General features: G+C 57.2%; 229 protein-coding genes, 1 tRNA gene and 7 pseudogenes. 125 read left to right on the top strand and 112 right to left on the bottom strand.

Annotated features, from left to right (window positions below; translation table 11 throughout):
• Positions 1-187: 187 nt before the first annotated feature.
• Positions 188-577, bottom strand: coding sequence for a RidA family protein (locus JK232_RS11460; RefSeq protein WP_072929471.1), 390 nt, complete (start codon positions 575-577; stop codon positions 188-190).
• A 140-nt stretch (positions 578-717) separates the two neighbouring features.
• Between JK232_RS11460 and JK232_RS11455 the strand changes: the two genes are divergently transcribed.
• On the top strand, positions 718-1320 hold the full coding sequence (locus tag JK232_RS11455) for a TetR/AcrR family transcriptional regulator (protein WP_072929469.1): 603 nt from the start codon (positions 718-720) through the stop codon (positions 1318-1320).
• Between the two features lie 104 nt (positions 1321-1424).
• Here JK232_RS11455 and JK232_RS11450 read toward each other — a convergent pair whose 3' ends face one another.
• Positions 1425-1949 carry a 5' nucleotidase, NT5C type gene (locus JK232_RS11450; protein ID WP_072929467.1) on the bottom strand — a complete coding sequence of 175 codons (525 nt, stop codon included), beginning with the start codon at positions 1947-1949 and terminating at the stop codon, positions 1425-1427.
• Between the two features lie 81 nt (positions 1950-2030).
• Complete coding sequence (locus JK232_RS11445; RefSeq protein WP_212589212.1) at positions 2031-2357, bottom strand: winged helix-turn-helix transcriptional regulator; 327 nt, start codon at positions 2355-2357, stop codon at positions 2031-2033.
• A 93-nt stretch (positions 2358-2450) separates the two neighbouring features.
• On the opposite strand from JK232_RS11445, the gene JK232_RS11440 reads away from it, so the two are divergent.
• From JK232_RS11440 to JK232_RS11420, 5 genes are all read left to right on the top strand, one after another.
• A complete protein-coding gene (locus JK232_RS11440; protein ID WP_072929463.1) occupies positions 2451-3200 on the top strand; it encodes an SDR family NAD(P)-dependent oxidoreductase in 750 nt (249 codons plus the stop codon).
• A 218-nt stretch (positions 3201-3418) separates the two neighbouring features.
• Positions 3419-3694, top strand: a complete 276-nt coding sequence (locus tag JK232_RS11435; RefSeq protein ID WP_246538482.1) for a levan regulatory domain protein — start codon at positions 3419-3421, stop codon at positions 3692-3694.
• Positions 3695-3708: 14 nt separating this feature from the next.
• Positions 3709-3942: a DinI-like family protein gene (locus tag JK232_RS11430; protein ID WP_101854575.1), complete on the top strand. Its 234-nt coding sequence runs from the start codon at positions 3709-3711 to the stop codon at positions 3940-3942.
• 350 nt (positions 3943-4292) lie between these two features.
• Positions 4293-5537 carry an AAA family ATPase gene (locus JK232_RS11425; RefSeq protein ID WP_101854573.1) on the top strand — a complete coding sequence of 415 codons (1245 nt, stop codon included), beginning with the start codon at positions 4293-4295 and terminating at the stop codon, positions 5535-5537.
• A complete protein-coding gene (locus tag JK232_RS11420; RefSeq protein ID WP_101854572.1) occupies positions 5537-6619 on the top strand; it encodes an SIR2 family protein in 1083 nt (360 codons plus the stop codon). Before JK232_RS11425 ends, JK232_RS11420 begins: the two co-directional genes overlap by 1 nt.
• 28 nt (positions 6620-6647) lie before the next feature.
• Here JK232_RS11420 and JK232_RS11415 read toward each other — a convergent pair.
• A pseudogene (locus tag JK232_RS11415) lies at positions 6648-7624 on the bottom strand (phage portal protein).
• A 54-nt stretch (positions 7625-7678) separates the two neighbouring features.
• A pseudogene (locus JK232_RS11410) lies at positions 7679-8242 on the bottom strand (phage terminase large subunit family protein); the annotation flags it as partial.
• 38 nt (positions 8243-8280) lie between these two features.
• Here JK232_RS11410 and JK232_RS11405 point away from each other — a divergent pair.
• Together JK232_RS11405 and JK232_RS11400 are read left to right on the top strand one after the other, a co-directional pair.
• Positions 8281-8706 (top strand): phage tail protein, encoded by a 426-nt coding sequence (locus JK232_RS11405; protein WP_101854571.1) that lies wholly within the window; start codon positions 8281-8283, stop codon positions 8704-8706.
• Positions 8706-9155, top strand: a complete 450-nt coding sequence (locus JK232_RS11400) for a phage virion morphogenesis protein (protein ID WP_101854570.1) — start codon at positions 8706-8708, stop codon at positions 9153-9155. Before JK232_RS11405 ends, JK232_RS11400 begins: the two co-directional genes overlap by 1 nt.
• Here the strand turns inward: JK232_RS11400 and JK232_RS11395 are convergent.
• Positions 9152-10036 carry an FRG domain-containing protein gene (locus JK232_RS11395; RefSeq protein WP_101854569.1) on the bottom strand — a complete coding sequence of 295 codons (885 nt, stop codon included), beginning with the start codon at positions 10034-10036 and terminating at the stop codon, positions 9152-9154. The genes JK232_RS11400 and JK232_RS11395 overlap by 4 nt on opposite strands.
• Before the next feature lie 94 nt (positions 10037-10130).
• Between JK232_RS11395 and JK232_RS11390 the strand changes: the two genes are divergently transcribed.
• The 4 genes and pseudogenes from JK232_RS11390 to JK232_RS11375 form a co-directional block, all read left to right on the top strand.
• The gene (locus JK232_RS11390; protein WP_212589211.1) at positions 10131-10709 is read left to right on the top strand and encodes a phage baseplate assembly protein V; all 579 of its coding nucleotides are present in this window, start codon (positions 10131-10133) and stop codon (positions 10707-10709) included.
• On the top strand, positions 10709-11065 hold the full coding sequence (locus JK232_RS11385; RefSeq protein ID WP_212589210.1) for a GPW/gp25 family protein: 357 nt from the start codon (positions 10709-10711) through the stop codon (positions 11063-11065). The genes JK232_RS11390 and JK232_RS11385 overlap by 1 nt, the downstream gene beginning before the upstream one ends.
• Entirely contained in the window at positions 11052-11960 is a 909-nt protein-coding gene (locus tag JK232_RS11380; protein ID WP_212589209.1) for a baseplate assembly protein, read from the top strand. Before JK232_RS11385 ends, JK232_RS11380 begins: the two co-directional genes overlap by 14 nt.
• Positions 11953-12164 (top strand): annotated as a pseudogene (locus tag JK232_RS11375) (phage tail protein I); the annotation flags it as partial. The gene JK232_RS11380 and the pseudogene JK232_RS11375, both read left to right, overlap by 8 nt.
• A 351-nt stretch (positions 12165-12515) precedes the next feature.
• Here JK232_RS11375 and JK232_RS11370 read toward each other — a convergent pair.
• A complete protein-coding gene (locus JK232_RS11370) occupies positions 12516-13436 on the bottom strand; it encodes a nuclear transport factor 2 family protein (RefSeq protein ID WP_212589208.1) in 921 nt (306 codons plus the stop codon).
• Between the two features lie 696 nt (positions 13437-14132).
• The gene (locus JK232_RS11365) at positions 14133-14606 is read right to left on the bottom strand and encodes a hypothetical protein (RefSeq protein ID WP_101828118.1); all 474 of its coding nucleotides are present in this window, start codon (positions 14604-14606) and stop codon (positions 14133-14135) included.
• 619 nt (positions 14607-15225) lie between these two features.
• Between JK232_RS11365 and JK232_RS11360 the strand changes: the two genes are divergently transcribed.
• The 3 genes from JK232_RS11360 to JK232_RS11350 all read left to right on the top strand — a co-directional run bounded on the left by JK232_RS11360 (position 15226) and on the right by JK232_RS11350 (position 17232).
• Complete coding sequence (locus JK232_RS11360) at positions 15226-16044, top strand: AraC family transcriptional regulator (RefSeq protein WP_212589207.1); 819 nt, start codon at positions 15226-15228, stop codon at positions 16042-16044.
• Between the two features lie 75 nt (positions 16045-16119).
• Complete coding sequence (locus JK232_RS11355; protein ID WP_212589206.1) at positions 16120-16482, top strand: cupin domain-containing protein; 363 nt, start codon at positions 16120-16122, stop codon at positions 16480-16482.
• Between the two features lie 147 nt (positions 16483-16629).
• On the top strand, positions 16630-17232 hold the full coding sequence (locus tag JK232_RS11350; protein ID WP_212589205.1) for a site-specific integrase: 603 nt from the start codon (positions 16630-16632) through the stop codon (positions 17230-17232).
• An 88-nt stretch (positions 17233-17320) separates the two neighbouring features.
• Here JK232_RS11350 and JK232_RS11345 read toward each other — a convergent pair whose 3' ends face one another.
• On the bottom strand, positions 17321-17950 hold the full coding sequence (locus JK232_RS11345; RefSeq protein WP_101858149.1) for a LysE family translocator: 630 nt from the start codon (positions 17948-17950) through the stop codon (positions 17321-17323).
• Positions 17951-18416: 466 nt separating this feature from the next.
• Between JK232_RS11345 and leuA the strand changes: the two genes are divergently transcribed.
• The gene (gene leuA / locus JK232_RS11340; protein ID WP_212589204.1) at positions 18417-20087 is read left to right on the top strand and encodes a 2-isopropylmalate synthase; all 1671 of its coding nucleotides are present in this window, start codon (positions 18417-18419) and stop codon (positions 20085-20087) included.
• On the opposite strand, the pseudogene JK232_RS11335 reads toward leuA, so the two are convergent.
• Together JK232_RS11335 and JK232_RS11330 are read right to left on the bottom strand one after the other, a co-directional pair.
• A pseudogene (locus JK232_RS11335) lies at positions 20077-20837 on the bottom strand (AraC family transcriptional regulator). The gene leuA and the pseudogene JK232_RS11335 sit on opposite strands and share 11 nt — an antisense overlap.
• Positions 20838-21099: 262 nt before the next feature.
• Entirely contained in the window at positions 21100-21984 is an 885-nt protein-coding gene (locus tag JK232_RS11330) for an alpha/beta fold hydrolase (RefSeq protein ID WP_072929431.1), read from the bottom strand.
• A gap of 237 nt (positions 21985-22221) precedes the next feature.
• Here JK232_RS11330 and JK232_RS11325 point away from each other — a divergent pair, with 237 nt between their 5' ends.
• Entirely contained in the window at positions 22222-22980 is a 759-nt protein-coding gene (locus tag JK232_RS11325) for a carbon-nitrogen hydrolase family protein (protein ID WP_101854561.1), read from the top strand.
• A 169-nt stretch (positions 22981-23149) separates the two neighbouring features.
• Here the strand turns inward: JK232_RS11325 and JK232_RS11320 are convergent, their stop codons facing one another.
• The 3 genes from JK232_RS11320 to JK232_RS11310 all read right to left on the bottom strand — a co-directional run bounded on the left by JK232_RS11320 (position 23150) and on the right by JK232_RS11310 (position 25566).
• Positions 23150-23464, bottom strand: coding sequence for an ArsR/SmtB family transcription factor (locus JK232_RS11320; RefSeq protein ID WP_072929427.1), 315 nt, complete (start codon positions 23462-23464; stop codon positions 23150-23152).
• 14 nt (positions 23465-23478) lie between these two features.
• A complete protein-coding gene (locus JK232_RS11315) occupies positions 23479-24597 on the bottom strand; it encodes an alkene reductase (RefSeq protein ID WP_072929425.1) in 1119 nt (372 codons plus the stop codon).
• A gap of 132 nt (positions 24598-24729) precedes the next feature.
• The gene (locus tag JK232_RS11310; protein ID WP_212589203.1) at positions 24730-25566 is read right to left on the bottom strand and encodes an MBL fold metallo-hydrolase; all 837 of its coding nucleotides are present in this window, start codon (positions 25564-25566) and stop codon (positions 24730-24732) included.
• A 156-nt stretch (positions 25567-25722) separates the two neighbouring features.
• Here JK232_RS11310 and JK232_RS11305 point away from each other — a divergent pair, with 156 nt between their 5' ends.
• On the top strand, positions 25723-26613 hold the full coding sequence (locus JK232_RS11305; RefSeq protein ID WP_072929421.1) for a LysR substrate-binding domain-containing protein: 891 nt from the start codon (positions 25723-25725) through the stop codon (positions 26611-26613).
• A gap of 258 nt (positions 26614-26871) precedes the next feature.
• Positions 26872-27354 carry a glutathione peroxidase gene (locus JK232_RS11300; protein WP_101834737.1) on the top strand — a complete coding sequence of 161 codons (483 nt, stop codon included), beginning with the start codon at positions 26872-26874 and terminating at the stop codon, positions 27352-27354.
• 271 nt (positions 27355-27625) lie between these two features.
• On the opposite strand, the gene JK232_RS11295 is transcribed toward JK232_RS11300, so the two are convergent.
• The 3 genes from JK232_RS11295 to JK232_RS11285 all read right to left on the bottom strand — a co-directional run bounded on the left by JK232_RS11295 (position 27626) and on the right by JK232_RS11285 (position 30320).
• Complete coding sequence (locus JK232_RS11295; RefSeq protein ID WP_212589202.1) at positions 27626-28195, bottom strand: DUF4142 domain-containing protein; 570 nt, start codon at positions 28193-28195, stop codon at positions 27626-27628.
• Positions 28196-28457: 262 nt separating this feature from the next.
• Positions 28458-29360, bottom strand: coding sequence for a GNAT family N-acetyltransferase (locus tag JK232_RS11290; RefSeq protein ID WP_101828125.1), 903 nt, complete (start codon positions 29358-29360; stop codon positions 28458-28460).
• Positions 29361-29489: 129 nt separating this feature from the next.
• The gene (locus JK232_RS11285; protein WP_212589201.1) at positions 29490-30320 is read right to left on the bottom strand and encodes an SDR family oxidoreductase; all 831 of its coding nucleotides are present in this window, start codon (positions 30318-30320) and stop codon (positions 29490-29492) included.
• A gap of 100 nt (positions 30321-30420) precedes the next feature.
• Between JK232_RS11285 and JK232_RS11280 the strand changes: the two genes are divergently transcribed.
• The gene (locus tag JK232_RS11280) at positions 30421-31323 is read left to right on the top strand and encodes a LysR family transcriptional regulator (protein ID WP_101854557.1); all 903 of its coding nucleotides are present in this window, start codon (positions 30421-30423) and stop codon (positions 31321-31323) included.
• Positions 31324-31417: 94 nt separating this feature from the next.
• On the opposite strand, the gene JK232_RS11275 is transcribed toward JK232_RS11280, so the two are convergent.
• The 3 genes from JK232_RS11275 to JK232_RS11265 all read right to left on the bottom strand — a co-directional run bounded on the left by JK232_RS11275 (position 31418) and on the right by JK232_RS11265 (position 33925).
• Positions 31418-32314 carry a dihydrodipicolinate synthase family protein gene (locus JK232_RS11275; protein ID WP_072929412.1) on the bottom strand — a complete coding sequence of 299 codons (897 nt, stop codon included), beginning with the start codon at positions 32312-32314 and terminating at the stop codon, positions 31418-31420.
• Between the two features lie 57 nt (positions 32315-32371).
• Entirely contained in the window at positions 32372-33241 is an 870-nt protein-coding gene (gene rluF, locus JK232_RS11270) for a 23S rRNA pseudouridine(2604) synthase RluF (RefSeq protein ID WP_072929410.1), read from the bottom strand.
• 108 nt (positions 33242-33349) lie between these two features.
• Complete coding sequence (locus JK232_RS11265; protein WP_212589200.1) at positions 33350-33925, bottom strand: CGNR zinc finger domain-containing protein; 576 nt, start codon at positions 33923-33925, stop codon at positions 33350-33352.
• Positions 33926-34100: 175 nt separating this feature from the next.
• Here JK232_RS11265 and JK232_RS11260 point away from each other — a divergent pair, with 175 nt between their 5' ends.
• The gene (locus JK232_RS11260; RefSeq protein WP_212589199.1) at positions 34101-34988 is read left to right on the top strand and encodes an alpha/beta fold hydrolase; all 888 of its coding nucleotides are present in this window, start codon (positions 34101-34103) and stop codon (positions 34986-34988) included.
• A 102-nt stretch (positions 34989-35090) separates the two neighbouring features.
• Complete coding sequence (locus JK232_RS11255; RefSeq protein ID WP_241506106.1) at positions 35091-36083, top strand: aldo/keto reductase; 993 nt, start codon at positions 35091-35093, stop codon at positions 36081-36083.
• Between the two features lie 79 nt (positions 36084-36162).
• On the opposite strand, the gene JK232_RS11250 is transcribed toward JK232_RS11255, so the two are convergent.
• Both JK232_RS11250 and JK232_RS11245 read right to left on the bottom strand, forming a co-directional pair.
• Complete coding sequence (locus JK232_RS11250) at positions 36163-37488, bottom strand: MFS transporter (protein WP_212589198.1); 1326 nt, start codon at positions 37486-37488, stop codon at positions 36163-36165.
• Between the two features lie 360 nt (positions 37489-37848).
• On the bottom strand, positions 37849-38736 hold the full coding sequence (locus tag JK232_RS11245) for a LysR family transcriptional regulator (protein ID WP_101828131.1): 888 nt from the start codon (positions 38734-38736) through the stop codon (positions 37849-37851).
• Between the two features lie 106 nt (positions 38737-38842).
• Here JK232_RS11245 and JK232_RS11240 point away from each other — a divergent pair, with 106 nt between their 5' ends.
• Positions 38843-39712 (top strand): SDR family oxidoreductase, encoded by an 870-nt coding sequence (locus JK232_RS11240; protein WP_101828132.1) that lies wholly within the window; start codon positions 38843-38845, stop codon positions 39710-39712.
• Between the two features lie 101 nt (positions 39713-39813).
• Here the strand turns inward: JK232_RS11240 and JK232_RS11235 are convergent, their stop codons facing one another.
• Positions 39814-40233, bottom strand: coding sequence for a MarR family winged helix-turn-helix transcriptional regulator (locus tag JK232_RS11235; protein ID WP_101828133.1), 420 nt, complete (start codon positions 40231-40233; stop codon positions 39814-39816).
• 246 nt (positions 40234-40479) lie between these two features.
• Between JK232_RS11235 and JK232_RS11230 the strand changes: the two genes are divergently transcribed.
• Both JK232_RS11230 and JK232_RS11225 read left to right on the top strand, forming a co-directional pair.
• Complete coding sequence (locus JK232_RS11230; RefSeq protein WP_101828134.1) at positions 40480-41907, top strand: non-oxidative hydroxyarylic acid decarboxylases subunit C; 1428 nt, start codon at positions 40480-40482, stop codon at positions 41905-41907.
• Positions 41908-41917: 10 nt separating this feature from the next.
• Positions 41918-42151: a non-oxidative hydroxyarylic acid decarboxylases subunit D gene (locus tag JK232_RS11225; protein WP_072929392.1), complete on the top strand. Its 234-nt coding sequence runs from the start codon at positions 41918-41920 to the stop codon at positions 42149-42151.
• Between the two features lie 36 nt (positions 42152-42187).
• Here the strand turns inward: JK232_RS11225 and JK232_RS11220 are convergent, their stop codons facing one another.
• Both JK232_RS11220 and JK232_RS11215 read right to left on the bottom strand, forming a co-directional pair.
• The gene (locus tag JK232_RS11220) at positions 42188-43135 is read right to left on the bottom strand and encodes an alpha/beta fold hydrolase (protein ID WP_212589197.1); all 948 of its coding nucleotides are present in this window, start codon (positions 43133-43135) and stop codon (positions 42188-42190) included.
• A 51-nt stretch (positions 43136-43186) separates the two neighbouring features.
• A complete protein-coding gene (locus JK232_RS11215) occupies positions 43187-43795 on the bottom strand; it encodes a TetR/AcrR family transcriptional regulator (RefSeq protein WP_079205256.1) in 609 nt (202 codons plus the stop codon).
• 266 nt (positions 43796-44061) lie between these two features.
• Between JK232_RS11215 and JK232_RS11210 the strand changes: the two genes are divergently transcribed.
• A complete protein-coding gene (locus tag JK232_RS11210) occupies positions 44062-44700 on the top strand; it encodes a LysE family translocator (protein WP_072929386.1) in 639 nt (212 codons plus the stop codon).
• Here the strand turns inward: JK232_RS11210 and JK232_RS11205 are convergent.
• From JK232_RS11205 to JK232_RS11195, 3 genes are all read right to left on the bottom strand, one after another.
• Positions 44693-45484, bottom strand: coding sequence for a helix-turn-helix transcriptional regulator (locus JK232_RS11205; protein WP_101828136.1), 792 nt, complete (start codon positions 45482-45484; stop codon positions 44693-44695). The genes JK232_RS11210 and JK232_RS11205 overlap by 8 nt on opposite strands.
• Positions 45485-45619: 135 nt before the next feature.
• On the bottom strand, positions 45620-46096 hold the full coding sequence (locus JK232_RS11200; RefSeq protein WP_072929381.1) for a GNAT family N-acetyltransferase: 477 nt from the start codon (positions 46094-46096) through the stop codon (positions 45620-45622).
• A gap of 226 nt (positions 46097-46322) precedes the next feature.
• Complete coding sequence (locus tag JK232_RS11195; RefSeq protein ID WP_212589196.1) at positions 46323-47054, bottom strand: SDR family NAD(P)-dependent oxidoreductase; 732 nt, start codon at positions 47052-47054, stop codon at positions 46323-46325.
• 99 nt (positions 47055-47153) lie between these two features.
• Here JK232_RS11195 and JK232_RS11190 point away from each other — a divergent pair, with 99 nt between their 5' ends.
• Positions 47154-47534: a winged helix-turn-helix transcriptional regulator gene (locus JK232_RS11190; protein WP_101834720.1), complete on the top strand. Its 381-nt coding sequence runs from the start codon at positions 47154-47156 to the stop codon at positions 47532-47534.
• A 60-nt stretch (positions 47535-47594) separates the two neighbouring features.
• Here the strand turns inward: JK232_RS11190 and JK232_RS11185 are convergent, their stop codons facing one another.
• Positions 47595-48473, bottom strand: a complete 879-nt coding sequence (locus JK232_RS11185; RefSeq protein WP_101828139.1) for a LysR family transcriptional regulator — start codon at positions 48471-48473, stop codon at positions 47595-47597.
• Positions 48474-48709: 236 nt separating this feature from the next.
• Between JK232_RS11185 and JK232_RS11180 the strand changes: the two genes are divergently transcribed.
• From JK232_RS11180 to JK232_RS11125, 12 genes are all read left to right on the top strand, one after another.
• The gene (locus tag JK232_RS11180; protein WP_101854551.1) at positions 48710-49933 is read left to right on the top strand and encodes a sedoheptulose 7-phosphate cyclase; all 1224 of its coding nucleotides are present in this window, start codon (positions 48710-48712) and stop codon (positions 49931-49933) included.
• The gene (locus tag JK232_RS11175) at positions 49930-50952 is read left to right on the top strand and encodes an ROK family protein (protein WP_072929374.1); all 1023 of its coding nucleotides are present in this window, start codon (positions 49930-49932) and stop codon (positions 50950-50952) included. The genes JK232_RS11180 and JK232_RS11175 overlap by 4 nt, the downstream gene beginning before the upstream one ends.
• Positions 50949-52082 (top strand): alcohol dehydrogenase catalytic domain-containing protein, encoded by a 1134-nt coding sequence (locus tag JK232_RS11170; protein WP_072929371.1) that lies wholly within the window; start codon positions 50949-50951, stop codon positions 52080-52082. The genes JK232_RS11175 and JK232_RS11170 overlap by 4 nt, the downstream gene beginning before the upstream one ends.
• A gap of 6 nt (positions 52083-52088) precedes the next feature.
• Positions 52089-52832 carry an SDR family NAD(P)-dependent oxidoreductase gene (locus tag JK232_RS11165; RefSeq protein ID WP_079205252.1) on the top strand — a complete coding sequence of 248 codons (744 nt, stop codon included), beginning with the start codon at positions 52089-52091 and terminating at the stop codon, positions 52830-52832.
• Positions 52829-53674, top strand: a complete 846-nt coding sequence (locus JK232_RS11160; protein WP_072929369.1) for a sugar phosphate isomerase/epimerase family protein — start codon at positions 52829-52831, stop codon at positions 53672-53674. Before JK232_RS11165 ends, JK232_RS11160 begins: the two co-directional genes overlap by 4 nt.
• An 80-nt stretch (positions 53675-53754) precedes the next feature.
• Positions 53755-54933, top strand: coding sequence for an MFS transporter (locus JK232_RS11155; RefSeq protein ID WP_072929367.1), 1179 nt, complete (start codon positions 53755-53757; stop codon positions 54931-54933).
• A gap of 101 nt (positions 54934-55034) precedes the next feature.
• Positions 55035-56102 (top strand): MDR/zinc-dependent alcohol dehydrogenase-like family protein, encoded by a 1068-nt coding sequence (locus JK232_RS11150; RefSeq protein ID WP_072929365.1) that lies wholly within the window; start codon positions 55035-55037, stop codon positions 56100-56102.
• 425 nt (positions 56103-56527) lie between these two features.
• The gene (locus tag JK232_RS11145) at positions 56528-58078 is read left to right on the top strand and encodes a sensor domain-containing diguanylate cyclase (protein WP_338086310.1); all 1551 of its coding nucleotides are present in this window, start codon (positions 56528-56530) and stop codon (positions 58076-58078) included.
• Positions 58079-58208: 130 nt separating this feature from the next.
• Entirely contained in the window at positions 58209-58502 is a 294-nt protein-coding gene (locus JK232_RS11140) for a type II toxin-antitoxin system prevent-host-death family antitoxin (RefSeq protein WP_212589195.1), read from the top strand.
• A gap of 79 nt (positions 58503-58581) precedes the next feature.
• Positions 58582-58743 (top strand): hypothetical protein, encoded by a 162-nt coding sequence (locus JK232_RS11135; RefSeq protein ID WP_212589194.1) that lies wholly within the window; start codon positions 58582-58584, stop codon positions 58741-58743.
• Positions 58744-59164: 421 nt separating this feature from the next.
• Complete coding sequence (locus tag JK232_RS11130; protein WP_212589193.1) at positions 59165-60472, top strand: glycoside hydrolase family 172 protein; 1308 nt, start codon at positions 59165-59167, stop codon at positions 60470-60472.
• Positions 60473-60537: 65 nt separating this feature from the next.
• Positions 60538-61902, top strand: coding sequence for an MFS transporter (locus JK232_RS11125; protein WP_072929356.1), 1365 nt, complete (start codon positions 60538-60540; stop codon positions 61900-61902).
• An 11-nt stretch (positions 61903-61913) separates the two neighbouring features.
• Here the strand turns inward: JK232_RS11125 and JK232_RS11120 are convergent, their stop codons facing one another.
• Positions 61914-62906, bottom strand: a complete 993-nt coding sequence (locus tag JK232_RS11120; RefSeq protein ID WP_212589192.1) for a LacI family DNA-binding transcriptional regulator — start codon at positions 62904-62906, stop codon at positions 61914-61916.
• Between the two features lie 131 nt (positions 62907-63037).
• Positions 63038-64618 (bottom strand): FGGY-family carbohydrate kinase, encoded by a 1581-nt coding sequence (locus JK232_RS11115; protein WP_212589191.1) that lies wholly within the window; start codon positions 64616-64618, stop codon positions 63038-63040.
• 273 nt (positions 64619-64891) lie between these two features.
• Here JK232_RS11115 and JK232_RS11110 point away from each other — a divergent pair, with 273 nt between their 5' ends.
• The 3 genes from JK232_RS11110 (at position 64892) to JK232_RS11100 (ending at position 67934) form a co-directional block, all read left to right on the top strand.
• Positions 64892-66670: an L-fucose isomerase gene (locus JK232_RS11110; protein ID WP_212589190.1), complete on the top strand. Its 1779-nt coding sequence runs from the start codon at positions 64892-64894 to the stop codon at positions 66668-66670.
• A 140-nt stretch (positions 66671-66810) separates the two neighbouring features.
• Positions 66811-67251, top strand: a complete 441-nt coding sequence (locus JK232_RS11105) for a hypothetical protein (protein WP_212589189.1) — start codon at positions 66811-66813, stop codon at positions 67249-67251.
• A 2-nt stretch (positions 67252-67253) separates the two neighbouring features.
• Positions 67254-67934, top strand: a complete 681-nt coding sequence (locus tag JK232_RS11100) for a hypothetical protein (RefSeq protein ID WP_101828145.1) — start codon at positions 67254-67256, stop codon at positions 67932-67934.
• A 102-nt stretch (positions 67935-68036) separates the two neighbouring features.
• Here JK232_RS11100 and JK232_RS11095 read toward each other — a convergent pair whose 3' ends face one another.
• Both JK232_RS11095 and JK232_RS11090 read right to left on the bottom strand, forming a co-directional pair.
• On the bottom strand, positions 68037-68516 hold the full coding sequence (locus JK232_RS11095; protein WP_212589188.1) for an Hcp family type VI secretion system effector: 480 nt from the start codon (positions 68514-68516) through the stop codon (positions 68037-68039).
• 202 nt (positions 68517-68718) lie between these two features.
• Positions 68719-69432: a hypothetical protein gene (locus JK232_RS11090; protein ID WP_212589187.1), complete on the bottom strand. Its 714-nt coding sequence runs from the start codon at positions 69430-69432 to the stop codon at positions 68719-68721.
• Positions 69433-69674: 242 nt separating this feature from the next.
• On the opposite strand from JK232_RS11090, the gene JK232_RS11085 reads away from it, so the two are divergent.
• A complete protein-coding gene (locus JK232_RS11085) occupies positions 69675-70478 on the top strand; it encodes an SDR family NAD(P)-dependent oxidoreductase (protein WP_101828149.1) in 804 nt (267 codons plus the stop codon).
• A 65-nt stretch (positions 70479-70543) separates the two neighbouring features.
• Here the strand turns inward: JK232_RS11085 and glgX are convergent, their stop codons facing one another.
• Complete coding sequence (gene glgX / locus JK232_RS11080; protein ID WP_072929336.1) at positions 70544-72616, bottom strand: glycogen debranching protein GlgX; 2073 nt, start codon at positions 72614-72616, stop codon at positions 70544-70546.
• A gap of 344 nt (positions 72617-72960) precedes the next feature.
• On the opposite strand from glgX, the gene JK232_RS11075 reads away from it, so the two are divergent.
• The gene (locus JK232_RS11075; protein WP_246538477.1) at positions 72961-74847 is read left to right on the top strand and encodes a glycoside hydrolase family 15 protein; all 1887 of its coding nucleotides are present in this window, start codon (positions 72961-72963) and stop codon (positions 74845-74847) included.
• Positions 74848-74905: 58 nt separating this feature from the next.
• Here the strand turns inward: JK232_RS11075 and JK232_RS11070 are convergent, their stop codons facing one another.
• Entirely contained in the window at positions 74906-75658 is a 753-nt protein-coding gene (locus tag JK232_RS11070; RefSeq protein ID WP_241521458.1) for an AraC family transcriptional regulator, read from the bottom strand.
• 1025 nt (positions 75659-76683) lie between these two features.
• Here JK232_RS11070 and JK232_RS11065 point away from each other — a divergent pair.
• The 4 genes from JK232_RS11065 to JK232_RS11050 all read left to right on the top strand — a co-directional run bounded on the left by JK232_RS11065 (position 76684) and on the right by JK232_RS11050 (position 80665).
• Complete coding sequence (locus JK232_RS11065; protein WP_212589186.1) at positions 76684-78111, top strand: sugar porter family MFS transporter; 1428 nt, start codon at positions 76684-76686, stop codon at positions 78109-78111.
• 24 nt (positions 78112-78135) lie between these two features.
• Positions 78136-79161, top strand: coding sequence for a Gfo/Idh/MocA family protein (locus tag JK232_RS11060; protein ID WP_072929329.1), 1026 nt, complete (start codon positions 78136-78138; stop codon positions 79159-79161).
• A gap of 74 nt (positions 79162-79235) precedes the next feature.
• Complete coding sequence (locus JK232_RS11055) at positions 79236-79664, top strand: PTS mannitol transporter subunit IIA (protein ID WP_212589185.1); 429 nt, start codon at positions 79236-79238, stop codon at positions 79662-79664.
• Positions 79665-79723: 59 nt separating this feature from the next.
• Complete coding sequence (locus JK232_RS11050) at positions 79724-80665, top strand: sugar phosphate isomerase/epimerase family protein (protein ID WP_101834690.1); 942 nt, start codon at positions 79724-79726, stop codon at positions 80663-80665.
• A gap of 92 nt (positions 80666-80757) precedes the next feature.
• Here the strand turns inward: JK232_RS11050 and JK232_RS11045 are convergent, their stop codons facing one another.
• Entirely contained in the window at positions 80758-81186 is a 429-nt protein-coding gene (locus tag JK232_RS11045; protein WP_101828153.1) for a GNAT family N-acetyltransferase, read from the bottom strand.
• A gap of 121 nt (positions 81187-81307) precedes the next feature.
• Entirely contained in the window at positions 81308-81460 is a 153-nt protein-coding gene (locus JK232_RS11040) for a hypothetical protein (RefSeq protein ID WP_165698465.1), read from the bottom strand.
• 473 nt (positions 81461-81933) lie between these two features.
• Here JK232_RS11040 and JK232_RS11035 point away from each other — a divergent pair, with 473 nt between their 5' ends.
• Entirely contained in the window at positions 81934-82179 is a 246-nt protein-coding gene (locus JK232_RS11035) for a hypothetical protein (RefSeq protein ID WP_212589184.1), read from the top strand.
• A gap of 76 nt (positions 82180-82255) precedes the next feature.
• Here JK232_RS11035 and JK232_RS11030 read toward each other — a convergent pair whose 3' ends face one another.
• The 4 genes from JK232_RS11030 to JK232_RS11015 form a co-directional block, all read right to left on the bottom strand.
• Positions 82256-83425 (bottom strand): dihydrodipicolinate synthase family protein, encoded by a 1170-nt coding sequence (locus tag JK232_RS11030; protein ID WP_212589183.1) that lies wholly within the window; start codon positions 83423-83425, stop codon positions 82256-82258.
• Between the two features lie 25 nt (positions 83426-83450).
• On the bottom strand, positions 83451-84689 hold the full coding sequence (locus JK232_RS11025; RefSeq protein WP_101828155.1) for an MFS transporter: 1239 nt from the start codon (positions 84687-84689) through the stop codon (positions 83451-83453).
• 68 nt (positions 84690-84757) lie between these two features.
• On the bottom strand, positions 84758-85591 hold the full coding sequence (locus tag JK232_RS11020; RefSeq protein ID WP_101854543.1) for a sugar phosphate isomerase/epimerase family protein: 834 nt from the start codon (positions 85589-85591) through the stop codon (positions 84758-84760).
• A gap of 10 nt (positions 85592-85601) precedes the next feature.
• The gene (locus JK232_RS11015; protein ID WP_101858157.1) at positions 85602-86753 is read right to left on the bottom strand and encodes a Gfo/Idh/MocA family protein; all 1152 of its coding nucleotides are present in this window, start codon (positions 86751-86753) and stop codon (positions 85602-85604) included.
• 270 nt (positions 86754-87023) lie between these two features.
• Here JK232_RS11015 and JK232_RS11010 point away from each other — a divergent pair, with 270 nt between their 5' ends.
• Positions 87024-87659 (top strand): TetR/AcrR family transcriptional regulator, encoded by a 636-nt coding sequence (locus JK232_RS11010; RefSeq protein WP_212589182.1) that lies wholly within the window; start codon positions 87024-87026, stop codon positions 87657-87659.
• A 22-nt stretch (positions 87660-87681) separates the two neighbouring features.
• Positions 87682-88617, top strand: a complete 936-nt coding sequence (locus JK232_RS11005; RefSeq protein ID WP_101834683.1) for a LysR family transcriptional regulator — start codon at positions 87682-87684, stop codon at positions 88615-88617.
• An 88-nt stretch (positions 88618-88705) separates the two neighbouring features.
• Here JK232_RS11005 and JK232_RS11000 read toward each other — a convergent pair whose 3' ends face one another.
• Positions 88706-89032 carry a helix-turn-helix domain-containing protein gene (locus JK232_RS11000; protein WP_072929307.1) on the bottom strand — a complete coding sequence of 109 codons (327 nt, stop codon included), beginning with the start codon at positions 89030-89032 and terminating at the stop codon, positions 88706-88708.
• Positions 89007-89414, bottom strand: coding sequence for a type II toxin-antitoxin system RelE/ParE family toxin (locus tag JK232_RS10995; RefSeq protein WP_072929304.1), 408 nt, complete (start codon positions 89412-89414; stop codon positions 89007-89009). The genes JK232_RS11000 and JK232_RS10995 overlap by 26 nt, the downstream gene beginning before the upstream one ends.
• Before the next feature lie 303 nt (positions 89415-89717).
• On the opposite strand from JK232_RS10995, the gene JK232_RS10990 reads away from it, so the two are divergent.
• Positions 89718-90464, top strand: a complete 747-nt coding sequence (locus tag JK232_RS10990; RefSeq protein ID WP_101828159.1) for a glucose 1-dehydrogenase — start codon at positions 89718-89720, stop codon at positions 90462-90464.
• 32 nt (positions 90465-90496) lie between these two features.
• On the opposite strand, the gene JK232_RS10985 is transcribed toward JK232_RS10990, so the two are convergent.
• Positions 90497-91381 (bottom strand): LysR family transcriptional regulator, encoded by an 885-nt coding sequence (locus JK232_RS10985; RefSeq protein ID WP_212589181.1) that lies wholly within the window; start codon positions 91379-91381, stop codon positions 90497-90499.
• A gap of 111 nt (positions 91382-91492) precedes the next feature.
• Here JK232_RS10985 and JK232_RS10980 point away from each other — a divergent pair, with 111 nt between their 5' ends.
• The 4 genes from JK232_RS10980 to JK232_RS10965 all read left to right on the top strand — a co-directional run bounded on the left by JK232_RS10980 (position 91493) and on the right by JK232_RS10965 (position 96707).
• The gene (locus tag JK232_RS10980) at positions 91493-92998 is read left to right on the top strand and encodes an MFS transporter (RefSeq protein ID WP_212589180.1); all 1506 of its coding nucleotides are present in this window, start codon (positions 91493-91495) and stop codon (positions 92996-92998) included.
• 263 nt (positions 92999-93261) lie between these two features.
• Positions 93262-94413, top strand: coding sequence for a porin (locus tag JK232_RS10975; RefSeq protein ID WP_072929296.1), 1152 nt, complete (start codon positions 93262-93264; stop codon positions 94411-94413).
• A 171-nt stretch (positions 94414-94584) separates the two neighbouring features.
• A complete protein-coding gene (locus JK232_RS10970; protein ID WP_212589179.1) occupies positions 94585-96129 on the top strand; it encodes a methyl-accepting chemotaxis protein in 1545 nt (514 codons plus the stop codon).
• A gap of 164 nt (positions 96130-96293) precedes the next feature.
• Complete coding sequence (locus JK232_RS10965; RefSeq protein ID WP_101828161.1) at positions 96294-96707, top strand: YybH family protein; 414 nt, start codon at positions 96294-96296, stop codon at positions 96705-96707.
• Here JK232_RS10965 and JK232_RS10960 read toward each other — a convergent pair.
• Positions 96702-97124, bottom strand: coding sequence for a GNAT family N-acetyltransferase (locus tag JK232_RS10960; protein ID WP_101854539.1), 423 nt, complete (start codon positions 97122-97124; stop codon positions 96702-96704). The two genes, JK232_RS10965 and JK232_RS10960, sit on opposite strands and share 6 nt — an antisense overlap.
• A 169-nt stretch (positions 97125-97293) precedes the next feature.
• Between JK232_RS10960 and JK232_RS10955 the strand changes: the two genes are divergently transcribed.
• Positions 97294-98022: a 2-phosphosulfolactate phosphatase gene (locus tag JK232_RS10955; RefSeq protein WP_212589178.1), complete on the top strand. Its 729-nt coding sequence runs from the start codon at positions 97294-97296 to the stop codon at positions 98020-98022.
• A gap of 33 nt (positions 98023-98055) precedes the next feature.
• On the opposite strand, the gene JK232_RS10950 is transcribed toward JK232_RS10955, so the two are convergent.
• Both JK232_RS10950 and JK232_RS10945 read right to left on the bottom strand, forming a co-directional pair.
• Positions 98056-98856: a glucose 1-dehydrogenase gene (locus JK232_RS10950; protein ID WP_072929286.1), complete on the bottom strand. Its 801-nt coding sequence runs from the start codon at positions 98854-98856 to the stop codon at positions 98056-98058.
• A gap of 254 nt (positions 98857-99110) precedes the next feature.
• Positions 99111-99878 carry an SDR family NAD(P)-dependent oxidoreductase gene (locus JK232_RS10945; RefSeq protein ID WP_212589177.1) on the bottom strand — a complete coding sequence of 256 codons (768 nt, stop codon included), beginning with the start codon at positions 99876-99878 and terminating at the stop codon, positions 99111-99113.
• Positions 99879-100035: 157 nt separating this feature from the next.
• Here JK232_RS10945 and JK232_RS10940 point away from each other — a divergent pair, with 157 nt between their 5' ends.
• Together JK232_RS10940 and sugE are read left to right on the top strand one after the other, a co-directional pair.
• The gene (locus JK232_RS10940; RefSeq protein WP_212589176.1) at positions 100036-100938 is read left to right on the top strand and encodes an AraC family transcriptional regulator; all 903 of its coding nucleotides are present in this window, start codon (positions 100036-100038) and stop codon (positions 100936-100938) included.
• Positions 100939-101037: 99 nt separating this feature from the next.
• On the top strand, positions 101038-101352 hold the full coding sequence (sugE, locus tag JK232_RS10935) for a quaternary ammonium compound efflux SMR transporter SugE (RefSeq protein WP_072929280.1): 315 nt from the start codon (positions 101038-101040) through the stop codon (positions 101350-101352).
• Here sugE and JK232_RS10930 read toward each other — a convergent pair.
• Complete coding sequence (locus tag JK232_RS10930; protein ID WP_101828165.1) at positions 101349-101951, bottom strand: helix-turn-helix domain-containing protein; 603 nt, start codon at positions 101949-101951, stop codon at positions 101349-101351. The genes sugE and JK232_RS10930 overlap by 4 nt on opposite strands.
• A 43-nt stretch (positions 101952-101994) precedes the next feature.
• On the opposite strand from JK232_RS10930, the gene JK232_RS10925 reads away from it, so the two are divergent.
• A complete protein-coding gene (locus JK232_RS10925; protein ID WP_072929276.1) occupies positions 101995-102702 on the top strand; it encodes a B3/B4 domain-containing protein in 708 nt (235 codons plus the stop codon).
• A 152-nt stretch (positions 102703-102854) separates the two neighbouring features.
• Positions 102855-103160, top strand: coding sequence for a putative quinol monooxygenase (locus JK232_RS10920; RefSeq protein WP_072929274.1), 306 nt, complete (start codon positions 102855-102857; stop codon positions 103158-103160).
• A gap of 62 nt (positions 103161-103222) precedes the next feature.
• On the opposite strand, the gene JK232_RS10915 is transcribed toward JK232_RS10920, so the two are convergent.
• The gene (locus JK232_RS10915; RefSeq protein ID WP_101828167.1) at positions 103223-103522 is read right to left on the bottom strand and encodes a hypothetical protein; all 300 of its coding nucleotides are present in this window, start codon (positions 103520-103522) and stop codon (positions 103223-103225) included.
• Between the two features lie 327 nt (positions 103523-103849).
• On the opposite strand from JK232_RS10915, the pseudogene JK232_RS10910 reads away from it, so the two are divergent.
• Both JK232_RS10910 and JK232_RS10905 read left to right on the top strand, forming a co-directional pair.
• Positions 103850-103975: pseudogene (locus JK232_RS10910) on the top strand (flavodoxin); the annotation flags it as partial.
• 22 nt (positions 103976-103997) lie between these two features.
• On the top strand, positions 103998-105062 hold the full coding sequence (locus tag JK232_RS10905; RefSeq protein WP_212589175.1) for an alpha/beta hydrolase: 1065 nt from the start codon (positions 103998-104000) through the stop codon (positions 105060-105062).
• 212 nt (positions 105063-105274) lie between these two features.
• On the opposite strand, the gene JK232_RS10900 is transcribed toward JK232_RS10905, so the two are convergent.
• The 4 genes from JK232_RS10900 to JK232_RS10885 form a co-directional block, all read right to left on the bottom strand.
• Positions 105275-106741 carry a glycoside hydrolase family 1 protein gene (locus tag JK232_RS10900; protein ID WP_212589174.1) on the bottom strand — a complete coding sequence of 489 codons (1467 nt, stop codon included), beginning with the start codon at positions 106739-106741 and terminating at the stop codon, positions 105275-105277.
• 219 nt (positions 106742-106960) lie between these two features.
• Complete coding sequence (locus tag JK232_RS10895) at positions 106961-107608, bottom strand: TetR/AcrR family transcriptional regulator (RefSeq protein WP_101854535.1); 648 nt, start codon at positions 107606-107608, stop codon at positions 106961-106963.
• Between the two features lie 48 nt (positions 107609-107656).
• Positions 107657-109642, bottom strand: a complete 1986-nt coding sequence (locus tag JK232_RS10890) for a CocE/NonD family hydrolase (RefSeq protein WP_212589173.1) — start codon at positions 109640-109642, stop codon at positions 107657-107659.
• A 133-nt stretch (positions 109643-109775) separates the two neighbouring features.
• The gene (locus tag JK232_RS10885) at positions 109776-110783 is read right to left on the bottom strand and encodes a zinc-dependent alcohol dehydrogenase family protein (RefSeq protein WP_101854590.1); all 1008 of its coding nucleotides are present in this window, start codon (positions 110781-110783) and stop codon (positions 109776-109778) included.
• Between the two features lie 79 nt (positions 110784-110862).
• Here JK232_RS10885 and JK232_RS10880 point away from each other — a divergent pair, with 79 nt between their 5' ends.
• Positions 110863-111243 (top strand): winged helix-turn-helix transcriptional regulator, encoded by a 381-nt coding sequence (locus JK232_RS10880; protein WP_101854534.1) that lies wholly within the window; start codon positions 110863-110865, stop codon positions 111241-111243.
• 14 nt (positions 111244-111257) lie between these two features.
• On the opposite strand, the gene JK232_RS10875 is transcribed toward JK232_RS10880, so the two are convergent.
• Positions 111258-112406: an MFS transporter gene (locus JK232_RS10875; protein ID WP_101854533.1), complete on the bottom strand. Its 1149-nt coding sequence runs from the start codon at positions 112404-112406 to the stop codon at positions 111258-111260.
• A gap of 117 nt (positions 112407-112523) precedes the next feature.
• Here JK232_RS10875 and JK232_RS10870 point away from each other — a divergent pair, with 117 nt between their 5' ends.
• Positions 112524-113273: an IclR family transcriptional regulator gene (locus JK232_RS10870; RefSeq protein WP_101854532.1), complete on the top strand. Its 750-nt coding sequence runs from the start codon at positions 112524-112526 to the stop codon at positions 113271-113273.
• A gap of 89 nt (positions 113274-113362) precedes the next feature.
• Here JK232_RS10870 and JK232_RS10865 read toward each other — a convergent pair whose 3' ends face one another.
• The 3 genes from JK232_RS10865 to JK232_RS10855 all read right to left on the bottom strand — a co-directional run bounded on the left by JK232_RS10865 (position 113363) and on the right by JK232_RS10855 (position 115411).
• The gene (locus JK232_RS10865) at positions 113363-113656 is read right to left on the bottom strand and encodes a DUF1330 domain-containing protein (protein WP_072929266.1); all 294 of its coding nucleotides are present in this window, start codon (positions 113654-113656) and stop codon (positions 113363-113365) included.
• 75 nt (positions 113657-113731) lie between these two features.
• Complete coding sequence (locus JK232_RS10860) at positions 113732-114802, bottom strand: aldo/keto reductase (protein WP_101828170.1); 1071 nt, start codon at positions 114800-114802, stop codon at positions 113732-113734.
• Positions 114803-114829: 27 nt separating this feature from the next.
• Positions 114830-115411: a flavodoxin family protein gene (locus JK232_RS10855; protein ID WP_101854531.1), complete on the bottom strand. Its 582-nt coding sequence runs from the start codon at positions 115409-115411 to the stop codon at positions 114830-114832.
• 116 nt (positions 115412-115527) lie between these two features.
• Between JK232_RS10855 and JK232_RS10850 the strand changes: the two genes are divergently transcribed.
• Positions 115528-116433 carry a LysR family transcriptional regulator gene (locus JK232_RS10850; protein WP_101854530.1) on the top strand — a complete coding sequence of 302 codons (906 nt, stop codon included), beginning with the start codon at positions 115528-115530 and terminating at the stop codon, positions 116431-116433.
• A gap of 242 nt (positions 116434-116675) precedes the next feature.
• Here JK232_RS10850 and JK232_RS10845 read toward each other — a convergent pair whose 3' ends face one another.
• Together JK232_RS10845 and JK232_RS10840 are read right to left on the bottom strand one after the other, a co-directional pair.
• Positions 116676-117668 (bottom strand): zinc-dependent alcohol dehydrogenase family protein, encoded by a 993-nt coding sequence (locus JK232_RS10845; RefSeq protein ID WP_101829446.1) that lies wholly within the window; start codon positions 117666-117668, stop codon positions 116676-116678.
• 149 nt (positions 117669-117817) lie between these two features.
• Positions 117818-118708, bottom strand: coding sequence for a LysR family transcriptional regulator (locus tag JK232_RS10840; RefSeq protein WP_101829447.1), 891 nt, complete (start codon positions 118706-118708; stop codon positions 117818-117820).
• Positions 118709-119194: 486 nt separating this feature from the next.
• On the opposite strand from JK232_RS10840, the gene JK232_RS10835 reads away from it, so the two are divergent.
• The 6 genes and pseudogenes from JK232_RS10835 (at position 119195) to JK232_RS10810 (ending at position 125820) form a co-directional block, all read left to right on the top strand.
• Positions 119195-119605, top strand: a complete 411-nt coding sequence (locus tag JK232_RS10835) for an ASCH domain-containing protein (RefSeq protein ID WP_072929258.1) — start codon at positions 119195-119197, stop codon at positions 119603-119605.
• A gap of 668 nt (positions 119606-120273) precedes the next feature.
• A pseudogene (locus JK232_RS10830) lies at positions 120274-120978 on the top strand (IS6 family transposase).
• Between the two features lie 265 nt (positions 120979-121243).
• Positions 121244-122725, top strand: coding sequence for a GIY-YIG nuclease family protein (locus JK232_RS10825; protein WP_212589172.1), 1482 nt, complete (start codon positions 121244-121246; stop codon positions 122723-122725).
• Between the two features lies 1 nt (position 122726).
• Positions 122727-123584: a hypothetical protein gene (locus JK232_RS10820; RefSeq protein WP_212589171.1), complete on the top strand. Its 858-nt coding sequence runs from the start codon at positions 122727-122729 to the stop codon at positions 123582-123584.
• A 357-nt stretch (positions 123585-123941) separates the two neighbouring features.
• Positions 123942-124793, top strand: a complete 852-nt coding sequence (locus JK232_RS10815) for an aldo/keto reductase (RefSeq protein ID WP_212589170.1) — start codon at positions 123942-123944, stop codon at positions 124791-124793.
• 37 nt (positions 124794-124830) lie between these two features.
• Positions 124831-125820: an aldo/keto reductase gene (locus tag JK232_RS10810; RefSeq protein ID WP_212589169.1), complete on the top strand. Its 990-nt coding sequence runs from the start codon at positions 124831-124833 to the stop codon at positions 125818-125820.
• Between the two features lie 204 nt (positions 125821-126024).
• Here JK232_RS10810 and JK232_RS10805 read toward each other — a convergent pair whose 3' ends face one another.
• The 9 genes from JK232_RS10805 to JK232_RS10765 form a co-directional block, all read right to left on the bottom strand.
• The gene (locus tag JK232_RS10805; protein WP_212589168.1) at positions 126025-126588 is read right to left on the bottom strand and encodes an LOG family protein; all 564 of its coding nucleotides are present in this window, start codon (positions 126586-126588) and stop codon (positions 126025-126027) included.
• A gap of 376 nt (positions 126589-126964) precedes the next feature.
• Positions 126965-127393 (bottom strand): ParB N-terminal domain-containing protein, encoded by a 429-nt coding sequence (locus tag JK232_RS10800; RefSeq protein ID WP_072929251.1) that lies wholly within the window; start codon positions 127391-127393, stop codon positions 126965-126967.
• A gap of 4 nt (positions 127394-127397) precedes the next feature.
• Positions 127398-128048: an orotate phosphoribosyltransferase gene (gene pyrE, locus JK232_RS10795; protein WP_101829166.1), complete on the bottom strand. Its 651-nt coding sequence runs from the start codon at positions 128046-128048 to the stop codon at positions 127398-127400.
• Positions 128029-129084 carry a quinone-dependent dihydroorotate dehydrogenase gene (locus JK232_RS10790; RefSeq protein WP_212589167.1) on the bottom strand — a complete coding sequence of 352 codons (1056 nt, stop codon included), beginning with the start codon at positions 129082-129084 and terminating at the stop codon, positions 128029-128031. Before JK232_RS10790 ends, pyrE begins: the two co-directional genes overlap by 20 nt.
• A complete protein-coding gene (locus JK232_RS10785) occupies positions 129081-129350 on the bottom strand; it encodes a hypothetical protein (RefSeq protein ID WP_212589166.1) in 270 nt (89 codons plus the stop codon). The genes JK232_RS10790 and JK232_RS10785 overlap by 4 nt, the downstream gene beginning before the upstream one ends.
• Positions 129351-129772: 422 nt before the next feature.
• Entirely contained in the window at positions 129773-130666 is an 894-nt protein-coding gene (locus tag JK232_RS10780) for a LysR family transcriptional regulator (RefSeq protein WP_101855142.1), read from the bottom strand.
• Positions 130667-130865: 199 nt separating this feature from the next.
• Complete coding sequence (treY, locus tag JK232_RS10775; RefSeq protein ID WP_101858383.1) at positions 130866-133403, bottom strand: malto-oligosyltrehalose synthase; 2538 nt, start codon at positions 133401-133403, stop codon at positions 130866-130868.
• Entirely contained in the window at positions 133400-135187 is a 1788-nt protein-coding gene (gene treZ, locus JK232_RS10770) for a malto-oligosyltrehalose trehalohydrolase (RefSeq protein ID WP_212589165.1), read from the bottom strand. Before treZ ends, treY begins: the two co-directional genes overlap by 4 nt.
• A gap of 266 nt (positions 135188-135453) precedes the next feature.
• A complete protein-coding gene (locus JK232_RS10765; RefSeq protein ID WP_072929239.1) occupies positions 135454-135696 on the bottom strand; it encodes a hypothetical protein in 243 nt (80 codons plus the stop codon).
• Positions 135697-136183: 487 nt separating this feature from the next.
• Between JK232_RS10765 and JK232_RS10760 the strand changes: the two genes are divergently transcribed.
• Positions 136184-136786, top strand: a complete 603-nt coding sequence (locus tag JK232_RS10760; protein ID WP_212589164.1) for an RES family NAD+ phosphorylase — start codon at positions 136184-136186, stop codon at positions 136784-136786.
• A gap of 30 nt (positions 136787-136816) precedes the next feature.
• Here the strand turns inward: JK232_RS10760 and JK232_RS10755 are convergent, their stop codons facing one another.
• Positions 136817-137431 (bottom strand): MerR family transcriptional regulator, encoded by a 615-nt coding sequence (locus JK232_RS10755; RefSeq protein ID WP_101829180.1) that lies wholly within the window; start codon positions 137429-137431, stop codon positions 136817-136819.
• A gap of 263 nt (positions 137432-137694) precedes the next feature.
• Between JK232_RS10755 and JK232_RS10750 the strand changes: the two genes are divergently transcribed.
• On the top strand, positions 137695-138786 hold the full coding sequence (locus tag JK232_RS10750) for a tyrosine-type recombinase/integrase (RefSeq protein WP_072929235.1): 1092 nt from the start codon (positions 137695-137697) through the stop codon (positions 138784-138786).
• 44 nt (positions 138787-138830) lie between these two features.
• Here JK232_RS10750 and JK232_RS10745 read toward each other — a convergent pair whose 3' ends face one another.
• Complete coding sequence (locus JK232_RS10745; protein ID WP_072929624.1) at positions 138831-139319, bottom strand: hypothetical protein; 489 nt, start codon at positions 139317-139319, stop codon at positions 138831-138833.
• Between the two features lie 245 nt (positions 139320-139564).
• Here JK232_RS10745 and JK232_RS10740 point away from each other — a divergent pair, with 245 nt between their 5' ends.
• Together JK232_RS10740 and JK232_RS10735 are read left to right on the top strand one after the other, a co-directional pair.
• On the top strand, positions 139565-140344 hold the full coding sequence (locus JK232_RS10740; protein ID WP_072929233.1) for a DUF3750 domain-containing protein: 780 nt from the start codon (positions 139565-139567) through the stop codon (positions 140342-140344).
• Positions 140345-140424: 80 nt separating this feature from the next.
• A complete protein-coding gene (locus JK232_RS10735; RefSeq protein WP_072929232.1) occupies positions 140425-141393 on the top strand; it encodes an apurinic/apyrimidinic endonuclease family protein in 969 nt (322 codons plus the stop codon).
• A gap of 44 nt (positions 141394-141437) precedes the next feature.
• Here JK232_RS10735 and JK232_RS10730 read toward each other — a convergent pair whose 3' ends face one another.
• Together JK232_RS10730 and JK232_RS10725 are read right to left on the bottom strand one after the other, a co-directional pair.
• Complete coding sequence (locus JK232_RS10730) at positions 141438-142646, bottom strand: aldose 1-epimerase family protein (RefSeq protein WP_212589163.1); 1209 nt, start codon at positions 142644-142646, stop codon at positions 141438-141440.
• Positions 142647-142961: 315 nt separating this feature from the next.
• Entirely contained in the window at positions 142962-143327 is a 366-nt protein-coding gene (locus JK232_RS10725; RefSeq protein WP_212589162.1) for a VOC family protein, read from the bottom strand.
• 71 nt (positions 143328-143398) lie between these two features.
• Between JK232_RS10725 and JK232_RS10720 the strand changes: the two genes are divergently transcribed.
• Complete coding sequence (locus JK232_RS10720; protein WP_212589233.1) at positions 143399-144091, top strand: helix-turn-helix transcriptional regulator; 693 nt, start codon at positions 143399-143401, stop codon at positions 144089-144091.
• Between the two features lie 44 nt (positions 144092-144135).
• Here JK232_RS10720 and JK232_RS10715 read toward each other — a convergent pair whose 3' ends face one another.
• Positions 144136-145233, bottom strand: coding sequence for an oxidoreductase (locus JK232_RS10715; RefSeq protein ID WP_212589161.1), 1098 nt, complete (start codon positions 145231-145233; stop codon positions 144136-144138).
• A gap of 145 nt (positions 145234-145378) precedes the next feature.
• Here JK232_RS10715 and JK232_RS10710 point away from each other — a divergent pair, with 145 nt between their 5' ends.
• From JK232_RS10710 to JK232_RS10700, 3 genes are all read left to right on the top strand, one after another.
• Entirely contained in the window at positions 145379-146266 is an 888-nt protein-coding gene (locus JK232_RS10710; protein WP_072929225.1) for a LysR family transcriptional regulator, read from the top strand.
• An 89-nt stretch (positions 146267-146355) separates the two neighbouring features.
• Positions 146356-147540: an MFS transporter AraJ gene (araJ, locus tag JK232_RS10705; protein ID WP_101855135.1), complete on the top strand. Its 1185-nt coding sequence runs from the start codon at positions 146356-146358 to the stop codon at positions 147538-147540.
• Positions 147541-147599: 59 nt separating this feature from the next.
• Positions 147600-148700, top strand: a complete 1101-nt coding sequence (locus tag JK232_RS10700) for an NADH:flavin oxidoreductase/NADH oxidase (protein WP_072929221.1) — start codon at positions 147600-147602, stop codon at positions 148698-148700.
• Positions 148701-148753: 53 nt separating this feature from the next.
• Here the strand turns inward: JK232_RS10700 and JK232_RS10695 are convergent, their stop codons facing one another.
• The 7 genes from JK232_RS10695 to JK232_RS10665 all read right to left on the bottom strand — a co-directional run bounded on the left by JK232_RS10695 (position 148754) and on the right by JK232_RS10665 (position 156357).
• Complete coding sequence (locus tag JK232_RS10695; RefSeq protein ID WP_212589160.1) at positions 148754-149680, bottom strand: nickel/cobalt transporter; 927 nt, start codon at positions 149678-149680, stop codon at positions 148754-148756.
• On the bottom strand, positions 149680-151374 hold the full coding sequence (locus JK232_RS10690) for an ABC transporter permease subunit (protein WP_212589232.1): 1695 nt from the start codon (positions 151372-151374) through the stop codon (positions 149680-149682). Before JK232_RS10690 ends, JK232_RS10695 begins: the two co-directional genes overlap by 1 nt.
• Positions 151375-151473: 99 nt before the next feature.
• Entirely contained in the window at positions 151474-152931 is a 1458-nt protein-coding gene (locus JK232_RS10685; RefSeq protein WP_212589231.1) for an ABC transporter substrate-binding protein, read from the bottom strand.
• 68 nt (positions 152932-152999) lie between these two features.
• The gene (locus JK232_RS10680) at positions 153000-153776 is read right to left on the bottom strand and encodes an ABC transporter ATP-binding protein (RefSeq protein WP_212589159.1); all 777 of its coding nucleotides are present in this window, start codon (positions 153774-153776) and stop codon (positions 153000-153002) included.
• Positions 153773-154591, bottom strand: a complete 819-nt coding sequence (locus JK232_RS10675) for an ATP-binding cassette domain-containing protein (RefSeq protein ID WP_212589158.1) — start codon at positions 154589-154591, stop codon at positions 153773-153775. Before JK232_RS10675 ends, JK232_RS10680 begins: the two co-directional genes overlap by 4 nt.
• Positions 154592-154729: 138 nt before the next feature.
• Entirely contained in the window at positions 154730-155740 is a 1011-nt protein-coding gene (locus JK232_RS10670) for a nickel/cobalt transporter (protein ID WP_212589157.1), read from the bottom strand.
• Entirely contained in the window at positions 155731-156357 is a 627-nt protein-coding gene (locus JK232_RS10665) for a DUF1007 family protein (RefSeq protein ID WP_212589156.1), read from the bottom strand. Before JK232_RS10665 ends, JK232_RS10670 begins: the two co-directional genes overlap by 10 nt.
• Before the next feature lie 183 nt (positions 156358-156540).
• Between JK232_RS10665 and JK232_RS10660 the strand changes: the two genes are divergently transcribed.
• The 6 genes from JK232_RS10660 (at position 156541) to JK232_RS10635 (ending at position 160270) form a co-directional block, all read left to right on the top strand.
• Complete coding sequence (locus JK232_RS10660; protein WP_212589155.1) at positions 156541-157038, top strand: hypothetical protein; 498 nt, start codon at positions 156541-156543, stop codon at positions 157036-157038.
• A 3-nt stretch (positions 157039-157041) separates the two neighbouring features.
• Positions 157042-158730 carry an S-type pyocin domain-containing protein gene (locus JK232_RS10655; RefSeq protein ID WP_212589154.1) on the top strand — a complete coding sequence of 563 codons (1689 nt, stop codon included), beginning with the start codon at positions 157042-157044 and terminating at the stop codon, positions 158728-158730.
• Positions 158727-159194: a DUF6392 family protein gene (locus JK232_RS10650; RefSeq protein WP_212589153.1), complete on the top strand. Its 468-nt coding sequence runs from the start codon at positions 158727-158729 to the stop codon at positions 159192-159194. The genes JK232_RS10655 and JK232_RS10650 overlap by 4 nt, the downstream gene beginning before the upstream one ends.
• Before the next feature lie 130 nt (positions 159195-159324).
• On the top strand, positions 159325-159492 hold the full coding sequence (locus JK232_RS10645; protein ID WP_246538494.1) for a colicin E3/pyocin S6 family cytotoxin: 168 nt from the start codon (positions 159325-159327) through the stop codon (positions 159490-159492).
• Positions 159492-159743: a DUF7683 domain-containing protein gene (locus JK232_RS10640; protein WP_101835996.1), complete on the top strand. Its 252-nt coding sequence runs from the start codon at positions 159492-159494 to the stop codon at positions 159741-159743. The genes JK232_RS10645 and JK232_RS10640 overlap by 1 nt, the downstream gene beginning before the upstream one ends.
• 59 nt (positions 159744-159802) lie before the next feature.
• Complete coding sequence (locus JK232_RS10635) at positions 159803-160270, top strand: DUF6392 family protein (protein WP_212589152.1); 468 nt, start codon at positions 159803-159805, stop codon at positions 160268-160270.
• 59 nt (positions 160271-160329) lie between these two features.
• On the opposite strand, the gene JK232_RS10630 is transcribed toward JK232_RS10635, so the two are convergent.
• Both JK232_RS10630 and JK232_RS10625 read right to left on the bottom strand, forming a co-directional pair.
• A complete protein-coding gene (locus JK232_RS10630) occupies positions 160330-161205 on the bottom strand; it encodes a glyoxalase (RefSeq protein ID WP_101855183.1) in 876 nt (291 codons plus the stop codon).
• A gap of 100 nt (positions 161206-161305) precedes the next feature.
• The gene (locus tag JK232_RS10625) at positions 161306-162127 is read right to left on the bottom strand and encodes an alpha/beta fold hydrolase (protein ID WP_212589151.1); all 822 of its coding nucleotides are present in this window, start codon (positions 162125-162127) and stop codon (positions 161306-161308) included.
• 328 nt (positions 162128-162455) lie between these two features.
• Here JK232_RS10625 and JK232_RS10620 point away from each other — a divergent pair, with 328 nt between their 5' ends.
• From JK232_RS10620 to JK232_RS10600, 5 genes are read left to right on the top strand one after another with little or no spacing between them, the layout of a single operon-like run.
• Positions 162456-163142: a hydrolase gene (locus JK232_RS10620; protein WP_072929205.1), complete on the top strand. Its 687-nt coding sequence runs from the start codon at positions 162456-162458 to the stop codon at positions 163140-163142.
• Between the two features lie 57 nt (positions 163143-163199).
• Positions 163200-163466 (top strand): DUF1427 family protein, encoded by a 267-nt coding sequence (locus JK232_RS10615; protein ID WP_212589150.1) that lies wholly within the window; start codon positions 163200-163202, stop codon positions 163464-163466.
• A complete protein-coding gene (locus tag JK232_RS10610; protein WP_212589149.1) occupies positions 163466-163738 on the top strand; it encodes a DUF1427 family protein in 273 nt (90 codons plus the stop codon). The genes JK232_RS10615 and JK232_RS10610 overlap by 1 nt, the downstream gene beginning before the upstream one ends.
• An 11-nt stretch (positions 163739-163749) precedes the next feature.
• Positions 163750-164127, top strand: a complete 378-nt coding sequence (locus JK232_RS10605) for a response regulator transcription factor (protein WP_212589148.1) — start codon at positions 163750-163752, stop codon at positions 164125-164127.
• Between the two features lie 60 nt (positions 164128-164187).
• The gene (locus JK232_RS10600; protein WP_212589147.1) at positions 164188-169764 is read left to right on the top strand and encodes a trifunctional serine/threonine-protein kinase/ATP-binding protein/sensor histidine kinase; all 5577 of its coding nucleotides are present in this window, start codon (positions 164188-164190) and stop codon (positions 169762-169764) included.
• Positions 169765-169919: 155 nt separating this feature from the next.
• On the opposite strand, the gene JK232_RS10595 is transcribed toward JK232_RS10600, so the two are convergent.
• The 4 genes from JK232_RS10595 to JK232_RS10580 form a co-directional block, all read right to left on the bottom strand.
• The gene (locus JK232_RS10595) at positions 169920-170336 is read right to left on the bottom strand and encodes a hypothetical protein (RefSeq protein WP_079205245.1); all 417 of its coding nucleotides are present in this window, start codon (positions 170334-170336) and stop codon (positions 169920-169922) included.
• 23 nt (positions 170337-170359) lie between these two features.
• Entirely contained in the window at positions 170360-170980 is a 621-nt protein-coding gene (locus JK232_RS10590; RefSeq protein WP_101858422.1) for a response regulator transcription factor, read from the bottom strand.
• Between the two features lie 254 nt (positions 170981-171234).
• Positions 171235-172215, bottom strand: coding sequence for a VOC family protein (locus tag JK232_RS10585; RefSeq protein WP_072929195.1), 981 nt, complete (start codon positions 172213-172215; stop codon positions 171235-171237).
• A 171-nt stretch (positions 172216-172386) separates the two neighbouring features.
• A complete protein-coding gene (locus JK232_RS10580; RefSeq protein WP_101829409.1) occupies positions 172387-173277 on the bottom strand; it encodes a LysR family transcriptional regulator in 891 nt (296 codons plus the stop codon).
• 122 nt (positions 173278-173399) lie between these two features.
• Between JK232_RS10580 and JK232_RS10575 the strand changes: the two genes are divergently transcribed.
• Positions 173400-174119, top strand: a complete 720-nt coding sequence (locus JK232_RS10575) for a pirin family protein (protein ID WP_072929193.1) — start codon at positions 173400-173402, stop codon at positions 174117-174119.
• A gap of 58 nt (positions 174120-174177) precedes the next feature.
• Here JK232_RS10575 and JK232_RS10570 read toward each other — a convergent pair whose 3' ends face one another.
• Positions 174178-175098: a LysR substrate-binding domain-containing protein gene (locus tag JK232_RS10570; protein WP_101829407.1), complete on the bottom strand. Its 921-nt coding sequence runs from the start codon at positions 175096-175098 to the stop codon at positions 174178-174180.
• Positions 175099-175374: 276 nt separating this feature from the next.
• On the opposite strand from JK232_RS10570, the gene JK232_RS10565 reads away from it, so the two are divergent.
• The 10 genes and pseudogenes from JK232_RS10565 to JK232_RS10520 all read left to right on the top strand — a co-directional run bounded on the left by JK232_RS10565 (position 175375) and on the right by JK232_RS10520 (position 183608).
• Positions 175375-176724, top strand: coding sequence for an MFS transporter (locus tag JK232_RS10565; RefSeq protein ID WP_101855186.1), 1350 nt, complete (start codon positions 175375-175377; stop codon positions 176722-176724).
• Positions 176725-176770: 46 nt separating this feature from the next.
• Positions 176771-177520, top strand: coding sequence for an SDR family NAD(P)-dependent oxidoreductase (locus tag JK232_RS10560; RefSeq protein ID WP_072929187.1), 750 nt, complete (start codon positions 176771-176773; stop codon positions 177518-177520).
• A 13-nt stretch (positions 177521-177533) separates the two neighbouring features.
• Complete coding sequence (locus tag JK232_RS10555) at positions 177534-178403, top strand: transketolase (protein WP_072929185.1); 870 nt, start codon at positions 177534-177536, stop codon at positions 178401-178403.
• Positions 178400-179401: a transketolase family protein gene (locus JK232_RS10550; RefSeq protein WP_072929183.1), complete on the top strand. Its 1002-nt coding sequence runs from the start codon at positions 178400-178402 to the stop codon at positions 179399-179401. The genes JK232_RS10555 and JK232_RS10550 overlap by 4 nt, the downstream gene beginning before the upstream one ends.
• Before the next feature lie 139 nt (positions 179402-179540).
• Positions 179541-179807, top strand: a pseudogene (locus JK232_RS10545) (type II toxin-antitoxin system RelE/ParE family toxin); the annotation flags it as partial.
• A complete protein-coding gene (locus JK232_RS10540) occupies positions 179807-180109 on the top strand; it encodes a HigA family addiction module antitoxin (protein ID WP_212589146.1) in 303 nt (100 codons plus the stop codon). The pseudogene JK232_RS10545 and the gene JK232_RS10540, both read left to right, overlap by 1 nt.
• Positions 180110-180310: 201 nt before the next feature.
• On the top strand, positions 180311-180541 hold the full coding sequence (locus JK232_RS10535) for an AbrB/MazE/SpoVT family DNA-binding domain-containing protein (protein ID WP_212589145.1): 231 nt from the start codon (positions 180311-180313) through the stop codon (positions 180539-180541).
• A gap of 159 nt (positions 180542-180700) precedes the next feature.
• Positions 180701-182089 (top strand): aldehyde dehydrogenase family protein, encoded by a 1389-nt coding sequence (locus JK232_RS10530; RefSeq protein WP_212589144.1) that lies wholly within the window; start codon positions 180701-180703, stop codon positions 182087-182089.
• A 133-nt stretch (positions 182090-182222) separates the two neighbouring features.
• Positions 182223-182450, top strand: coding sequence for a tautomerase family protein (locus JK232_RS10525; RefSeq protein ID WP_072929177.1), 228 nt, complete (start codon positions 182223-182225; stop codon positions 182448-182450).
• 111 nt (positions 182451-182561) lie between these two features.
• The gene (locus JK232_RS10520) at positions 182562-183608 is read left to right on the top strand and encodes an NAD(P)-dependent alcohol dehydrogenase (protein ID WP_072929174.1); all 1047 of its coding nucleotides are present in this window, start codon (positions 182562-182564) and stop codon (positions 183606-183608) included.
• A 75-nt stretch (positions 183609-183683) separates the two neighbouring features.
• Here the strand turns inward: JK232_RS10520 and JK232_RS10515 are convergent, their stop codons facing one another.
• From JK232_RS10515 to JK232_RS10505, 3 genes are read right to left on the bottom strand one after another with little or no spacing between them, the layout of a single operon-like run.
• A complete protein-coding gene (locus tag JK232_RS10515; protein ID WP_146000858.1) occupies positions 183684-183998 on the bottom strand; it encodes a hypothetical protein in 315 nt (104 codons plus the stop codon).
• 25 nt (positions 183999-184023) lie between these two features.
• Positions 184024-184161, bottom strand: a complete 138-nt coding sequence (locus tag JK232_RS10510) for a hypothetical protein (RefSeq protein WP_165698508.1) — start codon at positions 184159-184161, stop codon at positions 184024-184026.
• Positions 184162-184178: 17 nt separating this feature from the next.
• A complete protein-coding gene (locus JK232_RS10505) occupies positions 184179-184787 on the bottom strand; it encodes a hypothetical protein (RefSeq protein ID WP_212589143.1) in 609 nt (202 codons plus the stop codon).
• Positions 184788-185032: 245 nt separating this feature from the next.
• Here JK232_RS10505 and JK232_RS10500 point away from each other — a divergent pair, with 245 nt between their 5' ends.
• Complete coding sequence (locus tag JK232_RS10500) at positions 185033-185359, top strand: hypothetical protein (protein ID WP_072929603.1); 327 nt, start codon at positions 185033-185035, stop codon at positions 185357-185359.
• A gap of 14 nt (positions 185360-185373) precedes the next feature.
• On the opposite strand, the gene JK232_RS10495 is transcribed toward JK232_RS10500, so the two are convergent.
• A complete protein-coding gene (locus JK232_RS10495) occupies positions 185374-186144 on the bottom strand; it encodes a GntR family transcriptional regulator (RefSeq protein ID WP_072929168.1) in 771 nt (256 codons plus the stop codon).
• 221 nt (positions 186145-186365) lie between these two features.
• On the opposite strand from JK232_RS10495, the gene JK232_RS10490 reads away from it, so the two are divergent.
• Both JK232_RS10490 and JK232_RS10485 read left to right on the top strand, forming a co-directional pair.
• Complete coding sequence (locus JK232_RS10490; protein ID WP_101858031.1) at positions 186366-187994, top strand: alpha-glucoside-specific PTS transporter subunit IIBC; 1629 nt, start codon at positions 186366-186368, stop codon at positions 187992-187994.
• The gene (locus tag JK232_RS10485; protein WP_101855192.1) at positions 187991-189313 is read left to right on the top strand and encodes a 6-phospho-alpha-glucosidase; all 1323 of its coding nucleotides are present in this window, start codon (positions 187991-187993) and stop codon (positions 189311-189313) included. Before JK232_RS10490 ends, JK232_RS10485 begins: the two co-directional genes overlap by 4 nt.
• 64 nt (positions 189314-189377) lie before the next feature.
• Here the strand turns inward: JK232_RS10485 and tehB are convergent, their stop codons facing one another.
• The 3 genes from tehB to norV are packed head-to-tail and all read right to left on the bottom strand — an operon-like array spanning position 189378 to position 192889.
• Positions 189378-190280, bottom strand: a complete 903-nt coding sequence (gene tehB / locus JK232_RS10480) for an SAM-dependent methyltransferase TehB (RefSeq protein ID WP_072929163.1) — start codon at positions 190278-190280, stop codon at positions 189378-189380.
• The gene (gene norW, locus JK232_RS10475) at positions 190268-191425 is read right to left on the bottom strand and encodes an NADH:flavorubredoxin reductase NorW (protein ID WP_212589142.1); all 1158 of its coding nucleotides are present in this window, start codon (positions 191423-191425) and stop codon (positions 190268-190270) included. The genes tehB and norW overlap by 13 nt, the downstream gene beginning before the upstream one ends.
• A 3-nt stretch (positions 191426-191428) precedes the next feature.
• Complete coding sequence (norV, locus tag JK232_RS10470; protein WP_212589141.1) at positions 191429-192889, bottom strand: anaerobic nitric oxide reductase flavorubredoxin; 1461 nt, start codon at positions 192887-192889, stop codon at positions 191429-191431.
• 154 nt (positions 192890-193043) lie between these two features.
• Between norV and norR the strand changes: the two genes are divergently transcribed.
• Positions 193044-194561: a nitric oxide reductase transcriptional regulator NorR gene (gene norR, locus JK232_RS10465; RefSeq protein ID WP_072929599.1), complete on the top strand. Its 1518-nt coding sequence runs from the start codon at positions 193044-193046 to the stop codon at positions 194559-194561.
• 61 nt (positions 194562-194622) lie between these two features.
• Here the strand turns inward: norR and JK232_RS10460 are convergent, their stop codons facing one another.
• The 7 genes from JK232_RS10460 to JK232_RS10430 all read right to left on the bottom strand — a co-directional run bounded on the left by JK232_RS10460 (position 194623) and on the right by JK232_RS10430 (position 199468).
• Positions 194623-194922 (bottom strand): helix-turn-helix domain-containing protein, encoded by a 300-nt coding sequence (locus JK232_RS10460; RefSeq protein ID WP_072929157.1) that lies wholly within the window; start codon positions 194920-194922, stop codon positions 194623-194625.
• Positions 194919-195311 (bottom strand): type II toxin-antitoxin system RelE/ParE family toxin, encoded by a 393-nt coding sequence (locus tag JK232_RS10455; RefSeq protein ID WP_072929155.1) that lies wholly within the window; start codon positions 195309-195311, stop codon positions 194919-194921. Before JK232_RS10455 ends, JK232_RS10460 begins: the two co-directional genes overlap by 4 nt.
• A gap of 340 nt (positions 195312-195651) precedes the next feature.
• Positions 195652-195731, bottom strand: a tRNA-OTHER gene (locus tag JK232_RS10450).
• Positions 195732-195857: 126 nt separating this feature from the next.
• The gene (gene cspE, locus JK232_RS10445; RefSeq protein ID WP_072929152.1) at positions 195858-196070 is read right to left on the bottom strand and encodes a transcription antiterminator/RNA stability regulator CspE; all 213 of its coding nucleotides are present in this window, start codon (positions 196068-196070) and stop codon (positions 195858-195860) included.
• 452 nt (positions 196071-196522) lie between these two features.
• The gene (lysM, locus tag JK232_RS10440; protein ID WP_072929150.1) at positions 196523-196963 is read right to left on the bottom strand and encodes a peptidoglycan-binding protein LysM; all 441 of its coding nucleotides are present in this window, start codon (positions 196961-196963) and stop codon (positions 196523-196525) included.
• A gap of 115 nt (positions 196964-197078) precedes the next feature.
• Entirely contained in the window at positions 197079-198395 is a 1317-nt protein-coding gene (locus JK232_RS10435) for a CitMHS family transporter (RefSeq protein ID WP_072929148.1), read from the bottom strand.
• Between the two features lie 320 nt (positions 198396-198715).
• Positions 198716-199468, bottom strand: a complete 753-nt coding sequence (locus JK232_RS10430; protein ID WP_212589140.1) for an SDR family NAD(P)-dependent oxidoreductase — start codon at positions 199466-199468, stop codon at positions 198716-198718.
• A 116-nt stretch (positions 199469-199584) separates the two neighbouring features.
• On the opposite strand from JK232_RS10430, the gene JK232_RS10425 reads away from it, so the two are divergent.
• The 3 genes from JK232_RS10425 to JK232_RS10415 all read left to right on the top strand — a co-directional run bounded on the left by JK232_RS10425 (position 199585) and on the right by JK232_RS10415 (position 201678).
• Complete coding sequence (locus JK232_RS10425; RefSeq protein WP_175578978.1) at positions 199585-200496, top strand: LysR substrate-binding domain-containing protein; 912 nt, start codon at positions 199585-199587, stop codon at positions 200494-200496.
• 92 nt (positions 200497-200588) lie between these two features.
• Entirely contained in the window at positions 200589-201293 is a 705-nt protein-coding gene (locus JK232_RS10420) for a DJ-1/PfpI family protein (protein WP_212589139.1), read from the top strand.
• Between the two features lies 1 nt (position 201294).
• Complete coding sequence (locus JK232_RS10415; RefSeq protein WP_212589138.1) at positions 201295-201678, top strand: VOC family protein; 384 nt, start codon at positions 201295-201297, stop codon at positions 201676-201678.
• 5 nt (positions 201679-201683) lie between these two features.
• Here JK232_RS10415 and JK232_RS10410 read toward each other — a convergent pair whose 3' ends face one another.
• The 3 genes from JK232_RS10410 to JK232_RS10400 all read right to left on the bottom strand — a co-directional run bounded on the left by JK232_RS10410 (position 201684) and on the right by JK232_RS10400 (position 203658).
• A complete protein-coding gene (locus tag JK232_RS10410; protein ID WP_101836035.1) occupies positions 201684-201977 on the bottom strand; it encodes an AzlD family protein in 294 nt (97 codons plus the stop codon).
• Positions 201974-202705, bottom strand: coding sequence for an AzlC family ABC transporter permease (locus JK232_RS10405; RefSeq protein ID WP_101829131.1), 732 nt, complete (start codon positions 202703-202705; stop codon positions 201974-201976). The genes JK232_RS10410 and JK232_RS10405 overlap by 4 nt, the downstream gene beginning before the upstream one ends.
• A 212-nt stretch (positions 202706-202917) precedes the next feature.
• Positions 202918-203658 carry an NADPH-dependent oxidoreductase gene (locus tag JK232_RS10400; RefSeq protein ID WP_072929133.1) on the bottom strand — a complete coding sequence of 247 codons (741 nt, stop codon included), beginning with the start codon at positions 203656-203658 and terminating at the stop codon, positions 202918-202920.
• A 205-nt stretch (positions 203659-203863) separates the two neighbouring features.
• On the opposite strand from JK232_RS10400, the gene pdxR reads away from it, so the two are divergent.
• Positions 203864-205348: a MocR-like pyridoxine biosynthesis transcription factor PdxR gene (pdxR, locus tag JK232_RS10395; RefSeq protein ID WP_212589137.1), complete on the top strand. Its 1485-nt coding sequence runs from the start codon at positions 203864-203866 to the stop codon at positions 205346-205348.
• Here the strand turns inward: pdxR and JK232_RS10390 are convergent.
• Positions 205340-206215, bottom strand: a complete 876-nt coding sequence (locus tag JK232_RS10390) for a DMT family transporter (RefSeq protein ID WP_212589136.1) — start codon at positions 206213-206215, stop codon at positions 205340-205342. The two genes, pdxR and JK232_RS10390, sit on opposite strands and share 9 nt — an antisense overlap.
• A 179-nt stretch (positions 206216-206394) precedes the next feature.
• Here JK232_RS10390 and JK232_RS10385 point away from each other — a divergent pair, with 179 nt between their 5' ends.
• On the top strand, positions 206395-206922 hold the full coding sequence (locus JK232_RS10385) for a GNAT family N-acetyltransferase (protein WP_212589135.1): 528 nt from the start codon (positions 206395-206397) through the stop codon (positions 206920-206922).
• A gap of 113 nt (positions 206923-207035) precedes the next feature.
• Here the strand turns inward: JK232_RS10385 and JK232_RS10380 are convergent, their stop codons facing one another.
• The 4 genes from JK232_RS10380 to JK232_RS10365 all read right to left on the bottom strand — a co-directional run bounded on the left by JK232_RS10380 (position 207036) and on the right by JK232_RS10365 (position 208722).
• Complete coding sequence (locus JK232_RS10380; RefSeq protein WP_072929592.1) at positions 207036-207248, bottom strand: hypothetical protein; 213 nt, start codon at positions 207246-207248, stop codon at positions 207036-207038.
• Positions 207245-207538 (bottom strand): hypothetical protein, encoded by a 294-nt coding sequence (locus JK232_RS10375; protein WP_072929590.1) that lies wholly within the window; start codon positions 207536-207538, stop codon positions 207245-207247. Before JK232_RS10375 ends, JK232_RS10380 begins: the two co-directional genes overlap by 4 nt.
• A 217-nt stretch (positions 207539-207755) precedes the next feature.
• Positions 207756-208040, bottom strand: coding sequence for a DUF1330 domain-containing protein (locus JK232_RS10370; protein WP_212589134.1), 285 nt, complete (start codon positions 208038-208040; stop codon positions 207756-207758).
• 4 nt (positions 208041-208044) lie between these two features.
• Positions 208045-208722 (bottom strand): GntR family transcriptional regulator, encoded by a 678-nt coding sequence (locus JK232_RS10365; protein WP_212589133.1) that lies wholly within the window; start codon positions 208720-208722, stop codon positions 208045-208047.
• Between the two features lie 550 nt (positions 208723-209272).
• Here JK232_RS10365 and JK232_RS10360 point away from each other — a divergent pair.
• The 9 genes from JK232_RS10360 (at position 209273) to fos (ending at position 220000) form a co-directional block, all read left to right on the top strand.
• Complete coding sequence (locus JK232_RS10360; RefSeq protein ID WP_101829126.1) at positions 209273-209875, top strand: amino acid synthesis family protein; 603 nt, start codon at positions 209273-209275, stop codon at positions 209873-209875.
• Entirely contained in the window at positions 209847-210692 is an 846-nt protein-coding gene (locus JK232_RS10355) for an alpha/beta fold hydrolase (protein WP_101855198.1), read from the top strand. The genes JK232_RS10360 and JK232_RS10355 overlap by 29 nt, the downstream gene beginning before the upstream one ends.
• Positions 210679-211608: a flavin reductase gene (locus tag JK232_RS10350; RefSeq protein WP_101829124.1), complete on the top strand. Its 930-nt coding sequence runs from the start codon at positions 210679-210681 to the stop codon at positions 211606-211608. The genes JK232_RS10355 and JK232_RS10350 overlap by 14 nt, the downstream gene beginning before the upstream one ends.
• A 19-nt stretch (positions 211609-211627) precedes the next feature.
• Entirely contained in the window at positions 211628-212665 is a 1038-nt protein-coding gene (locus JK232_RS10345) for an LLM class flavin-dependent oxidoreductase (RefSeq protein ID WP_072929661.1), read from the top strand.
• A gap of 9 nt (positions 212666-212674) precedes the next feature.
• Complete coding sequence (locus JK232_RS10340; RefSeq protein WP_212589132.1) at positions 212675-214141, top strand: aldehyde dehydrogenase; 1467 nt, start codon at positions 212675-212677, stop codon at positions 214139-214141.
• A gap of 193 nt (positions 214142-214334) precedes the next feature.
• A complete protein-coding gene (locus JK232_RS10335; RefSeq protein WP_072929565.1) occupies positions 214335-215732 on the top strand; it encodes a purine-cytosine permease family protein in 1398 nt (465 codons plus the stop codon).
• Between the two features lie 214 nt (positions 215733-215946).
• A complete protein-coding gene (locus JK232_RS10330; protein ID WP_394853988.1) occupies positions 215947-217869 on the top strand; it encodes a methyl-accepting chemotaxis protein in 1923 nt (640 codons plus the stop codon).
• 224 nt (positions 217870-218093) lie between these two features.
• On the top strand, positions 218094-219593 hold the full coding sequence (locus tag JK232_RS10325; RefSeq protein WP_241522430.1) for a GGDEF domain-containing protein: 1500 nt from the start codon (positions 218094-218096) through the stop codon (positions 219591-219593).
• Positions 219578-220000: a fosfomycin resistance glutathione transferase gene (fos, locus tag JK232_RS10320; RefSeq protein ID WP_101829120.1), complete on the top strand. Its 423-nt coding sequence runs from the start codon at positions 219578-219580 to the stop codon at positions 219998-220000. Before JK232_RS10325 ends, fos begins: the two co-directional genes overlap by 16 nt.
• A gap of 56 nt (positions 220001-220056) precedes the next feature.
• Here the strand turns inward: fos and JK232_RS10315 are convergent, their stop codons facing one another.
• Together JK232_RS10315 and JK232_RS10310 are read right to left on the bottom strand one after the other, a co-directional pair.
• On the bottom strand, positions 220057-220428 hold the full coding sequence (locus tag JK232_RS10315; protein WP_101836044.1) for an NUDIX hydrolase: 372 nt from the start codon (positions 220426-220428) through the stop codon (positions 220057-220059).
• 9 nt (positions 220429-220437) lie between these two features.
• Positions 220438-221022, bottom strand: a complete 585-nt coding sequence (locus JK232_RS10310) for an NUDIX hydrolase (RefSeq protein WP_101829140.1) — start codon at positions 221020-221022, stop codon at positions 220438-220440.
• Positions 221023-221105: 83 nt separating this feature from the next.
• Here JK232_RS10310 and JK232_RS10305 point away from each other — a divergent pair, with 83 nt between their 5' ends.
• The 3 genes from JK232_RS10305 (at position 221106) to JK232_RS10295 (ending at position 223313) form a co-directional block, all read left to right on the top strand.
• A complete protein-coding gene (locus tag JK232_RS10305) occupies positions 221106-221864 on the top strand; it encodes a DeoR/GlpR family DNA-binding transcription regulator (RefSeq protein WP_072929549.1) in 759 nt (252 codons plus the stop codon).
• A 112-nt stretch (positions 221865-221976) separates the two neighbouring features.
• Positions 221977-222378, top strand: a complete 402-nt coding sequence (locus tag JK232_RS10300; protein WP_072929547.1) for a (R)-mandelonitrile lyase — start codon at positions 221977-221979, stop codon at positions 222376-222378.
• Between the two features lie 41 nt (positions 222379-222419).
• Positions 222420-223313: a LysR family transcriptional regulator gene (locus JK232_RS10295; RefSeq protein ID WP_101829118.1), complete on the top strand. Its 894-nt coding sequence runs from the start codon at positions 222420-222422 to the stop codon at positions 223311-223313.
• 54 nt (positions 223314-223367) lie between these two features.
• On the opposite strand, the gene JK232_RS10290 is transcribed toward JK232_RS10295, so the two are convergent.
• Positions 223368-223853 (bottom strand): (R)-mandelonitrile lyase, encoded by a 486-nt coding sequence (locus JK232_RS10290; RefSeq protein WP_101858415.1) that lies wholly within the window; start codon positions 223851-223853, stop codon positions 223368-223370.
• A 304-nt stretch (positions 223854-224157) separates the two neighbouring features.
• Between JK232_RS10290 and JK232_RS10285 the strand changes: the two genes are divergently transcribed.
• On the top strand, positions 224158-225351 hold the full coding sequence (locus tag JK232_RS10285) for an MFS transporter (RefSeq protein ID WP_212589131.1): 1194 nt from the start codon (positions 224158-224160) through the stop codon (positions 225349-225351).
• Between the two features lie 355 nt (positions 225352-225706).
• On the top strand, positions 225707-226227 hold a 521-nt coding region (gene vgrG, locus JK232_RS10280; protein WP_212589130.1), incomplete at its 3' end, for a type VI secretion system tip protein VgrG.

The raw sequence follows: 226227 nt of genomic DNA, 5'->3' as shown, positions 1-226227 counted from the left end.
AGCGAGGCAGGTAAGGGCGGTGGCCTGTGCCTTACTGCCTGTTATCTCAAGGGGGAAAAGGTTTTTTGCGGAGGTGGTATGCGAACGGCCGGGTTGTGCCGGGCGCGGATGTTGCTGACCTGGCTGCACATAAACATACAGATATCGGTTCTCCTGATATCTGTATGCGATGTTTTTATTCATAATGTTAAGGGATCCGGGCGATGACCTTTATCTCAAAATCAAAGCCCGCCAGCCAGTTAACACCCACGGCTGTCCAGTTCGGATACGGCGGCGTGGGGAAAACGGTTTGTTTCACCTGCATAACGGTGGGGAATTGATTCTCCGGATCGGTATGAAAGGTTGTCACATCGATAAGATCGTCAAACGTACACCCTGCAGCGGCAAGCGTGGCCTTGAGATTATCAAAGGCACGCTCTACCTGCGTTGCAAAGACGGGCTCAGGTGTACCGTCCTCCCGGCTACCCACCTGTCCGGAAACAAACAGTAAATCGCCAGAGCGGATCGCGGCAGAATAACCATGCTTCTCATAGAGAGCATGGCGATTTGCAGGGAAAACGGGTTGCGGCTGGTTCATAACGTCTCCTTTTTGCGGTTGTGCGACAGCGGATGCGCGGCATAAACAAATGAATTAATATACGCGGCGTATGTAAACTTAATCACACATACGCGGCGTATGTCAAACTACTTACGCTGCGTCTGCTGCAAGGAGACCGCATGGCTGCCAAACGCCGCGCCGAAACGATGGAAGAAACCCGCACCAAGTTGATTGCGGCCGCACGAAAAGCCTTTGCCGAAAAAGGGTTTGCAGCCGCATCAATGGATGATTTGACCGCCAGTGTCGGGCTGACCCGTGGGGCTCTGTACCATAATTTTGGGGATAAAAAAGGGTTGCTTGCTGCGGTGGTTACGCAGATAGACTCTGAAATGGCGCAAAGCGCTAAACGTGCAGCGGCACATTCCGGTGATGACCAGCAAAAGCTGCTGGCTGAAGGGATAGCCTATATCAAGATGGCCCTGGATGAAGAAGTCCGGCGCATCGTGCTGCTTGATGGCCCGGCTTTTCTGGGGGATCCGACAAAATGGCCGAGCCAGAATAACTGCCTCGACGCCACTCGCGAAAGCATTTCAGATCTGATTGAACGCGGCTTAATCAAACCGGTAGATGTTGATGCCACCGCCTGGCTGTTAAATGGTGCTGCACTGAATGCCGCTCAGTGGGTGGCCGCCAGCGCAGATCCGCAGCAGGCATTACCTAAAGCGATTCAGGTTTTTACCCTGTTGGTGAATGGCCTGCTGGAGGGTGCCACACGGCCATAACGTCCCATGCGCACCCTGAATGGTCGTTAATAAGCATACCGAGGGTTGATGAAATTAAGCCTGACATGTCATGGGCTTACGTGTCATTGGCCCTGTTTCTCCCGTTATGAGCAAAACAGATGCTCAACCTCCAGCCAGCTGCCTACCCGCCGAAAACCGCTGACCTGCCGGTTATGAGGGGCAGAAAATAAGATCCCTTCCCCTCTGAAATGCTCAAAATGGCGCGCATTATCATCAATCAGATAATCTGCGTTCAGGATGCTTTTATTACCACAGAAGACGATATTCATCGGGCTGATAAAGGAGAAATGTTTGGCCAGCCACTGGAATTTGGCATTAAACGACAGCGGAAATTCCATCGCCGCCGTAGTGATAAACACCTCATAGGTTTCGGTCAGTTTTTTGATGACCTCCTGGCTGTGCGGTATGACATCCAGATCGGCAAAAAAGCCCGCTTCGCCGATCATCTCTTCAACCTGCTCTCTGAGTTCCGGATGGAGTTGCTGGATGGTTAACCCCTCCAGGTCAGCCAGGCTGATTTGCAGAGCAAACCGGCTATTAAAGCTCGGGATTATCTTGCTGTTAAAGTCAGCAATCACCTCATCCATATCAATCGCAATTCTCTTCATTGGATATCCTCTGTTTTCAGACCCGCAACGAGAAAAATAGGGTGGCAGACATCACGCATTGGATGCTTATCAGGCATTCCTTTACTGCTGTTCTCCCGCCTGGACGCGGGAGCGGTTAGCGTTTCCCCATTCGCAAAGAGGTTGTAACGCCTGCGCCAGTGTACGTCCAAACTCAGTAATGCTGTATTCAACCCTGGGCGGCACCTCCTGGAAATCGTGTCTTATCAGAATGCCATCTTCAGTGAGCGCTTTAAGTTGCTGAATTAACACTTTTTCACTGATGCCTGCCGTCAGGCGCTTGAGTTCGCCAAAGCGGCGCGGACTAAACTGTAAATGGAACAACAGCAGAGGTTTCCATTTCCCGCCAATATAATGCAACGCCACATCAAGGCCGCAGATCGGCTCCATAACTTTTCCTTCATACTTACCTTTTGGTAGGTACTATTATATATGAAAGTATAGCGTTACTCTCTTCTTCTACTTCGCAACCGGGATAAAAACATGGGCAAGCTGGAAGGAAAAGTCGTGGTCATCACTGGCGCTAACAGCGGTATTGGACTGGCATCGGCAAAGCGTTTTGCCGCGGAGGGCGCGCAACTCTTTATGACGGGGCGCCGTGCAGGCGAACTTGAAAAAGCGGTTTTTGAAGTAGGTCATAATGCGGTCGGGATACCCAGTGATATCTCGAAAATGCAGGATGTGGAGGCGTTGTTTCAGGAAGTCCAGCGGCAGGCCGGGCATATTGACGTACTCTTCGCCAACGCCGGCGGCGGAGAGTTCGCCCCTTTGGCAGATATTACCGAAGCGCATTACTACCGAATCTTTGACACTAATGTTAAAGGCACGCTTTTTACCGTACAGAAAGCGCTGCCTCTACTGAAAGAGGGGGCTTCTGTCATACTGACCGGTTCCACCAGCGCCACGACCGGTGTGCCGGCATTTAGCGTCTACAGCGCCAGCAAAGCTGCCGTGCGTAATTTTGCCCGGGCGTGGATCCTGGAACTGGCGCCGAGAAAGATTCGGGTCAATATCCTGGTGCCGGGCGCAACCTCAACACCGGGCTGGCATGGCCTTTCGCCTGACGAGACATTAAACAGTGAAATGATCCGCGCGGTTGAATCCACAACGCCTCTGGGCCGGCTGGCTGAACCCGCGGAGGTGGCTGCCGCGGCACTGTTCCTGGCATCGGATGACAGCAGTTTCGTTAATGGAAGCGAAGTGTTTGTTGACGGCGGCTCAGCGCAAATCTAGGAGTTCTGTCAATAACTGTACGGGGCCACAGCGCCGACGGTTAGAGCTGGAGCTTAAAGCCAGGGGGTTTAACGGGATGGCGAAGAGATGGTCGTGCTGTGGCGAGGCAGTTGCCTTAATGCCGGTGCAAATATGCGTCTGTTTTATGAAAACTGCAGGTTGCAGGAGAAAAAAATGAACGCCTGAGTAAGCCAGGTCTGCCAGCATCTTAATTTTTTATGATGCTGATTATTAAATTTTGGTTCACAGTTCGTGATCCTTGTTATACTGTTAATATATACAGTGGATTGATTGTAGGGGGGAAAGTGCAAGATTTACTTATTGAATCTGTTCAATTGCAACGTATTGATTTGGTTGCCCGGCTTGTTGCTAAAGCTGAATGTGATAGGGAAGATAAAGAGTTAGCTGTGGCATGGATTGCAGAACTGACTACGCGGCTTATTGAAAGGCTGGATGAATACGATCGGTCTGCAGAACGCAGCCAGCACGCCTGACAGGGAGAGAACAAATGCGCGTAGATATCTTAATCGACAAGCAACAAAAGATAAGCCCGGCGACGCTTGAGGCATTACAAGCGGAGATGCATAAAAATTTGGGCCCCCACTATCCGGCAATGGCCGTCCGCATTCGTAAAGGCAGTTCAAATGGCGTTGAGCTAAGCGGCATCCGCCAGGACGAAGACAAAAAGAACGTCATGAACATCCTGCAAGCCGTCTGGGAAGATGATAGCTGGCTGCATTGAGTGGCGCCGCCGGTTTCAAACTCGCTGCAGATGGTGCTTTCACTACCTGAACGCGACAGTGCATGACTATGCTGCATGAAATCGCATGATCCGAAAAGGATCGCAAACGTCGAGGTCCGCCAGGAATGGCGGGCTTTTTCGTATCTCATGCAGGCGCATGAAAACCACTATATAAAGCGGGCAGGCGTGGCGGGGCTACGAGCGCGCGATAGCCTTACGTCCAGAAAATCATCTCGACAAGGCTGTACCACAAGGTTGTAACACATTACCACATTGAAAAAAGCTAACGTGTAGTTTAGAGTACTCAAGAAGGCATTTTTGCTTTTTTATCACAAAAATAAGGGTTACAGATGCTTGTTGCGTTTACATTAGAAAATTATAAAAGCTTTAGAGAGCAACAAACTCTTAGCTTCGTCTCTTCGTCAGGCGATGAACTTTTAGACCATACAATCTTACTCAAGAACGGTTTACGTATAAATCGATTTGCAGCTCTCATCGGTGGTAACGGCTCGGGCAAAACACAACTGATCACTGCACTTAACGATTTCGCCAGAGCCATCCATAATGATAATTTACATGAATTACATATGCCTTTTTTATTCAGCAAAGAATGTCGCTCTAAAGCTACATCTTATGAAGTTATCATTCTTGATGAAGATAAGGAAATTTTTTTCAGATACGGCGTGTCGGTATTTGCTGGTAATATAGAAAATGAATATTTATACTCGCGGCCTGTAAAAAAAGGTGCAAGGGAATCTTGTGTATTTACTAGAGATTCAAATGGTTTAATCTTCAAAAAAAACGAATATAAAAAACATGAAGCACTTATTAAGCCAATACTAAAAAGTAGCGGGGCTGTAATTACGTTTGCAAAGTCATTGGAGATTTATGAACTCAATGACACTCGCTATTGGGCTATTCAGCAATTGCCATATAGCCCTGAATCATTTTTAGATGACGGATTGGAGTTTTTTGAAGAAAGACTTGAAGCCGACCTGCCAAGGGATGAAAAAGGTAGAAGGATTATTGATAAAAGAGTTAAAGCACTTGTCAGTATGTATGGGAATTTTATAACAAAGTCTCCATTGCACATTGATGGAGTAGATTTCATTCCTATAGGGCCTGAAAAAAAATACCATTTTGTCTATAAAATAAAAAACATCGACGGTGGTTTTACATCTATAGGACCAAACGAAAGGCATCAATTCTTTTCACAAGGCACTATCAACATATTAACATTCCTCGCTGCAATGGTTTGGGCTTCAGATGGAGGGTTTACTTTATATGTGGATGAAGTAGACGCATCTATTCATCACTCTTTAGCAACCACTTTAATAAGTGATATATTAAAATATTATAGTACACGTGACGATATGCAATTTGTTTTATCGACTCATAATATCCCTCTCCTTGATGAGTGTTTCAGAAGAGATGAACTTAATATTATTATTAAAGATGACACTAAGTCCTCTAAGATAATCAATGCTTCAAACTTTTCAATAAGGAAGGATGCAAAAGTATCTGCTAAATATTTCAGGGGTGAATTTGGGGCCCTGCCTTCTTTCTTGGGTTTTTCTGATGGTGAGAAAGCATAATGATTGAGGATTTTGATTACGACGGTGTTAGTCAAAAAAAGAATGTATTATCGATTGACTCTTATGATGAGTTGAAGCTTAAATTTCAAGGAAAAAGAGTTTGCTTGTTTTTAGGGGCAGGTTTTTCAAAGGCCTGGGATGATTCTTATCCTTTAAGTGATGATGTTTTTTCTATTTCAGAAAAAGAGTCTGTGGAGCAAATAAAAAAATACGGCTTTTTTTCTTTGTTCGAGGCATTAAATCTTAAATGGGCTGATGAAAATGCAACCTTAAAAGAAAAAGCAAGTGTATTTAAAAATTTTAAATATAATATTGACATATATAAACGCTATCCAAGTCTTCTGCCGTCTCATTTAGACAGGCAGACGATGGATCTTTTTGAAAAGCAAGTGAAACTTTACATAAAAAATAAATTCTCTAAGCTTGTTGCTCCGTCCGAATTTAAGCTTGTTACTAAAGGTGGGTTGAAAAAGGAAAAAGCAAGTATTGTAAATTTTTTCAAAGGCCTTAAGTTAAGCTCTAGCGTTGATGTTGTTACAACTAATTATGATATTGTGATTGATAAAGTTCTTAAAAGAGCTATGCCAGAAAAAACCATTCTAAGAGGATTTCCAGTTCATTTGAATCAAGAGTTGCAATGCCCTAAGCGTGGGGGGGTTGGGTTATATAAACTGAATGGTGGGTTTGAGGTGGTTTCTGATGGCGAAAGTTTTAAAATAGATTACGATTCCCTTTCTGACTCTAAAATTTCACCAAATATTATTCTTCCGTCTAACGATCAAGATTATAGTGATAAATACTTTAAAAATGCTTTTATAAAGTCATCAGGGCAGCTAAGGAATGCAGATGTATTAATATTTGTTGGGTATTCATTTCCTGAAGAGGATTATGTTATTCAGTTTTTATTAAAAACATTTCTAGATGTCGATAGCTTGGACAAAGAAACTGTTATTGTTAGTCGTAGCGAAAAAAGTGCGGTTGAATGTCATGAGCGCGCGTGCAAAATTTTCTCTGAGTTGAACGATAAGTCAGGTTTATATTACTTTAAAGGGTCTTTTTTGGATTTATGCTCAGGGGCGTAATAAAGAGGGCCATTGGCCCTTCTTATTGTCATAATTCATAATCTTTAAATGAAATAATCTCGTCCCCAATAAATGTATTTAACTCCCTGATTCTATTCTGTAACGGTATTAATTCTTTTTTAAAAAAACTCTATTTGCTTTTTCAATATCACCGAACCCGCCCGTGTTGTTGGGGATGATGCCCATCATCTGCGGCGGCACGCGGTGCGCGGCCATCATGTCATCACGGCTCACGTTTTTGATGTTCATAAACTCATCCTTTGCGGCCACCTCTGACAGTGGGATGATCTGAATGCCGTCCTTCTTCCCGTTCGGCGAGTACATGAACAGGTTGCGGAAATTGCCTGGGCCCTTCGCGCTTTTCATCGCGCTGCGGATATTGTTCACGTCTTCCTGGCTCTGTGCCGCGTCGGTCATATACATGATGAAACCGGCGTGACTGCCATTGATGTAATACTTGCGGCGGAACAGGGTAGCCGACTCATTCAGCAGCATGGACGGGATAACGGAAAGATACTCCGGCAGGCCGTAAACCTCCTGATTTAAATCCGGCTCCATCAGGTGAAAGATGCTGTCTTTCGTAAATTCATACGGCTGCGGCGTCAGGCCGTACTGCACAAACCAGTAGGTGTCTAAATCCGTCCCGTGCCGTGTGTACTATGCCAGCGCAGGCTCAAGTGACAGCACGCCGCCCAATCGGTTGGTGCGCTTCTCCAGATAGGCGTTACCAAAGACCAGATAATCCTGCACGAAACGGCTGAAAGCCTGTTGGCTCAAAAGCGGGTGCGGGATAAACGTGCTGGTCAGAATGTTGCGTTTTACGTTGATGGGGAAGCTGTGATGCACGGCGGCGAGGAACGTACGCGCCAGCCCGTCAAAACTTACCGGCGGTTCATACCAGCGATCCATGATGACGCATTCCACATAGTCCAGCAGTTCACGGCGGTCCAGCACCGGGATCGGGTCACCAAAGCTAAACGCCTCCGCCGCCGCGCCGCTGGTCATCTGTTCTGGCTGCTGCACGGGCTGCGTGCGCGTGCGGTTCCTGCGTTTGCTCATTTAAAAAATCTCCATAATGTTACCGGTATGTGCTGCTTCGCCCTGTAACGGTTCGTTTGAAAGGGCGTGCATGGTTGCCCAGGCTAAATCCGCGTGGCTGGCTTCATAGGTCGGGCGGTTGCCGCTGGCCGTGGTGGCACGGCGGATTGCCATAAATGACTGCGCGATGTCACGATGTGAGGCATCAAATTCAAGGCGGCGGTGGCTGATGATGTCGTAGGCTTTCAGGACCAGGGCGTTTTTAACGTTTGGGTTATAAACAAACTCCTTCACCTGCGGGAAAAAGGCTTTTACGTTTTCATAAACGCCGTGGCCGACGCCGGTTGAGTCGATGCCGATATAGGTCACGTTGTACTGCTGCGTAAGTTTGCGGATGGGTTCGGCCTGTTCGCGGAAGTCCATCCCGCGCCACTGGTGGCGCTCCAGTATGCGGAATTTACCGCCTGGTGCGGCAGGCGGCGCAATCACCACGCACCCGGCACTGTCCCCGTTCTGCGTGCCCTTTGTCGGGTCATACCCGATCCAAACCTCTTTCCAGCCGAACGAACGCAGCGCCAGCGCCGACAAAGTGGACACCATTGTGAACTGCCAGGAACAAGACGATGAACAAGCCGCACTCCTTACGAAAAGCCCTGAGTAAAGCCGTGGCCTATGTCCGGGATAACCCTGATCGTCTGCACCTGTTCGTAGACAACGGTTCACTGGTTGCCACCTCTGCCGCGTCGATCTCATGGGAATACTGCTACACCTTGAACGTGGTGGTGACGGACTTTACCGGCGATCAGAACCTGCTGATGGCCCCGGTGCTCTACTGGTTGCGGGACAATCAGCCGGACCTGTTACAGAACCCTGGCGAACGGGAGGGGCTGTTTACGTTTGAGGTGGACATTCTCGGTAACGGAGCCTGTGATCTGAGCCTGAACCTGAAACTGACGGAGCGCGTGCTGGCCCGTGAAGTGAACGGCGAAATGCAGATTGAAGCAGTGGCGGAGCCGGAGCCGCCGGATGAATTCTGGACGGGCCGCTGATGAGCGAACTGCAAGAGGTTGATGCCTGGCTGGCGGCACTGCTGGCAAATCTGGAACCGGCAGCACGCACGAAGATGCTGCGCGAAGTGGCACGGGATTTGCGCCGCATCCAGCAAAAAAACATTACTGCACAGCGCAGCCCGGACGGCACCGCGTGGGAGCCGCGCCGGATGACGGCCCGCACAAAACAGGGCCGCATCAGGCGTAAGATGTTCACGAAGCTGAAAACCGCGAAATATCTTAAAGCGCAGGCAAACGCAAATCAGGCCGAAATTGCGTTTGCCGGGCGGGCGCAGCGCATCGCCCGCGTGCATCATTATGGCCTGCGTGACCGGGTAAGCCGGGGCGGCAAAGAAGTGAAGTATGCAGCACGCCCCCTGCTGGGTGTAAATGGCGAGGTAGAAACTACGGTGCAGGAGGCTTTGCTGCGCTGGCTGAGTAAGGATTAAATTTTTTCGATTATACGTTCTGCTTTATCGTAATTGATTTCATCTTGCACTGCTTTACCGGCACCATCTGCTGATGGGTAAATATCAGCAGCGCTAAAGCCAGCTTTTTTAAGTAAGCCAAATGCTTTAAATGCTTCGGCAATAGGTAATGTGTACTTAAAAAATATCGGATTGGGTAAGTCAGTTGATAAATATTCCAGGCTAACCATTGTCGTTTTTTCTCCTCTTTTCCCATTGTGAGGATGAACAGTAAAAAGACCATATTGCGCAGCAAGATGCGGGCTAATTGAACCTGCTGAAGTGTGGATTTTTATTTGTCGATGAAGCCCTAGGCATTCTTTATTTAAAGCCCATATAGCTAGCTTGCTATTTGTTTGCCAATTTTTATGATTAGCTAGACAAGAACTTACTGCGAAATATAAAGCCGTATATGCTAGCCGAGTCCAATCTAGCAGTCTTGTGGGTACTCCGTGATGTTGAGCCATAGCCATCAGGTCTAATATTTCCGGATTAGGCCATAATGAAGGATCCTTAATCCATTTACTTTGATTGTTTAAATCCAGGTGTTCGTTACGAAAAGATTGGCTATCTCCGGGGATTCTTATTCCTATTCGGTCGCAATGCTCAACAAAGGAATTTAGAGTTAAGATTTCATTTGCGACTATCTCATGTGATTGAGGCTCATTGCCACGATTGAATTTAGCAGGTGGCTCTCTTAATATAGAGGGTATTAAATCCCAATCTGCGTCTGCTTGCCCCCTGTAAACAATCTTATCTGGATAGTGAGGGTCAATCTTCTGAGTGGGTGAAAGTGCATCCCATAGTTTATTTGCATCATCAAACTCGCGTAATTCATATGTAGGGTATTTCCGGGTTTCCATTGCATTGCCTCCACACCATAAAAAAACATTTGTACCAAATACCACACAAATAATCACGATCCCTTTTGCTTTTATCTAATGGCAGTCTTAAAGCATGAACACACAACTTACCGAAATTATGCGCCTTATCACCAACCTGATCCGCACCGGCACAGTCTCGGAAGTGGACCCGGTGAACTGGCTATGCCGGGTGAAAACAGGCGAACTGGAAACCAACTGGATTAACTGGCTTACCATGCGCGCCGGTAACACCCGCACGTGGTGGAAACCAACCGTCGGGGAACAGGTGTTGCTGCTGAGCCTGGGCGGCAATCTTGAAACCGCCTTTGCGTTGCCCGCCATATATTCCGATGCCTTCCCGCCGCCCGATTTTTCAGAAGATGGCAGCACTACCGTGTTCAAAGACGGCGGCTGGTTTCAATACGAACCTGAAACCGGGCAACTGCTGATTAAGAACATCAAAAGCGTGCGCATCGAAGCGGCGGACGGCATTCAGTTATTAACCAGCCAGTTCGGCATCAATGCTGACCAGACCCGTATCAACGGGGATTCCGTGATTAACGGCAGTGTCACGCAGGGCGGCGGCGCGATGAGTTCAAACGGCATCGTGGTAGATGCGCACGTACACGACAAGGTGAAATCCGGCAGCGATATGTCAGGAGGGCCGCAGTAATGAAATATCAGGGGATGAACCAGCAGACCGGAAAGTCGCTCACGGATACGGACCATATCCGCCAGTCCGTGCGTGACATTCTGGTGACGCCGCAAGGCAGCCGCATAGCTCGGCGTGATTACGGCTCGCTGATTTTCAAGCTAATGGACCAGCCACAGAGCGCCGCAACACGCTTGCAGGTTATGGCGGCAACCTATTCGGCGCTGAGTCGCTGGGAACCGCGTATTACCCTGGACACCATCAATATAAGCAGTGCCTTTGATGGCTCAATGGTTGTGGAATTAACTGGGCAGCGCAGCGACGGCGCGCCCCTCTCACTGTCAGTTTCAACGGGGGTGAACAGTGGCAGTCATTGACCTTTCACAGCTGCCCGCGCCGCAGGTAGTTGAGGCACCGGATTTTGAAACACTGCTGACGACGCGCAAGGAATCGTTTATTGCGCTCTATCCGGCGGACGAACAGGACGCTGTGCGCCGCACGCTGGCGCTGGAATCAGAACCCATAGTGAAGCAGCTGCAGGAAAGCACCTACCGGGAAATTCTGTTGCGCCAGCGCATCAACGAGGCGGCGCAGGCCGTCATGGTGGCCTATGCGCTCGGCAGCGATCTGGATCAGCTGGCAGCAAACTATAACGTGTCGCGCCTGGTCACGACGCCTGCCGACCCGGACGCCGTGCCGCCGGTTGAGGCTGTCATGGAATCAGACGATGCGCTGCGCCTGCGTGTGTTTGATGACTTTGAGGGGCTGAGCGTGGCCGGGCCGAGGGCCGCTTATGAGTTTCACGCCAAAAGCGCGGATGGGCGGGTGTCGGACGTGTCGGCAACCAGCCCGGCCCCGGCGGAAGTCCTGATCACTGTATTGAGCCGCGAAGGTAACGGGCTGGCCGATGCTGACCTGCTTAGTGCAGTGAACGATGCCCTGAATGATGAAAGCGTGCGCCCGCTGGCCGACCGGGTGACAGTGCAGGCGGCTGAGATTATCCCTTACGCCATTGACGCCACGTTGTATCTGTACCCCGGACCAGAGGCGGAGCCGATCCTGGCCGCGTCAAAAGCCAAATTGCAGACCTATATCGCCAATCAGTCAAGGCTGGGGCGTGACATCCGGCAACCCGCCATTTATGCCGCCTTGCATGTTGAAGGGGTGCAGCGCGTTGAGCTGGCATCACCGGCTAAAGACGTCGTGCTGGATAAAACGCAGGCCGCATGGTGCCGGGGCTGGACGGTGAAAAATGGGGGCACGGATGACTAACAGCCTGTTACCGCCCGGCTCATCGGTGTTTGAGCGCCGACGTGCAGCGGGATTTCCGGGCTGGATGTGCCGCTGCGTGATTTATGGGATCCGGCAACCTGTCCCGCCTCATTCCTGCCTGACCTTGCCTGGTCGTTTTCAGTAGACCGCTGGGACGAAAGCTGGGCGGAAAGCGTAAAGCGGCAGGTGGTGCAGGATGCGTTTTAAAAACCTGCTGCCATTTTGCTGCCAATAGAATGCGCTGCCAATAAAAAAGCCACCGTGCAAGGTGGATTAATTATCTAATTATAAAGATAAAATTTGGCTTCCCTGTTGAGTTTGAACCAACGACCAAGCGATTACCTGCACTCCCTCGGCTTTTCAGAGGCCCGGTTTCGCCGGGCTTCTGTCTCTGAAGAAGAGCCGGCCCTCTCTGATAACCCGCTTCTGACACCGCTTCCTGGCGCAATGTCCGCTCCCTGCTCAACGCGGACAGGGCCACGCGCCCGGCAGCTTGGTGCCGGAAGCGGACGTGGTTGAATTCACTGTCCGGATACGGGCCTCAAGACATTAATATTATCCGTTCACCTCAGTGGTTCTGACGTTCTTCTCACCCCAGTAGGCTTTTGTCTCCACAATCTCTCCCGCCTCATTGAATTTCATTACGTCGATAACGTCGATAATGACGTTTTTCCCTCCCAGTTCTGTATGAATGGAGAACGCCATCGCAGCAGATTTCCCCTGCGTTGCCCGTACAGGTGCATTGAGCTCTACCCTGGAAGCCATCCCGTTTTTTACAAAAGACGCCAGGTTTTCTAACCCTGTAATCGGTGCTGTGCCTACCGGATCCTCACCACTGAAATCCTGCGCAAACAAACCCAGAAAGGCATCGACATCTTTATTATTGATATGATCGAGATAGGAATGCAGCACACCCCGCATATGAGCTTCCGTAGGTGGTCGTAATATATTGACATCAGGCATATATTTCGGAAGAAACGTCTCTTTTTCACCTTTAATAATTTGTATGTCATCCACACCCCAGTGAGCGTTTAGCGCCACAATTTTACCGTCCGCATTAAAGCGCATTACGTCTACCACCTGGATAAGCACTTCGTGGTCGCCAAAATCCATGTTAATTGTGAAAGCCATGGCCGCTGACCCACCGGGAGATGTGCGAATCGGAGCAGATAATTCCGCTTTTCGCATTGCAGACAGCCCCTCCCTGACAAAGGTTTCAATATGACGTTTCCCGGAGACAGGATTTGCGCCCACCGGATCAATAATCACTGCGTCTTCCGCGTACATATCCAGGATTTTCTGAGGGTTCTTCTGGTTTAAGGCGTCAATATATTGAGTCAGAACCTCATGCATATAGGCTTCAGTTGGAGAACAGGGGACCGACTCGCCTTTCATATATGCCTGAAGCACAACCTGCAAATCGGGTTGTGAATGCCCGCTATCTTTATTCATCACGCTATCCTCGCTAATTTTCATAGGGCCACCTTCCCGCTTTCGGTAGAACATGTCGGCACCATCAGCAATGAAAGATCACTATGTGGCCTCGTACTGTGCCACTGTCTCCCCAATACCGTTTATATCGTCATTACGGTCAGTTGCTCACATTATGCACGTTTAACATGCCCCACCTATTTACCGGCGGTAGCCGTAAATGAGCCGTTTCAGAATATACATTTATCAAAAACAGGAATAAATCGGCAAAAATAAGAAGATACTTCCCATATTTGGAAGGTTAAAGGGGGGTTAAGCGCTGCCAGGCTGAAGCGGAAATGTCCGCTCCTCGCTCATAACGACCATAGGTTTATGCGGCGGTCTGTTTTGTGTCAGAAGCGGACGTTGGCTGAATTGAAAAAAATCGTGATGTGTTTTCATTAACGCAGATCGCCAAGGCCTTGGGTGCATCGGTGGCCGCAGAGGCGATGGACGCAGTGCAAACGATCGGTGCGGATGCCGTCCTTGGCTATAAGCAGCCGGTTCCAAAGACGCTGGACAGGCAGTACGCACGGCAGCCTGACAGTCGCGGATTGCGGCAGGCTCGTTAAGTCGGGCGGCGTCATTCTCGACATCACCCGTCGCCATCAACGCTGTTCCGCATATCCTTTCCCCCGGCCGAAAATTTGTGATGGCAAAGCAGCACATCGCGACGTTACATCCCTTGAAGACTGCGTGCGTTTAAATACGATGTGGGCGCGTGGCGAAGAAGACCACCGCGGCGCCGAGAGCAACGATGAGCGTATCTTCAATCAGGCCGCTCTTGGTCTGCCCCATCGCTGCCATGGCCTTTTTGCGTGCCGCAAGCGTTGCATAGGCAAGTGGCACAGCGGCAGAGACAGCGATCGCTGCCCCGGTTTTTTCTTCTCCGCGGGGTGCCAATGCGGCGCCCGCAATCCCTGCACTGGCCACGCGTGCTGACAAGCCCAAAAACACGGTGCGGTCCGGCGCTGACTTCATCTTGTCGCCAAAGAGTTCACCTACGCCCATCGCTAACGCGCCGTATTTGAATAGCGGACGGTCCAGCAGCAGGAGACTGCCTGAGGTGTCGCGCCCGGCAGCGCGTGCTGTAGCCAGGGCCGCCATCGGCGTCATGGAACGGCAGCTGGCGACAAAGCCAATCAGGGCGGAATAAACAAAATCGGTTATTTTCATTAGTTATCTCCCGGATAAACAGAGGTTTTTCCTTTTAGCGCTGAGTCGCATCCTGCAATGCCACAAGGATTTTTGCAGCCGGTGCGCGCCAGGCCATTCACTGTGCGTGGCCTCGTCGGCAAATGACTATTGCAATAGTCAGTATAGATGAACGGTTTGAGACGGCTAAAATGCCGGAAGTGGGAGGCGGAGGAACGCGGAGCGCACGTCATTGCCGGGCCAAACCTCAGTGATAATCATCTGGCCGTCAGGACGAGCGGCTACGGGCTTACTCCCTTCATCGGCATGACTGTTCACCAGGAAGAGCTGATGCCGGACGGCCGCCTCCCGCTCAAAGCTGCCGGAGGTCTTCAATGGGCTTCAGAGTGCCAGATGCGGTCATTTTGGCATTCGTCAGGCTGCTCTGTGCCAAAAGCGGACATATGTGCAGGGGTTACGCGTTTTTATTACCTATAGTCCCGGATTGAACAGGGTTACTGGCAGTTTTTGATGCGTTTTTGATGCATCTGGCAGAACGAACCTGAATGTGAGACCAACGCGCTTTCATCAACTTCTTTCAAAATAGAACCCGATAAGGTTATGGTAGAAATTCTCCTTTAACTGGAAGCAGGTGTCGCGCATGTCAGCTCCACAATCGAATAAAGACTGGGTCAGAGTTGCACACACGCCGGGAAAAATTGAACGCCTGGAGGCTTACTTCAGTGGATATGGTTATGAACCTCATCGGCATGATACTTATGCGATCGGCAGGACACTGTCAGGTGTGCAAAGCTTTCGTTACCGAGACAGTAAACAACACAGTTTACCAGGCGGGACAATAGTCCTGCATCCGGATGAAATTCATGATGGTGAGGCAGGAACGACAGAAGGATTTCAGTACCGGATGCTGTATATCGAGCCGGCGTTAATTCAGAAAATTTTGGGCGGAAAACCATTACCATTTATTCCAGGTGGATTATCAGCAGATCCCCGGCTTTTTGCCGCTACCGGACCGCTGTTAAAAGCATCAGAAGATTCTATTGATGTCCTTGAAGAGGAGGATGCACTTTATGATCTTGCCCAGACTTTGGCCGTCGTAGGAGGGCAACGCTTTCGTCGCTGCCTTGTGGATTATCAGTCTGCAGAGCGCGCGCGCGAATATATACAATCTGAATTCAGCCAAAACATTACGCTGGAAACCTTATCTATCGTCTGTGGTAAAGATCGCTGGAGCCTGAGCCGGGATTTTCGGACACTTTTCGGCACGAGTCCTTATCGCTATGTAACAATGCGCCGTCTTGCATACTGCAGACATCTTATTCAGATAGGTCTGTCACTTGCTGAATCTGCTTTAGAGGCAGGGTTCTCAGATCAAAGCCATATGACACGGCAGTTTATAAAAGCATACGGTATTTCTCCGGGCCGTTGGCAAACCTTCATTCACCCCCATTGTGCCTGAGTTGCACGATCGTTCAAGACCGTCACAGCCACTTTATTTATCCTCGACGTTTCTTAAACATTAAGGAATGTCATCATGTATTTACCGGTAAATCTGGAACAAAAATTCTCTCTTTTCGACACCCACTGGCAGCCAAAAGTCATTGCGCAGATGAACGATTACCAGTTCAAAATCGTGAAAATAGCGGGCGACTTCATCTGGCACTCACATCCTGAAACCGACGAGGCCTTTATAGTAGTGGAGGGCGTATTGCGTATCGATTTTCGCGACGGCCACGTCCTCGTTAATCCGGGAGAAATCTACGTTGTACCAAAAGGTGTAGAACATAAAACGTCAGCCCAAACGACGGTAAAAATGATGATGATAGAACCCTGTGGTGTGCTGAATACCGGACATGAGGGTGGGGAACGCACCGCTGAAAGCGATGTCTGGATCTAGCTGAGTTGTATCAGACAGCCCGGCTGGCTGGTCTGTCTGATATATCATAACTATTTAATAACCTCAGGCTCAATTCGAGCCTGAACGTCCGCTTCTCGCTCATATGGGACATCCATAATCACATCTCCTGCCTAATGGAGATTGAACATGACAATATCCCCCTGGAACAAAAGCCGTATCATTGGCCAGAAGCGACCTCTTCAGATATCTCATATCTGGGGAATTCGCATCCGACTCGAGCTGGAAGGAAAAGTACGCGACCTGGCTCTGTTTAACCTTGCTCTGGACAGTAAACTTCGGGACTGTGATCTGGTGAAGCTGAAGGTTTCTGATGTAGCCTACGGACATTCTGTTTCGGGCAGAGCGACAGTACTGCAGCAAAAAACGGGGAGTCCTGTTCAGTTTGAACTGACTAAAGGAACCAGAGAGGCAGTAGCTGCATGGATTAGAATGGCTCATCTGCGCAGTGGCGACTATCTTTTCCAGTCCCGCGTCGGCTCTGCACGCCACATCTCAACCAGGCAATATAACCGTATTTTTCATGGTTGGATTGAGAAGTTAGGTCTCGACGATTCGCTTTACAGTACGCATTCTATGCGCAGAACTAAACCATATCTGATCTACAAAAAAACGAAAAACCTCCGGGTGATCCAGCTACTGTTGGGTCATAAAAAACTTGAAAGCACAGTTCGTTACCTTGGCATTGAAGTCGATGATGCCTTGGAGATATCTGAGTCGATTGAAGTCTAAATCGCGAGGGCTGCTGTTGCAGCCCTATGCCAGAAGCGGACACAACTAAAACAGATGTAGTATGAATAAGGATTAAGGCGCTATATCTTCAGCTACGGCTAAATATCAGCTTTAGCCCTGCAATAGCGAAGCAGGAGGCTAATAACGCATCAAGCCCGCGACGAATACGACGATAAAATGCGCTCATTAATGGAGTCGAGAACAGCAGCGCATAGCCGCAGAATACTGCCACACAAATAGTCGCACAGCCGAAAACTATCTCAGGTAAAGCAGAGGCTGCCGCGCCCGGTTTAAGTGCTACGGACATGATCGCCACCCAGGTGAGGATCGCTTTAGGATTGCCGACGTGCATCAGGATGCCCTGCTGGAAAAGTTTGCCATATGCGACGCTTTTGTCCTGTGATTTACACACGCTGGCGTCAGAGCGGGAAAGCGCAGATTTACCCGCTTTACATGCCAGCCATAACAGATACAACCCACCTCCAATTTTTAACACGATCAGCAATTGAGCAAAAGTTGCAAGAACGGTTAACACGCCGCAGGCCGCCAGAAGCGCCCACATCATCGAACCGCCGATGACACCACCTGCCAGAGCCAAAGCTGCACCGCGGCCCTTATTCATGGCCGTACCCATAATAGCCATATTACTTGGCCCTGGGCTGGCTGTTGCGACAAAGTAAGTGGTGTAAATAAGAATTAGTTCATGCGAAAGCGCCATGCTTACCTCTATGTTGGGATTGTCCTTTGTTTCAGTTATATCGAATCGAGTAAAAATTCACTATGCATTCTTGCTTATTCTGACAATGAGCATGTTATCGAAATGTCCGCTTTTCTCTCATAGCTGCTCTTGAAACCTGCTCACTGGCAGCTCTGTGCCAAGAGCGGCCTTCAGCATTCCGCTTAACAGGGTAACGAAGTAAAAATCCCATTACGCAGAACGGCTTTGTTGCCTGACAGAACTCAGTAAATAATGCTGGAGATAGTAAGTGATATTTCAATCAGCTGTCAGCCTGAGAAGCATTACAGCAAAATAAAGGCATGAATGATTTTTATCCTGTTCATATGTCCGCTAAAAATCCCTACTTCGCAGTTGTCATTTTTGAATAAGCAGTTGTCATCTTCTGATGAGTTTTGGGGCCGATTTAGCACGACACTGGGGCATCTTTGTTAAAGAGGAACCCGGTATGTTGAAAAATCCTTCACTCAAGTATAAAGCGCATCCTCCTGTCAGTCTTACTGACAGGCAATGGCCGGATAACACGTTGACCCATCCACCGCGCTGGCTTTCTACGGATTTACGCGATGGTAATCAGTCGCTTGCTGAGCCCATGGACAACGCCCGGAAATTGAAATTTTGGGATCTTCTAATAGCTTGTGGTTTCCGTGAAATCGAGGTCGCGTTTCCCTCTGCTTCACAAACGGATTTTGATTTTGTGCGGACGCTCATTGAAGGTAAACGCATTCCAAAAAATGTGAACATTCAGGTTTTAACTCAGGCAAGAGAGGATTTGATTAGGCGGACATTTGTATCATTGCAGGGAGTTCATCAGGCGACAGTTCATTTATATAATGCGACGGCGCCACTTTTCAGGGAAATCGTCTTTCGTCAGACACGTGATGAAATTGTTCAGCTTGCCATCGACGCGACCAGGCAAATCCGTCGATTATGCGATGAGACGCCGGAAACCGATTGGACATTTCAGTATTCTCCTGAAACGTTCTGCTTTACTGAGCCTGATTTTGCCCTTCAGATTTGTGAGGCCGTGGCAGAGGCCTGGGAGCCGGATACGTCTCGTCCCATGATTATCAACCTTCCTGCAACGGTTGAGGTCAGCATGCCTAATATTTACGCCGATCAGATAGAATATTTTTGCCGCCATTTTTCGCGCCGCCAGCAGGTTTGTATAAGCGTTCATCCACACAACGATCGTGGAACAGGAATTGCCTGTGCTGAGCTTGCACTACTGGCTGGCGCTGATCGCGTTGAAGGCTGCCTGTTTGGAAACGGAGAGCGTACTGGCAATGCTGATTTAGTGACGCTGGCGCTGAATCTTTATACGCAGGGCATCTCACCCGGTCTCGACTTCAGTCAGATGAAAAAGGTGGTTGAAGTGGTGGAGGAATGCAATCAGCTGCCTGTTGCGCCGCGTCATCCCTACGCCGGCGAACTGGTTTTTACTGCTTTTTCCGGCTCCCATCAGGACGCAATCAAGAAAGGATTTGCTGCACGGCTGGGCACATCAGATTCTTTCTGGAAAATCCCCTATCTGCCGCTCGATCCGGCAGATATCGGTTGCAGCTATGAAGCGGTTATCCGTGTGAACAGCCAGTCAGGTAAAAGCGGTGCGGCCTGGCTACTCGAGCAAAATCATAACCTTATCCTGCCACGCCCGCTTCAGCAGGCATTCAGCCTTCGTGTGCAAAAAGAGGCGGAACGTGGTGAGAAAGAATTGTCACAGATGGCTGTCTGGAACCTGTTTCGTCAGGCGTATGGCATTGTTGACGCACCACCAATTCGTTTAAAAGAGTATGTCTGCAACAATCAGCCTGACCAGCGTACAGTGCTTTCTGCTGAGCTCATATGCCATGGTAAAAAGCTGAGCCTGACGGGAGAGGGAAATGGTTTCCTTTCAGCGGCTCTTACAGCCCTTTGCCGGGAGGTAAAAACAGAGCTTGAAATAGTGAGTTATCAGGAGCATGCACTTGGTAAACGCAGCGACAGTCGCTCCGTCGCTTATGTGTGCTGCCAGGACCGCACGGGGAGGTGCGCATGGGGAGTCAGTATTGACAGTGACATTACCCGTGCCTCTCTGCAGGCTATGCTAAACGCTGCAGCGGATTTCGTCACTTGCTGAAGTAATCACTGGGCGTCATTCCCATTACCCGCCGGAACATAACGCTGAACGCGCCGGGGCTGGCATAACCTGAATCCAGAGCCACCCGCGTTATTTGCTCGCCCTGCGCCAGGCGCGTCAGGGCGTGCAGAAGACGTGCTCGCCGAACCCACTCGCTGAACTGCATGCCAGTTTGCTGGTAAAAATGGCGGTTGAGCGTACGCCCGCTGGCGTTGATTTTTACGGCCGCCTGCTCAATTGACCAAGTCTCATGCGGTGCATCGCGAACGGCTTGGCATAGCCGTTTCAGTCGCTCTGAGACCGGCTCTGGCAGGTGAAACGGAAGCGTGTCCATAACGCGAACTTCATCAAGCATCAGTTCGTAAACACGTTCAGCCCGGCTTCCGGGCGTGTAGTCTTCAGGAAGCGTCAGCGCGCAGATAATCAGCTCCCGTAACAGGTCACTCACGCCAACAACCTGACAGATGACGGGCAGATCAGCCCGAGCCAGCGGCTCTACAAAAACACCCTCGCCTTGACATCCCCTGTGATATGAAGAGCATGTGGGATATTTGCCGGTATCCATACTCCGCGTGAAGGAGGGACTATCCACAATCCGAGCCGGGTCTCAACGCGAATAACACCACTCAGCGTATGAATAAGCTGAGCACAGTTGTGCGTATGCCAGTCTTCATAATCGCCGTGCCTGTAGTCATGTGCATATGGAATAACTGACCGGCCTGAAAAATCAAAGTCGCTTTGTCTAGTCACTTAATAGATATCGCTCATTCTCTCATAAAGAGTCATTCTGACTCTCTTTCGACGCACAGCCTTTCATCGCCGCTTTCAGGCATCCTGTATTGAATGGCTTGCGATGTACCAGGCACATACCGCCTACCCGCTCACGACACTAACATTATTTGGACGCCGGACCCCTGCCTTATGATCGCCATTGTCCGCTGTTCGCTCACAGCGGACATTTTGGCATTCGTCAGGCTGCTCTGTGCCAAAAACGGACATTGCCGTTTCACTATCAGTATATATCTGTGCGCTGCTGGCAGCATGGCAACAGAAAACGCTGTAATTCAGCCGTGACTTCTTTTGGATTTTCCTCGGCCATATGGTGACCGCTGGCTATCGCCTTGCCCCGGACATCACGTGCCCAGGTTTTCCAGATACCTAATACATCGCCATATATATCTTCCAGATCATCATATTTTGACCATAAACAAAGCGTTGGGCACATAATCAGGTTTCCTTTCTGACGATCCTGAAGCTCATGTTCTTTATCAATGCTAAGACCGGCACGATAGTCCTCGAGCATCCCATGGACAGTTTCCGGATCATGAATAGCTTTTCTGAACTCAAGGTACTCTTCATTTCCCATTGTTTCAGGCTGCCCGCCATACCATTTGTCAGGATCAGCGAGTATTGCCCGCTCCGGTTTTTCTGGCTGAGCAAAGAAGAACCAGTGATACCACTGCCGGGCAAACTTCTCATTACACCGGTTGAGGGCTTCAAGTATTGGAATGCAATCAAGTACGGCAAGCCGTGTGATTCGCTCTGGATAGTCAAGAGCGGCTCTGTAAGCTGTGTAACTTCCTCTGTCATGCCCAACAAGCGCAAATTGCTCAAAACCAAGCTGACTCATCAACTCAATACAATCTTTTGCTTTAGCTCTTTTAGAAGAACCCGCATGATCACGCTGATCAGCCGGCTTTGACGATTGGCCGAACCCCCGCAAATCAGGGCATACGACGGTAAATGATTTGGCTAGCTCGGGAGCCACTTTTGACCAGGTTACATGGGTACGGGGGTGTCCATGCAATAACAGAACAGGTGGCCCATTCCCCCCATAGCGCACATTGAGCTCTGCTTCTGAAAGGCTGACCCGTGTATGTGTAAATCCTTCAAACATATGCTGCCTCCCACGCCACTAGTGTGGGGATAATTATAGGCTGCTGTGTAGTTGGGCACGTTGCTACATAAGGGGTTGGGCAGAATTCACCTTTCATTCGGCCTGCCTGTTGGTCCGCTCTGTGCCGGAAGTGGGTGTTCGGATAAGCTCGTTATCGATACAACTGTTAAAAATGATGACGCATAGTGTTTATTTTTATAGGGTAACGGAGGATTCTAAAACCGGCGAGGAGTGGGCATGGAAGGTATTCAGAGAAGATTACGCATCGCAGCAGGACAGTTTGCGCCGGTGCGCGGCGGTATCGATGAGAATATGCATTATCACGACATGCTGATTAAGTCCGCAGCATCCGCAGGCGTTAACCTGATCATCTTCCCTGAACTCTCTCTGACAGGTTATGAACCTGACATGGCTGAAGAGCTGGCTCTGGCTGATGAAGCCTGTCTTAGCCCACTTCAGGTATTGTCTGACAGATACGATATGACGATTATCGCAGGTGCACCGCTGCGTGTTAAAGAGGGAAAACCGGCCATTGGTGCCTGTGTGATTTCTTCCGGGCGGCCTGTTTTCTATTACCGAAAAATGCATCTTCACCCTGGGGAGTCCGACTATTTTTCAGTGGGTCATACGGAGTGCATTTTTAAGGAACAGGCATTTAATGTAGGCGTAGCGATATGCGCAGATGCAGGACAACCGGTGCATGCAGAACGCACGGTACAGCAGGGTGCTGACGTGTATCTGAACTCCGTGTTGAGCGCCGGTGGGTATGACAAAGATGCCGGGCAGCTTCAACATTACGCCAGACTTTACGCAATGCCCACGCTGATGGCCAATTACTGTGGCCCGTCAGGTGGCTGGAAACCGGCAGGTAAAAGCGCCGCGTGGGATGCCAGGGGTGAACTTATCGCGCAGGCTCCGGAGGATGGTGCTGCCCTGGTTATCATGAACATTCAGGGCGGAGAGTGTTCGGGCGACGTCATCCGTCTCAATACATAAAAGTAAGCCAGGGAAGTCCACTGTGCCTTTTAGCATTCACTTAAGAAGTGAAAAGAGACATGTCCGCTTTTCGCTCAACGCGGACGTTTATTTTCAGCGCGCACGAGTGATACGCACAAGAACGTCCTGCCAGTGGGCGGGTGGCTTACAGGGTGGCTATAAAACAGGATCACAATTCCTGCAGAGACTGGAGGATCGTCTCGTTCATTTCGCGCACGGCCTGGTCGCGCCGGCGATAGTAGGTCCATTTGCCTACTTTGCTGGCTTCAAGCAGCCCGGCATCATGCAGCGCTTTGAGACACAGCGAGGTGGCGGGCTGTGACAGCCCCGCCTTGTCCTGGATAAGACTGGCACACACACCGTACTGTTCGAAAGGGTAGAGCTGAGAATAGCCAGCAAAAGCTTCATCAGGGGCTCTAAGCCATTTCAGCACCGCAACCCGCGTAGGGTTGGACAGTAATTTAATGGCGTTTTCTGGTGACATGCCATCTCCAGGTGTCAGGAAGAGTAAAAAGGATAATCAGTATAACCTTTTCGGGTCCCGCCATACAGCGAGGCTGTCTCTACTTTATTCAGCGGGTAGCCCGCGTTAAAACGCGCAGGTAAATCCGGATTAGCGATAAACGTGCGCCCAAAGCCGAACAGATCTCCCCAGCCCTTTTCCAGCATACGTTCGGCTTTTTCCAGGGTATAGCGGCCAGAATACATAATCGGTGAACGGAAGGTTTCCCGAAGCGCAATACGAAAACTCTCCGGCATATCCGGGCTATTATCCCAGTCAGCTTCGGCGATTGACAGATAACCCACGCCGAGTTCGTTCAGGAGCTGCGCTGCACGGATGTAGGTGGCATGCGGATCGCTCTCAACCAGCCCCAGATAGACGCGCTCTTCATCCGTACTCGAAAACAGGGGAGCAAAGCGCACACCGACGCGGTGACTCCCGAATACGGCGCTGACTGCCTCAGTCACTTCACGCAGGAAGCGCAGGCGGTTATCAAGTGAGCCGCCATATTCATCGCTACGGAAGTTAGTGTGTTCAGAGATAAACTGATTGATCAGATAACCGTTGGCTGAATGAAGCTCAACACCGTCAAAGCCCGCTTTTTTTGCGTTCTCCGCAGCGGTACGGTACATCACCACAATCTCTTTCACTTCCGCCGTTGTCAGTTCGCGCGGCGTGCTGGGTGCAGTCAGGATGCCGGCACCGGGCCCGGTTTCAATAAATACCCTGACACCGGTAGCGGTAACCGGGGAGGGTGCCACGGGGGATTGCTTTTCCGGCTGAAGTTCGGTGTGGGAAACCCGGCCGACGTGCCAGAGCTGACAGAAAATGGTGCCGCCCTCTTCATGAACCGCATCGGTGACTTTTTTCCACCCTGCGATTTGCGCTTCGCTGTGTATACCGGGCGTCCAGGCATATCCCTGGCCGCGGGGTTCAATCTGCGTGCCTTCGGTGATCATAAAGCCGGCGCTGGCGCGCTGGCGGTAATAATCCACCATCATTTCCCCAGGGATGTTGCCGGGCTGCTCACTGCGGCAACGGGTCAGCGGCGGCAGGGCAATACGGTTACGCAGCGGGTAACCACCCAACTGCAGGGGAGCAAAAAGCGACGACATAAGTAAAATCCTTCGATAAATAAGAGGGGGCATTATATTTAAAGATTTAAATATGTAAATGTTTAGTTTGTGCTGTTTTCCACGCAGCCCCGGCGTGTGTGCTTCCCCCTCGCCGCCATCCGCTGGTCAGCCTTATGGATAAACCACCCTGTAACCGTTCTCAGCCCTGAGAAGGCGGGCAAACCCGGCATGATTAAGATGCATTCCCGCAATAAGCAGTTTTTCCCTGACAGCCTGTTCAAGGAATTTTTGCCGTGTTTCTCTGGCCTGAACGAGATCCACATCAAATGCAATGCCCACAGACGGGCAGGCTGACTGGACATGGGGAAAATGAACGAGATCGCCCCATATCATCAGGCTCTGGTCACCTGAATCAATGCGGAAGCCCATATGCCCAGGCGTATGGCCCGGCAGCCATACAGGGCGAATCCCCGGCGTTATCTCTCTCTCACCAGCCAAACGTATCTTTCCGGCATAGGCGTTTAAGACCTTACGCGCCAGAATGAAATTACGTTTGCCGCGCTCGTTGGCGCTTTGCTGTTTTTCATCATCCAGCCAGTGTTCAACTTCAAGCGGATGAAGATAAAGCTCAGCCTTTTTATAGACAGGCCCTCCGCGTTCATCCAGCAAGCCGCCAATATGATCGGGATGGCCGTGCGTCAATAATATTGTGTCAATCTCATCAGGGTGGATGCCAAGCATCTCTTGTTTTTCCCGGAGTTGCCCGCCTACGTGGTTATGCCCACCTGCGCCGGCATCTATCAGGATAGTGCGTCCACACCCACGGATGAGGTAACAGTTGATATGGATGTGTCCATAATTCGCTATCCCGGCGCTGCGCTGGAGACTTTCAGCTTCAGCGACCTGAATGCCTGACAGTAAATCCAGGGTTGCTTCCATTGTGCCATCGCTCAGCGCGATGACCTCATAACTGCCGACCTGACAGGACGGAAAAAGAGCTGATTGCATACATACCCTTAAAGAGTGAAAACGAGCGATAACGTGGAGGATGACTTTTCATCATGCTAAACAAGGTATTCCTCTGTTAAAATCGATATTATTTCACTGCTTAGTGATATTTTGTCACTGAGAATAAGGCCTGCACAGGCATTCAAGGCTGCTATCATGCCCATGAAAATCCCCAGTAGCCGCGCTCTGCTTGTCTTTGAGGCCGCAGCAAAGCACGGTAATTTCGCCCGCGCTGCGCAGGAATTGTCACTGACTGAGGGAGCAGTCAGCCGGCAGATAGCACGCCTTGAAACCATGCTGAATTGCAGGCTGTTTGATCGTACCGGCAGTCGCGTTAAGCTCAATCCGATTGGCGCCCGCTACGCACAACAGATACGCGAAACGCTTGAACGGCTCGAAAGGGATACCCAATCCATCATGGGTATGCCGGAAGGCAGTACCAATCTGGATATCGCCGCACTGCCGACGTTTTCATGCCGCTGGCTGATCCCCCGCCTGCCCGGCTTTTACCTTCAGCACCCTGATATCACAGTGAACATTGCCGCCAGAACCGATCCTTTTATTCTTGCCGGCAGTGGCTTTGACGCAGTGGTGCATTTTGATCATCCTGCATGGGCAGGCATGCATATGCAGTTTCTTTTCCAGGAAACGCTATTGCCCATCTGTCATCCAGCACTGGTTGAGAACAAAACAGATAACGCGGAATTAAATGCGCTTCCAAGGATCCACCGTCGCCAGAATCCGCAGGCATGGCAACACTATGCGCAGGAAACCGGGATCGTGCTTGATAAGCCGGCGCAGGGCATTCGCTATGATCTCCATGAAATGTCGATTGCCGCTGCGCTGTCAGGGCAAGGCGTCGCAATGGTGCCGCGCATGTATGTAGAAAGGGAATTAAATAACGGTGAGCTTGTTGCACCCTGGCCTGAAGCCACATCATTAAGCAAAAGGTTTTTTTTAATTAAACCGGCCGAAACAAGCATTAATAACGCGGCGCTGCACGCCTTTGAGCGCTGGCTATTGGCAGAGATTAAGCAAGAAACATAACCTCGCCGGTACTGATAAACGCTACCCCCGGCTCCATGTGCAGCCGTAACACCTCTTCCAGGCCACCCGCCACCCGAAGAGGGGGGCGTTAAGGCCCATCAATGCCCGCTTGCCGCTCAAAGCGGACATGGCACCCGCCCCAGGCGGTTCTGTGCCGGAGTGGGCATCGATCATAGAAAATGTGCCATTCTGAGCGCCCGGCACGTATCCTGCCTGACATAATGACCCTGCGATGTGCGTACTTCTGAGGATGCCGACATGACCGCTTTTCATCAACTGACAGCCACCAGCCTGCGTGGCCAGCTCATCCCAATGGCCGACTACGCCGGCAAGCTGGTTATCGTGGTGAATACCGCCAGCCATTGTGGATTCACGCCACAATACGCAGGCCTTGAATCGCTCTACCAGAAATACGCTGAAAAGGGGCTGGTGGTGCTTGGTTTTCCCTGCAACCAGTTCGGTAAGCAGGAACCCGGCGGTGCTGATGACATCGCGCAGACCTGCCACATCAACTACGGTGTGAGCTTCCCGATGTTCGGGAAAGTGGAGGTTAACGGCAGCTCAACGCACCCGGTGTTTCGTTACCTGAAAGCCGAGTTGCCCGGCGTACTGGGCAGGCGGATCACCTGGAACTTTACCAAGTTTCTGATCGGACGGGACGGTAAACCACTCAGGCGTTTTGCCCCGATCACCACCCCGGAGAAAATGGAAGCCGCCATCCTTACGGCACTTCAACGCTAAGCGTTTCCCGGCACTGTTTGCGCCATGCAGCCTGCCGAACGGCGGCTCAGCGTGAATGCCGGGTCAACATGTTGAATGAGTGTCAGCTTGCGACTGCACATGGGCGAACATCGGGCGGCACTTTGGCATGAAGGGCCGTACCCGTACGTCAACCCTGACAACAATGACACTCCTGTCATGACATTCTGCAACACGTCGAACAAAGGGCGGTCCCTGCCACAGGACCGTCAGCCCCCGGATAACCTGTTCACTGGCTTGCCGGCATAGCGGGTTACATCGACATCTGCTGGGCGGATTTCAGGTGCTGTTCAACCACCGGCGTATGCGCCTCGGCCAGGGCTTTCACATCCGGGTCCGTGATGTTTTTGGCGTCACTCTGTAGTTTCGACAGCACCATCTCGTGGTCTTTAGTGCCGGCGTTTTCCATGTACATCTTGTCAAATGCGCTGCCGCTTTGCGCTTCCAGCTTGGTGGCCATGGCTTTGTGCTCGGCGTCCGGCTCAGTCGGCAGTGCGATGCCTTTTTGCTGGGCGACCGTCTGTACTTTGGTCAAGGCATTGCCGTGGTCTTCAATCATCTTCTGGGCGAATGCTTTAACGTCACTGCTCTGGGCTTTACTCAGCGCGATCTTGGCGGCGGCGATTTCGTTAATATTGGCCTGTGCCATGTCCTTCACCGCTTTTTCATCTCCGGCGCTGAGTTTGGCACCCGATGCGGCCTGGCCTGCGGCACTGGTCTGCGCGGCGCTTGCCGGCGCCTGGGCTTGCACTGCGGCAGTGCTGAACATTGCGGCGACTGCCGATGCGACGAGCAGCCCTTTCAAGGTTTGGCTCTTTTGCATGTTGTTCTCCTGATGGTCATGGGGAGGGTAGGGGTCAGGTCATTAACCGTGCGCAACCTTGCAGGCAAATGACAACGGCACTATTCAGTATAGATGAACAATCCGGGGCGGCAGGAATGGCGGCAGCGGGAGGCTGAAGCTGACGTGATAGATGCCCTGAACGCTGAGAATGACAAAAAAAGGCCTGAGCAAACCCAGATCAGAACAGCGCGTTTTTACCGGCGGGGGCGTCATTCAACATGACGTTATCGGTAAGAGGGTTTCACGGCCGAGGTAATGCCCCTTTTTGGGCTTTTTCAAAGCCCTGTTTGTTTATCCTCATTGGCGTCACCGGCATACCATAAAAATCAAACGCCTCTCCGGTAATGTCCCCGCCAAGCTGGGTAATAATCCTGACCGTTGTATCCCGGGCTTCGATGATTATCTCGTTATTGTGCTGGAAGCATTCTTTTAACGAGGTGAGGGCTAACCGTTTGCCTATCCCCATGCCTCTGTATTCCGGCTCAACGGCAAAACGCCCCCAGTGGCACTGATCATTTTCCTGCCAGCAGGCTACGGCGCCCAGCAGATATTCTCCCGAACGCGCTACCCACCATTTGCCTGCGTATTCTTCAGGGATGCTGATGAGATGGTCAGGAATTTTCTGTTCATCAAAAAAGGTTTCACGTAAAAGACGGTCAACCTCTGAACGTTGGTTTTCCCGCAAACGCTCAATCAGGATCCTCTCCGGATTACGCGCACAGTTGCGGCGGAATGCCCCTTTACGGAACGTGCTTAAGCCTTTAACAAGGGCTTCTGCTTCATTATTTTCCATGTGCACATTGATAAAGCTCAGGTCTTTATCGGCTATGCTATTGGCTTTTGATAATGTTGCCTGGCCTGCCGTTGTGATTCGGAAGTGTTTAACCCGTTTGTCTTTTGATATAAAAAGCGACTCAACATAATCCTTCTCTATCAAAGCCGTTAACATCCGGCTTAGCGAGGCTTTATCGATAGTTAACTGAATTTGAAGCTCATTGAATGACGTTATTCCGTTTTTGAACAAATAGGTGAGAAGATGAGCCTGCGTCAATGACAGTCCCGTCCCAAAACAGTTTTTATCAAGTAACCCCAGCTCTCTGACGAGATAGCGTAATTCAGCCCGGATGTCATGAATATAAGACATAAATTCCCTTATTGTTGATACTATCAATTTTTTATTTAACATGGGGTCGCAATGTTGTCAATAATATTGGTTGATAGTATCAACAAAGTTGAATAACGGGTCTCCTGTGGCGGTGAAGCCTGTCTCTGCCTACATCTTTTGGCGATCTGCGCCGTAGGCCACGGCTTTCAGTGCGTGCAGCGCGTCCAGGCGCATCTGCAATGCCGCGTCAATATTGTCATAGGCGGTGCTGCCGAGCGGCAGGCGTAACGGGGGGCCGGCAGCATCAGCCGCGGTGATTATCGCCGTAACGCATTTTTGCGCATCCCCCTTAATCGCAAACTCACCGCTCATCAGCACTGCCCGCAGTTTTCCTGCTGCCGTCTCATGGTACACGGGTAAGGCATCAGCGATATCCAGCCCCGCACCAAACTGCGTCGCCGTCGGCCCCGGCTCTACCAGCAAGAAGTCGATGCCGAACGCCGCCACTTCCTGCCGCACCGCTTCGACAAAACCTTCTATGCCCCATTTAGTGGCGTGATACACACTGAAACCGGGGTAAGCGATCTGGCCCCCTTCCGAGGAAACCTGCACGATACGGCCGCCGCCCTGTTGCCGCATAAACGGAATCACTGCGCGAATCAGCTGGATTGAGCCGGTGAGATTGGTCGCGATCTGCCGTTCAATCTGCCTGTCGTCCAGTTCTTCCGCTGCGCCAAACAGCCCATAAGCCGCGTTGCTCACCACCACATCAATGCGCCCCGCCTGAGCAAATGCCGCTTCAACGAGGGGCCTGATGGTGGCCGTCTTGCTGATATCAAGCACCACCACCTGCAAATTATCACCGTATTGCACGCGCATATCCTCTAATGCCGCTTCACGCCGGACACTTGCCACGACCCGATCGCCACGGGCCAGCAGGTTTTCACACATCAGGCGGCCCAGTCCGCTGGATGCGCCGGTAATCAGCCAGGTTTTCATGATTTTCATCTCCGTTTAGTGAACTGACGTTCAGCTTAAAACAAATGATTGATGGCATAATCTCCCCAAACCGGCATGAGATGGTGTGAAATATTCAACAATGAAACGCCCTTCCTGGAACGAATTACTGGCAGTAAAAACAGTGGCCGACCAGCGCAGTTTTCGCCGCGCTGCCGATGTGCTCGGGCTGAAACGTTCAACGCTCAGCCATACGATCAAAGGGCTGGAGACGGCGCTTGGCGTGCGGCTTTTCCACCGGACAACCCGAAGCGTGGCATTGACCGAAACCGGCGAAATGCTGATTGAACGCCTGGCACCGCTGCTCACCCAGATGGATGAGCTGCTGAACGACGTGACCGCCAGCGACCATCAGCCCTATGGGACACTGCGCATCAGCGCCAGTGATGCCGCGATCAGCCTGCTGCTGGAAGCCATATTGCCGGCATTCATCCAGAAATATCCGGGGATTGAAATGGATGTCGTCGCGCAAGGCCAGTTGGTGGATATTGTGGAGCAGGGGTTTGATGCAGGCATACGGCTGTTTGAAGATGTGCCTAAAGATATGGTGGCCGTTTCCCTGAGCGGGCCGTTGCGCTTTGTTACGGTGGCCTCGCCTGATTACCTGGCCTCGCGGCCTGAAATTCAGCATCCACAGGATGTCATGCAGCACACCTGCTTACGGCAGCGCCTGCCGGGCGGGAAACGTTACCATTGGGAATACCAGCAGGATGAGCAACAGTTTGCCCTGGATGTTCCGGGCAGCCTGACCCTTAACAGCAGCGCGTTAATGGTTGAGGCGGCTGTTGCCGGGATGGGCCTGGCCTATGTGCCGGAGCGCTATGCCCGGCCGTGGCTGTCAACCCAACAACTGGTAACGTTGTTAGACGACTGGACGATAGCGTCACAAGGTATGGCGCTCTACTTCCCGCAGAATCGTCATATGCCCGTCGCGTTACGGCTGTTTATTGATACGGTAAACGCGACCCTGCGCCCCCGCCATTGAGTTACCGGCCCTGGTCATAAAATCACACGGGTGAAAAGGGATACCAGGCCCTGACAGGGGGCCGCTTTGTGCCGGAAGCGGACAGCAGGGCGGGCTAACGCAACCCAAGTGCCTCAATCACCGCGGCGATCTCCGTGCAATCCTGGGCAGAGAGCGGCTTCAGCGGGCGCGGTAAGCAGGTGGGGCTAACCAGCCCCAGCACCCCTGCCGCTGCGGCCATTACGCGGAGGCTGCCGCCGTGGCGGCGGAACAGCGCCCACAGCGGTGCCAGGCGCTCAGTGAGGGCAGTAACCTGGGCCTTGTCACCACGGGCAGCGGCGTCGGTGATGGCTTTTGCCGTCTGGGGGAACAGCCCGCCACACACCGAGTACCAGACCTCGCAGCCCGCGTTCAGCCCCAGGCCCGCAAAGGCATCCCCGCTGATCCCGAGGGTCACCGTGGCCGGGATCTTTTCGCGCAGTTGCTGTACGCGGGCGTTGGCCGCGGCCGCTTCCGCAGGCACGCCGGGGATCTTGATGGAGCCAATCCGCGGCAGTGCGGCGATGCGGCCGTGCAGCTCATCAGAGAAGGTGAAATGGGTGGTGCCGGGGTTGTCATAAACGCAGACCGGCACGGAAACATGGCGCGATACGGTGTCAAACAGCCCGTAAACCTCCTCCTCCGTCAGCGTCTGATAAGACATCGCCGGCAACAGCAGGCCATCCGCCCCGGCGTGCTGGGCATCATCCGCCAGATCCAACACCTGGCGGGTGCTGACCGCCCCGATAGAGACCATCATCGGGATCGTCCCAGCCTGCGCTTTCGCCAGCGCCGCTACCCGTTTGCGCTGTTCACGGGTCAGGTAGGCGTAGCTCCCGGTTGAGCCGAGCACGCCCAGTGAATCCACCCCCGCGCTGACCAGGCGTTCCAGAAGGCGCTGGAACCCGGCATCGTCGATGTCGCCGTCCGGTGTGAACGGCGTCAGGGGGAAGGCACTTAATCCGTTGAACATGGCAAACTCCTTCTTTTTTCGGGTGCTTTTTTCGTGCGATGGAAAAGCGGGCGCGGGTCAGCGCCCTTTTTTCTTGCGGCCGGGCTGGGTAAAGCGCTTGCGCCCGGCCGGTGCGCCGCCGGATTTGTCCGCGCTTTTCGGCGCGCTGCCGGCGGGCTTTTTCACCTGCGGTTTGGCCTGCGCTTTTTTCGCCGGTTTATCTTCGGAGGTGGAGTTTTCAAGCAATTTGAAAAGGTCGATCAGCTCATCGTCGGTCAGGTCACGCCATTCGCCCTGCGGCAGCCCTTTCAGGCTGATGTTCATGATGCGCGTACGTTCCAGCTTGGTGACTTCATAGCCAAAGTGCTGGCACATACGGCGGATCTGGCGGTTAAGCCCCTGCACCAGCGTGATGCGGAACACAAACGGTGCCTCTTTTTTCACTTTGCACTTTTTGGTGACCGTGCCGAGCATCGGCACCCCGGCGCCCATCCCGCGGATAAACTCGTCGGTGACCGGCTTATTTACCGTGACCACATACTCTTTTTCGTGATCGTTACCGGCTCGCAGGATTTTATTGACCAGGTCGCCGTGGTTGGTCAGCAGGATCAGCCCTTGTGAGTCTTTATCCAGCCGCCCGATAGGGAACACGCGTTTGCTGTGGTTCACAAAATCAACAATGTTGTCCTGCTCACCCTCTTCGGTGGTGCTGACGATCCCTACCGGTTTATTCAGCGCGATCAACACCAGATCTTCTTCATTGCGCGCTTCAATCAGCCGGCCGTTCACTTTCACCACATCCCCGGCCGAGACCTGATCGCCAATCGTTGCGCGTTTGCCGTTAATAAAAACCAGCCCTTGTTCAATGTAACGGTCGGCTTCGCGACGGGAGCAGATACCGCTCTCGCTGATGTATTTGTTAAGACGGGTGGTTGAATGGCTCAGCATGGTTCCTCCAAAAAAAACGGACTATACCCTACGCCCGGCAGGTTGCGAAGCCTGGCCGCGGGAAATCCGCGCAGGCGGCTGAAGCGCATACAGGCCGCGGCCGTCCGGCTATTTTTGCTGCTGCCGGAAGCGGGCCACTTTGGCGCGGTTGCCGCACAACGCCATGCTGCACCAGCGGCGGCGGTGCGCTTTGGTTTTATCGTAAAACCACAGCGTGCATTCCGGATGCTCGCACTCCCGCACCCGCGCAAAATCCCCTTCTGCCAGCAAAGAGGCCGCCCGTTCCGCCACCGGCCCCAGCAGCGCGGCCGGTGTCTGTTCCGGATAGACGCGCGTGATGTGCAGCGCGCCGTCTTCCCCGGTGATTAACTGGTTGCAGCCCCCGGCCGCCGCCAGCGCGCGGTTCAGCGGCGTGACGTCCGGCGTGCGGCCGGCTTTTTTCTGCGCCACCAGCACCCGGAGGGTGTCACGCAACTGCCGTGCCTGATGCAGCAGCCCGCCGGGGGCACCTGCCGCCGCGTGGCCTGCTGCCAGCCCGGCCTGCACCAGCCAGCGAAGGACATCCTCATCGGATTGCCAGGCGTCATGGGGTTCTCCCCCGGCTTGCGCCACGCTGTTGATGAAATCAAGCGCCGGGTGGTCGGCCAGAAAAAGCGGGCCGGTGGGGGTGGAGTGAAGAGACATCAGATTCCTCAGGCAGTGTTAACGTCATCTGACTGTAACCGATAAACAGCAGGATGAACAGTTACGCTCGGCAAGTTGTAACCATTACAAATAACATTGACAGGTTACAAGATCCCGCCATACTGAAAATGTAACCTGTAAAACGCATTTTAACCGTTACAACCCGGAGCCACTTATGACCATGTCCCCTGATTTCCCTGTGCGTTACCTGTTTGCTGAGGCCGATGGCGTGCGGGTGTTTTACCGCGAAGCCGGTGACCCGGCTAACCCCACGCTGTTGCTGCTGCACGGCTACCCCAGTTCCTCGCACCAGTTCCGGCAATTGATCCCGCTGCTGGCAGACCGTTTCCATCTGGTTGCCCCCGATCTGCCCGGCTTCGGTTTTACCGACGTCCCGGCCGCACGCCATTATCATTACCGGTTCGACACCCTGGCACAGACGCTCACGGCGTTTGTGGATGTGCTGGGGCTGACGCGCTATGCGCTGTACGTGTTTGATTACGGTGCGCCGGTGGGGTTGCGGCTGGCGCTGAACTACCCGGAGCGGGTGAGCGGGCTTATCTCGCAGAACGTCAACGCCTACCTGGAAGGGCTGGGTGAGGCGTGGGCGCCGGTGCGCGCCTACTGGGACGATCCTTCGGCGGAAAACCGGCAAACGGTCAGCGACGCGATGCTGACCCTGGAAAGCACGACATGGCAGTACCTGCATGGCGTGAAAGACCCCGCCAGTGTGGCCCCGGAGGGGTATTACCTGGATACGCTGCTGATGGAACGCCCCGGCAACAAAGAGATTCAGCTGGATCTGTGCCTGGATTACGCCAACAACCTGACGCGCTACCCCGACTTCCAGGCGTTTTTCCGCCAGGCCCAACTGCCTACGCTGGTCATCTGGGGCGAGCACGATCCGTTCTTTATCCCGCCGGGCGCGCACGCCTATCAACGGGACAACCCCAATGCGGTGGTGGAACTGCTGGACACCGGCCACTTTGCGCTGGAAACCCATGTGTATCATATCGCTGCCCGCATCCGGGACGTGATCGGCAGCGCGATCACAAACTCGTGAACAGGAATCCACAATACGCCGTAATCCGCTATGGTGTGTGAGGGGCAAAAAAACACGCCGCCTCACACCGGGCCGGGTTGCGGCCATTATTGGGGAGAATGAGTGTTGAAACAGAGAACCTTCGGCAAAACCGCACGCAGTGTGTCGGAAGTCGGCTTTGGGGCCTGGGCAATAGGCGGCACCTGGGGCGACGTCTCCCATGAGGATGCCAAACAGGCGCTGAATGCCGCGCTGGATGCCGGGATCACCTTTATCGATACCGCGGATGTCTACGGCGATGGCCGCTCAGAGAAGATCATCGCGGAAGTGCTGCGGGAGCGGGGAGGGGCGGCACCGTTTATCGCCACCAAACTCGGGCGGCGGCTCGACCCGCATGTGGCCGCAGGCTACAACAACGCACAGCGCCTCAACGAGTTTGTGGATCGCTCACGTGAAAACCTGGGTATCGAGACGCTGGATCTGGTGCAACTCCACTGCCCGCCGACAGAGGTCTACTACCAGCCGGAGGTGTTCGGCATCATGGATGAGATGGTCGCCGCCGGGAAAATCCGCGCTTATGGCGTCTCGGTGGAGAAAATAGAGGAGGGGCTGAAGGCGATTGAGTTCCCGAACGTCTCTTCGGTACAGATTATTTATAACCTGTTCCGCCAGCGCCCGGCGGAGTTGTTCTTCCGCGAGGCACAGCGGCGCAACGTCGCCATCATTGCACGGGTGCCGCTGGCTTCCGGCCTGCTGACCGGCAAAATGCGCGCTGACACCGCCTTCGCTGCGGATGACCACCGCGCCTTTAACCGCAACGGCGACGCTTTCGATAAAGGCGAAACCTTCTCCGGCGTGCCGTTTGAGGTGGCGCTGGAGGCGGTGGAGGCTGTCCGCCGCTATGTGCCGGGTGACGCCACAATGGCGGAATTTGCCCTGCGCTGGATCCTGATGGAGCAGGCGGTGACGGTGGTGATCCCCGGCGCGAAAAACGCCCAACAGGCCGGGACCAATGCCCGCGCCAGTGCACTCCCGGCGCTGGATGACGCGACCATGGCGGCCCTGCGCGAAATCTACCAGACGCAAATCGCCCCCTGGGTGCATCAGCGCTGGTAAGCCGCGCCGCTGTCACACGGCGGGCGCACTCCCGGTATGTCCGGGGCGCGCCCGCGTTATGCCTTTCAGGGGCCGGCGATCAGCCCCGGCGTTTCACGTCCTGAACCTGCACGGCGGGGCGGTGTTTTACCCGGCTTGCGCAGGCTATCGCCAGGAGGGAAATCGCCACTGTGGCAAGCAGATACCACGCCACCGGTGCCCAGTCCCCGTCATATTTTGCCAGCAGCCCGGTCGCGATAAGGGGCGCGGTGCCGCCTGCCAGCGCCGCACCCAACTGGTAACCGAGCGTAATGCCGGTATAGCGGACATTGGCACTGAAGATTTCAGAGCAGAGCGTACCGAGCACCGCCGTCACCGGCGCCCAGAGAATGCCGAAGGCAATCACCGTCGCCAGGACGATCCCCCAGGTGGTGCCGGTGTCGAGCAGCATAAACCAGGGCACGATAAACAGGCCGAGCACAAACACACTGACCGCATACATCCGCCGGCGGCCCACTTTATCGGACAGCAGCCCCATCAGCGGGATCATGAACGTCGCCACCAGCGCCCCCAGGGTGACCGCCTCCAGCGCCTGCGATTTTTGGTAGGTGAGGGTGGTGGTGGCATAACTCACGACAAAGGTTGAGAAAATATAGAATGGCGCGGTTTCCACCACTTTCAGCCCGGCGGCAATCAGCACTTCACGCCAGTGGTGTTTGAAGGTATCGCGCAGGGGCGCTTTGGCGACGTGGCCCGACTGTTTGATTTTCTTAAAGTCCGGGGTTTCATCAATCCCTTTACGGATCCACAGCCCCAGCAGAACCAGCACGGCACTCAACAGGAAAGGAATGCGCCAGCCCCAGGAGAGGAACGCCTCTTCGCTGAACAGGGTCATCAGCGAGACGATGAAGGTGGCCATCAGCATCCCGATGGTCACGCCCGCCTGCGGGATGCTGCCGAAAAAGCCTTTGCGCTTCTCAGGTGCATACTCATAGGCCAGCAACAGCGCGCCGCCCCATTCACCGCCGATACCGATCCCCTGGATTATCCGCATCAGGATCAGCAGGGCGGGCGCCCACATGCCGATCATCTCATAAGTGGGCAACAACCCGATCATCACGGTGGCACCGCCCATCAATGACAGCGTCAGCACCAGCGTTTTCTTACGGCCAATCCGGTCGCCGATATGGGCAAAGATCACCCCGCCGATAGGGCGGATAAAGAACGTCAGGGAGAAGGAGAGATAGGAGAGGATAAGCCCGAGAACCGGGTCGACCATCGGGAAGAAAATCTTGTTAAACACCAGCGCTGCGGCGGTGCCGTACAGGAAATAATCGAACCATTCGATCGAGCTGCCCGTCAGGCTGGCAATTAATACTTTCTTATTTTTTCGTAGAACCGCCGTGCTGCTTTCTTGGTGTGTCATGACCTTTTCCCCGCCGCAATGATAAGTGAGCAGGTGTCACCCGGCATGTTTCAGGTGCAACCTGTAAGATAAAAAAAGGTTGTTAATTTGTGAAGCAACTTAGGGGGTCTGGTTATTTTTGACAAGCCGACGCGGCCGCAAACTGGTCAGATCACGCTTAAATTACCAGCAACTTTTGCTTTGGAAGGGGGGTTATACGGAGAAAGATTTTGTATACCGCTTTACCGGCAGAATAATATGCAGGTGCAACCGCATGATTTTTGGATGTTTCTGGTTATTTCAAATTAATGACAAAAAGGATGCCGCCGGCCACACTCTTCGTGGAGGGCAGCGGGGCAGGGCGGAAGGCCGGTAAACGCGTCATTCAATGAACCGGGCAAGCTCTTCAGAGGTGCCGTTGGGGAAACTTTTTTTCAGGTAGGCAAGGAAAGCTGACACCCGCGCACTCAATAACCGGCGTGAAGGGTAGAGTATCCAGAGCGCTGCTGCCGGCCCCGCGATGTCACCCCATTTCACCAGCCGCCCGGATGCCAGGTCGTTAAACACCAGAGACAGCGGCAGGCAGGCAACGCCCGCATTCAGCCTGACGGCATCGCGCACCATGATCATCGATGAAAGCGACAGCACCGGCGTCACGGCCAGGGGGGTTGGCCCCTGCGGCGTGATGATCTCCCAGTGGGATGGCGGCCCGACCGGCCCGCGGATCACCACCGGCACAGGCTCCCCCTCCGCAGGCCGCGCCTGCCTGGGGCCGGCCACCACCACCTGCCGGTCATGCAGGAAAGTCCGGCCGATCAGGGTGGCATCCTCTTTGGGGTTGACCCGGATCACCAGGTCGTACCCCTCTTCGATCATATCGATTTCACGGTCTTCGGTGGTCACTTCCAGTTGTACCCCAGGGTAGTCCCGCATAAAGCCTGCGGCGAGTTTCCCCATCGCCACCTGCGCAAACAGCAGGGGCGCACTGATCCGCAACCGGCCCCGCGGGGTACTGCCGCCGGAGGCTATCGCCGAGGCGGCTTCCTCAAGCTCGGTCAGCAACTGCCCCGTCCGCCCGTACAGCGCCCGGCCCTCTTCCGTCAGCCGGAGCGTGCGCCCGCGCTCAAACAGCCGCACGCCCAGGCTGGCCTCTAATTCTGCGACGCGCCGTGACAGGGTCGCCTTGGGGCGCCCGGTGGCACGGGCCGCTTTACCAAACCCGCCATGCCGGGCGACGAGGTTGAAATCATTCAGTGCCGGAAGGTCCATCTGTTCCACCTGTGAGACGTGATGTCTAACTATAGCGGCTATTCGCCTGTTTTTGGATCAGGGATACTCAGGGCGTCGATAGAGACAAACCTTCTGGAGAAATGCCATGACTATCCTCGTAACAGGTGCAACAGGCCGCGTCGGCCGCCATGTGGTTGAACAGCTGATCAAACGCGGCGCGGCTGTCCGGGTACTGACCCGCGACCCCGCGAAAGCCCGCTTCCCGGCAGGGGTGGACGTCGTGCAGGGGGACCTGCTGGACATCACCGCGCTGCGTACCGCCTTCACGGGCGTCAGCGCGCTGTTTCTGCTTAATGCGGTCACGGGGGACGAATTCACCCAGGCGATCATCACCCTGAACATCGCGCATGAATGCGGCGTCCGGCGGGTCGTTTACCTCTCGGTGCTGCATGCCGATCGTTTCGTGAATGTGCCCCACTTTGCGGTAAAAGCCGGTGCGGAGCGGATGCTCGCGCAAATGGGGTTCAGCGCCACCGTGCTGCGCCCGGCCTACTACATGGATAACGAGCAGATGATCAAGGACGTCATCCTCCGGCACGGTGTCTACCCGATGCCCATCGGCATGAAAGGCGTGGCGATGGTGGATGTCCGCGACATCGCGGAGGTCGCGGCGATTGCGCTGACCCGGCGTGCAGAGGCGCAGGGCGAACTTCCCTCTGAGGTCATTAACCTGGTGGGGCCGGATACCCTGACGGGGCCGGGCGTGGCCGCGATCTGGGCTGCGTTGCTGGGCCGTCCGGTGGCCTATGGCGGCGATGACCCCAGCGGGTTTGAACAGAACCTGGCGACGTTTATGCCGCCGTGGATGGCCTATGAGATGCGCCTGATGGCCGGACGCTACGTCAGTGACGGGATGGTCCCGGAGGCGGGCGACGTCACGCGCCTGACCAGCCTGCTGGGCCGCCCGCTGCACAGCTACCGCGAGTATGCCGCCGGCATGGTGTCGGCGGGGTGAGCTGTCAGGGATGCGGCCCGTCAGCGCCATACCGCCGGGCCGCGGGCCGGCGACGTGCCGGTCACGTCTGCCGCGGTGGGGATCATGCGCGTGGCGCGGCGTTACCTTTTTTCCGCCAGCAGGGTCTGCAGCAGCGTGACCAACTCCTGTTGCTGTGATGTGTTAAGCCGGGTAAGAAAGGCCGCATCCACCGCGTCCGCCACCGGGCGCGCCTGCTCAAGTACGGCAGCCCCTTTTGGCGTCAGGGTAATCAGGCGGCGACGCCGGTCAGTCTCCCCCGGCGCGCGGTTGACCAGCCCTTTTTTCTCCATCCTGACCAGCAGCTCGGCCAGCGTGGCTTTGGTCATCAGCGCATCCCCCATTAATTCCATCTGCTCAATCGCCGGTTTTTCCGCCACCGCACACAGCACCGAATATTGCTGCTTGGTCAGCTCAGGCAGGGATTTTTGCCATAGCGCGGTATGCTCCTGAAAAAGCTGCCGCATCAGGTGAAAGGGGATATTGCCAAGGTGATTTTTCATGTAGGGATACCGGTGCCGGCCTGTAAAAGCGCAAGAATACCCTATTCCGCCAGCCCACCGGAACTACCACGCCCGATACCCGTTTAAACATTCGTGCACGAACTTTTTTAGCGGCCTGATATTGTCAGCGGCGCAATTCGGCGTTAGGTTATTTATATAGTTCGCACACGAACATATTGGCTACACGGTTCCGCACGCGTTGCGCGTGCCCCTTTCATCGCCATGCGCCAGACAGGAGGTATCACCATGGCATTTGATGATTTACGCAGTTTTCTCAAGGCACTGGACGAGCAAGGGCAGTTGTTGCATATCGATGAAGAAGTCAACGCCGAGCCGGACATCGCCGCCGCCGCCAACGCTACCGGCCGCATTGGTGAAGGGGCTCCGGCCCTCTCGTTTACCCGCATCAAAGGGTTTCATCATGCCCATGTGGTGATGAACACGCTCGGCTCGTGGCAAAACCATGCGATTGCGCTTGGTCTGCCGCCCAATACGCCGGTGAAACAGCAGGTGGATGAGTTCATTCGCCGCTGGGATCATTTCCCCGTTGCGCCTGAGCGCCGCGACAACCCCGGCTGGGCAGAAAACAGCGTAGACGGCGAGGAGATTAACCTGTTCGACATCCTGCCGCTGTTCCGGCTTAACGACGGCGACGGCGGGTTTTATCTGGATAAGGCCTGTGTGGTGTCCCGCGACCCGCTGGACCCTGACCATTTCGGCAAGCAGAACGTCGGCATTTACCGCATGGAGGTCAAAGGCAAACGCAAACTTGGCCTGCAACCGGTACCGATGCATGACATCGCGCTGCACCTGCATAAAGCGGAAGAGCGGGGCGAGGATTTGCCAATCGCCATTACGCTCGGCAACGACCCAATCATTACCCTGATGGGTGCCACGCCGCTGAAATATGATCAGTCAGAATATGAGATGGCCGGTGCGTTGCGTGAAAGTGCCTATCCGATCGCCACGGCACCGCTGACCGGCTTCGACGTGCCCTGGGGGTCAGAGGTGATTCTGGAAGGGGTGATCGAAGGGCGCAAGCGTGAAATTGAAGGCCCCTTTGGTGAATTTACCGGCCATTATTCCGGCGGCCGCAATATGACGGTGGTGCGCATCGATAAGGTTTCCTACCGCACCAAACCGATTTTTGAGTCGCTCTACCTCGGTATGCCCTGGACGGAGATCGACTACCTGATTGGCCCAGCCACGTGTGTGCCGCTCTACCAGCAGCTGAAAGCGGAATTCCCTGAAGTGCAGGCGGTGAATGCGATGTACACGCATGGCCTGCTGGCGATTATCTCCACCAAAAAACGTTATGGCGGCTTCGCGCGCGCCGTGGGGTTACGCGCGATGACCACCCCGCATGGGCTGGGCTACGTGAAAATGGTGATCATGGTGGATGAGGATGTCGACCCGTTCGACCTGCCGCAGGTGATGTGGGCGCTCTCTTCCAAAGTGAACCCCGCCGGCGACCTGGTGCAGTTGCCCAATATGTCGGTACTGGAACTTGACCCCGGCTCCAGCCCGGCAGGGATTACCGACAAACTGATTATTGATGCCACTACGCCTGTTTCACCGGATAACCGCGGCCACTACAGCCAGCCGGTCAAAGATCTTCCCGAAACCGCGCAGTGGGCAGAGAAACTCACCGCCATGCTGGCTAACCGCAAATAAGGAGACGCAGATGATTTGCCCCCGCTGTGCCGATGCGCACATTGACACCTTGGCCACCTCGCCGGTTAACCATGTCTGGACGGTGTACCAATGCCAACGCTGCCTCTATACCTGGCGCGACACCGAACCGGCCCGCCGCACAGAGCGCGAACACTATCCCGAGGCCTTCCGCATGACCCAGCAAGACATCGATGACGCGCCGGAAGTGCCTGCCATCCCGCCGCTGCTGGCCCCCCGCGGGTAATGCCGGGGGGAACGGGGAGGCTGCCCCAGCCTGGGCTTAGCTACCTGGGCTGACGCCAACAGCCTGCCCACTCTGTACCGGCCGGAAAAACCGGGCCAGCGCTTCCGCCAGGGCCTCAGGTTGCTCATCCGGGATGAAATGGCCGCTGTGGCTGATCGTGATGCCGGTAACGTCATCCGCAAACCGGCGCAGCGGCACGGCCATATCAGGAATGGAGCCCTGATCGGCGCTGACGGCAAGCAGCGGCAGCGTCAGTTTGCCCTGTTCGCACAGTGCCCGGTTTTGCGCCGCGGAGACGCTCACCTCCCGGTAGGGGGCCAGCCCGGCCCGCAGTGCGCCGTTCTGTTTTAACAACCGCACATACTCTGCCATATCGGCATCACTGAAGGCCATGGGGCTTGCGGTTTTGCGCCGCAGGAACCAGTCCAGATAAATCTCTTCCCGCCCCGTGATTAATGCTTCGGGCAGATCCGGCAATAAATGGAACGCGAAATGCCAGGTTTTCCAGGCGTTGTCCGGGGTGGCCGGCAACGCGTCGGGCAGGGTAATGCCTGGGATGCCTGCATCAAGCAGCGCCAGTTTGATGACCTGCGGGCTATAACGCAGGGCATACGGCCAGGCCACCCAGGCACCCACATCATGGGCTGCGAGATAGTAGCGCCCCCTCTCCAGTGTGTGCATCAGCCCCTGCACTTTCGCGGCCAGGGCAAGGGTGTCGTAACCGGATTGCGGCTTGTCAGAGTCGCCCTGGCCGGGCAGGTCTGGCGCAATGATGTGGTAACGATCGGCCAGCCGGGCCATCACTTTATGCCAGGCGTACCCACTTTGCGGGAAGCCTGCCAGCAGCAGCAAGGTTTCACCCTGCGGGTTGCCGCCTCTGACGTAGTGCAGGCGGACACCCTCTACCGTCGCGTAATAATGGGCAAAACCAGGCAGGCCGGCCACCGGTTGTGACCAGGGTTGTGTAATGACTGGGTCAGACATGTAAACCTCCAATAATTAGGAAATGGTCATTTCCTTATTGAGCAAAAAATTTTACCCGAGCAGGGTGAGGGCAGTGGCGATCAGCTGTTCGTGTGCCGGCAATTCCCCGGTTTTCCCTGCCACACGCATACCCAGTACCAGGCACAGCAGCACGCCGCTCAGTGCGTTCGCATCATGGCGCGGATTCACCGATCCATCCTGCCGGCCCTGTTCAATCAGGTGCTGGAGAGAGTGCAGGTTACGTGTCAGGGCAGCCTGCACCAGCGCTGAAAGTTCGGCATCCAGGTGCTGTAATTCGACGGCACTGCCGACCACCAGGCAGCCGCGCCGCCCTTCGATACCGCTGGCAGACTCCAGGTAGAAGCGCAGCAGTTCGGCAATTTTTGCCCGGCCGTCAGGCTGATGTGCCAGCCGCTCGCTGAGCGCCTTATTGCGCAGCGAGGTATAACGCGCGAAGACTTGCAGGAACAGGCCGCGTTTGTCATGGAACGCTTTGTAGATACTGCCCACCGTGAGCTGCATGGCCGCACTCAGATCGCTGACCGAGGCACCGTGATAACCCTTTTCACGGAACACCAGCATGGCAAGGTCCAGCGCGGTCTCGCGATCAAATTCTCGTGGGCGGCCACGTTCACGTGTTCCAGAATGTTTTTCAGGCATGATGTTCATTATTTAGGAAACGATCGATTCCTAAATACTTACACAGAGTGGCCAAAATGAAAAGGGGGCGTTTCAGGCTGAAGGCAGAAGAAAGGTTGAAAACGACACCGCAAAACCGCCGGTGAGCCGACCGCAATTCTTTCCAATACCACGGGGGGGCGAGATGGTTTATTGAAAGCCTGGTTACCCACAAAGGAAGGACACCGCATGTTTACTCCGCTTTTTTGGCCTGTCACCGGCTTATCTCATCTTAACGGTGTCATCCTATGATGCCGTTCTCAAATGGTTTTTTGCTGAGCCTGTCGCTGTGCCTGGATATTGGGATTGCCAATATTGCCATGATCACGCTTGCCATGCAGCGGGGGTATTTCTATGGGTTCTGGCTGGGGATCGGCACGTGCGTCGGTGATTTGGCCTATGCATTACTGGCGTTGGCGGGGATGGCCGTACTGTTGCAGTACGAGGCTGTGCGGTGGATGCTGTGGGTAGGCGGGGGCGCGCTGCTGGTGTGGTTCGCGGTCAAAATGATCGTCGCGGCGTTCCAAAAAGCCGCTGAGCTGACGATAAACGAACCGCATCATTCCCGCTCATTGTTCCGTGAGTTCGGGCGCGGGATATTTCTCGCCATGTCATCGCCCAGCGCCATCCTGTGGTTTGCCACGGCAGGCGGGGCCCTCATCTCGCGGATGGGGCAGCACAGCATCACGGCGTCGTCCTGGTTTCTGAGCGGCTTTTTCTTTGCCGGCGTGTGCTGGACTTGCGTGATATGCCTGGCAGGCAGCGTTGGCGGTAAGTTTCTGGGGCCACGCTTACTTCACTATTCGTATATCGCGTCAGCGGTGATCTTCAGCTACTTTGCCGTTTACGTGATTGTGTCCGGGTACCGGGAATTCATTATCACCTGATCTGCGATGCGTAGTGGTGGGGCGTCGTCCCCATCACTTTACGAAACGCGTTGATAAAGTGGCTCTGGTCATAAAATCCCAGTGACATCGCGGCATCCAGGGGATGAACCTGATTGCGCAGCAGGATGCGCGCTTTATGCAGGCGCAGTTGCATATGGTATTGCAGCGGCGGCATTCCCGTATGCTGTGTGAACCGGCGGACAAAATGATATTTACTCAGGCCCGCCACCTCGGCCAGCCTGTCAAGTTGGGGCTTAACGCTGAGGTTTTCGCGTAAATAGTCAATGACCCATTGGATCCTGTTTTCTTCATCGCGGGTTAACACCGCCTGCGGCTCCAGGAGTTCACCGCAGAGCAACACCAGCTCCTGCTCCTGGCTGCCGCCCGCCTCCTCACGCGCCGAGTCAGCAAAACGGCAGAGTGCGCCAAACAGCCGCGGATCGTTAAGAATCCCTTCCCGCAACACCGGGGCTTCATGGCCGCTCTGCATATTGTGTTCGGCTGCCAGGGTTTTCAACAGACACTGAGGCAGATGCACGCTGACAAACTCCACGCGCTCGCTGCCAAAGTGTGAAGCCTGGATCGTGGCGGGGTTATATAAGGTGACCTGGCCACTTTTCACATACCCGGTGTGGCCCGAGAACCAGATTTCCTCCGTGCCGGTGAGGTTGGCGCTGATCACGTACTCATCATGCAGATGCCGGGGAAAGCCGGAATCACAGGCAATTACCCTGGAACACTCGATTCCGTTTTGACTGAACCACTCTGCCGAATGCAGCATCACTCCCGTCCCAGGCATTACGCAACAATCATGATCAATATATTCATCAAATCATTAACTGTCCGGGATTTCAACGGCCACGGTATGCCCGGTATATTTTTATCGGCAGCCGCCTGCCGGAGGCGGTAAAACGCGCTTTTATTCGGCAAAGTTCAGCAGTGCTTCCCCATCAAGGCGATAGCGTACCCATTCAGATTGCGGCTGCGCGCCGATGCTCAGGTAAAAATCAATGGCGGGCTGGTTCCAGTCCAGCACGCTCCATTCAAGGCGACCGCACCGCCGTTGCACGGCGTATTGCGCGATGGTTTTCAGCATCGCCTTTCCTGCGCCTTTGCCGCGAAAATCCGGGGAAATGTAGAGATCTTCCATATAGATGCCGTTACGCCCAAGCCAGGTGGAGTAACTGGTGAAGAAAACCGCATACCCGGCGGTTTTACCTTCAATTTCACAGATCAACGCTTCGGTTTTACTGCCGGCACCAAACAGGGTTTCGCGGATCTCATCGGGGGTGGTGACGACTTCTTCCGGCGCTTTTTCATACACGGCCAGTTCATAGATCATCGTGTAAATGGCGGTGGCGTCTTCCGGGCGGGCCTGGCGAATGGTGATGCTCATGAATTTTCCTGTGATTTCTGGATGGGTCAGGCATTGGGGGCGTCAAGCATAAGCATTATTGCCGGAAGAGTTAAGTGCAACGAAGTCATTGAATGATGAATATTATTCAGCCCGCGCCTGCTCTTTACCTGGCGCGGGCTGGGTAACGATGGCCTGCTCACTATCAGAAACGGGCATCACGCGTTATCTTCATTCACACCCTCATCGGGTAACTGAACGCCATTCATCAAACCTGTGTCAGCCCACCATCCACACAGATCTCTGCGCCGGCGATATAGCTGCTTTCATCACTCGCCAGAAACAGCGCCGCATTCGCCACTTCTTCCGCTTTGCCCATTCTGGCTAAGGGGATGGCGCTGATTATTCCACTGCGTACCTCCTCCGGCGCGGCCAGCATCATGCCGGTATCGATAGGGCCGGGGGCGACCACGTTTACACGAATGCCGCGGGCGGCGAGTTCGCGCGTCCAGGTGCGGGCAAAAGAACGCAGTGCCGCTTTGCTGGCACCATAAACGCCATATCCCGGCGTGCCGATGACATCGGCAACCGACCCTATCAACACGACGCTGGCACCCGCTTTCATCAGTGGGAGCGCCGCCTGGAGGGCAAAAAGCGGGGATCGGACATTCAGGCCGAAAGTCTGATCAAAATGCGCGGGGGTGATGTCATCAAGGGTAGCGTACTCTGACATGCCGGCGTTAATCACCAAAATATCAATCTGGCCGGACTCCGATGTAATCGTCCCGACGATGCGGGTCAGCTCGCTTAGCTGGCTGACATCAGCACGCAGCGGCCTGGCATCGCCAGTGAGGGTGTGGCCGGCGGCATCTAACTCCTCATCCCGGCGCGAGGTAAACCAGGTGGTGGCCCCTTCACGGGCAAACCGTTGGGTAATGGCAAGGCCAATGCTTTTGGCACCGCCCAGTATCAGGGCAACTTTGTTGTCTAATCGGCTCATCTGCTGACTCCTGTTCGGATGGAAAACAGATGATATATTTTTTATACTTAATAACAATTACGCACTTTGTTTATACCAGGTATCGCGGAGTATATCGCCATGACACAGATTGAGAGCACCTGCCTGAGGGATGTGGGAAAAACCCGCCCAGTCCTTGAGAACATCACCAACAAGTGGTCGATTTTAATCCTCACCGTGCTGTGTACCGAACCCGCCCGCTTCAATGAACTTCGCCGCCGGCTGGATGGGATTACGCACAAAGCCTTGTCTGACGCGCTTAAGCGGCTTGAACGCAATGGGCTGGTGCACCGGAAAGTGCTGCCTACATCGCCGGTGAGTGTGGAGTACAGCCTGACCCCATTGGCAAAGACGCTTCAGGAACCTTTTATTGCGCTGTATGAATGGGCGCTAAAATATGGCCCGCAAATGGAACAGGCGCAGGCGCGGTATGACACCACGCATCCGGACACGCCTTGTTGAAAATCGTTATGCTGGATATTCGGGCAGGTAATACACCCTGTGGGGTGTTATCCGGGGGTATCAGATTTTCATTCGCTTAAGATAATCAATCAACAGCCGTTGGCGTAATGAATAACGGTGAGCGTAAGGCCATACCACATAGAGTGGCGTCCCCGCATCAGTGAGGTGCTCGTTGAGCACTTCGCAAAGCTGCCCGGAGTCAAGATGATGTTTAATCGACACCAAAGGCAGATAGGCAATACCATTTCCATTAAGCGCTAAATTAATTCTTGTATCAATGTCATTGCATATAATGGTCTGAGGGAGATGTAAAGACTTTATATTGGGTAAAGGCCAGGATTGAATCATGCCTGAATTTCTGGACCGATAATGAATCAAGGCGTGTGAAAGAAGGTCATCAACTTTTTCAGGATGACCACAGCGGGTTAAGTAGCCGGGGCTGGCGACAAGCACACTATGAATATCCCCGATATAAAATGAGCGCAAATTGCCGTCAGGATCGTTACCCACCCGTAAGGCTGCGTCATAATTTTCCCCGACCAAATCAACAAACCGGTCAGAGAAGTCAAATTCCACCTCAATTTCCCGGTGTTGTTCTAAAAAGTCATTAAATCGTTCACTGAACAGATGAGGGATGGGCGCTATGCTGATTTTTAATCGTCCGATGGGGCTTTCAGTCGACATAAGCATCGCATTTTGAATATTGTCCACCTCTTCCAGTATGCGTAGCGCATGGCTTAAAAAACGCTCCCCTTCATAGGTTAATGAAATTCTTCGGGTATTGCGCTGTAAGAGTTGTGCGCCAACACTGCTTTCCAGGCTGGTCACGCGCTTACCCACGGCAGAGGCACTTAACCCTAACGCCCGCCCCGCTGACACAAAACTTCCCACCTGTGCAACCTTAACGAACACGGAAATTGCAGAGAGAGAATCGATCATTGCTACCACCTCAGAAAATGCATTGCTGCCAAATCCGGCAACATAGACCGGAACGGTTGCTAGGTTATTCTACATCGTAAGTTAATGTAAAGTAGCGGTGGCGTTAATTCAGAAAACAGCATAACCCTGATTCTGAATTTATATACCGGTTGCATAAAATTCGTAAACCAATAACACATGGTGACGATCGCCGGCGTTATATCCATTCTCTTTATCTAAGATTAAAAAGGAATAATATGACTATTAATTATCCTTCTACAAAATCGGTTTACTCGCGCTCCCCGCTGGCTAAAAATACTGATTTGACCTGGAATATGCACGCCATTCAGGAGATTGATTATCAGGTTTCTGTGGTTAAAGATATCCTTAATCCGAAAAATCCGACGTTAGCACGCACCTGCTCAAAGCTGGCTGACCGGAATATGAAAACCAAAACAAAAAGACTGGTTGTCATCGATAAGAGAGTTGATGAGATTTACGGCGATAAGTTCAGAGAATATTTCGCCCTCTGGAATTTTGACATTCGCTGGAAAATCCTCTCGGGTGACGAAATTAATAAGAATGTGGAGTCAACCATTCAGGTGGCTGAAGCCATGGCAGACGCTGAATTATTACGCCGTGGTGAAGTGGTGATCGGCATTGGCGGCGGTGTCTTACTGGATGTCGTGGGTTTTGCTTCCAGCCTTTATCGTCGCGGCATTCCCTATATCAGGATCCCTACCACCCTCATGGGGCAGATTGATGCGGGTATTGGTGTAAAAACAGGGATTAATCATGGTGATTATAAAAATCGCCTGGGCACCTATTTTGCCCCCTCGTCCGCACTCATTGACCCGATGTTTTTACAAAGCCTCGACCAACGCCATATTGCTAACGGTGTTGCCGAAATTATTAAAATGGCCCTGATTAAAGACAGAACCCTGTTTGAACTGCTTGAGGCCATGTCATCCCATCTGACCCCGGAATCTTTTTCTTCAGACGATGATGTGATGAAAGAAATCATCACCCGTTCCATTGCCGGCATGCTGGCAGAGCTTGAACCCAATCTCTGGGAAGCTGAACTGGCTCGCTGCGTCGATTATGGTCATACATTCAGCCCGTCATTAGAGTTATTGGCTAATCCTGGGTTACTTCATGGTGAAGCGGTCGCCGTTGACATGGCATTGTGTGTGGCGTTAGCGAATGGCCGCGGGTTGCTCACGCCTGAAGAAACCGATCGCGCGCTTTCTCTTATCCAAAAATCAGGGCTACCTCTTTCGCATCCTGTCTTCAATCTGCATTTACTTGAAAAAGCCTTGAGCGACACGATTAAACACCGCGACGGTTTACAACGTATCCCCTTGTCTGACGGCATCGGCAATGTTGTGTTCGTCAATGATCTGACACTGAATGAACTCGCCAACGCACTTAACTTTCTTGAGAAACATGAGAAAGCATTCGGCGGGGATGTCGCTGCATGACCCGCACCACCACAGTCATAGACATCGGCGGGACGCATATGCGTTGGGCTGACTGGTCACTTGAAAGGGGGCTGGGTGAGCGTGGCCGTATGCCGACACCCAGTTTTTATCGCCACCCCGATTTTCCTGTGTCCCGGTTACAGGCGCTCCTGGTTGATGCCATCTGTGAAATGCCGCCGCAAGGTAAAGATGCCGTTGCCGGCATCTCTTTCGGCGCAGCGATGAACCATCTCACCGGCACGGTATATGCGTCCGCGCCGTTGTGGGCAGACCATGAGGTTCCTTTTGATCTGTTAAGTGCGCTTAATCGCCAAAGAAGTGATGTGGATTGGCGGGTCGTCAACGATGTCACAGCCGCCCTGCTGCATGTGATATCGACACCGTTATGTGCACAGGATCGAAAAGTCATGCTGGTCACTGTCAGTACAGGCATTGCTGCCCGTACTATCGATCGCATAACCGGGCACATGCCGTTCGATGCAGGAGGATTGCAAGGTGAAATAGGCCATCTTCCTGCCGCCGCTGCGTTAGCGGGTGAACCTGTGGTGTTGAATTGTGACTGTGGCGCACCGGAGCACCTCTCCGCCTATGCCTCGGGACGGGGCATTGCAAAAATGGCGCAGGTTTTGCGGGAAAGGCAACCCTGTGAGTGGGCCGCATCAATGCCCGGCCGCCGGATGGCAGAAGGTTATTCTCTTGAAGAGGCCTTTAAAGCCGGTGTCTGCGCTCACGACAGTATGGCAATCATGCTGCTCAACGCCGTTACCGCCCCGGTTGCTGACGTTTTACGAACTGCCCTCTGCCTCGACCCCGATCTGGACAGAATCATCCTGACCGGCGGTGTCGCCGTGTCGCTTGGTGAACATTACAGAACGTCGGTGATCTCGCATCTCAACAGGCAAGGGCTTTACCTCACAGGAAAACTTCATCCGCGCTGGGCTGAAGACCGTATTGTTGTGTATGAAGCTGATTGCCTTATTGGGGCAGGTATCGCTGCAACTATGGAGGCCCGGCAATGACGGCGACGCATAAAGCGATGGTACGGCAACACGGCACGGTGTCCGTTCTGACGCAGGCCACCCCTTCTCCGGCAGGCTATGAGCTTCTGGTCAAGCCTCTCTACGCCGGGTTGTGTGGCACCGATATACAAATGCTGCGTGGCCTGCGTGCCGATCCCAGCCCGATCATCGGGCATGAAGGCATCGCCCGCGTGATAGCGGCCGGGGAACGTGTGCCCGATGAAGTGGGCGTAGGAACGCTCGTCTGCATTAACCCTACCCACCGTAACGATCCTTCTTTTTTGCTGGGGCACAACGTTAAAGGGCTGCTGCAGGAGCGCGTGCTTATCCAGGAATCTGCCGTGCGCGATGGCCTGGTTATCCCGCTGGGCGAGCACCATAACTCGGTGCTCTCAACACTGCTGGAACCTTTAGCCGCGGTGCATTATGCGTTCAGTTTGCTTGCAGATCATCACCCCAGGACACTGGTTGTCTTCGGTGACGGCGTGATCGGGCATCTCGCGATCCGTGCGGCTGCCGCCTTGTTGGGATCGGATATTCGTATTGTGCATCTGCATCATACAGAGCAAGGAGTAGCCTGGAGTAAACAACACCGCGTAGCCGCCGTACGACCGGTGCTGAACAATGCCGCAGGTGCTGCACTGCTCTCCTCACTGCCTGAGGATGAGCGGGTAGGGGTACTGCTTGCCACGCCGCGTGATGCAACATTAGCCTGCCTGAATACCGCGCTTTGCTGCCTGCGCGGGGACACGACGATTGACTTGTTAGGGGGGCTGCCTTCCGACGCCTCTGCCCCTCTCTTGCCCAGCGTGGATCTCGCCTCTATCCGGGCAGCCAATTGTGGCGGGGCACCTAACCCCGGGGTCTCTTTCACGGTGCAAACCAGCACGGGTAAATCAGTGCAGCTGACAGGGCACCGGGGGGTGGCTCACCGGCATTTACGCCATGCCGCCGCCGAGCTGGCCCGCCATCCTCTGCGTTACAGCGACCTGGTTACCCATGTCTTACCCATGAATGACGCTGCGGCTGTCATGAACCAGTTGGCGGGCTCCCGTGAACGCCTCGTTGCCGGTCGCAGACTCATCAAACTTGCGGTGCACATCAGCCCCGATAACCTGACTCAGGAGTAAAAACGTATGTCACTGATTGGTCGTAAGGCCCTTGTGGTAGGTGGTTCAACCGGTATTGGCCGGGCAATTGCGGAGGCCTGGTCCCAGGCCGGTATGGACGTCACTGTCCTGAGCCGTTCAAAACCGGCTGACCCGGGTAATTTACGCTGGATGCCCGTAGATCTGACTGACACCCCCTCAGCACATGCTGCGTTGGTTGAAGTCTCTGGAGAGCCTTTACACGCGGTGTGTTTCGCGGCGGTGCATTATGGTGACCGGCGTTCACTGTTCTCTGAAACGCTGTTATCTGAGTGGCGTCAACAGCTTGAAGTCAATCTCAATGGGTTATGGCTGACGTTAAACGCCACGCTGCCCGCGTTGCGAAAGTCCCGGCCGGGTCTATTCCTAAATGTTTCTTCCGAAGTTGTTTATAACGGCGGGCCGGGTCGTTCAGGCTATGCAGCGACTAAGGCTGCCTGCGCCTCATTGATCAACTCTCTTTATCAGGAAGAGAATGCTGAAGATGTCCAGTTTGTCTCCGTGCTTCCCGCCGGCATGGTGGATTCCGCGGGGATTCGCCGTCGTCGGCCTGCTGATTTCGACTATTCAACGTATATGCGTTCGGAAAGCTTTGCCCCGATTGCCGTTGAGTTAGTGGCCAATAAAGAGGTTTCCCGCAATGGGGACAGTTTGATCGTGAACAGTGATGGCAGCTGGCAGTCCGTACGCAACAGCCAACCAGCATCACAAAGCGATCGGAGCAGACTGTGAAGCCAGTCGCTATTGGTTTGGTTGATTGGCGGCTGCCTGTAAAGGGGCCCGATGCCGTGAGATTAGCCTGCCAATTGGGCGCAGAGAGTATTCAGCTGGATTTAGGGGGGCCGGGCAGGGCGCCCTGGCTGGACAGTAAAGCAAGGCTGCGCGCAATGTGTGATGCGTTGGCTGAGACAGGCATTACGCCATTAGCGGTCTCTGCCAATGTGCTTAACGATATCGGGATAACAGCGGGAAAAGGCACGCCTGCGGCAGAGCAGACGCAGCGTGTTATCAGGCGCGCGTTAGATGCTGCTGCGACTATAGGCGCTCACCTGGTTTTCCTGCCCAGTTTCCGCGCCAGCGCTATCGACAGTGCTGCCGCCTTCGCCAGAACGGCAGACGTGCTGCACTGGGCGTGTTCAGAGGCGAAGGCGAGGAGGCTTTTGCTGGGTACCGAAAATGTGCTGTGTCCGGAGCAATTACAACGGCTGATTAACGCAGTGAGTTCTTCTGAGTTGAGGGTGGTACTGGATACGGGTAACCCATTAACCGCAGGCATTTCGCCCTGCGCTGTGTTGCAGGCAGCCATACCGGTTTTAGCAAACCAGGTACATATCAAAGGAGTTGATGACAAGAATGCACTGAGTAATAACGAGTCAGTTATCGTGGATACGCTTAATGAATTATACCAAAGGAAATTCCCTGTCAAAGCCCTGGTACTGGAGAACGATTATCGGGATGACGGAATAGAAAGGCTCAAGGCCGATTTATTATGGTTGAAAAACCATGTGGCAAAATATTGGGATGCTCCTGATGTTAATGCGCGGCCGCTTACGCATGTTACCCCGCTTTTTTAATCGACAAGCAGTAAATTGAAATGAATAAACGCCGTAATAATTTTTTTATTTAACGCGTTTACCTTATTAAGGAGAGATGTATGCCTATCACGTTATTTGCGCTGATGCTGGGTGTTTTTTGCCTGGGCACTGCCGAGATTGTTATTTCTGGATTGCTGCCTGTCGTGGCGTCTGACCTGTCGGTATCGCTGCCGGATGCGGGGCTGCTTGTTACCGGGTATGCGCTGGGTGTCACGATTATTGGCCCATTCGTCACACTGCTGACCTCACGTGTACCCCGCAAGACTCTGGTGCTAGGGCTGATGTTACCGTTCATTCTCGGCAATGTCTGGGCAGTGCTGGCCTCTGATTATCAGATGCTGATGGCCGCACGTATTTTAACGTCAATCAGCCACGGAACCTTTGTCGCGGTTGCCTTTAGTCTTGCCGTGACGTTGTCTCCGCCGGATAAACAAGGCTCCGCCATGGCTAAAATTGCGCTGGGTTTTAATCTGGCGAATGCGTTGGGCGGGCCGCTGGGAACCTTCATCGGCCAAAATCTGGGATGGCGTGCGACCTTCGTGGCGATTGTGATGATTGCCGTTATTTCCGTCGCATTGATTGCCATGTTCATGCCTGCAAAATTACCACAAACCGGGCAATCAAAACCTGGTGCGATGCGCCGCGAGCTGAATGCCCTGACTAACCCAACGCTTGTGTTTGCGATAATCACCACGGTACTGGCACAGGGCGCGGTATTCACCGCCTCTACCTACATTGTGCCGCTGTTAATGGACGTCAGTCACTTTAGCCCTTCCGCGGTTTCAGGCCTGCTTATTGTGTTCGGCATCGGTGCCATTATGGGTAACTTCGCAGGTGGCCGGCTTGCCGATAAACATGTTATGCGCGGCGTCACGACGGTATTGAGTAGCCTGGTGATTGTGCTCGTCATATTCTGGGCAACTAGCATTATCCCTGTGCTTTCTGCCATTACATTGTTCCTGTTTGGCGCGATCGGCTTCTCAATTATTCCTTCGTTGCAGGCACGTATTCAGTCTCTGGCTGTCGCCGCACCGACGCTGGCGCTATCGGTTAACGTATCCGCATTTAACCTGGGGAACGGGTTAGGGGCCTGGGCGGGAGGCTCGGTGCTGGATCTGGGCTTCGGCATTCGTGCTGTGCCGTTAGCGGCGGCTGCGCTGGCCGCCATCAGCCTGCTCATTACCCTGTTTGCCTGGCGTCAAAGCCGCCAACAGATGCCTCAGATCGTAGGGTCTTAACGCGTATCATGACCAACAGCATCAGCAAGGTGTGAGCCGCATGCCACTAAACGGTGGCATGCATTCAGGCAAGATTAATCATATTAAATTCAGGAAGAACTATGTCCTACTTACCCTGCACGTATAAAACGGCTGAACTGACCAAAGGAACCGTCTCTACCATTGAAAAAAGTTTCCCACGCCATCTCCTTAATGAAAACACGGTGGTGATTCGGCCAGATTATATGGGCATTTGTCGCGCGGATATAAAAGAGATTATCGGCTCCAGAGATATCCCTACAGACCGCGGCCCCTTATTTGGCCATGAATTAGTGGGGCCGGTGGTGTTTGCAGGCACAGGCACCGGTTTTCAGGAAGGTGAACTGGTCACTTTCAATCCCAATATTACGCCAAACCGCACCACGGGTTTTGCTGAATATATGTTCATACATGGCTCTGACGTTGAACTGGATCAGGCCATTATCCGGGTACCTGAATATGACATTATCCATAACATCTGGATGCCGGAACCCATGGCCTGCATTGTCCATGCTACCCGTAAACTCTTGGAACTCTCGAAACTTACTACGTTGGAAGGTAAGCGAGTCGGCATTATCGGTGCCGGATGCTCAGGGATTATGTTTGCCATGTATGCGAAGCATCTTGGGGCATCGGTGTGTTTGTTTAACCGCGGCGAAATGCGGCGCAACTTTGCTTTAGAGGAACAACTATTACAGGCGGATGAAGTCTGTTCCCTTACCAAGACACACGCCCACAGCAATGCTTTTGACGTTGTCATTGTGGTATCGACAAGGGTAACGCAGGATATTTTACGCATTGCTGCCGATTTAGCGGCTGATAAGGCAATCTTGCATATTTACGGCGGCACGCGTGAAAACGATAAATTTCTGACAACGTCAGCGGATATCGATCTTATCCGCAGGCAGGAGCTTATCCACGCCACCGAGTATGCAGGAAAGCATCTGAGAATTTCGGGTGCCTATGGCTGTTATAAAGACGATTATGAAGAAAGCTTCAGGCTGCATAATGCGTACCCTGAGCAGTTTCCTCTCGAGAAAATTGTCTCCAAAGAGATTGATTTTGGAGATTTTTCAAAGCTGGTCATGCAGGTAGCGTCCGGGGAAAAAGATTACCCTGGAAAAGTGGTGGTCAGAACCAATTTTGAGTAACCCCCTGTAAATGTTAGTGCGGCCTGCCTGTAGGTTATCTACGGACGTATAACACCTCGCCCTTTCGGGGCGAGGATATCAGCGCGGCCACGACGTCACCTCTTTTGCTCCTCCTCCTATACGCCGCTTAAAGACCGCCGGTTGCAGTAAACGCGTGACAGCAGCTGAAATACCCCCTTAACCCGGCGGATATTCACCTTTGCGTTACATTTTATTTCCCACAGAAGGTTTATTTGCAACTAAGCAACTGGGGTTTCTCCTGCGCCTGCCGATAGTAATACCCACGAGTCACCTTCTGTGAACGCTTCCCTCGCCCCTGTCTGTGAGCAGAATGCAGGGTGCACAGAGGCGTATTCGCATGGCACAGTGCCGGGGAGACATTTTCACTGCTTTCTTCATTTTTCAGCGCAACAGGACACCCGATTGTGAACGCCAAATCCGGCACGGCCACCTTGTCACTCACGCATACCCCGCTGGGCAAAAGCATGATGGCGTTTCTGCTGCTGACGGCACTCGCCGTCATCGTGATTAATGGGTGGTCCCTGTGGAGCGCCTGGCAGCACAGGCTGAAAGAGAAAGAAGATGATGCCCGGAACCTCTCGGTGTCGCTGGCCCGTCAGGCCGAGGACACCTTTCTCCAGGTGGATATCTCGCTTGGCGAAGTGGTCAGGCACCTCCGGCAGAACGGCCCGGACTATGCCGCCACGCCCGCTTTTACCCGCCAGTTGCAGGAGCAGCAGGGCAAACTGACGCAACTGCACTCTTTGTCGGTTTTTGATGCCCACGGAAACCGGGTAGCTTCCTCGGGGCGTTACGTACCGGCCACATCCAACAACGCCGACCGGGAGTATTTTATCTGGCACCGCACCCACGCGGACACCAACGTGCATATCAGCCATGTCACTTACAGCCGCTCTACCGCGGATCTGTTTATTCCGGTATCCGTGCGCCTCAATGACAGCGAAGGCAACTTTGCCGGGATCGCGCTGGCGGCGGTGAAGGTGGATTACTTCAAACATTTTTACAGCTATTACACCCTGGGCGAGCGGGATGAACTGGGGCTGATCCTGGCGGATACCTCCATCCTCTACATGCGCCCGTTTCCGGATACCTATATTGACAGAAGGCTGACCGCCAGCCCGCTGTTCAAAACGCCGCCAAAAGCGCTGAACAGCGGCAACGAGACGTGGCGCTCCTCGCTGGATGGCGTAAACCGCATCTTCGGCCATGCCCGCTTCGGGAGATACCCGCTGATCGTGCTGGTGGGCTATGACCGGGACAGATTGCGATCGGAATGGCTGGCCGCCAACCTGACCTCCGTCACGCTGAATGTGGTGCTGTTGGCGGTGCTGATGGGAATGGGGCTGGTTGTGCTGAGGCAGGTCAGAACCAGCATCAGGAATCAGCTCGAGCTGACCCAGACCAAAGACGAACTCACCACCCTCAACCGCACTTTACAGTCGCTGGCACTGGTGGACAGCCTGACCGGCCTGGCAAACCGCCGGCATTTTGACGCGCTGCTTGCGCAGGGCCTGGCGCGGTCTCAGAAATCCGGTGAGCCGATCTCGCTTATCATGATGGATATCGACTTTTTCAAACACTATAACGACACCTACGGGCACGTCGCGGGGGACATGTGCCTGAAAAAGGTAGGTGGCCTGCTCAGCAACATTACATATCGCCATACTGACCTGGTGGCCCGTTACGGCGGGGAGGAGTTTGCGATTATTCTGCCTTTCGCGAATGCAGCCGACGCGAAACAGTTAGCTGACCGGGCGGTGAGGGCGGTCAATGGGGCGGGCATGGTACACGGGGCCACGCTGCTGCCCCATAAAGTGGTCACGATCAGCGCCGGGTGCTGCACGATTATTGCGGATGGGCATGAGGGCGAGGCCACCGAGTTCCGGGAACGGGCAGACGCGATGCTTTATGAGGCCAAACGCCTTGGCCGCAACCGGGCGCACGCGGAGGGGTAAGCGCCCTTCGCCGGGGTTACCCTGCCGGCATGGTCTCGACAAGCTGGTGCTATAGATAATGGCGAGCACGCACGATTGCCTCAGATACTGCGCTCAGCTAGCCTGTACATGTACAGTGATGAGGTGACTTATGAAAACGATAAGCTATACCAAAATGCGTGATGATCTGGCGAATGTGCTTGAAATGCTGAGAAGTGGTGAACCCGTGACGGTTACTCAACGCGGCGAGCCGGACATTGTGTTAAATGCAGAGGCCGAGCCTGCTATCAAAGCAGGAAGCTGGAGAACGGCTGGGGAAAACCAACCAAAACAGCTCATCACCTCGCTGACAAAAAAAATGTCAGAAGGGATGACGTTTGAACAAGCCAAAGCAAAAACGCAAATGAAACACGCACATATTATTAAAGCCCTGGAAGATAAATAATGGCTATTCAGTTTTTGACAACAGAACAGGTAACGATGCCAATAAGCGCACTGCATTCCAGGCAGCTTCTATCTTCCTGATGATGAATGGCTATGAATTGAGTACCTCTTTCAGGCTGGTTAAACTCACGGTGTTAGCCGCTGAAGATGATGAAAATCTGCTTGAAACAGCCTTTTCTCTGAAATTGCTTTCAGATTATCGTGATGATCTTATGGATGAATATCCCGAAGAATATATCTGAAGAACGGGGTTTTCTCGCAGCCTGAAGGCAGCCCCTTTTATGAGTTGGGGTTAATCGTAAGTTATTACAATCGGCTGTTTCTGCTAATGAATAAAGCCTCTGACAGGTATCATTGCATGTACCGTCAATTTCCCCCGTGTTTCCACCCTGCATCCCACCCCCGCTGAAACCTCATTCACAATTATCCGGCGCGTAATCACACTTTCCTGATAAGGGTATTGTCTGGTGTTTTTTCTTCTGTAGATTGCTAACTCGAGTTAGCTTGGCGGAAGAGGGTGAGGATAGGCCGCGTGGGGCGCGGGCAATAGGTCTCCTCTTCGCAGTGGCCGGGCAGACACGGCACAGTGTGCAGCCTGCCGGTATGGGCGGGGCCGCATGTTCAGCCTGGGACAAGCAGGCTTTCGCGATGAGGAGCCAGACCATGCATCACATGACATCAGGGCTACTGGGGCATCTGACCAAAACCAGCCAGGCCACCAGCGGGCGCTTTTCCAGCCACGACACCAGCGGGAAAAATCAGGATTACTGGATGATCGGCGCAGGGGACACTGTGCGGCTGGCGGACATCCAGGGGCCGGGCTGTATTACCCATCTGTGGATGACGCAGTTCTGCCGCCGCGTGCTCGGGCCGGGGCTGATTGACCCGGCCGCCGGGCAATATGTCGCGCCCATCAATGAGATCAATAACGCGCTCGGCGTCAGCTGGGAAATCCACGACCCGGACTACTACCGCAAGGTGCTGCTGAAAATCTACTGGGATGACCAGACCACGCCCTCGGTGCTGGTGCCGCTGGGGGATTTCTTCTGCGTCGGCCACGGCATCCCGGCCACCTTCACCAGCCTGCCGTTTACCGTCTCTGTCCGGCCGGAAGAGCAGTACCGCCCCGGCGGCACGGCGGCGCTTAACTGCTACCTGCCGATGCCGTTTAACCGCCGGGCGATCATCGAAGTCGAAAACCAGAACGACGTGCCTTACGGGCAATATTTCCACATCGATTACGAGCAGTACCCGCAGGCGCTGGGCACCGATACCGCCTATTTCCACGCCAGCTGGCGGCGTGAAGCGCCTTGTGCCGGCTGGGCGCCGGAGTTGCAGGTCAACAGCCCCGAGGTGAATATCGCGAACCTGGACGGCGCCAATAACTATGTGATCCTCGACATCGAAGGCGAGGGGCATTACATCGGTTGCAACCTGTCGGTGGCCCACGCGCAGGGCACCTGGTGGGGCGAAGGGGATGACATGATCTTCGTGGACGATGACACCTGGCCGCCGACGCTGGTGGGCACCGGCAGCGAAGACTATTTCAACCATGCGTGGGGGATGCAGGAGAACGCCTCGCTGATGAACGGCTGCTCGCTGCATGACGCGCATGTGCCGGGGCACCAGACCTGCTACCGCTTCCACCTCACCGATCCGGTGCATTTCAAAAAACGTATCCGCGTCACCATGGAACACGGCCACGCCAACCACCTGGCGGATGACTGGGCCACCACCGCCTACTGGTATCAGACCTTGCCCTCCCAACCGGTCACCATCCAGCCGGTAGAGGAACGGCTGCCGGGGCAACGCACGGGGGAACCGCAGGTGGCGTTAACCCCGGAAATGCAGCAGCAAAAAGCGCAGGCGCAGCAGCGTTTCGCGGCGATGATGCGCCTGCGCCAGGAGGGTATTGACCAGAAACTGGCGGCCACGCGGCAAAAATCCGCGCTGAACCGCCGGACAAAATAACCCTTCCCCCTGTCAGGGCAGGGCCAGCCTGCCCTGAACCCGTTGACGTGAACCGAGGTACAGTGATGGATAACCGATTATCTGTGCTGGAAAAAAGTGCCTATGGCTCGGGTGACATGGCGCTCACCATCTCCATAATTTCAGCCTCTATTTTGATTTACGCTTTCCTGATCCAGGTGGTCGGGTTAACGCCCGTGGACGCCGGCTGGATCCTGATGGCGGTGCGCACCATTGATGCCATCTCCGACCCGATGATGGGCTGGCTGACCGGCAAAGTGCGCACGCGCCTCGGCCGTTACCGCCATTGGTTGCTGATTGGCGCGCTGCCGTTCGGCATCTCCCTTTACCTGCTGTTTACCACGTTCGGCCAGAGCTACGGCGAGAAAATGGCCTGGTCAACCGGGGTTTATATCTTTAACAGCCTGGCATTTACCGTGCTGGCCATTCCTTATATCTCGCTGATCGGCGTGATGACGCGTGACCCGCAGGAGCGGCTGCTGGCGAACGCGTACCGCTTCCCGATGGCGAAAGTCGCCACGCTGATTGTCTCCACCTTTGTGCCGTATTGGGTCACCAGCGGCGGGGATGCGCGCAGCAGTTATGCGAATGCGTTTCTGGTGATTGGGCTGGTCAGCGTCGCGCTGGTGATGTTCTGCGCCTTTAACGTCAAAGAGCGCGTCAAACCGGAGGCACCGCCCGAACCGCTGGCGCGGCAGATTTCCGGGCTGGTGAAAAACGATCAATGGCTGGCGCTGAGCCTGGCGATGGTACTGCTGTTTATCGGCTTGCTGGTGAACGGCAGCATCGCCATCATCTACGGCAAGGAGTTCGCCGGGGCCACCGATGGCTGGGGCATCGCGTTTTTCATGGGCATGGGATCGGTGGGCGGCATCGTCGGCCCGTTTGTCTCGCTTTGGCTCACGAAACGCTACTGCAAAGTCGCGGTGTTCCGCTGGTCGATGTATGGCTCGGCGCTGGTGTCGGCGCTGGCCTGGCTGCTGGTGGGGCAGAACGATTTCTACCTGGCGACCGCCTTTTACCTGCTCTGTTCGATCGTCTCGCAGATCAACACCCCGATCCTCTGGTCATCAATTACTGAAGCCTCGGATTACGGCCGGATTAAAACCGGCATCGACGCGGGCGGGCTGTCGATTGGGATGATCTCGTTTTGCCAGAAATTCGGGATGGGATTATCCGGCCCGATCACCGGATACCTGATGACCTGGGTCGGTTACCGCGCCGGTACTGCGCTACAGCCGGAGGCCATCAGCGGGATAGAGGGGATCATGACGCTGGTGCCCGCCTTCTTCTATATTGTGGTCGGGCTGGTGATGCGCAAATACATCATCAACAACAGCTACTACAACGCCATGATGGCGGAAAACAGCCTGCCCGCCGCCGCAATCAAAGAGCACCAATGGGCGGGCTGACGGGACGGCAGTCAGCGGTGCCGGGTGATTAACGTCATGTCCACATTCAGCGCGCCCAGCGGGGGCGCGCCGTCTATCCGCTGCTGCATCATCTCAAACGCCTGCTGCGCCCAGGCATCCTCGTTCTGCTGCATCGACCAGACATTATTCGCCAGGAAACTCAGCATCGGGTGCTCGTCAAAGGTGCCGAGGTTGATAGCGCCCGGCAGCGCCCCGGCGTGGGCGCGCACGGCCTCAATCGCCCCTTCCAGCACCGGCAGGGAGGAGGCGATAAAGGCGGCGGGCAGCCCGTGCGTATTGATGACCTGCGCCATCATCGCGTTGCCGCTTTCGGCGCTGTTGCCGCGGCCGGTCGCCACCCAGGCTGCCGGGTTAAGGCCGTGCGCCGTCAGTGCGCGCCGGTAGCCCGCCAGCCGTTGGCGGATGGAGGGCAGCTCCGGGTCACCGGCCAGGAACCACAACGGCGGCGCGCCCGCCTGCAACATCGCCTGCGTCAGCGTCTCGCCCCCGTCAATGTTGTTGCTCTCGACCAGCGAATGGTTCATCCCGAGGAAATCACGGTCGAGAAACACCAGCGGTTTTTTTACCCGCTTCAGGTGGTGCTGCTGGTTCTCACGGCTGGAGGGCACAATAAACAGCCCGTCGGTGTTGCGCGCAATCATCGCCTCCACCCGCTTATTCTCATACTCCGGGTCATCGTAGGTGCAGCTGATCATCAACTGGTAGCCGAATTTACGGCAGTACAGCTCCAGCTTTTCGGCCAGCGTGGCAAAAAAGACGTTGGAGAGGCAGGGCAGGATCAGCCCGAGGGTGTAGGTTTTATTGAGTTTCAGGCTGCGGGCGGAGTGGTTGAGGGTATAGCCGTGGTGGCCGACATACTCCATGACCCGCGTCTGGGTTTTCGCGCTGATGCGGTACTGTGCTGCTTTGTTCCCCAATACCAGCCGGACGGTGGTCACCGACAGGTTCAGGTCATTCGCTATCTGTTCTACCGTTTTCGCCATGCCATACCGCTCCCTTCACGCCGTGACTGGCCGGTAGTATAAAGGCAAAGCGCGTGCAGCGCCCCCCTAAACAGGCGGGGGCTGCGATAACCTGCGCCGGAACAGCAAGATAGCCTCAGCGCATCAGCGCATCAGCGCATCAGCGTATTGAGCGCCTGTTGCTGATCGTACATCGCCAGATAGGCGCGGTATTTCTGATCGTGGAACGCTTTTTTCGTCACATTGGCCGCGATCACACGGTCAGGGCGCACCATCGCCGCACAGGCGGCGGTGATGCCCGGCCAGTAACCGCCTGCCGCCGCGCCGGTAATCGCCGCGCCGAGCGTGACCGGGTCATCGTCACTCACCAGCTGGATATCACAGCCGGTAATGTCGGCGTATTCGCGCAGCCACAGCGGGTTACGCGTCGCCCCGCCGCACATCACCAGCCGCGTGACCCGGTGGCCGGAGGCCGCCATTACCTCCATGATGTGCCGGGTGCCGTAGGCGATCGCCTGTAGCGTGGCGAGGTAAAGCCGTGCCAGTGCCGGTTCGCCGCGTTCCAGCGTCAGGCCGCTGACGCTGCCGCGTGCGTCCGGTTGGGCACGGGGTGAGCGGTTGCCGTGGTGATCCGCCAGCACATGCAGGTGGCGGGTCGGGAACGGCTCGCGCTGTTCCAGTTGTGCCACCCAACGGTTGACCAGTTCCACCGGGTGGCACTGCTGCGCGGCGGCCTGCTCCGTGAGGTGCACACTGCCGCCCTGCTGGTGCAACGTCCAGTCCACCAGCGCGCCCGCCGCGCTCTGCCCGCCCTCCGTCAGCCACCAGCCCGGCAGCATCGCTGACCAGTACGGCCCCCAGACCCCCGGCGTCATCACCTTGTCGCGGTTCGCCAGCATATGGCAGTTGGAGGTGCCGCTGATCAGCGCCAGCGTGGCGTCCGGTTGGGCACCCAGCAGCGCCAGCCCGCCCGCATGGGCATCGATCATCCCGGCGGCCACCACCACCTGCGGCGACAGCCCCAGTGCGTCGGCTGCCTGCGGGGTGAGTGTCCCGGCACGTGCGCCGACCTCCAGCACCGTCGCCGGGAGTTTTTCCGGCAGATCGCCGAGGCCCACCGCCGCTAACAGACTTTCGCTGAAGCGCTGCTCATGCGCCAGGTAATTCCACTTGCAGGTCAGGGTACAGAGGCTGGCGGCGTCCTGGCCGGTGGCTTTCCATACCAGAAAATCCGCCAGGTCGAAGAAACGGTGCACCTGCCGGTAGCGTTCCGGCAAATGGGTTTTCAGCCACAGCACCTTGGGCAGTTGCATCTCGAGGCTGACTTCACCGCCGACATACTGCAACGCCTCATCACCGGTCTGGTTGATGCAGGCGGCCTCTGCCCCGGCGCGGTGATCCATCCACATGATGGTGTCGTGCGCCGCGTTTCCCTCGGGCGACACCGCCACGCCGTGGCCCGCCGCATCCACCGCCACCAGCGAACAGGTGGCGTCAAACCCCAGCGAGCGCACCGCCCGGCGGTCAATACCGGCTTTGTCCAGCGCGGTATTGACCACCGCGCAGACCTGCTGCCAGATCTCTGACGAGGCGTGTTCCACCCGCTCGCCGCCGGGGCGGAACTGGGTAATGGGTTCTACCGCAAACGCCAGCCGCGTACCTTGCGCGTCATACACGCCGGCCCGTACGCTGGCTGAGCCGACATCCACCCCTAAAAAGTAATCCTGTGCCATTTTCCCTCCTGCGGTGATGCGATGAGTCATTGCTGATTCGACGTAGCGTTGGGCAGACCATAATTCACCCGGCATTTTCCCTCAAACAGTTTGGCAGAAGTTTGTGAACGGGCGCAGGTCAGCCGCGCTTTTGTGCGCAGGCGTGAAAACCCTCACAGAACGTTCCGAAAGGGGTTGCCGACTTTTTGCTGTTCGCCCTAAGCTACGTCGAGTTAGCAATAATCTGCGCCGGAAATGCGGCGCACCGCGTGATTCTTTTTACAGGGGAACGTTATGACTCACAGCAACCCATTACCCCGTATCGGCATCCGCCCGGTGATCGACGGGCGGCGCATGGGCATCCGGGAATCGTTAGAGGCGCAGACCATGGCGATGGCCTGCGCCACCGCACGCCTGCTCAGCGGCACCTTGCGCCATGCGAACGGCGAGCGCGTAGAGTGTGTGATTGCCGAACAGTGCATTGCCGGGCGGGCAGAGGCCGCCGCCTGTGAAGCGGCCTTCAGCACCCAACATGTTGGCCTGACCATTACGGTGACGCCCTGCTGGTGCTACGGCAGTGAAACCATCGACATGGACCCGCAGCGGCCGAAAGCGATCTGGGGCTTCAACGGCACCGAGCGGCCGGGGGCGGTCTATCTGGCGGCAGCGCTGGCGGCGCATAACCAGAAAGGGCTGCCGGCGTTTTCGATTTACAGCCACGAGGTGCAGGACGCCGGGGACGAGCGCATTCCGCCTGACGTGCAGGAGAAGCTGCTGCGCTTCGCCCGTGCCGGGCTGGTGGTGGCGACATTGCGCGGCAAAAGTTACCTGTCGCTGGGCGGGGTATCGATGGGGATCGCCGGGTCGATTGTCGACCATGACTTTTTCGAGTCCTGGCTGGGGATGGCGGTGCAGTGCGTGGACATGACCGAGCTGCGCCGCCGGATGAACCACGCCATTTATGATGAAGAGGAGCTTGGCCTTGCGCTGGCGTGGGCGGGGCAGCATTTCCGCTTTGGGGAAGACCGCAACGCCGCGCACCATCAGCGCAGCGCCGCCGGGAAACAGGCGATGCTGCGCGAATCTCTGCTGATGGCGATCTGCATCCGCGACATGATGACAGGTAACCCGTTACTGGCGGAGAAAGGCTGGGGCGAGGAGGCGCTGGGGTACAACGCCATTGCCGCCGGTTTTCAGGGCCAACGCCACTGGACCGATCACTACCCGAACGGCGACACGGCGGAAGCCTTGCTCAACAGCGCGTTTGACTGGCACGGCGTAGGTGAACCCGGCGTGCTGGCAACAGAAAATGACAGCCTGAATGCGGTGGCGATGCTGTTCGGCAAGCACCTCACCGGCACCGCGCAGATTTTTGCCGATGTCCGCACCTACTGGTCACCGGCCTCGGTGCAGCGGGTCACCGGCCATACGCTTACCGGCCGCGCCGCGCAGGGCGTGATCCACCTGATTAACTCCGGCTCGGCGGCGCTGGACGGTACTGGCTGCCAGCAGGCAAGCGACGGCCGGCCGGCCATCAAGCCGCATTGGGACATCACGCCGCAGGAGGCGGACGCCTGCCTGGCGGCCACCACCTGGCACCCGGCGCTGCATGACTATTTCCGTGGCGGCGGCTTCTCCTCCTGCTTCCTGACGCGTGGCGGTATTCCTTTCACCATGACGCGCATTAACCTGATCAAAGGGCGTGGGCCGGTGCTGCAAATCGCCGAAGGCTGGAGTGTGGATCTGCCGCCGGAGGTGCATGACACCCTGAACCAGCGTACCGACCCGACCTGGCCGACCACCTGGTTTGTGCCGCGCCTCACCGGCAGCGGCCCGTTCAGTGAGGTGTATAACGTGATGGCGAACTGGGGGGCCAACCACGCGGTGCTTACCGCCGGGCACGTCGGGGCGGATTTCATTACCCTGGCGGCGATGCTGCGCATCCCGGTCTGTATGCATAACGTGCCCGATGCGCAAATTTACCGCCCCAGCGCCTGGGCCGCCTTCGGCATGGACCCCGAAGCACAGGATGACCGCGCCTGCCAACACTATGGCCCGGTATATAAACGTTGAAGGGAACACGGGGGGAGGCGGGGGCCTCTCCCGTTTTAAGGCCCTATCTCATGCCTGCCGGCATTGATCTGTAAAAAAACCTGCTATACCATGTTGGAATATAAATTCTTTTAAAACAGTTGGTTGCGATTGTTTTCCCGATGAAAAAAAATGCTAAAGAAAAACCGGCATCTGCCGATATCTTCCTGACCACGTCTGTCACGTTGACGGGGTTTGATAAGGCTTACAGTGGTTTTGATAACGGCCGGTTTCACCGGCTGAGTGTCCAGATAAAGCCTTACTATTTTCCGACGGAAAACTGGATAACACGTTTCCATGAAAAATACCCGCATAGCGGCGTGGCATTTACCCTTTCTCAGCGTGGTATTGGCTATATCACGTTTCATGACATGACAATCAAGGCGGATGAACTCGATGCCTTTGTGTCTTCCCTGCTTGCTGTGATTGAAGGTATTAACGAGGCAACGGGGAATGAACCTATTGTCATGGTGATAAGTGCCGGAGAGTGCGCACAGGCTGAGCACCCAGAGATCAATGCCTGTATGAACAGGATTGATTTTTCACTGCAAGGAGCAAGATAAAGATGTTACAAGATGCCTGCGCCGCCTTTTCTCTCTTTAATACCTCGTCTGATCGGTTAAAGGCGCACTCCGCGCACTATTTCCCGCGTTTTAATTACGCAGCCTGTGAGCTTTGGTTGTGCAATGAAATTTGCCATCTGGTTAATGCCGGGGAAAATGGTGTGCAGCAGATGTCAGACGGGGACGTGTTCCTCTATAATGAAGACGCAAAACGTGATTTAACCTTATATACCGCAGGAAGAACAGCTACCCCAGAAATAAAAAAACATATTGAAGTGAAAGTGGCTTACCCGGTAGAGAAATCAAAGTTCCTGGATTCCATAAGAAATTTGCGCGAAAAACTTACACCCTCGCTTGATGCTGAGTACCGGCTGGAAGGGTGGGTTTATCTGGTCTGGACGCAACATTATGCTATTTCACCGGACGCATTTTTTGAAACCCGTCTTCACTGGCTAAAAACGGAACTGGCATCCGGGGAATACCGTGGCGCATCAGGTATCACCTATCAACCCATGTTTTCTACGGTAAAAGAGATTGCCGAAGGGAACTTAACCTGGCGCGGGCAGGATAAACACATTGTGGTGAAAGCGGTGGCCTTTTCATTTCATAAAGAGTGGAAAGAAATATTCAAGGAAGTAAAAGAAAAGTATGCGGAGACCTTTGAGATTCTCGCCACCCGTTAATGGGGCGCCGGCAAGGTATTATTGCCTGGAAGTATAGCAGCCTGATGTCGCAATACAGAAAGAAAACGGGGAGGCGGAGCGCTGCCCCGTTTTATGGCGCCATTAAAAACGAGCCAGGTCGTTCCACTGGTCTGTATGGATAATGTTACCGTCATAATACTTCCAGGTTATTTTCCCATAACGCAGGAGAACGGTTTCAAGATGGGTTTTCGTGGAGGCGTCGGGATAGAGATCAGGGGTGATAGAGGTAATCTTAACATTTTCCAGCAGGGTGTTAAAATACTCGACTTCCCTGCCGGCCTCACTGACAGAATATTTTTTTATGACCGCGGATTTAAGGGTGAGATTATTGGTTAATGCTTTATACAGGAACGGTGTCGTCCTGTCCGCTTCTTTTTGAATCATGATGGGCGAATGGATACGGGTTCCCGTCAGGCGGCCGGTGTTCCCATCGACAGGAATAGTCAGATTGTGCGTAAAAAATTTCAGTTCGATAGCGCCTTCTCTTCCAATAACTTCCGAGGCCCCAACAATCGGGGAGCCGTTTTCATCCGTTAACCATAAATAAGAGGGGTTGGACATTGATAACTCCTTTTGGTGTGATGTGTAATCCTAGTATTTTTCGAACTTCCCAATGATTTTACAATATAGCCAAAGTACAAAAAAAACAGAGGCGAGCATTAGCCGTCCCCAGTATTGAGGAAAGAAATGCAACCATAGCGATCCGAAAGCAAACACTAAAAAGGGTATAAACAAGTATTCAATTAATATTATAATAATGCTATTAAACACCGTGTTTGTCCCCAATAAAAGAAGCCAGATCATCGAGGTTCCCAAAGGGGTTTTGTTTGACTTCCCTGATAATTTCAGAAAGAACAGGCTCGATAAAGTAATAAAGCATTTCCATTTTTGCCTGGTAAAGCATCCAGTAATAGTCTGGGTCAAGCGCTTTCAACCTTCTGGCCGATAATGCCGCTTTTTGTTCAATTCCAAAGAAATAAAAGGTATAGGCTGCTGCGTGGGTTTTAGCAGCCAGCCTCTGGATTACCGTTTTTTGTATTATCTCTGATTGCGCCAGCGCAGAGGAGATTGAATAAGCAAACGCATGGCGTGTCATTTTCGCGGTAAATGTGCTGCCGGCAAGGTAAGTCCCGTTTGCGACGAATTTACGGGCTGCGCCCTCTGGGTTGCCTTCTTTTATATCATCACAGACTGATTTAAAATAGAGGAAAAGCATCTGTCGGATGACATCATGATGCTTAAAAAGAGATTGAATAGAATAGAATGTCCTTAATTCTTCGGAAAGTAATTCGTCACACACAGCATCGTAACCAGGAATAAAACAGGATGAATACCAACTGATGCGCTCCAGGCCGGAATAGAGGGCGGAGGAGACGTCTTCAGCGGATTGCATAACACGCTCAAACCCATGCTGTAAACTCAGGGCTAAATGCCTATCGTGTTGGAACCTGGCCCTCAGGTAATCAGATGCCCCCATTTATCTCTCCCTATAGCAGAAAATTCGCATCATCCTGCGCACAGTCAATGCAGAAATTAAAATAGGGCGCTGACAAACCGTAAACAATCGCCATGAGTGGAAGGGTTGATATTAATCAAATTAACCACTGTGCAATTTGGCATTCCCTGATGACCAGGCGGCCTGGCCCCTGCTTCATCGGTACGGCCGGCGAAATGGCTGCTATCGTTAAACGGCATGCATTCACCTACAGGGAGAACACAATGACCAACAAACTTGCATTAATCACCGGGGCGTCAAACGGCATTGGGTTTGAAATCGCCAGACTGTTTGCTAAACATCATTACGATGTGATTGCGGTCGCCAGGAATCCGGAAAAGCTGGAGGACGCCTGTGAGACGTTGCGCCAATATGGCGGCCAGGTGCACGCCTTTTCTGCTGATTTAAGTGAGTACGACGAGATTGAGCGCCTGAAACGCCAGATTGATGACGCCGGGTTCGCGCTGGATGCGCTGGTGATCAACGCCGGGCAAGGGCTGGGCGGGCGGTTTATCGGCGGGACTGACCTGGCGAAAGAGTTGCAGTTAATCCGGCTGAATGTGGATGCCTATGTGCACATCGCCAAAATTTTCCTGCCGGACATGATCAGCCGCGGCGAAGGTAAAGTGCTGATGACATCGTCTGTTTCCGGCACGGCACCGATCCCCTTTGAGGCGATTTACGGCGCGACCAAAGCCTTTGTGAACTCCTTCTTCTGGGCGATCCGCAATGAACTGAAGGGCACCGGGTTACAGATGACGCTGCTGATGCCGGGCGCCACCGAAACCAATTTCTTCAAGAATGCCGGGCAAGCGGACACTACCGTAGGGGCAACTGAGAAAGCCTCACCTGCGGACGTGGCAGAACGCGCCTGGTATGCCCTGATGAGCGGCCATGAGTATGTGTACGGGGATGACAAAACCGAATGGGAAGGCGACATCCTTAACCGGATGCAGAGCGAACCGCAGAAAGCCCAGCGTCACCGTATTATCTCTGAGCCGGGTTCCGCCTCTGGCACCTCATCCTGACCCTGGCGCCCAGAAGATGGCGGTGCAGCGGGCCACGCCACCGGCGCGGCCCGCTGTGTTACCGGTTACGGGCGCCTGAACAGCGCAATGCTGCGCCCTTCCAGCTCGAAATCCTTCTCTTTGGTGATCACAATCCCCGGTTTTGCGGTGTCTGAGGTGGACAGCTCCAGCACCCAGCCGCCTTCACCGAATTGGGGAATGCGGAACGGCACATTGCCTTCAAACGGGTTGAACAGCATCAGCATGTCGTGCCAGATGCCCTCTTGCGACTCAAGGTCAGGCCGGTTGATATACACGCCAATGGTTGAGCCTTCATCCCACTGCTCCTCGCGCTGGAAACCGCCCCCGGCGTTGAACCATTTGATGTCCATGCCGTCGCGCCAGTTCTCGCGGCGCAGCAGCGGCTGTTGGGCGCGCAGGCTGATGACCCGGCGGGTGAACTCGCGCAGTGCCTGATCGTTGTCTGACAGGTCATCCCAGTGGATCCAGGAGATGTCGCTGTCCTGACAATAGCCGTTGTTGTTGCCTTGCTGGCTGCGGCCGAACTCGTCCCCGGCCAGCAGCATCGGCGTGCCGTGGGAGAAGAACAGCGTGGCGAGGAAGTTGCGTTTCTGGCGCTCGCGCACCGTGGTGATGCCCTGGTCGCGGGTCGGCCCTTCCTCACCGTAGTTGTACGAGCGGTTATGGTTATGGCCGTCGTTGTTCTCTTCGCCGTTATCCTCGTTGTGCTTGTCGTTGTATGACACCAGATCGTTCAGCGTAAAGCCGTCATGGGCGGTGATGAAGTTGACGCTTGCCCACGGGCGGCGGCCGCGCTGGTCGTAGAGGTCACCGGAGCCGAGCAGGCGGGCGGCGAAATCGGTCGTGACGTTATCGCCTTTCCAGTATTCACGCACCGTGTCGCGGTATTTGTCATTCCACTCGGCCCAGCCCGGCGGGAAGCCGCCGACCTGATAACCGCCGGGGCCGATGTCCCACGGCTCGCCAATCAGCTTGAGTTTGGACAATACCGGGTCTTGCATCATCGCATCGAAAAAGCCGCTGCGCTGGTCGAAGCCTTCCGGCTCACGGCCCAGAATGGTGCCGAGGTCGAAGCGGAAGCCGTCAATGTGCATCGTTTCCGCCCAGTAACGCAGCGAATCCATGATCATCTGCAACACGCGCGGGTGCGAGGTGTTCACGGTGTTCCCGGTACCGGTGTCGTTGATGTAGTAACGGTGCTGGTCGGGCAGGGTGCGGTAATAGGAGAAGTTGTCGATGCCTTTGAACGACAGCGTCGGGCCAAGTTCGTTGCCCTCCGCCGTGTGGTTGTACACCACGTCGAGGATCACCTCGATATTGGCGTCATGGTAGGCACGCACCATATCGCGGAACCCCTGGATGCCGTTCGGCCCGTAATAGCGCGAGGCAGGGGCGAAGAAGCCCAGGGTGTTATAGCCCCAGAAATTCTTCAGCCCGCGGTCGAGCAGGTGCTGGTCATCCGGGAACCAGTGCACCGGCAGCAGCTCCACCGAGGTGATGCCGAGGCTTTTGATGTACTCCACCGAGGCCTTATGGCCCATGCCCTCAAAGGTGCCGCGCAGCTCGCGCGGCAGCGCGCCGTTACGCTGCGTAAACCCTTTGACATGGGTCTCGTAAATCACCGTGTCTGACCACGGGATCGCCGGGCGCTGCGTCTCCTGCCGGGCGTTGCCGGGGTCAATCACCCGGCACTTCGGCGTAAAAGGGGCGCTGTCACGGGCATCAAAGGTCAGGTCTTTATCTTCATGCAACAAATCATAGGCAAAATGCGCTTCATTCCATTCAATGTCCCCGGCCAGCTCGCGCGCGTAGGGGTCAATCAACAGCTTGTTGGGGTTGAAGCGGTGGCCGTTCTCCGGATCGTAAGGGCCATACACGCGGTAACCGTAAAGTGCGCCCGGTTTCAGGCCCGGCACATAGCCGTGCCAGACTTCATGCGTATATTCCGGCAGCTCCAGCCGGGCGATTTCGGTTTTTCCGCTGGGATCGTAAAGGCAAAGCTCAACGCGCTCCGCATGGGCTGAGAAGAGCGCAAAATTAACACCCTGACCATCAAAGTTGGCGCCAAGCACCTGGCCAGACCCTGTTGTGATTTCAAAAGGCTTATTGTTCGACATGCTTTCCTCGTTCTCAAAAGTACGGACTTTTCTGCACTGCAATGATGAGTACGTCAGCGTTTTTACACGACGGCATGAGCGGCATGAAATTTCGGTGTCACCAATCCTTGACTATGCTGTAGGTAGGCCGGCAAGTGGTTGATTCTGCGTCGGGATGCTGCGTATGCCAATCAATCATAGACCATGCTGTAAGAAGTGCGGTGACGCTGTCACCCCGCGCCGCCCAGACAGTGTGGCTGAAGGGCTGCCGTTCAGGCCGGAACAGGCAGTGAGGGCAGTACAGACGTACTGTGTGACAGAGGCCGGAAACCAGGTCTTTTGCCTGACTTTTTAAGGATGTACGTATGTTGATGCATCACGATATGGAGACCTTCCGGGACAATGAGGGGTTCTGCGATCTGGGTGACTACGCCGCCGTAGGCGAGGGGCGCACGGTGGCGCTGCTGGCACCGGATGGCTCGGTAGACTGGTGGTGTGTGCCCGATCTGGATTCACCGCCGCTGTTCGACCGGCTGCTGGACAGCGGGCACGGCGGCTATTTTCAGATTACGCCGGATGAGCCGTACCGCATGACCCGGCACTACCGCGAAAACAGCAACGTGCTCGAAACCCTGTATGAAACCGCGAGCGGGCGGATAAAAATCACCGAATCCATCAACAGCACCCTGGCCGGCCCGCTGCCGTGGAATGAGCTGGCCCGCCGTATTGAGGGGCTGGAAGGGCGCGTCCCGGTGTCATTGCGGCTGAAAATCGGCACCGCCGCCGACACCCGCAGGCCGTGGGCGCACCACACCTCCCAGGGCACCGTCTGGAATGTCGGCGCGCTGCTGCTGATGCTGCGCGCCAGTGAGGAGATCAGGCACCATGCCGATTGCGACGATGAAGGGACGCGTGCGGTGTTCACGGTGGCCGCAGGCGATCGTTACCTGGCGGCGCTGCTGGTCACGAAAGATGAGCCGCTGGCGGTGCCCTGTCTGGAGCGGATTGATGAGCGCATCGACACCAGCGATCTCGCCTGGCGGAGCTGGGTCGGCGGCTTGTGCTATGAGGGGAAATACCAGGACGCGGTGCGGCGTTCAGCGCTGGCGCTGAAATTCCTCTGGTACTCCCCGACCGGGGCGCTGGCGGCGGCCGCGACCCTGGGCCTGCCCGAGGGCGAGGGCAATGACAAGAATTACGACTACCGCTACGCCTGGGTGCGTGATTCCTGCATGATCATTAAATCGTTTATCTATATCGGCGCACTGGAGGACTGTAAGGCCGCTTTCTCCTGGCTGGCTGCCGCGCTGAACGCCAACGGCGGCGAGCTGCGTACCTGTTTCCGGCTGGACGGCACCAGCGTGCCGGAGGAGCGGTTTGTGCCGGTGCAGGGGTATCGCGGTGCGCAACCGGTGCGGCTGGGGAACAATGCTGCCGATCAGCTTCAGCTGTGCAACTACGGCGATGTGCTGGACACCGCCGCCCGCTTTACCGAGGCGGGCCACGTGCTGGACCTGCACACCTCGCGGCTGCTGGGGCATCTGGCAAACCGCTGTGCGGATACCTGGCTGCAAAAGGATTGCGGCATCTGGGAGCTGCCGGAGATGCAGCACTATACCCAGTCCAAAATGGCCTGCTGGGTGGCGCTGAATCAGGCGGTGCGCCTGGCTGACGGCGGTTATATCGAACCCACCTGGGTAAAACGCTGGGAGCGGGAGCGCGATCGCATCCGCGACTGGATCGAAACCCATTGCTGGTCAGACGAACGCCAGGCGTACACCTTCTGGCCCGGCACCACGCGGCTGGATGCCTCCGTGGCGCTGATGCACCAGTACGGCAAGCAGGTGTCCGAAAGCCGGATGCTCAGCACGCTGGACGCCCTGCGCGAGGAGCTGGGGGCGGACAATATGATGATCTACCGCTACTCCGATGTGCAAAAAGAGGAAAACACCTTTATTGCCTGTGCGTTCTGGATGGCGGAGGCGCTGGCGGTGCTGGGGCGGCATGACGAGGGGGAACACGCCATGCAGGTGGTGCTGGAGACGCTGAGCCAGGGGAAAAACGCCGGGATCATGAGCGAGATGTATAACGTCCATAAACAGAAATGCTGCGGGAATATGCCGCAGGGGCTGAGCCATCTCTCGGTGATCTGCGCGTCCCATACCGTCTCGGCAGCCTGCATGGGCGGCGATGACTCTCAGCCGGGCGCCATCAGGGTCGGCTGCCTGGCGAATGGAAAAGATCACGACTGACGCCCGCGGGCGTCACCGTTTCCCCCGCTGCCCAGAGGGGCAGGGGGAAGCGGGGCATTTAACGTTTTACCTGGCCGGTTAACCAGAACTTTTTATACCGTGCCGGGGGAATGCCCACCAGGTTATGAAATATCCGGTGGAAATTATTGACGTTATCGTAGCCGACGGCATTCGCCACTTCCGTCACGCCTAAATCCGTGCTCAATAACAGCGATTGTGCTTCGCCAATACGGCGGCGGGTCTGGTACTGTTTCGGCGAATAACCGGAAAAGGCCTTAAACACATGGGCAAGATAAAACCGGTTCATCTCCAGGGCGGAGGTCATTGCCGTGAAAGAGAGCTCATCCTTGTAATGCTCATCAATAAAGTTTTTAATTTTCTGGCCTAATGCCAGGGTGGGGCTTTCATACGTCTGGTGGTGTTCAATCCAGAGTCCCCGGCACATAAGAAGTAATGCACTCAACAGGCTGTTTGCTATATCACTGGAGTAAGGTTTATTACTGCCGGCGTGATGCCACATCTGATAAAAAATATGCCGGATTTCATCACAATGTTCCCCGCCCGGCATCACAGCCATCTGGCCGCGTGGTGTCAGCGTATTTAAGGGTAACCCCTCAAATTTCAGCTGTTCGACACCGCAGCTGAATATCAGTAAATCATCGGAAGGATAAGGGTTTTCATCATGCAAAATACCAGCATTAAACAGCAGTAAATCCCCCTGTTTTACCGGATAGCTCTGCCCATCGATGTTATACATCCCGCTGCCCTGCGTAATAAACAGCAGTTCAAAACGCTCGTCATGTTTATGCATCACCCTCGGGGTTGCGGCCTCACGGCCTTCCGCTTTACAGATAAACATCAGCCTGGGTCTGAAGCCATTCTCATATCCGCCCGACACAGGATGTTCATTCACGCAGAATGTCAGCATGGTTTCTCCCTTAACGTTCAGCGCTATTCTTGCACTGCCACGCCGGGCAGTAGTCATCAAATTTGCTTTTTACTAAAATTTAATTAACTGATTTATAACAACTTGGTGAATTTATTTATACCAAAAAGGATGATTTTTGCTTTGCGAAAATCTTGCTGCCGCTTATTTATGATCTGGGTCACATTTTTACTGCTATGAAAAAACCTTTCCGCTTTTGCCCTCTCTTGCCTGAGAAAAACCACGTCAAAAATAGGGGGCAACACCGGGAAAAAAAGGCGCATTAATCGCAGGGTTAATGAAGTGGGAAAAGGCGGTTTCTCTTCAAAACAGCATAAAGGGGCCTGTTAGCGTTACCGTGGAATAAGAGACTTTCTATTCCAGGCAGGGGAGCGCTCCTGATAGTGATATTTGATAAATCCCCCTGATAAAGCAGGAGTCATTATTTTATATGCTCAGGCCTGTGACCCATAAAAGCGGGACAGGGTAAAGAGGGCGCAGTCACGGGAAATATCTTCATTCTTGCTAAATCAATGATTAACTTTGCGCTTGTGACCCACATCACTGAAACCTGCTTTCTTAATACAAAAAATTGATCTCCTGCACGGTATGAAAATTTCGATCTCAATGAGAATGGTTTTTTATTTTCAATTGGGGGTAATCTTGTTTCATCCATTGCCGGAGCCGAATAAAAACGGGATTAACCACAGAGAAGCCAGACAGGCGTTTTCCCCCGCAAAAGGTTGGCCTGGATGTTAATGCATTACCTTAAGGGTGGGTTATTTATCATGAGATGAACAGTAGGGTATTGCTTTATTACCTTGTGAAAGGAAAAGCCCACAGGCGTCACCCTGGCCACATTTATCATGCCTATGCCGGTTAACACCTTAAAAACCAGATGGGGTAGTAACATGTATAATAAAACTGACCTGCTTAATAGAACCACCCTGAAAAACCCTGACCGAATGAAGTTTATTACGCTGGTGTCAACGATCGGCGGGCTCTGCTTTGGCTATGATACCGGCGTAATATCCGGCGCGCTTATTTTCATGAAAGATGATCTGGGTCTGACGCCGGTTCAGGAAGGGTTCATTACCTCCTTTCTTTTATTTGGTGCGGCATTAGGTTCCTTATTTGGCGGCTATTTGTCTGATAAACAGGGGCGTCGCAAAAACCTGCTGTGGGTCGCCGCTATCTTTATCTTTGGTGCCCTCGGCACGGCCTTCGCGTGGGATGTCCCCTCGATGATCGTGGCGCGCTTTGTACTGGGGCTGGCCGTAGGCTGTGCGTCAGTCACCGTCCCTATTTACATTTCCGAACTGGCCAGGCCTGAACAGCGCGAACGTCTGGTCACCGTCAATGAGCTGATGATCGTCACCGGCCAGTTTCTGGCCTATACGGTGAATGCCGCTATCGTCAATCTCTATCCTGAAATGTCCCATAACTGGCGGATTATGCTGGCAATCCCCGCGCTGCCCGGTGCGCTGTTATGGGTGGGTATGCTGATGATGCCGGAGTCACCCCGCTTCTTTATGCGGCACGGAGAAACGGAAAAAGCGGTGAAGGTTCTGGAAACGCTGCGCTCGCCCGGCGAAGTGCAGAAGGAAATCAAAGAGATTCAGAAAATCATCCAGATTGATTCCGTCAAGGTGAGTCTGTTTGAAGAGCTTAAAAAACCCTGGGTGATCCAACTTATCCTGATCGGCCTGATGATTGTGTTGGCGACGCGTGTTACGGGGGTGAATACCATTATGTATTACGCGCCGACCGTACTGAAATCCACGGGCTTAGGCGATGCCGCCGCAGTCACCGGGGCGGTCGCTAACGGGGTGGTCTCTATTCTGGCCACGCTGATGGGTATGCTGTTAATCGGAAAGCACTCGCGCAGGAAAATGTTCTTTACCGGGCAGATCGGGGTGACCCTCAGCCTGATCCTGATTGGCGTTTCTTTTAAGGTCTTTTTCCATTCCGAAACACTAAACGGCATCGAAAGTGTGCACGCTAATTTCGCCGGGGCAAGTTATATCATTCTCGGGTTAATGCTGGTGTTCCTGGTGTTTATGCAGGGGTGGATCGCCCCGGTATTCTGGTTGATGTTGGCGGAGATATACCCTCTGCGTATGCGTGGCCTGGGCATGGGGATCGCCGTTTTCGGCCTGTGGATATTCGACTTTATTATTCAGTCTGTTTTCCCCATTCTGTTGAATCATTATGGCGGCGGTATGACCTTCGGGTTCTTTGCGGCAACAAACGTCATTATGCTTATTCTGCTGTTTAAATTCCTGCCCGAGACTCGTGGGCTTTCATTAGAACAAATTGAAAATAAATTCCGTTTCTGATCCATGATAATGAGGTAAATAACCATGTCGGTAAATATCGGATTAATTGGTTTAGGCATGATTGGCCGCGATCATTTGCAACGTTTCAAACAGGTCATCAACAATGCCAATGTCACTGCCATCTGCGATATCAACAGCGGTGTCGCCAATGCGCTGGCGCAGGAATATAACGTCACCCCTTTTTATGATGCCATTGAGATGATCAATTCAGAGTTGGTTGATGCGGTATTTATCTGTTCCATCGGCCCGGTGCATAAAGAGCAAATCCTGGCGGCCATTAAAGCCGGGAAACCTGTCTTTTGTGAAAAACCGCTCACCCCCACCGCGATTGACGCCAGGGAAATTATTGAAGCCGAAGTCAGCTATGGTAAGCGGTTGCTGCAACTTGGCTTTATGCGACGTTTTGACCCAGGTTACCAGGCACTGAAACAGAGCATCGGGACGGGGGAGTTAGGCGAGATTTTACTGATGCATTGCGCGCACCGGAACCCGTCGGTGCCGGAAAGCTACACCCTTGAGATGGCAATAAACGACTCAGCGACCCATGAAATAGACATTATCCATTATCTGCTGAATGAAAATATTGTCTCTGTCCGGGTAGATAAGCCGCGCAAAAAAACCAGCCGGGCTTTAGGCCATTTGCAAGACCCGCTCATTGTTATTTTTGAAACCGAGTCGGGTGTCCGTATCGATGATGAGCTATTCGTTAACTGCCACTATGGGTATGACATCCGCTGTGAAGTGATTGGCGAAAATGCCATCGCGAGCCTGACAGAACAAGCCCTGACCGTGACCCGTTCAGCCAATGGGGTGGGGCGGCATATCGCTCAAAGTTGCATGGAACGCTTTGCCACCGCTTACGATCGCGAAGTACAGAATTTTGTTGATCGTGTAAAGAGCGGCAGCGGCATGACCGGCCCCTCGTCGTGGGATGGTTACCTGGTGGCGCTGGTGTGTGATGCCGGCATCGCCTCGCTGAACGATGGATTAAAACATGATGTCACCATCCCGGCGCGCCCGGCGTTATACCAGCCACTCTCAGAGAGTTAATCGTTTCACTCACGGAGCAGGGCTGGCACGTCGCGAGGGTTCGCCCGCGGCGTGGCATTGCACAGGAGCGGAATATGCTGAATTTGTCTGAAGAAAATATTTTTCTTAATTGCCGGGCACCGTCTAAAAAAGAAGCCATAAAAATCGCTGCTGACGCGCTCATTCAGAGCGGTTTTGCGAAAACAGGCTTTTTCGAGGCGATGATGGCACGTGAAAAGAGTGTATCGACCTATTTAGGGGCAGGCGTTGCATTACCTCACTGTGCGAAAGAGAACATCGATCTGGTCATTAAAACCGGCTTCCATCTATTCCAATTTCCTCAGGGCGTGAGCTGGGGAGCCGGGAAAGTCGCATTCGTGGTGGTGGCGGTCGCGGCAAAACATAACGAGCACCTTCAGGTGTTAGCGGATATCGCAGATTTATTGGGTGATGAATTAAAAACGACGCTCCTGGCGCAGGCAACCCGTAAAAATGACTTTATTGAACAGTTTGAAAAACAGTGACGCCAGCGGCGTTACCCAGGCTGTTTAACAATGTAGACATGACTGATAAAGGATGACACATGAAACTTGCGATCTGTACTGATGTGCTGGCGAACTTATCGTTTCCTGACATGCTGGATAAAGTGAAAAGCTACGGCATTACCGGCGTAGAAATGACCGCCGGGGGCTGGTCGCCCTGTCCGCACGTGAAAACGGAAGAACTGCTGGCGTCACCTGAAAAACTCACCGCTTTCCGCCAGGAACTGCAAACGCGCGGGATGAACATTGTGGCGTTGAACTGTTCGGGTAACCCGCTCGCGCCGGGCGAGCTGGGGGAAAAACATACGCTGAGCAGCTATAAAACCGTAGAACTGGCCGGCAAACTGGGCGTGAAGAAAATCGTTATGATGAGCGGCCTGCCCGGCGGCGGCCCGGGGGACAGCGTCCCGAACTGGATCACTTCTACGGTTTCCTGGCCGGATTACATGCCGGGTGTTATCGACTACCAATGGCACGAGGTGGCGATCCCCTGGTGGAAAGCCTTCACGCAGCACGCCCGGCAGCACGGCGTTGAACAGATTGCGCTTGAAGCGTTCCCCAGCCAGTTGGTGTACAACGCCGGCACTTTGCTGCGGCTGCGCAACAGCGTTGATGAGATGATCGGGATGAACCTTGACCCTTCCCATCTTATCGTCATGGGCGCTGACCCGATTGCGGCAGCGCGCAAACTGGAGGGCGCGGTGTATCACGTGCATGGCAAGGATGCGCGCATTGAACGTGGCCTGGCGGAGATTGACGGGCTGCTGGAATACCAGCCGGTAACGAACACCAAAACGCGTACCTGGAACTATGTCGCCGTCGGCTGCGGCCAGGATTTGCAGTGGTGGAAGGAATTTTTCTCCGTGCTGCGTATGACCGGTTATGACGGTGATGTCTCGCTGGAGATGGAGGATTTGACCATGAGCGTGGAGGCAGGGTTGCAGACGTCTATTGATGCCCTGAAGGCGAGCATCAGCCGCTGACGGTTTATCTTTCGCCACAGCCTGCGGCTATCAGATATCAGGCTGTGGCGGACAGGGTTTGTCTTATCATCTGGTGCAGTGCAGGCCCGTTTTCAGGGGGCAGCCAGCGGCTTAACAAACCGTTTCCTGACCTCGTGATAGCCATTGTCCTCATAGAATTTATGGGCGCGGGTCCGGCGTTCGCTGCTGGAGAGTTCTATCTGCGTGCACCCCTGCTGGCGCGACAGCCGTTCCGCCTCTGCCAGCAAGGCCTGGCCGAGGCCTTCACCCCGGCAGGCCTCATCAATGACCAGCGCAGAAATCACAGCCCAGCGCCCCTCTTCATGCACGGGTGTTATAAAATGGATAACCACCACACCGCGCACTACGCTTCCTGATTCCGCCACCAGAATGTCATCGCGCCCCTCGGCCTCCTTCAGACGGGCTTCAACGGTTTCCCGTTTCGTGTGATAGCCCAGCTGTAAGAACAGCGTCTGTAACCTCCCGATATCCTGTATCCCGGCTGATCGGATTAAAAACATGCCTGTCTCCCTGTCTGATTAAAACAGCTTGTTAAACACCCGCTGCGCCTCATGACACTCTCTGGCCCGTTGGCGAGGCAATCAACCGATGAGCGTGAACCTGAAACGCATCACCTTTTGCTTAACGGCCGGCGCGGCGATTCACATCGTTATCGGCAATTTTCTCCGCCAGGAAATCGATCAGCACCCGGCATTTCGGCGGCAGGAAACGGTTCGGGTGGTAGAGGATCCATGACATGCCGTAGTACGAGGTCTGGTAATCCCATTGCGGCAATACCTCGACGATCTGTTGGGCGGCCTGCTGATTGTCGGGGCGTTAGTATGGGCGACGCGCCCCCGCAGGGTGGCGGGGGCGGTGGTCAGTAATTGAGTGGCGGATTGGTGGGGAATTCAGAGAGATGACGTGCTCATAGTGTTACGCCGTTAAATAGCTGGCAGAGGAGGCAAAGAGGCACAATAAAAGGAAAGTACGGCCTTTGATATTAATTCGTCAGGGATGGGTGAAAAAATAATAGGGTGTGTCTGTTTCTGGATCATTTAAAACTAATGCAATAGGGCATGAAATTATTGCCATTATGTAACTTTTTATTAGGGTGAGATAATTATCACACTTTGACAGGGTCAGCGCTGGTATTAACCCCCTGTTTGGCTGAATAAATTAATTTTCAGGCGGCGAGCAGGTGATGTCTGAATCACCATGTCATTTTAATGAGATTGTTATAATAACTTTTGGAAAAAGGATCTGCCATGAGTGCGGTAAAAGCAAAAATCACCTCAATGCACCTGTATTACTCAGGATTTAGCTATGGATGGGTTGATGAGAATGGCGTCAAAAAATGGTCAACGCTGTCATTCTCTTCCGATCCGTCACCGGCTGATCAAGCGTTATATGCGACGCTCCCGCCTATGATTTCTGCTGCGTATCAAACCCAGCAGTGGGTAATGATTGATGATTATGGCTGTGATATCGCGTTTGATCTCGCCATACAATAATGTGTGTGCCGATATAAGTGTCTGATGCGGGCTGTCATCAATTACCTGATGACAGCCCGATGTGGTTTTTAATGGGCTACATCCCGTGCAGCCTGCCCAGCAGCCCCATTCGCTCCGCGGCCAGGTCAGGGTTCACCAGCAACCCGGCCTCATCCGCCAGCCGGAACAGCGCGCTGTAGTGCGCCAGGCTGCGGGCGCTCTGCATACCAGCCAGCATCGTGAAGTGGTTCTGATGCCCGTTCAGCCAGGCGAGGAAGACAATCCCGGCTTTGTAATACTGGGTGGGCGCGGCGAACATATGGCGGGCCAGCGGCAGCGTCGGCGCGAGGATCTGCTGGTAGGTCTCCCGATCACCCTGCGCCAGCGCGTGCAACGCCCCGGCCGCCGCCGGGGCAATCGCGTCCAGAACCCCCAACAGCGCATGGGAGTAGCCCCGGCTGTCCCCGGCGATCAATTCGGGGTAGTTGAAATCGTCACCGGTATACATTTTTACCCGGCCGGGCAGGCGGCGGCGCATCGCGATCTCGCGATCTTTATCCAGCAGCGAAATCTTGATGCCGTCGATGCGTGCCTCATGGCGTTCAATCACCGACAGGCAAATCTCCATCGCGTCGTTGAGCCTGTCGGTGCCCCAGTAGCCGTGCAGCGCCGGGTCGAACATGTCACCGAGCCAGTGCAAAATCACCGGCTCCCGCACCTGCCGCAGGATGGCGTCATAGACCTGAAGGTAATCCTCCGGCCCCCTGGCGATGGCCGCCAGCGCCCGGCTGGCCATCAGGATAATGCGCCCGCCGCAGGCTTCAATCGCTGCTACCTGCTGCTCATAGGCGTCAATCACCGCCGTCAGGGTCAGCCCGGTGAAGCCGGTCAGGTGATCGGTGCCTGTGCCGCAGGCGATGGCCACCCCCGGAAAATCTTTCGCCTGGGCCACGCTGCGCTGGATCAGCAACAGGCTGGTGGGCCAGTCCAGCCCCATGCCGCGCTGGGCGGTATCCATCGCTTCCGCCACGCCGAAACCCAGTGACATCAGGTGGCGGCGATAGGCCAGCGTGGCCTCCCAGTCGAGCGCCATATCGCGCGTCGGGTGCTGCATCTGCCGTGGGTCTGCGACCACATGGGCCGCGGCAAACACCTCACGGTTGAAGCGGGGCTGGGGCGGTACCTGCCAGTGCGGCGCGCCCTTGACGTCGTAACGGTAAACGTGGCCCTGGCTGTCCAGTAAATGCACGTGATTGCTGAGGGTCATGACAGGCTCCTTGGGGATCTGCGGGTTAATGCCGGGCCAGATGCGCACGCGGGTCACGCTCTGCCGGGTGCGGGGTGGCCACGGGCAATTTACGCACGCCGAACAGCACCAGGCTGCTGACCAGGATAACCAGCGCCGCCGCCAGCCAGACCGGTTGCAGGGTGTAATGCTGGGCGAAATAGCCGGCGATAATCGGGGAGATGCCGCCCGCTGCCATGCCCATGTTCATCACAAAGCCGATGGCCGAGCCGCGCAGCGAGGGCGGCACCAGCTCAGCGGTGATGGACAGCACAATCGGCGTGATGGGGTAACCCAGGAACCCCAGCAGCATCACCAGCATAATCACCACCGGCACCGACAGCGTCAGCACCATCGCGGCCATTAACAGCGCGCTGACCACGGTAATTGCCATCAGAATGGTGCGGCGGCGCAGGAAATCACCTTTGTCGCAGTAGCGGCCGAGCAGGAAACCGCCGAGTGCGCCGGTCAGCCCCAGCAGGCTGGCTATCGTCCCGGCGGTGCCGATCGTCAGGTTTTTCACCTGCATCAGGTAGCTCGGCGCCCACAGCAGCACAATCCACCAGCCCGCCAGCAGCACAAAGTAATAGAGCGCCATCATCATCACCGGCGCATGGCGGAACAGCGTGCGCAACGGCACTTTCTCCGCCGCCTGCCGGGCGATCAGGTCAGCGGGTTTGCGGTCATTTTTCACCAGCACCGCATACAGCAGCGCCACCACAATCCCCAGCGCCCCGGCGACGTAGAACACCACCCGCCAGCCAAACACCGGGCCGAGCACCGCACCCATCCAGGTGCCGAGGAAGCCGCCAATCGGGTAGCCCATCCAGTAAAGGGACATCACCGTGGTGCGCTGTTTCTCGCTGGTGACGTTCGCCACCTCCAGCGAGGCGGCCGGCCAGAAAATCCCTTCGCCGATGCCGGTCATTACCCGGTAGAAGATCAGGCTGGTCAGGCTGCCTGCAAACCCGGTAAACAGGGTCGCCAGCGAGAACATCATCAACCCGAGGATCAGCACCGGTTTGCCGCTGAGTTTGTCGGCGATGATGCCGGCCGCAAACAGGAACAGGATAAAACCAAAGAAGAAAGAGGAGAGCAGGATGCCGCTTTCGCCTTTGCCGAGGCCAAATTCCGTGGCAATCAGCCCAATCGCCGACGACACCGTCATGCGATCAACCGAATACATCATGTAGCCCAGTCCGCACAGGACGGTAACCAGAACCATTTTCCGGGTATCGGTAGTCATATTTTCCTCGCCATGCCTGTTGACCGACGAAAACCGCTGTTCAGCGCTGTCAGAGACTCATTGGAATGTTAACCGTGCTGCAAATGCCGCATTTTGCAGGTGCGTAACACCTCATCAGGATCTTTCTCCCACCAGGTGAGGCGGGAAAAAATCTCCACTTCGTGATAGCCGCGGTAGCCCTGCGCCTCTACCGCCTGCCGGAAACCGCGGATATCAATCACCCCGTCGCCCATCATGCCGCGGTCTTCCAGCATGTCCTGCGTGGGGTTAAGCCAGTCACAGATATGGAACGCCAGCAGCCTATGAGGCCCGGCGCGGGCAATTTCGCGGTGGAAATCGGCGTCCCACCAGGTGTGGTAGAGGTCAACCGCGATGCCCAGCCCGTTATCGCCCAGTTCATCACAGAGATCGTTGGCCTGTTTCAGGCTGTTGACGCAGGCGCGGTCGGCGGCATACATCGGGTGCAGCGGCTCAATCGCCAGCGGCATCCCACGCGGCCGGGCGTAGTCCAGCAGCGCGCCCAGCCCGTCGCGTACCTGTTGGCGTGCACCGGCCAGATCTTTTGAGCCGTCGGGCAGCCCGCCGACCACCAGCACCAGGCAGGACGCGCCGAGGGTCAGCGCCTCCTCCACGGCGCGGTAGTTGTCCTCCAGGGCTTTCCGGCGTGCCTCCGGGCCGGCGGCCGGGAACATGCCGCCGCGGCAGTAGCCGGTCACCGCCAGGTTATGCAGGCGGATCAGCCGGGCGGTTTCCTGCAACCCGAGCGCGGCGACCTGATCGCGCCACGGCGAGATACCGCGGATGTCATGGCGCGCGCAGCCTTCAATGATCTGGCGCAGATCCCACTGGCGGCGCACCGTGGCGGTATTTAACGAGAGTTTTCCGGGGTCGGGTGTGTGCATTTTCGCCTCCTCACCCTTCCAGCGCGGGCACATCGACCCAGCGGCGCTCTTGCCAGCTTTTCAGCGCCAGATCCACCAGTTGCAGGCCCTTCGCCCCTTCCAGCAGGTTCCAGCGGTAGTCGCCTTCGCCCCAGACATGGCGCAAAAAGAGTTCCCACTGCACTTTAAAGGCGTTGTCATACACCTGGGTGTCGGGCACGGTGGCCCAGTCATTGAAGAAGTTGTGGGTCTGGCGCACATCCGGGTTCCAGACCGGTTTCGGGGTATTGACCGCCGCCTGGGTGTAGCAGTCGGTCAGCCCGGCGACGGCCGACCCGTTGACGCCATCCACCTGGAAGGTCACCAGATCGTCACGCCGCACGCGCACGCACCAGGAGCTGTTGATCTGCACGATCGCGCCGTTATGCAGTTCAAAGGTGGCGTACACCGCATCATCCGCCGTGGCCTGATAGGGTTTTTGCTGTTCATCCCAGCGCGTCGGGATATGCGTTGCGCCGATGCAGCTCAGGCTTTTGATCTCGCCAAACAGGTTGTCGATGACATAGCGCCAGTGGCAGATCATGTCGAGGATGATGCCGCCGCCCTCTTCGCTGCGGTAGTTCCAGGAGGGGCGCTGGGTCGGTTGCAGGTTGCCCTCAAACACCCAGTAGCCGAATTCACCGCGCACCGACAGCACCTTGCCGAAGAAGCCCGCCTCATTCAGCAGGCGCAGCTTTTGCAGGCCGGGCAACCAGAGTTTGTCCTGCACCACGCCGTGGCAGACCCCTTTTTCGCGCGCGGCGCGGTAGAGATCGAGCGCGTCTTCCAGCCCCAGCGCGACCGGTTTTTCGCTGTAAACGTGTTTGCCCAGGGCGATCGCTTTTTTCAGCAGGGCAGGGCGCGCCTGGGTGGTGGCTGCATCAAAGAAGAGGATGTCATCAGGGTTGGCCAGCGCCTCATCGACGTTGGTGCCCCAGCGGGCAATGCCGTGCGCCTGCGCCAGTGCGGCGATTTTCTCTTCATTGCGGCCAATCAGAATCGGGTCGGGCATCAGGCGATCGCCGTTTGCCAGCAGCACGCCGCCCTGTTCACGGATTTGCACGATCGACCGGATCAGGTGCTGGTTTTTGCCCATCCGTCCGGTTACGCCATGCATGATGATGCCAACGGGGATCTGCGCCATTCATTCACCTCGGGGTAGAAGATGTCAGGCCACTGCGCGGGGTGTGATGCAGGCGTCATCACGCTGTGTTCGCCCGTGCCGGCGGCGGGGGATACGCCATACTCATTCAACCAACCGGTTGACAACCACACTATAGAAGCTGGCAAACCGCGCCGTGGTGATCCGTTTCACATAACCAACCAGTTGGTTGAAAAAGAGCGCAGGCTTGTTTTAACGGGGAAATAGGGCACTATAATGCTGAAACCTGTCGAGAAGAGTGAGGGAAACGGAGTGGTTATCAGGCGCGTTACGGAGAAATATGATGCGGCAGACAAGCAGCAGCGCATCCTTCAGGCGGCCCGCGCGGAGTTTGCCGAGAAAGGGTTTGACGGCGCGCGGGTTGACAGCATCGCCGCCAGGGCCTGCGCCAATAAGCAGCTGATCTATTACTATTTCACCAATAAAGATGTGCTGTTTACCCATGTGCTGGAAGCGGCTTACCGCGACATCCGCGAACAGGAGGCGGCGCTCTCACTGGAGGCATTGCCCGCCAACGAGGCGATTTTGATGCTGGTGGAGTTCACCTGGCACTATTACCTGAAAAACCCGGAGTTTATCCGCCTGCTCAACAGTGAAAACCAGCTGAAAGCACGCCACCTCAAAACCTCCGGGGTGGCGGTGGAGGTAAACCAAAGCTGGATCACCATCACCGAGGCGCTGCTGGCGCGCGGCCGGGCTGAAGGCACGGTACGGAGCGGCATCGACGTGATGCAACTCAACATCAACATTTCCGCCCTCGGCTTCTTCTACCTGATTAACCAGTCCACGCTGTCGATTCTCTACCAGAAAGATCTCAGCGAAAAAGCTGCGCTGGATGAACGGCTGCGGGTGATGAAAGAGTGCATCGCCGCCTGGATCGCGCCATGAGCCTGGTCAGCAAGGAGAACGTATGATCCGGCTTGACGATGTGGCGCTGTTTGTCCGGTCTGCCGCGCTCGGCAGCTTTTCCCGCGCGGCCCGTGAAGGGGATCTGCTGCCGGGGCAGGTCAGTGCCGCGGTGCAGCGGCTGGAGCGCGATCTGGATAAGCGCTTGTTTGTGCGCTCCACGCGCAGCCTGCGGCTGACGGCCGAAGGCGAAACCTATTTGCCCTATGCCCAGGAGTTGCTGGCACTGGTGCAGGCGGGCGCAGAGAGCCTGCAAGGCAATGAGGAGGCGTTGCAGGGCGAGCTTAAAGTCGCGCTGCCTTCTGATATCGGCCGCAATATCCTGTTGCCGGTAATGACGGCCTTTTTCAAGGCGCACCCCGGCCTCTCCCTGCGGCTGTCGCTGTCTGACCAGCGCAGTGATATGTTCCGCGATCCGGTGGATGTGGCTGTCCGCTACGGCGCGCTGGACAACAGCCGCTACGTTGCGCTGCCGCTGGCGGCGGATAACCGGCGGGTGCTGGCTGCCTCACCGGGTTACCTGCAACAGCATGGCGAGCCGCAACAGTTGGATGACATTCCCCGCCACGCCTGCCTGCTCTACACCCTGAACGGCCAGGCGTATGACAAATGGCTGTTTCCGGGGCAGGGCGCGCCGCGCCAGCTGACGGTGAACAGCCGGATGCTGTGTGACGATGCCGACATCGCCCGCCGCTGGGCGGTGGATGGCATGGGGATTGTCTATAAATCCTGGATTGATCTCAGTGATGACGTGCTGGCCGGGCGTTTAAAGGTGCTGCTGCCGGACCACCCCGGCGAAATCACGCCGCTGCACCTGATCTGCCCGCACCGCAAGCAGTTCTCCCCCGCCATACGGCAACTGCACCAATGCCTCAGCGATCACCTGAAAGGGATTATGGCGCAGATGCCCGTCCCCGCCCTGCCGGACTATGGGGGGTAATCGCGTTTTTAATGCGAACAGGGAAAAGAAACGAGATAACTGTTTTAGAAAGGAAAAGCCCCGTAAAGGGGCTTTTTGTTCTGTCCGGTTATTGTGCAAAAACGCTGAGGCCTTTGCGGCGGAGAATGTCCAGCATTCGCAGGGCTGCGCCATTGGGCTTTTTCTCACCACGCTCCCACTTTGAAACGCTCTCAACAGACATATTCAAGGTATAAGCCAGCATGGACTGGCTAATATGAAGCTGGTCACGCAACGCACGGATTGCTGTGCCGTCCATTTCTTCCGGCTTGGGCATTTTTTCACGCAATTGCTGCGCTTTTAAGCGGGAACCAATAAATTCAACGGTTTCATCAGAGACAGTGCCTGACTTGTTGAATGCTTGCGCCATTTCATGTAGTTGTTTCAGTCTGCTCATGACATTTAACCTCTCTCAATCTCTTTTCAGCAATATCTTTGCTGATACTTTCATCAGACGCTGCCAACAAATCCCGCGCTAAGCGCCGGTAGACTTCCAGCTCATCATCCGGGATTTCCTTTGTTCCATCATCTGGCACGTCCGCTTTTGTCCATCCATCTATAAAGAACAAATGGCTTTCATGGTGAAAAGCAATAACTGTACGTGCGCCGCCCCGCTTACCGCTATTGCCAAGTGGAATACGTTTTTTATAAACATGCCCACCCAATTGGGCATCCACCAATCCATTTTTAATTTCACCTGCAATCTCGCACAGGGTTTCATCCTTAATTTTTTGTTTTTTTAAGCTCTTATCAAACAAAAAGGTCGTATAAATTTTCATCTTTCATTCCATATTATTATTATGCCATTCCTTGATCTTTAACTCCCGTATACGGGTACAAAATATAGTACTTAGTACGGTGTTTTTCAATGACCCTATCCACTTTTTGAGATGTAACCGTCTCCTGACTGGCTCCCTAACTGAGGAAGGTAGCTCGCCGCCATTCGGTGAAAAATTGACCACCTGAGCGCTGTTTATTACGCTCATAGTATTGCCACAGGCCCATGTTCAATGGGTTGCCGCTGAACGCGGCGCGATGTTCATTCCACCCTAAACAGAAATAACCACACAGACGAGGTCGTTATGGCGAAGCTGGAAGGAAAAGTGGCACTGGTTACCGGCGCATCAAAAGGCATCGGGGCTGCGATCGCGAAAGCGCTGGCGGCACAGGGGGCGGCCGTGGCGGTGGCCTATGCCAACAGCCGGGACGCGGCAGACGCAGTGGTGGCTTCGATCCACGCCGCCGGCGGGAAGGCGGTGGCGGTGGGCGGCGATGTCTCCCAGGCGGCGGCCGCCGCCGCATTGGTCGATGCCACGATCGACGCGTTTGGGCACCTCGACATTCTGGTGAACAATTCGGGGGTCTACGCCTTCGCGCCGATTGAAGAGATTACCGAAGAGGATTTCCATTACCAGTTCAACATCAACGTGCTGGGGGTGCTGCTGGTGACGCAGGCGGCGGTGCCGCATCTGAAAGAAGGGGCCAGCATCATTAATATTGGCTCCGGCACCACGGAGCTGACGCCGCCGATGACGGCCGTCTACAGCGGCACCAAGGGCGCGCTGGATGCCATCACCGGCGTGCTGGCGCGTGAACTGGGGCCGCGCGGCATCCGGGTGAACTCGCTTAACCCCGGTTACACCGAAACTGAGGGCACCCACACCGCAGGGATCACCGGTTCCGACATGGAAAAAAACCTGGTGACGCTGACCCCGCTCGGCCGCGGCGGGAAGCCGGAAGATATCGCGGATATCGCCGTGTTCCTGGCCTCGGATGATGCCCGCTGGCTGACCGGCGAGCGGCTGGTGGCCTCCGGCGGGTTGCGCTGACAATATCGCCCCCGTGCCGCACGGCAGGGGGGTTATTGCCAGTGTTCAGACAGAAAATCGATGAAGCAGCGAATGCGGGGGGAAAGGTACCGGCTGGCCGGCCACAATGCCGAAAAGTGGCTCCGGCGGTCGCAATAGCCCGGCAGAATCTGGATCAGTTGCCCTTGCTTCAATGCCTCCCTGACAACGAAATCCGGCACATAACAGATGCCCAGCCCAGAAAGGGCGGCCCCCACCATGGCTTCAATATTGTTCAGCGTCAGCAGGGAGAGGGCGCTGAACTCGCCGGTGACGCGGTACGCGTTCAGATCCCATGCCTGGATCAGACCGGTGGAGGGAAAGCGGAACAGAATGCATTTGTGTGAGGGTAAATCGTGCGGGGTGCGGGGTTCCCCATACGCCTGAAGGTACGTGGGGCTGGCACAAAGCACAAAACGGAAATGCCCCAGCGTTTTTGCCGTGAGCCGTGAATCACCGATCTCCCCGCTGCGGATGGCCACATCAAACCCTTCATCAATCACATTGACCAGCCGGTCGCTGAAATCCAGATCCAGGTCAATCCCTGGGTAACGCTGCGTAAACGCCGGCAGCAGCGGCAGCATTAAGCGATAGCCGATCACCGGAAATGAGACCCTGAGGGTGCCGGTGGGGTGGCTCACGGCGGTGGTGAGTTCCGCTTCAGCCTCACGCAACTGCTCAAGGATAGACTGGCAGCGAGCCAGGAGCGTCGCCCCTTCCGCCGTCAGGCTGACGCTGCGGGTGCTGCGGTTAAAGAGCCGCACGCCGAGTTTTTTCTCAAGCCTCGCCACATTTTTCCCAACCGCAGAGGCTGAAATACCTAATGTCCGCGCAGCCTGAACAAAGCTGAGCGTTTCTGCGGTGCGGACAAAGGAAGTCAGTGAAGTGAAGCTGTCCATGGATTATAAACTTTTTGTCTTTAAAGAAGGGAGCCCCAGTCTATTTATCCCGCCTGACCTCTGCAATAGCATGGCCGCTATCTGCTCCCTTTTTCAGGCAAAGGCACCCCCATGATACGATTTCGCTTTTCTTCCCCGCACATTGCCGCCGCCCCGGTATTTTTAGCGGCAATGCTGTTACCGCTGAGCTTTACCGGTGGGGTGGTCACGACCCCTGCAATCGGCCATGAACTGGGAGGAAGCCCCGCTTCTCTGGCGTGGCTGACCAATGGGTTTATGCTGACGTTCGGCAGTTTCCTGCTGGCGGCCGGTGTGGCGGCCGATCTCACCGGCAGAAAACGGGTGCTGATCGGCGGGCTGGCCCTGTTTACCCTGAGCTGCCTGCTGATTTATCCGGCGGGCAGCACCCCCGTGGCCGGTGCGCTCAGGGCGGTGCAGGGTATGGCGGCCGCCATGACCTTGGCCGGCGGCAGTGCGGCACTGGCCCGGCTGTATGACGGCCCCGCCCGGGCCCAGGCGTTCAGTCTGCTCGGCACCCTGTTCGGGGCGGGGCTGGCCTTCGGGCCGCTGGTCACCGGCACCATCACCGATCTGTCTGGCTGGCGCGGGGTATACCTGATGCTGGCGCTGCTGTCAGGAATCGCTTTGCTGACCGGGGCGCTTTTTCTGCCGGGTTCGGCAAAACCGCCCCGGCAAAAAACCGACATCGCCGGGATTGTCCTGTTTAGTACGGCCCTGATCCTGTTCACCCTGGGGATCATGCTTATCCCGGATCAGGGGCTTTTCTCCCCTGGAGTGATCGGCGTGTTTACCGCGTTTATGCTATTTACCGCAGGGTTTGTTATACGCTGCCAACGCGCAGAGCATCCTGTGTTTGAGCTTTCCCTTTTACGCCATCCACGTTTTGCCGGGGTGTTGCTGCTGCCGGTGGCCACCTGCTACTGCTACGTGGTGCTGCTGATTATTCTTCCCCTGCGTTTCATGGGCGGTGAGGCCTTCAGTGAAACAAAAAGTGCGCTCTTTCTGCTGGCGCTGACGGGGCCGATGCTGGTCTTGCCTTCATTGGCTGCGTTTCTGACCCGGTGGCATACGCCCGGCGTTATTTCTGTCATCGGGTTGGGGGTCTCCACGGCGGGGCTGCTGTTGCTGAGCCAGGTCATGCAAAGCGATAACAGCGCCATGCTTATTCTGGCGATGTTTATCACCGGTGCAGGCGCGGCGCTGCCCTGGGGGCTGATGGATGGGCTGGCCGTCTCTGCCGTGCCTGTTGAGAAGGCCGGCATGGCTGCGGGGTTATTTAATACGGTGCGGGTCGCGGGGGAGGGCATTGCGCTGGCCGTCGTCATGGCATTTCTGGCGATGGTTAATCAGCGGGAGCTGATGGGGGACGTCACCGGCTATCCGCCGGGGGCCATCAAACACGCGGCCACCTGGCTGGGCGGCGGCAATGTTGAACAGGCTGCCCGGCTGCTGCCGGCGGTGCCCCGGCAGGTACTGATGGCCACGTATAACCACGCCTATAGCCTGTTGTTTTATGGCCTGTCGGTGATTACTTTGCTCTCTGCGTGGGGCGTGTGGAAGACTCTGATCCAGCAGAAAGAGCAACCCATGATGTAACAATCAGCCCCCGGCATCACCCAGCCGCCGGCTGACAGAAAAATTTGCGTTAGTGAAAAATAGTCACGCAGGGTGCACAACTTAAGCCAAATATGACAATAAATGAGCATCTTTGTGTTAAAGTAATTCCAAATACATATTTAGTTAACTTTTAAATCATCAAAACATCCACTTCAGGCTGAGTAGATCGATTTACTGTCACAATTCTCACGGTATTATCTGCCCGCAAAACACAGAGCAATTTTAAACAGGGCTATATCATAATGTTAACAACTAAGCGCAAACTCTCCCTGGCCGTTGGCCTGGGGCTGTTGATGGGCAGTACTTCTTTTGTGACGCACGCTGAAGTCACCTTAATCAAACAAGACCCACAGGCCGGTGACCCATTAAGCCGCCTGAACTTCACCGTGGGCGGCAGTATCCGTCCGCAATTCAATAACATGACCGGCGGCGGCGATAACGGCTCCTACAAGCGTAACGGCTTTGACGGCGGCACCCGTTTCCGTTTCCTGGCAGATTACTATCTGTTTGATGATGTCAGCTGGGTCGGTTATTACGAACTGGGCGTGAACATCCCTAAACTGTTCGACTGGGAAAACCACTACGCTGACAACGCGCATGACACCAGCCGCCGTATGCTTTACACCGGTTTCCAGAGCAAAACCTGGGGTAAACTCACCTTTGGTCAGCAAAACAGCGTTTATTACGATGTGGTCGGCTCTAAGACCGATATCTGGGACTATGACATGCTGGCCCAGGCACCGGGCAACGGCATCAACGGTGACTACGACGGCTCCTACCGTTCACGCCAGATGCTGAAATACAAAAACACCTTCGGCAGCACCGATGTGTATGCTTCCTACCTGTTTGAAGATGACGAATACCTGCCGGGCAACGGCCTGCGCTACAAGCGCAAAGGCGGCGGCTCACTGGGGGCGGAATACCACTTCACCAAAGACCTGAGCTGGGGCGCGGCCTGGAACTACACCCGTGCCGACATGCGTGACCACGGCACCGGCGAGTCGAAAACTTACGACCAGAACATCTACGGCACCTCCCTGAGCTGGAAACCGGACAACTGGACCTTCGTGTTCGGCGGCGGTTACTACCAGAACTTCCTGACCACCAAACAGGTGGACGTGGACAACTACTTCGCCGGTGATGCCTGGGGTATCGAATACCTGGCGGGTTACACCTTCCCGGTGGCGCAGTACGGGCTGAAGTCTGTGATGCCGTACGCGATGGGTGACCGTCTGGAGTACGTGAACGGCCGTGATTACCAGCGCATCGACAACGGCGTGGGGATCACCTTCCAGCTCGACTACGGCTTCCGCGTGGATTACGAGCACGTCTTCACGTCCAGCACCGACAACCTCGGCGACATGAACGTGGTGCGCCTGCGCTACGACTTCTGATGCCTGTTCCCCGGTGCCTGCCGGGGAATACCAAAAGCGCGCGCCCTGCGCGCTTTTTTTGAGCAATGCCGCCTTCCCCGCAGTTTCTTAACCCGATCAGCAAAATCGTCTGTAGCTTTTTCACGCCGGGCCGATATTAACCTCGATCATTAATCACACCGGTAAATCACCATGAAAATCTCAACACGCCTTGCGGCTGGATTCGGCCTGTTGGCCCTGCTGCTGGTGCTCTGCGCCGGGGTAGCTGTCAACGCCCTGAACCACGCCCAGGACGGCATGAACGACGTGGTTAACGTCAAAATGAAAAAGTACAAACTGGCGCTGGATATGCGGGACAGCGTGCGGGACATCTCGATTGCCGTGCGTAACCTGGCGCTGCTGACCGACCCGAAAGAGATGGCGCCGGAATGGGAACGGGTGCAGACCCAGAAGCGCCTGTTTATCAAAAACCGGGAGGAGATGGCCCGGATGATGGAAATTGACTCCGTGCCCGCCGGGCGCGAAGCCTTCCGCAAGATCCTGGAAGCCGAAGGCCCGGCGATGGCCGGCTTTGAGAAAGCGGGGCAGCTTGGGCTGCAAAACCTGCAGGAGGAAACCACCACCTACCTGATGAACGTTTCCCGCCCGGCGCAGCGGACGCTGCAAAATGCGCTTAACGCCATGACGGAAGTCCAGCTGAAAAACGCCCAGCGTGCCGTGGCAGAGAGCAGTGATGAGAGCCGCCAGGCCAGTCTCTTCCTGGCGGTGATGGCCGTGGTCTCGTTACTGCTGGCTGCCGGTGTCGGGTACATGACCGTGCGGGTGCTGACGCGCCAGCTGGGCGGTGAACCGGCGCAGGCACAGGCGCTGGCCGCCGCGATTGCCGACGGCGACCTGACCTCCGCCGTCGTGCTGCGCCCCGATGACAGCAGCAGTATGCTGGCTTCGCTGGCCCTGATGCAGACCCGGCTGGGTGAGATTGTGTCGCAGATTAAAGAGACCTCCGCCTCAGTGGCGCTGGCCTCAGATGAAATTGCCCGCGGGAACACCGAGCTTTCTGCCCGTACCGAGCAGCAGGCCGCCGCCTTGCAGGAGACGGCCGCCAGCATGGAGCAGCTCACCGCGACGGTGAAAAGCAATACTGCCGGTGCCACCCACACCGCCGGTGCCGCGCGTGAAACCGCCTCCCTGGCGAGCCACGGCGAGGAGAGTGTGCGCAAGATGACCCAGACGATGGCGGACATCTCCCTCAGCGCCGCGAAAGTGCAGGACATCACCAGCACTATCGAGGGCATCGCCTTCCAGACCAACATCCTGGCGCTGAACGCCGCGGTGGAAGCGGCCCGTGCCGGTGAGCAGGGCCGCGGCTTTGCGGTGGTGGCAGGCGAGGTACGCACGCTGGCACAACGCAGCGCCACTGCCGCCCGTGACATCAAAGGGCTGATTGAGGAAGCCACCGTGTTGGTGCAGGAGGGGGTGAACGTCGCTGACGGCACCGCCACCAGCATCATGAACGTGGTAGGCCGGGTGAACGAGCTGGCTGACTCGATGGATGAGATCGCGCTGGCGTCGAACGAGCAGATGCAGGGCATCTCTCAGGTTAACGTGGCGGTCAGCCAGATGGACGGCGTCACGCAGAGCAACGCCACGCTGGTGGAAGAGTCCACAACGGCCTCCCAGTCCCTGGCGGAGCAGGTGCACGCCCTGCGCGGCATGGTGGAGACCTTCCGCGTATAAAGCGACTTTCTGCGTATCAATCAAAAAGCGGTGGCGATCCCACCGCTTTTTTTATTTCCCCGCTTTGCCCCTTTTACGATCGCCTCACTAAAACGCACCCCATGCTGGCATTCACGCGCTGAATAGGGTAGTCATTACTGGCACCAGCACGAAGGGAGAGAGCGATGCATTCACATCCGATACGGCAGATCATCGAAGCCTGTGACCAGGCGATCTCTGCGAAAGCGTTTGATGCGCTGATGGCGCACTACGCAGAAGACGCCGCGCTGGTGGTGAAGCCGGGCATGGTCGTACGGGGGAAAGAGAACATCCGGAACGCGTTTATCGCTATCTCAGACTACTTTCAGGGGCAGCTGGTGGTGGAACAGGGCGGGATGCAGGTCATTGAGGGCGCGGACAATGCCCTGGTGATTATGGAAACCCTGCTGCGCTTTCCAGACGGGCAGGGCGGCACGGTGGAAACCACCCGGCGTGCGACCTACGTCTTCCGGCAGGAGCATGACGGCCGCTGGCTATGCACAATCGATAACTCTTACGGGACATCCCTGCTGGACGCTGCGCCGGGCGGCGCGTTATAGCAATTCCGGCTTGGTCAGGTAGTGCCGCTGGATGCCCGGTTCAGGGAAATCGGGCAAAGACATCTGCAGCAGATAACCCTGTTTCACATAGAAGGGCAGGGCCTGAAAGCTGAAGGTATCCACCAGCGCATGGCGGCACCCTGTGCGCACGCCTTCCTGTTCCGCCAGCGCGACCAGCTGACTGCCCAGGCCGGTGCCTCTGAGGTGTTCGCTCACCCAGAGGTAATCGATACAGAGCCAGACCCCTTTTCTTGACGCAATCAGGCCGCCCGTCATGTCACCGGCGTTATTCCTGGCATAAACACCAAATTGCCCCCAATCGCGGGTGTCAATGAATTGGCGGTTGTAGCCCCGTAGCCCGCTAAAAAGTGCTTCCCTGTCGGTGTCTGTGACCTCAGGGACGACGGTCAGTTTCATGCTTTATGCCTTTTTCTGAGAGTAATGATTTAATATCAAAGCGTTGAGCAGGTTTGTCAATGTGCCGGGCAGGGATAACCGGGGCTATCCGGCACACTTAGGTTACAAGGCACCCCGGCTTGAAGTTGAACATAGCGCCAACATCTCCACTTAATGCGGAAAAAATGTCATGACATGGTTCAGTCAGCAGGGGTTTGAGGTGCGTCTGGAGTGGGGCTTACCGGCGGTGGAGTATCTCGCCGGTGAGGTGGACTGCGTCGTCATTGTGGATGTGATGTCATTTTCAACCTGCGTCAGCCTGGCGGTGGATAACGGTGCCCGGATTTACCCTTACCCGTGGAAAGACGCTTCTGCGCGGGAGTATGGGCTGAAGATCGGGGTGAATACCGCCGGCGTTGACCGGCGGTTCAGCGGCAAAGGGTATAGCCTGTCACCGGCGTCGATCCGCTCGATAAGCGCCGGTGAAAGCCTGATCCTCCCTTCTCCGAATGGGTCGGCCATTTCATTCAGGGCAAGGGACAAGGGGATCGCGGTGTTCAGCGGCTGCTTCAGGAACCTCGTTGCGACGGCGGAGGCCTGCGGCCACTATAAACGCATCCTGCTGATCCCGTGCGGGGAGCGCTGGCCGGACGGCAGCCTGCGCCCCTCGGTGGAGGACTACGTGGCCGCCGGCGGCATTATTACCGCATTGGGGCGCGAACAGACCTCGCCGGAAGCGCAGGCGGCGGCAGTGGCTTACCAGCATTACCGGAAACAGGGGCCTGCCCTGTTGCAGGCGTGTGCATCCGCTGCCGAGCTTCGGCAACGGGGCTTTGAAGAGGATGTCGCGCTGTGCCTGGAACTGGATGCAGGCAAACACGCGTGCCGCCTGCACGGGGATTTTTACACAGCTGCTTAAAGCAGCCATTTCCCTTTATTGCCTGTGCTTTCCTCAGCCGTTATCCCGGAAGGCCGGGTAAAGGCTCATGCCGCCATCCACAAACAGGGTGGTGCCGTGCACATAATCTGACAGATCGCTCGCCAGCCAGACCACCGCATTCGCCACATCCTCCGGCGCGCCGACGCGGCCGTAAGGGATCAGCTCCAGCACTTTCTCCCCGGCCTCGCCTTGCAGCGTCTCTTCATTGATCGCTGTTTTGATCGCGCCGGGGGCGACGGCGTTCACCCGGATGTGCTCCTCGCCCACTTCCTGCGCGATGCTTCTCATCAGCAAATCAATGCCGCCTTTCGACGCGGCATAATTGACATGCCCCGCCCAGGGGATCACCTGATGCACTGAGCTCATGTGGATGATTTTCCCCCTGGCACGGCTCAGCGCAGCATTGGCCTCCTGTCGGCGGAACTGGCGCAGCGCGGCGCGCGCGCAGAGAAATTGCCCGGTCAGGTTGACGTCAATCACCTTATTCCAGTCCGCCAGCGTCATCTCACCGACAGGCGCATCTTTTTGCAGCCCGGAGTTGGCCACCAGAATATCCAGCCTGCCGAAGGCATTAATCGTCTGGTCAAAGAGCGCCTCCACGTCCGCCTCGCGGGAGACGTCGCCCCCTACGGCGATGGCCTGCCCACCGCGCTCGCGAAGGCGGGCAGCCAGTGACTCTGCGGGTTCCTGCTGGCTGTGGTAGTTAATCACCACCGCCGCCCCGGCCTGTGCCAACGCCTCAGCGCAGGCGTAACCCAGGCCGGAACTGGCCCCGGTGACTAACGCCACCTGTTTTTCAAGTGATACGATCATGTACGCTCCTTCCGGTTTCAGGTTCTGCTGACCCTCGCTTTTCAGGCCACCTGTTTATGATAGTGGGCTTCGTTAACCTTACGCGCTGAAATGGCGTAAATCTGGCTGCCTGCCGCCGCGAAATGGTTGCTTAGCCTATTATTAATTACAACATACTTTAGCCTGCTCATTATTCCATTTCAGCAATAGCGTCATCAGCAGGTACAAAGCCAGGCACGGCCACAGGGCAACCTGGCCGTGCCTTTTTGCCGGGATTATAAAAACATACCGCCGGATGCCTCGATGCGCTGGGCATTGACCCAGCGGCCTGCCTCAGAGAGCAGGGCGGCGATCAGCGGCCCGATGTCCTCAGGCACGCCCGCCCGGCCCAGCGCGGTGGCCCCGGCCACAAACGCGTTAACCTCCGGGTTGTCGCGTACCCGCCCGTTACTGAAATCGGTCTGGATTGCGCCCGGTGCCACCGTGTTTACCGTGATGCGCCTCGGCCCCAGCTCTTGCGCCTGATAACGCGTCAACACCTCAAGTGCGCCTTTCAACGCGGCATAGGGGCCGCTTTGCGGCACGCAGAAACGCGTCAGGCCGCTGGAAATGTTCACAATCCGCCCGCCGTCGTTGAGAAGCGGCAGCAGGGTTTGCGTCAGGAAAAACACGCCTTTGAAATTCACTGCAAACAGCCGGTCCAGCGCCTGTTCCGTGGTCTGTGCCAGCGTAGAGTGGTGCGCAATACCGGCATTGTTCACCAGATAATCAAGGCGATCCGCGCCCCAGCCGGTAAGCGCCTGTTGCACCGAGACGGCAAACGCGCCGAAGGTGTCACAGGCCCCGGTGTCCAGCGGCAGGGCGAGGGCGTCGGCACCCGCCTGCCGGGCGGCGTCAATGACGTGGCGCGCCTCATCATACCGGGTGTGGTAGGTGAAAAGGCTCGATACGCCACGGGCAGCCAGCGCCAGTACGGTGCTGCGGCCGAGGCCCCGGCTGCCGCCGGTGACCAGTGCGATAGGGGAATGGGGGGTTTTGTGCATGATTGTTCTCCGAATCAGGGGGAAGGCTTACTCTATGCCCGGCTGCCGGGCGGCGTAATACCTGAACCTGCCTGGTTCTTGCCTGATCCTGCCCGGCGTGGTACTTCCTGTCAGGACAGCGCAACAGGCGTTTTACGGCACCGCAACAGGAGTGAGAATGCAGGCACTGGATGAGTTACGGGCAAGGGTGTGCAAACAGATTGCCCGGCTGGGCGGCGCCAGCCCGTTTTATACCGCCGTTGAGGGGATGATCATGTTGCAGGCAAAAACCGAACGGCACCCCACGCACCTGATCCACAAACCGGCGCTGTGCATAGTGGTGCAGGGGGAAAAGTGGACGGCGTTTGGTGAGCGGAAACTGACGTACCGCGCCGGGCAGGCGATGGTGGTGAGCCTGGAGATGCCGGGCATGAGCCAGGTGGTGGAGGGCGATGCCGGAACGCCCTATTTAAGCCTGGTGCTGACGCTGGATCAGGCCATCATGCGCGAGGTCTGTGAAACCCTGCCTGCGCTGCCCCCGCCACCGCAGGACACCGGTGCCTTTGTGGTCGATCTTGATGCGCCGCTGCTGGCGTGCGCGGCCCGCGCGGTGAGCCTGCTGGAGACCCCCGACGCCATACCGCTGCTTTATCCGGGCATCATGCGGGAGATCGGTTACTGGCTGCTGACCGGGCCGCAGGGCGGCATGCTGGCGCAGCGGATCACCGGCACCGGGATGCAGCGCCGGATGGCCGGGGTGCTGCACGCCCTGCGGGCGCAGTTTAGCGAGCCGGTACGCATCAACGATTTGGCGGCCATCGCCGGCCTTAGCCCGTCGGCGTTCCATCGCCATTTCCGCGCGCTGACCGGGATGACCCCGCTGAACTTCCAGAAACAGCTCCGCCTGATGGAAGCGCGGCGGCTGATGATGGCCGGCAATATCTCCGCCGAATCCGCCGCTTTTTCAGTGGGCTACGCCAGCGCGTCACAATTCAGCCGCGAGTATGCCCGCCTGTTTGGCGCGCCGCCCCGGCGTGACATCGGCCGCCTCTTATCAGCCAACGGGCATGAAACCCGCTGAAAAAATGATTATAGTGATCGCCTGCATCTGAGCCGGGGACGACCCCGGTTTCCTGTCTTTCACGTCCGGGACGGCCCGGCGCTTACAGAGGGCGCCGTTATGGCCTGGATTCTGTTAATCATTGCGGGATTGTTTGAAGTCGTCTGGTCGTTTGCCATGAAGCAGTCACACGGCTTTACCCGGCTTGGCCCGTCCGTAGTGACGCTGGTGGCAATGCTGATCAGCTTCGCCTTGCTGGCCATTGCCATGAGATCGCTGCCGCTCGGCACCGCGTACACCCTGTGGACGGGCATTGGTGCGGTGGGCGCGTTTGTGGCGGGCCTGCTGTTTCTGGGGGAACCGGCCAGCCCGATGCGCATTGCGGCAGCGGTGCTGATTATCGCCGGTCTGGTGATGATGAAACTCTCAAGTTAGGCGTGTAGTTCCGTCACGCTCAGCGTGAACACCAGCGGCTCATCGCCGTGGTTGGCGTACTGGTGCGGCAGGTCAGTTTTGGCCACTGCGGCGTTGCCGGCCGCGATGGTCAGCGGCGTGTCGCCTACCTGGAACGCCAGCACGCCTTGCTCAACGTGGAACAGCTCTACCGTGCCGGGCGGGTGGCCGGGCGAGGAGAAGACCTCGCCGGGGAACAGCTCCCAGCGCCATAGCTCGATCATGTCCGGCCCCTGGGTGCCCGCCAGCAACCGCGCCGAGCCGCCTGCCGGGCCGCGCCACAGCACCGGCATCTCCTCTTGGGTGATCAGGTGCGCGACGGGGGTATCCGCCACGTTGACGATGTCCGCCACCGACAGCCCCAGGGCCGCGGCGATCTTACACAGAATGGCGATGCTGGGGTTGGCGGTGCCTTTTTCGATCTCCACCAGCATGCCTTTACTGACGCCGGCGCGGCGCGACAGCTCATCCAGCGAGAGTTTCCGGCCGGTGCGGCAGGTTTTTATCCGGCGGGAAACCGCCTCGCTGACCTGCTGGACATCAGCGCCCGGCCCGGTCGGTTTATTGACTTTTTTGGTCATCGGTCATTATCATGTAATAAATTAGTCACTACAGGATTATCCGATGTTTACCGTTCAGCCGTCAATCGATCCCGCACTCGCTGCCATTGCGCCCGGCTTCCGCGCCCTGAGCATTACGGTGGAGGCCGCGCCGCTGCGGCATCCGGAGGTGGCAGACGCCGCCCTGGCCGATGCGTGCCGCGCTGTCACCGCCGGGGAAGCCCCCTGGGCAGAGGCCCACCTCGCCGCCTGGGCGGAGGTGTTTAAACGCTTTGGTGCCAAACCGAAACGCACGCCCTGTTCTGCCGAGGCACTGCGCAAGCGCGTCGCGCGCGACGGCAACGTGCCGGGCATCGACCCGGTGGTGGATCTCTATAACGCGGTGAGCATCCGTTTTGCCATCCCGGTCGGCGGTGAGAATATTGCGGCTTACCACGGCGCACCGCGCCTGACGCTGGCTGACGGCACGGAGCTGTTTGATACCGTGAAAGAGGGCGAACCGGCGCACGAGTCCCCGGAGCCGGGGGAAGTTATCTGGCGGGATGACACCGGCGTGACCTGCCGCCGCTGGAACTGGCGGCAGGGCGTGCGGACCCGCCTGGACGCCAACGCAACGCAGATGTGGTTTATCCTGGAAAGCCTGCCGGAGATGCCGCTGGAGGCGCTGAACGCCGCCGGTGAGATGCTGGTCACCGGGCTGCAACAGATGATGCCCGGCGCGGTTATCGGGAAACAGCTGATCGGGTTCACGCAGCCGGATGCCGGCCACTAAAAAGTGACAGCGTCACGCTTGGGGCGCAATAAGCCCGGCAGGCGCAATACGTCCGGCAAGCTCAATAAGATAAGCGCCGGCCGCCGGATGCTGCTTTACTGTATGGGCATTGTTATTGATTTTGGTCATATTGTTAACCAGAGGAGAACCCCATGACAGTCCCCGTCGTTGCCATTTTTGAAGTGAACGTAGGTGCAGAAGAGACGGTAGAAGCGCTGTTCCGTGGCGTGATTGAGACCACGCTGACGGAAGAAGGGTGCATCAGCTATCAGTTAAACCGTGACGCAGAAAACCCGCGCCGTTTTGTGTGGACGGAAGAGTGGGCCAGCCGCGAGCTGCTGCAAAAACACATTGAAGCACCGCACATTGCTGCCCTGTTTGAGGCGCTGCCGCAATACCTGACCAGTTCTGAAGTCATCGCGCTGACCCCGATTGCGGGCGGCAAAGCGCAGGGCTGACAGGTCAAGCCAGCCTGTTGTGCTCATGAAGCCCGGTTCGCCGGGCTTCATGCTGCTGCCGGTTACCGTTTGCCGCGCTCCACCGAGGCTGACCAGTTAAAATCACTGACTTCACTTGCCGTCAGCGCTGAGGGTTTCTTTTTCCGTACCGGCTTTTTGGCCGCTTTCGCTTTCTCTTTCGCCAGTTTCTCAGCCATCACCGTTTCCCTGGCCTCGGCAATCAGCTCTTTCTCTTTCTTGCTGTCCGGCGCTTTGCCGGTGCGTAACTGATATTTTTGTACCCGTTCCCTGACCATCTCATCCACGGCCAGCCGCTCGTCAGCCGTAAACTGATCGATTGAAATCATCTTTTTATCTTTCATCGCGTTCGCCTAAGAGTGAATTGTCCTGCCCAGCTTAGTGGATAGCCGCCCCACTGAGAACCAGAATCAGACTGATGAGCCGCTTTCATAGCGGCTATGCGCGCGCAAGGGATTATCTCCCGGCCGGTTCCCCTTAGGATACCCCTCTTTCTAACGCCGATTTTCGTTTTCTTTTTTATGAACAGCATCCGTGCTGTTGCCTCTGTTCACCTTCCATGGGTTAAGGAAAAGGGAGCCATCATGAGCCGTCAACCAAACCCGCTTTCCCCTGATACCTCCCCACCGATGCCGGGACGCCGCAAACAGCTGATGGCCGGGTGGTGTACCAGCGGCGATATCCTTGCCCGTCTCGCCCCAACTGCCCGCCGGGAAAAACCGCTGGTCATTGAATGCGACCAGGAGCGGAGAACCACAGAAACGGTCACCAGTTGGTTAGAGACGATACGCGGCTGATTTTTTATAAGAGGAAATTACATTGAAGACACTTTTAAAAACGCTGGCCATCTGCGTGATGGCGGGTGGCCTGGTGGCTCAGTCGGTATATGCCGCGCCATTGGTTATTCAGGAACAGGGAAGCTTTTCTGCTGGTGGTACCATCATCACTGCACCGGGGACGTTTGACGCGAAAAAGCCGCTGGACTCTGCCGGTCAAACTTATCATGGCGATCATGCGTCTGTGTTCTACCAAATCCCGGAGAATCCGCATAAATACCCTATTGTCATGTTGCATGGTGCAGGTCAGTTCTCCCGTACCTGGGAAAGCACCCCGGATGGCCGCGAAGGGTTCCAGAACATCTTCCTGCGTTGTGGCTTCTCAACTTATCTTGTCGATCAGCCGCGTCGGGGCAGCGCCGGGCGCACGACTGTGGAAGGGACTGTTACGCCAAAACCGGATGAGCAGATGTGGTTTAACCAGTTCCGCGTTGGCGTGTGGCCTGAGTATTTTAAAGGCGTCCAGTTCTCTCACGACAAAGAAGCCCTGAACCAGTACTTCCGTCAGATGACCCCGAATACCGGGCCGTTTGATATCAAGGTTATCTCCGGTGCGATGTCCGCCGTCGTGGACAAATCCGGCCCGGCTATCCTCTTCACCCACTCTCAGGGGGGCGGGCCAGGCTGGTACACGGCGATGAAAAACGACAAGGTCAAAGCCATTGTCGCCTTCGAGCCTGGCAGCAGCTTTGTCTTCCCGGAAAAAGAACTCCCAGCCCCTATGCCAAGTGCGTTCGACACGCTGAAAGGTGAGCCTGTGCCGATGGAACAGTTTATGGCGCTGACTAACATCCCGATTCTGATTATTTACGGCGATAACATCCCGGATAAGCCTGTTGCCATGCCCGCACAGGACAGTTGGCGGGTACGGCTGGCGATGGCTCGTGAGTGGCGTGACGTGGTGAACAAGCATGGCGGGGATGTAACGGTTACGCACCTGCCCGAGATAGGAATCAAAGGGAATACCCACTTCCCGTTCTCTGACCTGAATAATGTGCAGATTGCTGATTTGGTGAGTCAGTTTTTGAAGGAAAAGGATTTGCAATAGAAAACGGTAGTAGTGAGCCTTCATGAGTAAAGGCTCACTATAAGCATCGGCTTTATCAAAAAATAAAATGGGAACGTGATGGTCTGCTTTGAGCGATGAGCGGACCTTCATCAGAAACTGCTCACAATAAGCTACAGCTCATCAGATTCAGTTAATTTTAATTAATGCCTGGCTGACCAAGCCAGGCTAACAGAATGCTTTCGATTCAGAAGTTAATTTGCCGCTTTACAGTCAGCATCGCGGATATTTTCACCGCGGATGATTTTTCCATAGATTTCCGCACTGAGTTTTGGTGTACGCTTCTGGGTATCATAGTCCACGAATATCATGCCAAAGCGGCTTTTATAGCCACTCAACCATTCCAGATTGTCATGACTGGACCAGACGTGATAACCCTGTACATTAGCCCCCCTTGCAATCGACTCCCTCATTGCATGGATGTGGTCTACCAGATACAGGCAGCGGTTTACATCGTTCACTTTTCCATTCGTCAACTGATCTTCACCCTCAAACCCTGCACCATTTTCTGTAATGATGACCGGTGGATTGCCGTACTCATCACGCACGCGCTCAAGCAGGGCGGAAAACTGATCGGGTCTTACTGCGCCATTGAAGGCGAGCTTTTCATTTTTCGGGAAGATTATTTCGGGCGAATAGACTTCTGAAGCATTTTTCTGATGGCGAATAAAGAAAGGGGCATAGTAATTAATGCCCAGAAAACCCAGGCCCGCTTCATGAATGCGTTTTGCATCTCCAGGCTGGACGTCAATATTCAGGTGTCGGTCTGCTGCCAGCTTAAGTACATCGGCCGGATAGCTTCCTTTGTACATGGCATCAAGGAACCAGCGATTAAGAATGCCGTCAACAAGACGGGCATCAGCTTTATCTTCATCCGATGCGTTCTCTGTTGTCAATACCGGGAAAAATGGCAGAGCAATTCCCAGCCTGCCTTTGTAGCCTTTAGCTTTAAAACTCTCCGCTGCTGCTGCGGAGGCCAGCAGAATATGGTTATAGGACTTCAGAGAAGTTTCGAGATAGGGACCAGCAGGAACAATAGGAGGGAGTGTAAGCTCCTCACCTTTCAGCCGTTTCTCGGCCATGATTTTTGTTGCAACTTCAACGGTTGGTTCATTAATCAGTACAAACTGGTCAACCTGATCGGAAAAGTTAGCAAATATAACCTCAGCATAACGTTGAAACCATTCCACCGACTCCCGGTTTTCCCATCCCCCCGCAGCAGACAGCGACTCAGGCATATCCCAGTGGTACAGAGTTACCAGAGGCTTTATTCCAGCAGCCTTTAAGTCGGTAATAAACTGCCGATAGTGCGCAACTGCCCCCAAATTTACGGGCCCCTGCCCGTCCGGGATAATACGTGTCCAGGCGATAGAGAAGCGGTAGCTGTTCAGCCCGAGCTCTTTGAACAGCTGGATATCTTTTAGGTACTGATCACGGTCGTAAAAGTTTATGGCAACGCTCCCCGATATGCCGGGGCCGGCCAGGTGCTTCTCATCAAGATAGTAATCCCATACAGACCGGCCTTTACCGTCTTTATTTGTTGCTCCCTCAACCTGATAGGCAGCTGAAGCCGCCCCCCACAGAAAATTATCAGGAACGTCAGCTGCAATGGCCATGTTCATTACTGCAGTCATACCTAACGCCAGCATTCCGTTTTTCATCGCTTACTCCTCTTTTGACATAATCGGGCTAATAAAAATTTTATGATGTCCCGACGAGTAAAACCGGAACGGGCATCACGTATAGCAGCAATATATCATCAACCGATGATATATTGCGTGGGCGTTTTGTTTTTTTACGGGTTTGCCTGCATACATAGCCGGTCTCTTTGAGATGCCACCTGCTAAAAGCATGGCGCACTTATGCGACAGGTCAGTGGTTCAGGAATGTTCAGAGACGACGAACAGACGTATAGCCTCATCAGCAATATCAGAGGCAAGAGAGGTGGATTGAGGAGCATCTGCATCGATCAGACCGGGAGTGATCAAAGGCAACGAAATTGCTGAAATTATCAATGCAAAAGTCAGCGAAGGGTGATTACTTCTGATGATGCCTTTTTCCATTGCCAGTCTGATGACAGGCAGACAGCTGTCACGAAAGGGCGCAACCAGATGCAGGAGAAGGTGTTCAAGCCGTTCGTCGCCTCTCGCCGCCTCGTTAAGCAATAGCGACGGAAACTCTGGAATTTCCACGCTGATAGCGGTCAGGTGGCGGACAAACCGGCGAAATCCTTCAGCAGGATTGATACTGAACGAGTATTCAATTGCCCTGATTTCTGCAAGATGATGCCGTTGCTTATCCAGTAAGTGTTCAAGAACTGCATTCCAGAGAGCAGATTTTGAACCGAAAAGGCGCGCCACAAGAGCCATATCCACACCGGCTTCAGCTGCGATTTTTCGTAATGATGTGCCGTCATAACCGTTTCGGGAAAAAAAACGTGTGGCTACGGGCAGAAGCGCATCCCGCCCTGATACTGCCCCGCCGGGGCGGCGACCCCGAACTGAGGGTCTACTGTCTTGTGAGCTCATGTGATTCCGTCTTTGATAGCACCGGAACAGGCCGGTGCTTTTTTATGATCAAAATACCATGCCCATTTTACTCACAACCGGGATCTGAAGGTAACTGTCATATTTTCCGCCGAAATGAATGACATGCCTGCCTGCATTCCGACTGACAGGTGTAGCTACTTGCTGTTCACTGACAAATGGCAGAAGCGTTGACGCCGGACCTCCAAGGGAGATACTTTTAATTTTCTCACCTGGCATAAAGGTTCCTCCCGAAGCTGGAAGTTCAATGACGGCAGAGCCAAATCCCATGTCAATAGTTGTCGGTGTTGGGCGGTGTGCGGCAATGGTCAGCACCAGTTTTTCACCTGCATGATAAAGCATGCTCATCGGCCAGATACCGATTTCTACGGGTACAATCTCCCCAGGGTGCAATTTCTCTTCACGAGTATGCATGTGGTATGGCTCTGTTTCAGTAGACAGCGATGGATCAAGCGCGCGTTGGGAAACTCTTAATAAACCTGATGCGACTACGGGGCCTTTTACGCCTTCACCCAGCACCCGTTCAAACGGCTTTCCGTCTTTGCTGCGTTTCTGAACGCCCACCTCAAGCTCCATATCATCAGCACCCTGGGCTTCAACCCAGAGCTTCAGTTTCATGTAGCCTGTGAGCTCTGTATCCTGCGTGAAAGTGAAGTGAAGCTCTGTTTTTCCTTCACCAGAAACCTCATAGGACAGAGACGCTGGTATGTTCTGGCTCAAAGGGCTGAGCTGCGCGCCGGAAGTAATAAACAATTTTTTTAGCTGAGTATGGGGCAGTGGCCAGCTCTCTTCAGTCCGGTCAACAATATCTGTACCGCCGTCATCCAGGACGCAAATACGCACGCGGGGGGTGTTCTCCCAGCCATTTTTATGGCCCTTGAGATAATGGTCAAAAAACGCCAGAAGTTCCTGCGAATAGGCGGGCGTATAAAAATCCAGCCATTCGTTTGTGTTATTAACCCGCAGCCACTTTTCTTCTGAAGCTATCTGACGGTACCCGGCAAACGAGCCGTGGGTATGGGCGTGATTGGTGTAGCTTGCGACAACGTATGCCGGGATGCTGATACGCTCAAGCCTTGCCTTTTTATCTTCCCAGTAGGCATCCATCAGCTGCTTTTCCATAATCATCCGGGGCTGATCTTCGACCAGGTTCTCGCCAGCGAAAGATTTGATTATTACTTCAGGAAAAGCTGGCGCGGGTATTCCGCCACGATTGCCCGTCTCTCTGAAGTGATCGACAAATCCTTCCCAGGGCGCGATAGCCGTGAGATGAGGCGGCTGCTCGGCTGCTATAAACCACTGTGAAACAGCAAGCCAGGAGTTTCCCGCCATCCCTATTTTTCCGTTTGACCAAGACTGCTGCGCGGCCCATTCAATAAAATCATAACCGTCTTCTGCCAGCTGCCGTCCCCAGTAAGAAATGTCCCCTTCAGATTTATAAGCCCCACGTGGATCTGGATTCAGAATAACGTAGCCTTCATTGACCCAGAAGGCTGGATCGGGGCCTTCAAACTTCTGAAGTTCTGAGACCCACTCCAGCGGCACGCCGGAGCGCTCGTGTATATCATCCAGCCACTGACCGCCTATCTCTTTTCCATAGGGGCTCCATGCTACCAGGGACGGATATTTCCCTTCCGCTACCGGCCGAAATACGTCCGTATAAATGGTCGTTCCATCACGCATTTTAAGAGCAACGTCCCGCTCAAAGATGATGTCGCAGGGCAGTGGTTTTGCTCCTTCCCTCCGGATGGTTCCTTTTTTGAGCAGAGTGGTGCCGGGAGCAAACCCGGGATAGCGAGCGCGGGGAGCATTGAGAGGCAGCGGACGCCGATACCAGACAGGATAAGCGTTGTCGCCATAAATCTTTGTATTTTGCATGATTCGATTCCCGTGTGTACTGCCGCTCTGCGCAAATGCCAGTCGCGGCATCATCATATGTGTAACGGCCATTCCCACTGCACCCGCCAGTAGAGAGCGTCGGGAAATTTCCAGGCCAGCTGGTTTAACTTTATTCATCACACAATCCTTAAGTCATCACTTGATGATTTAATTTTAAAGAGGATGTTTTACAAGTCAATATGCTTGTTGCCGGAACACGATCGAAACGCATTTTGTGCAAAAAAAAGCCAACTCCCGCAAGCCTGACTTATTAAATCTCTATGACAATTTTACCTGTGTGCTTACCAGCAAGCTGATGCCGGAAAGCGTCCTGCAGCTCCCTTAGCGGTAAAATTTTATCAATAACGGGACGTGCATCAGAGGCTTCAAAAGCGCGGATCATCTCTTTCTGATGCTCACGGCTTCCGACGGTGATGCCCTGGACGGTTAGCTGCTTGCCCATTATTGCCGCCGTAGGGACTTCTCCGGCAATGCCGGTAAATACGCCAATAAGTGTAATTCTGCCACCTATGCGCGCTGCGGCAATTGACTGAGCCAGCGTACCCGGGCCGCCAATTTCAATTACATGATCAACTCCCCGCCCACCGGTGAGTTCGAAGATTTTTTTACCCCAATGCGGCTCTTCGCGGTAATTAACTACACCGGCTACACCCTGATCACGCAACCAGGCCATTTTTTCTTCAGAGGATGACGTGCCCCAGATCCGGGCACCGGTCATTTTTGCCAGCTGCAGGGCAAAAACAGATACGCCCCCGGTGCCCAGGATAAGAACATCTTCTCCTGGGCGCAGCTCGCCTTCGGTAATCAAAGCCCGCCAGGCCGTCAGTGCTGCGGTAGGGAGCGTTGATGCCTCAGCATGCGTCCATCCAGAAGGAGCATGCGTGAAGAAACGGGCGGGTCGGACAACGTATTCCGTGGCATATCCATCAATGCCGTCTCCGGGCGTTCGGCTGAAACCAGCAAGTGGGCACTCTCCTTTATCCCAGTCGGGAAAAAATGTTGATACCACTGCATCCCCGGGTAGAAAATCAGTGACGTCCTCTCCGACGCTTTCGACAGTACCCGCGCCGTCTGACATCAGGATACGACCAGCCTGCGCGGGCAGGATACCCGCAGCGACGTTGTAATCGTGAAAGTTAAGCGAGACATTGTGAATGCGGACACGTATTTCACCTTTGCCGGGCTGACCCGGATCGATAATGTCAGTAAAGACGATATTTTCTACGCCCGCTTCATTTCCAAGAAGTACAGCTTTCATCGTGAAGGTTTTTCCCATATCCGATAGAGTAAACTATGACTTTAGCCCTCTTTAACCTCCTGGATAAATACCTACAAAAATGTCTGTATTCTCTGAACCTGCTGATGTAAAGAAAAATGTGCTGGCGACCCGTTTGCGTAATGGAGAAACATTTGATGCAACCTGCCCTTCAAGAAGGCTGCTCAGTCACCTGACAAGCCGGTGGGGAACTCTGACGTTGATAACTCTCATGGATGGCACCCACCGCTTTGGAGAACTGAAACGTAAAATGGGGGGAATTACCGACAGAATGTTGATAAAAACGCTGCAGGAACTCGAAAGCGCGTCCCTGATCCACAGAAAGGTTTATCCCGTATTACCGCCCCATACTGAATATACGCTCACCGCGCCCGGGCGTGAGGCGGCGGCGCATATTGAAAGGCTGACCGACTGGATCAGTAACCATATTGAAGACACATGAACCCGGACAGGGAGTTATGTATAGGGTGCGACTCTGACCGGCGCGCGAACTTTTATAAACAATGAAAATAACGCACCGATTACCGCAGCCGACAAAAACACGGTTGAAGTGGTGCCCGGAACATAAGCCATGAACGCGGATAAAAACTGCCCAAAAAAGATAGCCATTGAAAGCCGTGCCAGATTTCTTCCACGTACAGCGTTACTGCTGAGCTCGACAATAAGGTGATTTACAAGGGGAACGGAAAAACCGAAGCCCAGTCCCAGTGCGATTCCCCCGGTGATCAGGAAAGGCATGGAAGACGCAAAAGCAAATATCAGATGAGCAAGCGCGTAAAAGCCAAAAGCAATGGATAAGGTAGAAAAATCACTGTAGCGGTTTACCAGCTTCGGCATCAGCCAGGCTCCACAGACGGCAACCAGAGAAACAAATGAGAGAAAATACCCCGTCTGAGACTCGGTGTTTCCCATTTTGTGCAGGTGCAGGGGTAAGACAACAATGGCTGTAAAGAAGACGATCATGGACATCAGTGCGGCGGCCCAGGTCATCAGAACGGCTGGTGAAGTAGCACCGTGGCTGACATCCGTTTTAATCCGTTCAGACTCTGCTCGGTTGACAGGTCGCGGAACAAAAATCAGTACCATCAGCAGCATCAGCCACGCAAATAAATACAGCGCGAATGGCCAGCGCCATCCTGCGGCGGCAAGTAATCCGCCGATAAACAGGAATATGACGCCGCCCAACTCAATAGACATACCCTGTCGCGCGATCATCTTCATACGTTCTGACCCATTATAAAATACTGAAATCAGACCCGTTCCTGCAGTCATGATCAGCGCCGTCGCCCCTCCCAGCATGAAGCGATCGGCAAAGACAGCCATGTAACCGGAAAGAAATGCCCCGGCTGAACCTAACAGGCCGTAAAGGAAAAGTCCGAGGCACAGTGCCTTGTAAAGCCCCGCCCGTTCGATGAATTTCCCGGCAAGCGGTCCAAATACCACGACTCCCAGAGATGGCAGGGTAACAAGCCAGCTCTCTGCACCTTTTACGTTCAGCGCATCAGAAATACTGGTCAAACCTGGCACGATCACGCACCCCACCATTATTGTCAGGCAGGCCACGCCCAAAAGCGTAAATTCTCCAACCTTATTTATTTGTAACATATTCTGCTCCACAGTGACCAATATGCGGACATTGTCATCCGATATTCGGATATAGTATTCTGATTAATCTCTGTTGATGTCAATGCGCAAAATGTAAACTGAAAGTAAGGAGTTACCATGCCGGCCAAATCTGATGATTCGGGTACAAGTGTTATCGTTCGGGCAGCTCAGCTGCTGCGTACGCTTGAAGAACATCCTCGCGGGCTGACGATCGCCGCTTTGTCGCGTGAAACCGGAATGCCGCGTACGACGGTACACCGGCTGGTCAGTTCTCTGGAGGCTGAAGAGCTTTTACTGAACGCGGCAGGGCTTATCCGACTGGGTCCTGCGCTGACAAGGCTTGCGGCTTCAGCACATACGGATGTAGTTGCTATGGCGCATACACCTATGGTGATGCTGGGACGCCGGACGCGGGAAACCATCGATCTCAGCGTTATGCGTGGTGCCCATGTGCTGCTCATCAGTCAGTATGCTTCCGATCAGGAGTTGCGTGTCATTTCACCCGTTGGAACAGCCTTCCCCAGTCACTGTACCGCTCCGGGAAAAGCGCTGCTTGCCCGCCTGGAAGACGAGCAGATAGTATCGTTTTATAGCCATTCGCCTGAAATCAGGACGCAAAAATCACTAAGCTGCGTGGAGGATATTCTTGCCGAGGTCGCCAAAGTGCGGAAGGCAGGGTATGCGGTTGATTATCAAGAACATGCGCAGGGTGTATGCGGCCTCAGCGTCCACATACAGTCTTCCCTGAGCGAGTTGTATGCTGTTTCCGTTGCCGTGCCGTCCCTGAGGTTTGAGGAAAAAAAGGAACTTCTCATCGGATCTCTGATGAAATGCAAAGCGGAAATTGAAGCTATGATCGCAGGCTGATTCATTTAATGAACATAGCTGGCATAAAACGGATTGTGCAAAGGCCAATATCCGCGTTGAGCGAGAAGCGGACATGGTCGTTCATCCTGTTAAAGGTTGGCCCCTTCAACCAACACAAAGGTGCCGGTCGCCGCGCCTGCCCGGATTAATCTGGCTGCCTGATAGTCAGGACTCTCATAAAAACGTTTGGCCTCGGCAAAAGAAGCAAATTCAAAAATGACATGTCGTTCATGAGATTCTCCCTCAAGGTTTTCATACTGACCGGACCAGGCAATGATTTTTGGATTAAAAGCCTGCATGGCTTCCCCGGCGGCCCGGGCATAGTCAGCATAGGCAACAGGATCTGAGACCGTCACATGAGCGATTAAATAACCTTTATTCATCTCTTTTTATCCTTCATCAAGGGGAGTGTAGACCCGCATAAACACATAAACAGGCGCGCGCTTACGCCGGAGAGTTTAAAGACGTTGGGTTGCATGCTGTGCCGTTGAGGGAAAAGGTCGCGGATAGCGTTCCGCATCCTGATGTTCGATCATCCATCCCGGATAGTGCGGTGACAGTGCGCTTATCGCATCAAGATGTGCCAGCTCTTCCGTGGTCAGGACAACGTCTGTCGCCCCGAGATTCTCCGTAAGCTGGTCGCTCCGCTTCACGCCAATAATGACGCTGGTCACACCGGGCCTGGCGAGTAGCCATGCGAGGGCGATCCTGCTTACCGATACCGCGTGTTTGCCGGCAATGTCGCGCATTTCGGCGACGCATCGCCAGGCCAGATCGCGATCGACGGGCGGGAAATCGAATTGACTACGGCGGGCATCACTTTCCGCTGAGGCACCGGGGCCAAATTTCCCGGAAAGTAAGCCGCCCGCGAGAGGCGACCAGACAAGGAGCCCCATCTTCTCTTCGCGCACCAGCGGGACTAACTCCCTTTCTACGTCGCGCCCGGCAATGGAGTAATACGCCTGAAGCGTCTCGAACCGTGTAACGTGAAGCGCTTCACTCAGACCAAGCGATTTTCCCAGCTTGCCGGCGGCCCAGTTCGATACGCCAACATACCGGACCAGTCCCTGCCGGGTGAGATCGTCAAGCGCGCGCAGTGTTTCCTCAAGGGGCGTCACCGGATCGCTCGCGTGTATCTGAAACAGATCAATATAATCGACCTGCAATCGCTCCAGGCTCCGCTGCACTGAATCCATAATATGCCCGCGTGACGCCCCCTTATCGTTAGGGCCGGGGCCCATCACCCCGCCGGTTTTGGTGGCGAGGATGATGTCGCTGCGTGTCACGCCAAGCGTTTTGAGTGCTGCCCCCGTGATGCGCTCAGACTGGCCGAAAGAGTAAATATCAGCCGTATCAATAAAGTTGATGCCGCCCGACAATGCCTGCGCGATGAGCTGGTTCGCTGCGTCCTGGGCTACCGCGCCGATGGCGGACCACCTGCCCGCATCTGCGTTGCCGCCCAGGGTCATGGTGCCGAGACACAATTCAGAGACGAACAGGCCTGTTCGGCCAAGTTGATTATATTTCAATGGATTAGACCTGTTTTATTTCATGGGTTATGCGTTGACGGGGTGAAACCGCGCGGCGATATTTGCGACACGGGCGCCATAACGGCGCGCCGTTTCGAGGTCACCGGAAGACATCTCTTCGGGCGAGGCGTCAGCGGGGGTTTGTGCCATTGGGCCGATATTGGAGCCCATCCGGTTAAGGTCATCACGCAATGACGCTTTGGTATTCGAGGATTTGATGTCCATGTTGACCCAGATACCGCCGTGCTGACCGGCGAGCAGAAAGAAATAGGCCAGGGTATTCAGCTTGTCGCCATTGATGCTGGCGCTATTGGTAAAGCCGCCGAAAATTTTGTTCACCCACTTCCCCTCAAACCAGGGTTTTGACGAGGCATCGGCAAACTTTTTGAACTGCCAGCTGGGCCCGCCCATATAGGTGGGTGACCCGAACAGAATGACATCTGCCCCGCTGAGTTTTGCCCAACCCTCCTCAGCAATATTTCCTTCGGCGTTGATAGCGATCAGCGTGGCACCGGCGCCTTCAGCCACGGCGGCAGCCATCCGTTCCGTATGCCCGTAGCCAGAGTGATAGATAACCACGGCGTTAATGATTTTCAGGGAATGAGACATGTTGATAGCCTTCAGTGAATGTTATGCGGGATACGCGGTGTAAAAGCAGTCTATTAAGTACTACTATCTGCATAAACCACCCAAAAAATGACACACTGTTACCCTGAGAATGAACAATGAAGAATCTCGATGCACTGCTCATTTTTGCGCGCGTGGCAGAAATGAAGAGCTTTACTCAGGCGGCCGACAGCCTGGGCATCCAGAAAGGACGAGCCTCAATGGTGGTCCGCGAGCTTGAACATGATGTCGGCGCAACCCTTCTGTACCGGACAACACGCACCGTGCAGCTGACAGAAGATGGGCGGGCTTTTTACTCGCGCGCGCGTGATCTGTTGTCGGAAGCAGAAGAACTCCGGTCAATGTTCAGTGATGACGGTATGCCCTTGAGGGGGCGGCTGCGTGTGGATATGCCTGCTGTGTTGGCGCAGAGCGTGGTGATTCCGGCTCTGCCGGCGTTACTCGACGCGCACCCTGAACTGGAGCTGGAGCTTTCAAGTACTGACCGCCGTGTCGATTTGGTGCTGGAAGGGTTTGACTGCGTGGTGCGTCTGGGCCCCATTGTGGATGAAACGCTTATTGCCAGGCCTTTGGGGCATCTGCGCATGATCAATGCGGCAAGCCCGGCCTATTTTGAACGCTTTGGTGTACCGGCGTCGCTCGATGATCTTCTCACTCAGGGGCACCGGATGGTTCACTACATGCGAAATTTTGGCTCGAAGCCTGATGGATGGGAGTATCCGGCAGCCGGGGGCTATCAGTCGCTGATGTTGCCGGGCGCAATAAGGGTCAATAGCGTGCCGGCTTATCATGATGCGGGGCTGGCGGGTTTGGGCTTAATTCAGGGCGGGTATTCCTCGCTCTTGCCACATATTAAACGCGGCGCCCTGGTTGAGGTGCTTCCCGATCTCCGCCCACAGCCGCTCACTGCCTCATTTGTCGTCGCGCACCGGCGCAATTTATCCAGGCGTGTAAGGGCTTTTATGAACTGGACAGAAGAAATTTTAAGGCCTTACTTTGACTGACTTCAGCGGTAATTTTACGGCAGACAAAGTGAAGCGGGCGACGTCCGCTCCTGGCACAAAGCGGACTGACCTCAGGTAAGGTCCGCTATGAGCAAGAAACGTATATATGCTTATGAAGCAGTAAATAATAACGGTTTACAACAGGTCGGTTATTGAACTATTGGTTCGAAATTAAGGATGATAAAAGCCCGGATGATTTCCAGGCTTCACCAAACTCATTGTTTAAAAGGTTGCGGTTAAGATTATTCAACAACCACGATAATTTTTCCTACCTGACCATTTGCTTCCATATAGCGCTGGGCGTTAGCAATTTCTTCAAGCGGAAACGTTTTATCAATGACCGGCTTCAGTTTGCCTGAGCGTAAGCCCTCAGTGACAAAAGCTTTTGCGCGAGTCATTTTTTCAGGATTCATTGTGATTTCAAACAGCTCATATCCTCGTAAAGTCAGGTGCTTACCCAGAATATCAAATACAGGCACAAGCATGTCACGGCTGTCGAGCGCGCCATACTGGAAAAACATGCCCTGCGGAGCCATCACCTTAGTCAGTTTTGCCACGTCGGGGCCGCCGACGGGATCAAAAACAATATGAGCGCCCGCACCATGTGTTGCACGATTGATTTCAGCAACCATATCCTGCTCCGCAGTAGCAATGACGTTGGCGGCACCGGCTTTCATGAGCATTTCGCTTTTTTCAGAGGTACGCGTAAGCGCAATGGGTTTTGCTCCCAGCATATTAGCTATCTGTATGGCAGCCAGACCAACGCTGCTTGATGCTGCGCGGATCACCACGTTCTGACCGGCCTGAAGATTGCCATATTCAACCAGCGCACCATAGGCGGTGACATACATCATCCAGCTTGCAGCAGCTTCCTCGAATGAAAGATTTTCAGGATGCTTTACGACAGCGTGCACCGGTGCATTGACCAGTTCGCCGTACATGCCATATTCATTAAACATGAATGAAGGAATCACGCTCACCATGTCTCCACTGGCAAATTCTTTAACGTTCTCGCCAACAGCCTGCACGACGCCAGCCGCTTCATAACCAAGACGTGCGGGGAATTCCGGCTCAATGACATACTGGCCGTTACGGTACATGATTTCTGCACGGTTAAGACCAACCGCATGTACACGAATCTGTACTTCACCCGCTGCTGGCGCGGGCACCTCTACATCAATAACTTCCAGTACTTCCGGACCGCCGGTGCGGTTAAAGGTAACAACTTTAGACATGTTCAGATCTCTTCAGTTAGTGGCACATCCCCGTATTAAGGCTGAAGACGTGCCCGAATCGTTTGAGAACAATCTACGTTGTTATGGATGCACGAAAAATAGCAGCCGTGGAACTTCAGTTTTAATTATTTATTAACAATCCTGCTGTCTCAGTGGAGCTTCATGGACAGAACATCACTAAACCAGTCAATAAAGACCCGGACTTTTGGAGAAAGGTAACGCCTGTCCGGATACATTACTGCCACGGGCTTTGATACTGAAGGGTATTGGGTCAGAACCTCTTCAAGAGCACCTGAAGCTATATAAGGGGCAAGAGCAACGTAGGTGGCCTGGATAATGCCCAGACCGGCAAGACCACAGGAGAGCAGAATGTCGGAGTTATCTACCAGTACGCTGCTGGCGGGGTGCAATGTCACGACGCTCCCGTCCTCAATAAACTTCCATTCCATAACGTCACGACTATGTTCACTAAAAAAGTTAACCGCCCGATGTTGCTTCAGGTCTGCCAGTGTCTCTGGCAGACCGTGCTGTTGAAGATAAGACGGAGCTGCACAGGTGACCATCCTGATGTCACCAATGCGCCTGGAGATAAAACTTGAATTATGAAGCGCACCCAGCCGAACAAGACAATCTACACCTTCGGTTATCAAATCACTTTTTTTATCCGATGAAACTAATACGACTTCAATGCCGGGGTACCGTGTCTGGAAATCTTTGAGATTTGGAATCAATATGGCATGAGCCAGCGCCAGTGGAACATCCAGCCTGAGGCGCCCTCGTGGTGGAAGAGTAGGTGAAAAAATGGCCATCATGTCATTAACGTCGGCTAGAACATGTCTGGCATGATGATAGAATTCATCTCCTTCAGCTGTAATACTCAGCTTTCGTGTTGTGCGATGAATGAGTTTTACACCCAGATCGTCTTCAATTTTTTGTATCGCTTTGCTTACAGTTGGGCGATGTATTTGAAGAATGTCCGCGGCCTTTGTGAAACTACCCTGCTCAACAACCTGTATGAAAATATTTAGATATTCAATCATGTTGGAATGCAATTGATCACCTGACTTTTTTAGCCCTTTTAAGCAAACATTGTAAGAAAAAACATCCCAAAAGTATTAATCCTTTCCAGTCAGGTAAGAACTTTCAGACTCCCACAATGTGCGTGATTGAGACAAAGCAAACGGGCACATTTCATTGAATGTCTGAAGTCAAAGAGGAGCCTGAATTCGACGCAGTTTATTGGCAAGATGCGTGGTCGCCCAGTAAAAGGTTCTACAGAAACAGAGACATTAACCTGGTCTCAGACATGGGTTATGCGATACCGGAAGATTTCAGTGATGGATAGCGCAGAAGCTTTCTGACTCGGACTAAGCATGTCGAGGATGACGACTGGCTTGATGGTTAAGGTCTGCTATCAGCGAACAGCGGACCACAATACCAGAGGGAAAGCATCACTGTTAATGTCCGGACAATTCATGCTAAAACCCTGTATGACATTTTTCATCGACGATTAAAAGGGGCTGTTAATGGCTACAGTTGAGGTATTAAAAGTGAAGTATCCAGGCGCAGATGCCTGGCAAATGGGTGACAGTCCGGAACTGGCCAGCAAGCTTGCTGACCTGATTAAAAAAGGGATCAAAACGGCCTCCTGTGGATCTCTTACCTCTTACCAGCAGGAAGAGTTTGTCCCGAAGATTGGGAGCTATAACATCATCCTTGATGGCCAGAACGTCCCGGTCTGCGTGACCAGACTGGTTTCAATGCGACTGGTGCGTTTTTGTGATGTTACTGAGGCGTTTGCACGTAAAGAAGGTGAAGGCGATTTAAGCCTTGAATACTGGCAGAAAGAGCATCAGAGGTTTTTCACCTGCACAGGACATTTTTCAGACGATATGGAGCTGATCGCAGAAGAATTTGAGGTGATTGAGGTGCTGTAAGATAAAATAAACGTTCTGGCGTTTGATCCCCTGCCATTTATAACAATGTCCGCTTCTGGCACAGAGCGGACATGCGCAGGGCAAGGTCCGTTATGAGCGAAAAGCGGACGTTATATTCAGGCATACAGTGGGGCAGAAAGTAGGGTGACAGGCAGTATCCGTATCCCTGTAATGCCTCATTAGGGGGGTGAGAATAACTAAGCGTCTAGTGGCTCCCGGATCCGTATCAGTAAGCCGTATAGTCAGACCGCAGCTCCCATTCCTGAAGGCGCCCGGCATAGACAGAAGGCACGATTTGTGCCGCAAGCAGGCCGAAAAAAGCACGGCGAATAGCCTGTCTGGATTTGGCCATGGACGCCTGGGCGGCAGAGCAGGGGCGTACACCTCTGTCAGAGATTCTGGATGTGACCATGCAGACCGTGAGGAAGTTCTGATGACTGTACAGTCATCCGGTGCGGAACTCAGTCGCAGGCATTTCCGCCCATTCACGGAAGGTCAGCGTCCTGATCCCCAGCTTCTCAGCTGCTTCCGGACGCGCCGGATAGCCAACCTCAACCAGCCACTCCTGGCTGAGCAGCAGTCCGTGACCAAACCCCATTTTTTCGGCACTGTTGCAAAAATCCTAAAGTGATAAACTCATCGTCAACTTTTTGCTGACGGAGCAGCACATGAACCCATTCAAAGGTCGGCATTTTCAGCGAGATATCATCCTCTGGGCAGTACGCTGGTACTGCAAATATGGCATCAGCTATCGTGAACTGCAGGAGATGCTGGCTGAGCGCGGCGTTAGTGTTGATCACTCCACTATTTACCGCTGGGTTCAGCGTTATGCGCCTGAAATGGAAAAGCGGCTGCGCTGGTACTGGCGTCAGCCTTCTGGTTTTGGCTCATGGCATCTTGATGAAACCTACGTGAAGGTCAACAAACGCTGGGCTTATCTGTACCGCGCCGTCGACAGCAGGGGCTGCACCATTGACTTTTACCTGTCTTCACATCGTAACACCAAAGCCGCATATCGTTTTATGGGTAAACTTCTGAACAATACGAAGCGCTGGCAAATTCCACGGTTGATCAACACGGATAAAGCCCCGACGTGTGGGCGGGCACTAGCATTGCTGAAGCAGGAGGGTAGATGTCTGCAGCATGTGCAGCACCGGCAGATTAAGTACCGGAACAACGTCATTGAATGCGACTAAGGTAAGCTGAAACGGATAATCAATGCCATGCTGGGGTTTAAATCAATGAAGACGGCCTACGCCACGATAAAGGAGATAGAAGTGATGCGGGCACTGCGCAAAGGCCAGGCCGAATCATTTTATTTCGGCCATCCTCTGGGCGAGATGCGTCTGGTGAGCAGAGTCTTTGAGATGTAAGTTCTTCCAATAAGAATTAAGGCTACCTCATCACGAACTTTGCAACAGTGCCTTTTCGTTTCAATGACTCAATGGCTCTTTCTATAGATGCATGGCTGACGATTCCAACGTAGAATCAACTCTAACTAGATAAAATCAACAGATTGATTACCCGTAACGGACCTGAACACGTTCACTCGGAGCCTGCCATTCCGGTGCTTTCGTTATTTTTTGCATTTCGAGTGGGAAGTAGGCCTTTCAACCACAGCCAGAGAGACACACCATTATGTCATCACCTACCATGGTTCAGGAATACCCGGAACTCAATACTCTTAACCCCCTGCTGAACAGTATTGTTGATAAAACCGTTGATAATGTTGCACGAAAACTGATCGGCGGTTTTCGTAATAAACGAAATTCTCAACCGAATGCCAAGGCCCCCAACCTTAGTACAACGGTGGATGATACGCTTAACGCCACGTCGTCTGCGAGTGTGCTTGCCGTGGCGAATCGGAGTGTTCAGTGGAAGGAAATGATAAGCAAAAGTTTCACTCATGGCATTTCCTCTATTTCCACCATGAAGTTTGATGGCCAGTTCACGATCAAGAATGGTGTGCCGGAAGGCCTAAAAGATGTGCCGAATTCCCCGGGTGTCTATGTGGTTTATGACAGCGCCGGTGAAGTGCGGTATATCGGCGATGCGAAGGATTTACAGAAACGGTGGCATGCCGGACATCTGAATGAAAATAAAAACGCCGAAAAGAATGGCACAAAATACAAAATGACGGCGGAGTTTGAAGAGGGCTGCACCGTCAAATTTATGGTCATGGATTCGGCAGAGACGGCAGCAGCGGTCGAGGCTAACATTTTAAAAAATGAGAAACCCCCGGTAAATAAGAAAGAAGAGCTGTGCAAAGAACAGGGTACGCGTTCTAATATCGAAGCAAAAAAAATGAAAGATGCGGCAAACGAGGCGGGAGGTCTAGCCTTTGGCGCAGGGAAAGAGGCATTAAAAAATGTTGGGTGGGATGCGTTTGAAACGCTCAGTACCACGATGATTAAAGCATTGAAGGATGAAGTTGTTGATCTGTTTATCACCCAGAAAGCGCAGGTGAAAATCCGTCTAAAACGCTTTTTTGATAAAATATGGCAGGTTATCGTTAGCCTGATAAAAGCCCCGTTAAATCTGCTTAGAGGTTTATTCGAGTTCGTGTTAAATGCACTGTCTCAGGCAATCGGGAAAATTTATCAGTTAGCAAAAAATATCTATGATCTGGGCATGGCGGCACTCTCGCTGATGAAGGGGAGCAAAACTATGACCAGGGAAGAAACCATCTATAAGGTCTCTGAGGTCATTATCACCAGCGGGACTCTGGTGTTCTGGGATGCGGTAGAACCGGTGATTGAATCCGGTATGGTGGCTCTTTTTGCTCCACTGGCTCCCTTTGCCCCTTATATTTCTGCCTCCCTGTGCGCGATGGGATTTGGGCTGAGCAGTTACCTTTTAGCCGATATCGTCCCTAAAGCCGTCAGCCTGATACTCTCAACGGAACCTGCCTATACCGCAAAAGGACGGGAGGCTTTCCAGCAGTTGATTACTAACCATGAAACCAGTGTGGGTATGGTGGCTGAGCTGCAAAAATATGCAGGTAGCACGGTAAATCTGATGAGTGAAACCCGGGAGCATACGGCAGAACTGAACAATGATGTCATCAGACTGACTCGCTTCTCTCTTGCCGAAGAGATTAAAAAGCTGGGAGCGCAGTAATATGACGGTTGTCACGATTGTTGAGAAGAACAAAGACTCCAGCATCGCCATTTTCAAAAAAAATCTCCACGAATTAGGCAAAAAGCTGAAAGAGGAACAAGAGAGAAGTGAAGGGATACAAAAAGCGGCAGATGACTTCAATAATCGGGGTTTTTTGGAGCGTTGGGGTGGCAGTCTCACCTCGAGAAATGACACTGACTTAGCGACGATGATTGCAAGCCTGGGTGGCAGTCTGAATATCACCCAGGAAGTGATCGAGTGTTTATTACAAATCCAGTCAGAAAAAAATGTCGTGCTGAAAGAGTTTCATTTGGCGTTAATGAATACGATTCGAGACTTGAAACACAACGACACGATGCTGGATCTCAGCAGCCGTGAAAACTCACTGGCTATTCTTGAACATCTGAAATCCCAGGTGGAAGACAAACTGGAACAGGCACAGCGTGTCGAGGAACATGAAGAGGAGATTAACCGGTTACAGTCATTGAGCTGGCAGCAGGAGGAGATGCTTCAACGTTTGCAGGCAAGTCAGGATGAGCACGCAACACAGCTTGCCCTCCTGAAGCAGGTTGTCCCAAAATTCGAGCGACAGCAGCAGGAGCAATGGCAACAGTCAGGGAAGCTGGCTCTGGCCCTTGAAGAGCAGGCGGATCAGTACCAGCAACAGTTGGCCTTACTGATGGACAAGCTGACCTTGCAGGAAAACGTCGCAACAGGCATGGCAACGCGGGTCAGCGAATTAGAGAAGACGTCTCGATTAAAACGTGCAGGACTGCGCGATTACTTGCTGTTTGCGACTAGCGCTCTTGCCGCCGGATTAGTCGTTATCGAAGTGATGCGTTTTAACGGCGTTATTTAACGGCAAGGTTTACCCATCTATCTCCGCTGGGATGGGAACCTTATTTTGAGATGGTAGAGATCATCCCAACCATTGAAGATGGATTTAAGATTTTTGAAGAGCAAGCTAATTCTTAACTTGCCCACATCGCTGAAAACGCTCCTGATAATTCTGGCCACTGCATGGCTATGCAGGGAAGCCTGTTTTCCAGGAATTTATGCGTGCAGATGTTGGGAACGTCCGCTTCTGGCACAAAGCGGACTGCTCTCCCCCTAAATTAATGAATACATCTAATAAACCCTAGCGAATTACCCCATTTAATCGAATAAATCACATTGCGTTATGCTTTTCCTACTCAACCGCTGAAGGGAGAACATCATGCAAACAGTCACACTGAATAACGGGATTCAGATGCCCCTGCAGGGCTTTGGGGTTTTCCAGATGACGGACGCCGCACAATGCGAGCGCGCCGTGCTCGACGCGATTGACACCGGCTACCGGTTGATTGATACCGCCGCCTCTTACCAGAATGAAACCCAGGTCGGGAACGCGCTCAGGCAGAGCGGCATCGCGCGGGGTGACCTGTTTGTCACCACCAAACTCTGGTTGCAGGACACAAATTACGAAGGTGCAAAAGCGCAGTTTGAGCGCTCCCTGAACCGGCTCCAGCTCGACTATGTCGATCTCTATCTGATCCACCAGCCTTACGGCGACGTGCACGGTGCCTGGCGGGCGATGGAAGAATTACAGCAGGCCGGGAAAATCCGTGCCATCGGCGTCAGTAACTTCCATCCAGACAGGCTGGCCGACCTGATGGCGTTCAATAAAGTGGCCCCGGCCGTGAACCAAATTGAGGTGAATCCTTTCCATCAGCAACTTCACGCCGTGCCGTGGATGATGAGCAAAGGCATCCAGCCGGAGGCATGGGCACCCTTTGCCGAAGGGCGCAATGGACTGTTCCAGCAGCCTTTGCTGGCCGCCATCGGGGAGAAACACGGCAAAAGCGTGGGGCAGGTGGTGCTGCGCTGGCTGTACCAGCGCGGGATTGTGTCGCTGGCGAAATCGGTGCGCAAAGCGCGGATGGAAGAAAATTTCAATATTCTGGATTTTGCCCTCAGTGACAACGAGATGATGCACATCACCGCGCTGGACACCGCCACCAGCGCCTTCTTCTCCCACCGTGATCCGGCGATGGTGGAGTGGCTGACCGGCCGCGAACTCGATGTGTAATAACCCCCCCCTTTCAACAGAGTGTGAGGAACCCACAATGCAAACACGTTATCTCGGAAAATCCGGCCTGGAAGTCTCCGCCCTGGGGCTGGGCTGCATGGGGCTGAGCTACGGCTACGGCCCGGCCACCGATACCCGCCAGGCAATTGAACTGATCCGCGCCGCCGTTGAGCGGGGCGTGACCTTCTTTGATACCGCCGAAGTCTACGGCCCTTACCTGAATGAAGAGGTGGTGGGCGAGGCGTTAGCGCCGTTCCGCGACCGGGTGGTGATCGCCACTAAATTCGGGTTCACCTTTGGTGAGGATAACAAGCAGCAGATTTTAAACAGCCGGCCGGCGCATATCCGCGAGGCAGTGGAAGGCTCTCTGAAGCGGCTGAAAACCGACGTCATCGACTTGCTGTACCAGCACCGGGTCGATCCTGAGGTGCCGATTGAAGACGTGGCGGGCACCGTCAAAGATCTGATTGCTGAAGGAAAGGTCAAACACTTCGGCCTGTCAGAAGCGGGCGTGCAGACCATCCGCCGGGCACATGCCGTGCAACCGGTGGCGGCGCTGCAAAGTGAGTACTCCATGTGGTGGCGTGAGCCGGAACAGGCCATTTTACCGCTGCTGGAAGAGCTGGGGATTGGCTTTGTGCCGTTCAGCCCGCTGGGGAAAGGTTTTCTGACCGGGGCGATTAACGCCGGAACAACGTTCGGTGACGATGATTTCCGCAGCAAAGTGCCGCGTTTTGCCGCGGAGGCGCGTGAAGCCAATAACGCGCTGGTGGCATTGCTGACCGGCCTGGCGGCTGAAAAAGGCGTGACCCCGGCACAGATTGCACTGGCCTGGCTGCTGGCGCAAAAACCGTGGATTGTGCCGATCCCTGGCACCACCAAATTGCATCGTCTGGAGGAGAACCTGGGCGCGGCGGCCGTCACCCTGACGCAGGAGGATACGCGGCAGATTTCCCAGGCGCTTGAGACGGTAAAAATTGTCGGTGAGCGTTACCCGGCGGCGATGCAGGCGCGGGTCGGGAAATAGAAGCGGGGCGGGAAACACAAAGAGTACGCAGGCCAACATCTTTATGGCCTGCGTACTGGAGTACGCTATATCATCTTTAATATGGCCAGGCTGCCCGATGTTATACCACTATTATTGTGACATGGCCGGGTGAGGCGGAATAAGGTCTCCAGCCCGGCTATTTTTTCCTGGCCGGTATTATCTCCGGAAAAGGAGATACTGCCATCAGCGCACCCATTTCGGTGGTGGCGGCGTGTATGACAGCGCCTTTTCAATCAGCTCATCAGGATCATCTGCGATAATAAGCATCTCTGAATACGCTTTTTTCATGAATCCGTCATCGATCATGCGTTCAAAAAAGGTAAACAGGGAATCAAAATAGCCATTCACGTTGAAAAAGGCACAGGCCTTATTATGCAGGCCCAGTTGCGCCCAGGTCCATGCTTCAAATATCTCTTCCAGCGTACCGGCACCGCCGGGAAGTGCAATAAAGAAATCTGCATTTTCAGCCATCGTTGACTTACGTTCATGCATATCTTTGACGACTTTCAGCTCGCTGACACCGCGATGCGCCAGCTCATGGTTCACCAGCGAGTGTGGCATAACCCCAATAACATGAACACCGGACGCGATGGCCGTATCCGCCAGCGTTCCCATAAGGCCAACGTGGCCGCCGCCATAAACCAGGCTGACGTTCCTGTCAGCCATCGCCTGAACCAGGCGCTCAGTTTCTTTAATAAAAGCGGGATCAGTTCCGTGAGCCGATCCGCAGAAAACAGCTGCGCGCATACTTCATTTCTTCCTTTCCAAAAAGCAGAACACGATATACATTTCCCGCTCAGATTATCACAAAATATTCCAGCCAGTCCCCACACAATTCCTACAAGAGGCTTCATTATGGCAATGCCTGGCTGGCGTACCAGATACGTTCTTTTTTAATGCCGCCCCGGATAATAACCCTGGGTTAATATGACGCTGCTGAATTAACGGCGCGGAATGCTCTTCTGAAAAAGACAGGCAGCGCCCGCCGGAAACAAATACGCGCAGCGCGCTCTGCCACCTGAACAAGGCGCAGGCTGATTATTCCCGGCGGGCCCAATAACGATAACCCTGCCTGTTTCCACAGCCAATTCAGCGTATACCCGGCCTTGGGTTTAAATAAGTATCAGCCTATACGCAATTCATTCAAAGAAATCCGCACCTCCGGCAGCAAGGGACTAAATCGGTGCTTCGTTGTTTTAAAAGGCAGCAGTACTCTGCGCGCTATCTCGGCACTAATCTGAGTCGTTGGGTAAGGTGTTTCATTATCCCATCTCAGCACACTTACCCGCGGGTCGTCATAACGCAGTCTGACCACGGGAAGATGTGTTAACCCCAGATGCCGGGCCACGTTTAATCTGTGATTACCGTCCATCACCCAGCCTGATGCCCACTCAACAGGGATAACCGTGGTCCATATTCCTTCACAGAGAATACGCGCAGACAACCCCTTTACCGCCTCGCTGCTGATCTCTTCTGACTGCCGGAGACAGGTAATCTTCTCAAGTTGTACAATGTAATTCACTGATGTCTCTGTCGCGACGTGTTCAGGCATGTTATTACTCCGCGCCAAATTCCTTGAGGTAAATTTCTATCTTTCTTACTTTGCCCTGTGCGTCAGGCGCGTCTCTTAAACACGACACAATATGACCAATGGTGGTTATCGAATAGATATCAATATTAAGCCGCGCTGCCGCACGTTGCAGCGCAGAGCCGGAGCCCTCCGCCCCGCGCTCCTGCCGGTCAAGCGCCACGAGATAAGCCGCCGGGAGGCCGCCTTCAGCCCGTATCAGCTTAATGCTGTCGTCAATGGTCATCCCTGACGTAATGACATCATCAACAGTGACTATTCTTTTATGTTGCAAAGCGGCGCCAACCATTAACCCGCCGTCACCATAGCTCTTTATCTCTTTACGGTTGAAGGCGTAATTTACCTCGGTGTGGAAATCACGCTGAAGAGAAAGCGCAATGGCGACGCCCAGGGGTATCCCTTTATAAGCCGGCCCAAAAATTACCTCAGGGGATAAGTTATTCTCCGAAATAAAACGCGCATAAAACCAGGCGGCTTTATTAAGAAGACGGGCACTGGAGAGTTTGCCGAAATTAAAGAAATAAGGACTGTTCCTGCCGGACTTTAACGTAAAATCCCCGAATTCAACCACATCACTGCTAATCAAGAAATCCGCAAATTCATGCTGTGCGTCTGACATAATATGATCCTCTGGCTTGGTCAATTGAGCTGAACCCGTCCCGCTGCATGCACGCTTTCATTTGCTTAAGCATGGCCGGTATCAGGGAGGGGCCATCATAAATAAAGGCCGTATATATCTGGCAAAGTGTGGCCCCCATACAAATTCGCAGGTAGGCCTCTTCGCCGCTGTTAATGCCCCCGGATGCGATAATAGGTTTACTGTTCCCGATGGCCGTATATGCCCTTTGCAGCATGTCGCGCGATTTTTTCTGCAACGGTGTCCCTGACAAGCCCCCTGTTTGCAGATGTGAAGGCAGATTATTAAGGCTATCCCTGCTGGTGGTGGTATTGCTGATGATAATCCCATCAACCACAGATCGCGCTAAATAGGCAAGCAGCTCGGATTCTTCACCCGGTGCCATATCCGGGGAGAGCTTAATCAGCAGAGGGCACCCCGGTTTCCTTTGCTGCCTTAAGGTATCCAGTCTCCTGAGCAAGGGATCTATCGAGGCCGCCTGCTGAAGATCTCTTAATCCCGGTGTGTTGGGCGAAGAGAGGTTAATGGTCAGGTAATCCGCAAATGAGATAAGCGTTTCCGCTCCCTTGATAAAATCATCCATATCGTTGGCAGAGGTCTTATTCTTGCCCAGATTGACTCCCAGCGTGAGGTCACCTTTGTGGTTGATGAGACGTTGCTGCACATACGCCATACCCTTTGAGTTAAACCCATAGCGATTGATAATGGCTCTGTCATCTTTCAGGCGGAACAACCGGGGACGGGGGTTCCCCGGCTGAGGCTGAGGGGTGACTGAGCCTACCTCCACAAAACTGAACCCAAGGCGGGCAAGCGCTTGATACGCCTCGGCATCTTTGTCAAAGCCTGCGGCCATCCCCACGGGGTGGGTAAAGTGTTTTCCCCATACGTTCAGGGAAAGCCCATCAGGAATGCGGAGAGTTTGAGCCGGCGCAAACCGGCGCAGGCCGAGGATGGCAAGGTGATGCGCGGTTTCGGGATCAAGCCGCAACAGCGCTTTACGGCTGAGTTCAACGATCATTTCACGACGTCCAGGGTGGCATCAAATGCCTTCAGGCTTAACGTCAGCTGCTGCCTCAGTTGCTCGCATGACAGTAACGGCATCTTTTTATCCGCCAGCCATTCATCGTCGTAGAACTGTTCCAGATAATTAATGCCGGAGTCGGGTGCTATCGCCATCACTGACTGAATATCGTCAAGCTGCAGCGCCATCAATGCGCTGAAGATGACCACGCCTGAGGAGCCACCCAGCAGGAGGCCGGTATCCCGCGCAAGCAGGCGGCACAACGAGATGGCATTCTGATCGGTGACGCTGTTGAGAAAATCAAATGCCGCAGGATGCCGCCGCCATCCATTATTCCGGCATGCTGAATTTTAGGAATATCGCCAAAATAGTGTAGGTAAATCAGCACTAAAACGTCTTAAAGGCCTAGCGATGCAGAACTGAGCAGCATCGCGGCAGCAATGCCCTTGCTGCCCGATTAATGGAGGGGGCTCATGACAGCATTCGGTATCGCCGGCTAAAGAAGCGACCGGGAGCAGCTGTATTCAAAAGTGAGGAAAGAATATTTTCCTTTGTCAGAACAGAAAGCGTCGACTGTTGACTATTGCGGAGGGGGGCTAAGCCAATGCTGCCAGCTGGAATACTGGATGCGTTTAAAGCAAAAAATATCAGGCTGGTACACCTGGATTAACCGGCGTACCCCACATTATTCCGTATAGCGCAGCGCCTCAATCATCAGGGCAAACGCCGCCGGATGCTGTTTTCGGCTGGGGTAGTAGAGGTAATAGCCGGGAAAAAGCGGGCACCATGCCTCCAGTACCTGCACCAGCGCCCCGGATTTTATTGCGTCCTGCACCATGTCTTCGGGCACAAAGGCCAGCCCAAACCCGCAGAGTACTGCGTCGATTCGCTCAGACAACAGGTTAAAGGTCAGTTGCCCCTCAACCCTGACGCGCAGCGGCTTACCGTCTTTCTCAAACTCCCAATGGTACAGCCCCCCGGCCGTCGGCAGCCGCATATTAATGCAGCGGTGCTGCTGCAACTCGTGCGGCGTCTGCGGGGTGCCGTGCGCCGCAAAATAGGCGGGCGAGCCGACCACCACCATGCGCATATCCGGCCCGATCCTGACGGCCACCATATCTTTATGGATGCTCTCACCCAGCCGGACGCCCGCGTCGAAGCGGTCATCCACGATATCGACAAACCCATTATTGACTTCCAGCTCGACATTGATTTGCGGATGCGCCAGCAGAAACGGCTTCAGTTTTGGCCAGAGCAGGCTGCGTGCGGCGTGTTCACCCGCAGAAAGGCGGATATTCCCGGCCGCAATGCCGTTCAACTGGATAACCGACGCCAGCGCCTGTTCCAGATCGGCCAGGCGCGGTTCCAGGCAGGCCATCAGCCGTTCGCCGATCTCTGTCGGTGCTACGCTGCGGGTGGTTCTGGTCAGCAGCCGGGTGTTCAGGCGTGCTTCCAGCGCTTTGATGGAATGGCTCAGGGAGGACTGGGACACACCGAGTTTTGCGGCCGCTTTGGTAAAGCTTTTTTCCCGCGCCACCATCAGAAATGTCAGCAACTCATTAAAATTCTCTTTCAGCACGGCAGGTTCCCTCTTTCACGATGGCATACATAGTGGCGCACAGCCCTGGTTTACCCGGTATTGCACGCCGGGCAAACGGCAGGGTGAGCAGTGTAGCGTAAAAGGGAGGGCCTTCCCCAGCGGGAAAATTGACGGGAAGCGCCGTAAAAAAAGCTGAATACCCTGTCCGGTATTCAGCCTGTGTGGGTTACCGGTGCCGTTATGGCAGGCTGACCAGGATCACCGCGGAGCAGCAATCCACTGACTCGAGCGTCAGGCGGTCGGTGAGGGCGATCTCCTCCCCGCTGAGGATGTCACGGTAGCGGCGGTTGGCCAGCGCGTCCGGCAGGGCGATGGCCGTCCCGCTGAAGCGTTGCTTGTGCGGCAGGCTGTTGCTCTCCTGAAGCAGGCCCAGCACCAGGCGCGGGGTGATGACGATCAGCGCATCGTCGCCATTTACCCGCGCAAAGGTAATGACGTTGCGCGCCCAGGTGCCGGTGGCGGTGAGCGGCAGGTAATCACCTTTGCGGAACAGCGCCGGTTTCTCCTGGCGTAACCGCAGGGTTTTGGCAATCGCGTGCTGGTTCACCCGGCCGCTCAGCCAGTCCTGCTCCGTGGCCGCCGTGGGCTTCTCAAAGCCGTCCAGCATCTTTTCCAGGGCTGCGAAATCCGGCTCGCGCCGGTTGTCCGGGTCAACCAGGCTGAAGTTCAGCGCCTCACTGCCCTGATAAATATCCGGCACGCCCGGCGCGGTGAGTTTTACCACCGTCTGCGTCAGGCTGTTGACCAGCCCGGCACGGATAAACGGCTGCAGGGTGCTGACGAAATCCTGCAAAAAGGCCGGGTTGTCCGGGGAGAGCAGGTGGCGGGTATAGTTGAGCACCGCCTCTTCGTAAGCATCATTGCTGTCGGCCCAGTCGGTGCGCAGTTTCGCCTCCCGCAACGCTTTTTCCACAAATGCCAGGAACCGCTCCTCCAGCGCCTTCAGGCCCGCGGCATCAGCCGGTTGCAGCCTGACCGGCCAGACACCGGCCAGCGCCTGATAGAGCATCCAGGCACCGGCGGCTTTGGGGGCCGCGCCATCGTCGAGCATCGAGACTTTCGACTGGTTCATCTGCCGCCAGCGGGCAACGCACTCTGCCCAGCGCGCCGGGGCTTCGGTGAGCGTGTAGAGCCGCGCGCGGGCATCTTCGCCGCGTTTGGTGTCGTGCGTCGAGGTGCCGGAGAGTGCATCCGGCTGATGATCAAGGCGGGTCTTCATCTCCGCATGGAAGCGTTTAAGCGAGAAGTCGCCGGGGATCGGCTCTGCCCCTACCTCATTCAGCGCCAGCTCCATGTTCTGGCGGAAGAACAGCGTATCCTCCACCGATTTTGCCATCAGCGGGCCGGTAAGCTGCTGGAAGCGGGTGCGGAAGGTTGCCGCCTGCGCGGCTGCGGCATCTGACACCTCGCCGGTCAGGATCTGGCTGATAAACGCCAGCGCCGCCGGATCGGGCGCATGTGCCCCGGCGTTGACTTTGCTCACGACTTTTTGCAGCAACTGACGGCCTTCCGGCGGCAGCCCGGCCTGGGTGCCGTAGGTGCGGTAGACCGGGAAGGCGATCAGCAGCTCACGCAGCGCGGCGCGTACTGCCTGCTCATCCTGTTTGCTGCCTTGTGCCCCGGCAATCTCCAGCGCAATGCGCAGCAGCGTGGTGAATTCCCCTTCGAAATTCCGGTCCACCATCAGCAGCTTGGCGGCGCGCAATTCGGCTTTCATGTCCACCGGTTTGCCCACTACCTCGTCATAGGCGTCACGCAGGGTATCGAGCTTGCCGCCGTCCACCAGGGCATCTGAGAGCGCGGCCACGAATTCATAGCCGGTGGTGCCGGACACCGGCCAGTCCGCCGGTAACTGCTCGCCTTCGCCGAGGATTTTTTCCACGGTGAGGTAGCATTCCGGCCCGGTTTCCCGGCGCAGGCGCTCAAGATAGGCTTTCGGGTCAGCCAGCCCGTCCACGTGGTCTACCCGCAGCCCGTCCACCGCGCCGGAACGCACCAGTTCCAGGATCAGCCGGTGCGTGTCGTCAAAGACGGTATCCTCTTCCACCCGCACGCCCACCAGCCCGGTTATCTCAAAGAAACGGCGGTAGGAGAGGTCACGCGGCGCATCACGCCATGACATCAGCCGCCAGGGCTGGCGCTCATGCAGCGCCGCAATCGCGGCAGGGTCGGTGAGTGCCAGCACCTCGTCTTCGCGATCTGCCCAGGTTTCCGGGTTCAGCGGATAAAAACTCTCGTAATAAGCGAGCGCCGGTTTGCCGGTGTCCGGGTCACGTTTCACCGTGATTTCACCGTTCTCCAGCGCGGCCTCAAAAGTGTCGCCCAGGAACGGCAGGGTCAAACGACGCGACCAGTCGATGTCAAAATGGCGCGCATACCGGCTTTTTTCGCCGTGCTCAATCACGTCATACCACCAGGCATTCTCCAGCGAGGCCGCCATATGGTTCGGCACGATGTCGAGGATCAGGCCGAGATCGGCGGCTTTCAGCGCCTTGACCATGCGGTCGAAGCCCTCACGGCCGCCAATCGCCGGGTCGATCTCGTTGGCGTCGGTCACGTCATAACCGTGGGTGGAGCCGGCAGTGGCGGTAAAGATCGGTGAAGCGTAAAGGTGGCTGATGCCGAGCCGTTTCAGGTAGGGCACCAGCCCTGCCACGCGGTCAAAGGTCATGCCGTTACGGAACTGGATGCGGTACGTCGCGCTGGGTATCGTCACTGGGAACCTCCCTGGGAAAAACGGACAAGAATAGAATGCTGCGGCAGGTCATTGCCCGCCTTTGGCCAGGCAAAGATCGTCTCGCCCGGTTGGTCCGGCAGGGGCCGGGTACTGTCGCCGATGTTCAGCGCCATCGACAGCGTGCCGGCCGGGAACGTCCAGCTCACGGCCACAAAGCCCTCTGCGGTCGTGATGACCTTGCCGCACCGGCCACCTGCGGTGGCCAGCAACGGCACCACCTTCTCGCGGCGTAGGGCCAGCAGTTGCCGGGTGAAATCCAGCCAGGCGCTGCCCTCTGCGCCGGCGGGTTTTGCCCAGTCGAGTTTTGACAGGGTGAAGGTGCTTTCGGCGTTGGGGTCGGGCACATCCTCGCCCTCATGCCCGGCGTGGCCCTCGAACTCCCTGGCGCGCCCCTCGCGCACCGCGTTGGCGAGATCGCCCTGGAAATCGGTAAAGAACAGGAACGGGTTGGTCTCGCCATACTCTTCGCCCATAAACAGCAGCGGGATATGCGGCGACAGCAGCAGTGTTGCCAGCAGGACTTTGGTGCGCGCGGCCCCGGCCAGCGAAATCAGCCGTTCGCCCTGGGCGCGGTTGCCTATCTGGTCATGGTTCTGGATAAAATCCACAAAGGCTTGCGGCGGCTGGCCGGTGCTGTCGACGCCGCGTTTCTCGCCTTTCTGCCGCGAGACTTCGCCCTGATAGACAAAGCCCTCGGCCAGCGCCCGCGCGACGCGTTTTTCCGGCTCGTCGGCAAAATCCTGGTAATAGGCGTGGGTTTCACCGGTTGCCAGCACATGCACCGCGTTATGGAAATCATCATTCCATTCGCCGGTGAACAACGGCGTGCTGCCGTCTTCATTGCGCGGGTGCAGGAAAATCACGTTGCGGCTGTCTTCGGTGGTGAGGTGGATTGGCCGGTCAGTGATCTCAGTGCGGATGCGTTCCGCAATCTCGATCAGCACATGTTTGTCCGCACTGTCTTCGATCTGGTCGATGGCGTCGAACCGCAGGCCGTCCAGGTGGAACTCCTGCAACCAGTAGAGCGGCGCCTCAACAATGTAGTCACGGGTGGCGGCGACATCATAAGCGATGCCCGCGCCCCAGGGCGTCATGCGATCTTTATGGAAGAAATCGGGTGACAGGGCCGGCAGGTAATTGCCCTCCGGCCCGAAATGGTTCAGCACGATGTCGAGCACCACGGACAGGCCGTGGCCGTGCGCGGCATCCACAAAGGCTTTGAAATCGTCCGGCGTGCCGTAGGCGGAGTGCGGGGCGTAAAGCAATACGCCGTCATACCCCCAGCCCCGGTTGCCGCCGAACTGCGACACCGGCAGCACTTCCAGCATGGTGATGCCAAGTTCGGCAAGGTAGGGCAGTTTCTCGATCGCGGCGCGGAAGGTACCTTCCGGCGTAAAGGTGCCGATGTGCATCTCGTAGACCACCGTCTCTTCCCACGGGCGGCCTTGCCAGCCGCTGTGCTGCCAGTGGTAGCGGGTGGGGTCGATAACCAGTGACGGGCCGTTCACATCGGCTTTCTGCGCGCGGGAGGCCGGGTCGGGTATCGTCAGGCCGTCGGCCAGCTGATACTGGTATTCGGTGCCGGGTGCGATGCCGGTAGCCTGGTGTTCGAACCACCCCTCACCGGCCGGGCGCATGGCAATTTCTTCGCCGGCAAGCCTGAGCGTGACGTTTTCCTGCCCGGATGCCCAGAGACGGAAGCGAACTGTGTCGGCGGCCACATACTCAGCGCCCCAACGTTTATGAAATGACTTGGACTCCATTCAATTGCCTCTTTTACCCAGAAAATAATGGACGGCATCGCGCGGTGCGTGTTCCGCATGCCGTGACGGATTGCCGGGGCTGTGCCGGAATCAGGGAAGGGGAACGATGCCGCCGGTTCCGGTTCAGACCGTATACGCAGAACAATCATAGACTATGGGGGCGGGAAATGAAGTGACGGTGTCACCTTGTGGCGGCAGGAAAGCGGGGAAAATCAGCCTTTGCCGCCCAGGTATGCCCGCACCGGGTGGCCGGGCATCAATGTCACTTAATGGTAGGTGACATCCTGAATATCCTCTTTGGTGAACCCTTCCGAACGCAAATGCTGGATGGCTTCCTGCAAGACTTCTTCATCACTGTAATTTTTCGGCAGGGTATTTTGCCAGGCGCACTGGCCTTCGAGACGTTTCTCGCCTTTTTCCTCTGTTGGGGAGGTAAAGATTTTATAGGTCTTGCCGGTATTCTCATCGGCAGAGAAGATCTCGATACGAATATATTTAGAATCTGACATTTACACTCCTTATAAACCGAAAAAAGAACAGGGATTGTTGCTCCCACCTTCTTTTAAACATAGTTGCGCCTGCCGGTGAAATCAATGTTTCACCGGGAAGGCCAAGTTAAAGCCGTGGGTAACAGGCGCTAAAGCTGCACCTTTTTGGTACCAAAAAGGTATTTAAATAGTGTTTTTATAGCGTCTTTTTGGTGCTTTTTTACAGCTAAAAGGTATGCGTGTTTTTCACGGGTCTGTTGATTTGCCCACCGAAATGCAGAAGCTGGGTGCAGTACAATAACGTTTAACCCTAATGGGTTAAACGTTCTGTGGGGAGTTATTCCTCAGAGGTAATTTAAGAAATCGTGTAAGAAAAACAGCAAATGGAGAAACCAAATTAGGAAACATTAAGATTAAAAATTCCATTATAAAAGCCGAGCAAGGTTTGGCTGCATTAAAAAAAACGGGCAGGATCCCCACTATTACACTGCATTCAGGTACCACATTGATGCGCAGTCAACCGGGTAAATATGAGAGTGGCATCCATTACTCAGCCCCGGTGGAAGCCAGGGAATGTGGCCGGTTTAACCCGCCGGGCGGGCAGATTGCCGTCTTGTATGCGGCTGATGCTTCGATAACCGCGATGGCTGAGATGTATGGCCGGAGATGCCAGTTGGAGGGTTCGGTTATTTATCCGGAATCCGTGCTTGACCGGCATTACCTCTGCGCAGTGGAAACGCTCAGGACAGTTAAAGTCATTGATATGATTGAGATTTTGCAGTATATGCATATCCCCTTTAGCGATCTTGAAGGTGAGGATTACCGGTTACCACAATGGTTAATGGCCCGCCTGTATGCAGACTATGGGGAAACATTTGATGGCATCGCCTATGACAGCAGGCATCGCCGATATAAGAAATGCTACGCTTTCTGGCGTCAGCCAGGGAGAACGATCCCTTTCAGAGATACACCGGGGGGAATGTGGACATTGAGGGAATACAAAGAGTATGACTCCGCGATATTCCCCTCTGGCTGGGCAGAATCTTATATGACGGGCGAAGCATTGCTTGAAGAGGGGCTAAACTTCCAGATTGCCTCAGACCCGTACTGATGACAGAGGGGTACCGTTGCGCCCCTCTTTTTAACCTGCCATCTGCTGACCAAAAAGATGGGCGTTACGCACCAACACGGCCATCTCTTTTTCGTTTGCGCCGTTCTGTAATATCTCAATGGGGGTTCTGTAAACGCCCTCATCATGCACATCGATCGGCGTTTTCAGATGATTCAGCATCAACATTGGGTGAAGCGCAGGATCATAGGCACTCATCACCTCTTCAAAGCCGGGCAGTAAACCCGCTTCAGTAAACTGGAAACGTGGGTAGATAAAATCGCCGTTCTGTTTAAAGGCCAGCAGCCTGTTCTTTTTCACACGGGCATTCACGCCTTGCCGGGAAATACCCAGAATATTCGCGACATCATTCACTTTGAGGGTGCCGCCCAATGCCTGAAGCTGCTCGTAGAATTTTTCCAGGTTTTCACGGCGACGGCGGGCCTTACGCAGTTCACTGTCGGGTACCCGGGTGTTTTGCTCGAGCATCGTCGTGTATAAACGCTGGATTAACGTTTTATCATCCAGGCTGACCGCGTTCATGGCCTCTGCCTTGTCTTCAAATTCAGGCATTAAGGCCAGTGCTATGTTGTTGATGCGCTTAAGCAGGTTAAGCTGATACTCATTCAATTTGGCCGCATGTGTCATAAATTACCCCTCTTGAATGTACAGTATACAGCCAGTTTACCAGTTACTAAAGGCGTTATCTGTTATTAGTAAAGCATTACGGCGAATTGTGCAATTCGCACACAGAAATCACGAAAGTGCAGGCACATCATAGCTCTCTTCCATTGCCCCTCGTATCCGCGATAGATTCCCCCTAAACTCATCTAAATGATTCCATACTTGGAAGGTATGGAATCATTTTCATAAGCGCGCTATGCTGAACAAAATCTTACGGAGAAATGGCCATGATCAAAGGCTTCAGTGAAGATAAAGCCGCAGAAAACTGCTCGGCTGAAACCATCGCTTACCTGAACGCGACACTCGCGACCCCGATTGAGCAGCTGGAAGATTATTCCGATAACGATCCGCCGTTCAGCAAAGCGTTCATGCTGTTTACCCGGTTGTCACTGATGGTTACACGCCGCCGCCCGGAGCTGGGGGTGCATTGTATTCTGATCCACGTCATGCCGAAAATTGCTGACCTGCCGATCTCAAAAATCACCAAAGTCACGGTGAACCGGCTGACCAACCCGCTGATTATGCAAGGGAAAATTGTGCAGAGTAAGCGCGTGTTTTCCCTGATGAAACAGTTTCTGGCCTGGTGTGTTTATCAGGGCTACCTGGAGCAATCGCCGGTTGGGGACATCCCGATCAATAAAGTCGGCGGCACGGCACCCGCGCCCCGCGAGCGGACCCTGTCAGACGCTGAAATCTGGGTGTTCTGGCACATCTGGGATTACCACAATGTCAGCGAATCCACCCGCTGGGCTTCCCGGTTGGTGCTGGCCGCCGCGCGCCGCCCGGATGAGGTGCTGCGCGCCAGGGTCAGCGAGTTTGATCTGGAAAATAACATGTGGAACCAGGGCAACCGCAATAAATCCCACCGTGATCACCGTCTGCCCATCAGCCCGATCATGAAACTCTGCATTGAAAAGCTGATTGCGGCGGGTAAAGGCAGTGAATGGCTGGTGCCGTCCAACAAAAAGCCCAACGCGCCGATGTCCAAAGTGGTGCTCAGCCAGGCGTTACGGCGGATGACCAGTGACCCGACCATGCCGGCGCTGGAACCTTTTTCACCACGCGATTTACGCCGGACGGCCAGGAGTTGCCTGGCGTCACTCAATGTCACCAGCGATGTTTCGCGTAAAATCCTTAACCAGAGTCTGGTCGGGCTGGACCGCACCTATGACCGGCACGACTATATTGAGCAGATGCAGGACGCGCTGTGCAAATACTCTGACTTTCTTTTCACATTGATAGAGCATGATGGCGTAGGCGAACTGAACCATAAATACAAAGGCGATCGCCTTGATGTGGGAAATAGCCGGTTAGGGTAAAATCCACTTTATTTACCCTAACCGGCGTGAGGCGGAAAAATAGGCTAGGTGCGGGTGAGTGCGTTATTTTCCTGCTGCTCAAGGGCCGATTTCGCCACCTGATAACAGGCATTCACATGGGCATTGCCCACATATTTCATGGCGGTAAAACCAATGCCCGCGGCAATAATCTGGCCGGCGAACGGCACATATTTTACCAGTTGCTTTGAGGCCATTTTCACGCCCACTTTTTTCAGCAGCCTGATCACCAAATCACGGGTAATTGAATGCCCGATCACCTTGGAGCCAATGCTGCCGGCAGTGGTCAGCACCAGGGCTTTGGTGGTTGGGTCCAGCGCCTCGATATCCGCTTCTGACAGCTCAAACTTCTTGCTGATCGCCGGTAACATCTCCAGCAAAATCGCGGCATCGGAGCCGACATCGATCCCCGGCAGCGGCACGGCAGACGCCACCCCCGAAAGTGATGAACGGCGGGTGACCAGGCGATAGCAGTCATCACGGACTTTATTGAGTTCTTCCATTGTCTTGATCATGCGGGCACCCCGTTTTGCGTCAACATGGAAATAAGTATAGCTAAGGTTCTGGTTTTCCGCGTTTTCCGGCGTTTCGCCTGATGTTTTTTCGCGCATTTTTATCGGACGTGCGGTGTGCGGCGGCTGAAAGGCGAGCTGCATACTGCTTAAAAAATATTCATCGCGCAACGGCCCGTTGCCTCTTGCCCGCTGTATTTATTTACAGTAATTTAGTGGTTTGACTACCCCCCCACCGTGAAGACACTATGATTTACCTTAAATGGTTTAGTCTCTGTTACCTTTGTATCGTCTTTTTATCACTGGGATATAGCTTTGCCAGAGCCTCGCAGGACAGGGAAACCCCGGCCGCCCAGAGCTGGGCGAGCGCCCGCCGCGACTCCGCCCGCCTGGCGCCGGACCCCGCCGCATTCAGTAAAATCGCCATTGTGCAAGTCTATGCCGCACCCACCTATGGCTGGCGCGGGAAGGTGGCGCTGCACCCGTGGATCATCTTTAAACGGGCGGGTGAAACCCAATACACTCGCTACGATGTGATCGGCTGGGGCGGCAATAATGTGGTGCGTCGTAACTACGCGATCCCGGACGGCTTCTGGTTCGGCTCACAGCCTGCGCTGCTGGCCTCCCATCAGGGCGTGGATGCTGAAGCGATGATCCCGCGGATTGAGGCGGCTATCGAACGTTATCCGTTCCCGCACACCTATCACGCCTGGCCCGGCCCTAACAGCAACACCTTTATGGCGCACATTGGCCGGGAAGTGCCTGAACTGGCGCTGGATCTGCCGTCCAATGCCATCGGCAAGGATTACCGGCCGCTGCTTAGCCCGGTAGGGCTGCCGCCTTCCGGCCGGGGGGTGCAGGTGTCGTTGCTGGGCGTGCTCGGCGTCACGGCCGGGGCGCAGGAAGGGCTGGAGTTCAACATCCTGGGCCTGAATCTTGGGGTGGACATCGCTTCGCCGGCGCTGCGCTTGCCGTTTATCGGCCGTGTCGGCTTCACCGGTACACCGGCCGTGGCCGGGAAGGAATAACGCCGGGCAGCCTTTTCTGCGCGGCTTTCCCCCAACTCCCTGTGAGCTGTTACACTTATATCACGTTCACAGGGGGTATAATGAAACTAGGCTTTGCATGTAAATATCTTGATTCTGACCTGAAACAGGCTTACCCGTTCCGGGCCACCACCCGCAAGCGTTTTCTCAGTTTACCTGCTGAAGAACAGAAAAAGCTGATTTATGATCTCTCCGTGGTTAATTTAACCAACCTCTATTTAACGCTGGAGCAATTGGCTTTATTACCGGAAGCCTTAAGGATGATGCGCATCGGCAGCGATCTGTTGCCGTTATATACCGTACCGGAAGCCACGCCGATCTATAATGATTTCCTGCCGGAGCTATACCCGTTATTTACCCGCTGCGGCGAGATTGCCCGGCAGTATAATATCCGGCTCTCTTTCCACCCTGGGCAATATTCAGTGCTGGCATCGGATACGCCATTGGTGGTCGAGCGGGCGATTGAGGATGTCGAATACCATGCGCTGTGCGCAACCTTAATGGGGTACGGCAAAACCTTCCAGGATTTTAAAATCAATATCCATATGAATGGCCGGAAAGGGTTTGCAGGATTCCAGGCAGCATTCGGGCAGCTCAGCGAAGCCGCGAGGCGGATGCTGACAGTGGAAAATGATGAGATCTCCTGCTCGCTGGATGACGTGCTGCAAGCGGCCCCTCTCTGCCCGATCGTGCTGGACATCCACCACCACTGGGTAAAAGAGAATGAATTCATTATGCCGGATGATCCGCGCGTGGCGCAGGTGATTGCCTCCTGGCGCGGCGTCAGGCCGGTGCTGCACTACTCCATTTCGCAGGAAGGCCTGATCCCGGAGCAGGGTTTCCCGGACCAGCTGGTGCTGGGGCTGCCAAAGACCAAACTGCGGGCGCACTCCGATTACTACTTCAATAACACCCTGAATGACTGGGCGCTGTCGTTTGGTGAGTTCGACATTATGTGTGAGGTGAAAATGAAAAACCTCGCCAGAGACGGGCTGTATAACCACGCGCAACGCCGCGGGATCATCCAGTAATGCCCCACCGGGCCGACGCCGTGTCAGCCCGGTGGCCTGCGCCGTTACTCAACGGCGATCGGTTTTTCGTCCACCTGGACTTTCTCGTCACCCTGAATCCGGGTGATCCGCTGTTGCACCTGCTTCACCGCGTCAGCATCTTTCAACAGTGAGTAGGTCAGCACAAATTCAGTGCTCTGCCCCGGCTGCAACTGCTTCACCCGGCCCTGCTCTTTCTCAATTGTCACCGGGTAGGCGTAGTTGGTGCCCGGCTCAATGCCGGTTACGTAGCCCTGCTTCTGGGTATCGGTGTTCTTCCACATCGTCAGCAGCGGCAACTGGCGGGTATCAAACTCAATTGCGGCACCTTTGTCCCCTTTGCTGTTCACCACGGCCGCCACGGTTTTGCTGTTGCTGTCCGCTTTCGGCACCAGGTTAAACACCATTTCATCGAAATCTTTGGTCGGCGCGCCGTAGAGATTCCAGTCCGCCAGCCCTTTTTTCGCATAGTCATTGAACGGCGACACGGATTTCAGCGGGGCCAGGAAACGCGCGTCTTTTTCCAGGATCGGCATCCCGAAGTTGCTGTGATAAATAATCTGATAATCATGCGGATAGTCCGCTTTATTGGTCAGCACATCATGAAGGGTGAAGGAGTCCGCGCCCGGCACGTAGCGCAGCTCCGTCCAGGTTTCGAGTTTGGCTTTTTTGAAAGTCGTCTCTTTCAGCAGGCCCCGGATACGGATTTCATGCGGTGCCTGGTCATCGACAATCACTTCGACTTTTGAGGCCGGGGTGTTGCCCGCTTTGCCGTGCAGGGTGTAGATCATGCCGTCTTTGGTGACCGGGTGGCCGGTCCACTCAAAGCCGCAACGCACCATCATCTCATTGAACCCTTCCAGCCAGCCCAGCCCGTTGCGGCTCTCCAGGTTGATATAGGCGGGGTTAACCACTTCATCCACCGGCGAATCCCAGCCGAGGCGCACGCCGTGGCCGTTCACATGCAACAGATCCATGCCGCGGGTCGGGCTGAGGGTGATGGTCAGGCCGTTTTCACTGGTGAGGGTCAGCACTTTTGAGCCTTCCTGCTTGCCGCCATGCAACACTTTCTGTTGCAGGCTGAAGGGCTCACCCGACAATTTCAGCTGTTGGCTGCTGACCTGCCAGTTTCCCAGCTCGGTACTGCTTTCAGCATCTGTCAGCACCCAGCTTTGTGCCGCCGCCTGCCCACTGATTGCCGCCATGATCATCCCTGCCAGACACGCTTTTTTCATTTTCTTCACCCTGTTGCTGAATTGATTTAGCTAACGAGCCGCAAGAGTACAAACAGCGGCCGGTGGAAAACGTGACTGGCATCACCGCACCCGGTATCCGGGCATTTTAGCGCTGATAAACGTGAATGGTGTCACTTAACATCCTGAATCATTACTTTTTTGCAGCATTTTCTGTAACGTAAATCACTCTTTATTCACAGGATATTAAAACGATTCAGCCCGCTATCGCTGTTCGCGGCGGGCTTTCCCTGATGCGGATAACTGGCAATAAATGTTGATTAATCCGTTATATAAAGCCCGCAGGCCTGAGGGGCACTAATCCGGTATACAGACCCGCAGCCGGTGGCCGTCCGGGTCACACGCCACAAAGGTTCGGCCAAATACCGCATCATGCGGCGGCTGTTCAATCTCCACCCCCAGCCCGGCCCAGCGGGCGTACAGCGCCTCAACCTCCTGCCGGTCTTTCACCATAATGCTCAGTTCAGTGGCCGGGCCGGGGCCACCTGAGGCAAAATCCCTGGCATGGGTCGACCACAGCCCCAGATGCAGGCCATTGTCAAAAGCAAAGGCGGCCCAAGTCGGCAGCACGACTTCGGGCGCGCGCTCAAACAATTTTTCATAAAAGGCACTGCTCTCCGGTGGGCTGGCAACATAGAGAATGAACAGGTTCGGCATTATCATGGGGTTTTCTCCTTCAGGAATGGAGGCCACACTCTGTCACGGAGCAATGACAAAACATGTCAGCATCAGGCATTAACCGGGCGGAACGCCTGTTGAACCTGCTTCAGCTTTTACGCCGCCGCCGTTACCCGGTCAGCGGGCAGCAGCTTGCCGGGGAACTGGACATCAGCCTGCGTACCCTCTACCGGGATATCGCCTCCCTCAACGCGCAGGGCGCGGACATCCGCGGCGAAGCCGGGCTGGGCTACGTCCTGCATGCCGATAACCTGCTGCCGCCGATGATGTTTTCCCGTGATGAGATGGATGCGCTGCTGCTCGGCATCCATTGGGTGACGCGGCACGGCGACCCGGCCTTAAGCCTCGCCGCCCAGGATGCGCTGGCAAAAATTCACGCGGTGCTGCCGGAATGCGCCCGGCAGTCGGTGCATTCGCAAAGTGTGTTGGCCGGCCCGCCTGAACAGCCGGTGTCGACACGGTTCCAGGCTGAACTGCGCGAGGCGATCCACGGCCGCTATAAAGTGGCACTGATATACCGGACGGCGCAGGCTGAGGCGTCCGAGCGGGTGATCTGGCCGGTGACATTGGGCTATTTTGATGCTGCCACCCTACTGGTGGGCTGGTGTGAGTTGCGCCAGGCTTTCCGCCACTTCAGAACCGACAGAATAGACGCGCTGAGGGTGCTGGCGCAGCGCTACCCCAGCTCCCACCCGGCGCTGCTGCAGGCGTGGAAAACACAACAGGGGATTGTAGTGGATGGGCCGTAGCCGCATGGCCGCCCTGCGGCTGGTCACAGGGCGGCCTGACAGGATCAGGACGGCAGCTCACTCTCTTTAATGTCGGCGATTGGGCCGAGGATATCGCGGTTGAAATCACGCAGCGGCTCGCCCTGGCGGACGCGCTCAGGCCAGTCGTGGTTAGCCAGCGCGCCGCGGCCCAGTGCGATCAAATCCGCGCCCTGTTGCAGGCTTAACTCTGCTTCCGGTACCTGATGCAGGCTGCCGTTGGCTATCAGCGGCACACCCGGCGCGAATTTACGTGCCAGCGCCACCAGCGACAGCGGGTTGTCAGCAAACGCCGGCTTCCACGCCTCGTACTCCGTCACGTGGATGTAATCCACACCTGACGCCGCCAGCAGCGTGAATACCGTGCGGGCATCCTCTTCGCCGTTCGCCCATTTATGGTGGAAATCATTCACCTTGCCCTGCGAAATGCGGATCCCGACCGGGATATCCTGGCCCACGCGGGCGCGGACAGCCTTGATCACCTCGAGGATCACGCGCAAACGCCCGGCGGTGTCACCGCCCCAGGCGTCGGTGCGCAGGTTGGTGTGCGCCGTCAGGAACTGGTCGAGCAAATAGCCGTTTGCGCCGTGAATTTCCACCCCGTCAAAGCCCGCTTCACGCACAGCCCGCTCTGCGGCATCGGCAAAATGCGTGATGATCGCCTGAATCTCTGCTTCCTCCAGTGCGCGCGGCACCGGGTAGCGCCCCTCGCCGCGGTAAAAGGTGAGCTGCTCCCCGGCGGGCTGTACCGCTGAAGGGGCGACGCTGCCTGAACGGTGGGCGTTCCCCTGCGACAACGCACCGGCATGCTGGATCTGGGCAATGATCCGGCTGCCCTGCGCGTGGACGGCGTCGGTAATGCTGCGCCAGGCACCCGCCTGTTTGCTGGTGACCATGCCTGACTGGAACGCGTAAGTCTGCGACCATTCTGCATCGATATAGATGCCTTCGCTGATCACCAGGCCAAAGCCGCCACGGGCGAAGTCCTGGTAATAGGCTTTCATCCGTTCACTGGCGATGCCGTCTTCCGAGGCGCTGACGCGGGTCATGGGCGCGACCACCAGGCGGTTTTTAAGCGGGCGGCCGTTCAGGGTGAAGGGGCTGAAAAGGGGTGAAGCAGTCATGGTGTCTCCGGGGGTCTGATTTATCTCTCCCTGCAATATAATCCGTCCCGATCCCCGTTTGAATCTCCTATACGGATAGGCCGGTATAACCTTTCACGTTATACTGGCCGCTCTTACCCTGTGATCTCCGGGAGCGTGTGACAAGATGAACCTCAGCGATGTGCACCTGTTTCTGGTGATCGCCGAAAGCGGCAGTATGGCGCAGGCTGCGCGTCGCCTTAACCTGTCGCCGATGTCCGTTTCACGACGGCTGGCGCTGCTGGAACACGAAGTGGGCAAGCGGCTGATCCAGCGCACCACCCGCGCCCTGTCGCTGACGCAGGAGGGAGAAGAGTTTATCCCTTACGCCAGGGCGATGACGGACGCCGAAGCCAGCGCCAAGGCCCTGTTTATGCCGGAAGCGCAGGGCGCGGGCGGGCTGTTGCGCATCACAGCCCCTTCCGGGTTGGGCCGCCGGACGATTGTGCCGCTGATCCCCGATCTGCTGCTGAATAACCCGGAAATGCGGGTCGATTTGCAGCTCAATGATGAAGTGGTGGACATCGTCAGCCGCGGTATTGATGTGGCCGTCCGGGTCGCCCCACTGCGGGACTCCAGCCTGGTGGCGCGGAAAATCGCGGATAACCCGCGCATCCTGTGCGCCTCGCCTGATTACCTCGCCCGCCACGGCAAGCCGGGCGTCCTCAGCGATCTCCGCGCCCATAACTGCCTCAGGCTGACCAACGTGCTGAACTGGTCATTCGAGGTGGACAGGCAGATCATCAGCCACAGCGTGGACGGGCGCTTCACGTCCAGTAACGTTGAGGGCATCAGGGCGTTATGCATTCAGGGACTGGGGCTTTCCCAGCTGACGTACTGGGATGTGAAAGAGGAGTTAAGCCAGGGCAGCCTGGTTGAGATTGCGTTGGGTGATGCCGCCCCGCAGCCGCTCTCCATCTGGGCCGTGTTACCCACCGCGCGTTATCTGCCGCGCCGGGTGACGCTGTTTATCGACGCCCTGAAAACCGCGCTGAGGCCGGTGGCCGGGGTATAGCCGAAAGTTGACTAAAATCAGGGATATCGTGAATCCCCGGCTGGTGCGTAAGGCGCTACCCTACAACAAACCACACAAAGGGCAATCGGATGAAAAAGGTAGTCATCGCGCTGGCGATGGGGGCATTCGGGCTGGGTATGGCCGAATTCGGCATGATGGGCGTATTGACGGAGCTGGCGCACGACGTGCAGATCCCGATCCCTGACGCCGGGAATATGATTTCGTTTTACGCGCTCGGCGTGGTCATCGGCGCGCCGGTCATGGCGCTGGTTTCCAATAAGTTCTCGCTGAAAAGCCAGTTGCTGTTTCTGGTGGCGCTGTGCGTGCTCGGCAATGCGCTGTTCGCCTGCTCCTCCTCCTATCTGATGCTGGTGGTCAGCCGGCTGCTGTCGGGCTTTCCGCACGGGGCCTTCTTTGGCGTCGGGGCGATTATGCTGACGAAAGTCGCCCGCCCCGGCAGGGTCACCGCCGCGGTGGCGGGCATGGTCTCGGGGATGACGCTGGCGAACCTGGTCGGCATTCCGCTCGGCACCTGGCTGAGCCATGAATTCAGCTGGCGCGCGCCGTTTTTGCTGATTGCGGCGTTCTTCCTCGCGGTATTGCTGGCGGTGATACGCTGGATCCCCACGCTCTCGGACACCTCCACGGCCAAACTCCGCGAACAGTTCCGGTTTTTGAAATCACCCGCGCCCTGGCTGATCTTTCTGGCCACCCTGTTGGGTAACGCCGGGGTGTTTGCCTGGTTCAGCTACATCAAACCGGTGATGCTGGGTGTCTCCGGCTTCGCGGAAGCGGCGATGCCGGCCATTATGATGCTGGCCGGGCTGGGCATGGTGCTGGGGAACCTGGCAAGTGCCCGATTATCTGCCCGTGTCCCGCCGCTGCGTATCGCGGTGATTACCGACCTGGTGATTGTTATCTCGCTGGTGATGATTTTCTTCTTCTCCGCGCACCAGGCGGCCTCGCTCAGCTTCGCGTTTATCAGCTGCGCCGGGCTGTTTGCGCTCTCGGCACCGCTGCAAATCCTGCTGCTGCAAAATGCGAAAGGCGGTGAAATGCTCGGCGCGGCGGGCGGTCAGATCGCCTTCAACCTCGGCAGCGCGCTGGGCGCGTTCTGCGGCGGGCTGATGATCACCCTGGATTTCGCGTACAACTACGTCGCCCTGCCGGCGGCGCTGCTGTCGCTGTCGGCCATGCTGTCGTTAATGCTGTATGGGCGTTTGACTACCCCAAACCGCACAAATATCAACTCGCCGGCGCAGGAAAGGCACTAGGCTATTTGCCCTTGCCCATTTCACCGGGCACGCTATTTCATGACAAAGAGAAGATAACGATGGCTCAGCTATTTACACCGTTCACGCTGAAAAGCGTGACACTCAAAAACCGTATTGCCGTACCCCCGATGTGCCAATACTCGGCGGTTGACGGTCTGGTAAATGACTGGCACCGGGTACACTACGCCGGGCTGGCACGCGGCGGCGCGGGTCTGGTGATCGTCGAGGCAACTGCGGTGGCCCCGGAAGGGCGCATCACCCCAGGGGATCTCGGCATCTGGAATGATGAGCAGGCGGCAGAGCTGGCGAACATCGCCAAAGCAATCAAAGAGGCAGGTGCCGTGCCGGGCATCCAGATCGCCCATGCCGGGCGTAAAGCCAGCGCGAATGCGCCGTGGGAAGGCGACGACCATATCCCGGAAGGCGATGCCCGTGGCTGGGAAACCCTGTCACCGTCTGCGGTCGCGTTCGGCAAAAACCTGCCGAAAGTGCCGAAAGCCATGACCAAAGCGGACATCCAGCGCGTCACGGAAGATTTCGTGGCAGCCGCGCGCCGCGCGCGTGATGCCGGGTTCGAATGGCTGGAACTGCACTTCGCCCACGGCTATCTGGCACAGAGCTTCTTCTCAGTGCACGCCAACCAGCGTACCGACGAATACGGCGGTGATTTCACCGGCCGCAGCCGCTTCCTGATTGAAACCTTCGACGCCGTGCGCGCCGAGTGGCCACAGGATCTGCCGCTGACCGCCCGTTTTGGTGTGATTGAGTATGACGGCCGCGACGAGGAAACCCTGTCGGAGGCGATTGCCCTGACCAACATCCTGCGCGAAAAAGGGCTGGATATGCTGAACGTCAGCGTCGGCTTCTCCACGCCGGACAGTAACATTCCGTGGGGGCCGGGCTTCCTGGCACCGGTGGCCCGCCGTGTTCGCAACGAAGCAGACCTGCCGGTTGCCTCCTCCTGGGGCGTGGAAGCGGCTTCCGTTGCGGAACGCTGCATTGCCGAAGGGGATATGGACCTGGTGATGATTGGCCGCGCCATGCTGGCTGACCCGCACTACAGCTACCGTCTGGCGCAGCAACTCCAGGTGGAGAAACCCTCCTGGGTGCTGCCGGCCCCTTACGCGCACTGGCTGGAGCGTTACCGGATCGGCGAGTAATCGCCGCAATACGTGTATGCAGGGCGGCCGGTGGCCGCCTTTTTTTTTCGCCGTTAACACCCGGCGGCGATGAAATCCCCGTTGGCGCTGACCGGGATCACCGAGGTAAACAGCACCAGCGCAAACAGCATCAGCAGCGCGCCGCCGCACATCATCACGCCACGGGCCACCGGCGGCAGGTAACGCCCTGCCAGCCCGCCCGGCGCGGCAATAATCCGCTCCCGCGCGTGGTGCACCAGCGTCGCCAGCAGTGTGACGGCCAGGGCCGTGCCGAGCGCCATCGCCATCACCGCGATCATGCCCCAGGTAAACATGCCGAGGGCATTGGCAAACACCAGGATCAGAATCGCGCCGCTGCAAGGCCGGATGCCGATGGCCGCGATCACCCACAGGGCGTTTTTCCCGCCGGTATCCGGCGGGTGAGAATGCCCGCAACCGCAGCCCGCGTCATGCTGCGCACTGCCGCGCCCATTCACCCCGGCGGCGCGCAGCATCACCACCAGCCCGAACGCGGCGATCAGCAATGCGCTGATTTTCTCCACCCAGTAGCGGCTGCGGCTGAGATCGCCCATCGAGAAATTAAACAGCACCGCCAGCACCAGCACGAACAGGATCGCGGTCACCCCCTGCGTCAGGCTGCCGAGCAGGGTGATGATCCGGCTGGTGTTCAGTTGCTGCCGGTGGCTGGCCAGATAGGTGGTGATAACAAATTTACCGTGGCCCGGCCCCACCGCGTGCAGCACCCCGTAGAGAAAACTGCACAGCGTCAGCATCAGCCCGCCGCTGGCCTGGTGGTTATGCTGTTGCAGCAGATAGAGCACCAGAGAGCGGTGCAGGTAAATCTGCGCATTGAGGCAGGCCTGGATAAAGTCCGGCCAGTAGCGGATGAGCAGCGCCGACGAGGCAGCCAGCAGGAGTGCGCCGGTCGCGAGCATGGCGAGGGCGGCAGGGTTGGCATTTTTCAGTGACAGACTCTTCATCAGGCAGCCCCAATAGTGGTTGACCTGTTGACTATAGTTGCCCGTGCCCGTCTGCGCCGCCCCGCCAGCCCGGCGGTGGTCACCGCCAGTACTGAAAACAGCACCAGCGCGCCACCGGGCGCAAGCACTGCCCAGCCTGCACGCTCGAGGTACGGCATCCCTTCGGCCAGCACCCGCCCCCACTCCGGCGCGGGCGGCGGTGCGCCCAGCCCCAGGAAACCGAGCGCCGCCAGCGCCAGCACAATCCCCGGCAGCCGTAACATCGCATGGCGCAGCAACGGCCCGCTCAGCGCCGGAAGCAGATAACGCAGCGTCCGCCGCCACGGGCCGACCCCCAGCACCGGCAGAATGCGGATATGCGGCTGGGCGTTGATCTCGCTGACCAGCGCGGCGGTGTGCGCCGCCAGCGGTGCCCAACTGGTGGCCATCACCGCCAGCGCCGCGCCCCCGGCGGTCGGGCCGTTCACCGCCGCCACCACCAGCCCGGCGATCACCGGCGGCATGGCGTTGGCGACCTCCACCGGGCCGCTGCTCAGGCGCGGAAACAGCCCGGCCAGCAGCCCGATCGCCAGGCTGGCAAACGTCACCGCCAGCGCCAGCGCACAGGTATGCAGCGCGCCATGCGCCACCCGCGCCAGCAGATCGCGCCCGGTGGCATCCGCCCCGAACGGCAGATCCCAGCCGGGCGTCTGCAAGCGCATAAACATCGGCGTGACAGGGTCACGCGGCAGGCCGGCGATAACCGTAATGAGCAGCAGCAGCGCGCACGCAGCCGGGACGATCCACGCCCCCGACGGCAGGCGGGGCGCCGGCATGGCAGCCGGTAACGCCCCGGCGTGCAGTGCCGGGCCAAGCAGTGCGCGCCGTCCCAGATTGGCCGCTGCACCGACGCCACACGCCAGCAGCAACAGCAGCAGCAGGCCGGTCTGCAACGCCGGGAGATCCTGCGCCGCCACCGCGCCCAGTGTGGCGCGCCCCAGCCCCGGAATGGCGAACACTTTTTCCACCGCCATTGCCCCGCCGGTCAGCCCGATGATCACCAGCCCGACCTGTGACAGCAGCCCCGGCAGCGTGCGCCGGAACACTGCCGCGGCAATCTGGCGGCGCGGCACACCGGCCATCTGCCAGGTCAACAGCCATTTCTCATGGAAGGTGGCGGCGAACGCATCAGAAAAGAGCCGCCCCAGCAGCCCCCCGGCCGGGATCCCCAGCGCCAGCGCCGGTAACACCGCATGGTGCAGGCTGCGCCAGCCAAAGGGCGGGAACGCCTGAAGCCAGACCGCCCCCACCAGCAACAACAGGGAGGCCAGCAAAAACTCCGGCAAGGCGGTCAGCGCGGCGGGCACGCTGCCGCCGGGGCGCTGCGCCCGGCCTTTCAGCCCGGCCAGAAACGGGCGCAGGCAGATAAGCCCGGCCACCAGCACGGCCACCAGCAGCGCAAACGCCATCAGCGTCAGGGAGACACCGGCTGCCTGCAACATCCCCGGCCCGACCGGCTGGCCGGACACCCAGGAGGTGCCGGCATCGCCGTGCAGCAGGCCGCGCAGCCACTGTTGCAGCAGTGCCGGCGGCCCTTGTTCCAGCCCGAGCGCCTCGCGGATGGCGTTGAGTGTCTCCGGTGTCGCCTCCTGATCGCCGGATCGCGCCCGCAGCAGCGCCAGCGCCGGATCGCGGCCGGAGAGCCACGGCAACATCCCCACCAGCGCCACCACCGCGCCCAGCGTGACGAGGCGTGACAGCAGCGGCAACAGCCTGTCTGCCCCCAGGCAGAATCGATGAAAAACGCGCACGGCTTAGTCCGTTAACACTGTGGTGTCAGAGGTGACCAGCATCCGTTCACGCGGATCGCGCGCCGCCTCGCGTACGCCCGCCGCTTCGCCCTGGATAACCCGTTCATGCAGCAGCGGCAGGGCCGCATCAGAGGCCAGAATCAGCTGCTCGGCCGCCATGATCGCCTGCCGCCGTTCAGCCCCGGCCGGGATGGCCGCCGCCTGCTCCAGCGCCTGATCGATGCGCGCATCGCAGAGTTGCGACAGGTTAAACGACCCTTTACAGGCGAAATCGCTGTAGAGATAGGCCACCGGGTCGCCTGAGTCCAGCACCGTGGCGCGGGAGAGGATAAAGGCATCGAACTTGCCTGCCAGCGCGTCTGCTTCGATATGCGCGTACTCCCGCACCACCTGTTTCACCGTGAACCCGGCGGCGCTGAGCTGCTGGGCGAGATAGGTCGCGACTTCCGGCAGTTCGGCACGGTCACTGAAGGTCGCCAGGGTGATGGTCGCGCCGTTGGGTGACGCCGGTGCAGTGGGTGCGGCCACCGGTTGACGCAACGCGGCCGCCCACGGCAGCGCCGGGCCAAGCAGCCCGTCGGCACGGTCAGCGCGGCGTTCGTAGACGTTGTCGATCAGTTGCTGCCGGTTAAGTGCCTGACGTGCCGCCGCCCGCAATGCCGGGTCACGGAACGGGCCGGTGCGGGTGTTGAGGTACAGGGTATTGGTGCGCGGCATCGGCACCTCATGCACCCGTTGCGGGTCGAGCAGCGCCACCTGTGACACCGGCACCGCCTCGACGATGTCCGCGGTGTGGGTACGTAAGGCGGCGGCGCGCGCGGTGCCGTCCGGCACAAAGGCCACATCAATGCCCGCCGCGCGCGCTTTGGTGCCCCAGTAATGCGCAAAACGGTCGAGCCGGGCGCTGCTGGTGCCGTTGACCTGCGTCAGCACAAACGGCCCGGTGCCGGCTTTCACCGGGTTGACCACGCCGTTTTTGCCATAGGCGGAAGGCGCGAGGATGGCGAGCTGCGGGCTGGAGAGCCGCTGCGGGATCAGCGGGTCAGGCTGGGCGGTGGTGACGATCACGTTGTGATCACCGTCCGCCACCGCACCCAGGGTCACGCCGTCGAGGATGCGCGGTTTCGGCGCGGCATGGGCGGCGGTGGTCAGCGCATTCACCACACTTTCGGCGGTCAGTGGGCTGCCGTCGTGGAACTGCACGCCTTCGCGCAAGGTAAAACGCCAGCGCCGGGCATCAAGCTGTTGCCAGTGGGTCGCCAGCGCCGGTTGCGCCTCGCCTAATGGGTCCAGCGTCACCAGGGTTTCCGCCGTGCGCCAGCGGGAGAGCTTAAAGGCGTCGTCACTCAGCGGCGTCAGCCCGGAACGCGGCGGCTGAAGCATCGCCAGCCGGATCCGCGGCCCGTCGTCCTCCTGCGTTTCCGGCGGCGGTTCATTGAAACAGCCTGACAGCAACAGCATTCCGGCCAGCAGACCGGCCTTCGGCAGGGAAAAAAACGGGTTATTCACGGGATTGTCCTTTTTAACGCTCAGGAGGCGAGGCGCGGGGCCGTCAGCCGGGGAACCGCAGCCAGCAGGGCGCGGGTACAAGGGTGGGCCGGGCCGGCCAGTAACTGGGCGGTGGGGCGATCTTCCACGATCTGCCCCTGCTCCAGCACCACCATCCGCGGGCACAGGGCGGCCACGCAGGCCATATCATGGGAGACCATCAGCATCCCCATGCCGGTTTCCGCCGCCAGGTGGGCGAACAGCGCGGTAATCTGCTCACGCAGCGGCAAATCCAGGCTGCTGAGCGGCTCATCCGCCAGCAAAAAGTCGGGCCGCAGGATGATGGCGCGGGCGATCGCCACCCGCTGCGCCTGCCCGCCTGAGAGCTGCCCGGCGCACTGGTGCGCGATGCTGCCCGCCAGCCCGACCTGATCCAGCACCTCGGCGATGCGTCGTGCCGGGTCACGTTCATGGCCCAACCGGCGCAACGGCTCAAGCAACAGATCGCTGACGCGCATCTGTGGGTGCAGGCTGGTGGCCGGGTCCTGCGGGATGTATTGCACGCGGCGTCGGTAGTCGCGCAGCGAGCGCACCGACCCCGGCCGCACCGGCTGTTGTAAGCAGCAGATGGTGCCTTGCGTGGCCGGGGCCAGCGCCAGCAGCAGGTTCAGCAGTGTGGATTTGCCGCTGCCGGAGCGCCCCACCAGCCCGATGCGCTCGCCCGCCTGCATATGCAGCGTGATGTCATGCAGCAGCGGTTGGGCGGTGTACGGCGGGCGGTAGCTTACGCCGTCCATTGTCAGGAAAGGCATCGTCATAGCGCCCTCACCGCAGGCATCGCCGGGTGCAGCGGGGCAATCGCCTCCCCCGCGCGGCGGGCGGCGCTCACCAGCTCACGGGTATAGGGGTGTTGCGGGGCGTGGGTCAGCTGGTCAAAGGTGCCCTGCTCCACGATCCGCCCTTGCGCCATCACCAGCGCGCGTTGGCATAAATGGGCCGCGAGCGCGATATCGTGGGTGATAAACAGCAGTGCAGGCGGTTCCGGTTGGGCGGTCAGGCGTGTCAGCGCGGCCACCACATGCTGCTGGGTGGTGAGATCCAGCGCGGTGGTCGGCTCATCGGCCACCACCAGCCGGTGGCGGCAGGCCAGCGCCAGCGCAATGCAGACCCGCTGGCGCTGGCCGCCGGAGAGTTGCATCGGGTAACGGGACAGGATGGCCGCCGGGTCGTCAAAATCCACCTCGCGCAGCAGCGACGCAGCCCGCGCGGCGGCGTCGCCCGGCTGGGTCGCCAGCACCTTCATCAGTTGCTTGCCGACCGTCACCAGCGGGTTGAGCGCAGAGGCGGAGTCCTGAAAAATCGCGGCCACCCGCTGCCCGGCTGCGCGCCGGGCTGGGTGCAGCCCTGCTACCTCATGGCCGTCAAGGCGTACACTGCCGCGCCAGGTGGCCTCTGGCGGCAGCACGCCGAGCAGCGCCCCGGCCGTCAGGGATTTTCCGCAACCGGACGCGCCAATCAGCGCCACCCGCTCACCGGCCCGCAGGCTAAACGAGAGCTGCGACAGTTTTTCCTCACCGGCAAACGCCAGTGAAAACGCTGAAACAACCAATAACTCTGCGGTTCCGTTCGCCAAAACGTCTGCCCTTTATCCAAATCCTGCTTCTTGATATGTAATAACATAACAATTTGTCCGCAGGGGTTGCAACCACGGCATACCGGAAAAGGCAAAATTCAGGCATAAAAAAAGGGAGGCGATGCCTCCCTGTGGGGGTTAGCGCAGCAAGGGATTGCCGCTGCCGGTCAGCCCCGGCTGGGCGCTGAACCAGAGGAACAGCCCGGTCGCCAGCAGCAACAGCCCCCCGGCGAGGGTCAGGGAGGCGCGGCCGATACGCCGCCAGGCGGGCACCGGGCCGCTGCGCAGGTTGCGCATCAACAGCCGCTGGAGGCTGTGCACGCCCAATGCCAGCAGCGAAATGGTCAGCGAGGTGCCGAACGCCATCACAAACGCCGCCACCACGCCCCAGAGGTAAGCGCCGATCACCTTGGCGAACAGCAGCATCATGATGGCGCCCGAGCAAGGGCGCAGCCCCATCGACAGCACCAGCGCGACGCGGGTGCGCCAATCCCCCGCCGCCGCCAGTGCCTCATCGGTCGGCATATGGCGGTGGCCACAGCCGCAGTGTTCGCTGTGCACATGCGGCTCCCCCTTCAGCGGCCGCAATGCCCGGAACGGCTGCCGCAGGCTGTGCCAGTGCTGGCGCAGCGCCCTGAATGCGCGGCCCATCAACAGCACGCCCAGCCCCATTACCAGCAGGTAACTGCCGCGCTCCAGCCAGAAACTGCTCTGGTGCAACTGGCGTGAGGAGAGATCAAACACGCCGAGCAGCAGCGTCACCAGCGCCACCGCCACGCTGCCCTGTAACAGCGACGCGGCAAAGGTCAGGCGCAGGCTACTTTTCAACCGGGAGGGGTGGGTCGCCAGATAGGTGGTGATCACCAGTTTGCCGTGCCCCGGCCCGGCTGCGTGGAGGATGCCGTACAACAGGCTGAACAGCACCAGAACCAGCCCGGCGCGTTGCGGCTCGGCCCTGACCTGCTGCATCAGCGCGGCGATCTGCCCGTTCAGGCTGCGCTGCCACTGGGTGCCCTGCCACAACAGCGAGGGCCAGTGCTGCATCAGCCACAACCCGCCCAGCAGCAGCACGGCTGCCAGCAACAGCAGCGGCCAGAGCTGGAGCCAACGGCGGCGGCGTAACGTCTGTATCTGGGAAATCACTGGCATGTCAGGGTCACCTTCTGGGCAAACTGGCGGCCGAGATCCATGTCTTCCGGCGGCGCATCGGCTTTATCCAGCGACAGGGCATAGTTCTGGAGCGAGGCGTCAGGCGTTGGGGTGTCCAGCGTAATGGTGCAGGCGCCCATCTCCGGCGGCAGATGCAGGCTGGTGGCGTTGTCGTAGTGCATATCCACAAAATAGGTCGGATCAAAGGTGGAGAAGGTATACGTCTGGCCTTTGAGCGGCTGCGGCGTGGCCAGCGGCAGCACATACTCCAGCACTGCCTTATGCCCTTCACGCAGCAGGCGGTAAGAGGGCGGCAGGTTATGGAATTTGACCCGCTGGCCGTCATGGTAGAACTCGGTGAAATAGTGCTGGCCCAACACGTTGGCCATCACCTCAGCGGCGAGCTTTTTCCACACTTCCGAGTCGGGCGGCGCGTCCCCGGCGTCATACAGCAGATCGGCAGAAGTGATTTCATCCATCGTCCAGCGCATCTGCAGGCCGGTCAGCTGCGCATCCTGCTGGAGGAGCGTCGCCTGCATGGTGATAAAGCTGTGCGGGTGCGCCCACGCCAGCGGCGCGCAAACCGACAACAGCAGGGGCAGATAAGAGAGTCGCATAGTGCTACGGCGTCCTGGTTGTTAACCACAAGCGCGGACAATATCGGCTCCGGGCGGTGGTGGCAAGCGTGGGGAAAGCAGGCCCGCCGCCGCGGCGCCCTGTGCCATGTGGCACATCACCCGAATTTCTCGTTGCGCGTATGATACTCCGCAATTTATCCACATAGATTGCAAGGGATTCTTATGCCGCAACACTACACCAACGATCTGACCCCGGCCTTAGTGGCGTCGATAAATGAACCTGTGTTTACCGCTGCTCAGCTTGCGGAGATGAACGACGACGCCCGAGCGCTGATAGCCACCCAGGAGGCATTCCATCGCGCGCATCCGGTAACGGCCATTTACCGCCTCGCCGTGGCAGGCAGCCTGACCCGCCGCGGCGGCGTGGCCGATGAGTTTAACCCTGACCCGGAGCAGGGCTATAAAATCCGGCTCGAGCACGGCCAATGGGTGAGTGTGCTGACAGAAGGCTGCACCGTCACCTACCCGGACGGCAGCAGCGCGCGGATTATCAGCAGTGCCGGCAGCCTGCACGCCTACCAGGACCGGGGCGTGGCGCTGGTCGGCAGCCGCCTCGCTAACGGCGATGAGATTATCAGCACGCCCCAGGGCAGCTGCTACCTCATCGCACAGCAGGGCGTGCCGCTGCCGGAGGATTTCCTGCGCATCACCGGGGCGTAAATCATGGGATACCGGCCCAATATTCTCGGGCGCGGCAAGGCGCTCTCCTGTGACAAAACCACCACCGGCGCACGACTGCTCCCCTCACTCCCGCTCGCCCAGTACAACGTTTATGGCCACGCGGTTATCCGGCGCGGCGATGTCACCAGCGACTGCCCTAAGTGCGGCCGGCGCGGCCGGGTGATTGACGGCGACACGCGCTTTACCATTCATGGCAGCCCGGTGGCGGTGGACGGCGGGCTGGTGAGCTGTGGCTGCCCGCCCGGCAGCAACCGCATTATTGCCCCGCTGGGAGAGTGGCTGGGGCGCGGCCCCTCGCCGCAACAGGTGGCGCAGGAGAAGCACACCGCGATGCTGGCCGCCCAACAGGCGGAGCGGGAAGCCCAGGCGTTACAGCAGGCAGCAGCGCGCGAGCGCAACCGGGTGTTTGCCAAATCCTGTCTGCGCGGCGAGGGCTGTAATGATGCCGGGGATGCCCCGGAGCCGCACACCCACTTTGCCGAGATGGGGATTTTCCGGGCGCTGCCGGAGGCGGACGTACCGCAGCACGCGCAGGTGGCAAAAAGAAAACCGCCCGCGCCGGAGGATATCCCAAAACCCAAAAAGCGCAGTGCGCTCTACCGCTGGCTGAACGGCAACCATGAGGAGATGGACTATCAGGCGGCGGTTGCCGCCGCCAGCGCCGCCGCGCGGGCACACACCGCCACCGCCGGGGCGGCGGTACTTGAGCAGGTCGCGGGGCGCTTCACGCCCTACGGCACCTGGGCGGTACGCGCAGGCACGGTGGCCGCCGGGGGCTTCGGCGCGCCCGTCGCCGGGCTGCTGGTCGGCATGATGCCGGGGCGGCTCAATGACGGCGAGCAGGACTTTATCGACCGGATGCGCGCCGAACAGATGCGCACCGCCCCGAGCCGGGTGCGTTTCACCTGGGAAAGCGATGCACAGGGCAACCCGGTGCCGCGCGGCTGGCACACGCCGCCGGGCCGGGACAGCGTGCGGGTGCGCAGCATGGACTGGGACAACCAGCGGCAGGCGTACACCTTCACCACCGAGGAAGAAAGCCCCGTCACGATTATCTGGACGCCGGACCATTCCGGGGTGCATGTTCCCACGAACACCGGCAACCCGAATCCTCCGAAGCTGCCAAACCCGGTGATGGTGAACCCGCTGCCCGACAGCACCGGTCCCCGGGCCACCACCAGCCCGGCCCCGGACGAGAAAAGTTTCGCGGATTACATCCTGATCCTGCCGGTGGCGGACATTGCGCCGATTTATATTTATCTGAGCAAGCCGCCGGTGGAGTTTCTGGAGGTAAAACCGTACCGTGATTTTAACGGACGCTCCAGGCAGGGGCATTATCATGTGGATCACATGCCATCACGTCAGGCCGTAATTTTGTACTTACGCCGGGAATATTCTGAGTTATCACCAGATGAAATTGAGCCTATGGCCGATCAAGTTGCAGCCATTGCCATTCCTGAGAAAGTACACCGCCAGAACAGTGCGACCTATGGTGGACGAAACCGTTTTCAGATGGTACCGGACTCTTACAACCTACGTGTGGCCATAAATAAGGATTTTGACCAAATTAAACCGGTACTGATAGAAGAATATGGCGCTACAGAGGCAGAACTGGACGCGTGCAGACAAGAAATGCACAGAATTAACACAGAATTAGGGTTATACAAATGACTATAAATACTACATTGCTCATACGCAGTTTGGAAAAGCCATATCAAGCTATCTTCGAGGCCGGGGTTATTACCTACCGAACGCCGCCGCAAGGCACACAGTGTGATCCTTATCTGACACTGGATATGAAAAGTGAAGGTATTTTTTTGGCTTTTGATAACGATAAAGAGAAAGCACTCAGTGATATTGCTTTGCGGTTGAGGTCTGACAAGACGGAATGGTTTTTTCCTAATGAACTCCCATCCCCACTTAAACAAGAAATGTCCCGAGATTGGGTGCATGAAACCTTTGGAAAACCGGATAAAAGCATCCCCCCTAAAATTGTCATGAAAACAGAGTTCGGCTGGAGGGAACGTTTTAAAATAGAAGATTTTCATATACCTATAACGATGATCATTTTATATGATATGGCTGATATGGCTAAGTCGATAAACTTCCTTCCAACCTCAAGATTAAGATGGTAAATCCCGTCTGCCTGTATAGATTTCTGTGCAGGCAGAGTAATGGCAGGCAAGCCCTGCCGATATTATAACCGCCACCGGGCAGTAGATATTTCGTCATTTTATATTTATTTAAATTTAAAGCGGTGGGGAGCTGATATCCAGATGGAAAGATACCCAGGGGAGAATTTATGAATGGGATTCTCAACATGGTACTGTAGAAATATATGATAAATCAGGGCGCAGGCATCTTGGGGAGTTTGATCCTGTATCGGGAAAACAGACAAAACTTGCAAACCCAATGAGAAAGGTTGAAAAGTAATGATTTCTTATTCTATTGAGATATTTGATAAATGTAGTGAAGAGTTAATTAAAGAAATAAAAATACCTAATTATCAACTAGATCTAGTGATTGAGATCATGGGATTTGACACTATAGAAAAAGAGTCATTTATTAAGGGTGTGGGGGGTTTCAATGTTACAAAGGAACAGGCTGTCAAATTGGAATCCTTATTAATGGTAGAATTCCATTCAGAAAAATACATTATTCAGATTGCAGGTGGCGAGATATAAATGCATTTATTTTCCCATTATTTTATGGATGGACTAAACAGTAAAATGGAATTTTATAAATGACCGTAAATGTTGATGCAATGATTAATAGCTTAGGAAAGAGTTACATTGAGCTTGTTGATTCAGGATTGATTGTGTACAAATCCCCGCCGAAAGGAGCGTCAGGCTCTCCTGTGCTTAGTCTGGAGATGGCATTAGAGGGAATTTTCTTATCCTTTAAACGTGATGGACGAATTTTAAAATCGATAACACTTCGGCTCCAACATAATGAAAGTCATAATTGGGCTTTTCCTAATCAACTACCGCTTCCTTTACAAAATAATATGTCCCGCAGTTGGGTACATGAAAATATTGGGTCGCCATTAAGAAGTGCGCCTCCCTACATTGTGATGAAACGCGCGTTTGGCTGGACAGATCTTTATGAGGCAGATGGACGTCCTATACCGACCAGTATGCAAATCAATTATGACGTGATGGATAATGTAAGATCGGTCACCTTTATGCCCACGTCCGAACTTCGCTGGTAGCGTCCCACACTTTACCCTGACCCGCGCATGTCGCTGCGCGGGCGGGGTATGACATCACTTTATGCTTTCACCTGATGAATCTCGGCAATATAGCCGCCGGGGAATTCGACCATCGCGGCGGGCGCGGTGGTATCGGCAGAACGCCAGAGGATTTTCGCATGGCTGGCCAGCGCCTTGTCCAGGGTTTGCTGGAGATCGGTGACACCGTAACCGGTGCGCTCATGGCCGAACGGGTAAGGCAGGTGGCCGTCGGTCACGAAAATCTTGACCTTGCCGAAGGTAGAGGAGAGGTCCACTTCACGCACGGTGCCCTGGGTTTCGCCGATCAGGGCGGCGCTGACCTGCTGGTCACGGTCAACTTTGCCTTGTGAAAACTGCTGGTAGCTGCGGATGAAATCCTCTACCCGGTAGCGTGACAGGTAGACGCGGTTCTCCGGCACGCTGCTCAGCGGCGCGTAATCCGGCGCTTTGGTGTGCCAGTAAAGCTGCATATTCACGCCGCCCGGCCACTGGATCACCGCATCGCGGCCAATCGGGTCCGGGAACGGCTCGACCAGCACATCCGCCCCTGCCGCTTTCGCCTGCGCCACGGCCGCATCCATATCCCGCACCAGAAAACCGTTGCGCTCATCGCCGAACGGGTAAGGTGTTGGGGTCTGGAAATCAAACACCGAGAAGCTGCCGACCGGTGTCAGCACCAGTTGGGAGAGCGTCTCGCTGGGGGTGGGGGTGACGTCGGCGGTGATGCGTTGGGTGGCCTTGCCGCCAAAGGTGTGCAGCAGGCTGTTGACGAAATCATCCATTTTGCCTGGCTGCACGTAAACATGGGTGGTGTCATATTGGGCACCCACCGCCAGGCTCTGGGCGGCCCAGGCCGCCGGGCACGCGCTCAGGGAGAGCGCCAAAGCGAGCACGCCAAACCGGGTTTTATTCATGACCTTCTCCTGTGGGCAATAACATCCCCGGCCTTCACCGGCCGGTTGCAGAACACCAGAAAAAGCAGGTGGCACCGGGCGGCACCACCTTCAGGCCGGGTTAACGGGATTGCAGGAACGCCAGCAGGTCTTCGTTCAGCTGATCCTGATGGGTGGCTGCAAAGCCGTGCGGGCCGTTGTCGTAGACTTTCAGCTCCGCGCCGGGGATCAGGTCTGCCGAGAGTTTGCCGGTCGCCTCGAACGGCACGATCTGGTCATTGCTGCCGTGGATCACCAGCGTCGGCACGCTGACTTTTTTGATGTCGTCGCGGAAATCCGTCTCAGAGAAGGCGGTCACGCAGTCGATGGTGCCTTTCAGCGAGGCGAGCAGCGCGATGTTCAGGGTCTGGGTCAGCACGCCCTCAGAGACGCTCTGCCCGGCATTCAGGCCGTAGAACGGCGTGGCGAAATCGCTGATGAACTGCGCACGATCTTTGAGCAGGCCCTCTTTGATGCCGTCAAACACGCTCTGATCCACGCCCTGTGGATGGTCATCCGTCTTGCCGAAAATCGGTGTCACCGCGCCCAGCAGCACCAGCGCGGCCACGCGGTCGCTGCCGTAACGGCCGATATAGCGCGTCACGTCCCCGCCGCCCATCGAGAAGCCCACCAGCGTCACCTCGTTGAGATCGAGTCCGGTGATCAGGTCGTTGATGTCAGAGGCGAAGGTGTCGTAGTCATACCCTTCCCACGGCTGGTCGGAACGGCCAAACCCGCGACGGTCAAAGGCGATGGCGCGGTAGCCGCGTTCCGCCAGGAAGTTCATCTGGCTGTCCCACATGTCCGCATCCAGCGGCCAGCCGTGGCTGAACAGTACCGGCTTGCCGGTGCCCCAGTCTTTGTAATAGATCTGCGTGCCGTCTTGGGTGGTGATGGTGCTCATGGCGATCTCCTGAACGTAGTGGATGAAAGGGTCCGGATAAAACAGGGTAAATACACGCCGGAACAGGCGTTGCCTCAGCGGCACCCTATCCGGCGTGATCAACATACTCAGCCGCCCCCGCCGGGCGTGTTGGCGCCCCGGCAGGATGTGGCCGGATTATGGTCAGCGGGGCGACGCAGCGTCTAGTTATACGTAGGGATAGGTATACCTAAAGATAATAGTGCCGCCGCTGCGCCCGCCCTACCATGCACCCTGAGAGTTATGACTGCGGCCGCGCCCTTTTGCCGGCTGCCTTTTCCTTGTTACACCAACCTCAATGGGTACCGCTATGACCAACACGAAACTTGAAGTCCTGACGCCGGACAATTGCCAGATGATCTTCATCGACCAGCAGCCGCAAATGGCCTTTGGGGTGCAGTCCATCGACCGCCAGGTGCTGAAAAACAACACCGTTGCGCTGGCAAAAGCGGCGAAAGTCTTCAATATCCCGACCATCATCACCACGGTGGAAACCGAGAGCTTCTCCGGCCATACCTACCCTGAACTGCTGGATGTGTTCCCGACCCACGACATCCTGGAGCGCACCTCCATGAACTCCTGGGATGACCAGAAAGTGCGTGATGCGCTGGCCGCGACCGGCAAGAAAAAAGTGGTGGTCTCCGGCCTGTGGACGGAAGTGTGCAACAACAGCTTCGCCCTGTGCGCGATGCTGGAAGGCGGCTATGAGATTTACATGGTGGCGGACGCCTCCGGCGGCACCACCAAAGAAGCGCATGATTTCGCCATGCAGCGCATGATCCAGGCGGGCGTGATCCCGGTGACCTGGCAGCAGGTGATGCTGGAGTGGCAGCGTGACTGGGCGCACAAAGAGACTTACACCGCGGTGATGGACATCGTCCGGGAGCATTCCGGTGCCTACGGCATGGGCGTGGATTACGCCTACACCATGGTGCACAAAGCGGAAGCCCGCCTGCCGGGCGACCACCGCACGCTGTCGCCGGTACCGGCCCGCTAAGCCGCCTGCGCCGGCCGGTCACCCGCCCGGCCGGCCCTTTCCCACGGGAGATGTTCCATGAGCACCTGGTTGCTTTCTTTTGGGGCCGGTATCCTTATCGGCTTGCTTTACGCGCTGCTGAAGGTGCGGTCACCGGCGCCCCCGGCGATAGCGCTGACCGGCCTGCTCGGCATGGTGTTGGGCGGTGTGCTGGCGACCCAGGGCAGCGCCCTGCTCGCACAAAACAGTGCACAGGCCAGCCACCCTGTTGCACAGCGCGCCGTTTCCCAACACGCCCCGGCGGCCGCGCCTGCGGCGGTCTCCCTTTCGCACCCGGAGGCATGATGCTGAAAGCCTATCTCGTTTCTCTGCTGACCGGCCTGTTGGCAGGGGTGGTGTACGTCGCGATTGCCGTGCCGTCGCCCGCACCGCCGGTAGCGGCCCTGCTGGGGCTGTTCGGGATGCTGGTCGGGGAGCAGATTATTCCGGCGATCCGGCGGCTTATTAACCGCCAGCCACTGACGATGGCCTGGTTCCGGCATGAGTGCGTGCCTAAAATCAGCGGCACCCCGCCGCCGGAAACGGGCACTGAACCGCCTGCTGCCCCGCCGCGTTAGAGGACACCGGGATGATGTCGCCGTGCATTGCCGTTATCGATGATGAACCCTCCGTCCGCCGCGGGCTGAGCAATCTGCTCCAGTCGGAGGGGTATAGCGTGGCGGTGTTTGCGTCAGCGGAAGCCTTTCTGCACGACGCCGGCACAGCGGCCAGCATCCTGGCGATTATTGATGTCAAACTCACGGGGATGAGCGGGTTTGAACTGTTTGACCATCTGGCGCGTTACCCCGCCCCGCCGCCGGTGATTTTTATCTCCGGTCACGGTGATGAACAGATGGAGCGCGCGGCCCTGGACCTTGGGGCCGTTGCTTTTTTACGTAAACCTATCAATATTGATACACTTTTAGAACATATCCAGCGCGTGCTTGACCGGCCTGACCGGAAATAAGCCAAGCGGCGCGGTTGACGGTGTGCCGCCCTACCGGGCACGGTATGCCGGAGGAACCCGATGAGCAACAACGCCCCCCAGTCCGCCTGGCCCGCCCCGGATGACCCGGCTGACGAACCGGCCTTTACGCTGGATGAGCGCGTGGTGTTTATGCCGCTGGCCCAGGATGGCTGCCTCACCTGGTCATGGTGCCGGCACCCGGTCTGCGGCCGCGAATACATTCTGGCCACCGCCGCCGGGGAAGAGGCGGAGCCGCAGGCGACGCTGCTGCTGAAAAATGAGTTCGCCCTGCGCGGCCACCTCGCGCCGGACTGGGCGGTGATCCCGGTGGCCACGGCGCTGTATCACGGCCGCTATGCGCTGCTCTATCGCCCTTTCCCGTTTGAAACCCTGACGCGCATCACCGGCACCCCGGCCGGGGACATGGCAGCCTTCCTGGATCTGGCGCTGAACCTCTGCGCGCCCTTGTTGCAGATGCACCAGCACGGCCTTATCCACGGCGACATCAAACCCGGCAACCTGTTTATCAATAATGACGGCAGTTGCCGCCTCGGCGGCTTCGGGCTGGCATCAGGCGCGACCGGCACCGGCGCCCGCACCACCGTCTCGGCAGCGGGCGGGACACTTGCCTATATGTCACCGGAACATGCCGCCCGCACCCGGCGCGCCGTGGACCACCGCAGCGATCTCTACAGCCTCGGCATCGTGCTGTATGAGCTGTTGACCGGCAGCCTGCCGTTTGACCTGACCGAGGGCGGACAGGCGGAGTGGGTGCATCACCATATCGCCTCCGAGCCGCGCCCGCCGCATCAGGTACGCCCCGGCACGCCGGATATCCTCTCGTCGATTATTCTGCGGCTGCTGGCCAAATCCCCAGAAAACCGTTACCAGACCACCGAAGGTCTGATGGCCGATCTCCGCCGCTGCCGCGCCACCGTCTCCCCGTCCGGCAGCCTTACGCCCTTTCCGCTGGGTTTGCAGGATCGCGCGGCCGCCCTGCCGCTCTCTGACGCGCTGTTCACCGGCCACCCGCAGAGCCAGGCGCTGCTTGAGGCCTTCAGCGGGGTAAACCACCGCAGCACGCAGGCGCTGGTGGTCATCAGCGGGCCGTCCGGGATCGGGAAATCGTCACTGATCGCCTCGGCGCTGAGTGCGCTGCAACACCAGCCGGTGCTGCTGGCGGTGAGCCGTGTGGATCAGTACCAACCGGCGCTGCCCTATGCGGTGCTGACGTCCGCCTTCCGGTCACTGGCGCTGCATATTCTCGGGCTGCCGGCGGCGGAGATTGCCCGCTGGAAAGCGCGGCTCAGCCAGACGCTCGGCAGTTATGCCGGGCTGGCGGTGAACCTGGTGCCGGAGCTGGGCCTGTTGCTGGCGCAACCCTCGTGGATCCCGCCGGATACGCTGTCGATTGATGCCCGTGCGCGTTTCAACCACATGGTGCTCTGCCTGATCAAGGCGTTCGCCACGCCCTGCTGCCCGCTGGTGCTGATGATTGATGACATCCACTGGGTGGATGCGGCCAGCCTGCAACTGCTGGAATATGTGGTGAGCAACAGCACCACACTGCCGCTGCTGATGGTGGTGGCGTACCGCGACGACACCCACACCCACGGCGGGCCGCCGCTGGCCGGGTTACGGGCTGCCGCGGCGAAGGTCACTGAGATCCGGCCGGAACCGATGACGGTAAAGGGCGTCACGCGCTGGCTGGCAGACGCCTTCCAGACACGGGTGGCGGGCATTGCCTCCCTGGCGGCGCTGGTGCACGAAAAAACCGGCGGCAACCCGCTGTTCGTGCAGCAATTTGTGAAACGCATCGTGGATGACGGGCTGGTGACCCACCATACCCCGCATAAAAAATGGCATTACGATCTGCCGGCCATCCGCGCGCGCCATTACACCGAGAATGTCGCCGGGCTGGTGCTGCAACAACTGGCGCAGATGCCGCCCGACACGCGGAAATTGCTCGGCAGCCTGGCCTGCCTGGGCAATGCCGGGAATCTGGCGGTGCTCACCCGCGTGCTGGGAACCGGCATCACTGAAATGTGCCGGGTGCTGCACCCGGCCGTGGCGGCCCAGTTGATCACGTTATCCGTCAATGAGTACGCATTTACCCATAACCGGGTGCAGGAAGCCGCGTTTGCGCTGCTGGACCCGGCGGAAAAGAGCCACCTGCATCTGGCCACGGCCAGCCTGCTGGCGGAGATGTCGCAACAGGCGACCGGCAACGACACGCTGTTCCGGGCGGTTCACCATGTGGCATCGGCGATTGAGGCGATTGAACCGCTGCCGCAGCGCCGGATGTTCCGCGAACTGAGCCTGCTGGCGGCCCAGCGGGCCAAACGCACCGGCGACTCGCTCTCGGCACTGGGTTACCTGCGCACCGCCCGCGCGCTGGCCGACAAAAATGCGCCGGACGATCACCAGCTCACCTTCACGCTGGATCTGGAAGAGGCGGAGTGCGAGTTTCTGCTCGGCAACCTCGCCACCGCGGCAAGGCTTTGTGCGCAACTGGCGGGCCGGCCCGGCGGGCTGGCAGAAAAAGCGGTGGCTGCCTGCCTGCTGGCGGAGATCCACATGCGGCAATCGCACCGGCAACAGGCGCTGGAGACGGCCATCGCCTGGCTGTCGGTGTTCGGCATTTCGCTCAGCCGCTACCCGGACGCGCGCGAATGCGACGACGCCCATGAGGCAATCGTCGCACGGGTAGGCGATGATCCGGCAGCGGTGTTCAAGGCCCTGCCGCGCATGGATGACCGGGATACCGAAGCGGTCATGAACCTGCTCGCCAGCGCCGGGATTTTCGCCAGTTTCTGCTGCCCGCGCCTGCATTTCCTGATCCTCTGCCGGATGCTGCACCTGACGCTCGACCACGGCATGACCGGGGCCGGGGCGACGGCGCTGGCCTGGTTCGGCGTGTTGATCGGCCACCGCTACGAGACGTACCAGCGTGGTTTCCGCTATGGCCTGCTGGCGCGGGAGCTGGTCAGCCGCCACGGCTACCTTAACGCCGAAGCGCGCATCCTGCTGCCGCTCGACCAGCTCAGCGTCTGGACGCAGCCGCTCAGTTTCACCGTCGAATGCGCCAAAGCCTGCTTTACGGCGGGCGTTACCCACGGCGATCTGACCTCTGCCTGTTTCGCCACCTGCCATCAGGTGATCAATTTCCTGACGCGCGGCGACCACCTTGACGCCGTGCTGACCAGCATCGACCGGGGGCTGGCGTTTGTGCGCAAGGCGCATTTCCAGGATGTGGAAACCATTCTGCTGATCCAACGGCATCTGGTGGAGCACCTGCGCGACCCGAACGCCGCCTCCCCCGCCGGGGCCGGTTTCCTGCCCGACACCCTGCTGCCGGGCACGCGTGACCCGATGCCGACGCTGATGTTCTGGTACTGGCTCTACAAGGCGCTGGCGCACTTCGCGGCCGGGGAGTTCGCCCAGGCCGCCGATGACCTCAGCACCGCCGGCACCCTGAGCTGGTCAGCGCCGGGGCATATCCACCTGCTTGATTACCACCTGTTCAGCATTCTTTCCCTGACCCAGCAGCTGACGCCGGAGAGCATCACCCCGGCACACCGCCGCTGGCTGCAACCGCACTACCGCAAACTCGCGCTGTGGGCGCAGCTGAACCCCGGCACCTTCGCCGACAAAGAGGCGCTGGTGTATGCCGAGATGGCGCGGCTTGATGCGCACTACAGCCTGGCGATGAAGCTGTATGAGAAGGCGATCCGCCTCTCCCGCGAGGCCGCCTTTGATCACATCAACGGGCTGGCGCACGAACTGGCCGGGCGTTTTGTACAGGCACGCAGCTACCCCACGGCGGCTGATGCCCACTTCCGGGGCGCGATGGCGGCCTGGGGACGTTGCGGTGCGCAGGCCAGGGTGCGGCAGCTTGAGCGGCAGTACCCGCATCTGGTGGTGCCGCGGCACACCTCGCCTTACGACACCATCGCCTTTGCCCAGAATGAGGAGATCCGTGACTTGCAAAGCGTGATTAACGCCTCGCGCGCACTCTCTGAAGAGATCAACCTCGGGCGGTTGATCCAGATTCTGATGACCATGCTGCTGGAGCGCGCCGGGGCGCAGCGCGGGCTGCTGATCCGCGTGGCCGGGAACCACCTGCCGGAGATTGAGGCCTGTGCTGACACCACCTCCGGCGGTGTGCAGGTACAGATTGTGAAAGCGGTGCCGGGGGCAACCGATCTGCCGCTGTCGGTGCTTTCTGCGGTGATCCGCACCGGGCAGGAGATCCGCACCGGCAAGCCGGGCGAGTTCAGCCCGTTCAGCCAGGACCCCTATCTGGTCACGTCCGGCGCGGCAGTGATGTGCGTGCCGATGTTCAAACAGGCCCGGCTGGTGGGCGTGCTCTATCTGGAGAACCGGCTGATGCCGGAGGTGTTTACCGCGGAGCATTCAAAAATCATCGGCATTCTGGCGGCGCAGGCGGCGGTGTCGCTGGAAACCGCCCGGCTCTATGCGGAGCTGCTGGAGGAGAACATCCAGCGCCGCCGGGTCGAGAAAGAGCTGCGTGCCAGCCAGACGTCACTGATGCTGGGCGAGCAGATCAGCCACACCGGCACCTGGCGCTGGGATGTGCAGCAGGATCTGATGGTGATTTCCGACGAGTACGGGCGCATTTTAGGGCTGCCGCCGAGCCAGAAAAGTATTTCGATGGCGGATTTCCTGACACGGGTTCACGTGGATGACCACCCCCGCATCAGCACACTGGTGACGGAAAGCGTGCGTGACCATGTCACGATGCGCGCCGAGTTCCGCATTATCCGCGAAGATGGCGCTACCCGTTACCTGCTGGGGATCGGCAACCCGGTGCAGGCCGGGGCGGAGGTCAATGAGTATTTCGGCACCATCACCGACATCACCGCCCACCGGCAGGCGGAAGACGCCGCACGGGTGGCGCAGGCCGATCTGGCGCGGGTGGCGCGCGCCACCACTGTCGGCCAGCTGACGGCCTCCATCGCCCATGAGATCAACCAGCCGCTGATGTCGATTGTCTCCAACGCCGGGGCGAGCCTGCGCTGGCTGGGCCGTGACCCGGCGCAACTGGGCAACGCCCGCGCCGGGCTGGAGGAGATCATCACTGAAGGGCAGCGGGCCGGGGAAATCATCCGCAGTTTGCAGGCGCTGACGCGTAACCAGCCGCCCTCTTTCGCGCGCGTTGATCTGCACCAGATCGCCCACCACATCATGATGCTGTCGCGCAGCGAACTGGAGCGCCAGCGGGTGGCCGTGGAGTACCAGTTACAGGCCGAACAGCCCGGCATCTGGAGTGACAGTGTGCAGATCCAGCAGGTATTGCTGAATCTGGTGGCCAACGCCATCGACGCGATGGCCGACATCACCGACCGCCCGCGCCTGCTGACGCTCTCCTCCAGCAACCCGGCACCGGGTTACCTGCGTTTTTGCATTGCGGATACCGGCATCGGCCTCGACCCGGCGGTGATGGCGCGGGTGTTTGACTCGTTCTACACCACCAAAAAACAGGGGATGGGCATGGGCCTGACCATCAGCCACGCGATCATCGAACGCCACCGCGGCAAACTCTCGGCAGAAGCCCGCCGCCCCTACGGCAGTTGCTTTACCTTTGTGTTGCCGACAGAGGGGGAAGGGAAATGAGGCCGGATAGCCCGCCGGTGCGCGAGGCGCGGCGATCCCTTTAACATCTTCACTGATCTTATCCATCCCAGTGAGATTACATTTCAGTCCGTTCGGCCAGGGAACCGGATTCACAGCCTAGGCCGCAGCACGCCGCCCGGCGGCGGCGTGAGGCTTCAGGCGGCCGGGTTACCCGGCAAGGCGGCGAGGTGGCGGCGCAGTTCGCCGTGGGCCATCGCCACGGCGGGGGAATCCTGCAAGGCGGCGAGGTATTTCTGGTGGAACGCGCTGGGATTGTCCGCGCCGGGCGTCAGTTGCTGTTCGATGCGGCGTTGGTAATCCTGCACCGTGCTCTGTTCCACCCCCTGCTCTTTATCATCCAGACGCTCATCCAGCCCCACCAGGATCTCAGAAATCTGCTGGAGCCAGGCGAATTGCGGGTGGCTGGTCAGCAGTTGCAACTGGTCAAACGCGCTGCCTGCCGGGCCAAACTGGGCCAGTTCACTCTCCACCAGCGTTTTGTGCAGCCTGCGCAGCAGGGTTGACATCGTTCTCAGCTGCGCGCGCGGGTCAGGCGGGGTGTGGGTCGTCAAGGGCTTCTCCTTTGAGAACAGAATTAACGGCTTTGGGATTTCAGGATATTCAGGCGCTCCGCAGCCCGGACTAAATCCGCCAGCGAGCGCGCCTGCATTTTTTCCATCACACGGCGTTTATGCACTTTGGCGGTGATTTCACTGACGCCCAGCGCATTGGCGATCTGTTTATTCAGTAACCCGCCGATCGCCAGCTCCAGCACTTCGCACTCGCGCGGCGTCAGGGTCTGATGCCGCTGCCGCAGCGCCAGGTGCTCGCAGGAGAGCGTGAGGTTCTTCTCCGCCAACTGCAAGGCATCGGCCACCGCGTTCAACAGCTGGTCGGCCATCACCGGTTTGGTCAAAAACTCATGCGCCCCGGCTTTCATCGCCTTGACGGACATCGGAATGGTGCCGAAGCCGGTCAGGAAAATTATCGGGATGGCGTGGCCGTTGTTATGCAGCGTTTCGGCAACGTCAAAGCCATTGGCGACCGGCATATTCATATCAAGAATCAGGCAACTGGGTACCGGGCTGAAGGGGTGCGCCAGAAACGCCTCAGCAGAGGCGAAATCCGCCACCGTATACGCTGCTGACTCCAGCAAGCGGACAAGCGAACGCCTGACCGCCTCATCATCGTCCACCACATACACTATCTGATCCATCGTTAAGTCCTGTTTTTGCCGTGGGTCAGCCACACGGGCCGCCCAGCCAGAATTACCGCGATCATGAAGTCAGAACCACCAGATTGATTTAGTAGGATATTATGACTTTATAATAATGAGTATGGATATAATGAGCGAATACTTTATTTCGTGAAGAATTAAGCAAAATGCCATAAGGAAACCGGCCAGGTCTCCTTTTCAGCGGTTAACCTGACCGGATGGTCTCTTCCAACCTGCGCTGCTTGGGGCCTGCGTCAGCTTTTCAGCTGCGGCGGGACGGGCGGCGTGCCGTGGGTATGGAAGGTGTCGATGGTTTTCAGCCCCCAGGCCTGCCCTTTTTTCCGGTCAGCCTCTGTCCAGACCACGGTTTGCCAGTCCGGTGCCAGGATCAGCCGGGCGCCGGAGTTTGCCAGCTCCACGCGGTTGCCCGCCGGCTCCCAGACATACAGGAAAAAGGTGCCCTGAATCGCGTGTTTATGCGGGCCGGTCTCAATGTGGATGCCGTTTTCCAGAAAGATATCGGCGGCGCGCAGAATGTCTTCACGGCAGTCTGTGGCGTAGGTGACGTGGTGCAGGCGGCCGTTACCGCCGCCATGCTCTTCGGTACAGGCCAGATCATAGGTTTTATTGTTGACGGTAAACCAGCACCCGCCGATACGGCCGTTATCCAGTTGGATCATCTCTGTCACCCGCGAGCCGAGGCAGGTTTCCATGAATTTTTTAAATTCCGTCACATCGGCGGCCAGCAGATTAAGATGATCCAGGCGGCGCGGGCAGGCACCACGGCTATGGTAGCGCTGCGCCAGATTTTTCAGCGACGGGCGTTCACCTGCTTCGGCCTGGTAGCGCACGGTATCGTAGTAAATCTCAAAAATATGCCCAAACGGATCGGCAAAGCGGAAAGCGCGGCCGTGCCCCGGATCGTCATCCACCCAGCCGATCACCTCATAGCCACTGGCTTCAATCGCTGCGACACGGCGCATCAGGGCGGCCTCAGACGAGGCGCGGTACGCGATATGCCCGACGCCGGTGGTGTGGTGGCGCGTGAGTTTCAGCGTATGGAATTCGTAATCATCCCAGGCGCGCAACCACGCATGGTGCTCTGTCCGGGCCGACACCGTCAGGCCATACACATTGACAAAGAAATCGAGGCTCTCTTCAAATTTGTCAGTGTAAAGCTCGACGTGGGCCAGATGGGCAATATCAAAACAGGGTTCCGGCAGGGAATTTGTCATCGTCATCATTCTCGTGGTGTAGGCATACAGCGTTAGGCATTATGAAAAAGCAGGGTAACCGCCCGGTGCCGGACGGGGCAGACGGTTTGACCTTATCGTGGTATGCGTTTTATTTATACTGTGATCGCGGTAACAGCACCGGCCTGCCGGACAACAGGCCGGTATGCGCCCTTACTCCTCCCCCTGCGCCTTCAGCCGCGCCTCTAAAAATGACAGGAAAACACGGGTAACCTCGCTGCGCTGGCGGTGCTGGGAGTAGAGCGCGTTCAGGCTCAGCGGCGCGGGGTGGTGCGCGGCCAGCACCGGCACCAGGTCGCCGCTTTTCAACGCCGGGCCGACGATAAACGCCGGCAGCAGCACCAGCCCCAGCCCGGCGATCGCCGCGTCACGCAGCACTTCGCCGTTGTTGCTGATGATCGGCCCCTGCACATCGAGCATTTTGCGCTTGCCGTCCTGCACCAGTTCCCAGCCGGTCTGCCCTTCCCGCCCGTAACGCAGGCAGGCGTGCGCCAGCAGGTCCTCCGGCGTCTGCGGCTCCCCGGCACGCCTGAGGTAAGCGGGGCTGGCGCAGACCACCCGGCTGAGCCGGCCGAGGCGGCGGGCGATCAGCGTCGAGTCCGCCAGCGCGCCGATGCGGATCGCGATGTCAAACCCCTCACCAATCAGGTCCACCTGCCTGTCCCCCAGCTCCACCTGGAACCGCACCGCCGGGTGCAGGCTCAGGAATTCCGCAATCAGCGGCGAGAGGTGGCTCATGCCAAATGACATCGGCATGCTGATGCGGAACGTGCCGTGCAGCGCCTGGCGGCGTTCGCTGACGGCCTGTTCCGCCTCGTGGATGTCATCCAGAATGCGCTGTGCATGCTGGCCGAACACCTGCCCCGCCTCGGTCACCGAAAGCTTGCGGGTGTTGCGGATCAGCAGCCGCGCGCCCAGTGAGTCCTCCAGCGCCGCCATCCGGCGGCTGACGTACTGCTTTGACAGCAACAGCTGATCCGCTGCCGCGGTAAAGCTGCCGGCGCGGATCACGGTGATAAAAATACGAAGGTCTTCTATCTGCACATTGTCCACCATATTGTGACAGTGATTGTCATTACAGCCGATTGTTGGGCAAAACAGTTTACGTATACTTGTTCCCCATAGGAAGGGCAACCGCCTTTCACCCCATCACCAAGGAGAACACCATGATCGAGCAAAGACTGTCTGAACAACGTGGCCAGGGTAATCACGGCTGGCTGAACTCATACCACACCTTCTCGTTCGCGGGTTACTGGGATCCGAAACAGACCGGTTTCTCTGACTTGTTGGTGATTAATGATGACCGGGTTGCACCGTCACGCGGTTTCGGGGCGCACGCCCACAACAATATGGAGATCATCTCCTATGTGCTGGAAGGGGCGTTGGCGCACAAAGACTCCATGGGCACCGGCTCGGTGATTGTCCCTGGTGATGTGCAGCTGATGAGCGCCGGTGCCGGCGTCACGCACAGCGAGTTCAACCACTCCACCCGCGACGGGGTGCACTTCCTGCAAATCTGGATTGTGCCGGATGAAAAGAACACCACGCCGGGCTACCAGCAGGTGTCAGTGCCGGACAGTGAAAAACGCGGCCAGCTGCGCCTGATCGTCTCGCCGGACGGCAGCAACGGGGCGCTGCGGGTGCGGCAGGATGTGAAAATCTACGCCGGGCTGTTTGATGGCGATGAGCAGCAGACGTTTGCGCTCGGGCAGAACCGCTACGCCTATATCCATGTGGCACGCGGCAGCGTGAACATCAACGGTATCGCGTTTACCGCCGGTGACGGTGCGCGCGTCCGGGATGAGGCCTCGCTGACCTTCAGCGGCGGCGACCAGGCGGAAGTGCTGTTGTTTGACCTGCGCCCGCTGGAAGTCAATCACCCGTAAGCCTTGAGGCATACCCGGCCACCCGCTGCAAAGCGGGTGGCTTTTTTATGCCCGGCGTTCACAGCCGGAAACCGCCCTGCTGCAACTCCGCTTCCACCCAGCGGATAAAGGTGCTGACGTTGGCGCTGCGCTCATTGCTGTGCGGCATCACCAGATGGTGGGCATTCACCGGCAGCGTGAACGCCTCCCCAAACACCGGCACCAGCAAACCGTCACGCACATAGCCCTGGCTCAGCATGGCGCTCTCCAGAATCACCCCCAGCCCCATCACCGCTGCCTCAAAACTCATGTATGACCGGTCAAAACTCAGCCCGTAATGCGAGGCGTAACGCGGCGTATTGTGGTACTCGAACCATTTCTCCCAGTTCAGCAGGGTGCTGGTGGAGTGGATAAGCTCACAGCCCAGCAGGTCATGCGGCGTCGCGACCGGGTGGCGGCGCAGATAGTCCGGCGAGGCGAGCACCATCACCCGGTCATTCTTGATGGTCATCACGCGGTAGGCATCCCAGTCGGGGATGCCGTGCCGGATATCAATATCGATATTGTCCCGCGAAAATTGCAGGTTTTCATAAGAGCAGGAGAGATTAATCGTGATCTCCGGGTGCTGTTCCCGGAATGCGCCTAACCGCTTCATCAGCCAGATTAAACCGAATGAAGGCGAGGAGTGAACCCGCAAGGTTTGCTGGGCACTGTCATTAATCAGCTGGTCGGTGGCCCGGCCAATAATACTCATTGCCCCGGAAACCTCTTTTAAATATTTCTCTGCCGTTTTGGTCAGCGCAACCCCTTTTCCGTTACGGATAAAAAGTTTTTTCCCGATGAATTTTTCCAGGGCGGCAATCTGGTGGCTGACGGCCGACGGCGTAATATTCAGCTGCTCCGCCGCGGTATGGATACTGAGCGTATTGGCGACTTCCAGGAATGACTGGATATTCCTGAGCGAGGGAAGCGGCAGGTTTTTTTTGTCATGCGCTGTCATGGTTTACTCCGCTAAGCAATAAGCTGATGGCCGAGTGTGGTTGATTTCGCTGGTAAAAGTCGCCTGCTTGACGCCAGAGTGTGACGCAATGCACAAAATAGCCGCCTGCGCCTTTTTACTCCGTTTTTATGACGCCGCTCATGCCTCAAATTTTTCTCAGCTATAAATGAGATTCCTTAACTTCTGTTTTAGCGCAATGCCGTTATATTCGTATTTCACGCTAATGAGCCGAACCGAAAATCATAAAAAACGGTTGTTCTTATTAAGAGGTAAACCATGTCTCGCATAGAACACGCTGTCCCTTACACTGCTGCTAAAAAAACGAATTATCGGTTTGTGGTGCTGTCGCTGATTTTTATTGTGTATGCGATTAATTACGCGGATCGCACAAACATCGGCGCGGTATTGCCTTTTATCATCGATGAATTCCATATCAATAATTTCGAGGCGGGAGCCATCGCCAGTATGTTTTTCCTGGGCTATTCGCTCAGCCAGATCCCGGCCGGCTTTTTTATCGCGAAAAAGGGCATCCGGGGGCTGGTGGCGCTGTCGGTGCTGGGTTTCTCCGCCTTCACCTGGCTGATGGGCACTGCCGGTTCCGTGCTGGGGCTGAAGTGCATTCGCCTCGGGCTGGGGCTGACCGAAGGCCCCTGCCCGGTGGGGCTGGCCTCCACCATCAACAACTGGTTCCCGGCCAAAGAGAAAGCCACCGCAACCGGCGTCTATATCGCGGCCACCATGTTCGCGCCGATTATCGTGCCGCCGCTGGCAGTCTGGATCGCCGTGACCTGGGGCTGGCGCTGGGTCTTTTTCTCCTTTGCCATTCCCGGCCTGATTGTGGCGGCAGCCTGGTACCTGCTGGTGAGAACCCGCCCGTCGGAGAGCCGGTTTGTGTCAGAGGCGGAGCAGGCGTTCATCAGTGACGAACAGGCGCACCGCAGCACCGCGCACCAGAACAGCACAGCGCGGCCGAACATCGTGACAGCACCCCGTTTCACCCTGCTGGACAAGCTTATCCGCGTGAAGGCGCTGACACCGGTGGCGACCGTGAAGGGGCTGTTTACCTCACGCAATATCCTGGGCGACTGCCTGGCCTATTTCATGATGGTCAGCGTGCTTTATGGGCTGCTGACCTGGATCCCGCTCTACCTGGTCAAGGAGAAAGGTTTCACCTTTATCAGCATGGGGCTGGTGGCGAGTATGCCGTGCATCGGCGGCTTTATCGGGGCGATCACCGGCGGGTTTATCTCAGACAAGCTGCTGGGCCGCCGCAGAAAACCCACCATGATGTTCACCGCCGTAACGACCGTGGTGATGATGCTGATCATGCTGAATATCCCCGGCAGTACCGTCGCCGTCTGCACCGGGCTGTTCTTTGTCGGCTTCTGCCTGAACATCGGCTGGCCCGCCTTTACCGCCTACGGCATGGCGGTAGCGGACAGCAAAACCTACCCCATCGCCGCCTCCATCATCAACAGCGGCGGCAACCTCGGGGGCTTTGTGTCACCGATGGCGGCCGGTTTCCTGCTGGACTACACCGGCGGCTTCAACGCGGTCTTTATTTACTTCGGCATCTGCGCCGCCCTCGGCCTGCTGATTATTTGCACACTCGACGAACCGAAATAACCGTCACTGATAACCCGTTCTTACTTTCTTTATCCGGAGCTTACTTATGTTGTTAAAAGATAAAGTCGCCGTTATTACCGGCGCGGCCTCCCCACGCGGCCTGGGTTTTGCCACCGCCAGACTCTTTGCGGAACAGGGTGCCAACGTGGTGATTATCGACCTGGATGCCGCGGCCAGCCGGCAGGCCGCCGCGACGCTTGGCGACGCGCACCTGGGGCTGATGGCCAACGTGGCGGATGAGGCGCAGGTGAGCGCGGCCGTCGAGCAGGTGCTGGGCCGCTACGGCCGCATCGATATTCTGGTGAACAATGCCGGGATCACCCAGCCGATCAAAACCCTGGACATCAAACGCGATAACTACGACGCCGTGCTGGATGTCAGCCTGCGCGGCACGCTGCTGATGTCCCAGGCGGTGCTGCCGGCGATGCGCACGCAACAGGGCGGCAGCATCGTCTGCATCTCCTCGGTGTCCGCCCAGCGCGGCGGCGGGATCTTCGGCGGCCCGCACTACAGCGCGGCCAAAGCCGGGGTGCTGGGGCTGGCGCGCGCCATGGCGCGGGAGTTCGGCCCTGACAACATCCGGGTCAACTGCATCGCGCCGGGGCTGATTCAGACCGACATCACCGCCGGCAAACTCTCCGATGAGATGAAACAGACCATCCTGAGCGGCATCCCGCTCAACCGCCTGGGCGATGCACAGGATGTGGCACGCGCCGCGCTGTTCCTCGGCAGCGATCTCTCTTCTTACTCCACCGGGATCACGCTGGACGTGAACGGCGGCATGTTAATCCACTAAGCGAGGCTGCACCATGTCCCAGATTGATACCGAAAACACCGTGACCGGCATTGAGGCGGTGGCCGCCGCCGCGTGGCGCATCCGCCGTTACGCCCTGCGGATGGGCGAAGTCCAGGGCCAGGGCTATATCGGCCAGGCGCTGGGTTACGCGGATGTGCTGGCGGCAGCCTTCAGCCACGCCATGACCTACCGCCCGGAGGAGCCGGCGTGGGAGGGGCGCGACCGTTTCCTGCTTTCCCACGGCCATTACGCCATCGCCTGTTATGCCGCGCTGATTGAGGCGGGCATCATCCCGGAAGCGGAGCTGGAGACCTACGGCTTTGATGACAGCCGCCTGCCGATGTCCGGCATGGCGACCTACACCCCCGGCATGGAGATCTCCGGCGGCTCGCTGGGCCAGGGGCTGACCATCGCGGTCGGCATGGCGCTGGGGCTGAAGCAGAAGCGCAGTGCCTCCTGGGTGATCAACTCCATGTCAGACGGCGAGCTGGACGAGGGCGCGGTCTGGGAAGCCGCGCTCTCAGCGGCGCACTACGGGCTGGATAACCTTATCAACCTGGTGGACATCAACCGCCAGCAGGCGGACGGCGACTCACGCAAAATTCTGGGCTTCGAGCCGCTGGAGGAGAAGTGGGCCGCGTTTGGCTGGTATGTGCAGCGCGTCAACGGCAACGACCTGCCGGCGGTGATCCGGGCGTTTGATAACGCGAAACAGTGCCCGGAAAACCAGCCGCGGGTGATCCTGTGCGACACCCTGATGGGCAAGGGGGTGCCGTTCCTCGAAACCCGCGACAAGAACCACTTTATCCGTGTTGATGCCGATGAATGGCAAAAAGCCCTCGCGGTGCTGGATGCCAACACCCCCACAGGAGCGCACTTATGAGCCAGACCACCCAGACCAAACCCCGCCTGACCACCTCCGCGATGATTGCCTCGATTGCTGAAGAGGGGCAGGCCACGCGCGCGGCACCGTTCGGCCATGCGCTGGTGCAACTGGCGAAGCAGCACCCGGAGATTGTCGGCATGACGGCCGACCTGTCGAAATATACTGACCTGCACATTTTCGCCCAGGCTTACCCGGAACGTTTTTTCCAGATGGGCATGGCGGAACAGTTGCTGATGGGGGCCGCGGGCGGCATGGCAAAAGAGGGGTTTATCCCGTTTGTCACCACTTATGCGGTGTTTGCCACCCGCCGCGCTTATGACTTTATCCACCAGGTGATCGCGGAAGAACACCTGAATGTCAAAATCTGCGCGGCACTGCCGGGGCTGACCACCGGTTACGGCCCAAGCCACCAGGCGACGGAGGATCTGGCGATAATGCGCGGCATCCCGGGCATGACAATCATCGACCCGTGCGATGCCCTGGAGATTGAGCAGGCCGTCCCGGCGATGGCCGCCCATGCCGGGCCGGTCTATATGCGTTTGCTGCGCGGCAAAGTGCCGGTAGTGCTGGACAAATACGACTACCGGTTTGAAATCGGCAAAGCGCGGCTGCTGGAAGAGGGAAATGATGTGCTGATCATCTCCTCCGGCATCATGACCATGCGTGCGCTGGAGGCAGCGGAGAAACTGCGCAAAGACAACGTCAGCGTGGCGGTGCTGCACGTGCCGACCATCAAGCCGCTCGATGAGAAAACCCTTCTTGAACAGGCCGCCAGACCGGGGCGGCTGGTGCTGACGGCGGAAAACCACACCCAGCCAGGCGGGCTGGGCGAGGCGGTGGCTGCCCTGCTGATGCGCAATAAAGTCTGGGCGGATTTCGATGCCATCGGCCTGCCCGACGCGTTCCTCGATGCCGGCGCCCTGCCGACCCTGCACGACCGATACGGCATCTCCACTGCCCGCATGGTGGAGAAAATCAAACAGCGGCTGGGGTAATCTCCCCGATTCTTTTTCCCCCGCGGCGGCGGGGGTTGTCATTCTCTTCGCATCCCTCGCAATGGCACCTCTGCTATAACACACAAACATTTTATGGTTTTTCATAGCCGGACTGTTTCTCAACGTGATAAAAAGTTAGAAACATAAGGGCTTACAAAAACGCTTTGAAAAAGGCGATACAAGCGGAGTCCAGGCAAAAGATGTGGAGCGCATTAAACTCCGTTTGCTGGTACTTGATGAGGCGGCAACCATTGATGAATTTAAGCATTATCCCGGCTTTAAATTTCATTCGCTGAAGGGGGACAGACAAAACCTTTTTGCGATTACCGTCCGCGCCAATTGGCGGATCACCTTCGAATTCAAAGAGGGTGATGCCTATATACTTAATCTTGAGGACTACCACTGATGACCATGATTAACCCCCCCCATCCGGGCGGCTTGATCGCGGAATACCTGGAAGACTATGGCGTCAGCCTCCGGGCCCTGGCGCGTGACCTGGATGTCTCTCCCTCGGCCTTGAGCAAGGTTGCGACAGGTAAAACGGCGATCAGTCCCGATATGGCCCTCCGCCTTGAAGCAGGATTAGGCATTGCCGCTCGCCTGTGGCTGGCAATGCAGGCCGCCTATGACCTCAGCCGCGCCCGCGCCGTGCTTGACCTGTCGCGGGTTGTGCCCTCGCCCCACGCGCACAATGCACTGACGCATTAAGCAAGAAGCCCGCGGTTATGCGGGCTTATTAACGGATATCCTTAATGATTTCCTCCCGTCATCTCTGACATTTCATGCCCTTCAGCACCTTCCCGCAGATAAAAGTGATAACGGACACGTTTGCAGAGCCAGGATATAGGCAAAGGCCTCTGTAAAATTATGCTTGGCACGCTGAGCAGGCGTAAGAATCAGGAGGGAAACATGAAAACCGACGCTATGTTTAAAAAGGGCAGTAACCGGGCGGTATGCCCTTCCCGGCATGTGAACAGGGAGGGTAGTGACGAAACTGAAATCATCCAGGGTGATGATTCCACTCTGTTGCCGCAGGCTAAACCCAGCTGGGGATCGTTTGCCAAAGAACGGCGCGCTGACGCAGACTTTATGACGACACGCGAGGATGTTATCAGCAACGCGGCGCGTGTTAATCGGTAAGCTCAGGGATACCCCCTCGCTGTTTTTATCATCGGTAGACACCTGTTCCCTGCCCCAACCATTCCCCATCACAGAACAACCCATTCATTATTATTCACTACAAAAGAACAATAATCAGTTTTACAGTAGGCTCATACTCTTAAAACAGCGAGCCGAATCATGCAAATGTCCTCCGATACCCACGCATTTTCTGTTAACCCCGCCAACGGTGAAAAGATTGCCGCCTATCCGTTTGTGACGGCTGACCAGATCGATCAGGCCGTTGAGAATAACTACCGCGCTTACCAGCAATGGCGCGCCCTGCCGCTGGCGGCGCGGGCGCAAAAGCTGCACGATCTGGCCGTCTCACTGCGCGCCCATGCGGAACCGCTGGCGCTGATGATGACGCTGGAGATGGGCAAGCCGGTGAACCAGGCGCGCGCCGAGGTGGAGAAATCCGCCGCACTGTGTGACTGGTATGCCGAGCATGGCCCGGCGATGCTGGCAACGGAACCGACCCTGGTGGAAAACCAGAACGCGGTGATTGAGTACCGCCCGCTTGGCCCGCTGCTGGCGGTGATGCCGTGGAACTTCCCGCTGTGGCAGGTGCTGCGCGGCGCGGTGCCGAGCCTGCTGGCAGGCAACAGCTATGTGCTGAAACATGCGCCGAATGTGCTCGGCAGCGCGCAACTGATTGAGAACATTTTCCTGCATGCCGGGTTCCCGGCCCATCTGTTTACCCAACTGAACGCCACCAATGAAGGCGTGAGCCAAATCATCAACCATCCGCGCATTGCGGCGGTGATGGTGACCGGCAGCGGCCGGGCCGGCAGCGCCATTGCCGCCCAGGCGGGCGCCGCGCTGAAAAAATGCGTGTTGGAGCTGGGCGGTTCCGATCCGTTTATCGTCCTGAACGATGCCGATCTGGATGAGGCCGTGAAAGCCGCCGTCGCCGGGCGTTACCAGAACAGCGGTCAGGTGTGTGCGGCGGCCAAGCGCTTTATCGTGGAAGCCGGGATCGCCGCGCGCTTCACGGAGAAATTTGTTGCGGCAGTACGTGCCATCAAAATGGGCGACCCGCGCGAGGCTGAGCACTATGTCGGGCCGATGGCGCGTTATGACCTGCGTGACGAGCTGCATCAACAGGTTCAGGACTCCCTGGCACAGGGCGCGACGTTGCTGCTCGGCGGTGACAAGCTGGCCGGCGCAGGCAACTACTACCTGCCGACGGTGCTGGGCAACGTGACCCCAGAGATGACCGCATTCCGTCAGGAGCTGTTCGGCCCGGTGGCCGCCATCAGCGTGGCGCAGGATGCCGACCACGCGCTGGCGCTGGCGAATGACAGCGAGTTCGGCCTGATGGCGACGATTTACACCGCCGATGCGCAGCGCGCAGAACAGATGGCAGCCGCGCTGGAGTGCGGCGGCGTGTTCATCAACGGCTACAGCGCCAGTGACCCGCGCGTGGCGTTCGGCGGCGTGAAGAAAAGCGGCTTTGGCCGGGAGCTTTCCCATTTTGGTCTGCATGAGTTCTGCAACATCCAGACCGTATGGAAAAACCGCCGTTGACCGGTTGCCGGGGGTGCCGCGCCCCCGGATCGCATAAATGAATAATCCTCATAACAGCATTATCGCTAGGCTGCTAAGCGATAAGCCTGCGATTGCCTATACTTGGCAAAGTCTGTGTTAAAGGAGAGAGAAAATGCCCCATGTGCTTGTAAAACTGGTACCCGGTAAAACCGAGGAGCAAAAACGCGCGTTGACCGACGCCATCTCCCAGAGCGTACAACAACATCTCGGCTCCACCGAGGATGAAGTCTCCGTGGCGTTTGAAGAGGTGCCGATGGATCAATGGGCTGAGACGGTCTATCGCCCTGAAATCGTCGGCGCGGCGGATAAACTCTATAAAAAGCCCGGCTATACGCTGTGATCGTGGCCTGCCTGACCGGGCAGGCACGCACAAACCTGATTCTTACATTACGCTGTATACGGGCGCCGCGAGGGTGTCCGTTTTCTTTTTTACATCAAGAGGTGGTAAACAATGAAAACCCAGGGCTATGCAGCACTGAAAGCGGGCGCACCGCTGGTTCCTTTCTCCTTCGAGCGTCGTGCACTGCGTGACAACGATGTCGCCATGGAAATCCTGTTCTGTGGCGTCTGCCACTCTGACCTGCACCAGGCCCGCAATGACTGGGGTATGGGCAGCTACCCGATGGTACCGGGCCATGAGATCGTCGGCCGCGTGACTGACATCGGCGCGGGCGTCACCCGCTACAAAGCCGGTGACCTGGTGGCCGTAGGCTGTATGGTCGATTCCTGCCAGACCTGTGACCAGTGCCGTCAGGGCGAAGAGCAGTTCTGCCGCGAAGGCATGACCCCGACCTACGCCGGTCAGGATCGCATCACCCAGGAAACCACCCAGGGCGGCTACTCCAAGCACCTGGTGGTGCGTGAAGAGTTCGTGCTCTCCGTGCCGGAGACGCTGGAACTCTCTAAAGTTGCCCCGCTGCTGTGCGCCGGGATCACCACTTACTCCCCGCTGCGCACCTGGGGCGTTGGCCCCGGCAGCCGCGTCGCGGTGGTTGGCCTGGGCGGCCTCGGCCATATGGCCGTCAAACTGGCAGCCGGTATGGGCGCGACCGTGACCGTTGTTGGCCGCAGCGCGGCGAAAGCCGACGATGCCCGCGCGCTGGGTGCTGACCACTACCTGATCTCTACCGATGAGCAGGCGATGCAGGAAGCGTACAACAGCTTTGACGTGATCATCGACAGCATCCCGGTGCGCCACGACGTGTCGGTATACATGCCGCTGCTGGATGTGGACGGGACGCTGGTGATGGTTGGCCAGATTGGCCCAATCGACGAGCAGAACACCATGCCGATGGTGTTTGGCCGCCGTCGCCTGGCCGGCTCCCTGATTGGCGGCATCAAAGAAACCCAGGAAATGCTGGATTTCTGCGGCCGTAAAAACATCCTGCCGGAGTGTGAAATCATCAACATCGATCAGATCAACGAAGCCTTCGAGCGCATGGAGCGTTCTGACGTGCGTTACCGTTTCGTGATCGACATGGCATCCCTTTCTGCCTGATGCGTCACCCTGCCTGATGTCCCACGCTGCGCCCCTGGGCGCAGCGTTCTTTCGCTTCGTTTTCCCGCTCTCGCTCTATTTCATCCATCCGACCAATTGGCCCTCCTTCATCAACGCGACTTTGCCGGAACGGTAAATAATCACCTGGTTCAGCCCGCCAAAGTAAACCGTAGCCTGCGGCGTCTTCTCATCGATCGCCATCACCACCCCATCCAGCGTTACCCAATTGCCGCCATCTTTTACCACCACTACCCGGCCAAACCCTTTATAGGTTTTAACCGCCTTTGCGGCGTGGTGTGTGGCCTGCGGATCTTCTTTTGCCATTGCCACATGCTGTTGCGCGCATCCCACCAGCAGAACGGCAGCCATCATCATTTTACGCATGGTCATTTTCTCGTTGTTATTTACAGGTTATTCAGCGGCGACCACGTAATAGCGCGAGGATGCCGAACATCACGATCATGATCACGACCCCTGACAGATGGGCGAAGACAAAGGCAAAGAGGCGGCCAAGTGTCCAGCCAAAACCGCGCAGGAAATAAGCGATAAACATGTCAAAAATCCCGGCAATTAATGATGTCCGTGACCATCAGCATTCATGCCCCCGCCCATCGCACCGGCGTGCGCATTGGCCGCGCCATTGTTCCGGGTGCTGGACGCCGTTTCATGGCCCGGCTGGTGATGCTGCCCGCCGTTATGGGCGGTGTTAACGGGCATGGTAATTGCCGGGATATGCGGCACAGCGACTTGCGTCCCCGGCGGCAGCGCGGCGGCCGTCGTCTGCACCTGAACCCCATTTACGGCGGCACTCACGGGGGTGGTCCCCGGCAGGCTGCCAGCCGCCACATTGATAACGCCCATGACGCGCTGTTGCTGCATAGCGGCGGCAAGTTTCATGCTGACAGCGTTGATGACGGCACCCTTACCCACGGCGTTCATTGCCCGTGCGGTTAACTGCGCAGCAGCGCGCTCATCGGCATAAGCCTGTGCACGCGCTGCCGCAGCGGCATTCAGGCGTTGTTCTGCCTCGCTGCCGTTCACGCCACTGCCAAGCTGGAAAGCTGCGTGATTATAGGCCGCCTGCGCGGCCGTCACGTTTATCTCAGCATGGCGGGAGTCCAGCGCAGCGCAGGCAGTATTCGTTACAAGCATAGCAATGGCGATAAAGGTATTTTTCATACGCACTCTTAAATGAAAGATTTCAGTTTCGTTTCCGGCGCGCATCATGCCTTTGTTACCCGGCTTACAAATTGATCCCGATCATCACTGCCGCGGCTTATATTGAAATTCGTATGAATAAAAAACAGGAATTCATGGCACATATGAAATGGCGGCGGATCATGCCGGGCCGGGGCTGTCACCTTATTGAAACCGGCTTTTTCTCCAGGGTTGCTACACTTAACCCTTTAACCAAGGAGCCGCGAATGAAATCTGTACGTCTGATTGAAACCCTGCTGATCGGGGAAGATGAACACCCGACCCATAAATATGAGATTTACGGGTCCGACAGCCAGACCCCGGAATACGCGCTGTTGTTTGAGCGGCAGGCTACCGGCAGCGGCGGCTGGGTGGAGAGTGAAGAGCGCATCAGCCTGGCGGTTGAACAGGAAAAACAGGAAGCGAGTTCCGTGATGGATTATGGCTACAGTGACAGCGCCGCCGCGCTGCGCGATCTGGTCAGTGACGCCATCACACGCTGTGAGGAGCACTGGCAGGAGAGCCAACACCCGGGGGAGAATGAGCGGCACTAAGCCGCTTTTTCCTTTTACCCTTGATACTCCCCGCGCCGCTGCGGGGAAAACGAGTCCGGGGAGTGGGTTAACAATGTCTCCGGGCGGATGCGGTGCAGGTGGTAATCCACCTGATAATCGCGGGTATTACGGAACATCACGGAATAATTAAGAAACACGCCGCTGTCGCTATAAGAAAGTGACGTGATCCGCAGCAGCGGTGTGTGCTCAGGCACATTGAGAAAGCCGGCGAGCTGTTTATCCGCCAGGATCGGCGTCAGGCTTTCATAGTTGCCGCTGATCGTAATGCCGCACTCCTTCTCAATATAATCGAATTTTGACCCCTCCAGATGCACCAGCGACAGGTTCCGGAACAGCTTCACCGGCATGTAACTGTCCTCCAGCATCAGCGGTTTTCCCTCCACTGAACGTACACGGCGCGAAAAGTAGATCCGCTCGTGAACCTGGATGCGCAGCTGGCTGGCGATGGCGGGCGGCGCGGGCATCAGTTCAAACGCCAGCACCTTGCTGGACACGTTTTTCCCTTGCTGGCGCATCACCTCCACAAAACCGGTGAGGTTGGTGGTTTCGTGATGGACATCCTTACGCGCCACAAAGGTGCCGCTGCCGTGACGGCGTACCACTAATCCCCCGCCCACCAGCAAATCAATCGCCTTACGGATGGTCATCCGCGCCACGCCAAACTCCTGCGCCAGGGTTTTCTCGCCGGGCAGCGGGCTGCCAATATTGTAATCCGACGAATTCAGCCGCAGGCGTAACCGTTCTGCAATGGATTTATAGATCATCTGTAGATCTCTCTGTGCCAGTTAACAGGGATAGTGCTGTTGAACATGTCCAGTTTATTGCAGAAAAGTAGACCTGAGCGCGGGAAATAAAACCATGAATGCGATCACGGATCACAGCGGCGCGCCATGTCGCCGGAACCGCAGCTCTCTATTCTTCAGGTCAGTCAGGATTACTACAAAAACCATTCACCCTACATTTGTTGTTTTATGAGGATGTAAAAATGCTCAGTCAAATACAACGCTTTGGTGGCGCCATGTTCACCCCTGTTTTGCTGTTTCCGTTTGCCGGCATGGTTGTTGGTATTGCCATTATGCTGCAAAACCCCCTGTTTATTGGCGAAGCATTAACGCGCCCCGACAACGTATTTTTTCAAATCGTCAAGATTATTGAGGAAGGGGGCTGGGCGGTATTCCGTAATATGCCGCTTATTTTTGCGGTGGGCCTGCCGCTGGGCCTGGCAAAACAGGCGCATGGCCGGGCCTGCCTCGCCGTATTAATTTCGTTCCTGACCTGGAACTATTTTATTGGCGCGATGGGCATGGTCTGGGGAGATTTTTTTCACGTTAATTTTAATACCGAACCCGTAGCGGGGAGCGGGCTGACGATGATCGCCGGAATTAAAACGCTGGATACCAGCATTATTGGTGCCATTGTGATTTCCGGTCTTGTGACGGCCATCCATAACCGCTTTTATGACAAGGGCTTGCCGGTTTTCCTCGGCATTTTTCAGGGCACCTCGTTTGTCGTGATTGTTGCCTTTTTCGTGATGCTGCCCTGCGCATGGTTGACCCTCCTGTGCTGGCCAAAAGTGCAGGTGGCGATTGGGTCACTGCAAACCTTTTTAAGCGGTGCCGGGGCACTGGGTGTGTGGATCTATACGTTACTTGAGCGGCTGTTAATTCCTACAGGCTTACACCATTTCGTCTATGGCCCGTTTATTTTTGGCCCGGCGGTGGTGGAAGGCGGATTACAGCCCTACTGGGTTCAGCATATCCATGAATTCAGCCAGAGCACGCAGCCATTAAAAGATCTCTTCCCGGCAGGCGGCTTCGCCCTGCACGGTAATTCCAAAGTCTTTGGCGCACCGGGTATTGCCCTGGCGATCTATTACACCGCCGCACCGCAAAACCGGGTGAAAGTCGCAGGATTATTAATTCCGGCCACCCTGACCGCGATTCTGGTCGGTATTACTGAGCCGCTGGAATTCACCTTCTTATTTATCGCGCCGTTCCTGTTTGTTATTCACGCGCTGTTAGCCGCCACCATGACCGCCATCATGTATATGGCGGGCGTGGTCGGGATGTTCGGCGGCGGTCTGCTCAATGAGTTTTTACCCCTCAACTGGATGCCGATGTTCCATCACCATGCGTCGGTGATGTTTATTCAACTCGGCATCGGCCTCGCTTTCACTGCCCTGTGGTTTGTGGTTTTCCGCACGTTGATCCTGCGCTTCAACCTGAAAACCCCCGGCCGTGAAGAGAGCGACATCAAACTCTACAGCAAAGCCGATTACAAGGCGTCGCAGGGCCTGCCGCCTGCCGCTGCGAAGGCCGCAGCCACGGTCAAAACAGGGCAGGCCGCCGGTTTCCTGCATGCGCTGGGCGGCGCGGCGAATATTGAAAGCGTGAATAACTGCGCCACGCGTTTGCGTATCACGCTGGTCGATATGGCGAAAACCCAAAGCGACGATGTGTTCAAAGCCCTGGGCGCACATGGCGTCGTGCGGCGCGGCAACGCCATTCAGGTGATTGTCGGCCTGCATGTTCCCCTGGTGCGCGATCAGCTGGAAAGCCTGATGAAAGCCCCTTTATCCACCCCACCCTCCCCCATGAAAGAGGTCATATCATGAAAAAATTCTCGGTCGTTATTGCCGGCGGCGGCAGCACGTTTACCCCCGGCATCGTGTTGATGTTACTGGCCAATCAGGATCGTCTCCCATTACGGGCACTGAAATTTTATGACAACGACGGCGCGCGCCAGGAGGTGATTGCCGAAGCCTGTAAAGTCATCCTGCGTGAGCAGGCACCGGACATCGATTTTTGCTACACCACCGATCCGCAAACCGCGTTCAGCGATGTCGATTTTGTGATGGCGCATATCCGTGTGGGCAAATACCCGATGCGTGAAAAAGATGAGAAGATCCCGCTGCGGCACGGCGTTGTCGGCCAGGAAACCTGTGGGCCGGGCGGTATTGCCTACGGGATGCGCTCTATCGGCGGCGTGCTGGAGCTGGTGGATTATATGCAGACCTGGTCACCGGACGCCTGGATGCTGAACTACTCCAACCCGGCGGCGATTGTCGCGGAAGCCACGCGGCGGCTGCGCCCGACGGCAAAAATCCTCAATATCTGCGATATGCCGATTGGCATTGAGGGGCGTATGGCCCAGATCCTCGGCCTGCAAGACCGCAAACAGATGATCACCCGCTATTACGGGCTGAACCACTTTGGCTGGTGGCATTCAGTAGAGGACAGGGAAGGGAACGATTTAATGCCTGCGCTGCGCCAATACGTGTCTGAACACGGGTATATTCCCCCGGCGAATGATGCGCATACGGAAGCGAGCTGGAACGACACGTTCGCGAAAGCGAAAGATGTGCAGGCGCTGGATCCGGATACGCTGCCCAACACCTATCTGAAATATTATCTCTACCCGGATTATGTCGTCGCGCACGCCAACCCGGAGCGCACACGGGCGAATGAGGTGATGGATCACCGGGAGAAGCATGTGTTCAGCGCCTGCCGCGCCATTACCGAGGCCGGGCATTCTGCCGCCGGTGAGCTGGAAATCGATGAGCACGCCTCTTATATCGTCGACCTGGCCGCCGCCATCGCCTTCAACACGCAACAGCGTATGCTGCTGATCGTGCCGAACAACGGCGCTATCGCCAATTTTGATGCCGATGCGATGGTGGAGATCCCCTGTCTGGTGGGCAAAAACGGCCCGGAGCCGCTGACGGTCGGCAACATTCCGCACTTCCAGAAAGGGCTGATGAGCCAGCAGGTGGCAGTGGAAAAACTGGTGGTCGATGCCTGGGAGCAGGGGTCATACCTGAAACTGTGGCAGGCCATCACCCTGTCGAAAACCGTGCCGAGTGCCTCTGTCGCCAAAGCGATCCTGGATGACTTAATCGACGCCAATAAAGCCTACTGGCCGCCATTACGTTAATCCTGCGGGCCGGCATCGTTCTGATGCCGGCCCAGCGCTTTTGCCTCTTTCGCTGTTGCCTGCCTTACCCCCGCCCTTTGCGCGCCAGCAGGGTGGCGAAACGCATTTTAATCCGCTCGCCCTGGGCGTTGGTTTTATGCAGCGCGCCGGGGTTCTCGTTATATTTCAGGATCTCCCAGCCTGCGTAGGCGTCCCGCAATTCCCCGGTGCGGAAGGTGAACGGGAACGGCATCACACAGGGGTAGTCTTCGCTGTCCATCGCCGCCACGATCAGGTTATAGCCGCCCGGCACGGTGGCCTGTTGCATCTGCTGTAACAGCGGCGCGATGCTTTCCGGTTGCAGGAACATCATCACTACCGTCGACAAAATAAACGCATAGTGCCCTGTTATCACCGCGCCGTTCAGGTCGTGCTGCGCGGTGGTGATGCCGGATAACCCCTCGACGCTGACAATCGTGTTCAGGCTGGCCAGGCTTTCGGCGTGTTTGTCCCACCCTTCTACCGTAAAGCCCTGTTGCTGCAAATAGAGCACATTGCGGCCGTTGCCGCAGCCCACATCCAGCGCCCGGCCCGGCGGGATGATCCCGGCGGCCTCGATCACCTCGGAATGAGGCAGCGTCAGCTGATATTTTTTATGGTAGTAGGCCGCCGGTTCGCAGTAGAACGCCAGACGGCAGGCGATGTCCGGGCTGAACGCCACAATGCGGTGCCACTGCTGCGGCGCGATGCGCGGCGGCTGGTGATCCCGGTCAAAGGTAAAGCGCTGGGTCACGTCGCCCTGTTCAGTCAGCAGGGCAAACTCCAGCGTGCCGTTGAGGATCGTCAGCTGCGCCCAGGTGCCCGGCTGGGTATTGTGCGGCTGCTGGAAAGCCGTGGGCAGCGTATCGTGGTGCCACACCGGCAGGGTTTTGTAGCAGACCAGCGTGTCGTCAGAAGTCGGGGTGGTGTCGCAAATTACATCGTGCATACATGCCTCATGGGATCGGGTAACTGTTTCAATAACAGGAAAGCCTCTTTCATCCGGCCTTCGCTGACCACAAATGCCTGGAGCTGCTGCTGGTCATCCCTGCCGCAGGCGATAAGCCCGTCGCGCCCCGCTTCCACCACCCAGTGCAGATCCGGGGCGGTGGCTTCCCCGGCCAGGTGCAGCGGCAGGTCCGGGGTTTTCACCTTGATCAGCATCGGCGGCAGGCGCAGGCTGTCCCGTGCGCCGGTGAGGTTTTTCGCCAGCGTCATGGCCGCCAGTTGTGCCGGTTGCAGGTAGGGCCACAGCCTGCCCTGGATTTCGGCACAGTCACCCAGCGCAAAAATGGCCGGGTCGGAGGTCGCGAGATGCGCGTCCACCACGATGCCGTGGCGGGTCTGCAACCCGGCACCCTGCGCCAGCGCGATATTCGGCATCAGGCCGATGGCGCAGACCACGGCGTCCGCGTGCAGCGTGCGGCCATCAGCCAGCGTCGCGGTAATCTGATCATCCTGGCGTGCCAGCGCGGCAGCTTCCGCATTGAAATACATCTGCACGCCGCTGCCGATCAGCCGGTGTTGCAGCCGGGCGCTCACCTCCGGCGGCATCAGCGTGGCGAGCAGGGCGGCGGCGCGGTCCACCAGCATCACCTGTTTGCCCGCCCGGTTGAGGTCCATCGCCAGCTCGGTGCCAATCAGCCCGCCCCCCAGCAGCAGCACCCGCTGCGCGCCCTGCAACTCTGCCTCTGCCCGGCGGTATTCCTGCTGGCTGTTCAGGGTGTGCATCAGTTCCCGGCCGGGGATCGGCGGTATCCGCGCCTCCGCGCCCAGGGCCAGCACCAGATGACGGTAGGTGAACGTCCCGGCGTCGGTGACCACGCGCTGCGCCGCCCGGTCGATGCGCGTCACCGGCGTATGCGGGTGCAGCATCAGGTTATGGCTTTCGGCAAACGCCTGGGCAGGCAGGCGGGTAAGGTCCTCTGCCCGCTGGCGCTGGCTGAACACCTGGCTCAGCTCCGGTTTATGGTATTCATCACAGCTGTCGGCGGCGATTAACCGCAGGCTCAGGCGGCTGTCCAGCCGCCGCAGGTGTTTGACCAGCTGGCGCGCGGCAAAGCCTGCGCCGATGATAATGATGTCGTCGGTCATCGCTCAGCCCTCCAGCGGGTCAAACACCGATTTGCCCAGCCCACACTCCGGGCAGAGGAAATCGTCCGGCACATCAGACCACACCGTGCCCGGCGCCACATTTTGCAGCGGTTCACCGAGCGCCGGGTCGTACACCCACTGGCAGACGCTGCACTGCATACACTGGCCGCCGGCCGTGCCTTCGCTCTCCGGCGCGGCATTGACCGCCAGATCGGCTGGCGTCACCGCTTGCACGGCCTGAACCGGCGGGGCTTTCACCGGCAGCGGTGACAGCGCCCACTGGCGGGCGATGGTGCGGCCATGCTCACGGCAGATTTCCAGCATATCGCCATCCGGCCGCCATTTGGCTTTCAGCGCCAGGGTGGTGTCGAACCCGGCATCCATCAACCGGGTCTGGATGCGGTCAACCGCCCCGCCGTTCCAGCCATAACTGCCGAAGGCGGAGGCTTTTTTGTTGCGGAAACGCAGGCCCGCCATCTCTTCCAGCATCCCCGCCACTTTCGGCATCATCACATTATTCATGGTAGAAGAGCCGACCAGGATCCCTTTTGAGAGGAACACCTGCGTCAGGATCTCGTTTTTGTCATGCCGCGACACATTATAGATTTTCACCGCCACGCGCGGGTCAGTCTCAATGATGCCCTGGGCGATCGCGTCCGCCATCATGCGGGTATTGTTGGACATGGTGTCATACAGCAGCGTGATGCGGTCTTCCTGATAATCCGCTGACCAGTTGAGGTAGTGCTGCACAATCTGCGTGGGGTTATCGCGCCAGACCACGCCGTGCGAGGTGGCAATCATGCTGACCGGCAGGTTAAAGCCGAGGATCTCATTAATTTTCGGCGTCACCAGCCGGCTGAACGGCGTCAGGATGTTGGCGTAGTAGCGCAGGCACTGCTCGAACAGCTCGTTCTGGTCGACTTCATCATTAAACAGGTGCTCATCACAATAGTGCTGGCCGAAGGCGTCATTACTGAACAGCACTGCGTCGCCGGTCAGGTAGGTCATCATGCTGTCCGGCCAGTGCAGCATCGGCGTCTCGACAAAGATGAGCTGCTTGCCGTTACCGATCGCCAGTGTGTCGCCGGTTTTCACCACATGGAAATTCCACTCCGGGTGATGGTGGTGGCCGTTAATTGAATCGATGGCGTTTTCAGTGCAATAGATGGGCGTGTCCGGGATGTGTGCCATCAGCGCCGTCAGCGCGCCGGCGTGATCCTCTTCCGCATGGTTAATCACGATGTAATCGATCGTGGCCAGATCAATCTCCTGCATCAGGTTCAGCACAAAATCCCGGCTGAATTTATGGTCGACGGTATCGATCAGGACGTTCTTCTCCTCGCGGATCAGGTAGCTGTTGTAGCTGCTGCCTTTCAACGTCTTGTATTCGGTACCGTGGAAGTCACGCACTTCCCAATCCCGTTGGCCGACCCAGGTGATATTGTTTTTGACGTGGATGCTCATGGAATGTCCTCTACAGAGTAATCAGTTACCCTGAGAGTGCACAGCGCGTGCCAATTTTTATCTTATTGAAATCTAATCAATAAAAATAAGTCATTGTAAAAATGACACAGGAGGGATAGTGTATTTTTGACACGGTTATTGTGGAAAAGACATGATGAAAATGTCCGTTAACGGGCTGGCCGCGCTGGCGGTTGACATGCAGAACGGGCTGTCCCGGCCCGACCGGTTTGACCGGATGATCGGCAGCCTGCATCAGCTGTTGCAGTGTGATGCCACCGCGCTGCTGCGCTTTGAGGGGCAACATTTCCGCCCGCTGGCCACCGCCGGGCTGGCACCGGATGTGATGGGTCGGCGGTTTCAGCTGGCGGCCCATCCCCGGCTGGAAGCGATTGCCCGCGCCGGGGACGTGGTGCGCTTTCCGGCGGACAGCGACCTCCCCGACCCCTATGACGGGCTGATCCCGGAACAGCAGGATCTGCACGTTCATGCCTGCGTCGGGTTGCCGCTGTTTTCCGGCCAGAACCTGATTGGGGCGCTGACGCTGGACGGCATGGACGCGCGGCAATTTGATGCCTACCGCGATGAGGAGCTGCGCGTGGTGGCCTCGCTGGTGGCCGGGGCGCTCAACAATGCCCTGCTGATGGCGCAACTGGAGAAGCCGGGCCGCCGCCTGACGGTCGCGGATGACGCGCCGCATGAGGTGGATGACACCGAAATGGTGGGCGATTCTGCCGCCCTGCAACAGTTGCAACGGGAGATGGCGGTGGTGGCGCCCACGGATCTGACGGTGCTGATCACCGGCGAGACCGGGGTCGGCAAAGAGCTGGTGGCGCAGGCGCTGCACCGGCACTCGGCCCGGGCGGCGAACCCGCTTATCTACCTGAACTGCGCGGCGTTGCCGGAGTCGGTGGCCGAAAGCGAGCTGTTCGGCCACGTCAAAGGGGCGTTTACCGGCGCGATCCACGATCGCACCGGCAAATTCGAGATGGCCGACGGCGGTACGCTGTTTCTGGATGAGATTGGTGAGCTGTCGCTGCCGTTGCAAGCGAAACTGCTGCGGGTGTTGCAGTACGGCGATCTGCAACGCGTCGGGGAAGACCGGCCGCTGCGGGTGGATGTGCGCATCCTGGCCGCCACCAATAAAGATCTGCGGCAGGCAGTGGCGCAGGGCGCGTTCCGTGCTGACCTCTACCACCGGCTGAGCGTGTTTCCGCTCCAGGTGCCGCCGTTGCGGGAGCGCGGTGATGACATCGTGCTGCTGGCCGGGTATTTCTGTGAAAAATGCCGGGTAAAATTCGGGCTGCGGCATCTGGCCCTCAGCGCAGCCGCCCGCGCCCGGCTGCGCGCCTATGCCTGGCCGGGCAATATCCGCGAGCTGGAACACGCCATCTACCGCGCCACGGTGGTCGCGCAAGCGGAAACCAGCGCGGCTGACCTGCTGCTGCTGCCCCACCATATTGCGCTGACGCCGCACAGCGACGCCCCGCAGGAGGAAATACCGGAAGACCCGCTGCCGCTGCAAAATTTACAGGCCGCCACGCGGGATTTTCAGCGCCGTTACATCCGCCGCGCCCTGGAGGCCAGCCATAACAACTGGGCCGCCTGCGCCCGTTGCCTGGAGATGGACCCCGGCAACCTGCACCGGCTGGCGAAGAAACTGGGGTTGAAATAGGGGCAGATAAGCGTTTTACGGCGGGGCGGAGCCAGCTGACTCAGCCCCTAGACAGGTTACTTCAGAGGCGGTAAATACGGCCTGTGCCGGTCGGCATTTCAACACTGAGGCTCAGGGTTCCGCCTAACGCCTCAATATATCGTTTCAGGCTGGCGAGTTTAATCTCTTCCCCGCGCGCTTCAATAGCCGCTATCGCAGGCTGGCTAATCCCCATCTTTTTCGCCAACTCTGTTTGGGACATCTCCAACTCTTCGCGTAGCTGGCGAAGCCGGATCTCAAGGATTTTCGCATCAGCTTTCTGCTGGATGCGCGCCTGTGATTCCGGGGAGCGCTTAGCGATTAATTCATTGAGTTTACTCATTTTACTGACTCCGGATAGTGTCTTTTTACGTCGGCGATTTTCATTGCCTCAAGATGTTTTCTATACTCTTCTTCCGCGGTTTTTATCATATCTGCGTAAAATCGTTTTTCTTTAAGGCCAGTTTTGTCACCCGCGCATAACACAATAGCCTGTCTTTTTGGGTCAAATACAAAGAACGCTCTGACAGGCCGACCGTTACTTTGCACCCTCAGCTCTTTCATGTTGGAAATTGTTGACCCCCTGATGTGGTCAACCTCCGGCCTGCCCAGCATCGGTCCAAAATGCTCAAGCACCTTTAAGCCTGCCAACACATCTTCGATCATGTCAGTATCTTGCTCTTCCAACCATTCATCAAAGTGTGCTGTGGTATCAACAATCCATCTTCCCATCTTACCCGCCTGCTCCTATAAACCATAGTTTATATTATATAACCTGTAGTTTATATACCGATGTATGTGACCTCGCCCTGATCAAGGTCAGGTTTTAGGTATAGGGTGTGATCAAAAAGAGGAGGGTTTACAAAAGTGCACTTGTGAAGATAGGCTGGATGTAGCCGCACACAGCGCTTTTTTATTTTTGATTGGCGGAAAAATAAAAACCCCCGCGGCCAAAAGCACACGAGGGTTTTTATTTATGGGCGTATTTCCCACAGCAAAATCTGCGCCCGGATCATTACACCTGAACAGGCTTTGCTGTGGGCCAATAAATAATAATGGAGAGAATAAAATTTGGAACGCCATCGAGGGATCGAACCCCGGACTGCCAACTTCTTGCTGAAATTGCCGCTCTTCCAACTGAGCTAATGACGTATTTTCTTTACCCCGGCCGCTGTTAATTAAATAACGGGCCGGGGTCATCAACACCAGGCGGGAAAACGTATCTGCTCCGGGAAACCCATCATCGCTGTTGCACGTTACCCTGCCCGGTGTTTTAGCTTACAGCGCGACGACGTTCGCGGCTGATGGGCCTTTCATCCCTTGTTCGATGCTGAATTCAACCTGCTGGTTTTCTTCCAGGGTTTTGAAATCATTGCTCTGGATGGCAGAGAAGTGCACGAACACGTCTTTGCTGCCGTCAGCCGGAGAAATAAAACCAAAACCTTTACCCGCGTCGAACCATTTTACTGAACCTGTCATTTTAGTAGACATAGAAATTTCCTTTCTGTTTTTTTAGGCCGCCATAATGGCGAAAGAGGTCTGTTTTTTTTAGTGAGAAATTATGGGGCGCTAAAAGAAGAAATTTCGCTGAAGAAGGGGTATCTGAAGATATCGCTAAGACGGAGAATCGCTTGACTCAAATTGCTTTCAAAAATCTGTACTACAAACCGAGAACGCTATTTACACATAATTAACAGGCATTAGCAAGCGCTATTTATTAAAGACTTTTTATACTGCCTGAAAATAACTGCGCGGCGCGTTATCCCTGCCCCCGCTTTTGCCCATGGCGGCAAAAGGTGCCATCGCCTTTTTTTCTGCCCGGCAAATTTGTTAAACGCCAGTGTTAAAGGCGGGATGCCTGAGGTTAATGTTAAAAGTATGTTGTAACTATGAAGCAGCACGTAAACGGGGATATTGCCCCGGCAACACCGGGGCACCGTCCCTTACGCCGGGATACGCAGTTTCTGGCCCGGATAGATTTTATCGGGGCTGGAAAGCATCGGCTTGTTGGCTTCGAAAATCTTGTTGTACTGGTTGGCATCACCGTACATTTTCTGCGAGATTTTGCTCAGCGTATCGCCGGACACCACATTATAAAATTGCGACGCCGGTTCAGCCGCGGCGCTGGTCACCTGGTCTTCTACCTCGCTGATGCCGTGCACGTTACCGGCTGCCACCAGGATCTTCTCTTTCTGCTCCTGGGTCAGGCCGTCGCCGGTTACTACCGCTTTATTGCCGTCCACTTTCACATCTACTTTGTCACTGCCCGGCAGATTCAGTTCGTTGATGTGTTTTTTCAGGGCATCACTGGCCTGCGATTCGTTGCCTTTTACCGCATCCCACAGTTTTTCACCCGCATCTTTCACAAAATCAAAAAGTCCCATGCCTTACTCCTGGTTATGACGAAGAGTGTTAAACGTAGCAAAGATTTACCCCTTCAGCCGGTTGGCGCGGCAAACCCGCGCCGTTTTCCGGAGGAATCTGACCCAGGGCCTGCCCTTACCCCGCCTGGTAAAGCGGGAACGCGCCGAACAGCAGGCCACCGGCCATCAGCGCCAGGCTGACCAGGATCCCCCACTTGATGGCGAACCGCTGGTGGTCACCGATGTCCACTTTCGCCAGCCCCACCAGCAGGTAAACCGACGGCACCAGCGGGCTGAGCAAGTGGAACGGCTGGCCGATAATCGAGGCACGGGCGATCTGTTCCGGGGTAATGCCGTAGCTGGCAGCCGTCTGCGCGATCACCGGCAGGATGCCGAAATAGAAGGCGTCATTCGACATAAAGAAAGTGAACGGCAGGCTGACCAGCGCGGTAAACACCGCCAGATAGGGGCCGAAACTGTGGGGGATGATCGCCAGCAGGCTTTTGGCCATCGCGTCCACCATGCCGGTGCCGGAGAGGATACCGGTAAACACCCCAGCGGCGAAAATCAGTGAGGTGACGGCCAGCACATTCCCGGCATGGGCACTGATCCGCGCTTTTTGCTGCGCCAGGGAGGGGTAGTTCAGCATCACCGCAATCGCGAACGCCAGCATAAACAGGATCTGGATCGGCAGCAGCCCGACCACCAGCAGCACCAGCAGCACCGTGGTCAGGACGAAGTTCGGCCAGAACATCCGCGGGCGGCGGTTGGCCTCGTTCTCTTCGGCATCCCCAAAGCCCAGATCGATGTTTTCCAAATGCTGGCTGTCGAGGCGCATCACCCCCAGCCGTTTGCGCTCACTCACCCCGAACAGCATCGCCAGCCCCACCAGCGTGACGCAGCCCAAGAGGATCGCCGGCAGCATCGGGATGAAAATATCCAGCGCGTCAATGTTCAGCGCTGCCGCCGCGCGGGCCGTCGGCCCGCCCCACGGCGAGAGGTTCATGATGCCGCTGGCCAGGTTAATCAAACAGGTCATCGCCAGCACATTCATGCCGAGTTTGCGGTAAAGCGGTAAAAACGCCGCCACGGCGATCATATAGGTGGTGGAGCTGTCGCCGTCGAGGGAGACCAGCAGGGTTAAAATGGCGGTGCCCATCAGCACTTTCAGTGGGTCGCCGCGCACTACCCGCAAAATGGCACGTACCAGCGGGTCAAATAACCCGGCATCAATCATCAAACCAAAATAGAGAATGGAGAACGTCAGCATCACGCCGGTCGGCGCCAGCGCCTTGACGCCGTTCAGCATCATCTCGCCCAGCCCGCTATAGAACCCACCCGCCAGTGCAAACAGGGTCGGCACAATAATCAGCGCAATCAGCGCTGACATCCGTTTTGTCATGATGAGATACATAAAGCAGGTCACCATCGAAAAACCAAGTATCGTCAGCAAAATCAGTTCCTCTTATCAGTGGCGAAATGGGCAACGAAACGGGGCGCGGCCGCGATGTTATGAAAATGTTTGTAAATAACCTTGTGATCGGTCATTTTATCGGCATTGGTTTACGGTTAACCCCTTGTTTATATTGAGTTAACCTCTTTGCAGCGTAGCAATGTTTTTTCGTGCAAACTTTTTTTAACAAAAAAAGGTGACAGCGATCATGCAGGAGAAAAGAATGAGGAAGGGAGTGTGACAGGGATCACGCATAAAAACGGCTAACGTCAGGCCTGCGGGGTGCCGGCCTGACAGCAGGTTGGAAACATCAAAAAGCCTTAAATCTGTACCAGGCCGCCATCCACAAACAGTTCAGCCCCGTTAATGTAGCTGGCGTCATCAGAGGCCAAAAACAGCACCGCGTTGGCGATCTCAGCCGGCTGGCCGACGCGCCCGGCCGGGATCGCCTCCACCATCTGCGCTTTGATCTCTGCGGCCTCCCCACCGCTGCCGAACAAGGTGTCCAGCCCGCTGGTATCCGTCACGCCGGGGCTTATCACGTTGACCCGGATGCGGCGTGCCTTGAGGTCGAGGATCCAGCTGCGGGCAAAGTTGCGCACTGCCGCCTTGGTGGCGGAGTAGACGCTGAAGGCCGGGGTGCCGGCGATGCTGGTGGTTGACGAGGTCAGCACCACTGCCCCGCCGTCACGCAGCAGCGGCAGCGCCTTTTGCACCGTAAACAGCACCCCTTTCACATTGGTATCGAATGTCTGCTGATAGTGCGCTTCAGTAATCGCCCCCAGCGGCGCAAATTCCCCGCCCCCGGCGTTCGCCACCAGCACATCAATATGGTGATGTTTCTGCTGCACCGCGTCATATAACCGGTCAAGGTCGGCGAGCTGGCTGACGTCCCCTTGTACCCCGGTCACATTACCGCCGATGGTTTTCACCGCGGCGGCCAGTGTTTCCTCACGGCGGCCGGTGATAAACACCGCTGCGCCCTGGTCAGCAAAGTCTTTCGCGGTGGCCAGGCCGATACCGCTGGTGGCGCCGGTCACCACGACCACTTTTTGAGCAAATGTCGTTTTCATCGTATTTCTCCGCTATCCGTTGGGTTGTTGAAAATGAGACTATCACCGCCACGACTGGGCAAAAAGCCAGCAAAAATGGGTTGTATCGTTCTGTTTATGGAACACTGGGAGGGTGGGTGCGCAATGATCTGAATGACTACCGCTACTTTGCGGAGGTGGTGGCGCACGGCGGGTTCGCCGCCGCCGGGCGGGCATTGCAGGAGCCGAAATCCAAACTCAGCCGCCGCATCGCCAACCTGGAGACGCGCCTCGGAATACGGCTGATTGAACGTACCAGCCGCCGTTTCCGGGTAACCGAGGTGGGGCAGGCGTTTTACCTGCGCTGCCGGGCGATGTTGCTGGAGGCGGAACAGGCCGACGCGGTGATTGCCGAAACCCAGGCTGAGCCGCACGGCGTGGTGCGGTTCAGTTGCCCGACCGGCATGGTGGAGGTGGTGTCACCGCTTATCACGGCCTTTCTGCACCGTTACCCCAAAGTCAGGCTGCAACTGCTCGCGCTGGATCGTGCCGTGGATTTGATTGAGGAGCGGGTGGATGTGGCGCTGCGCATCCGCATCGCGCTGACCAGCGATGCCGAGCTGATCATGCGGTCGCTCGGGGAATCACGCCGTATTCTGGTGGCCGGTCGACAGTGGGCGAACCACGCCGGCAAGCCGATCAGCGCCCTCGCCGGCCTGCCGACCCTCGCCACCCAGGATGAGCCGGGCGAGGTGGTGTGGGAACTGGAATCCACGGCAGGCGATACGCACACCCTGCGCCATGCCCCGCGCATGACCTGCAGTGATTTCGCGGCAGTGCGTGCGGCGGCCATTCAGGGGCTGGGCGTGGCGTTTCTGCCGGATCACAGCTGCCGTGAGGCACTGGCGCAGGGCGGGCTGATCCGCCTCTGGCCCGACTGGCACAGCCAGGCCGGGCGGGTGCATCTGGTGTTTACCACCCGCCGCGGGCTGCCCCCGGCAGTGCGGGCGTTTATCGACTGCCTCGCCGGGGGGTTCCCGGCCGGGGCGCTGAGTGACAAAGCGGGCTGAGTCTGAAAAGGCCTGCTTATGCGCCAACCAGCTTGCAACCTGCCCAAAAACCAGCGAAAGATAAAGCCCCCCGTTTTTGCAAGGAGACGCCCATGTCTGCCCCGCTTTCGATTGGCTTTTTGCTGTTCCCCCACCTTACCCAGCTTGACCTGACCGGGCCGTATGAGGTGTTTGTGCGTGCGCCGCATACCCGCGTGCACCTGATCTGGAAAACCCGTGACCCGGTCACGGCAGACCGCGGCCTGGGCCTGCTGCCGACCACCACCTTTGCGGACTGCCCGGATCTGGATGTGCTCTGCGTGCCCGGCGGGCCGGGGCAGATTGACCTGATGGAGGATGAGGAGACGCTCGCCTTCCTGCGCCGGAAAGCGCAACAGGTGCGGCTGATTACCTCGGTCTGTACCGGCTCGCTGGTGCTGGGCGCGGCCGGGCTGTTGCAGGGCTACCGCGCCACCAGCCACTGGGCGTCGCTGGACCAGCTCGCGCTGCTGGGGGCCGAGCCGGTGGCGGAACGCGTGGTGCATGACCGCAACCGCATCACCGGCGCGGGCGTGACTTCCGGCATCGATTTTGCGCTGCATGTGGTGGCGGAAATCTATGGCGCGGAAGCGGCCCAGCTGATCCAGCTGCATATGGAGTATGACCCGGCCCCGCCCTTCTCCGCCGGTTCCCCGCGCAGCGCCTCCCCGGCCCTGCTGGACGCCGCCCGTGCACAGAGCGCGGCCTTTGTGGCAAAACGCCGCACCGTCACGGAACGCGCCGCGGCCGCCCTGCACCGTCCAGACAAGGAGTCATAAGTTGAGAACCCAAAAGCGATGCATGGGCTATGTGGCGATCGTGGTGGATGATTACGACCGCGCCATCGCCTACTACACCGAAAAACTGGGCTTTACACTGGTGGAAGACACGCCCCAGCCGGGCAAGCGCTGGGTGGTGGTGACGCCCAACCCGGACAGCGACTGTCATCTGCTGCTGGCGCGCGCCTCAAATGAACGCCAGGCGGGCTTTATCGGCGATCAGTGCGGCGGGCGGGTGTTCCTGTTCCTTCAGACCGATGACTTCTGGCGCGACTACCATGCCATGAAGGCGAACGGCGTACACTTCTGCGAGGAGGCGTATGGCCTGGTGGTGGTGTTTGAAGATCTCTACGGCAACCGCTGGGATCTCTACCAGAACGCCTGACGCCCCTACATCAGGTGGCGCAGCAGCCCGGTGGCCACCACGCTGATGACCACCACCGGCAACAGCGAAAAGCGCATTGCGGCCAGCAGGGTGATCGCCAGCGCCAGGATCTCAGCAGGCTCGCGGGTGACGAAATGCGGGGCGATCACCGTGATCAGCACGCAGCCCGGCGCGGCTTCCATCACGGCGCGGGTGCGCGGGCCAAGCGTACGGTCACGCAGCAGCAGGTAGCCGCCAATCCGCGTCAGGTAGGTGCTGACAGCCATCAGCAGGATAGTCAGGAGGGTGGCGGTGCTCATGCTTTTTTCCCCACCAGCAGAATGGCGGCGATGCCGCTGAGCGCCCCGGCCGGCACATAGTAGGCCGTACCGGGAAAGAGGTGCCAGGTGATCCCGGCGCTCACCAGGCTGACCAGCCACGGCAGCGCCGCACGGGTGCCGCGCCACATGCCTTTGAGCAGCACCAGAAACACCGCCGGGAACGCCATATCAAACCCAAAGCGGGTGATGTCCCCCAGCAGCGGGCCAACCAGCACCCCCGCCCCGGTAGAGAAAACCCAGAGCAGCCAGAGCGCACCCGCCACCCCGGCATAAAAGCCCATGCTCAGCGCCGGGGCCAGCCCGCGGGCGCGGCGATCCAGGGCGTCCGCCATACCCATCGCCCAGCACTCATCACACATGAAAAACAGCGCAGGCAGAGCCTTCCGGGCGGGAAGATGGTGCAGGTAGGGCGCGAGCGACGCCCCCATCAGCAGGTGGCGGCTGTTCACCAACAGGCTCACCAGCACAATGGTCAACAGCGGCGGCGGTGACGCCCAGAGCGCAATGGCGGCAAACTCCGAGCCACCGGCGAAGTTCAGCCCGGTCAACAGCGACAGCCCGGCCGCCGTGAACCCTTTTTGCGCGGCCTGCGCGCCGAGCAGCAGCCCGAACGGCAAGATGCCGATCATCACCGGCAGCGCGGCCACCACGCCCCGGAAGACCTCATCGGAAACGCGGGTCGCGGGTGATACCCTGATGCCTGACATGGCTCCCTCCTGTTAATAATCCCGTGTGAACCCCGTGCGGGCGGATGCCCTGACGGCGACGCAGTATAGCGCAGGCGCAACATTTTTTTAACACTCAAGAGGGGGTAGACGCGGGGGGAAGCACCGCAGGAAAAGGACGAGGGAAAGGTGAAGGGGGGAAGGTAAAGGGGAAAGAAATCGCGGCAAAAGGTCGCCCTTCTGCCGCGCTACGCTTATTTCTCGGTGCCGAAGCCCTGTTTGATCACAGCCGGCAGCACGTTCGGGAAATAGATATGTTTATAATACCCACCCACGCTCTCACTCCAGCTGTCGCCGTCTGTGCGGCCAATGGTTGCCCAATGCTGCTGGATTTCCTGGTTATAACGGGCGATCAGTGCCGGCATACCCTCTTTCTGATAGGTCTCTTCATGGCGGAAGGTCTCCATCGGCAGGCGTGGCTTCTGGTGCGCCGGTTCATCGACGTAGCCCAGCGCCAGGCCGACCACCGGGAAGGTCAGGGACGGCAGCGCCAGCAGGTCAATCATCTCGTCCGGGCTGCGGCGGATACCGCCAATCGGCACCACGCCCAGCCCCGCGGAGCGGGCGGCCGTCATCGCGGAGGCCAGCGCAATACCGATGTCAGTGCAGCCGGAGACCAGGCTCTCGATGCTCTGGTGGGCGATCTGCGTCTCGCCGTTCATGGCAATCGCCTGTTCACTTTTATGCATATCCAGCACAAAGGTGAGAAACACCGGCGCCTGGGCAATCCACGGCTGGCCACCGGCGATCCCGGCAATCTGGCGGCGGCGGGCGCTGTCACGCGTCACAATCACCGACACCTGCTGGGAGTTCACCGAGGTCGGTGCACGGTATGCGGACGCAATAATCGCATCCAGGATCTCGTCAGAAATGGCAGTGTCGAGGAAACTTCTTTCACTGCGATGGCGGGTCAGGGTGTCAATAACGGAATTCATAGTACTCTCCACGGTGTCTTGCCCGTCACCCTACTATTATTCCTAGCCTGATAATTGTTTCGTTGTGCGATGGAAAACCAGGTGAAAAAGCCACATCACCGCCCGGCGGTTTCGCCCAATAAGCAGGTTATCAGCAGGTTAACTCTCGGTAACAGCCGCCGGATCGGCTACGATACCTGACCAGAGCACGGAGGGAGCACGGCGGGTGACCAGAAAAGCAACACGGAGCGAGGTGCCGGCGCTGGGCGCGCTGGATCGGCAGGCCGGGCAACTCAGCCGCCAGTTAACGCAGGCCCTGCGGCAGGCCATCCACAACGGCAGCCTGCAACCCGGCGAGATGCTGCCCTCCACACGCAGGCTGGCGCAGGCGCTGCAACTGGCGCGCGGCACCGTCACCGAGGCGTATGAGCAACTGGTGGCGGAGGGGTTTCTGGTGTCGCGCCGTGGCTCAGGCACCTGCGTCACCCCGCTTCAGCAGGCCGCGCCGCCGCCCGCCTGTGTTCCGCCTTGCGCCGCCCCGCCCCTGTCTGCCCAGGCGCACGCCTTTGCCCAGGCCGCCGGACGCATCGTCACCCTGCCCGCTGCGCCGTTTGCCGTCTCTGAGCCGGTCGGGGCCGCCGCGCCGGATGAGGTCTGGCGCACACTGGGCAACCGCCTGCGCAGCCGGGGCGCGGGCGCGCCCGCCGGTTATGCTGCCCCGCATGGCGCGTGGCCATTGCGTCAGGCGGTGGCGGAGTACGTGCGCACCTCCCGGTCGGTTCAGTGCTCGCCGGAACAGGTGATCATCACCGCCGGGATCCAGCAAGGGCTGGCGCTGTCTGCCCAGATACTGCTGGACGCCGGTGACGCGGCCTGGGTGGAGGATCCGGGTTACCCAGGCATCACCGCCCTGTTTGAGAGCGCCTGCCGTGACCGCCGGATGGTCCGCGTGCCGGTGGATGCCGAAGGGCTGGATGTACAGGCCGGTCAGGCGCTCGCCCCACATGCACGGGCAGCATTCGTGACACCGTCACACCAGTATCCGCTGGGTATGCCGATGAGCATGTCGCGCCGCAACGCCCTGATTAGCTGGGCCAGGGCGCAACAGGCGTGGATTGTGGAAGATGATTACGACAGCGAATTCCGCTACACCGGCCACCCGTTCCCCGCGTTGCAGGGGCTTGCGCCGTCACAGGTGATTTACCTCGGCACCTTCAGCAAAATCCTGTTCCCCTCGCTGCGCCTTGGGTATGCCGTGGTGCCGGATGCGCTGATTGATGCCTTTTGCGGCGCACGGCTGCTGATGGACCGGCACCCGCCGGGGGCGGACCAGACGCTGCTGGCGGCGTTTATGGCAGAGGGGCATCTGGCGCGCCATATCCGCCGTTTACGCACGCTGTATGCGGAGAAGCATCATGACCTGAACCGCGCGGTGGCGGAACAGATTGACCCGGCGCTGGCCTGGCTCCAGCCCTGCGATCAGGGTATGCACCGGGTGCTGTGGCTGCGGGAAAGCGATGACCGCGAGGTGCTGCCGCGGGCGCTGGCGGCCGGGGTGGCGGTGCGCGCCATCTCGCCGATGTACGCTGACGGCCGCGGCCGCAGTGGGCTGCTGCTCGGGCTGGGCGGGTATTCGCGTGAGCAGGTGGACGCCGCCGCCCGCACACTGAACCGCATATTGCTCGCGACACGGAACAAACCGTCAGTGTGAGCAGCGTCTGGCAGTGAGCACGCAGGCCATCACCCCGGCCATTACCGCGATCATCGCCGGTTCAACCGCCTCGTGCAGCAACCACCCGGCCAGCGCCAGCCCGAAGAAGGGTTGCAGCAACTGCAACTGGCCAACGGCGGCAATCCCGCCCTGCGCCAGCCCGCGATACCAGAAAATAAAGCCTATCCACATGCTGAACAGCGACACATAACCCAGCGCTGCCCAGGCTTCACCCCGCGCCGGGGGCCAGCCGGCGGGCACGGTCACCAGCATCAGCAATAAGGCAAACGGCAGGGCGAACACCAGCGCCCAGGAGATCACCTGCCAGCCGCCGAGCGTGCGCGACAACACCGCCCCTTCGGCGTAGCCCAGGCCGCACAGCACTATCGCCGCCACCATCAGCAGATCCCCTGATGACAGCCCGCCCACGCCCTGACGCAGCGCAAAGCCCGTCACCAGCGCCGCCCCCAGCGCGGAGAAGAGCCAGAACGCCGGGCGCGGCCGCTCACCGCCGCGCAGCACGCCAAACAGGGCAGTGGCCAGCGGCAGCAGGCCGATGTAGACCAGTGAATGGGCCGAGGTGGTGTGTTGCAGTGCCAATGCCGTCAGCAGCGGAAACCCCACCACCACCCCGGCGGCGACCGTGGCCAGCGGCAGCCATTGCGCCCGCTGCGGCGCGCGCTGGCGCAACAGCAGCAACGCCGGGCCGGCCAGCAGTGCGGCAATCACCGCCCTGGCGGCCGTCAGGAACAGCGGGTCAAACGCCAGCACCGCCAGCCGGGTGGCCGGCAGCGACCCGCTGAAGATCAGCATTCCGATAAACCCATACAGCCACCCCTGCGCCACCCTTGCTGCGTTATCCGCCATACCGTTCCCCACGCCGTAAATGAAAATATCCTGTGCCTTCCTGCCATTCTGGCGCGCCTGACGGCACAGCGTCAGAGCCACTTTGCAGGGATTTCAGTGGGCCACTTTGCCGGGGGAAATTGAGCCGGGCGGGCAAACCGGTTAGGGTGGGAACCCCTTCAGACCATGGAACGCTGCGCATGGACACGTTGCTGACACCCCGTTTTACCCTGACCCGGCTGGCTGAACATGACTGGCCTTTTTTCCTGCAACTGCGGCAGGACAGCGCGATCATGCGTTATATGGCAGAGATTATTCCGGAGGCGGAAACACGGGCGTTATTTGAACAACGTTTGCAGCCCTGGGCACCGGGCGCGCCGCACCCGCTGGATTTTATTATCCGGGCGCACGGCAGTGACACGCCGCTGGGGAATATTGGATTACGCCACGGTGATGAGGGGCCGCACGTCGCGGAAGTCGGGTATACGGTCGCAGTGGCTGCCCAGGGGCGCGGCATTGCCGGTGAGGCATTGCAGGCAGTGTGTGACTTTGCCTTCCGGCAAGTGGGCATCCGCACCCTGAAAGCGGTGATCGTGGCGGAAAACGCGGCCTCGGCCAGGGTACTGGAGAAAAATGGGTTCCGGCGTGTGGCGGTGCTGAAAGCCAGCTACACCCTGCGGGGGCAGACCTATGATGACTGGGTTTATCAGCGGGTGCGGGAAGGGTGATGCCCACGGCTGAGGGTATGCGGTACCCTGCAAAAAAACAGGGGCAGAAGCGCCAACACCGGCGCGGCTGCCCCATCGACAGAAAAGGTCGTCATGGCCCGGCAGGCCACGGCTTACGCCTCTTCCGTCACGATCACGAATGCCCCGGTTTCTTTCTTCACTTCCGCGCCGGCATCTGCACAGGCAGAGGCGAGCCGGAAAAATTCATCACTGCCAATATTCCAGTCGAGCCGGATATAGCGGTGTTGCCCGGAATGCAGCATCTCAAGTGCTTCATTGACACCCTCGGCCGATGCGCCATTCCCTGAAGTCTTCAGTTCTGTCATTTTTTCTTCCTGAGCAACTTTCTCAGCCCCCGCAGTTCTTTGGCAGAGAGTGGTGGCTCAGCAGAGGTGTTCTCCGCCGGGGCGCTGCCCGCCTCAATGGTCTCTTCCACGTTGTCCTGATATTCGGTGCCGTCCACCTCATCAGCGCTCGGTGCGGTGCCGCTGAGCGCCTCGTCCAGCAGGGCGGCCGTTAACTGGCTCAGGCTGAGGCTTTTCTCTTCTGCCTCTGTTTTGAGCTTCTCTTTTAACTCAATCGGTATCTTAACGGTCAGACTGGTGATTTCACTCATGTACAACTCCGTAACATTAAATTAAATGACAGCAACAATGATGAAAACAAACCGGCAACGTGCCGCTAACAGTGTAAACGATTACCGCAATCGATAGCGTATCTATAAGAAAAATCAGAGTGATCCCCTGTGCAAAGGGCAGGAAAAAAGGCAGGGCGAGGGGGGGAAACACGAAAGGTGGGCGCGGAAAAGGGCGGTTTCCGCGCAGGGCGCGCGGTCAGAGGCCATCCACAATGGTGATCATCGCGTCAGCGACGCCGGCGCGCCTGGCCCGTGCCTGCTGGTACGCCTCTGAGTGGTAACAGGCCAGCGCCGTGGGGTAATCGTCAAATTCAATCACCACATGTTTGATGAAGGCTGCCCCTTCCAGCGTTTCAGCCTGGCCGCCCCGCGCCAGGAAGCGGGCGTTAAACTGGCGGAATGCGTCGGGGGCCAGCGCCATATAGTGCTGATACTGTGCGGGATCATGAACAGTGACGTGGGCAATCCAGTAGGCGGACATCGGGTTACTCCTGCTCAGTTAAAATGCGTTTCGCCAGTTCAGCGGCTTCCGTGAGGTGGGCCAGCACCTCGTTGCGCGCCAGATCGGCGTCATTTTTATCAATCGCATCATAGATGCGTGACATGCGCTCAAAGCCCGCGACACGGCGCTCATGGCTTTTCAGCGTCAGGGCGCGCAGGCGGCTGATGCGGCTGTTAAGCCGCTGCACAATTTCCCAGGCGATGGTGTGGTTGGCAACCTGGAAAATGGTTTCGTAAAACGCCTGGGAGGCCTCAACCCGCCGGATGTCATCATGCTCGTTGGAGGCCTCGGCGATCTGCATCAGTTTTTGGTGCAGCCGCTGTTTGTCATGCGGTTGCGCCAGCCGGGCGCAGTCGTGCGCCGCCTCCTGCTCCAGCAGCATCCGGATGGCGTAAATCTGCTCCGCCACCTGCCAGGTCAGCACCGCCACTATCGGCCCCTTTTTCGGCAGGTTCTCAATCAGCCCTTCGGCTTCCAGGTAGCGGATCACCTCCCGGACCACGCTGCGGCTGACGCCCAGCTCTTCACTGAGTGTCCGCTCCACCAGCCGGTCACCCGCTTCAAAATACCCGGCGATAATCGCCTGGCGCACTTTGGTCAGCGCCAGTTCACGCAGGGTTTGCGGGGTATTCTCTATTTTTAATGAATGGTTTGGCAGCATGGGCTTCTCTTTGATGAGCGGAATTTTTAACGTATACGTAACAATAAGGGGCGGGCGTCCGCCTCGTCCTGACCGCCTGCTGGTTAACTATTAGCACTGTTTCGCCTGCTTTGGCAATCCTGGTATGCCATATGCCATCCGATTAACTGCATGGCGTCTTTACCGGCACCTGACGGGAAACTGCCGGAAATCCGCGCCAGTTCACAAATCTGTTATTTCGCCGGAATGCGCAAATTATCACCACCCAGCCAGCCCGACCATGTAAAATATCCCGCTGATAAATATCGACAATTATTTTACATACTGCCGCTTTCTTCGCCTTTCCCCTCCTGCACCTGTTAGTCCGGTAAACCGGTATTTCTGAAACAGCGTTGGCGGGTTAAACCCGCCTGCTGCCGGGGTTTGCCTGCTGTAGATGCCGCCCTTTTCAGAAAATTTTAAGTATTCCGTATGATGGTATACCAACTTTTGACATACAACGAAGCCCGGTGCTATACCTCGTCTCACGCCACAGAGAGTTAACATTTCATTTACTTTTGGAGGTTGTTCCATGCATCCGGATATCCGTAAGACACTGGTTTCTACTGAGACGATCTATTCCGACGGCGGCAAGGCAGCCGGCCAGCCGCTGGTGATGATCGCGGCCGCAGCCGTGGTGAAAAATCCGTGGGCCGGGCAAGGCTTCGTTGAAGATCTGGCACCAAAAATCCGCGAGATGGCCCCGGTGCTTGGCGAGCTGCTGACGGCGTTGATCATCAAAGAGGCCGGGTCGGGCGAGCAGGTTCAGGCGTTCGGCAAAAGTGCCGTGGTGGGGCTGGACGGCGAACTGGAACACGCCTCGGCGCTGATCCACACCCTGCACTTCGGCAACCATTACCGCTCGGCAGTCGAGGGGAAAAGTTACCTGGCGTTCAACAACACCCGCGGCCCGGCCAACTCCCCGATCCTGATCCCGATGATGGGCAAAAACGACGAGGGCAGCCGCGAACACTACCTGACGTTCCAGTTCAACATCAATGATGCCCCTTTCAGTGACGAAATCGTCATTGCGTTGGGCGCAGCGCTGGGCGGCAGGCCACACCACCGTATCGGCAACCGTTACCTTGACCTGAAAGAGTTAGGCCATGATCCGAAAAACCCAGCAGCTGTCTGAGATAAACCTCCGGGTCAGCTATCTGGAAGCGGGCCAGGGCGCGCCGCTGGTGCTGATCCACGGGGTCGGGATGAACGCGGAATCCTGGTATCCGCAGATGGCGGCGCTGAGCCGCCACTTCCGGGTGCTGGCGGTGGACATGCCGGGGCACGGTGAAAGCGAGGGCTTCCGCCACCCCGCCGCCCTGAACGAGTACGTCGCGTGGCTGGCAGCGTTCCTGCGTACCCAGCCGGAGGCGCGTTTTGCCGTGGCGGGTCACTCGATGGGCGCGCTGATCACCGCCGGGCTGGCGATCGACTGCCCGGCGCTGGTGAGCCACGCGGTAGTGATGAGCGGGGTGTTCCGCCGCAGTGACGCGGCCCGCGCCGCCGTCGTGCAGCGCGCCGCTGAACTCGCCGCCGGGCAGGGAGAGATCGACTCGCCGCTGGCGCGCTGGTTCAGTGACGCGCCCGGCGAACAGCCACTGCGCCGCCAGGTGGGCGACTGGCTGCACCGGGTTGACCGGCAAGGCTACGCCTGCGCCTATCAGGCGTTTGCCGGGGGCGACCAGCTCTACGCCGACCGCTGGCAGGCGATCCAGTGCCCGGTACTGGTGCTGACCGGCGAACAGGATGCCAACTCCAGCCCGGCAATGGCCCGGCAGATGGCCCAGGCCGCCCCCCACGGGCGGGCGGTGATTATTGAAAACGCCCGGCACATGGTCACCCTGACAGACGCAGAGCGGGTCAACGCGGAACTTCTGGCGTTTCTCCGCCCTGCCCCTGCACCGGTTGCCCGGCAGACCACACGAGAAGGAGTGACAGATGGACGCAGATAAACGCAGACAATTACGTGACGCTTTCGGCGCTTTTATGACCGGCGTCACCGTCGTGACCACCACGGGTGATCACGGCCAACCGCTTGGCTTTACCGCCAATTCCTTCTCCTCGGTGTCGCTGGAGCCGCCGTTGCTGCTGGTCAGCATTGACAAGCGTTCGGCCAATTTTGCCCAGTTTACCGGCTGCGGCCACTTCGCCATCAATGTGCTCGCCGAGCAGCAGAAAGAGACCTCAAACATTTTTGCGCAGAAAATTGAGGATCGCTTCGCGCTGATCGACTGGCACCCGGCTGCTTCCGGTGCGCCGCTGATTGACGGCAGCTCCGCCTGGTTTGACTGCCGCCTGCATCAGGTGGTGGATGCCGGTGACCACGCCATTTTGATCGGGGAAGTCGGGGCGTTCGGCTCCAGCGGCACCGCCGGGCTGGGTTACTACCGCGGTGCCTATTTCACCCCGTTCCATAACGCCGAATCCCTGATCACCAACCCGGAAGTGGTGGTCAGCGCGCTGATTGAATCCAACGGCCGGGCGGTGATGGTCAGACAGCAGGATGGCGGCTACGCCCTGCCCGCCCGCACCGTCGGCGGCCAGGGCGTCAGTGACACCCTGGCCGCACTGACCCGCGATCTGTCTCTGAACGCCAGCCCCGGCTTTGTCTATTCGATTTACGACGAGCGCCCCAAAAACCGCCAGCACATCGTGTTCCTGTGCGCCCTGCCGACCGATGCCGCAGAGGCACAGCCGCCGCTGCACCAGGCCGAGTGGTATCCCCTGAGCAATCTGGCCGGTTTGCCGATTGCCGACTCCGCCCTGAAATCGCTGATGAACCGTTTTGTCAGGGAACATGCGGTGGGTAATTACGCCATCTATTACGGCGATGAACAACGCGGCAGCCTTAAACATTTCGCCGGCTGAACGCCGTGAGGACGCAACCATGAAACTCTCTTTATTCGTTCATATGGAAAGAATTTCCCCCGATGAGCCGCAGGAAACGCTCTACAACGAGATGATGACGCTGTGTGAAATCGCGGATCGCGGCGGTATGCACGCTATCTGGACGGGTGAGCACCACGGCATGAATTTCACCATCGCCCCCAACCCGTTTATCAACCTGGTGGACATCGCCCACCGGACATCCAGGGTTCGCCTGGGCACCGGCACCGTGGTCGCCCCGTTCAACCACCCGATCCGGCTGGCCGGGGAAGCGGCGATGACTGACCTTATCACCGGCGGGCGGCTGGAGCTGGGCATCGCACGCGGTGCGTACAGCTTCGAATATGAACGCCTGATGCCGGGGCTGACGGCCTGGGAGGCGGGCCAGCGGATGCGTGAGCTGATCCCGGCGGTGCAGAAGCTGTGGCAGGGCGATTACGCCCACCAGGGGGAGTTCTGGTCATTCCCGTCGACCACGTCCGCGCCGCAACCGGCCAAAGACGCCGCACCGCCGATCTGGGTGGCAGCGCGTGACCCGAACAGCCATGAGTTTGCCGTGAAAAATAACTGCAACGTACAGGTGACGCCGCTGCATCAGGGCGAGGAGGAGATTGTCCGGCTGGTGACCTGCTTCAAAGAGGCCTGCCGGGCATTCCCACCGCCTGCCCCGCTGAAAATCATGCTGCTGCAACATGGCTATGTGGCGGAGGATGAGGCCGACGCGCAGCAGGCCGCCACCGAATTTAACCGCTTCTACAACTATTTCGGTGCCTGGTTCAAGAATGAGCGCCCGGTCACGCAGGGGCTGATCCAGCCGCTGACCGACGAGGAGATTGCGGCCAACCGTTACTACTCCGCCGAGGCCATGCGCACCAACCTCGCCATCGGCACCGCCAATGACCTGATCGCCCGCCTGAAACATTATGAGGCACTGGGCTATGACGAGTTCGCGTTGTGGATCGACAGCGGGATGCCGTTTGCCCGCAAAAAAGCGTCACTGGAGCGTTTTATTCACGGCGTGCTGCCCGAATTTCACTGAGGAACCCTGATGGAATCGTTCAAACTCTATATCGACGGCCGCTTTGAGGCGGGCAGCGCCTGTTTCACCTCGCTGAACCCGGCCACGGAGCAGCCCTGGGCGGAGATTGCCGAAGCGCAGGCAGAGGACGTCAACCGGGCGGTGGCCGCCGCGCACCGCGCTTTCCATGACGAACGCTGGCGCGGCCTCACCGCCGGTGCGCGCGGCAAATTGCTGCTGCGGCTGGCGGATCTGCTGGAGCAGAACGCCGGGGAACTGGCGCGGCTGGAGACGCTCGACACCGGCAAAATCATCCGGGAAACCCGCGCCCAGGTGGCGTATGTCGCGGAGTATTACCGCTATTACGCCGGGCTGGCGGACAAGATGGAGGGCCGCACCCTCAGCATCGACAAACCGGACATGGAAACCTGGGTCACGCGTGAACCCGTGGGCGTGGTCGCGGCGATCATCCCCTGGAACAGCCAGCTGTTTTTATCGGCCGTGAAAATCGGCCCGGCGATCGCCGCCGGCTGCACGCTGGTGGTCAAGGCCGCGGAAACCGCCCCGGCCCCGCTGCTGGCGTTTGCGCGCCTGATCGACGAAGCCGGGTTCCCGCCCGGCGTCTGTAACATCATTACCGGCTTCGCCGCGACGTGCGGCACGGTGCTGACCACCCACCCGCTGGTGGACCACATCGCCTTTACCGGCGGCCCGGAAACGGCAAAAAGCATCATCCGCAACAGTGCGGAAAACCTGGCGCGCACCTCGCTGGAGCTGGGCGGCAAATCACCGTTTATCGTGTTTGAGGATGCTGACCTGGCGAGCGCCGCCAATGCGCAGGTCGCGGCGATCTTCTCCGCCTCGGGCCAGAGCTGCGTGGCCGGCTCCCGGCTGCTGGTGGCAGAAAGCATCAAAGACGCGTTTCTCGAGGCGCTGACGCAGAAGGTGCGCAACATTGTGATTGGCTGCCCGCAGCAGCCGGAGACCCAATTCGGCCCGCTCTGCACCCCCCAGCAAAAAACGCGCATCCACCAGCGGGTCACGCAGTCACTGGAACAGGGCGCGCGGCTGGTCACCGGCCATTACGACCTGGATCGCCCCGGTTATTACTACCCGCCAACCATCCTCGACTGCTCGGCCCAGCCGCAGGCCGTGTGCGTGACGGAGGAACTGTTCGGCCCGGTACTCTCGGTGCTGACCTTCCGTGATGAGGCCGAAGCGGTGCGCCTGGCGAATGACACCGGGTATGGGCTGGCGGCCGGGGTGTTTACCCAGAACCTGACCCGCGCCCACCGCGTGACGCGCCGTCTGCGCACCGGCGTGGTGTGGCTCAACACCTACCGGGCGGTCTCCCCGCTGGCCCCCTTTGGCGGCTACGGCAAATCGGGCTTTGGCCGTGAAGGCGGCATGGACGCGGCGCTGGAGTACACCACCACCAAAACCGTCTGGTTACGCACCAGTGATGCGCCGATAGATGACCCGTTTGTGATGCGCTGACCCAGTGCGCAGGGCGGCGCGCCCCCGCCGCCCGCGTTATGCGTTTCAGGACGACACCGCCAGCCTGTTTCTGACGTCATCACCTGTTAAGGCAACCCTCGCCGGTTGTCAGGATGGCTGTGGGCTTTTTTCAGGGAATACCGCCTTACACCCGCTGTTTACACGCTGAAATCCTGATTTCCCGGAGGTTAGAATGAGTGCCCAGCCCGACCAGAATCGGTTAATTGAAAACAAGTCTGTTGATTACGTCCCGGCGTCAGAGCGCCACGGCCGCTCACGCAGCCTCTTTACGCTCTGGTTCTGCACCAACATTGCACCGCTTGCGGTGGTCACCGGGGCGATGGCCAGCCAGACGTTCCACCTCAGCATTGCCTCGGCGCTGACGGCGATTATCGCCGGGCACCTGTTCGGCGGGATTTTCCTGGCCCTGACGTCGGCACAGGGGCCGCAGGTGGGCATTCCGCAAATGGTACAGAGCCGGGCGCAGTTCGGCCGTTACGGTTCGCTGCTGGTGATTATCTTCGCCACCGTGATTTACCTCGGCTTCTTTATCTCCAATATCTCCCTGTCCGGGCGGGTGATTAACAATGTCATCCCGGCGTTGCCGCTCCCGGCCGCCACGCTCACCGGGGCAGTGGTCGCGACGCTGATTGGCGTGGTGGGGTACCACTTTATCCACCATATCAACAAGGTAGGTGCCTGGGTGATGGGCGCGGCGCTGCTGGGCGGGCTTTTGCTGATGCTGACCCAGCCGCTGCCGGCCGATTTCTGGCAGCGCGGCAGCGTCACCCCCGGCGGCTGGTTTGCCACCTTCTGCATCGGCGCGGTGTGGCAAATCAGCTTTTCGCCCTACACCTCTGACTATTCACGCTACCTGCCGGCCAGCGCCGGCATTGCGCGGCCGTTCCTCTGCACCTATCTGGGGGCGTGCTGCGGCACTATCCTGGCGTTTGTGTTCGGGCTGGTGGCGGTTAACCTGGTGCCCGGCAGCGATGCAATGGCCTCCGTCCGGCAGGCGACCGGCTGGCTCGGGCCGGTGCTGATGGGGCTGTTTTTGGTCAACATCATCTGCCATAACTCCATGAACCTGTATGGCGCGGTGCTCTCGCTGATTACCGCCGTTCAGACGTTCCGCCCGCACTGGACGCCGGATGCGCGTGTCCGGGTGCTGTTCTCCGCGCTGGTGCTGGCAGGCTCGGTGCTGACGGCCCTGGCGGCTTCCGCGCACTTCGTCACCTTTTTCCTGAACCTGATCCTGGCGTTGATCGCCGTGCTTATCCCGTGGAGCGTGATTAACCTGATCGATTTCTACCTGATCAATAAACAGCGCTATGACATCCCCTCGATTTTCAGCGCGGACGGCGGGCGTTACGGGCGGGTCAACACCCGCGCCTTGCTGGTCTATTTCGGTGGGATTGTGGTGCAGGTGCCGTTTGTGGAGAACGCCTTTTTCACCGGCCCCTATGCCAACCTGATCCCAGGGGTGGATATCTCCTGGATTATCAGCCTGGTGGTGACCAGCATCGCCTACCCGCTGTTCCACAGCCGCCATGATGTGCGGGTGCCCAGCGGCCGGGCGAGCAAAGCCTGAGAGCCGCCCCGCCCGGCTTTCCGCCCCGGCCATGCCCCTGCCCTTTGGCGGGGGCTTTTTTCAGCCCGCCGGCTTCTTTTTCCCGCTGGCTAAAGTTTCGGCAAAAACCCACCGATAACTTACCAGCAGGACGTTTATGTACAGGATGTCGCCTATGTGATAGCGCAACGCCGGGAGTGCCATAATGGCCGGAAAAGTACGACAGAAACACCCCATGAGTACCCGCACACAGATGCTGCTCACGGGCGCGTTAACCATCACCCTTGGGTTTGTGGTCACCATTGGTGTGCTGAGCTGGCAGTCAGGCCGCGAGCAAAAATTGCTGGCCGGGCAGTACCTGCAACAGATCGCCCAGTCCAGCGCCCTGCAAATCCAGCAGGAGCTGAGCTATGCCAGGGATGTGGCGCACAACCTGGGCCAGAGCCTGATCGCCCTGCCCGCCGCCGGGATAAAAGAGCGCGCCGCCGCCGATAAGCTGACGGAATACGCCCTGCGGGATAACCCTGATTACCTGTCGATGTCCGTGATTTTCGAACAGGATGCCTTCGACGGGCGCGACGCCGAGTTCGCCGCCCTGCCCGGCCAGGCACCGAACGGCCGCTACGCCTGGTTTGTCGACAAAAACCAGGCGGGCCAGTACGCGATGCACCCGCTGCTCTCCTATGCCACGCCCGGCCAGGGCGACTACTATCTGGTGCCGCAAAAGAGCCGCAAAGATACCCTCACCGAACCCTACACCTACGCCTATAACGGTGTGCCGACGCTGCTGACTTCCGTTTCGTCGCCGATCGTCAGTGACGGCAAACTCTGGGCGGTGGTCGCCTCCGACATCTCGCTGGCGTCGTTGCAGAAAAAAGTCGATCAGATAAAACCCTGGGAAGGCAGCGGCTACGCCATGCTGCTTTCGCATGGCGGCAAAGTGGTCTCCCACCCGGATAAAACGTTAGCGGGTAAAGTCTGGCCCGGCCGGGCCGATAACTTCACCGCGGACATCGTGCAACAACATGACGCGCGGCTGGACGAAGAGGTGATGGTGACCTGGCAACCGGTCACCATCGGCAACAGCGACCAGCCGTGGTACCTCGGCGTGGTGGTGCCGGTCAGCCAGGTGATGGCGGCCGCCAACCGGCAGTTAACCAATGCCGTGATCCTGATGGTGGTGAGCATCCTGCTGGTGAGCGCGCTGCTTGGGGTAATTTTCAGCCGCAAAGTGCTGCGGCCGATCGGCGGCGAGCCGTTGCAGGCTGCCACCATTGCGCTGGCGGTTGCGGAAGGCAAGTTGGATAACGCCATCCCGGTCAGTGCCGGTGACCGCAGCAGCCTGTTTTTTGCCCTGCACACCATGCAGGCGCAGTTGCGCGGTATTGTCGGCCAGCTGAAAGAAGCCAGCGACTCGGTGCGCCAGGGCGCAGGCGAGATTGCCGGCGGCAACCTGGATCTCGCCTCCCGCACGGAACAGCAGGCCGCCGCGCTGGAGGAGACCGCCGCCAGCATGGAGCAGATCACTGCCACCGTGAAACATAACGCCGCGAACACGCACCAGGCCACGGTATTGACGGAGAACGCCACCCGCATCGCCGGGCGCGGCGAGCTGCTGGTGAACCAGGTGGTGGAGACGATGACGCAGATTGATGACAGCGCCCGGAAAATCGGCGACATCACGGCGATCATCAACAGCATCGCGTTCCAGACCAATATCCTGGCGCTGAACGCTGCGGTGGAGGCCGCACGGGCCGGTGAACAGGGGCGCGGCTTCGCCGTGGTGGCCTCTGAAGTGCGCAACCTGGCGCAACGCAGCGCCACCGCCGCCACCGAGATCGCCGCGCTGATTGAAGAGTCCGGCCGCCGCGTCGGCAGCGGGGTGCAACTGGTGCACGATACCGGCAACACCATGCAGGAGATGACCCAGGCCGTCACGTCCATGCAGAGCATTATCAACGAGATCGCCACCGCCTCGGACGAACAGGCCAAGGGCATCAGCCAGGTGACGCTGGCGGTCAACGAGATGGACGGCACCACCCAGCAAAACGCCGCCCTGGTGCAGGAGATGTCTGCCGCGGCCAGCTCGCTGGAGGCGCAGGCGCAACAGCTCGCCCAGACAGTAGAGCAGTTCCGGTTGTCGGCCCAGCCTGCGTAACCGGCAACCGGATCGGTAGCTTGTCTGCGTGACAACGCGGCCACCCTGTCAGGTGGCCGCTTTTTTGTGCATGTGCGCCGGGCCGGTGATGCCTGCGTAACGGTTTTTGCCGGAACGCGTTATGCTGGGGGGATACGCCTCCTTTAACACAAATTATCTTTCCGGAGACAATGTTGGCCCTATTCCGTAACCGGTCCCCTGAACGCATCATGCGCGCGTGTTTGATGATTATCAGCGCGGCGGTGCTGTTCACCGGCACCTGGTCGCTCTGGCACTCCTGGCACGGCACCGTGCAGGATGCCGAGAAGGACGCGAAAAACCAGTCGCTGTCGCTCTCGCGGCAGGCGCAGGATACCTTTTTACAGGTGGAACTCACCCTGGAGGAGCTGGCGCGCAACGCAGACGCGATGTTTGCCGCGCCGTCCCATTTTGCCGGGCCGGGCGGGCTGCTGGCCATGCAGAAGAGCAAACTGCCGCAACTGAATGGGCTGTTCGTCTATGACGCGCAGGGGCGCTGGGTCACCACGACCGCGAAACACGTGCCGCCGCGGGCCAATAATGCTGACCGGGAATATTTTATCTGGCACCGTGAGCATAACGACGCGCTGATCCACGTCGGGCATGTGATCCGCAGCCGCTCCAGCGGGGAGCTGATCATCCCGGTATCCCTGCGCCTGAATGATGCGCAGGGGGCGTTCCGCGGCGTGGTGCTGGGCACGGTGAGAGTCGATTTTTTCCGCCACTTTTATGGCTGGTATGAGCAGGGGCCGAACGATCTGCTCGGGCTGCTGCACGCTGACGGCACCATCCTTTATATGCGCCCCTTCCCGGACAGCGTGATTAACCGCAGCCTGGCGCACAGCCCGCTGTTTACCCGCCTGCTGAAAAGTGCGCTCACCGGCACCCGCACCTGGAAAAACCGGGTGGACGGCGTAACGCGCCTGACGGGCTATGCCCGGCTGGAGCGCTACCCACTGGTGGCGGTGGCCGGTTATGACCGTAATGCCTTACAGCGCACCTGGTTCAGCAATAATGCGGTGATCATCATCCTGAACGGCCTGCTGCTGTTGCTGGTGATCGTGCTGGGCCTGCTGGGGTTGAGGCAGTTCAACACCACCTTGCGTAAACAGCGTGAGCTGCTGGAAGTGCGTGACGAGCTGACGCGGGTCAACCATACCTTGCAGGATCTGGCGCTGGTGGACGGCCTGACCGGCATCGGTAACCGCCGCCAGTTCGATTTTTATCTGGAGCAGTGCCTGCTGCGTGCGAAAGGGTCCGGGTTGCCGGTGTCGCTGGTGATGCTGGACATCGACTTTTTCAAAAACTACAACGATGCCTTTGGCCATGTTGCCGGTGACGAATGCCTGAGGCAGGTCGCGGAGATCCTCGACCACCTGCCGCGCCGCGGTGCCGACCGGGTAACCCGCTACGGCGGCGAAGAGTTCGCGCTGATCCTGCCGGGCACCGGCGCCGATGAAGCCAGACAGGTGGCGAAACGCGCACTGGCGGCCCTGCGCCGGGCGGCCCTGCCGCACAGCGCCAGCCCGTTGCCGGAAAAAATCGTCACCCTGAGCGGCGGCGTCAGCACCGCCCACCCCGGCGGCAGCGCCGATGAGCTGAAACGGGCGGCCGATGCCGCGCTCTATCAGGCCAAACGCGCCGGCCGTAACCGGATTATGGGTGCCGGGGTGGCGTCAGAGGAGGAACCGTGCTTCAGGGGCTGAACCACCTTACGCTGGCCGTTTCAGATCTGGCTGCCAGTATGCGTTTTTACCACGGGCTGTTAGGCCTGGAGATTCAGGCGCACTGGGAGAACGGCGCTTACCTGAGTTGCGGTCCGTTATGGTTGTGTCTCTCTTATGATGCGGCCCGCCGTCCGGTCGCTGCGGGAAACAGCGATTATACCCACTACGCGTTTACGATAGCGGAACAGGATTTCACGCCTTTCACTGAACGTCTGCGCACTGCCGGGGTAGTCATCTGGAAAGAAAACCGCAGTGAAGGGGAGTCCTTTTATTTCCTCGACCCCGATGGTCATAAACTGGAAATCCATGTCGGCAGCCTGGCCCAACGACTGGCGGCCTGCCGTCAGTCGCCGTATGCCGGGATGGTGTTTAAGGATGAGCCATAAAATCCGCCCGGCATGATGCCAGCAGTATCCAGCGCCAGCCGGGCCGTGTTGACCGCTTACCCCTCACTGAACTGCGGGATTTCCTCAATCCGGGTAAACAGGGTCAGCCCCAGTGATTGCCCGAGGCGCACATCCTTATCTGCCCCCGCTGATGCGCCGGGGAGGCGCAGGATCGCATCACAATGGCCGATCAACCGGTGCGCCACCGGGTAGAGGAACGCTTCGCTGATCTCATCCCCAATCCGGTTTGACCCGGCCGTCTGCGCCAGCGGCAGCGCCAGCCATTCGCCAATTACCGGCGTATGCCCGCGTTGGTAAACCGCCAGCGCCGCCTGCGCCAGTTTCGCCAGGTTTTCGTTAATCTGCGCGAGCGAACCGTCAGTGCCGCTTCTGACCGGGCCGGCAATCAGGATCATCATTCTTTTCATTATCATCTCCTAGAGCTTCGCATGAATTGCAAGGTAGTGAAGCAACATGATGGTTTTGGCATCCATGATGTCGCCGGTGTCGATCGCCTTCAGGGCGCGTTCAAACGGCCACTCCAGCACCTCGATGTCTTCGCCCTCCTCTATCACGCCGCCGCCCTCCCCGCGGCGATGGCGCGCCGTGTATTCGCCGATGAAAAAGTAGAGCTTTTCCGTCACGGAGCCGGGGCTCATATAGGCCTCGAACACTTTCTCGACCTTTGTGATTTGAAAACCGGTCTCCTCTTCCGCCTCCGCCATTACCCGCGCTTCCGGCGAGGCGTTATCCAGCAGCCCAGCCGCCGCCTCAATCAAAAAGCCGGAATGGCCGTTGATATACACCGGAAAACGGAACTGCCGGGTCAGCACCACAGTGCGTTGGGCCTTGTTGTATAACAGGATCACCGCGCCGTTGCCGCGGTCATACGCTTCCCGGCTCTGCGTCTGCCAGGTGCCGTCGCGGCGCAAAAAGTCGAATGTGTAGGTTTTCAGGGTGTACCAGTTGTCAGATAACAGGGTTTCCCGGATGTGACGAACGCGCTGACAATCTTTTTCCATAGTGCAGGCCTCATAAGGGGTGACAAAAAACACGCTATCATGCACAATCGTGCAATATCAAGAAAATTCGTGAAGGATAAATGATGCTCGCCAGCCAACGGAAACAACAGATTTTGCAGATTCTCGCCGAAGAAAAACAGGTGCTCTCCTCAGAACTTAGCCAACGATTTGGGCTGTCTGAGGACTCTATCCGCCGTGATCTCAGGGAATTGGCAGCCGAAGGGCTGGTGCAGCGGGTGCACGGCGGCGCGCTGCCGGTGTCTGCCGCCCTGGCACCGTTCGATGTAAGAAAAAGCGTGCAGATAAACTCAAAACGTGCAGTGGCGAAAAGGGCCGCCAGCCTGATTCAGCCGGGCCAGGTGGTGCTGATGGATGGCGGTACCACCACGGAAGAGATGATCACTTTCCTGCCGCCGGATCTCGCCATTACGGTGGTCACCCACAGCCCAAGTATTGCCGTCGGGCTGGTCAGCCACCCGTCAGTTGAGGTGATCCTTATCGGCGGAACGCTGTTTAAACATTCGGTGGTGACGATGGGGGCATCTGTGCTGGAGGCTACCCGCCGGATAAATGCCGATCTGTTCTTTATGGGTGTCACCGGCGTGCACAAAACGGCCGGGTTCACCACCGGGAACTACGAGGAGGCGGGCATCAAACGGGCGCTTTCCGGGCGGGCCGCCGAAACGGTGGTGATGGCCTCACAGGAAAAAATCAATTCCGCCTCCCCGTTCGCCATCGGGGATCTCGCGTTGGCCGCTACGTTAGTGGTGGATACTGAGCTGGAACCAGAGATGGAGGCCGCCCTGGCCCGGCAACAGGTAGCGGTAATCCACGCCGATTAATGAAATTTTCTCATGACACCATTCTTCTTCCGGCACTTACGCTTTGCCGGTGTTTTTCCTATGCTTTTGTTCAGCTAAACACTCTGCTTATTCTGCTGACAGGAGATTCATCATGACGAAAATTTATCAGGCGGGTTCCCAGGCCTCGTATGCCGGGCCGGAAGAGTGGTTTACCGGCACCGTGCGGGTTGACCCGCTGTTTGCCGCTGAGGAACCGGCGCGCACCAGCGGCGGCAGCGTCACCTTTGAACCCGGCGCGCGTACCGCCTGGCACACCCACCCGCTGGGCCAGACGCTGATTGTCACCGCCGGGTTTGGCTATGTGCAGACCTGGGGCGAGCCGGCCCGCGAAATCCGCCCTGGGGATGTGGTCTGCATCCCGCCGCATGAGAAGCACTGGCACGGTGCCTCGGCCACCACGGCCCTGACCCACATCGCGCTACAGGAAGCGCAGGACGGCAAGGCAGTGGAGTGGCTGGAAAAAGTCACCGATGAACAATACGGTGGTCAATAAGCCCTTTTTCCCGGTAACCCTTATCACCCAGGAGGACGCGATTGGCGCGGGAAAACCTTAACGATCTGACGGCCTTTGTCACCCTCGCCCGTGAGAAGAGTTTTACCCGGGCCGCCGCGCAACTGGGGGTCTCGCAGTCGGCGTTAAGCCACAGCCTGCGTACCCTGGAAACGCGGTTGGGCATCCGGTTGCTGACCCGCACCACCCGCAGCGTGTCGCTGACGGATGCCGGTGAACATCTGCTGAACGATCTGGGGCCGTACATTGACGGCATCCAGGACACCTTGCAGTCGCTTAAGGATCTCAACGGCACGCCGTCCGGCACCATCCGCATCTCCACCTCTGATTACGCCATCAATACCGTGATCTGGCCGAAAGTGCGGGGGTTATTGCGCGACTACCCGGAGATCCATCTGGAGCTGATTGATGACTACGCGCTGACCGATATTGTCTCCAACCGGTTTGATGCCGGTACGCGGCTGGGCGAGCAAATTACCAACGGCATGGTGTCGGTGAAAATCGGGCCGGATGTCCGCTTTGCGGTGGTCGGCGCGCCCGGCTATTTCACGCAGCACCCGGTGCCTGAACACCCTAACGATCTGCTGCAACATACCTGCATTAATCTGCGCTTTCCTACCCACGGCAATCTGTATGTCTGGGAGTTTGAAAAAGACGGCAAAAGCGTCAATGTGAAAGTGGAAGGCCAACTGGTGTTCAGCCGGATTTACCAGAACCTGTCTGCCGCGCTGGAGGGGTTCGGGCTGGCGCATGTGCCGCGTGACATCGCCGAACCCTACATTGCCCGCGGGGAACTGGTCAGCGTGCTGGAGGACTGGTGCCCCTATTGGGACGGCTATTACCTCTATTACCCGAGCCGCCGCCAGCCCTCAAAAGCCTTCAGCCTGCTGCTGAATGCGTTGCGCTTCTACCAGTAACGCCTTGTACATTAACCGGCATCGCACCGGTTAACGGCCTCAGCACACGCTGGGTTACTGGGTGTACTGTGCGTCACTCACCTTTTCCAGCCAGGCCACGGCCTCTCCTTCCGGCGTTGCCTCCTGGATCGCCAGATGCACCATGCCTGTTTTGTCTGTCGCGCCGTGCCAGTGCTTCACGCCCGGCGGGCAGTGCACCACATCCCCCGCGCGAAGGGTCTTTTTCTCACCGCCCCATGCCTGCACCCAGCCGGTGCCGGAGGTGACGACCAGCGTTTGCCCGAGCGGGTGGGTATGCCACGCCGAACGCGCGCCCGGCTCAAAGGTGACATACGCACCGGTGGCGCGCTGCGGCGGCACCGGCGAAGTGAACAGCGGATCAACCCAGACACGGCCAGTAAAATTCGCCGCTGGCCCTGGGACAGAGGCGCGGTCTTCACTTTTTGTCAGGCGCATCTGGGTCGCTTCGGCCTCCGCAGCCTGGGCAGGCAGGGCAAAGGCCAGCATCAGGGGCACGGCGGCAGGGGTAAAACGCATCATCAAGGCATCTCCTGTTTCAGCATGGAAAAGGTGGGCAGTCGGGTGCTGAACGTGGGAACGTTCTGCGCAGCCTTACAGGGAGGGTATCGGGCAGCGACGGGCCAGAGAAGGGCCGGATCGTGATAACTGTTATGAATAAAACCGATAACACGCCCCGATTCATGCGTTTACTTCATAACTGCCAGCAAATTATCGCTATATTCTGCTGAGTCACCCCTGACTACACTATGCCTCTTATATCCATTATGTTGGCCGGCGCGGCTTGCCTGCGTCCGGCGATGTTTATTCCAGGAGAATGATGACGATGTCAGTCACCACTGAGGCGACGCGCCCGCGCCAGATGTGGAGCGCCGTCGGGGCGATGACGCTCTGCGTTGCCATGCTTATTGCCTCTGAATTTATGCCGGTGAGCCTGCTGACGCCGATTGCCCGGGATCTCCATGCCACACAGGGCATGGCCGGGCAGGCGATTTCGGTATCCGGGTTGTTTGCCGTGCTGACCAGTCTGCTGATCGCGCCGCTTGCCGGGCGGTTTGATCGCCGCCACATCCTGATGCTGATGACCTTACTGATGATGGCCTCGCTGGTGCTGATCGCCCTGGCCCCCAGTTTTGGGGTGCTGATGGCGGCACGCGCCTTTCTCGGGATGGCGGTAGGCGGTTTCTGGGCGCTCTCGACCGCCACGGTGTTGCAACTGGTGCCTGAACCGCTGGTGCCGAAAGCACTGGGCATGATCTATATGGGCAATGCGGTGGCGACGGCATTCGCCGCCCCGGCCGGGGCCTATCTGGGGGCGGTGATCGGCTGGCGCGCAGTATTCTGGGGGCTGGTGCCGATGGTGGTGGCGAACCTTCTGTGGCAGTGGGTCAGCCTGCCGGCGATGCCGCCGCGCGCCGGCATTCCGCTGTCACGGGTATTCAGCCTGCTGAAACGCCGCCATGTCGGGTTTGGGATGCTGGCGATTATGCTGACCTTCGCCGGGGCGTTTGCCTCGTTCACTTACCTGCGGCCTTTCCTGGAAACAGAAACCGGTGCCGCGCCGGAACAGCTCTCCCTGCTGCTGCTGGGGCTGGGCGCTGCCGGATTCGCCGGCACCTATATTGCCGGGCAGTTACTGGCGCGGGATCACCTGTTGCGGCTGTTGCGCGGTTTGCCGGTGCTGCTGGCGCTGGCCACCGCGGGCCTGTTGCTGATGGGGCATTTTGTGCCGGGCGTGGCGGTGATGATGATCCTCTGGGGCGGCATTAATGCCGCGATCCCGGTCTGCTGGTCTACCTGGCTGTCCCGCGCCCTGCGTGACGAACCGGAAAGCGGCGGCGGGCTGATGGTCGCCTGTATCCAGCTTGCCATTATGCTGGGCGGTGCGCTGGGCGGCCTGCTGCTCGACCATTTCTCCATCACCGCCACTTTTACCGGCGGGATGCTGCTGCTGGTGTTATCGGCGGTGATCGTCGGCCGCGGCGGGCGGATTTGGTGGACGGCGTCGCGGGGCGATTAACTGCAACGTGTTGATAGCAAGATATGAAACCGAAAATGGTGCCTGATTAACATATGTAGTAACGGCGGTGGATGTATCACTCAGGTTTTTCCCCACATAAAATCAGAGACTTTCACTGCCGTTTTCTATGAATGCATTAATATTTCAACGTAATAAGTTTTAAAAAATACAGCCCTTTAATCTTACCTCCCTCTTTAAAACATCACCCCCATCAATACCTTCCCCTAAACCAATAATATCTTTGTATTTCATAAGCTTATTTTTCTATGCTATGTTCCTGAGCGTTGTTTTTTTCTCCAACGCTTACCACGCTATGGCACCAACGGGTGTTGCCCCGGTGCACACAGGGAGCCTTATGAAAATTCCCCCCCCAATATTCTTTGACCACCGCCACCATCTGCTGCGTGTGCGCGGCTGCACCGCGGAGCTGGATATGCTGGGCCTGACCGCGGAGGAGGCCCTGAGCCGGCCCTTCTGCTACACCCTCACGTTTACCTGCACCGATAAGGCCCTCGACCCCGGCGCCTTTCTGCTGCAGGACGCCACCCTGACCCTGCAGGCCCCGGTTGACCCGGGCAGCGGCATCCGCCTGATGCAGCCGGTGCGGGTAGTGCAGGGCGTGGTGACCCGTTTTACCCGGCTTGCCACCTCGAAAGATGAGAGCCTGTATGCGCTGGCGTTGCAGCCCCGGCTGGCGCTGCTGTCGCGCAGCCGCCAGAACGCGATTTATCAGGATATGTCGGTGCCGCAGATTGTGGAGAAAGTTCTGCGCGAGCGCCATGACATGCGCGGGCAGGATTTTGTGTTCACCCTTTCCCACGAGTACCCGCGCCGCGAGCAGGTGATGCAGTATGGCGAGGATGACCTGACCTTTAT

The organism is Nissabacter archeti (assembly GCF_018257325.1).
Classification (GTDB): Bacteria; Pseudomonadota; Gammaproteobacteria; order Enterobacterales; family Enterobacteriaceae; genus Chimaeribacter; species Chimaeribacter arupi.
The sequence above is the reverse complement of the archived record's forward strand: the minus strand, read 5'-3'. Positions and strand labels throughout refer to the sequence as shown.

Bases quoted from the DNA above. Each gene is read 5' to 3' on its own strand.
- JK232_RS11460 (WP_072929471.1), bottom strand. From the start codon at position 577: ATGAACCAGCCGCAACCCGTTTTCCCTGCAAATCGCCATGCTCTCTAT.
- JK232_RS11455 (WP_072929469.1), top strand. From the start codon at position 718: ATGGCTGCCAAACGCCGCGCCGAAACGATGGAAGAAACCCGCACCAAG.
- JK232_RS11450 (WP_072929467.1), bottom strand. From the start codon at position 1,949: ATGAAGAGAATTGCGATTGATATGGATGAGGTGATTGCTGACTTTAAC.
- JK232_RS11445 (WP_212589212.1), bottom strand. From the start codon at position 2,357: ATGGAGCCGATCTGCGGCCTTGATGTGGCGTTGCATTATATTGGCGGG.
- JK232_RS11440 (WP_072929463.1), top strand. From the start codon at position 2,451: ATGGGCAAGCTGGAAGGAAAAGTCGTGGTCATCACTGGCGCTAACAGC.
- JK232_RS11435 (WP_246538482.1), top strand. From the start codon at position 3,419: ATGATGCTGATTATTAAATTTTGGTTCACAGTTCGTGATCCTTGTTAT.
- JK232_RS11430 (WP_101854575.1), top strand. From the start codon at position 3,709: ATGCGCGTAGATATCTTAATCGACAAGCAACAAAAGATAAGCCCGGCG.
- JK232_RS11425 (WP_101854573.1), top strand. From the start codon at position 4,293: ATGCTTGTTGCGTTTACATTAGAAAATTATAAAAGCTTTAGAGAGCAA.
- JK232_RS11420 (WP_101854572.1), top strand. From the start codon at position 5,537: ATGATTGAGGATTTTGATTACGACGGTGTTAGTCAAAAAAAGAATGTA.
- JK232_RS11405 (WP_101854571.1), top strand. From the start codon at position 8,281: ATGAACAAGCCGCACTCCTTACGAAAAGCCCTGAGTAAAGCCGTGGCC.
- JK232_RS11400 (WP_101854570.1), top strand. From the start codon at position 8,706: ATGAGCGAACTGCAAGAGGTTGATGCCTGGCTGGCGGCACTGCTGGCA.
- JK232_RS11395 (WP_101854569.1), bottom strand. From the start codon at position 10,036: ATGGAAACCCGGAAATACCCTACATATGAATTACGCGAGTTTGATGAT.
- JK232_RS11390 (WP_212589211.1), top strand. From the start codon at position 10,131: ATGAACACACAACTTACCGAAATTATGCGCCTTATCACCAACCTGATC.
- JK232_RS11385 (WP_212589210.1), top strand. From the start codon at position 10,709: ATGAAATATCAGGGGATGAACCAGCAGACCGGAAAGTCGCTCACGGAT.
- JK232_RS11370 (WP_212589208.1), bottom strand. From the start codon at position 13,436: ATGAAAATTAGCGAGGATAGCGTGATGAATAAAGATAGCGGGCATTCA.
- JK232_RS11365 (WP_101828118.1), bottom strand. From the start codon at position 14,606: ATGAAAATAACCGATTTTGTTTATTCCGCCCTGATTGGCTTTGTCGCC.
- JK232_RS11360 (WP_212589207.1), top strand. From the start codon at position 15,226: ATGTCAGCTCCACAATCGAATAAAGACTGGGTCAGAGTTGCACACACG.
- JK232_RS11355 (WP_212589206.1), top strand. From the start codon at position 16,120: ATGTATTTACCGGTAAATCTGGAACAAAAATTCTCTCTTTTCGACACC.
- JK232_RS11350 (WP_212589205.1), top strand. From the start codon at position 16,630: ATGACAATATCCCCCTGGAACAAAAGCCGTATCATTGGCCAGAAGCGA.
- JK232_RS11345 (WP_101858149.1), bottom strand. From the start codon at position 17,950: ATGGCGCTTTCGCATGAACTAATTCTTATTTACACCACTTACTTTGTC.
- leuA (WP_212589204.1), top strand. From the start codon at position 18,417: ATGTTGAAAAATCCTTCACTCAAGTATAAAGCGCATCCTCCTGTCAGT.
- JK232_RS11330 (WP_072929431.1), bottom strand. From the start codon at position 21,984: ATGTTTGAAGGATTTACACATACACGGGTCAGCCTTTCAGAAGCAGAG.
- JK232_RS11325 (WP_101854561.1), top strand. From the start codon at position 22,222: ATGGAAGGTATTCAGAGAAGATTACGCATCGCAGCAGGACAGTTTGCG.
- JK232_RS11320 (WP_072929427.1), bottom strand. From the start codon at position 23,464: ATGTCACCAGAAAACGCCATTAAATTACTGTCCAACCCTACGCGGGTT.
- JK232_RS11315 (WP_072929425.1), bottom strand. From the start codon at position 24,597: ATGTCGTCGCTTTTTGCTCCCCTGCAGTTGGGTGGTTACCCGCTGCGT.
- JK232_RS11310 (WP_212589203.1), bottom strand. From the start codon at position 25,566: ATGCAATCAGCTCTTTTTCCGTCCTGTCAGGTCGGCAGTTATGAGGTC.
- JK232_RS11305 (WP_072929421.1), top strand. From the start codon at position 25,723: ATGCCCATGAAAATCCCCAGTAGCCGCGCTCTGCTTGTCTTTGAGGCC.
- JK232_RS11300 (WP_101834737.1), top strand. From the start codon at position 26,872: ATGACCGCTTTTCATCAACTGACAGCCACCAGCCTGCGTGGCCAGCTC.
- JK232_RS11295 (WP_212589202.1), bottom strand. From the start codon at position 28,195: ATGCAAAAGAGCCAAACCTTGAAAGGGCTGCTCGTCGCATCGGCAGTC.
- JK232_RS11290 (WP_101828125.1), bottom strand. From the start codon at position 29,360: ATGTCTTATATTCATGACATCCGGGCTGAATTACGCTATCTCGTCAGA.
- JK232_RS11285 (WP_212589201.1), bottom strand. From the start codon at position 30,320: ATGAAAACCTGGCTGATTACCGGCGCATCCAGCGGACTGGGCCGCCTG.
- JK232_RS11280 (WP_101854557.1), top strand. From the start codon at position 30,421: ATGAAACGCCCTTCCTGGAACGAATTACTGGCAGTAAAAACAGTGGCC.
- JK232_RS11275 (WP_072929412.1), bottom strand. From the start codon at position 32,314: ATGTTCAACGGATTAAGTGCCTTCCCCCTGACGCCGTTCACACCGGAC.
- rluF (WP_072929410.1), bottom strand. From the start codon at position 33,241: ATGCTGAGCCATTCAACCACCCGTCTTAACAAATACATCAGCGAGAGC.
- JK232_RS11265 (WP_212589200.1), bottom strand. From the start codon at position 33,925: ATGTCTCTTCACTCCACCCCCACCGGCCCGCTTTTTCTGGCCGACCAC.
- JK232_RS11260 (WP_212589199.1), top strand. From the start codon at position 34,101: ATGACCATGTCCCCTGATTTCCCTGTGCGTTACCTGTTTGCTGAGGCC.
- JK232_RS11250 (WP_212589198.1), bottom strand. From the start codon at position 37,488: ATGACACACCAAGAAAGCAGCACGGCGGTTCTACGAAAAAATAAGAAA.
- JK232_RS11245 (WP_101828131.1), bottom strand. From the start codon at position 38,736: ATGGACCTTCCGGCACTGAATGATTTCAACCTCGTCGCCCGGCATGGC.
- JK232_RS11240 (WP_101828132.1), top strand. From the start codon at position 38,843: ATGACTATCCTCGTAACAGGTGCAACAGGCCGCGTCGGCCGCCATGTG.
- JK232_RS11235 (WP_101828133.1), bottom strand. From the start codon at position 40,233: ATGAAAAATCACCTTGGCAATATCCCCTTTCACCTGATGCGGCAGCTT.
- JK232_RS11230 (WP_101828134.1), top strand. From the start codon at position 40,480: ATGGCATTTGATGATTTACGCAGTTTTCTCAAGGCACTGGACGAGCAA.
- JK232_RS11225 (WP_072929392.1), top strand. From the start codon at position 41,918: ATGATTTGCCCCCGCTGTGCCGATGCGCACATTGACACCTTGGCCACC.
- JK232_RS11220 (WP_212589197.1), bottom strand. From the start codon at position 43,135: ATGTCTGACCCAGTCATTACACAACCCTGGTCACAACCGGTGGCCGGC.
- JK232_RS11215 (WP_079205256.1), bottom strand. From the start codon at position 43,795: ATGCCTGAAAAACATTCTGGAACACGTGAACGTGGCCGCCCACGAGAA.
- JK232_RS11210 (WP_072929386.1), top strand. From the start codon at position 44,062: ATGATGCCGTTCTCAAATGGTTTTTTGCTGAGCCTGTCGCTGTGCCTG.
- JK232_RS11200 (WP_072929381.1), bottom strand. From the start codon at position 46,096: ATGAGCATCACCATTCGCCAGGCCCGCCCGGAAGACGCCACCGCCATT.
- JK232_RS11195 (WP_212589196.1), bottom strand. From the start codon at position 47,054: ATGAGCCGATTAGACAACAAAGTTGCCCTGATACTGGGCGGTGCCAAA.
- JK232_RS11190 (WP_101834720.1), top strand. From the start codon at position 47,154: ATGACACAGATTGAGAGCACCTGCCTGAGGGATGTGGGAAAAACCCGC.
- JK232_RS11185 (WP_101828139.1), bottom strand. From the start codon at position 48,473: ATGATCGATTCTCTCTCTGCAATTTCCGTGTTCGTTAAGGTTGCACAG.
- JK232_RS11180 (WP_101854551.1), top strand. From the start codon at position 48,710: ATGACTATTAATTATCCTTCTACAAAATCGGTTTACTCGCGCTCCCCG.
- JK232_RS11175 (WP_072929374.1), top strand. From the start codon at position 49,930: ATGACCCGCACCACCACAGTCATAGACATCGGCGGGACGCATATGCGT.
- JK232_RS11170 (WP_072929371.1), top strand. From the start codon at position 50,949: ATGACGGCGACGCATAAAGCGATGGTACGGCAACACGGCACGGTGTCC.
- JK232_RS11165 (WP_079205252.1), top strand. From the start codon at position 52,089: ATGTCACTGATTGGTCGTAAGGCCCTTGTGGTAGGTGGTTCAACCGGT.
- JK232_RS11155 (WP_072929367.1), top strand. From the start codon at position 53,755: ATGCCTATCACGTTATTTGCGCTGATGCTGGGTGTTTTTTGCCTGGGC.
- JK232_RS11150 (WP_072929365.1), top strand. From the start codon at position 55,035: ATGTCCTACTTACCCTGCACGTATAAAACGGCTGAACTGACCAAAGGA.
- JK232_RS11140 (WP_212589195.1), top strand. From the start codon at position 58,209: ATGAAAACGATAAGCTATACCAAAATGCGTGATGATCTGGCGAATGTG.
- JK232_RS11135 (WP_212589194.1), top strand. From the start codon at position 58,582: ATGATGAATGGCTATGAATTGAGTACCTCTTTCAGGCTGGTTAAACTC.
- JK232_RS11130 (WP_212589193.1), top strand. From the start codon at position 59,165: ATGCATCACATGACATCAGGGCTACTGGGGCATCTGACCAAAACCAGC.
- JK232_RS11125 (WP_072929356.1), top strand. From the start codon at position 60,538: ATGGATAACCGATTATCTGTGCTGGAAAAAAGTGCCTATGGCTCGGGT.
- JK232_RS11120 (WP_212589192.1), bottom strand. From the start codon at position 62,906: ATGGCGAAAACGGTAGAACAGATAGCGAATGACCTGAACCTGTCGGTG.
- JK232_RS11115 (WP_212589191.1), bottom strand. From the start codon at position 64,618: ATGGCACAGGATTACTTTTTAGGGGTGGATGTCGGCTCAGCCAGCGTA.
- JK232_RS11110 (WP_212589190.1), top strand. From the start codon at position 64,892: ATGACTCACAGCAACCCATTACCCCGTATCGGCATCCGCCCGGTGATC.
- JK232_RS11105 (WP_212589189.1), top strand. From the start codon at position 66,811: ATGAAAAAAAATGCTAAAGAAAAACCGGCATCTGCCGATATCTTCCTG.
- JK232_RS11100 (WP_101828145.1), top strand. From the start codon at position 67,254: ATGTTACAAGATGCCTGCGCCGCCTTTTCTCTCTTTAATACCTCGTCT.
- JK232_RS11095 (WP_212589188.1), bottom strand. From the start codon at position 68,516: ATGTCCAACCCCTCTTATTTATGGTTAACGGATGAAAACGGCTCCCCG.
- JK232_RS11090 (WP_212589187.1), bottom strand. From the start codon at position 69,432: ATGGGGGCATCTGATTACCTGAGGGCCAGGTTCCAACACGATAGGCAT.
- JK232_RS11085 (WP_101828149.1), top strand. From the start codon at position 69,675: ATGACCAACAAACTTGCATTAATCACCGGGGCGTCAAACGGCATTGGG.
- glgX (WP_072929336.1), bottom strand. From the start codon at position 72,616: ATGTCGAACAATAAGCCTTTTGAAATCACAACAGGGTCTGGCCAGGTG.
- JK232_RS11075 (WP_246538477.1), top strand. From the start codon at position 72,961: ATGTTGATGCATCACGATATGGAGACCTTCCGGGACAATGAGGGGTTC.
- JK232_RS11070 (WP_241521458.1), bottom strand. From the start codon at position 75,658: ATGCATAAACATGACGAGCGTTTTGAACTGCTGTTTATTACGCAGGGC.
- JK232_RS11065 (WP_212589186.1), top strand. From the start codon at position 76,684: ATGTATAATAAAACTGACCTGCTTAATAGAACCACCCTGAAAAACCCT.
- JK232_RS11060 (WP_072929329.1), top strand. From the start codon at position 78,136: ATGTCGGTAAATATCGGATTAATTGGTTTAGGCATGATTGGCCGCGAT.
- JK232_RS11055 (WP_212589185.1), top strand. From the start codon at position 79,236: ATGCTGAATTTGTCTGAAGAAAATATTTTTCTTAATTGCCGGGCACCG.
- JK232_RS11050 (WP_101834690.1), top strand. From the start codon at position 79,724: ATGAAACTTGCGATCTGTACTGATGTGCTGGCGAACTTATCGTTTCCT.
- JK232_RS11045 (WP_101828153.1), bottom strand. From the start codon at position 81,186: ATGTTTTTAATCCGATCAGCCGGGATACAGGATATCGGGAGGTTACAG.
- JK232_RS11035 (WP_212589184.1), top strand. From the start codon at position 81,934: ATGAGTGCGGTAAAAGCAAAAATCACCTCAATGCACCTGTATTACTCA.
- JK232_RS11030 (WP_212589183.1), bottom strand. From the start codon at position 83,425: ATGACCCTCAGCAATCACGTGCATTTACTGGACAGCCAGGGCCACGTT.
- JK232_RS11025 (WP_101828155.1), bottom strand. From the start codon at position 84,689: ATGACTACCGATACCCGGAAAATGGTTCTGGTTACCGTCCTGTGCGGA.
- JK232_RS11020 (WP_101854543.1), bottom strand. From the start codon at position 85,591: ATGCACACACCCGACCCCGGAAAACTCTCGTTAAATACCGCCACGGTG.
- JK232_RS11015 (WP_101858157.1), bottom strand. From the start codon at position 86,753: ATGGCGCAGATCCCCGTTGGCATCATCATGCATGGCGTAACCGGACGG.
- JK232_RS11005 (WP_101834683.1), top strand. From the start codon at position 87,682: ATGATCCGGCTTGACGATGTGGCGCTGTTTGTCCGGTCTGCCGCGCTC.
- JK232_RS11000 (WP_072929307.1), bottom strand. From the start codon at position 89,032: ATGAGCAGACTGAAACAACTACATGAAATGGCGCAAGCATTCAACAAG.
- JK232_RS10995 (WP_072929304.1), bottom strand. From the start codon at position 89,414: ATGAAAATTTATACGACCTTTTTGTTTGATAAGAGCTTAAAAAAACAA.
- JK232_RS10990 (WP_101828159.1), top strand. From the start codon at position 89,718: ATGGCGAAGCTGGAAGGAAAAGTGGCACTGGTTACCGGCGCATCAAAA.
- JK232_RS10985 (WP_212589181.1), bottom strand. From the start codon at position 91,381: ATGGACAGCTTCACTTCACTGACTTCCTTTGTCCGCACCGCAGAAACG.
- JK232_RS10980 (WP_212589180.1), top strand. From the start codon at position 91,493: ATGATACGATTTCGCTTTTCTTCCCCGCACATTGCCGCCGCCCCGGTA.
- JK232_RS10975 (WP_072929296.1), top strand. From the start codon at position 93,262: ATGTTAACAACTAAGCGCAAACTCTCCCTGGCCGTTGGCCTGGGGCTG.
- JK232_RS10970 (WP_212589179.1), top strand. From the start codon at position 94,585: ATGAAAATCTCAACACGCCTTGCGGCTGGATTCGGCCTGTTGGCCCTG.
- JK232_RS10965 (WP_101828161.1), top strand. From the start codon at position 96,294: ATGCATTCACATCCGATACGGCAGATCATCGAAGCCTGTGACCAGGCG.
- JK232_RS10960 (WP_101854539.1), bottom strand. From the start codon at position 97,124: ATGAAACTGACCGTCGTCCCTGAGGTCACAGACACCGACAGGGAAGCA.
- JK232_RS10955 (WP_212589178.1), top strand. From the start codon at position 97,294: ATGACATGGTTCAGTCAGCAGGGGTTTGAGGTGCGTCTGGAGTGGGGC.
- JK232_RS10950 (WP_072929286.1), bottom strand. From the start codon at position 98,856: ATGATCGTATCACTTGAAAAACAGGTGGCGTTAGTCACCGGGGCCAGT.
- JK232_RS10945 (WP_212589177.1), bottom strand. From the start codon at position 99,878: ATGCACAAAACCCCCCATTCCCCTATCGCACTGGTCACCGGCGGCAGC.
- JK232_RS10940 (WP_212589176.1), top strand. From the start codon at position 100,036: ATGCAGGCACTGGATGAGTTACGGGCAAGGGTGTGCAAACAGATTGCC.
- sugE (WP_072929280.1), top strand. From the start codon at position 101,038: ATGGCCTGGATTCTGTTAATCATTGCGGGATTGTTTGAAGTCGTCTGG.
- JK232_RS10930 (WP_101828165.1), bottom strand. From the start codon at position 101,951: ATGACCAAAAAAGTCAATAAACCGACCGGGCCGGGCGCTGATGTCCAG.
- JK232_RS10925 (WP_072929276.1), top strand. From the start codon at position 101,995: ATGTTTACCGTTCAGCCGTCAATCGATCCCGCACTCGCTGCCATTGCG.
- JK232_RS10920 (WP_072929274.1), top strand. From the start codon at position 102,855: ATGACAGTCCCCGTCGTTGCCATTTTTGAAGTGAACGTAGGTGCAGAA.
- JK232_RS10915 (WP_101828167.1), bottom strand. From the start codon at position 103,522: ATGAAAGATAAAAAGATGATTTCAATCGATCAGTTTACGGCTGACGAG.
- JK232_RS10900 (WP_212589174.1), bottom strand. From the start codon at position 106,741: ATGAAAAACGGAATGCTGGCGTTAGGTATGACTGCAGTAATGAACATG.
- JK232_RS10895 (WP_101854535.1), bottom strand. From the start codon at position 107,608: ATGAGCTCACAAGACAGTAGACCCTCAGTTCGGGGTCGCCGCCCCGGC.
- JK232_RS10890 (WP_212589173.1), bottom strand. From the start codon at position 109,642: ATGAATAAAGTTAAACCAGCTGGCCTGGAAATTTCCCGACGCTCTCTA.
- JK232_RS10885 (WP_101854590.1), bottom strand. From the start codon at position 110,783: ATGAAAGCTGTACTTCTTGGAAATGAAGCGGGCGTAGAAAATATCGTC.
- JK232_RS10880 (WP_101854534.1), top strand. From the start codon at position 110,863: ATGTCTGTATTCTCTGAACCTGCTGATGTAAAGAAAAATGTGCTGGCG.
- JK232_RS10875 (WP_101854533.1), bottom strand. From the start codon at position 112,406: ATGTTACAAATAAATAAGGTTGGAGAATTTACGCTTTTGGGCGTGGCC.
- JK232_RS10870 (WP_101854532.1), top strand. From the start codon at position 112,524: ATGCCGGCCAAATCTGATGATTCGGGTACAAGTGTTATCGTTCGGGCA.
- JK232_RS10865 (WP_072929266.1), bottom strand. From the start codon at position 113,656: ATGAATAAAGGTTATTTAATCGCTCATGTGACGGTCTCAGATCCTGTT.
- JK232_RS10855 (WP_101854531.1), bottom strand. From the start codon at position 115,411: ATGTCTCATTCCCTGAAAATCATTAACGCCGTGGTTATCTATCACTCT.
- JK232_RS10850 (WP_101854530.1), top strand. From the start codon at position 115,528: ATGAAGAATCTCGATGCACTGCTCATTTTTGCGCGCGTGGCAGAAATG.
- JK232_RS10845 (WP_101829446.1), bottom strand. From the start codon at position 117,668: ATGTCTAAAGTTGTTACCTTTAACCGCACCGGCGGTCCGGAAGTACTG.
- JK232_RS10840 (WP_101829447.1), bottom strand. From the start codon at position 118,708: ATGATTGAATATCTAAATATTTTCATACAGGTTGTTGAGCAGGGTAGT.
- JK232_RS10835 (WP_072929258.1), top strand. From the start codon at position 119,195: ATGGCTACAGTTGAGGTATTAAAAGTGAAGTATCCAGGCGCAGATGCC.
- JK232_RS10825 (WP_212589172.1), top strand. From the start codon at position 121,244: ATGTCATCACCTACCATGGTTCAGGAATACCCGGAACTCAATACTCTT.
- JK232_RS10820 (WP_212589171.1), top strand. From the start codon at position 122,727: ATGACGGTTGTCACGATTGTTGAGAAGAACAAAGACTCCAGCATCGCC.
- JK232_RS10815 (WP_212589170.1), top strand. From the start codon at position 123,942: ATGCAAACAGTCACACTGAATAACGGGATTCAGATGCCCCTGCAGGGC.
- JK232_RS10810 (WP_212589169.1), top strand. From the start codon at position 124,831: ATGCAAACACGTTATCTCGGAAAATCCGGCCTGGAAGTCTCCGCCCTG.
- JK232_RS10805 (WP_212589168.1), bottom strand. From the start codon at position 126,588: ATGCGCGCAGCTGTTTTCTGCGGATCGGCTCACGGAACTGATCCCGCT.
- JK232_RS10800 (WP_072929251.1), bottom strand. From the start codon at position 127,393: ATGCCTGAACACGTCGCGACAGAGACATCAGTGAATTACATTGTACAA.
- pyrE (WP_101829166.1), bottom strand. From the start codon at position 128,048: ATGTCAGACGCACAGCATGAATTTGCGGATTTCTTGATTAGCAGTGAT.
- JK232_RS10790 (WP_212589167.1), bottom strand. From the start codon at position 129,084: ATGATCGTTGAACTCAGCCGTAAAGCGCTGTTGCGGCTTGATCCCGAA.
- treZ (WP_212589165.1), bottom strand. From the start codon at position 135,187: ATGGAGTCCAAGTCATTTCATAAACGTTGGGGCGCTGAGTATGTGGCC.
- JK232_RS10765 (WP_072929239.1), bottom strand. From the start codon at position 135,696: ATGTCAGATTCTAAATATATTCGTATCGAGATCTTCTCTGCCGATGAG.
- JK232_RS10760 (WP_212589164.1), top strand. From the start codon at position 136,184: ATGCGCAGTCAACCGGGTAAATATGAGAGTGGCATCCATTACTCAGCC.
- JK232_RS10755 (WP_101829180.1), bottom strand. From the start codon at position 137,431: ATGACACATGCGGCCAAATTGAATGAGTATCAGCTTAACCTGCTTAAG.
- JK232_RS10750 (WP_072929235.1), top strand. From the start codon at position 137,695: ATGATCAAAGGCTTCAGTGAAGATAAAGCCGCAGAAAACTGCTCGGCT.
- JK232_RS10745 (WP_072929624.1), bottom strand. From the start codon at position 139,319: ATGATCAAGACAATGGAAGAACTCAATAAAGTCCGTGATGACTGCTAT.
- JK232_RS10740 (WP_072929233.1), top strand. From the start codon at position 139,565: ATGATTTACCTTAAATGGTTTAGTCTCTGTTACCTTTGTATCGTCTTT.
- JK232_RS10735 (WP_072929232.1), top strand. From the start codon at position 140,425: ATGAAACTAGGCTTTGCATGTAAATATCTTGATTCTGACCTGAAACAG.
- JK232_RS10730 (WP_212589163.1), bottom strand. From the start codon at position 142,646: ATGAAAAAAGCGTGTCTGGCAGGGATGATCATGGCGGCAATCAGTGGG.
- JK232_RS10725 (WP_212589162.1), bottom strand. From the start codon at position 143,327: ATGATAATGCCGAACCTGTTCATTCTCTATGTTGCCAGCCCACCGGAG.
- JK232_RS10715 (WP_212589161.1), bottom strand. From the start codon at position 145,233: ATGACTGCTTCACCCCTTTTCAGCCCCTTCACCCTGAACGGCCGCCCG.
- JK232_RS10710 (WP_072929225.1), top strand. From the start codon at position 145,379: ATGAACCTCAGCGATGTGCACCTGTTTCTGGTGATCGCCGAAAGCGGC.
- araJ (WP_101855135.1), top strand. From the start codon at position 146,356: ATGAAAAAGGTAGTCATCGCGCTGGCGATGGGGGCATTCGGGCTGGGT.
- JK232_RS10700 (WP_072929221.1), top strand. From the start codon at position 147,600: ATGGCTCAGCTATTTACACCGTTCACGCTGAAAAGCGTGACACTCAAA.
- JK232_RS10695 (WP_212589160.1), bottom strand. From the start codon at position 149,680: ATGAAGAGTCTGTCACTGAAAAATGCCAACCCTGCCGCCCTCGCCATG.
- JK232_RS10690 (WP_212589232.1), bottom strand. From the start codon at position 151,374: ATGTTGCCGTGGCTCTCCGGCCGCGATCCGGCGCTGGCGCTGCTGCGG.
- JK232_RS10685 (WP_212589231.1), bottom strand. From the start codon at position 152,931: ATGCTGTTGCTGTCAGGCTGTTTCAATGAACCGCCGCCGGAAACGCAG.
- JK232_RS10680 (WP_212589159.1), bottom strand. From the start codon at position 153,776: ATGACGATGCCTTTCCTGACAATGGACGGCGTAAGCTACCGCCCGCCG.
- JK232_RS10670 (WP_212589157.1), bottom strand. From the start codon at position 155,740: ATGCCAGTGATTTCCCAGATACAGACGTTACGCCGCCGCCGTTGGCTC.
- JK232_RS10665 (WP_212589156.1), bottom strand. From the start codon at position 156,357: ATGCGACTCTCTTATCTGCCCCTGCTGTTGTCGGTTTGCGCGCCGCTG.
- JK232_RS10660 (WP_212589155.1), top strand. From the start codon at position 156,541: ATGCCGCAACACTACACCAACGATCTGACCCCGGCCTTAGTGGCGTCG.
- JK232_RS10655 (WP_212589154.1), top strand. From the start codon at position 157,042: ATGGGATACCGGCCCAATATTCTCGGGCGCGGCAAGGCGCTCTCCTGT.
- JK232_RS10650 (WP_212589153.1), top strand. From the start codon at position 158,727: ATGACTATAAATACTACATTGCTCATACGCAGTTTGGAAAAGCCATAT.
- JK232_RS10640 (WP_101835996.1), top strand. From the start codon at position 159,492: ATGATTTCTTATTCTATTGAGATATTTGATAAATGTAGTGAAGAGTTA.
- JK232_RS10635 (WP_212589152.1), top strand. From the start codon at position 159,803: ATGACCGTAAATGTTGATGCAATGATTAATAGCTTAGGAAAGAGTTAC.
- JK232_RS10630 (WP_101855183.1), bottom strand. From the start codon at position 161,205: ATGAATAAAACCCGGTTTGGCGTGCTCGCTTTGGCGCTCTCCCTGAGC.
- JK232_RS10625 (WP_212589151.1), bottom strand. From the start codon at position 162,127: ATGAGCACCATCACCACCCAAGACGGCACGCAGATCTATTACAAAGAC.
- JK232_RS10620 (WP_072929205.1), top strand. From the start codon at position 162,456: ATGACCAACACGAAACTTGAAGTCCTGACGCCGGACAATTGCCAGATG.
- JK232_RS10615 (WP_212589150.1), top strand. From the start codon at position 163,200: ATGAGCACCTGGTTGCTTTCTTTTGGGGCCGGTATCCTTATCGGCTTG.
- JK232_RS10610 (WP_212589149.1), top strand. From the start codon at position 163,466: ATGCTGAAAGCCTATCTCGTTTCTCTGCTGACCGGCCTGTTGGCAGGG.
- JK232_RS10605 (WP_212589148.1), top strand. From the start codon at position 163,750: ATGATGTCGCCGTGCATTGCCGTTATCGATGATGAACCCTCCGTCCGC.
- JK232_RS10600 (WP_212589147.1), top strand. From the start codon at position 164,188: ATGAGCAACAACGCCCCCCAGTCCGCCTGGCCCGCCCCGGATGACCCG.
- JK232_RS10590 (WP_101858422.1), bottom strand. From the start codon at position 170,980: ATGGATCAGATAGTGTATGTGGTGGACGATGATGAGGCGGTCAGGCGT.
- JK232_RS10585 (WP_072929195.1), bottom strand. From the start codon at position 172,215: ATGACAAATTCCCTGCCGGAACCCTGTTTTGATATTGCCCATCTGGCC.
- JK232_RS10575 (WP_072929193.1), top strand. From the start codon at position 173,400: ATGATCGAGCAAAGACTGTCTGAACAACGTGGCCAGGGTAATCACGGC.
- JK232_RS10570 (WP_101829407.1), bottom strand. From the start codon at position 175,098: ATGACAGCGCATGACAAAAAAAACCTGCCGCTTCCCTCGCTCAGGAAT.
- JK232_RS10565 (WP_101855186.1), top strand. From the start codon at position 175,375: ATGTCTCGCATAGAACACGCTGTCCCTTACACTGCTGCTAAAAAAACG.
- JK232_RS10560 (WP_072929187.1), top strand. From the start codon at position 176,771: ATGTTGTTAAAAGATAAAGTCGCCGTTATTACCGGCGCGGCCTCCCCA.
- JK232_RS10555 (WP_072929185.1), top strand. From the start codon at position 177,534: ATGTCCCAGATTGATACCGAAAACACCGTGACCGGCATTGAGGCGGTG.
- JK232_RS10550 (WP_072929183.1), top strand. From the start codon at position 178,400: ATGAGCCAGACCACCCAGACCAAACCCCGCCTGACCACCTCCGCGATG.
- JK232_RS10540 (WP_212589146.1), top strand. From the start codon at position 179,807: ATGACCATGATTAACCCCCCCCATCCGGGCGGCTTGATCGCGGAATAC.
- JK232_RS10535 (WP_212589145.1), top strand. From the start codon at position 180,311: ATGAAAACCGACGCTATGTTTAAAAAGGGCAGTAACCGGGCGGTATGC.
- JK232_RS10530 (WP_212589144.1), top strand. From the start codon at position 180,701: ATGCAAATGTCCTCCGATACCCACGCATTTTCTGTTAACCCCGCCAAC.
- JK232_RS10525 (WP_072929177.1), top strand. From the start codon at position 182,223: ATGCCCCATGTGCTTGTAAAACTGGTACCCGGTAAAACCGAGGAGCAA.
- JK232_RS10520 (WP_072929174.1), top strand. From the start codon at position 182,562: ATGAAAACCCAGGGCTATGCAGCACTGAAAGCGGGCGCACCGCTGGTT.
- JK232_RS10515 (WP_146000858.1), bottom strand. From the start codon at position 183,998: ATGACCATGCGTAAAATGATGATGGCTGCCGTTCTGCTGGTGGGATGC.
- JK232_RS10510 (WP_165698508.1), bottom strand. From the start codon at position 184,161: ATGTTTATCGCTTATTTCCTGCGCGGTTTTGGCTGGACACTTGGCCGC.
- JK232_RS10505 (WP_212589143.1), bottom strand. From the start codon at position 184,787: ATGAAAAATACCTTTATCGCCATTGCTATGCTTGTAACGAATACTGCC.
- JK232_RS10500 (WP_072929603.1), top strand. From the start codon at position 185,033: ATGAAATCTGTACGTCTGATTGAAACCCTGCTGATCGGGGAAGATGAA.
- JK232_RS10495 (WP_072929168.1), bottom strand. From the start codon at position 186,144: ATGATCTATAAATCCATTGCAGAACGGTTACGCCTGCGGCTGAATTCG.
- JK232_RS10490 (WP_101858031.1), top strand. From the start codon at position 186,366: ATGCTCAGTCAAATACAACGCTTTGGTGGCGCCATGTTCACCCCTGTT.
- JK232_RS10485 (WP_101855192.1), top strand. From the start codon at position 187,991: ATGAAAAAATTCTCGGTCGTTATTGCCGGCGGCGGCAGCACGTTTACC.
- tehB (WP_072929163.1), bottom strand. From the start codon at position 190,280: ATGCACGATGTAATTTGCGACACCACCCCGACTTCTGACGACACGCTG.
- norW (WP_212589142.1), bottom strand. From the start codon at position 191,425: ATGACCGACGACATCATTATCATCGGCGCAGGCTTTGCCGCGCGCCAG.
- norV (WP_212589141.1), bottom strand. From the start codon at position 192,889: ATGAGCATCCACGTCAAAAACAATATCACCTGGGTCGGCCAACGGGAT.
- norR (WP_072929599.1), top strand. From the start codon at position 193,044: ATGAAAATGTCCGTTAACGGGCTGGCCGCGCTGGCGGTTGACATGCAG.
- JK232_RS10460 (WP_072929157.1), bottom strand. From the start codon at position 194,922: ATGAGTAAACTCAATGAATTAATCGCTAAGCGCTCCCCGGAATCACAG.
- JK232_RS10455 (WP_072929155.1), bottom strand. From the start codon at position 195,311: ATGGGAAGATGGATTGTTGATACCACAGCACACTTTGATGAATGGTTG.
- cspE (WP_072929152.1), bottom strand. From the start codon at position 196,070: ATGTCTACTAAAATGACAGGTTCAGTAAAATGGTTCGACGCGGGTAAA.
- lysM (WP_072929150.1), bottom strand. From the start codon at position 196,963: ATGGGACTTTTTGATTTTGTGAAAGATGCGGGTGAAAAACTGTGGGAT.
- JK232_RS10430 (WP_212589140.1), bottom strand. From the start codon at position 199,468: ATGAAAACGACATTTGCTCAAAAAGTGGTCGTGGTGACCGGCGCCACC.
- JK232_RS10420 (WP_212589139.1), top strand. From the start codon at position 200,589: ATGTCTGCCCCGCTTTCGATTGGCTTTTTGCTGTTCCCCCACCTTACC.
- JK232_RS10410 (WP_101836035.1), bottom strand. From the start codon at position 201,977: ATGAGCACCGCCACCCTCCTGACTATCCTGCTGATGGCTGTCAGCACC.
- JK232_RS10405 (WP_101829131.1), bottom strand. From the start codon at position 202,705: ATGTCAGGCATCAGGGTATCACCCGCGACCCGCGTTTCCGATGAGGTC.
- JK232_RS10400 (WP_072929133.1), bottom strand. From the start codon at position 203,658: ATGAATTCCGTTATTGACACCCTGACCCGCCATCGCAGTGAAAGAAGT.
- JK232_RS10390 (WP_212589136.1), bottom strand. From the start codon at position 206,215: ATGGCGGATAACGCAGCAAGGGTGGCGCAGGGGTGGCTGTATGGGTTT.
- JK232_RS10385 (WP_212589135.1), top strand. From the start codon at position 206,395: ATGGACACGTTGCTGACACCCCGTTTTACCCTGACCCGGCTGGCTGAA.
- JK232_RS10380 (WP_072929592.1), bottom strand. From the start codon at position 207,248: ATGACAGAACTGAAGACTTCAGGGAATGGCGCATCGGCCGAGGGTGTC.
- JK232_RS10375 (WP_072929590.1), bottom strand. From the start codon at position 207,538: ATGAGTGAAATCACCAGTCTGACCGTTAAGATACCGATTGAGTTAAAA.
- JK232_RS10370 (WP_212589134.1), bottom strand. From the start codon at position 208,040: ATGTCCGCCTACTGGATTGCCCACGTCACTGTTCATGATCCCGCACAG.
- JK232_RS10365 (WP_212589133.1), bottom strand. From the start codon at position 208,722: ATGCTGCCAAACCATTCATTAAAAATAGAGAATACCCCGCAAACCCTG.
- JK232_RS10360 (WP_101829126.1), top strand. From the start codon at position 209,273: ATGCATCCGGATATCCGTAAGACACTGGTTTCTACTGAGACGATCTAT.
- JK232_RS10355 (WP_101855198.1), top strand. From the start codon at position 209,847: ATGATCCGAAAAACCCAGCAGCTGTCTGAGATAAACCTCCGGGTCAGC.
- JK232_RS10350 (WP_101829124.1), top strand. From the start codon at position 210,679: ATGGACGCAGATAAACGCAGACAATTACGTGACGCTTTCGGCGCTTTT.
- JK232_RS10345 (WP_072929661.1), top strand. From the start codon at position 211,628: ATGAAACTCTCTTTATTCGTTCATATGGAAAGAATTTCCCCCGATGAG.
- JK232_RS10340 (WP_212589132.1), top strand. From the start codon at position 212,675: ATGGAATCGTTCAAACTCTATATCGACGGCCGCTTTGAGGCGGGCAGC.
- JK232_RS10335 (WP_072929565.1), top strand. From the start codon at position 214,335: ATGAGTGCCCAGCCCGACCAGAATCGGTTAATTGAAAACAAGTCTGTT.
- JK232_RS10330 (WP_394853988.1), top strand. From the start codon at position 215,947: ATGAGTACCCGCACACAGATGCTGCTCACGGGCGCGTTAACCATCACC.
- JK232_RS10325 (WP_241522430.1), top strand. From the start codon at position 218,094: ATGATTATCAGCGCGGCGGTGCTGTTCACCGGCACCTGGTCGCTCTGG.
- JK232_RS10315 (WP_101836044.1), bottom strand. From the start codon at position 220,428: ATGAAAAGAATGATGATCCTGATTGCCGGCCCGGTCAGAAGCGGCACT.
- JK232_RS10310 (WP_101829140.1), bottom strand. From the start codon at position 221,022: ATGGAAAAAGATTGTCAGCGCGTTCGTCACATCCGGGAAACCCTGTTA.
- JK232_RS10305 (WP_072929549.1), top strand. From the start codon at position 221,106: ATGCTCGCCAGCCAACGGAAACAACAGATTTTGCAGATTCTCGCCGAA.
- JK232_RS10300 (WP_072929547.1), top strand. From the start codon at position 221,977: ATGACGAAAATTTATCAGGCGGGTTCCCAGGCCTCGTATGCCGGGCCG.
- JK232_RS10290 (WP_101858415.1), bottom strand. From the start codon at position 223,853: ATGATGCGTTTTACCCCTGCCGCCGTGCCCCTGATGCTGGCCTTTGCC.
- JK232_RS10285 (WP_212589131.1), top strand. From the start codon at position 224,158: ATGTCAGTCACCACTGAGGCGACGCGCCCGCGCCAGATGTGGAGCGCC.